The sequence below is a fragment of the Pseudomonas sp. UM16 genome, from assembly GCF_050312595.1.
Taxonomy (GTDB): Bacteria; Pseudomonadota; Gammaproteobacteria; order Pseudomonadales; family Pseudomonadaceae; genus Aquipseudomonas.
In genome coordinates, this window is the sequence record NZ_JBNPJT010000003.1 from 171890 (window position 1) to 363272 (window position 191383).

The 191383-nt window shown below is 60.9% G+C and carries 146 protein-coding genes and 4 pseudogenes (1 of these 150 only partly in view); 81 read left to right on the top strand and 69 right to left on the bottom strand.

Annotation, left to right across the window (positions count from 1 at the left end):
• The 5 genes in view from ACQRAX_RS04535 to ACQRAX_RS04555 are tightly spaced (at most 20 nt apart) and all read left to right on the top strand, a layout consistent with a single transcriptional unit that may run on beyond the window.
• Positions 1–9280, top strand: the 3' portion of a protein-coding gene (locus ACQRAX_RS04535) for a VCBS domain-containing protein (protein WP_412039237.1). 2222 nt of this gene lie to the left of the window's left edge; only the last 9280 of its 11502 coding nucleotides appear in the window; its start codon lies beyond the left edge, outside the window; the stop codon is at positions 9278–9280.
• Positions 9281–9300: 20 nt separating this feature from the next.
• Positions 9301–10833 carry a TolC family protein gene (locus ACQRAX_RS04540; protein WP_412039236.1) on the top strand — a complete coding sequence of 511 codons (1533 nt, stop codon included), beginning with the start codon at positions 9301–9303 and terminating at the stop codon, positions 10831–10833.
• A complete protein-coding gene (locus tag ACQRAX_RS04545) occupies positions 10817–11584 on the top strand; it encodes an efflux RND transporter periplasmic adaptor subunit (RefSeq protein WP_412039235.1) in 768 nt (255 codons plus the stop codon). Before ACQRAX_RS04540 ends, ACQRAX_RS04545 begins: the two co-directional genes overlap by 17 nt.
• Positions 11577–12917: an efflux RND transporter periplasmic adaptor subunit gene (locus tag ACQRAX_RS04550; RefSeq protein WP_412039234.1), complete on the top strand. Its 1341-nt coding sequence runs from the start codon at positions 11577–11579 to the stop codon at positions 12915–12917. Before ACQRAX_RS04545 ends, ACQRAX_RS04550 begins: the two co-directional genes overlap by 8 nt.
• A complete protein-coding gene (locus tag ACQRAX_RS04555; RefSeq protein WP_412039378.1) occupies positions 12917–15013 on the top strand; it encodes an HlyD family efflux transporter periplasmic adaptor subunit in 2097 nt (698 codons plus the stop codon). The genes ACQRAX_RS04550 and ACQRAX_RS04555 overlap by 1 nt, the downstream gene beginning before the upstream one ends.
• Before the next feature lie 5 nt (positions 15014–15018).
• On the opposite strand, the gene ACQRAX_RS04560 is transcribed toward ACQRAX_RS04555, so the two are convergent.
• Positions 15019–16701, bottom strand: a complete 1683-nt coding sequence (locus tag ACQRAX_RS04560; protein WP_412039233.1) for a LuxR C-terminal-related transcriptional regulator — start codon at positions 16699–16701, stop codon at positions 15019–15021.
• A gap of 150 nt (positions 16702–16851) precedes the next feature.
• On the opposite strand from ACQRAX_RS04560, the gene ACQRAX_RS04565 reads away from it, so the two are divergent.
• The 8 genes from ACQRAX_RS04565 (at position 16852) to ACQRAX_RS04600 (ending at position 26635) form a co-directional block, all read left to right on the top strand.
• Positions 16852–20991 (top strand): autotransporter outer membrane beta-barrel domain-containing protein, encoded by a 4140-nt coding sequence (locus ACQRAX_RS04565; protein WP_412039232.1) that lies wholly within the window; start codon positions 16852–16854, stop codon positions 20989–20991.
• Positions 20992–21143: 152 nt separating this feature from the next.
• Positions 21144–21362, top strand: a complete 219-nt coding sequence (locus tag ACQRAX_RS04570; protein WP_412039231.1) for a hypothetical protein — start codon at positions 21144–21146, stop codon at positions 21360–21362.
• Between the two features lie 118 nt (positions 21363–21480).
• Complete coding sequence (locus tag ACQRAX_RS04575; protein ID WP_412039230.1) at positions 21481–22401, top strand: alpha/beta hydrolase; 921 nt, start codon at positions 21481–21483, stop codon at positions 22399–22401.
• 168 nt (positions 22402–22569) lie between these two features.
• Entirely contained in the window at positions 22570–22737 is a 168-nt protein-coding gene (napE, locus tag ACQRAX_RS04580; protein WP_038610650.1) for a periplasmic nitrate reductase, NapE protein, read from the top strand.
• A 33-nt stretch (positions 22738–22770) separates the two neighbouring features.
• Entirely contained in the window at positions 22771–23031 is a 261-nt protein-coding gene (locus ACQRAX_RS04585; protein WP_412039229.1) for a chaperone NapD, read from the top strand.
• Positions 23028–25532 (top strand): nitrate reductase catalytic subunit NapA, encoded by a 2505-nt coding sequence (gene napA, locus ACQRAX_RS04590; RefSeq protein ID WP_412039228.1) that lies wholly within the window; start codon positions 23028–23030, stop codon positions 25530–25532. The genes ACQRAX_RS04585 and napA overlap by 4 nt, the downstream gene beginning before the upstream one ends.
• 11 nt (positions 25533–25543) lie before the next feature.
• Entirely contained in the window at positions 25544–26029 is a 486-nt protein-coding gene (locus ACQRAX_RS04595; RefSeq protein ID WP_412039227.1) for a nitrate reductase cytochrome c-type subunit, read from the top strand.
• A gap of 9 nt (positions 26030–26038) precedes the next feature.
• Positions 26039–26635 (top strand): cytochrome c3 family protein, encoded by a 597-nt coding sequence (locus tag ACQRAX_RS04600; RefSeq protein WP_045186022.1) that lies wholly within the window; start codon positions 26039–26041, stop codon positions 26633–26635.
• 119 nt (positions 26636–26754) lie between these two features.
• Here ACQRAX_RS04600 and ACQRAX_RS04605 read toward each other — a convergent pair whose 3' ends face one another.
• Both ACQRAX_RS04605 and ACQRAX_RS04610 read right to left on the bottom strand, forming a co-directional pair.
• Positions 26755–27174: a DUF6691 family protein gene (locus ACQRAX_RS04605; RefSeq protein ID WP_412039226.1), complete on the bottom strand. Its 420-nt coding sequence runs from the start codon at positions 27172–27174 to the stop codon at positions 26755–26757.
• 2 nt (positions 27175–27176) lie between these two features.
• Complete coding sequence (locus tag ACQRAX_RS04610) at positions 27177–27611, bottom strand: YeeE/YedE family protein (RefSeq protein WP_412039225.1); 435 nt, start codon at positions 27609–27611, stop codon at positions 27177–27179.
• 456 nt (positions 27612–28067) lie between these two features.
• Here ACQRAX_RS04610 and ACQRAX_RS04615 point away from each other — a divergent pair, with 456 nt between their 5' ends.
• Together ACQRAX_RS04615 and ACQRAX_RS04620 are read left to right on the top strand one after the other, a co-directional pair.
• On the top strand, positions 28068–28409 hold the full coding sequence (locus ACQRAX_RS04615) for a DUF6124 family protein (RefSeq protein ID WP_412039224.1): 342 nt from the start codon (positions 28068–28070) through the stop codon (positions 28407–28409).
• Between the two features lie 151 nt (positions 28410–28560).
• The gene (locus ACQRAX_RS04620) at positions 28561–28854 is read left to right on the top strand and encodes a hypothetical protein (protein WP_045186016.1); all 294 of its coding nucleotides are present in this window, start codon (positions 28561–28563) and stop codon (positions 28852–28854) included.
• A 38-nt stretch (positions 28855–28892) separates the two neighbouring features.
• Here ACQRAX_RS04620 and ACQRAX_RS04625 read toward each other — a convergent pair whose 3' ends face one another.
• Positions 28893–29981 carry a polyamine ABC transporter substrate-binding protein gene (locus ACQRAX_RS04625; RefSeq protein WP_045186014.1) on the bottom strand — a complete coding sequence of 363 codons (1089 nt, stop codon included), beginning with the start codon at positions 29979–29981 and terminating at the stop codon, positions 28893–28895.
• A gap of 25 nt (positions 29982–30006) precedes the next feature.
• Complete coding sequence (locus ACQRAX_RS04630) at positions 30007–31311, bottom strand: NAD(P)/FAD-dependent oxidoreductase (protein WP_412039223.1); 1305 nt, start codon at positions 31309–31311, stop codon at positions 30007–30009.
• A 154-nt stretch (positions 31312–31465) separates the two neighbouring features.
• Here ACQRAX_RS04630 and ACQRAX_RS04635 point away from each other — a divergent pair, with 154 nt between their 5' ends.
• On the top strand, positions 31466–32365 hold the full coding sequence (locus ACQRAX_RS04635; RefSeq protein ID WP_412039222.1) for a LysR family transcriptional regulator: 900 nt from the start codon (positions 31466–31468) through the stop codon (positions 32363–32365).
• Between the two features lie 31 nt (positions 32366–32396).
• Here the strand turns inward: ACQRAX_RS04635 and ACQRAX_RS04640 are convergent, their stop codons facing one another.
• From ACQRAX_RS04640 to ACQRAX_RS04690, 11 genes are all read right to left on the bottom strand, one after another.
• On the bottom strand, positions 32397–33539 hold the full coding sequence (locus ACQRAX_RS04640) for an acyl-CoA dehydrogenase family protein (protein ID WP_412039221.1): 1143 nt from the start codon (positions 33537–33539) through the stop codon (positions 32397–32399).
• A gap of 12 nt (positions 33540–33551) precedes the next feature.
• Entirely contained in the window at positions 33552–34745 is a 1194-nt protein-coding gene (locus tag ACQRAX_RS04645) for an acyl-CoA dehydrogenase family protein (protein ID WP_412039220.1), read from the bottom strand.
• Between the two features lie 66 nt (positions 34746–34811).
• On the bottom strand, positions 34812–35897 hold the full coding sequence (locus tag ACQRAX_RS04650; RefSeq protein WP_412039219.1) for a Zn-dependent alcohol dehydrogenase: 1086 nt from the start codon (positions 35895–35897) through the stop codon (positions 34812–34814).
• Positions 35898–35925: 28 nt separating this feature from the next.
• Positions 35926–37278, bottom strand: coding sequence for a coniferyl aldehyde dehydrogenase (locus ACQRAX_RS04655; RefSeq protein WP_412039218.1), 1353 nt, complete (start codon positions 37276–37278; stop codon positions 35926–35928).
• A gap of 215 nt (positions 37279–37493) precedes the next feature.
• Positions 37494–38861 carry a DUF1329 domain-containing protein gene (locus tag ACQRAX_RS04660; RefSeq protein ID WP_412039217.1) on the bottom strand — a complete coding sequence of 456 codons (1368 nt, stop codon included), beginning with the start codon at positions 38859–38861 and terminating at the stop codon, positions 37494–37496.
• 26 nt (positions 38862–38887) lie between these two features.
• Positions 38888–40717, bottom strand: a complete 1830-nt coding sequence (locus tag ACQRAX_RS04665) for a DUF1302 domain-containing protein (protein ID WP_412039216.1) — start codon at positions 40715–40717, stop codon at positions 38888–38890.
• A 91-nt stretch (positions 40718–40808) separates the two neighbouring features.
• On the bottom strand, positions 40809–42017 hold the full coding sequence (locus ACQRAX_RS04670) for a lipid-transfer protein (protein ID WP_412039215.1): 1209 nt from the start codon (positions 42015–42017) through the stop codon (positions 40809–40811).
• A gap of 28 nt (positions 42018–42045) precedes the next feature.
• Positions 42046–43185 carry an acyl-CoA dehydrogenase family protein gene (locus tag ACQRAX_RS04675; RefSeq protein ID WP_412039214.1) on the bottom strand — a complete coding sequence of 380 codons (1140 nt, stop codon included), beginning with the start codon at positions 43183–43185 and terminating at the stop codon, positions 42046–42048.
• Between the two features lie 128 nt (positions 43186–43313).
• Positions 43314–44870, bottom strand: a complete 1557-nt coding sequence (locus ACQRAX_RS04680; RefSeq protein WP_412039213.1) for an acyl-CoA synthetase — start codon at positions 44868–44870, stop codon at positions 43314–43316.
• Positions 44871–44874: 4 nt separating this feature from the next.
• The gene (locus ACQRAX_RS04685; RefSeq protein WP_412039212.1) at positions 44875–46431 is read right to left on the bottom strand and encodes an acyl-CoA synthetase; all 1557 of its coding nucleotides are present in this window, start codon (positions 46429–46431) and stop codon (positions 44875–44877) included.
• Between the two features lie 60 nt (positions 46432–46491).
• A complete protein-coding gene (locus tag ACQRAX_RS04690) occupies positions 46492–47295 on the bottom strand; it encodes an enoyl-CoA hydratase/isomerase family protein (protein ID WP_412039211.1) in 804 nt (267 codons plus the stop codon).
• A gap of 214 nt (positions 47296–47509) precedes the next feature.
• On the opposite strand from ACQRAX_RS04690, the gene ACQRAX_RS04695 reads away from it, so the two are divergent.
• From ACQRAX_RS04695 to ACQRAX_RS04720, 6 genes are all read left to right on the top strand, one after another.
• Positions 47510–50332, top strand: coding sequence for a LuxR C-terminal-related transcriptional regulator (locus tag ACQRAX_RS04695; protein ID WP_412039210.1), 2823 nt, complete (start codon positions 47510–47512; stop codon positions 50330–50332).
• 200 nt (positions 50333–50532) lie between these two features.
• On the top strand, positions 50533–51633 hold the full coding sequence (locus ACQRAX_RS04700) for an acyl-CoA dehydrogenase family protein (RefSeq protein WP_412039377.1): 1101 nt from the start codon (positions 50533–50535) through the stop codon (positions 51631–51633).
• A gap of 26 nt (positions 51634–51659) precedes the next feature.
• Complete coding sequence (locus ACQRAX_RS04705) at positions 51660–52844, top strand: lipid-transfer protein (protein WP_412039209.1); 1185 nt, start codon at positions 51660–51662, stop codon at positions 52842–52844.
• Positions 52845–52872: 28 nt separating this feature from the next.
• Entirely contained in the window at positions 52873–53313 is a 441-nt protein-coding gene (locus ACQRAX_RS04710; RefSeq protein ID WP_412039208.1) for a MaoC family dehydratase N-terminal domain-containing protein, read from the top strand.
• A 14-nt stretch (positions 53314–53327) separates the two neighbouring features.
• Positions 53328–53744 (top strand): MaoC family dehydratase, encoded by a 417-nt coding sequence (locus ACQRAX_RS04715; RefSeq protein WP_412039207.1) that lies wholly within the window; start codon positions 53328–53330, stop codon positions 53742–53744.
• A gap of 28 nt (positions 53745–53772) precedes the next feature.
• Positions 53773–54597 carry an SDR family NAD(P)-dependent oxidoreductase gene (locus tag ACQRAX_RS04720; RefSeq protein ID WP_412039206.1) on the top strand — a complete coding sequence of 275 codons (825 nt, stop codon included), beginning with the start codon at positions 53773–53775 and terminating at the stop codon, positions 54595–54597.
• 108 nt (positions 54598–54705) lie between these two features.
• Here ACQRAX_RS04720 and ACQRAX_RS04725 read toward each other — a convergent pair whose 3' ends face one another.
• The 3 genes from ACQRAX_RS04725 to ACQRAX_RS04735 all read right to left on the bottom strand — a co-directional run bounded on the left by ACQRAX_RS04725 (position 54706) and on the right by ACQRAX_RS04735 (position 56377).
• Positions 54706–55158 carry a hypothetical protein gene (locus tag ACQRAX_RS04725; RefSeq protein WP_412039205.1) on the bottom strand — a complete coding sequence of 151 codons (453 nt, stop codon included), beginning with the start codon at positions 55156–55158 and terminating at the stop codon, positions 54706–54708.
• A gap of 85 nt (positions 55159–55243) precedes the next feature.
• Positions 55244–55561 carry a DUF2388 domain-containing protein gene (locus ACQRAX_RS04730; protein ID WP_412039204.1) on the bottom strand — a complete coding sequence of 106 codons (318 nt, stop codon included), beginning with the start codon at positions 55559–55561 and terminating at the stop codon, positions 55244–55246.
• A gap of 69 nt (positions 55562–55630) precedes the next feature.
• Positions 55631–56377, bottom strand: coding sequence for a hypothetical protein (locus ACQRAX_RS04735; protein WP_412039203.1), 747 nt, complete (start codon positions 56375–56377; stop codon positions 55631–55633).
• Positions 56378–56668: 291 nt separating this feature from the next.
• Between ACQRAX_RS04735 and ACQRAX_RS04740 the strand changes: the two genes are divergently transcribed.
• Both ACQRAX_RS04740 and ACQRAX_RS04745 read left to right on the top strand, forming a co-directional pair.
• Positions 56669–56983: a hypothetical protein gene (locus ACQRAX_RS04740; protein WP_412039202.1), complete on the top strand. Its 315-nt coding sequence runs from the start codon at positions 56669–56671 to the stop codon at positions 56981–56983.
• 146 nt (positions 56984–57129) lie between these two features.
• Positions 57130–58464 carry a cation:proton antiporter gene (locus ACQRAX_RS04745; RefSeq protein WP_412039201.1) on the top strand — a complete coding sequence of 445 codons (1335 nt, stop codon included), beginning with the start codon at positions 57130–57132 and terminating at the stop codon, positions 58462–58464.
• On the opposite strand, the gene ACQRAX_RS04750 is transcribed toward ACQRAX_RS04745, so the two are convergent.
• Complete coding sequence (locus ACQRAX_RS04750) at positions 58446–59252, bottom strand: exodeoxyribonuclease III (protein ID WP_412039200.1); 807 nt, start codon at positions 59250–59252, stop codon at positions 58446–58448. The two genes, ACQRAX_RS04745 and ACQRAX_RS04750, sit on opposite strands and share 19 nt — an antisense overlap.
• Positions 59253–59255: 3 nt before the next feature.
• Positions 59256–59498, bottom strand: coding sequence for a hypothetical protein (locus ACQRAX_RS04755; protein ID WP_412039199.1), 243 nt, complete (start codon positions 59496–59498; stop codon positions 59256–59258).
• Between the two features lie 146 nt (positions 59499–59644).
• Here ACQRAX_RS04755 and potE point away from each other — a divergent pair, with 146 nt between their 5' ends.
• From potE to ACQRAX_RS04770, 3 genes are all read left to right on the top strand, one after another.
• Positions 59645–60979, top strand: coding sequence for a putrescine-ornithine antiporter (gene potE, locus ACQRAX_RS04760; RefSeq protein WP_412039198.1), 1335 nt, complete (start codon positions 59645–59647; stop codon positions 60977–60979).
• Positions 60980–60993: 14 nt separating this feature from the next.
• Positions 60994–61881: an amino acid ABC transporter substrate-binding protein gene (locus ACQRAX_RS04765; protein ID WP_412039197.1), complete on the top strand. Its 888-nt coding sequence runs from the start codon at positions 60994–60996 to the stop codon at positions 61879–61881.
• Between the two features lie 114 nt (positions 61882–61995).
• Positions 61996–62904: a LysR substrate-binding domain-containing protein gene (locus ACQRAX_RS04770; protein ID WP_412039196.1), complete on the top strand. Its 909-nt coding sequence runs from the start codon at positions 61996–61998 to the stop codon at positions 62902–62904.
• A gap of 67 nt (positions 62905–62971) precedes the next feature.
• On the opposite strand, the gene ACQRAX_RS04775 is transcribed toward ACQRAX_RS04770, so the two are convergent.
• Positions 62972–64675, bottom strand: coding sequence for a BCCT family transporter (locus ACQRAX_RS04775; protein ID WP_412039195.1), 1704 nt, complete (start codon positions 64673–64675; stop codon positions 62972–62974).
• Between the two features lie 399 nt (positions 64676–65074).
• Between ACQRAX_RS04775 and ACQRAX_RS04780 the strand changes: the two genes are divergently transcribed.
• The 8 genes and pseudogenes from ACQRAX_RS04780 to ACQRAX_RS04815 all read left to right on the top strand — a co-directional run bounded on the left by ACQRAX_RS04780 (position 65075) and on the right by ACQRAX_RS04815 (position 72820).
• Positions 65075–66265: an aromatic ring-hydroxylating oxygenase subunit alpha gene (locus tag ACQRAX_RS04780; RefSeq protein WP_412039194.1), complete on the top strand. Its 1191-nt coding sequence runs from the start codon at positions 65075–65077 to the stop codon at positions 66263–66265.
• A gap of 10 nt (positions 66266–66275) precedes the next feature.
• Complete coding sequence (locus tag ACQRAX_RS04785; protein WP_412039193.1) at positions 66276–67721, top strand: aldehyde dehydrogenase family protein; 1446 nt, start codon at positions 66276–66278, stop codon at positions 67719–67721.
• A 12-nt stretch (positions 67722–67733) separates the two neighbouring features.
• Positions 67734–67895 (top strand): annotated as a pseudogene (locus tag ACQRAX_RS04790) (rubredoxin); the annotation flags it as partial.
• Positions 67884–69119: an FAD-dependent oxidoreductase gene (locus ACQRAX_RS04795; protein WP_412039376.1), complete on the top strand. Its 1236-nt coding sequence runs from the start codon at positions 67884–67886 to the stop codon at positions 69117–69119. The pseudogene ACQRAX_RS04790 and the gene ACQRAX_RS04795, both read left to right, overlap by 12 nt.
• 9 nt (positions 69120–69128) lie before the next feature.
• Positions 69129–70457 (top strand): NAD(P)/FAD-dependent oxidoreductase, encoded by a 1329-nt coding sequence (locus ACQRAX_RS04800; protein ID WP_412039192.1) that lies wholly within the window; start codon positions 69129–69131, stop codon positions 70455–70457.
• A complete protein-coding gene (locus ACQRAX_RS04805; RefSeq protein ID WP_412039191.1) occupies positions 70454–70825 on the top strand; it encodes an ethanolamine utilization protein EutQ in 372 nt (123 codons plus the stop codon). Before ACQRAX_RS04800 ends, ACQRAX_RS04805 begins: the two co-directional genes overlap by 4 nt.
• A gap of 30 nt (positions 70826–70855) precedes the next feature.
• A complete protein-coding gene (locus tag ACQRAX_RS04810) occupies positions 70856–72013 on the top strand; it encodes an MFS transporter (RefSeq protein WP_412039190.1) in 1158 nt (385 codons plus the stop codon).
• 357 nt (positions 72014–72370) lie between these two features.
• Positions 72371–72820 (top strand): VOC family protein, encoded by a 450-nt coding sequence (locus ACQRAX_RS04815; protein ID WP_412039189.1) that lies wholly within the window; start codon positions 72371–72373, stop codon positions 72818–72820.
• A gap of 252 nt (positions 72821–73072) precedes the next feature.
• On the opposite strand, the gene ACQRAX_RS04820 is transcribed toward ACQRAX_RS04815, so the two are convergent.
• Positions 73073–74341, bottom strand: a complete 1269-nt coding sequence (locus ACQRAX_RS04820) for an NTP/NDP exchange transporter (RefSeq protein ID WP_412039188.1) — start codon at positions 74339–74341, stop codon at positions 73073–73075.
• 11 nt (positions 74342–74352) lie between these two features.
• The gene (locus ACQRAX_RS04825) at positions 74353–75273 is read right to left on the bottom strand and encodes an aldo/keto reductase (RefSeq protein WP_412039187.1); all 921 of its coding nucleotides are present in this window, start codon (positions 75271–75273) and stop codon (positions 74353–74355) included.
• 276 nt (positions 75274–75549) lie between these two features.
• On the opposite strand from ACQRAX_RS04825, the gene ACQRAX_RS04830 reads away from it, so the two are divergent.
• Genes ACQRAX_RS04830 through ACQRAX_RS04845 form a run of 4 tightly spaced genes read left to right on the top strand, consistent with a single transcriptional unit; the run spans position 75550 to position 78991 of the window.
• Positions 75550–76149 (top strand): paraquat-inducible protein A, encoded by a 600-nt coding sequence (locus tag ACQRAX_RS04830; protein ID WP_412039186.1) that lies wholly within the window; start codon positions 75550–75552, stop codon positions 76147–76149.
• Positions 76146–76790 (top strand): paraquat-inducible protein A, encoded by a 645-nt coding sequence (locus tag ACQRAX_RS04835; protein ID WP_412039185.1) that lies wholly within the window; start codon positions 76146–76148, stop codon positions 76788–76790. The genes ACQRAX_RS04830 and ACQRAX_RS04835 overlap by 4 nt, the downstream gene beginning before the upstream one ends.
• The gene (locus ACQRAX_RS04840; protein WP_412039184.1) at positions 76771–78423 is read left to right on the top strand and encodes an intermembrane transport protein PqiB; all 1653 of its coding nucleotides are present in this window, start codon (positions 76771–76773) and stop codon (positions 78421–78423) included. Before ACQRAX_RS04835 ends, ACQRAX_RS04840 begins: the two co-directional genes overlap by 20 nt.
• 16 nt (positions 78424–78439) lie before the next feature.
• Positions 78440–78991: a PqiC family protein gene (locus tag ACQRAX_RS04845; RefSeq protein ID WP_412039183.1), complete on the top strand. Its 552-nt coding sequence runs from the start codon at positions 78440–78442 to the stop codon at positions 78989–78991.
• A 19-nt stretch (positions 78992–79010) separates the two neighbouring features.
• Here ACQRAX_RS04845 and ACQRAX_RS04850 read toward each other — a convergent pair whose 3' ends face one another.
• The 3 genes from ACQRAX_RS04850 to ptrR form a co-directional block, all read right to left on the bottom strand.
• On the bottom strand, positions 79011–79970 hold the full coding sequence (locus ACQRAX_RS04850) for an HlyD family secretion protein (protein WP_412039182.1): 960 nt from the start codon (positions 79968–79970) through the stop codon (positions 79011–79013).
• Between the two features lie 3 nt (positions 79971–79973).
• A complete protein-coding gene (locus ACQRAX_RS04855) occupies positions 79974–80327 on the bottom strand; it encodes a DUF3302 domain-containing protein (RefSeq protein ID WP_412039181.1) in 354 nt (117 codons plus the stop codon).
• 90 nt (positions 80328–80417) lie between these two features.
• Positions 80418–81302 (bottom strand): putrescine utilization regulator PtrR, encoded by an 885-nt coding sequence (gene ptrR / locus ACQRAX_RS04860; RefSeq protein ID WP_412039180.1) that lies wholly within the window; start codon positions 81300–81302, stop codon positions 80418–80420.
• A 101-nt stretch (positions 81303–81403) separates the two neighbouring features.
• Between ptrR and ACQRAX_RS04865 the strand changes: the two genes are divergently transcribed.
• Together ACQRAX_RS04865 and ACQRAX_RS04870 are read left to right on the top strand one after the other, a co-directional pair.
• On the top strand, positions 81404–82798 hold the full coding sequence (locus ACQRAX_RS04865; protein WP_412039179.1) for an aldehyde dehydrogenase family protein: 1395 nt from the start codon (positions 81404–81406) through the stop codon (positions 82796–82798).
• Between the two features lie 105 nt (positions 82799–82903).
• A complete protein-coding gene (locus ACQRAX_RS04870) occupies positions 82904–83800 on the top strand; it encodes a universal stress protein (protein WP_412039178.1) in 897 nt (298 codons plus the stop codon).
• A gap of 1 nt (position 83801) precedes the next feature.
• Here ACQRAX_RS04870 and ACQRAX_RS04875 read toward each other — a convergent pair whose 3' ends face one another.
• The 9 genes from ACQRAX_RS04875 to ACQRAX_RS04915 all read right to left on the bottom strand — a co-directional run bounded on the left by ACQRAX_RS04875 (position 83802) and on the right by ACQRAX_RS04915 (position 93985).
• Positions 83802–84560: a phytanoyl-CoA dioxygenase family protein gene (locus tag ACQRAX_RS04875; RefSeq protein WP_412039177.1), complete on the bottom strand. Its 759-nt coding sequence runs from the start codon at positions 84558–84560 to the stop codon at positions 83802–83804.
• 62 nt (positions 84561–84622) lie between these two features.
• Positions 84623–85450 carry a helix-turn-helix transcriptional regulator gene (locus tag ACQRAX_RS04880; RefSeq protein ID WP_412039176.1) on the bottom strand — a complete coding sequence of 276 codons (828 nt, stop codon included), beginning with the start codon at positions 85448–85450 and terminating at the stop codon, positions 84623–84625.
• 58 nt (positions 85451–85508) lie between these two features.
• On the bottom strand, positions 85509–86927 hold the full coding sequence (locus ACQRAX_RS04885; RefSeq protein ID WP_412039175.1) for an aminotransferase: 1419 nt from the start codon (positions 86925–86927) through the stop codon (positions 85509–85511).
• 43 nt (positions 86928–86970) lie between these two features.
• Positions 86971–88074, bottom strand: a complete 1104-nt coding sequence (locus tag ACQRAX_RS04890; RefSeq protein ID WP_412039174.1) for a polyamine ABC transporter substrate-binding protein — start codon at positions 88072–88074, stop codon at positions 86971–86973.
• 103 nt (positions 88075–88177) lie between these two features.
• Positions 88178–88879, bottom strand: coding sequence for an NAD(P)H-dependent oxidoreductase (locus tag ACQRAX_RS04895; RefSeq protein WP_412039173.1), 702 nt, complete (start codon positions 88877–88879; stop codon positions 88178–88180).
• A gap of 13 nt (positions 88880–88892) precedes the next feature.
• Positions 88893–90539 (bottom strand): ABC transporter ATP-binding protein, encoded by a 1647-nt coding sequence (locus ACQRAX_RS04900; protein ID WP_412039172.1) that lies wholly within the window; start codon positions 90537–90539, stop codon positions 88893–88895.
• A gap of 2 nt (positions 90540–90541) precedes the next feature.
• Positions 90542–91369 (bottom strand): ABC transporter permease, encoded by an 828-nt coding sequence (locus ACQRAX_RS04905; protein ID WP_412039171.1) that lies wholly within the window; start codon positions 91367–91369, stop codon positions 90542–90544.
• Positions 91370–91372: 3 nt separating this feature from the next.
• Complete coding sequence (locus ACQRAX_RS04910) at positions 91373–92332, bottom strand: ABC transporter permease (RefSeq protein WP_412039170.1); 960 nt, start codon at positions 92330–92332, stop codon at positions 91373–91375.
• A 51-nt stretch (positions 92333–92383) separates the two neighbouring features.
• The gene (locus tag ACQRAX_RS04915; RefSeq protein WP_412039169.1) at positions 92384–93985 is read right to left on the bottom strand and encodes an ABC transporter substrate-binding protein; all 1602 of its coding nucleotides are present in this window, start codon (positions 93983–93985) and stop codon (positions 92384–92386) included.
• Between the two features lie 163 nt (positions 93986–94148).
• Here ACQRAX_RS04915 and ACQRAX_RS04920 point away from each other — a divergent pair, with 163 nt between their 5' ends.
• Entirely contained in the window at positions 94149–94589 is a 441-nt protein-coding gene (locus ACQRAX_RS04920; RefSeq protein WP_412039168.1) for an RrF2 family transcriptional regulator, read from the top strand.
• A 21-nt stretch (positions 94590–94610) separates the two neighbouring features.
• On the opposite strand, the gene ACQRAX_RS04925 is transcribed toward ACQRAX_RS04920, so the two are convergent.
• From ACQRAX_RS04925 to ACQRAX_RS04950, 6 genes are read right to left on the bottom strand one after another with little or no spacing between them, the layout of a single operon-like run.
• Entirely contained in the window at positions 94611–96026 is a 1416-nt protein-coding gene (locus ACQRAX_RS04925) for an aldehyde dehydrogenase family protein (protein WP_412039167.1), read from the bottom strand.
• Positions 96019–97209: a pyridoxal phosphate-dependent aminotransferase gene (locus tag ACQRAX_RS04930; protein ID WP_412039166.1), complete on the bottom strand. Its 1191-nt coding sequence runs from the start codon at positions 97207–97209 to the stop codon at positions 96019–96021. Before ACQRAX_RS04930 ends, ACQRAX_RS04925 begins: the two co-directional genes overlap by 8 nt.
• Before the next feature lie 28 nt (positions 97210–97237).
• Positions 97238–98845 (bottom strand): 5-guanidino-2-oxopentanoate decarboxylase, encoded by a 1608-nt coding sequence (locus tag ACQRAX_RS04935; RefSeq protein ID WP_412039165.1) that lies wholly within the window; start codon positions 98843–98845, stop codon positions 97238–97240.
• Between the two features lie 10 nt (positions 98846–98855).
• Positions 98856–100955 carry an acetate--CoA ligase family protein gene (locus ACQRAX_RS04940; RefSeq protein WP_412039164.1) on the bottom strand — a complete coding sequence of 700 codons (2100 nt, stop codon included), beginning with the start codon at positions 100953–100955 and terminating at the stop codon, positions 98856–98858.
• Positions 100956–100973: 18 nt separating this feature from the next.
• A complete protein-coding gene (locus ACQRAX_RS04945; protein ID WP_412039163.1) occupies positions 100974–102134 on the bottom strand; it encodes an acyl-CoA dehydrogenase family protein in 1161 nt (386 codons plus the stop codon).
• 31 nt (positions 102135–102165) lie between these two features.
• On the bottom strand, positions 102166–102957 hold the full coding sequence (locus tag ACQRAX_RS04950; RefSeq protein ID WP_412039162.1) for an enoyl-CoA hydratase/isomerase family protein: 792 nt from the start codon (positions 102955–102957) through the stop codon (positions 102166–102168).
• Between the two features lie 528 nt (positions 102958–103485).
• Here ACQRAX_RS04950 and ACQRAX_RS04955 point away from each other — a divergent pair.
• On the top strand, positions 103486–103788 hold the full coding sequence (locus ACQRAX_RS04955) for a DUF6124 family protein (protein ID WP_412039161.1): 303 nt from the start codon (positions 103486–103488) through the stop codon (positions 103786–103788).
• 100 nt (positions 103789–103888) lie between these two features.
• Here the strand turns inward: ACQRAX_RS04955 and ACQRAX_RS04960 are convergent, their stop codons facing one another.
• The 7 genes from ACQRAX_RS04960 to ACQRAX_RS04990 form a co-directional block, all read right to left on the bottom strand.
• Positions 103889–105292, bottom strand: a complete 1404-nt coding sequence (locus ACQRAX_RS04960) for an amino acid permease (RefSeq protein WP_412039160.1) — start codon at positions 105290–105292, stop codon at positions 103889–103891.
• A gap of 204 nt (positions 105293–105496) precedes the next feature.
• A complete protein-coding gene (locus ACQRAX_RS04965) occupies positions 105497–107752 on the bottom strand; it encodes an ATP-binding protein (protein ID WP_412039159.1) in 2256 nt (751 codons plus the stop codon).
• Positions 107749–108522 (bottom strand): substrate-binding periplasmic protein, encoded by a 774-nt coding sequence (locus tag ACQRAX_RS04970; protein WP_412039158.1) that lies wholly within the window; start codon positions 108520–108522, stop codon positions 107749–107751. Before ACQRAX_RS04970 ends, ACQRAX_RS04965 begins: the two co-directional genes overlap by 4 nt.
• Positions 108523–108527: 5 nt before the next feature.
• Positions 108528–109244, bottom strand: a complete 717-nt coding sequence (locus tag ACQRAX_RS04975; RefSeq protein WP_045182918.1) for a response regulator — start codon at positions 109242–109244, stop codon at positions 108528–108530.
• Positions 109245–109313: 69 nt separating this feature from the next.
• The gene (locus ACQRAX_RS04980; RefSeq protein WP_412039157.1) at positions 109314–109958 is read right to left on the bottom strand and encodes a TetR family transcriptional regulator C-terminal domain-containing protein; all 645 of its coding nucleotides are present in this window, start codon (positions 109956–109958) and stop codon (positions 109314–109316) included.
• Between the two features lie 77 nt (positions 109959–110035).
• Positions 110036–110797: a class II aldolase/adducin family protein gene (locus ACQRAX_RS04985; protein WP_412039156.1), complete on the bottom strand. Its 762-nt coding sequence runs from the start codon at positions 110795–110797 to the stop codon at positions 110036–110038.
• Between the two features lie 71 nt (positions 110798–110868).
• Positions 110869–111906, bottom strand: a complete 1038-nt coding sequence (locus ACQRAX_RS04990; RefSeq protein ID WP_412039155.1) for an ABC transporter substrate-binding protein — start codon at positions 111904–111906, stop codon at positions 110869–110871.
• A 184-nt stretch (positions 111907–112090) separates the two neighbouring features.
• Between ACQRAX_RS04990 and ACQRAX_RS04995 the strand changes: the two genes are divergently transcribed.
• The 3 genes from ACQRAX_RS04995 (at position 112091) to ACQRAX_RS05005 (ending at position 115483) form a co-directional block, all read left to right on the top strand.
• Entirely contained in the window at positions 112091–114040 is a 1950-nt protein-coding gene (locus tag ACQRAX_RS04995; RefSeq protein WP_412039154.1) for an FAD-dependent oxidoreductase, read from the top strand.
• 65 nt (positions 114041–114105) lie between these two features.
• Complete coding sequence (locus ACQRAX_RS05000; protein WP_412039375.1) at positions 114106–114702, top strand: cupin domain-containing protein; 597 nt, start codon at positions 114106–114108, stop codon at positions 114700–114702.
• Positions 114703–114736: 34 nt separating this feature from the next.
• A complete protein-coding gene (locus ACQRAX_RS05005) occupies positions 114737–115483 on the top strand; it encodes an enoyl-CoA hydratase (protein WP_412039153.1) in 747 nt (248 codons plus the stop codon).
• Between the two features lie 19 nt (positions 115484–115502).
• Here ACQRAX_RS05005 and ACQRAX_RS05010 read toward each other — a convergent pair whose 3' ends face one another.
• The 6 genes from ACQRAX_RS05010 to ACQRAX_RS05035 form a co-directional block, all read right to left on the bottom strand.
• Complete coding sequence (locus ACQRAX_RS05010) at positions 115503–115910, bottom strand: OsmC family protein (protein ID WP_412039152.1); 408 nt, start codon at positions 115908–115910, stop codon at positions 115503–115505.
• A gap of 115 nt (positions 115911–116025) precedes the next feature.
• Positions 116026–117771: a ShlB/FhaC/HecB family hemolysin secretion/activation protein gene (locus ACQRAX_RS05015; RefSeq protein ID WP_412039151.1), complete on the bottom strand. Its 1746-nt coding sequence runs from the start codon at positions 117769–117771 to the stop codon at positions 116026–116028.
• 2 nt (positions 117772–117773) lie between these two features.
• Positions 117774–121580 (bottom strand): MBG domain-containing protein, encoded by a 3807-nt coding sequence (locus ACQRAX_RS05020; protein WP_412039150.1) that lies wholly within the window; start codon positions 121578–121580, stop codon positions 117774–117776.
• 125 nt (positions 121581–121705) lie between these two features.
• Positions 121706–123406 carry a response regulator gene (locus tag ACQRAX_RS05025; RefSeq protein ID WP_412039149.1) on the bottom strand — a complete coding sequence of 567 codons (1701 nt, stop codon included), beginning with the start codon at positions 123404–123406 and terminating at the stop codon, positions 121706–121708.
• Positions 123407–123499: 93 nt separating this feature from the next.
• Positions 123500–124798, bottom strand: a complete 1299-nt coding sequence (locus tag ACQRAX_RS05030) for a serine/threonine transporter (protein ID WP_412039148.1) — start codon at positions 124796–124798, stop codon at positions 123500–123502.
• A gap of 135 nt (positions 124799–124933) precedes the next feature.
• Complete coding sequence (locus ACQRAX_RS05035) at positions 124934–126310, bottom strand: L-serine ammonia-lyase (RefSeq protein WP_412039147.1); 1377 nt, start codon at positions 126308–126310, stop codon at positions 124934–124936.
• 146 nt (positions 126311–126456) lie between these two features.
• Between ACQRAX_RS05035 and ACQRAX_RS05040 the strand changes: the two genes are divergently transcribed.
• Positions 126457–127395 (top strand): LysR substrate-binding domain-containing protein, encoded by a 939-nt coding sequence (locus ACQRAX_RS05040; RefSeq protein WP_412039146.1) that lies wholly within the window; start codon positions 126457–126459, stop codon positions 127393–127395.
• 10 nt (positions 127396–127405) lie between these two features.
• Here the strand turns inward: ACQRAX_RS05040 and ACQRAX_RS05045 are convergent, their stop codons facing one another.
• Entirely contained in the window at positions 127406–129115 is a 1710-nt protein-coding gene (locus tag ACQRAX_RS05045) for a sulfatase-like hydrolase/transferase (RefSeq protein ID WP_412039145.1), read from the bottom strand.
• Between the two features lie 403 nt (positions 129116–129518).
• Here ACQRAX_RS05045 and ACQRAX_RS05050 point away from each other — a divergent pair, with 403 nt between their 5' ends.
• The 16 genes from ACQRAX_RS05050 (at position 129519) to ACQRAX_RS05125 (ending at position 149494) form a co-directional block, all read left to right on the top strand.
• Complete coding sequence (locus ACQRAX_RS05050) at positions 129519–130871, top strand: UDP-glucose dehydrogenase family protein (RefSeq protein ID WP_412039144.1); 1353 nt, start codon at positions 129519–129521, stop codon at positions 130869–130871.
• Complete coding sequence (locus tag ACQRAX_RS05055) at positions 130868–131938, top strand: NAD-dependent epimerase (RefSeq protein ID WP_412039143.1); 1071 nt, start codon at positions 130868–130870, stop codon at positions 131936–131938. The genes ACQRAX_RS05050 and ACQRAX_RS05055 overlap by 4 nt, the downstream gene beginning before the upstream one ends.
• Complete coding sequence (locus tag ACQRAX_RS05060; protein WP_412039142.1) at positions 131935–132681, top strand: sugar transferase; 747 nt, start codon at positions 131935–131937, stop codon at positions 132679–132681. Before ACQRAX_RS05055 ends, ACQRAX_RS05060 begins: the two co-directional genes overlap by 4 nt.
• Positions 132682–133329, top strand: coding sequence for a CpsD/CapB family tyrosine-protein kinase (locus ACQRAX_RS05065; protein WP_045179865.1), 648 nt, complete (start codon positions 132682–132684; stop codon positions 133327–133329).
• 22 nt (positions 133330–133351) lie between these two features.
• On the top strand, positions 133352–134371 hold the full coding sequence (locus tag ACQRAX_RS05070; protein ID WP_412039141.1) for a polysaccharide biosynthesis/export family protein: 1020 nt from the start codon (positions 133352–133354) through the stop codon (positions 134369–134371).
• Between the two features lie 20 nt (positions 134372–134391).
• Positions 134392–135984, top strand: coding sequence for a GumC family protein (locus tag ACQRAX_RS05075; protein WP_412039140.1), 1593 nt, complete (start codon positions 134392–134394; stop codon positions 135982–135984).
• A complete protein-coding gene (locus ACQRAX_RS05080) occupies positions 135969–137069 on the top strand; it encodes a glycosyltransferase family 4 protein (RefSeq protein ID WP_412039139.1) in 1101 nt (366 codons plus the stop codon). Before ACQRAX_RS05075 ends, ACQRAX_RS05080 begins: the two co-directional genes overlap by 16 nt.
• Positions 137066–138436: an O-antigen ligase family protein gene (locus tag ACQRAX_RS05085; protein WP_412039138.1), complete on the top strand. Its 1371-nt coding sequence runs from the start codon at positions 137066–137068 to the stop codon at positions 138434–138436. The genes ACQRAX_RS05080 and ACQRAX_RS05085 overlap by 4 nt, the downstream gene beginning before the upstream one ends.
• Positions 138433–139398 carry a glycosyltransferase gene (locus ACQRAX_RS05090; RefSeq protein ID WP_412039137.1) on the top strand — a complete coding sequence of 322 codons (966 nt, stop codon included), beginning with the start codon at positions 138433–138435 and terminating at the stop codon, positions 139396–139398. The genes ACQRAX_RS05085 and ACQRAX_RS05090 overlap by 4 nt, the downstream gene beginning before the upstream one ends.
• Positions 139391–140527 carry a glycosyltransferase family 2 protein gene (locus ACQRAX_RS05095; RefSeq protein WP_412039136.1) on the top strand — a complete coding sequence of 379 codons (1137 nt, stop codon included), beginning with the start codon at positions 139391–139393 and terminating at the stop codon, positions 140525–140527. Before ACQRAX_RS05090 ends, ACQRAX_RS05095 begins: the two co-directional genes overlap by 8 nt.
• 9 nt (positions 140528–140536) lie before the next feature.
• A complete protein-coding gene (locus ACQRAX_RS05100; protein ID WP_412039135.1) occupies positions 140537–141547 on the top strand; it encodes a polysaccharide deacetylase family protein in 1011 nt (336 codons plus the stop codon).
• Positions 141544–142848: an oligosaccharide flippase family protein gene (locus ACQRAX_RS05105; protein WP_412039134.1), complete on the top strand. Its 1305-nt coding sequence runs from the start codon at positions 141544–141546 to the stop codon at positions 142846–142848. Before ACQRAX_RS05100 ends, ACQRAX_RS05105 begins: the two co-directional genes overlap by 4 nt.
• A gap of 94 nt (positions 142849–142942) precedes the next feature.
• A complete protein-coding gene (locus ACQRAX_RS05110) occupies positions 142943–143632 on the top strand; it encodes a GNAT family N-acetyltransferase (RefSeq protein WP_412039133.1) in 690 nt (229 codons plus the stop codon).
• Between the two features lie 4 nt (positions 143633–143636).
• The gene (locus tag ACQRAX_RS05115) at positions 143637–144812 is read left to right on the top strand and encodes a GNAT family N-acetyltransferase (RefSeq protein ID WP_412039132.1); all 1176 of its coding nucleotides are present in this window, start codon (positions 143637–143639) and stop codon (positions 144810–144812) included.
• Positions 144784–145581: a ChbG/HpnK family deacetylase gene (locus tag ACQRAX_RS05120; protein ID WP_412039131.1), complete on the top strand. Its 798-nt coding sequence runs from the start codon at positions 144784–144786 to the stop codon at positions 145579–145581. Before ACQRAX_RS05115 ends, ACQRAX_RS05120 begins: the two co-directional genes overlap by 29 nt.
• A gap of 130 nt (positions 145582–145711) precedes the next feature.
• Positions 145712–149494, top strand: a complete 3783-nt coding sequence (locus ACQRAX_RS05125) for a dermonecrotic toxin domain-containing protein (RefSeq protein ID WP_412039130.1) — start codon at positions 145712–145714, stop codon at positions 149492–149494.
• Positions 149495–149512: 18 nt separating this feature from the next.
• Here the strand turns inward: ACQRAX_RS05125 and ACQRAX_RS05130 are convergent, their stop codons facing one another.
• Positions 149513–151753 carry a putative bifunctional diguanylate cyclase/phosphodiesterase gene (locus ACQRAX_RS05130; RefSeq protein ID WP_412039129.1) on the bottom strand — a complete coding sequence of 747 codons (2241 nt, stop codon included), beginning with the start codon at positions 151751–151753 and terminating at the stop codon, positions 149513–149515.
• A 139-nt stretch (positions 151754–151892) separates the two neighbouring features.
• Here ACQRAX_RS05130 and ACQRAX_RS05135 point away from each other — a divergent pair, with 139 nt between their 5' ends.
• The 4 genes from ACQRAX_RS05135 (at position 151893) to ACQRAX_RS05150 (ending at position 155774) form a co-directional block, all read left to right on the top strand.
• A complete protein-coding gene (locus ACQRAX_RS05135) occupies positions 151893–153512 on the top strand; it encodes an NADP-dependent glyceraldehyde-3-phosphate dehydrogenase (RefSeq protein WP_412039128.1) in 1620 nt (539 codons plus the stop codon).
• 107 nt (positions 153513–153619) lie between these two features.
• On the top strand, positions 153620–154087 hold the full coding sequence (locus ACQRAX_RS05140; RefSeq protein WP_412039127.1) for a VOC family protein: 468 nt from the start codon (positions 153620–153622) through the stop codon (positions 154085–154087).
• Positions 154088–154175: 88 nt separating this feature from the next.
• Positions 154176–155369: a hypothetical protein gene (locus ACQRAX_RS05145; protein ID WP_412039126.1), complete on the top strand. Its 1194-nt coding sequence runs from the start codon at positions 154176–154178 to the stop codon at positions 155367–155369.
• Between the two features lie 99 nt (positions 155370–155468).
• The gene (locus tag ACQRAX_RS05150) at positions 155469–155774 is read left to right on the top strand and encodes a hypothetical protein (RefSeq protein ID WP_412039125.1); all 306 of its coding nucleotides are present in this window, start codon (positions 155469–155471) and stop codon (positions 155772–155774) included.
• A gap of 6 nt (positions 155775–155780) precedes the next feature.
• On the opposite strand, the gene ACQRAX_RS05155 is transcribed toward ACQRAX_RS05150, so the two are convergent.
• The 3 genes from ACQRAX_RS05155 to ACQRAX_RS05165 form a co-directional block, all read right to left on the bottom strand.
• Positions 155781–157208: a sigma-54-dependent transcriptional regulator gene (locus ACQRAX_RS05155; RefSeq protein WP_412039124.1), complete on the bottom strand. Its 1428-nt coding sequence runs from the start codon at positions 157206–157208 to the stop codon at positions 155781–155783.
• Entirely contained in the window at positions 157177–158673 is a 1497-nt protein-coding gene (locus ACQRAX_RS05160; RefSeq protein ID WP_412039123.1) for a sensor histidine kinase, read from the bottom strand. The genes ACQRAX_RS05155 and ACQRAX_RS05160 overlap by 32 nt, the downstream gene beginning before the upstream one ends.
• Before the next feature lie 244 nt (positions 158674–158917).
• Positions 158918–160387 carry a sensor histidine kinase gene (locus ACQRAX_RS05165; RefSeq protein WP_412039122.1) on the bottom strand — a complete coding sequence of 490 codons (1470 nt, stop codon included), beginning with the start codon at positions 160385–160387 and terminating at the stop codon, positions 158918–158920.
• Between the two features lie 238 nt (positions 160388–160625).
• On the opposite strand from ACQRAX_RS05165, the gene ACQRAX_RS05170 reads away from it, so the two are divergent.
• From ACQRAX_RS05170 to ACQRAX_RS05200, 7 genes are all read left to right on the top strand, one after another.
• Complete coding sequence (locus ACQRAX_RS05170; protein WP_412039121.1) at positions 160626–161972, top strand: hypothetical protein; 1347 nt, start codon at positions 160626–160628, stop codon at positions 161970–161972.
• Positions 161973–162007: 35 nt separating this feature from the next.
• Positions 162008–164239 (top strand): Ig-like domain-containing protein, encoded by a 2232-nt coding sequence (locus ACQRAX_RS05175; protein ID WP_412039120.1) that lies wholly within the window; start codon positions 162008–162010, stop codon positions 164237–164239.
• A gap of 18 nt (positions 164240–164257) precedes the next feature.
• Positions 164258–164731 carry a curlin gene (locus ACQRAX_RS05180; RefSeq protein WP_412039119.1) on the top strand — a complete coding sequence of 158 codons (474 nt, stop codon included), beginning with the start codon at positions 164258–164260 and terminating at the stop codon, positions 164729–164731.
• A gap of 17 nt (positions 164732–164748) precedes the next feature.
• Positions 164749–166194, top strand: coding sequence for a curlin (locus ACQRAX_RS05185; RefSeq protein WP_412039118.1), 1446 nt, complete (start codon positions 164749–164751; stop codon positions 166192–166194).
• Between the two features lie 236 nt (positions 166195–166430).
• Complete coding sequence (locus tag ACQRAX_RS05190) at positions 166431–168677, top strand: FepA family TonB-dependent siderophore receptor (RefSeq protein ID WP_412039117.1); 2247 nt, start codon at positions 166431–166433, stop codon at positions 168675–168677.
• Positions 168678–168908: 231 nt separating this feature from the next.
• Entirely contained in the window at positions 168909–169520 is a 612-nt protein-coding gene (locus tag ACQRAX_RS05195; RefSeq protein WP_412039116.1) for a response regulator, read from the top strand.
• Positions 169521–169526: 6 nt separating this feature from the next.
• Entirely contained in the window at positions 169527–172814 is a 3288-nt protein-coding gene (locus ACQRAX_RS05200) for a transporter substrate-binding domain-containing protein (RefSeq protein ID WP_412039115.1), read from the top strand.
• Positions 172815–172838: 24 nt separating this feature from the next.
• Here ACQRAX_RS05200 and ACQRAX_RS05205 read toward each other — a convergent pair whose 3' ends face one another.
• The 3 genes and pseudogenes from ACQRAX_RS05205 to ACQRAX_RS05215 all read right to left on the bottom strand — a co-directional run bounded on the left by ACQRAX_RS05205 (position 172839) and on the right by ACQRAX_RS05215 (position 175277).
• A complete protein-coding gene (locus ACQRAX_RS05205; protein ID WP_427867727.1) occupies positions 172839–173333 on the bottom strand; it encodes a methyl-accepting chemotaxis protein in 495 nt (164 codons plus the stop codon).
• 42 nt (positions 173334–173375) lie between these two features.
• A pseudogene (locus ACQRAX_RS05210) lies at positions 173376–174158 on the bottom strand (PAS domain-containing protein); the annotation flags it as partial.
• Between the two features lie 99 nt (positions 174159–174257).
• Complete coding sequence (locus tag ACQRAX_RS05215; protein ID WP_412039114.1) at positions 174258–175277, bottom strand: LacI family DNA-binding transcriptional regulator; 1020 nt, start codon at positions 175275–175277, stop codon at positions 174258–174260.
• A gap of 206 nt (positions 175278–175483) precedes the next feature.
• On the opposite strand from ACQRAX_RS05215, the gene ACQRAX_RS05220 reads away from it, so the two are divergent.
• Together ACQRAX_RS05220 and ACQRAX_RS05225 are read left to right on the top strand one after the other, a co-directional pair.
• Entirely contained in the window at positions 175484–176023 is a 540-nt protein-coding gene (locus ACQRAX_RS05220) for a gluconokinase (protein WP_412039113.1), read from the top strand.
• A gap of 97 nt (positions 176024–176120) precedes the next feature.
• The gene (locus ACQRAX_RS05225) at positions 176121–177473 is read left to right on the top strand and encodes a GntP family permease (RefSeq protein WP_400174117.1); all 1353 of its coding nucleotides are present in this window, start codon (positions 176121–176123) and stop codon (positions 177471–177473) included.
• A gap of 72 nt (positions 177474–177545) precedes the next feature.
• Here ACQRAX_RS05225 and yiaY read toward each other — a convergent pair whose 3' ends face one another.
• The 3 genes from yiaY to ACQRAX_RS05240 all read right to left on the bottom strand — a co-directional run bounded on the left by yiaY (position 177546) and on the right by ACQRAX_RS05240 (position 180946).
• The gene (yiaY, locus tag ACQRAX_RS05230; protein WP_412039112.1) at positions 177546–178694 is read right to left on the bottom strand and encodes an L-threonine dehydrogenase; all 1149 of its coding nucleotides are present in this window, start codon (positions 178692–178694) and stop codon (positions 177546–177548) included.
• Between the two features lie 82 nt (positions 178695–178776).
• Positions 178777–180339 (bottom strand): threonine ammonia-lyase, biosynthetic, encoded by a 1563-nt coding sequence (gene ilvA / locus ACQRAX_RS05235; protein ID WP_412039111.1) that lies wholly within the window; start codon positions 180337–180339, stop codon positions 178777–178779.
• 178 nt (positions 180340–180517) lie between these two features.
• Positions 180518–180946: a PACE efflux transporter gene (locus ACQRAX_RS05240; protein ID WP_045179802.1), complete on the bottom strand. Its 429-nt coding sequence runs from the start codon at positions 180944–180946 to the stop codon at positions 180518–180520.
• A gap of 68 nt (positions 180947–181014) precedes the next feature.
• On the opposite strand from ACQRAX_RS05240, the gene ACQRAX_RS05245 reads away from it, so the two are divergent.
• From ACQRAX_RS05245 to ACQRAX_RS05265, 5 genes are all read left to right on the top strand, one after another.
• Positions 181015–181647 carry a LysR substrate-binding domain-containing protein gene (locus ACQRAX_RS05245; protein ID WP_412039110.1) on the top strand — a complete coding sequence of 211 codons (633 nt, stop codon included), beginning with the start codon at positions 181015–181017 and terminating at the stop codon, positions 181645–181647.
• Positions 181648–181838: 191 nt separating this feature from the next.
• A complete protein-coding gene (gene wecB / locus ACQRAX_RS05250; RefSeq protein WP_412039109.1) occupies positions 181839–182993 on the top strand; it encodes a non-hydrolyzing UDP-N-acetylglucosamine 2-epimerase in 1155 nt (384 codons plus the stop codon).
• Entirely contained in the window at positions 182990–185164 is a 2175-nt protein-coding gene (gene nrfB, locus ACQRAX_RS05255) for a cyclic di-3',5'-guanylate-activated glycosyltransferase NrfB (protein WP_412039108.1), read from the top strand. The genes wecB and nrfB overlap by 4 nt, the downstream gene beginning before the upstream one ends.
• On the top strand, positions 185161–188142 hold the full coding sequence (locus tag ACQRAX_RS05260) for an NfrA family protein (protein ID WP_412039107.1): 2982 nt from the start codon (positions 185161–185163) through the stop codon (positions 188140–188142). The genes nrfB and ACQRAX_RS05260 overlap by 4 nt, the downstream gene beginning before the upstream one ends.
• Positions 188142–188987, top strand: a complete 846-nt coding sequence (locus ACQRAX_RS05265) for a DUF4434 family protein (RefSeq protein WP_412039106.1) — start codon at positions 188142–188144, stop codon at positions 188985–188987. The genes ACQRAX_RS05260 and ACQRAX_RS05265 overlap by 1 nt, the downstream gene beginning before the upstream one ends.
• A 67-nt stretch (positions 188988–189054) precedes the next feature.
• Here the strand turns inward: ACQRAX_RS05265 and ACQRAX_RS05270 are convergent.
• From ACQRAX_RS05270 to ACQRAX_RS05280, 3 genes and pseudogenes are all read right to left on the bottom strand, one after another.
• A pseudogene (locus tag ACQRAX_RS05270) lies at positions 189055–189714 on the bottom strand (type IV secretion protein Rhs); the annotation flags it as partial.
• Between the two features lie 100 nt (positions 189715–189814).
• Positions 189815–190351 carry a hypothetical protein gene (locus tag ACQRAX_RS05275; protein ID WP_412039105.1) on the bottom strand — a complete coding sequence of 179 codons (537 nt, stop codon included), beginning with the start codon at positions 190349–190351 and terminating at the stop codon, positions 189815–189817.
• Positions 190345–191277 (bottom strand): annotated as a pseudogene (locus tag ACQRAX_RS05280) (RHS repeat domain-containing protein); the annotation flags it as partial. The pseudogene ACQRAX_RS05280 and the gene ACQRAX_RS05275, both read right to left, overlap by 7 nt.
• Between the last annotated feature and the right edge of the window lie 106 nt (positions 191278–191383).

Below are 191383 nucleotides of genomic sequence, written 5' to 3' on the forward strand. Positions count from 1 at the left end.
GGCGGTGATCAGCTATCAGGCCCGAGTTGCTCAAAGCTATACCCCACCCGCCGGCAACCCGCACAGTGAAATCAACGAAGGCGACCCGTTGGGCAACCAGGCCACCGTCACCGCCACCGTGCTGCTGGATCCGCTGAACCTCAGCGGTCAAGACCAGAACGACAGTTCCAGTACCCTCTCGCGTATCCCCAACAGCCAAGTGCAGATCGACCTCTCCGACCTCAACGGCAACGGTGCTCCTGCGCCCGGCACGGAGCTGCGCCCCGGTGACAGCGTCACCTTCCGCTTGAGCTATGACCTGGTGACCGGCGACTACGAGAACTTCAAGCTCACCGCTTACTTGCCATTGCCGTTGTTCGACCTCAGTGGCCTGGACCTCAACAGCATCTGGCGTCTGGCCACCGGTAACACCAACCCCGACAGCCCCACCTCAGTCACCCTGGGCCCGGGTAACTCGCTGGTGTTCACCTTCGCCGACTACGTCAACCCCGGGGTCAATGGCAGCCGGATCGCGATTGACTTTACCCTGACCGTCAGTGACCAGCCGTTTGCCGACCAGCGTGCGTTCAACGTACTGGGTGAGTCCAGCCAGACCCGCACCCTGGACAAGAGCGTTCTGCAGACCACCGATGACGTGACCCTGATCGCCTCGGTCGCCGAACCGGTCCTGAGTATCAGCCACGGCGTGGTGTCTACCAGCCACGGTACGGTAACCGGCACCACCGGCAGTTGGAATGCCCCCGGTGGCACCGGCATCCCCTTCAACGGCAGCATTACCGACATCACCGCCGTCAACGGTAATGTCAGCGGTATCGATGCCAATGACCGCCTGCGCCTGGCTACCGCCATCGAAAACCTTGGCGGCGGCAATGCCTTTGACGTCAGCACACGAATCACCTTGCCTCCTGGACTGTCATTTGTCGGTGGCAGCCTGTCGGCGGCCAATCTGCTGATCTACCGGGGTGACGGCACGCGCCTGATCGCCGGCACCCATTACACCGTCAACAACGCCACCAATACCATCACCTTTATCGACAGCGCCGGTGTCGGCGCCCTGCTCGCCGGCCGTCCCGGTACGGCTGCCGACACCAGCGGCGCCAACCTGGTGGTAATTACCTACGAGGTCAACGTCGCCTCGTCCATTGCCGCCAGCAGGTCCCTGCAGAGCACCGCGCAATTGACTGGCTACGCCAGTGTCGAGGGTGGGCAGAACTTCCTCGGGGCGACGCCCTTGAGCGACTTGGCCAACCAGCAGGTCGCCGCTCCGACGATCACCAAGACCTATGCCGGCGGAAGCCTCGACAACAGTGACTCAAGCGCCAGCCACACCACCGGGGCAAACCTGGTGGTGGGCGAAAGCATGCTCTATGACATTGTCGTCACCCTGCCCGAAGGCACCACGCAGACCTTGCGCATCGATGACCTGATTCCGCCCGGCATGCGCCTGGATACCAGCTTCAACAATCAAGGCTATCTGCTGATCACCACCGCCGGGGGTGTACTGGCGCAAAACTTCGGCGGCACGGTCACCATTGGCAGCCTCACCGCACCGTCAGGCACGTTGGGCGCTGACGGTGTTGACGCTCGGTTTACCTTTACCGTCTCCACCACCAGCGGTGACAACAACACCGCCAACAACAGCTTCGTCATTCGCCTGCGCCTGGTGGCCAGCAACGTGACCAGCAACCAGACCAGCGCTGTGCGTCTGAATGATGCCACCCTCACCTACAGCGACCCTGACGGTGATACGCCCAACGCCAGCACGCCGGTCAACCGTGACGTAGCGGTTACGGGAAGCAAGCCCAGCGTGACCATTCAGGAACCCACCCTGCAACTGGGCCAGCAATTGATCACCCCACCAGGGATCGGCTTCGACCAAGGTGACCCGCTTGAATACACCATCACCCTCACTAACGGCTCTGCCGGTAGCGACTACGATGCCTACGACATCGCCTTCAGCAGCCAGCTGCCAACCGAACTGGACCAACTGACCCTGGTCAGCGTGATCTACACCGTCAATGGCGTCAGCACCAACATCACTGGCAGCTTCAGCCTTGACCCGAGCGGCCGCACCCTGGTCAACAGTGGCAATGTCGACATCGCCAAAGGCGGCAGCGTGGTCATCCGTGTGTCTGGCGTGGTCAATGCCACTGGCGCCTCGGTGGCGCAATTCGACAACCTCGCCCAAGTGCGCTGGACCAGCCTCAATGGCAACAGCAGCGCAGGTGCCGATCCGGCTGGCGAGCGCACAGGCCAGGATGGCCCACTCAACGGTGGCACCCTCAACGACTACCGCCGCGACAGCGTGCTGATCATCCCGGTCGCCCAGGGCATCAAGTTTTCCCGGGTCGGCGGCCTGCCCGACACCAGCGCCCCCAACCCGACCAATGCCCTGCAAGAGACGGCGGCCATCGGTGAAATCATCCGTTACCGCGCCACGGTGTTGGTGCCCGAAGGCAATAACCCCAATTACCAGCTGGTGATTACCCTGGGTCAGGGCCTGACCCTGGCGGACCTGAGCACGATGCGCATCGGTTTTGTCTCCGACGGCGGCCTGGTCACCAGCCTGAGTGACTTGATCACCAGCGGCACCTTGCAGATCATCGGCAACGAGGACAGCCCCGAAGCCCAGTTCATCACCCCGGACCTTTCCGGCGCGGCGCCCACCGGGGTACTCAACTCGGCTTACGTGCAACTGAGTACCGATGCCAACGGCAACCAGATCATCACCCTCAACCTGGGCAATATCACCAACGGCGCCTTTGGCGGCGGTAACGATGGCAACGATGACGACCTAGAAGGCATCGTGGTGGAGTTCAGTGCCAGGGTCGACAACCGGGTCGAGAACCAGGCCGGCGATGTCCTCGGCGCCACGGTTCAGGATCGGGTAGACGGTATTACCCGCGCCACCAGCAACACCTTGAGCGAACGTATCGTCGAAGCTGGTTTTACCGGCCTGAACAAACAGGTCACCGACTTCAGCCCCAATCCGGGCACTACCCTGGGCAGCGCAACGGTCAGCGTCAGCTTTACTGCCAGCGGGGGCCTACCGGCGTATGACGTGCACCTGACTGACGGCTTCCCGACGGGCAGCAACTACAACCTGATCAGCATCACCATAGGCAGCACCACCTACGGCCCAGGTAACCTGCCGGCTGGGGTGACTTTCAGCACCAGCGGTGGCCTGAGTGTGGACATTGCCCGGGTCGACATCGGCACCCAGGTCCGCGTGTTGTACTCGGTCAGTGTCCCCAATGGCACAGCCATCGCCAGCAGCGATGCCAGCTTGAGCTGGAGCAGCCTGCCAGAGACGTTCACCAGTTGGGGTGGCTCAGCCGTAGGAGCCGACAGCAGCGCCAGCGGCGAGCGTACCGGCGCCAACGGCCCTGGTCCGGATGCCAGCACCCTGAACAACTATGTGCTGCGCGAAGGTGCGGGCCTGGGGATCATCAGTGGCACGCTTTGGAACGATACCGTCACTGCCGCCACAGCGCCTAACGACGCCACCCCGGATGTGGATCCGGTACCCGGCACACCTGGCTATGAACTGGCCGTACCCAACCAGACAATCAACCTGATCTGGGCGGGTACTGATGGCATCCTCGGCAATGCTGACGACAAAACCTTCAGCACCACCACCGACAGCAATGGCCGCTTTACGTTTGGCGTGTTGCCCTCTGGTCTGTACCGCCTGGACGCCCCCACCACGGTCAACAGCATCGCCCAGTTCGGCGAGTTGCGCCTGCGCATAGACACGGACGCAGGCACACTCGGCCAGGTGGGCGTGACCCTGGGCGAAGGCAGCACTGCGCAGGCCAACTCAGGGTATGTCGAACTCAATGACGCGCCAGTCAACAGTCTGCCCGGGCTGCAGAGTGGCCTGGAGGATGTGCCGCTGGCAATCCCCGGCATCCGTGTCAGTGACATCGATGCCGAGCGCGATCCGGACGTCAATGGCCGCGCGATCCAGGTCACCCTCACGGTCACCCACGGCACCCTGTCGCTGACCGGAACTACCAGCGGCGTCACAGTCGGTGGCAACGGCACAGCAACGCTGGTGCTACTGGGCCGAATCGCCGACATCAATGCGGCGTTGGCCGGTCTGAGCTACCTTGGCAACCTGAACTTCAACGGCAATGACTTTCTTCAAGTCACCACCACTGACCAGGGCAACTACGGCGATTTCGATGGTAACGGCGTACCTGGGCAGGCGACCGATGCGCGCACCGACCGAGACGTTCTAGTGATCAACCTCGCCCCAGTCAATGATCGGCCAGCGGCCGTGAATGACAATGCGACTGCGGTCGAGGCTGGCGGTACCGATAACCGCCTGGAGGGTGTGGACCCACGGGGTAATCTTCTCGATAACGACACTGATGTCGACATCCCCACCAATGGCGACTTCCTCAACGTGGTCTCGGTGACTTCACCGCTGGGCGTGGTGGTATCGGTGCCGGTGGTCGGCTCGGTGGAGGTCATTGGCCGCTACGGCAAGCTGGTGATCCAGGCCAATGGCGCCTATCAGTACATCGTCGATAACAACAACGCCGAAATCCAGGCGCTGCGCCTGGCCGGCGACCAGTTGACCGAGGTCTTCAACTATACCGTCTCCGACATCGGCCTGGGCGGCGCACCGTTGCAGTCCAGTGCCACCTTGAACGTGTTGATCCAGGGTGCCAACGATGCCCCGGACGCGGCAAATGATACCGCCACCGCCATTGAACAAGGCGGCGTCAACAACACTGACAATGGCAACCCCAATGACACCCCGCCCAATGGCTTCCCGATTGACGGGGTCAACCCGACGGGCAATGTGCTGACTAACGACAATGATGTCGATGGTGGCGAGCGCGCAACCGATCCGATCGATTACGGTGAGACCCAAGCGGTTACTGGCGTGCGACCCTTGCGTGAAGCAGCCAGTGGGCCGCTGACCGTGGTGCCTGCCGGTGGGTCGATCAGCGTCACCGGCACCTACGGCACCCTGACAATTGCTTCCGATGGCACCTATACCTACGTGATCGACAACAGCAACACTGCCGTGCAGCGACTGGGCCCGAATGACACCCTGACCGAGTACTTCAGTTACCAGGTCACCGATCAACTCGGCCTGAACGACCTGGCTGAACTGCGCATTACCGTGGTCGGCAACTACGACAACCCTGTGGCCAGCGACGATCAAGCGGCCGCTCAAGCCGGGGCCAGTAACGCCGCCCCGGAAAGTAACCCGACTGGCAACGTCATTCTGTTTCCCAGCCGTCCGGGACCGATCAACCAGCCTGGCGGCACCGGCGTCGACCTGGATGTGGACCGCGCCGATCGTCCGAGCTCAGTGCTCAAGGTCAACGGTATCCGCAATGGCCCAGAGCTTGCCGGCGGCATCCTGACTACGGTGGGCACTGGCGCGGTAATCGTCCAGGCAAATTTCGCCCAGTTCGACAACGGCGATCCCGTGGGCAGTTCAGTGAACTACGGCACACTAACCATCAACCCCGACGGATCATTCAGTTTCGACGTCAACAGTGACAACCCTGAAATCGTCGCCCTGGCGCGTGGCGCGACGATGAACGTCATTTTTACCTACCAGGTGGTCGACTCGGCTGGGCTTACCGACACCGCGCAACTGGTGATTGTGGTGCGCGGTGCCAACAATCCGCCGCACGCGCAAGATGCCGTGGCGTTGGCCACCGAAACAGGCGGGCTCAACAACACTGCAGCCGGCGTCGACCCCGGCGTACCTCCGGCCCCGGGGCGGCAAGTCAGCTTTGTCGACCCTGACGGCGATCCGGTCAGCGTAACCGCTGTGCGCACCGGTCGAGAGACGGACACCGGCACCGCCGGGGTCGTCGGCAGCGCGCTCAACGGTAGCTACGGCGCACTGACGATCAACGCCGATGGCACCTATCGCTATGTGGTCGACAACGATAATCCCGAGGTCGACGCCCTGCGCGGACCGGATGATCTGTTGGTCGAAGTCTTCACCTATCGGGTCACCGACGCCGATGGTGAGTTCGATGATGCGCAGATTATCATCGTCATTCGTGGCCAGAACGATAACCCGGTGGCCGACAACGACGTGGCCGAGGCGGTAGAGGCCGGTGGCGTCAACAACGCCAGCGGTGGCAGTGACCCGAGCGGTAATGTGCTAGACGATGACACCGATGTCGATGGCGGTGCCGGCGACCCGATCGACTATGGCGAAACCAAAGCGGTGAGCGCGGTACGTACTGGCGCTGTTGAGGGTGCCGGGACTGCCGGCACCCTGGGTAACGAATTGCGCGGCACCTATGGTTGGCTGACCCTCAATGCCGATGGCAGTTACAGCTATCGCCTGGACAACAGCCTGGCGGCGGTGCAGGCCCTGCGACCGGGTAATACACTGATCGAAACCTTCAATTACACCGTGGTCGATACCGCAGGCGCCACCGACACCGCGCTGTTGACCATCACCATTCGCGGCAGCAACGATGCGCCGGTGGCCAACAACGACAACGCCATCGCGGTCGAGGCCGGTGGCTTGAACAACAGCACCGCCGGCACTAACCCGAGCGGCAACGTGCTCAGCAACGACACCGATGTCGACCGCTTCGGTGAAACCCTGACGGTGACTGGCGTGCGTCAGGGACTGAGCATCGGCAGCCTCGGCAACAGCTTTGCCGGCGAGTACGGCAGCCTGACGCTCAATGCCGACGGTAGCTACAGCTACCTGATCGACAACTCCGATCCTCTGGTGCAAGCCCTGCGCAGGGCCAGCGATACCTTGCGCGAGACCTTCACCTACACCATCCGTGATCTGACCGGCGCCACCAGCACCGCCACCTTGACCATCACCCTCCAGGGGCGCAACGACAACCCGATAGCCGTCAACGACAGCGCGGTGGCTGTCGAAGCCGGCGGCACTAACAATGGGACTGCCGGTGTCGCCCCTACCGGTAACCTGTTGAGCAATGACCGCGATGTCGATGCGGGGGACACCAAGTCCGACAATGGCATTCGTATCGGCGGCATCCTTGCCGGTGGCACCTTTGTTACGGTCAACGGTAGCCAGATCATACGCGGCACCTACGGCACTCTGACGGTGTTCACCAACGGCGACTACCGCTACCTGGTCAACAATGACTTGGCTGCCGTCCAGGCGCTCAAGCCCGGCGATACCTTACAGGAGCTGTTTACCTACCGCATGCGTGACGCCGCTGGCGCCCTGGGTGTGGCGCAACTGACCCTGACCATCGAGGGGGCCTGGGATGCGCCGGTAGCGCGCAACGACATCGATCTGGGCGTCGCCGACAATGGCGATGGCCGGGTCCTCAATCCCAGCGGCAACGTGCTGCCCAACGACAGCGATGTCGACCAAGGGGACCAACTTACAGTCACAGGTATCCGTACCGGCGCTGAAAGCGGCACTGGCGTTGCCGGCACCGTTGGCAACGTATTGATCGGCCAATACGGCACCCTGGTTATCAATGCCGATGGCAGCTACACCTACACCATCGATACCTCCAATCCGGCGGTACTGGCCCTGGACCTCTTGCAAACCGTGGTTGACCGCTTCACCTACGAAGTTACTGATCGTGGCGGGCTCAGCGACCTTGCCCAATTGTCAATCGTCATCATCGGCCGCAACGATGCCCCTCACGGTACTGACGACAGTGCCACGGCCATCGAGGCCGGTGGCTTGAACAACGCCACGCCGGGCCTGAACCCCAGCGGCAATGTTCTGACCAACGACGGGGACCTGGAAAACGACACCCTCACCATTTCGGCGATCCGCACTGGCAGCGAAACCGGCAGCGGTACCGACGGCACGCTGGGCACCAGCCTGCGCGGGCTGTATGGCAACCTGGTGATGAACGCCGACGGCAGCTGGACCTACACCGTCGACAACAGCCTGGCAGCGGTTCAGGCCTTGCGCACCAGTGGTCAGGTACTGGCGGACACCTTCACCTACACGGTGGTCGACCCGCATCAGGCCGACGACACCGCACAATTGCGCATTACCATCGACGGCCGCAACGATACGCCGATTGCCGTCGACGATAGCAGCATCGCGGTCGAGGCCGGCGGCATCGCTAACAACGCCCCCGGTGTGAACCCTACCGGCAACGTTCTGGACAACGACACTGACGTCGACAGCCCAACGCTGGGTGAAACCCGTCAAGTGTTGTCAGTGACCAGTGAAACCGGCACCGTCGCCCTCGCCGGCCAGACACTGGTGGGGCGTTATGGCCAGTTGGTGCTCAATGCCAATGGCAGTTACCGGTACGTGCTGGACAACAACAATCCTGTGGTCCAGGCCCTGCGCACAGCAGGACAAACCCTGCGCGAAGTTTTCACCTACCGCATGCACGACACCACCGGCGCCGAATCTGTAGCACGCTTGAATGTGGTGATTCAGGGGGCCAATGATGCGCCGCTTGCCCGCGACGACAGCAACGTCGCCAGTGATCAAGTATCGGCCCCGCAATCGGTTGGCAACGTGCTGCCCAATGACAGTGATGTCGATGGCGGTGAACAACTCAGTGTCAGCGCTATTCGTACCGGTGCCGAAGCAGGCAGCGGCGCGGCGGGCGTTGTCGGCCAGCCATTGGCTGGGCGCTACGGCACCTTGGTGATCAACGCGGATGGCAGCTACACCTACACCATCGACCAGAGCAACCCCGAGGTGCTGGCCGCCGCCGGGTTGGGGCAAGTCCTCCAGGACGTGTTCACCTATACACTCAGCGACCGCGCTGGCGCGACCGACCTCGCCCAGTTGACCATTACGCTGGACATCGCCGCACCGTTCATTCCCGCCCCCGGTGGCCCTTTCTTCGACCGCGACATCAATGACCCGCTGCAGAATCTGCCGTTGCCCGACGTTGATCCGGCGGTATTCGTTGGCCCGGTGGTGGAACGTGAAAGTCGTCTCCTTGAATTCTCCGGCTGGCAGGCCGATGGCAGTAACCTGAGCTACGGGCGTACGCCTGAGATTCTCAGCGAAACCTTGAACCAGCGCCTTGGCTTGATTCAAGGGCAGTTCGTTGCTGGCGCGGTGCGTGGCAGCCGTCTGGCCAGTGAAGGCGATATGGCCTGGATCCTCGGTCGTCAGTCACGCATCAACCTCAGCGCCGACGGCTTGCTCCCCGACCCTTCAGTGTTCGCCACCGATGCCGCGCACCTGAGCCAGGGTGATGCCCAGTTACCGCCGCCCTCAGAAACACGCGTTGCCTCGGGCTTTCGCGCGCAGCTACGTGAAGCTGCCGAACGCTTGCGCGCTATGGATAACCGTACCAACGAATAAACAAGGACCAAGGACAGACCATGCCAAGACTGCCCCAGACGTTGTTCAGTACGGCCATCGCCTCCACCCTATTGCTGGCCGCGTGCTCTGCGACCAAGCCGCAGCCCTACAGCGAGGATGAGGCACGCCAGCGGATCCTCCACGACCAAACCCAGATGTATGCCAATCAAGAGCCCGTCAGCAAACCCATCACCTTCTACGAAGCGGCGGCGCGGGCCTTGAAGTACAACCTCGATTACCGCCTCAAATTGATGGAAAGCGCGTTGGCCAGTGACCTGCGCGACGTCTCCAGCCACGAGATGCTGCCGCGCCTGGTGGCCTCGGCCGGCTACGCCGGACGCAACAACGACTCCGGGGGTACCTCGATCGGCATTGAGGACCGCCAGGAAAGCTTGCGCGCCTCCACTTCCGAAGAACGCTATCGCGAACTCTATGGCCTGGGTTTGAGCTGGAGCCTGCTGGATTTTGGCGTGGCCTATTTCCGCACCCAACAGAAAACCGATCAGATCCTCATGGCCGAAGAGCGTCGACGCAAAGTGGCGCAGAACGTCCTGCAGGATGTGCGTAATGCCTATTGGCGCGCCCTCAGCGCGCAACGGCTGATGCCCCAGGTCGACCGTCTGCTGGTGCGCACCCACCAGGCTTTGCTCTCGGCACGCCAGGCCGAGAGCAAAGGCTTACTGCCGCGCCAGGAGATCCTCGCCTATCAGCGTGCCCTGCTCGATTCCATTTACCTGCTGACCGTACGGCGCCAGGATCTGGAGTTCGCCCGTGCCGAGCTGTCGGCACTGATGTCGCTGCCACCGGGCTCACGCATGGTGTTGGCCGACGAGGTCGAACCGAGCCTGCCGCACATGGCACAGAACATCGACCAGCTTGAACAGTTGTCGCTGAAAAACCGCCCGGAAATCATGGAGGAGTGGTACCGCAAGCGGGTCAACGAGAATGATCTGAAGATTGCCAAGGCACAGTTGTGGCCCAACGTCAGCCTGGATTTTGGCTACAAGTACGACTCCAACAAGTACCTCTACAACAGCGACTGGACCGATACCAGCCTACAGGTGTCGATGAACCTGCTGCGCCTGCTGCAACTGCCCTCGCTCAATCGCGCCAGTGAGTCGCAGGCGCAGACCGACGACATGCGCCGGGTGGCCTTGTCCATGGCGATTCTGACCCAGGTGCGGGTCGGCACCCTGCGCTACCAGCTGGCCCGTCAGGAAGTCGAATTTGCCAATCAGAGCCTGCAGGTGGACCAGAGCCTGTTGAACTACGCTGAAGCAGCACGGACCACTTCCTATGGCTCAGAGCTGGAGGTGATTCGCGCTGAAGGCCGTTACCTGCTCTCGCGTTACCAGCGTGAGGCCGCCTACTCCAGTGCTCAGGCAGCCTGGGGCCGGCTGTACAACTCGGTGGGCCTGGACACCCTGCCCAAGGAAATTGAAAAACACGACATCCAGACCCTGGCCCGGGAAATCCAACGGACTCTGGATGATCAGGAACGCAGCAACCTTCTTGTCAGCACGCAAGGAACGCCGAATGCCATACAACCCTGAGCGCCGTTTGCTCGTAGTGATACTGTCGCTGTTAATGACCCCGGCCTTGGCCGCTGAGGGCGAGCCGGCCCTTAACCCAGAGCAACCCGGCACCATCCGCGTATTGCTGGTTGCTGGCCTGGAAACCACCCTCTCCAGCCAGATGAGCGGCACCCTTGGCCAGTTCAATGCGGCGCTTGGCCAGACCGTGGCCAAGGATGCCGTGCTGGCCCGCTTCAACTGCGCCGAAGCCCAGGCACGCGCGCGGGTTGCCGCCGCTGAGCTGACCATGGCCCGGCAGAACCTCGACGCCAAGCGCAACCTGCGCAAACTGGATGCCGTCGGTGACCTGGAAGTGGCCATGGCCAACACTGAACTGCAGAAGGCCGACGGCGCCCGCGCCCTGGCCCAGGCGCAGAGTGGCTACTGTGTGGTGCAAGCGCCGTTTGCCGGGCGTGTTGCCAAAGTCCATGCCAAGCCATTCCAGACCGTGGCAGCCGGTACGCCGCTGTTCGACCTGGTCAGTGATGGTGCGCTCAAGGTGCGCCTGAACGTGCCTTCCAACCTGTTACCGCAGCTCAAGGGCAACCAGGCGCTGGAGGTCGATATACTCGAAACCGGCAAGGTCTACCCCGCGCATGTCAGCGCTATCAATGCCCGGGTCGACGCGGTCGCACAAACGGTGGAGCTGGAAGCCCGGCTGGACGCCGCCCATCCAGAGCTGATCGCCGGCATGAGCGGCACCGCCCGCTTCCCCCGCGCCAATGACTGAGCCGCTACCGCACCCGCAACTGCTGCTGGCCATCGCAGCCCTGCGCGACCGCGCCCTGGCCGCCGACTCGCTCAATGCCCTGGGCTTCTCAATCGCCAACGACCCTTACCCGCTGTTGCAGTACCACCAGGCGCTGGTGTTCCAGCAACAGGGCCAAAACCTGGAGCTGCTCTGTGTGTCGGGCCTGGCCCGGTCCACTGAAGACTCGCCCTATCTGGTCTGGCTGCAACGCGCGGTGCGCTGGATTGCAACCCAGCTTGAAAGCGATCAAGCGTATTGGTTGGCACGCGACGCGCTGACCCCACCGGCGGACATCGAAGAAGGCTGGGCCGAATGGTGGCCTCATGGATTGTGGTGCATTCCATTGCATGGCCGCGACGGTAAGCGCCTGGGTCTGGTGCTGTTTCTGCTCGATGCCGCGCCAGCGCACGCATTGCAGCCGCTGTTCGAAGGCTTATGGCGAACCTGGGCGCACTGCTGGGCGGGCTTTACCAAACAACGCCGGCTGACACGTTGGCGGCCGAGCAAGCGTCAATGGCTGCTGGTCCTTGCGGTACTGGTCGCCTTAATGCTGGTGCCCGTCAGGCAGACCGCTCTGGCGCCGGCCGAGATTATCTCGCGCCAGGCGATGATCATCAGCTCACCGATTGATGGCGTGATCCAGAGCATGCCGGTGCGCCCCAATCAACCGGTGGAAAAAGACACGCCGTTGTTCAATCTCGATGAAACCACCCTCAACAGCCGCGCCGATGTCCTCAGCAAGGAGGTAGCGGTGGCCGATGCTGAACTCATGGCTGCCAGCCAGCGAGCATTCGATAACACCCAGAGCAAGAGTGAGCTGACCCTGCTCAACGGCCGGGTGCAACAACGTCGAGCGGAACTTGCTGCCGTCAGAGCGCAACTACAGCGCACCCAGGTCGCTGCACCGCGGGCCGGTGTGGCGGTGTACAGCGATCCCAACGACTGGCTGGGCAAGCCGGTATCGACCGGCGAACGCATCATGTTGATTGCCGACCCTAAACAGCCGGCCATGCTGATCCATTTACCGGTGGCCGATGCCATTGCCCTGGAGCTGGGCGCCGAAGTCACCTTGTTCCTCACCGCCTACCCCTTGACCCCGTTGAAGGGCCAAGTGCTGGAAACCAGCTACCAGGCACAGGCCAACGAAGAAGGGGTGGTGGCTTACCGCCTGCTCGCCAGCATTGACGGCCACCCCGAACATGCACGGCTGGGCCTGCACGGTACCGCGCGCCTGTACGGCGAACGGGTGGTGCTGGGCTACTACCTGTTGCGCAGGCCGTTTGCCGCGCTGCGGGCTTGGAGCGGCTTATGATCGCCAATCCGGCTGAACTTGCGCCACCGCCGCTACGTGACGACCTGCGTTTGCTGGAAACCGCGCCGGACAGCAATGGCGAGCCGGCCTGGGTGATTCACGACACCGTGCTCAACCGCTTCTTTCGTATCGGCTGGCTGGAGTTCGAATGCCTGTTGCGCTGGGAGCGCACGCCCACTGAAATCTGCCAGGCCATCCATGCCGAAACGCCGCTGCGCCCAGGCGTTGAGCAAATCATCGAGTTTCGCCAGTTCCTGGAAAATCACCAACTGGTCCGCCCCGGACGCGAAGCCTTGGCCCGCCTGGCCGCGCGCAGTCAAGACAACGCCTGGCTGAGCTGGCGCTGGTGGCTGCACCACTATCTGTTCTTTCGCGTGCCGCTGCTGCGTCCGCAACAGCATTTGCAGCGGCTGGCGCAGGCACTTGACTGGCTGTTCCAGCCCCTGACCGGCATCGTCGTGCTGTTGCTGGGGATTACCGGTGTACTGTTGGTGCTGCAACAGTGGGACACCTTCACCACGGCCGTGGTCGAGTCGTTTTCCGCCTCCGGATTGGTCAGCTTCGCCATCGCCCTGGCCCTGGCCAAAACCCTGCACGAGCTCGGCCATGCCTTGGTGGCTACCCGCCTGGGGCTGCGCGTGGGCCACATGGGCATCGCCTTCGTGGTGATGTGGCCGATGCTCTACACCGACACGGGTGAGAGCTGGAAACTGCGCAGCGCCAAACAACGCCTGGCGATTGCGTCAGCGGGCATCATCACCGAACTGGCCCTGGCTGGCCTGGCCACCCTCGGCTGGGCCTTGTCGGACCCAGGGCCACTGCGCAACGCCCTGCTCTACCTGGCGACCACCAGTTGGGTACTGTCCCTGGCGCTCAACGCCAGCCCCTTCATGCGTTTCGACGGTTACTTCATTCTTTCCGACCTGCTCGACTTCCCCAATCTGCACGAGCGCTCCTCGGCCTTGGCACGCGCCAGCCTGCGCCGGGTGTTATTGGGCCTGGACGAAGAGTGGCCGGAGTCTTTCCCCGCCGCCAAGCGTCGGGCATTGGTGGCGTTCGCCATGGTCACCTGGGTCTATCGCCTGGTGCTGTTCCTGGGGATTGCCGTGGCGGTGTACCTGCTGTTCTTCAAACTGTTGGGGATTTTTCTGTTTGCCGTCGAGATCGCCTGGTTCATCGTCATGCCGGTGTGGCGTGAGCTCAAGTACTGGTGGAAGCACCGCGACGGTGTCAGTCGCAAGCACCGGCGGCGCTGGTGGCTGGTCGCCGGCTTGGTGTTGCTGCTGTTGGCGGTGCCCTGGCGCACGCAGGTCCAGGCCTTGGGCGTGGCCCGTGCCGAGCATCAACTGCGGGTCTTCGCCCCCTACCCGGCGCGTCTGCAGGCCCTGCATCCCGCAGGCTCAGTGGCAGCAGGCGCAGCCCTGGTGACCCTCGATGAACCGGATATCGCCTCACGCTTGTCCAGCAGCGAAGCCAGCGCCAAAAGCTATCAGGCCCGTCTCGGTGGGTTAATTGCCGACCCTGCGGGCGCTGACCAGGCCATCGCGACCCGCCAGCGTCTCGACGTACAGTTCGAAGAAGCACGCGCCGCGCGCTCGGAGATCGCCCGCTTGACCCTGCAGGCGCCGTTCAGCGGCCAATGGCTGGACCTGGACCCGAGCAGACAAGCCGGTCAGTGGATCAATAGCCGCGAGGCCATTGGTATCCTCGTAGACCCCAACCGCTGGCAAGTGGATGCCTATGTCGACCAAGACGAAGTGCAACATCTGGTAGAGGGCGGCGCGGTGCGTTTCTACCCTGAAGGGCAACCCCAGCCCATCTACGGCAATGTGCTGACCATTGGCAGCACCCGGGTCAGTCAGTTACACCACGCCATGCTCGCGTCACGCTTCGGCGGCCCTTTGACGGTTGCCAGTCGCGGCAAGGAATTGCTGCCAACGCCACCGCTGTTCCATGTTCTGGTCCAGCTCGACGGTGCGCCGCCAGCCCTGCGCGAAACCCGTGGCAGGCTGCAGATAGCCGGCGAGCGCCGCAGCTTACTGACCGAAGGTTTGATCCATGTCGCGGCGGTACTGCTGCGCGAGAGCGGCTTCTGAGGCACTCAACCCGCCAGGGCCGCCGGGCATTCGAGTTCGATCAGAAACGCGGTTTCACCGTTTTCATGGACGTCGCGAAAGCTGCCCTCCATCGACTGGGCCAGACGTCGACACAGCTGCAGGGCAACGCCCTGGTGGTGCGCCAACGGCTGACAAAGGGTGATTGCCAGGTTAAAGGTGACGACCCCTGTAAGCTGCATCCGGGTCGCCAGGCTGATGCGCAGGGGTGCCTGGCTGGCCTCTTCATTGAGAAGCTGGAGCAGGCTGTCGAACAAGACACCCAGGCGCTCGGCATCAATCCACAGCTGTTTGGCACTCACCCCATCCAGCACCAGGATTGGTAGCACAGCACCCTTGAGCCATTGGCCATTGAACCCATCTAGCCGGGCCCTGACCCACTCAACAATATCCAGTTGTACCGGCGCCAGAGGCGGACGCTGGAGATTCAAGTTGACCAGGCGCTCCAACTGCTCCAAGCGCTGAGTCAACCGGTGCAGAGCGACTTGGCCAGGCACTGTCAGGCACGCAAGGTCAAGGCCAGCCTTCAGACGCTGCAGCGGCTCGTCAAGATCGGCATGGAGCACACGGGCAAAATGGGTGGCCTCGCGGTACCTGGCCTGGGCTTGTTCGTGAGCGTCGCGTAACTGGCCGAGCAAAATGTGCCGGTCGGTCAGGTCTTCGAAGCTGCCGACCATGCCCTGAACTGTGCCACTGGCATCGCGCCAGGGTTCAGACCAGTGTTGCAGATAATGCAATTCACCCAATAATTCGACACTCCCCTGCGAGCCATATGCCTCACCTTTTTCGACCATGGTCTCGTAGCGAGCCTGGTAGTTGCGGCCCTGTTCGGCACTGAACCAGAACATATCTTCCACTCGCTCACCCAGCACCCGTTCAAGGGAGGTATGGTGCAGCGTCAGAAAGGGCTGGTTGCACAACAGCAAGCGGCCCTGGCGGTCACGGACATACATCGGGTTGGGTGAAGCCGCCAGCAGTGCTCGTAACAGCGCTTGCTGCGCTGGGTCAGGGGGCATTGGCACCGGTTGCAGGGGCTCGACGTGAGTACTCACGGCCGACAGGCCGATACCATTGCGGTGGGCGATGTCCGCCAGGGCCAGGCGCGAGTCGACCTGAAGCTTTTCCTGCAAGCGGGTTTTGTAGGTACTGACGGTTTTGTAACTGATCGACAACTGCTCGGCGATGGCCTGATTGGAGCGCCCCTCACCGATTAGCCCCAGCACCGTCAACTCTCGCGCCGACAGGCTGTCGATCTCATTACCACCCAGCGTAACCTGGGCATTTCCCGGCTCGCGAGGAAAGTAGCGACGCCCATGCGCCACCGCGCTCAATGCGCGCTCAAGCTCGATCAATTCGTCCAGTTTACTGACAAATCCATCCGCCCCGGCCTGCATGCACAAGCGGGCGAAATGGCTGCTGCTTTGCCCGGTGTAAACCAACAGCTGCAGGGCCGGGTCACGCAGTTTCAGACGCCGGATCAGGTCCAGCCCGCCGAGCCCGACAATGGCCAATTCAAGCACCACCAACTGCGGCGCATCGCTACGGGCATGGAGCAGTGCATCCTGGCCATTATCCACCTGGGCAACAACCTGATGGCCGAGACGTTCCAGCATCTGACCTATGGCCAAGCGCAGCAACGGCAACGGTTCGACAATCATTACCCGGCTCATGGAGCAGCTCCTTTTAGTCCAACGCAGGCCTGAAAACAAGCCTAGACCAGCGCAGCCTTCAGTAAACCTCCTACAAGCGGCTAAGGCGACTCCTACAGAGTACTTCACTGCCTAAGCAGACACTTCCAACCATACATTTTGGAGGTTGTCATGAAAAATAACACCTTGTGTGCACTGCCTCTGGACCACCTGGCTCACAACCGCTTGGCCCTGGCAATCAGTCTGATCCTGGGTAGCCTGAGTTTTCTGCCGATCGTCGATACGCAAGCAGAAGAGGTAGAAGTAACCGTTGAGCTGATGGAAGAACCACGTTCTTCCGAGGCCGGCTTGAACCTTGGTCGCTTCGCCGTGCTCGGGCTGCTGGGCGTACCGGCGCCCATCTCGGTCACCGTGGCCAATGGCGTAGGTATCAGCAGCGGTGCTGCAGACAGCTCCAGCGTACTTCTGCGCGCCGCCAACTCCACCGGGGTTAGGGCCGGCGCAGGGGTACAGATCAGTTTCGAACAAGGCTCTGTGTTCAACAGCGCTGTAACCGGTGCCACCGCCAATGGCCAGAAAGGCGTATTGGCCATCGATGGTGGCAAGATCAGCGGCAGCGGCGTGACCGTCGAGATGGTGCCGAAAACCGCCGCCGGCGCTGCCTTGACCGCCAACAACATGACCGGCGTGACCGCGCAAAACGGTGGTGAGGTCAGCCTGACCGATAGCACCGTCACCATGGGTGGCCTGGCTGGCAGCAACAATGTTGGCCTACTGGCAACGGGTGCCGACAGCTTTGTCAATTTCAGCGGTGGAGAAATCAGCACCCTGGCCAAGGGCTCTATTGCTGTGCACGCCAAAGACGGTGCCAGCATCGCCCTGAGCAATGGCGCCACCGTCACCAGCACGGGCGCGGCCAGCGGTGTCAACATCAGCCACGGCCTGAAAGCTGAAGGTGCCAGCCACATCAGCGCCCGTGACGTCACCGTCAACACCAGCGGCGCCTCGGCCAGCGGCGCCCGTGCCGAAGGCGCGAGCGAAATCACCCTGACCGACAGCACCTTCAACGCCACCAACGCGGCAACCAGCACCACCACTACGGCAGTGCTACATGCACTGGATGGCTCGCAGATCAACGCCAGTGGGCTGAACGTCACGACCACCGGCAACCACATTGGCGGTGTGCGCGCCGAAGCCGCCAGCGTTTCGCTCAAAGACAGCACGGTCAGTGTCAACGGTGCCGGTAACCTGATCAATCCCGCTGCCGCTGCCCGGGCCATGACCGGTGGCAGCCTGTTGATCGACAACAGTGTGCTGGCCACCCAGGGCATGTACGGCCACGGTGTGTCTGTCGAAGGCCCAGGCGCCCAGGCTCAGGTGTCCAACAGCGATATCTCGGTATCCGGAGCCCGCTCCATTGGCCTGAACATCAGCGGCGGCGCTCAGGCCCAGGTGAGTAACAGCACGTTTGCCGTAGGCGCCATCGCCGCAGGCCCTTGGTCGCCCGGTGTGTTGGTCGACGGGGCCGGTTCGACCTTGGTGATGCGTGACAGCACAGTGAGCACTTCGCCGAAAACCAGCTACGGCGTGAGCGCAGGCAACGGTGCTGATATCAAGATCACCAATGGCAGCGTCAGCACCCTGGGTGATTACTCCGCTGCAATCAGCGCCGGTAACGCAACGATCACTGCCGACAACGTCAACGTCTACACCGCAGGTAACGACAATGCCATGGGCGTGGTAGCCAACCAGAATTCCACCGTGATCCTCAATGGCGGCACCGTGACCACCAGTGGTGATGGCTCACCTATACAATCCAACCTGACCTTCCCCCATGCCCTGGCCTCGCGCAACGAAGGCGCGCTGCTGATCGCCAACGGCACCCACCTACTGACCACCGGCCAGCAGGCCTATGGCGCGGCCGTGGATGACGGCGGCAGCATGCAGCTCAATGGCGTATCAGTAAAAACCGAAGGCGACCGCTCCATTGGTTTGTACGCTGGCATTGGTGGCCCTAAACCTGGCAACGTCACCCTTGAAGCCAACAGCGTGACTGTCGAGACCCTTGGTGACAATGCCAGTGGTGCGCGGGTGAGCCGCAACTACAAGGACGGTTTGAGTGCCAGCCTTAACCTCAAAGATTCAAGTGTCCGCACCCATGGCGACAACTCCATTGGCCTGCAGGCCGAGCGTGGCGGTGACCTGCTGGCCGAGAACAGCGTTGCCAGCACCAGCGGTGTCGGTGCCCATGGCGTACTGGTCAGCAACGCGCCAAGCTCAGCAACCCTCAAGCAGGCCAGTGTGATTGCCAGCGGCGATCAGGCCCATGGCATGCTGGTCAGGGACGGCGGCCAACTCAGTGCGGCACAGTCGACCGTGAGCGCCGCAGGCGCCGACGCTTCAGCCCTGCTCCTGCAAGGCAGCAGCACCGACGTCAGCCAGGCCGACCTGAGCAGCAGCGTGCTGCACAACCAGCACGGCGCAACCGTAGCGGTGGCCGGTGTCGGTGACATCGATTTCCAAGAGGTGATCGCGGGCGGCAGCGGCCAATGGCTGCAGGTCGATGCCGGTGCCAGTGAGCCAGGCCTGGCCACCATCAACCTGGCAAGTTCGCTGGTCACCGGTTCCGCCGTTACCGCACAAGACAGCACTTCAAACCTGAGCATGCGCGACACCAGCCTGTGGCATCTGACCGGTGACTCGAACCTGAGCAGCCTGCGCAATGACCACAGCCTGATCGACTTCAGCGCCCCTACTGGCGGCAGCTACAAAACCCTCACGGCCAATCAGTACCATGGCAACAACGGCACCATCGCCCTCAACACCTACCTGTACGACGATCAATCACCGTCAGACAAACTGGTGATCGACGGCGGCAAGGCCACTGGCAGCAGCAACTTGCAGATCAAGAACGCCGGCGGCCCCGGCGCCCTGACCAAAGGTAACGGCATCCAGGTGGTCGATGCGAAAAACGGCGGTATCACCGAGGCTCAGGCCTTCAGATTGCTCAGCCGGGTCAAGGCGGGCCCTTATGAGTACACCCTGCATCGTGCCAGCCTCGACGATAGCAACGATCAAGCCTGGTACCTGCGTTCAACCAAAGACGCCAAACCTGTTGACCCCGATCCTGTCGACCCGAAACCGGTTGATCCCGATCCGGTGGACCCGAAACCTGTCGATCCAAAACCGGTTGACCCAAAACCGGTGGACCCGAAACCTGTCGATCCAAAACCGGTTGATCCAAAACCGGTGGACCCGAAACCTGTCGACCCAACACCTAAGCCTGTCGACAACGACCCAACGCCTGCACCTCAGGTGCCGAACTACCGCCCGGAAACCTCGCTGTACAGCGCGATCCCTGGCATGACCCTGCGCTACAGCCGCATGCTGGTCGATACCCTGCACGAGCGCATGGGTGAAGAAGTACGCAACGCGGTTGACCCGCTCCCGGTCGAAGCGCAAAGCGACTACGGTCCGTCGTTGGGCTGGGGCCGCCTGATCTACGGCCAGGGCGAGCAGGACCTGGGCAATGGCAGCGGCTATGACTATAGCCAGCAAGCCTTCCAGGTCGGTATCGACCTGTACCACAGTGAAGACACCGATGGCAGCACTGATCAAGCCGGGATCTCACTGTCGGCCGGCAAGATCACCGGTGACATCGACCATACCGATGGCAGTGCTGCCGGTGACAGCAAGGTCCGCGCTACAGGCCTTGGCGGTTACTGGACGCACTACGGCCCTGCCGGCTGGTACCTGGACGGTGTGTTGCAGTTCAACCATTTCGACATCCAGGCTAACTCGCAAGACCTGCCACGCTTGAACACCAAAGGCAAAGGCATCACCGCTTCGCTGGAGGCCGGTTACCCGTTCAAGCTGAACAAGGACGAATCGCTGAAGATCGAACCGCAAGCGCAGGTGATCGTCACCAAGGTCAAGATTGATGATGCTCATGACGCGGGCGCCAAAGTCCGCTTCGAAGATGTCGACTCGCTGACCGGGCGCCTGGGGGTACGGATCGACAAAGACATGTTCCGTGAGGACGACAAGGGCAAACTGCACCGCACCAACGTCTGGGTTCGCCCAAGCATCTGGCACGAGTTCAAGGGCCAGCCGAAGACTGAGTTCTCCTCCAACGATGGTTTTGTACCCTTCAGCACTGACATGGGCGGCACTTGGACGGAAGTGAACCTGGGCGTGGATTATCAAGTCAGCGAGAAAACCACGATCCACGTCAACGCCGGCTATGAGAAAGGCCTGGATAACGACAGTCACGGCTACGAAGGGATGCACGGGATCAAGGTCAAGTTCTAGGTGCGCCCAGTGTGGGAGCTGGTCTTGCCCGCTCCCACAGCGTCGGTGCTTGCTGATGGACGGTGGGGGCCGACGTGCAGTTCGTCGGCTGGGCTGGCGCAATGCGGCAAATATCAGTTACTGTACATACATACAGCTATCGAGAGCTTAACATGACCACTCATGACGATGACTTCGGCGAAATCGCCTCCCCTACCCTGATCGAAATGTGGCGACACCAGGCGGTGTTGATGACCAATGAGACCGAGTACCTGAACCAGGAATTGGTCAAGGCGCGGCAGAACATTGCCAAGCTGGTGGCCATCAATGAGGCGCTGCAAAATCAGCTGAGCGTCAGTTCAGCACCCAAGGCCTCCCGGCCCCAGGTTTGAAGGCTCCAACGCACAACAATTTGTAATCTAAATCCCAGCGCCAAACAGGAGATTTCGGTTCAGCCTGAACGGCGCTTCTGTTAAAACGCGTCTTTGTGCTTCGGCTACGACTTCGCGTATGACAATCTCCCTATTGAAACGACCTCGCCTTCGCTGGCTGCAATGGCTGGTGCTGGCCATCGTGGTTGTCGGCGTGCCGGTAAGCTGCGCGGTGCTTGAGCATAAAGAACGGCAATTGGTATTTCGCATTGAACCGGGTATTGCCAGTTGGTACCGCGGTCTGCCCAGCGGTATTCAAGAACTCGAATTGCGCCCCAAGACCTTCAAGGGCGATCAGAACATCCATGCCTGGTGGTGGCCGGCAAAACGGTCCAATGCGCCGACCATCCTGTACCTGCATGGCGTGCGCTGGAACCTCACTGGCCAGTTGTTTCGTATCCAACAATTACACAACCAAGGCTATGCAGTACTGGCCATCGACTATCGGGGTTTCGGCAAGAGTCGCGGAAACCTGCCGTCCGAAGCAACGGTATATGAAGATGCACGCGTGGCGTGGGAACGCTTGACGCAACTGCAGCCCAACCCTGGCAAACGATTGATCTATGGTCATTCGCTAGGCGGTGCGGTGGCCGTTGACCTGGCAGCGCAACTGGCGCAGCAGGCACAACAGCACAACCGCCCGGTACCGGCCCGGGGCTTGATCCTTGAGTCGACCTTTACCTCATTGGGCGATGTCGCAACGGCAGTCTCCAACACCTCATTGCCGGTACGCTGGCTGCTGTCGCAAAAGTTCGACTCCATCGACAAGATTGCCGATATCGGAATGCCGTTGCTGGTGGTTCACGGCCTGAACGATCGCTTTGTACCGCCACGCTTCAGCGAACAATTATTCGAGGCCGCGCAACAGCCCAAGACCCTGCTGTTGGTGCCTGGCGCCAGCCACAACAACAGCATGAGCCTGGGCGGCCAGCGTTACCGCCAGGCGATCGATGCGCTGCTGCGAAGTAAACCGTCATCAGTGGCGGCGGCGCCCACTTAAGTGACAACCAAGTGCTTATTGTTCTTATTAGTATTTACACGGCGCTCAAAGTTACCACCGCCGCTTGATCTTAATCAATAAGACCGCTGGTCTAATTAAGTTGCAATGACTTAAACACTGGTATTCGGTGATCTACGCTCAATTCAGATCTGCCTGGAGAGCGTTCACATGCCATCGGCTGAAGAACAAAAACCTGTCCGTCGCAAGGAAGCGCTGTTGTTCATCTTCCTTGTCGCCTGCCTGTTCCCCCTGCTATCGGTGGCTATCGTCGGTGGTTACGGGTTCATCATCTGGTTTTTGCAAATGCTCTACGGCCCGCCAGGGCCACCTAACTGATAGGCCTCTGCCTGTGTCTATTGGAGCTTGCGCATGGACCACACTTTACATATTGCCAGCCTTGTCGTACTTGCCCGCCCCGAATTGCTGGAAGCCGTAAAAGCCAACTTGCGCCTGCTCGAAGGCCTTGAGTTGCATCAACAAAGCACCGCCGGAAAGTTGGTGGTAGTTATCGAAACCCATGATGAAAATCAAATTCTGCAACGCATCGACCAGATCAACAATTTGCCGGGCGTACTCAATGCGGCGTTGATCTACCACGAACTCCTCGACCCCGCAGGAGAGATCGAATGAGCATGACCCGCCGTGAATTCGCCAAAGCCCAGGCTGCCGCCATTGCTGCCGCGGCGGCCGGCCTGCCGATCTACACCAGCGCCAGTAACCTGATCACAGAAGCGGACATGGTCACCCTGGACTGGAACAAGGCGCCCTGCCGTTTCTGCGGCACCGGTTGCAGCGTGATGGTCGCCACTCGTGACAACAAAGTGGTGGCCACCCATGGCGATGTCAAAGCCGAGGTCAACCGCGGCCTGAACTGCGTCAAGGGCTACTTCCTGTCGAAGATTATGTACGGCAACGACCGCCTGACCCAACCGCTGTTGCGGATGAAAAACGGTCAGTACGACAAACAGGGCGAGTTCCAGCCAATCAGCTGGGAGAAAGCCTTCGACATCATGGAAGCCAAGTTCAAGGAGGCCTTGAAGAACAAAGGGCCGAGTGCCGTCGGCATGTTTGGCTCCGGGCAATGGACAGTGTGGGAAGGCTATGCCGCCAACAAGCTGATGAAAGCAGGTTTTCGCAGCAACAACATCGACCCCAATGCGCGCCACTGCATGGCCTCAGCGGTGATGGGCTTTATGCGCACCTTCGGCATGGACGAACCGATGGGCTGCTACGACGACATCGAAGCCACCGACGCCTTTGTACTTTGGGGCTCGAACATGGCCGAGATGCACCCGATTCTGTGGAGCCGGGTCACTGACCGACGCTTGAGCCAACCACAGGTCAAGGTCGCGGTACTGTCGACCTTCGAGCACCGCAGCTTTGAGCTGGCCGACATCCCCATGGTGTTCAAGCCACAGACCGACCTGCTGATTCTCAATTACATCGCCAATCACATCATCGAAAGCGGCGCGGTCAACAAAGACTTCATCAGCAAGCACACCCGCTTTGCCCAAGGCGCCGACGACATCGGCTACGGCCTGCGCCCGGACAATCCACTCGAGGCCAAAGCCAAGAACGCCGACAAGGCCAATACCTGGAGCGACATCGATTTCGACCAGTTCGCCGCCTTTGTCAGACCCTACACCCTGGAGCGCACGGCCAAAGAGTCCGGGGTCCCAGCCGAGCGCCTCAAGGCCCTGGCTGAGCTGTATGCCGACCCTAAACGCAAGGTGGTGTCGTTCTGGACCATGGGTTTCAACCAGCACACCCGCGGGGTGTGGGCCAACAACCTGATCTATAACATCCATTTGCTCACCGGCAAGATCAGCGAGCCGGGTAACAGCCCGTTTTCGCTCACCGGCCAACCCTCTGCCTGCGGCACTGCCCGCGAAGTCGGCACCTTCTCTCATCGTCTACCAGCAGACCTGGTGGTGACCAACCCCAAACACCGTGCCACAGCGGAAAAAATCTGGAAGCTGCCGGCCGGTACCATCGAGGAGAAGGTCGGTTTTCATGCCGTGCAGCAAAGTCGCATGCTAAAAGACGGCGTACTCAACGTGTACTGGACCCAGTGCAGCAACAACATGCATGCAGGTCCCAACATCATGCAGGAGGTACTGCCGGGTTGGCGCAAACCGGAGAACTTCGTGATCGTCTCCGATGTATACCCCACCGTCTCGGCGCAGGCCGCCGACCTGATCCTGCCCAGCGCCATGTGGGTAGAAAAGGAAGGTGCCTTTGGCAATGCTGAGCGCCGTACTCAATTCTGGCACCAACTGGTCAGCGCGCCTGGGGAAGCCAAGTCCGACCTGTGGCAACTGGTGGAGTTTTCCAAGCGCTTTACCACTGATGAAACCTGGCCCGCCGAGTTGCTGGCCAAGGCACCTGAGTACAAGGGCAAGACCCTGTACGAGGTGCTGTTCAAAAATGGCCAAGTCGATCAGTTCCCGCTCGAGCAACTGGAGGCTGGCTACAAGAACGATGAAGCCAAGGCCTTTGGCTTCTACCTGCAAAAAGGTCTGTTCGAGGAATACGCCCAGTTTGGCCGTGGCCATGGCCACGACCTTGCTGCCTTTGATCGATACCATCAGGAACGTGGGCTGCGTTGGCCGGTGGTCGATGGCAAGGAGACCCGCTGGCGTTACCGCGAGGGCCTTGACCCGTACGTCCAGGCCGGTACCGGCGTGCAGTTCTATGGCTACCCGGACAAGAAGGCAATCATCTTCGCCCTACCCTACGAGCCGCCGGCTGAAGCCCCGGATGCCGAATACCCGTTCTGGCTGAGCACCGGGCGGGTGCTTGAACACTGGCACACCGGCAGCATGACTCAGCGGGTTGAAGAGCTGTACAAGGCCGTGCCCGACGCCTTGGTGTACATGCACCCTGACGACGCCAAAGCCTTGAATGCGCGGCGCGGCAGTGAAGTGAAACTGATCAGTCGACGTGGCGAAATCCGTGCACGGATCGAAACCCGCGGGCGCAACAAGCCGCCACAAGGCTTGGTGTTCGTGCCGTTTTTCGATGCCAACAAGCTGATCAACAAGGTCACGCTGGATGCCACCGACCCGATCTCCAAGCAGACCGACTACAAGAAATGCGCCATACGAATCGAGCTGATCAGCGTGGCCTGAGGAGATCCGTCATGCCTTTTCGCATCCTGCCGTTGCTACTGTTTGCAACTATTGGCGTGGTGATCGCCGCAGAAGTCGACTATCCGCTCGATGCTCCCGGGCCGGACGGACGTCGGCCCGGCGGCATGTTGACCCAGAGCATGCCCGCCCCACCGCTGGCTAACGATGAAAACAAGGACCTCAAGCGCGAACGCAACTACCCCGACCAGCCGCCGACCATTCCCCACAGCATTCGCGGCTATCAGATCGACAAGAATGGCAATAAATGCCTCTCATGCCACAGCCGTGCCAACAGCGCGCGCAGCCAGGCGACGATGATCAGCATTACCCACTACATGGACCGCGACGGCCAGGCTCTGGCCGCCGTATCGCCACGGCGCTACTTCTGTAATCAGTGCCATGTGCCGCAAAAGGAAGTGAAACCGCTGGTGGGCAATACCTTCGAGACCATCGACAAGATCCTGCTAGACGACGCCAATGCTGCGCAGAAGCCTTGAGGAGGCACCATGAAAGCACTGTTCGCCCTGCTTAAGGAATACTGGGGCATCCTCTGTCGGCCGAGCGTGTATTTCAGCCTGGGCTTTCTGACCCTTGGCGGCTTTATTGCCGGGATCATTTTCTGGGGTGGTTTCAACACCGCGCTGGAGCTGACCAACACGGAAAAGTTTTGCGTGTCCTGTCATGAGATGCGCGACAACGTGTTCGTCGAACTCAAGGAGACGATTCACTACACCAACCGTTCCGGCGTGCGCGCCAGCTGCCCGGACTGTCACGTCCCCCATGAGTGGACGCACAAGATCGCTCGCAAGATGCAGGCCTCCAAAGAGGTCTGGGGCAAGATTTTCGGCACCATCGATACCCGCGACAAGTTTGTCGCCCTGCGCCGCGAGCTGGCCGAACATGAATGGGCTCGGCTCAAGGCTAATGACTCACGCGAGTGCCGTAACTGTCACAACTTTGAGTTCATGGATTTCACCCGCCAAAGCAAGCGCGCCGCAGCCATGCACTCGACCTCACTGGCCAAAGGCGAAGCGACCTGTATTGATTGCCACAAGGGGATCGCTCACCGGTTGCCGGATATGCATGGCGTGAAGGGCTGGTAAGCATAAGCAATGCGCTCCTGTAGGAGCCGGCGTTGCCGGCGATGGTATCGGCGCAGTATCAGCTAATCTGCGGCGCTTGCATCGCTGGCAAGTCCAGCGCCCACAGGCTTGTTGCGGGCTCACCGTTGCCTTTGTTTTTCCAGCACACCGAACAACCCCATACCTGCCAACATTGCCAGGACAAACAACAGAATCTGCCAATTGCCACTCAACACCAACACCAGTGACGGCCCTGGGCAGATACCGGCAATCCCCCACCCCACACCAAACACCAGACTGCCGATAATCAGCCGCCGGTCCAGCTCCCGCGCCACCGGCAGGCGCATCGGCACACCGAGCAGTGAACGTGCATGACGGGTGCTCCACTGCATGGGAATCAGCGCCGCACCAATGGCGCCCACCATCACCAAGCCCAAAGAAGGATCCCAATGCCCGGCAAGGTCCAGAAAGCCCAGCACCTTGACCGGGTCGGCCATGCCGGCCAACAGCAAACCTAGGCCGAACAACAGCCCCGCAACAACAGCCATCAGACCGCGCATACTCAGCCCCCGATCACATGGCGAATAATGAACACCACGGCGAAGCCACTGGCCATGAAGCACAGGGTTGCCACCAACGAGCGCGGTGACAGCCGTGCCAGGCCGCACACGCCATGGCCGCTGGTACAACCGGCGGCGTAGCGAGTGCCCAGGCCGACCAACAGCCCGGCAATCACCAGTCCGAGCCAGTCATTTTGCAGTTGGACCTGCACGGGCCCTGCAAGCAGCCACCACAACACAGGCGACAGCAATACACCGACAAGAAACAGCGCCTTCTCCCCGCGCCCTTCACTGCCTGGCTGTAGCACGCTACCCAACAGCCCGCTGATGCCAGCGACGCGACCATTGAACAGCGCAAACAAGCTCACTGCGATGCCGATCAACGCGCCGCCCAGCAAGGCTGTCCAAGGGGTGAAGTTGGCCCAATCAATGGTCATGCGTGCTCCTGCTCAAAAAATGATGGCGTTCAGCTGTCTATTGTACAGCGGCTGTGGAACCTTCAGAACTCAACCTGGGACTGATCTGCCACAGCACAAACGGGCGGCGGGAAGAGCGCCCGTTTGGCTGTCTAGTGTGTTGCATCCACCGGTTGAATCTACAACTCATAGCTGACGCTGGCCTTGAATCCCCTCTCCAACCCCGTTAACCTCCACCAGTCGCTGCCAATTCAGCGACCGGGCGTCGCGGCCCGTAAGGCAAAAGGCGCAACAGCGCCACACCACCACAATTGCAGGCGCTTTTTTTGTGCCCACTATTGTGCAATGGCGGCTGTGCGTGGGAGACCTTTGGGTCTGCCGGGTTTCCTTTTGCCTCGGTCCGCGAACCCGCGTACAGCTGCCACCCAATCGTTTCGCGGCGATGGTTGGCGGCTCCACTGCAAAAGGAGCTGCACCATGACAAAACCCGTTCCTGACCCACCCCTCGTCACCAAAACCAGCACCACCTTCGGCTCCTGCGATGGCAGCCACGACCCGCTGTTCGCCGTGCGCCCCGGCGTGTCTGCCGAAGACGCTCTGGTCCATGCCACCATCCTGCTCAAAAGTGCTTACCGGACCAACGCGCATGCCTGTGATATGGTCGATGCCGAAGTGCGGGAATTGCTCTGGACGACTGAACAATCGCTGGAAATGAGCCTCGCGCTGGTGGAGGCGTTGCTGAACGAAGTTGAGGCGCATGCTGAGACGGCAGCGGTGCTGAAACGTACTGTGCAAGCGAAGCAAGCGCCTGTGGCGTGAGTTGTTTGGCGGGTTAAGGCCGCAGATGCGGCCATCCGGTGAGTAGGGTTATCGCGGGGCAAGTCGAAGCGTCCCACCGCCCACTATGAAGCCACCACCGGCAACGTGCTCAAGCACACGTTGCTCGGTGGCCATCAGTAAGGAAACGAATATGCTTAAAGCGCCACTCACCGTCACCTTGTGTATCGCCGCTGTACTGCTCGGCGGCTGCAGCACTCAACTGACTGAAGCCGGGGCCAAGGTCAGCCTGGTGACTGCGGCCTCCTCTGAGCACTGCAATCTGCTCCAGATGTTCACCGTTCAAGGTTCCGACCCTGACGAAACCTTGCGCATGGCCTTCAATCGCGCCGCGGACCTGGGCGCCGACAGCATGGCCGTGGCCAATGGCGAGGAGAACACCGACGGTGCCAAGATCGAAGGCGCGGCCCTGCGCTGTCGCGCGTAACGCGTAACGCGTAACGCGCCACAGCAAGGCTGCCCGGTTCAGAGTCCACTGGTGACTTTGGTCCACAGCCGCGTCACCTGGCGCATGATTTTCGGCGGCATTGCCTTGAGCGCAAACAGGGTGTTCATCACCGCCGGTGCCGGGTACATGGCGGGATCATCACGCAGTTTCTGCTCCACCAGGGGCAAGGCGGCACTGTTGCCATTGGGGTAGTGGATGGCATTACTGATGTCAGCGATCACCTTGGGTTCGAGCAAGTAGTTCATGTAGGCGTAGCCATTGTCCTGGTTGGGCGCATTGCGCGGCATGACCACCATGTCCACTGCCAGGGTCGACCCTTCTTTGGGAATCGTGTAACCGATGTTGACGCCGTTGTTGGCTTCACGGGCAATGGATGCCGCCTGGGCGATATCACCACTGAAACCGATGGCCACACAGATGTTGCCGTTGGCCAGGTCACTGACGTACTTGGACTGATGGAAGTACTGCACGTACGGCTTGACCTTGAGCAGCGCGGCTTCGGCCTGCTTGTAGTCGGCGAGGTTTTCGCTGTCGTGTTTGAGCCCCAGGTAGTTGAGGGTAATCGGCAACAGTTGCGTCGAATTGTCGATAAACGCGACACCGCACTGGCTAAGTTTTTCGATGTTCTTCGGGTCAAACAGCAGGTCCCAGCTCATGGTCACGTCGGTCGTGCCAAAGATCGCCTTGATCTTCTCGACGTTGTAACCGATGCCGACGGTCACCCACATATAGGGGAAACCGTACTCGTTACCCGGGTCGTTGACCTCAATCATCTTCAGCAACTGCGGGTCGAGGTTCTTCCAGTTCGACAACTTGCTCTTGTCCAGCTTCTGCAGCGCACCGGCCTTGATCAGCTGGGCGAGGAAGTGGTTGGACGGGCTGACCACGTCGTAGCCACTGCTGCCGGTGATCAGTTTGGCCTCAAGCATCTCGTTGCTGTCGATCAGGTCGTAAGTGGTGTGGATACCGGTCTGCGCGGTGAAATTGCTCAAGGTATCGCTGGCGATGTAATTGCTCCAGTTGGAGATGCGCACCGTATCGGCCGCGGCGGCAATTGAGCTGGTACTGGCGCACAGGGCAATGGCAAGGTGTTTGAGCGTCGTCATGGCATTCTCGTTCTTGTTAGTAAGGTCAGGACTCTGTTTGCGCACGGCAGGCCTCATAGCGCAGCCGCAGCGAGGCACCGATATCGAAAAACGGGCTGGGTGGCAGCCAGCCGGGTTCGGCCTGGCTCAACACCTGGCTCAGCAGTGGCGACTGACTGCCGCTGGCCATTTCCGCCAACAACCGCCCCCATAACGTGCCGCGCGCCACGCCGGAACCGTTGCAGCCGGCGACGGCATGAATGCCGGGGGCAACTCGGGCGAAGCGTGGTTCCCCCGATCGGGTGGCACTGAGGTGTCCGGTCCAGGTGAACTGCAGATGTTGCTCGGTCAACCAGGGGAAACGCCGTTGCAAACCGCGTACATGGGTGTGCCTGCGCACCTTGAGGGCGTCAGCGTTGAGGTCGCTGCGGCGGTACTCCACCGTGTTGCGAATCAGCAGGCGTCGGTCATTGGTCAAGCGCAACGTAGCGCCGGCCGGGCGGGTCGACAGCACGCCCCAGGGCGCCGGGCTACCCATTTGCTGGTATTCGACATCGGTCAATGGACGCGTTAGTGAGGCGCTCAATTCCAGCGGGAACACCGCGCGATCTTGCAACCCGACCCGTGGCATGAACGGGCCCACGCACACCAGCACCTGAGTGGCCTCGACACAGCCGTGGGGGGAACGGGCGCGGATGCTGCCGTTGGCCAAGCGCTCCAGCCCGCTGACTTCAGTCTGTTCGAACAGCGAAACCGCAGCCGGCAGCGTCTCACGCAAGCCCTTGGCGTACTTGGCCGGCTGTAGCAGGGCGTTGCCGCCGCCACAGTGGATGCCCGCGCGGTAAAACTCGCTACCCAACTGGCTGGCCAACGCCCTACCCTGCAAAAATTGCGCATCGGCCCCTACAGCCTGCAGGGTCTGTACCCGCAACTCAGCCTCTTCGAGCTTGTCGGCGTCATGCACGGCAAAGAAGTAGCCGTCTTCACGCCAGTCGCAGTCGATGCCCAGCTGTTCAAGTCGACGTCGCACCTCATTGTTGGCGGCGCGGCTGATCTCGGTGCTCTGGCGGTAATAGTCGTGCCCCGAACGCCCGAGCAGTTCCTCACCCGAGGGACTTTCGTGGGCGACCACAAACCCCGAGTTTCTCGCCGAGGCGCCTTGGGCAGCGCGCTGGCGGTCGACCAGGACAATACGTGCATTGGGGTGCATTTCTGCCAGCGAATGCGCGGCCGACAAACCGGTGAATCCGCCGCCGATAATCAGCCAGTCGGCCCGTTCGGTGCCTCGCAGACTGGGTTGCACAGGACAATCGCCAGCTTGCACGATCCAGCCGCACCGGTTCTCAGTCATATTCTCACCTCATACTGCTCAGTCTTGTTGTATGCGCGCCGCATGAACAATTAGCATGGGCACATGCTTTCATGACGACTGCCTGAGCTAGAAAATATGAGGTTTACGATGGCTGATCCAACGCTATTAATGCATCCATCTATGCTGCTTTCGCATGGATAAACTGTTCAGGGCGCCCTCGATGCATGCCCTGCAGGCGTTAGTCGAAGTGGCCGACACCGGCAACTTCACCGAAGCGGCCACGCGCCTATGCCTGACCCAGAGCGCGGTGAGCCGGAAAATCCAGCAGTTGGAGAGTCACTACGGCGTGGCCCTGCTGCTGCGCAGCAGTCGTAACGTGGCGCTGACCGCCGAAGGCAAGGAGGTTCTGGCCAGTGCTCGCCGCCTGCTCACTGAGTTGCAAAGCTTGCAAGCGCGCCTTGTTCCGCAGGACAGGCCCTTGCGCATTCGCATTCATGTGTCACTCGCGGTGCGCTGGCTGCTGCCGCGGCTGACGGATTTCTACCACCAGCATCCCGACCTGACGCTGTCGATCGAAACCGTGGCGACGGCACAAGTCGACCCTTCGCACGATTGCGATGCCTGTATCGTCTACTTGCCAACGGCACCTGCGGACCCGGCCCAGCACACCCTGTTCGAGGAAACCCTGGTGCCGGTCTGCGCCCCCGGTCTGGTGGATGGCAAACCGGCCCCGGCAAGCCTCGACGCGCTGGCGCATTACCCGCTGATTCACGGTTCAACCGAACACCTGGAGTGGGCCTGCTGGCTGAAAGCCAATGGCCAGGCACTCTCGGGCCATCGCAAGCACGTGACCTTCAACCTCGACGAATTGGCCCTGGATGCCGCGAGCCGTGGCCTGGGCATCGCCATGACCGACCTTGCCCTGGCCCAGGAACAGATTGATCGCGGTGATCTGATCATCCCGTTTGGCCCGGCATTGAAGACCGGTGGGGTCTATGCCTTATGGATGCAGCCGGCCAGCACCCGACATCCGGCGCGGCTGGCCGTGCTGGACTGGTTCAGCGGGCAATCATCTGTGCATATGCCCCTCTGATCGCGGGCCTAGGCCGCGCTTACCGCCGCGTTCAGGCGACCTGCAACAAACGCGCATACGCGTGAAGGTGGTGATCATCATCGCCAAACTGACGCGCCACCATCAGCAAGTGCTTGGCATGATGCGAAAGCATGTATTCCCAGGTCAGGCCAATACCGCCGTGCAGCTGGATGCCTTGATCGGCGATAAAGCGACTGGCGCGGCTGACGATGAACTTGGCCGCCGCCAGCGTACGACTGCGCGCGTCAGTGTCCGGCTGGTCGGCCACGCAGGCGGCGAGCAAGGCCATGGAGGTGGCTTGGTCCAACTCAATGCGCATATCGACCATGCGGTGCTGCAACACCTGGAACTTGCCAATGGCTTGCCCGAATTGCTCTCGGGTTTTCAGGTAGTCGAGGGTCAAGGCGCACGCCGCCTCCATGCTGCCAACGGCTTCGGCGCACTGCGCGGCGATGGCACGGCCTTGCTGATAGCGGATCGCTGGCAAGGCCTGGCCCGCCTCGCCCAGTAGCGCATCGGCACCGACCCACACATCGTCCAGGTACAGCTCGCAGGCCATGCGCCCATCCAGGGTGGCAAATGCACGCCGACGCACACCCGGCGCATGTTGATCGACCAAAAACAGGCTTATGCCCTGTTCGTCTCTGACACCATGGCCGTTACGTGCCGAGACCAGGATCAAGCCGGCGCTCTGCCCACCGATCACCACCGATTTACGCCCCTTGAGCTTCCAGCCGCCCTTCACCGCTGTCGCGCCCGTCTGTACATCATGCAGCTGATAATGGCTGTGCGGCTCGTCAACAGCGACCGCCAGTTGCAGGCTCGCGCTGGCCACCTGTGGCAACAGCGCTTCCTTCTGTACCCGGTTGCCTAACTGGGCAACCAGGCCACCGGCGAACACCACCGAGTGCAGATAGGGTTCAAGGCACAGACCGCGGCCTAATTCGGTGATGATCAGCATGTTTTCCACGCCACCGCCGCCAAAGCCGCTGTAGCTTTCAGCAAAGGACACCGCGCACAAGCCAAGCTCGCCTAGCTGCTGCATGAACGGCTCGCTGAAGCCGTGCTCGCGGCGCCGATACTGCTCGCGCCGCTCAAAATCATAGTTGTCGCGTACCAGACGGGCAGCGGTATCCTGCAGCATCAGCTGCTCTTGAGTCAGTTTGAAATCCATGAGCAAGGCGCCTTAGAGTTCGAGGATCATTTTTGCGATGATGTTCTTCTGGATTTCGTTTGCCCCACCGTAGATCGAAGCCTTGCGCGCATCCAGGTACTGATAGGTGGCCGCACTGCTGTAGTCGGTGTACAGCAACGGCTCCTCGCCATAACCCAGCTCGTCCTCGATGAACGGCATGGCGTAAGGGCCTACCGCTTTGCTCATCAGGTAGGTAATGGCCTGACGGATCTCGGTACCCTTGATCTTCAGGAACGAGCTTTCCGCCCCCGGCACCCCGCCTTCTTGCACCGCAGCCAAGGTGCGCAGGTTGCTCATCTGGGCAGCCATCAGTTGCATTTCCACCTCAGCGACCTGCGCCCGGAACAACGGCTCGTCGAGCAAAGGCTTACCGTCGCGCAGCTCCTGCGAAGCCATGTACTTGAGACGGCCGAGCAACGCCTTGTTCTGGGCAATACCACCGATGCTGGTGCGCTCATGGGTCAACAAGTACTTGGCACAGGTCCAGCCTTGGTTTTCCTGCCCTACCAGGTTCGCCACCGGCACCCGCACGTTGTCAAAGAACACCTCGTTGACTTCATGCTCGCCATCAAGGGTGATGATCGGCCGCACGGTAATGCCAGGCGTGTTCATATCGATCAGCAAAAAGGAGATGCCGCGCTGCTGACGCGCCTCTGGGTCGGTGCGTACCAGGCAGAACATCCAGTCGGCATAGTGCGCCAGGGTGGTCCAGGTCTTCTGACCGTTGACCACATAATGTTCGCCGTCGCGGGTCGCGCGGGTCTTCAGCGAGGAAAGGTCCGAGCCAGCACCCGGTTCGGAATAGCCCTGGCACCACCAATCCTCGCAGCTCAGGATACGCGGTAAAAACTGCGACTTCTGTGCCTCGGTGCCGAATTTAATGATCACCGGCGCCACCATTTTCAGCCCGAACGACACCACTTTCGGCGCCCCGGCGGCAAAGCACTCTTCGTCAAAAATGTGCTTTTGCACGGCGCTCCAACCGGTGCCGCCCAGTTCCACTGGCCAGCCAGGGGCTAACCAACCCTGCTGGTTGAGAATCTGCATCCACTGCACTTGATCCGCCTTGCTCAGGCGCTTGCCCTGGGTAATCCGCTCGGACAGCGCGTTGGGCAGCCGGTCACGCAAAAAGCCTCGAACGTCCTCGCGAAAGGCCTGCTCGGGCGCGGTGTAATCAATGTCCATCAATCAACTCCGTAGACCGGGGAGCTGCCGCCTTGGTGGACGGCAGACGGTTCATGTGGGCGCGTTTTACTCGTCGAAGATGATCACCGAGCGAGCCAGTTCACCACGGCGCAACTCATCGAAGGCTTCGTTGATGCCCTCAAGGCGGATGCGCTGGGAAATCATCTGGTCGAGCTTGAGCTTGCCAGCCATGTAGAAGTCCACCAGGCGCGGCATGTCCACCGGGAAACGGTTGGAGCCCATCAACGAGCCCTGGATACGCCGTTCATGCAACAACTGCAGAGGGTCAACCTCGATTTTCAGGCCTGGCTTGAGCATGCCGATCACGGTGGCGGTGCCACCCCGGGCGAGCATGGCGAACGCCTGTTCAGCAGTCTGCTTGAGGCCGATGCATTCGAACGCGTGATGCACACCTCCACGGGTCAGTTCCAGCACCTGTTTGGCAGCATCACCGCTCTTGGCGTTGACCACATCCGTGGCGCCAAACTGGCGAGCCAGTTCCAGTTTGCTGTCGAGCATGTCGATGGCGATGATTCGCCCTGCTCCGGCCAGCGCCGCGCCGTTGATGGCAGCCAGGCCAATACCGCCGCAGCCAATGACCGCCACAGTTTCCCCCGGACGCACCTTGGCGGTGTTGAACACCGCGCCGGTGCCGGTAGTGACTGCGCAGCCCAGCAGCGCGGCGCGGTCCAACGGCATGTCGCGGCGGATCGCCACGCAGGCGTTCTCATGCACCAGCATCTGTTCGGCAAAGCCGGACAGGTTGACGAACTGCGGGATCGGTTTTTGCACGTAGGTCAGCCGCGATTCTTCATCGGCTGCGCGCTTGGTTTCGGGTGAAACACACCGCGCCAGGTGGCCGGTCACGCAATGTTCACAGTGGCCACAGAACACGGTCAGACAGGTCACCACATGATCGCCGGGCTTGACCGAACGGACCTCGGAGCCGACCTGCTCGACCACGCCAGCGGCCTCATGCCCTAACACCAGGGGGCCGGGGAATGGAAAAGAACCATCGATCACATGCAGGTCTGAGTGGCAGACGCCGACGGCTTTGGTACGGATCAGCACTTCTCGCGGACCCGGCTTGCTAATGCCCACTTCTTCGATAACCAGCGGGGCTCCAACCTGGTGGAATACGGCAGCTTTCATGGCAATTCTCTTGATCGGGACGTAGGGCTCAAGCCGGGTTTGGCGCGGTATTCAGTACGGCCTTGGCATGACTGAAGGTGCGAAAGCCATCGATGCCGTGGTAAGCACCCATGCCACTCTGGCCAACGCCGCCAAACGGCAGACTTTCGGTGCTGGCATGGCTGAGCACGCCATTGAGGGTCACCCCACCCGAGCAGGTGCGTTTGAGTACACGGGCTTGTTCTTCAGCGTCGTGGCCAAAGTAATAAAGCGCCAAAGGTCGCGGCCGCGCGTTGATCCAGGCAATCACTTCGGTGAGGGTGTCGTAGGGTTTGATCGGCAGCAGAGGGCCGAAAATCTCGTCCTGCATCACCTGCAGTTGGTCACTGGGGTTACGCAACAAGGTCGGGGCAATTTTGTTCCCCGGCGCCTGGCTCAAGTCCTCGGCGCTGGGGTTGAGTTCGATCACCTCGACACCGGCTTGGCGCGCCTCAGTCAGGTAGCCGTGCAAACGCTGCACATGGCGGGCGTTGATGATCGAGGTGTAGTCAGGGTTGTCTTTGAGGGTGGGAAAGACCTTGGCCACTACGGCCTTGGCCACATTGATGAAGGCATCGACCGATTCGCGCGGCACAAACACGTAATCAGGCGCCACACACAGTTGCCCGGCGTTGAGCAGCTTGCCGATGACCACCTTGGTCACCGCGTCGTTGAAGTCGGCAGAGCGGGAGATGATACTCGGCGATTTTCCGCCCAGTTCCAGGGTGACCGGCACCAGGTTCTCTGCCGCTGCGCGCAGCACATGCTTGCCGATGCTGGTGGCACCGGTGAACAGCAAATGGTCAAAGGGTTGGCCACAGAATGCCTGACCGACCTGGGCATCGCCCAGCACCACCGCCACTTCGTCTTCAGCGTAAACCGAGCGGATCAATCGAGCGATCAGTGCCGAGGTGTGCGGGGTGAACTCCGACGGTTTGATCATCACCCGGTTGCCCGCGGCCAGTGCGCCTGCCAGGCCGCTGAAGACCATATAGCCGGGCACGTTCCAGGCGGTGACGATACCCACTACGCCCAGTGGCTGATACTGCACCCAGGCTTGACCGGCCTTGACTTCACGCGTTTCGGGCTGCATCCACTGGGCAAGTTGTGCCTTGGTCTGCTTGAGCGTTAACAAGGGTGAGAGCACCTCGCTGCCCTTGGAGAAACTCGGGCTGCGGTGGCCGAAATCGGCGGTCAAAGCATCGATGATTTCCTGTTCATGGTTGATCAGCAAACCGATCGCCCGGTCGATCAGTTCACTGCGTTGCTCGGCACTGTAGGGCTCATTGGCCAGAAACGCTGCTCGTTGCTTTTCCAGGATCGTGCGGATGTCTGTGCTCGTCGAATCTTCGATAGCGCTCATCACTTCCTCGCTTGTTATTGTCAGGATGCTGGTTGCATGGTTGATCATCAGCTTGGCGCTGCCGCCACCCGGATCAGGTGGTTGAGCACGCTTGAATCGGCGCGGTGTCAGTTGTTGCGCGGTGCCCGCATTGCTGGCAAGGCGGAATCCGGCATGGACCGAAATGCACAACGCCCTGCGAACAGGGCGTTGTTGCAAGCAAGGCCTTTCAAGTCTCAGCGGATCCCGGCGTTACGCAGCGCCGACGGGGTAAAGTCTGTCAACTTCGCACTAATCCCGTAGGTAGTGGCGTGTCGCGACTGGTTGGTCATCGCCAGTACGTTGTAGCGTCCCGCGATCAGGTCGTAGATACCGAGCATGGCGAAGTTGGCGGCACCACGTTCGTAATCATTCATCGCATAGCCCTCCGCCACCCGCCACAGCTGACCGCGGCCATCGTAGTGATCGACTTCGGCCAGTTGCCAGGTGTCTTCGTCAAAGTACATGTCGCGCTTGGCATAGATATGCCGTTGCCCCGGTTTGAGCGTGGCCTGTACATGCCAGACACGATGCAACTCATAACGTGTCAGGTCCTGGTTGATGTGCCCCGGTTTGATGATGTCGTCGTACTTGAGTTTCGGCGACTGCAGCTTGTAGTTGTTGTAGGGGATGTACATCTCCTTCTTGCCAATCAGCTTCCAGTCATAGCGGTCCGGCGCGCCGTTCATCATGTCGGTGTTATCGGCGGTGCGCATGCCGTCAGAGCCATTGCCCGGGCCGTCGTAGGCCACCTGCGGTGCACGCCGCACCCGGCGCTGGCCGGCGTTGTAGACCCAGGCCAGGCGGGGTTCCTTGACCTGATCGATGGTTTCGTGGATCAGCACCACGCTGCCGGCCAGACGCGACGGTGCGGTGATTTCCTGCTTGTAGTAGTAAAGGACGTTATCGCCCTGCCCCTGCTTGACGTCGTCCATCAGTTGCGGAAAAGCCAAGGTATCGTTGTATTCAACAATCGAGTAAGAGCCGTTGGTTTGCGGTGCCGCCTGGGCCGCCTCGCGCGTCATGTTGCCGCCACGGTAGCGATTGGTGTGGTTCCAGTAGACTTCAACGCCACTTTTAGGGATAGGGAATGGGTAGTAGCGGGTTTGGGAAAAATGCTCCAGGCCGTTGCCATCAGGCGTCAGCTCAGTAGTCACCGCACTTTCTTTGGCAATGTCGTAGATGTTCTGCGGCGAGGCCGCTGTACGCTGGGTCTTGTACACCGGAATCTTGTAGCTGTCCGGGTAGCGCTTGAACAGGGCCAACTGGCCCGGGGTGAGTTTGTCCTTGTATTGCTCGGCGTTGGCGGCGGTAATCACCAACAACGGTTTGTCATTGGTGAATGGATCACCGAGAAATCCGTTGTCCAACGCCGCAGCACCGGGCTTGAGACCACCGGTCCAGGCCGGAATGCTACCGTCGGCATTGGCCTTTTTCTCGGCCCCCAGCGGGGTCAGGGTAGTGCCCAGTTGGGCAGCCTCCTGAGGAGAAACGGCGGCCATTACGCCACTGGCCAGCAGTGAAAGACTCAGTGCGCCAGCGCGCAAAATGAAACGTGCGTTCATGTTCAAGTACCTCTGGCAGGGTTGCATCAGAAATTCAAGCCGAAGCTCAGGGCGAGAAAGTCGCGGTCGACGTTGGTGTTGAAATCGCCATCAAAGAAGTTGGTGTAACTCAGGCTGGCGGTGTAGGTGTTCTGGTACTCGGCATCCACGCCGACACTGACCGCCTTGGACCCTTCGTCGAAGTTCGGGCCATAGCCCTCAACGTCGTGGGACCAGGCCAGGTTGGGCGACAGGTTGATGCCGGCGATCACGTTCTGGTAGTCGAGCTTGCCGCGCAGCCGATAGCCCCAGCTGTTGCTGGTATAGAAACCATCATCGTTGCATTCCTGGGCCGGGTTGCTGGCCCTCGGGGTGCCCGCTGCGCTGCCTTGGCACGTGGCCAGGCCTGCCGCCCCTGGCAACTCACCGGCACCAAAGGCCGGGCTGCGGCCAAAGCGCAGATCGGAACCGTCAGCCTTGCCCAAGCCATTGATATGGTTGTAGCCCACCTCCCCCACCAGCGTCAGGCGGCTGGCACCCAGTACCTGGTCAAAGAACTGGGTGGCGGTCATCTGCGCCTGAGACACCGCCATGCGCTTGTAGCCATTGACTTCGGCACCCAGGTTACGGCCAGCAAAACCGGTGGTAATCAGCGGTGAAGTGGCACCGAAGGTCGCGGCGGACAACAGGTCAGCGGTGTTCAACTGCAACGGCATGTTCGGCCGGTAACTGACCTCGCCACCCAGGGCCACAGAGCCGACGTTGGTCTGGAAACTCAGGCCATATAGGCGGATGTCTTCCGGATAATCGATGAAGTAGCGGGCACTGCGTGCCGATGCCAGGCCACCCGCCGCACTGCTCATCTGGTTGATGCTCAGGTAAGGGTTACGGCTGTGGTAGTTCATGGCGTAGGCACCAAACTCGGTGTCATTGAGCTGCGGCACGAACCAGCGCAAGGCCAGGCCGTACTGACCGCTGTCACGGGCGTCCTTGTCCTTGAGCCGCGGGATGTAGGCATCGTCCAGACCGGCAGCAATCGCGCCCAGCCCCCCGGTGTTTTGCGCCTGGCCAGGTGGCAGGTCGAGACCGGCAATCACCAGACGGTCGTTACAGCCCTGAGGGACGCCATCGTTGCCGAAGAAGGTCCCGCAGTTGTCGACTACCGATTTCTCCCACTCCAGCTGCAAGAACGCTTCGGCGGTGAGGTTCTCGGTCAGCCCTTGGGACAGATAGAACAGATTGACCGGGATCAGGCCTTCCTTGACCTCGGCACCTGGGCGCCGTAGCGCCGCCACGTCGATGGGGTTGATACTGTTGATCGAGTTGCCGATGAAGGTGCTCTCACCCCAGCTCACCACCTGCTTGCCGAGCCGAGCGTTGCCGACCAGATCACCGATTGCATAATTGTGATAAACGAAGCTGTCGAGAAACATTGCCCCGGATGACTTGGCAGCGCGATCGCGGCCACTGTCGTCGATGTCATAGAACGGCCGATGCTCGTCCATCAACTCAAAGTCGTACCAGTATTTGCCGCGCACGAAGGCACCGCTGTCACCGTACTTGAGTTCTAGGTCATGCACGCCCTTGAAGATTTTCGAGAAGGTTTCACCCTTCTTGAAGTTCAGGCGGTTGTCGTCGGTGGTCCGCGATGCGGACGAACCCGACTTGCCCTGTGAGTTGAAGTTGGAAATGAACTTCGAATCCGCGTCGCTGGTTGCCCAACTGGCGCCGATGGACAGTGCCGAATCGAAGTTGCCCTGGATCTCACCGATGTGGAACTCAACCGCGTGGGCGTGATCACCCGCGCTAGTGGCAAAGGTTACAGCTACGGCCAGCAGACTTGGCTGGAAGACGCCGCGCATTGTTGTTTTTGTCATGCGGTTCTCCGGTTAGGGATGAGGGGTGCATCCATGCAAGGGGGATTCGGGTGACGTCCTTACACTCGGGGTGATGTGCAGCACACGGCGACTAGCCCGCTGCGTTAACGTTGCCGTACAGCGTCACTACACACGCACCACCCAGGCCCAGGTTGTGGGCCAGGGCCAGACGCGCGCGTTCGACCTGACGCTGTTCGGCGTTACCGCGCAGTTGCTGAGTCAGTTCGTAGCACTGGGCCAGGCCGGTGGCCCCCAGCGGATGCCCTTTGGAGAGCAGGCCACCCGAGGGGTTGATGACGATCTGCCCGCCGTAGGTGTTGTCGCCGTCTTTGACGAACTGTTCCGCGCCGCCTTCAGGGCAAAAGCCCAGGGACTCGTAACAGATCACCTCGTTCTGGGCGAAGCAGTCGTGTAACTCGCAGACGTCGATATCCTGCGGGCCGACGCCGGCCTTCTCGTAAACCTGCGTCACCGCCGCGCGGGTCATGTGCGTGCCGACCCAGTCGAGCATCGAAGGCTTGTCGAAGTTGAATGATTCCGGGGTGTCGGTGGTCATCGCCTGGGCCAGGATCTGCACGTCACGACGCAGGCCGTGCTTACGGGCGAAGCGCTCTGAAACCAGAATCGCCGCAGCACCACCGCAGGTCGGCGGGCAGGCCATCAGCCGGGTCATCACCCCAGGCCAGAGCACCGGGTCAGCCATCACGTCTTCGGTTTTAAGGACTTTGCGAAACAGCGCCAGGGGATTGTTGGCCGCATGACGGCTGGCCTTGGCGCGCACAGCGGCGAAGGTTTCCATGCGTGTACCGTACTTTTGCATGTACTCGCGCCCAGCGCCGCCAAAGGTGCGCAGCGCCTGTGCCATTTCGCTGCCAACATCGGCAGTCAGGCCGCGCAGGATCGGCAAAAAGCGCTCACGGGTCGGCGGGCGATCATCCCAGTGAGACTTCAACGGGCCGGCCTGCATCTGTTCGAAACCGACCGCCAGCACACAATCGGCCGACCCCGACTCGATGGCCTTGCGCGCCAGGTACAACGCGGTGGAACCGGTGGAGCAGTTGTTGTTGACGTTGACCACCGGAATACCGGTCATGCCCACTTCATACAGCACGGTCTGGCCGCAGGTGGAGTCACCGTAGACATAACCGGCGTAGGCCTCCTGCACCAGCTCATAGCCAATGCCGGCATCGGCCAGGGCACGGCGCACCGCTTCTGCGCCCATCTGTACATAGGTCGGGCTCGTGCCGGGCTTGCTGAAGGGAATCATACCAACGCCGACAACCAATACGTTTTCGCTCATGGAGTCACCTGAAAATCTCGGGAGTGGATCAAAGCTTGCGCGCGATCAGCTCGCGCAGCACTTCACTGGTACCGCCGAAAATGCGCGTCACACGCATGTCGACAAAGGCACGGGCAATCGGATACTCGAGCATGTAGCCGTAGCCGCCGTGCAGCTGGACCATGTCGTCGATGCACTTGCACAAGGTCTCGGTAGCGAGCAGTTTGGCGATCGCCGACTCTTGCACGGTAAGGCGGCGGCGCATGTGCTCGCCTATGTAGTGGTCGATGGTCAAGCGCACGGCGGTGGCTTGCGCCTTGATGTCGGCGAGTTTGAATTTGGTGTTCTGAAAGTCCCAGACGGTCTGGTTGAACGCCTTGCGGTCCTTCACATATTCAATGGTCTGTTCGAGCATGCGTTCGAGTTTGGCGGCGCTGTACAGGGCAATCACCAGGCGCTCCTGGGGCAGCTCTTCCATCAAATGGATAAAGCCCTTGTTCTCTTCACCCAGCAGGTTACTCACCGGTACCCGCACATCATCGAAGAACAGCTCGGCGGTGTCGGCCGCCGCCTGGCCAACTTTCTCCAGCTTGCGGCCACGGCGAAAGCCCGCCCGGTCGCATTCGACCATGATCAGGCTGCAGCCCTTGGCACCGGCGCTGGGGTCGGTCTTGCACACCACCACGACCATGTCGCAAGACAGACCATTGCTGATGAAGGTCTTGCTGCCGTTGATCACCCACTCGTCACCGTCGCGCACGGCGGTGGTGCGAATCGCCTTGAGGTCCGAGCCGGTGCCCGGTTCGGTCATGGCCACGGCCAGCACGGTTTCGCCGGTGCATATTTTCGGTAGCCATTGGTGCTTTTGCGCTTCGGTGCCCAGGCGCACGATATACGGCGCGACAATGTCCGAATGCACCCCCAGGCTCCAGCCCGAGACACCAGCGCGGTACAGCTCCTCGATGAGCACCGCGCTATGCCCGAAATCACCGCCACCGCCGCCATATTCGGCTGGCACCGTGAGGCACAGCAGGTTGTGGCGACCGGCCTTGAGCCAGGTTTCCCGGTCGACCTGCCCGGCTTCGTCCCACTGCGCCTGCCTGGGCAGGCACTCACGCTCAAAGAAACGCCGCGCGCTTTCACGCAACATTTCATGGTCTTCACGGTAGACAGTTCGGTTGATGTGCATCGGGATCTCCAGTGGGTTGGCAGACCGAGGTGCGCCTGCTTCGTAGCCCCAATGTAGTGAGCCGGGGGGGTGTTTAAGCCACCCGGATCGGGTAGCGCGAATGGCTGCTGTAACGTATGAAACCGATGTCAGTTCGCAGGCGCTGCAGCGCCCACCGCGTAGGCCTGGCGCAGCACCCGCTTGAGCACCTTGCCTGCTGCCGAGAGCGGCAATTGCTCACGAAATTCCACGGTCTTGGGGCACTTGTAGCGGGCGATGAACTGGCGGCAATGCTCACGTAATTGCGCCACGTCCACCTGAGCGCCAGGGTTACACACCACCACTGCGTGCACCGCTTCACCCCACTGCGGATGGGGAACGCCAATCACCGCGCACTGGGCCACTGCCGGGTGTCGAGCGAGCACGTTCTCGACTTCGGCCGAGTAGATGTTCTCGCCGCCACTGACGATCATGTCCTTGAGCCGGTCGACGATGAACAGATAACCCTGCTCGTCCATGTAGGCGGCGTCGCCGGTGTACAACCACCCCTCACGCAAAACTTTGGCGGTCTCTTCAGGTTTGTTCCAGTAACCTTGCATGATGTTCGGCCCACGGACGATGATCTCGCCTACCGTACCGCGCGACACCTCACGCCCTTGCAGATCGACAATCTTCACCTGCACGCCAAGGCCGCCACGTCCCACTGACCGCGACAGCCCACTGGCCCGCGCTTCGGGGCGGTGGTTGCACGGCAAGTTACTGGACACCACCGGACAGGCCTCGGTGAGACCATAGGAGTGGGACAGTTCGATATCCGGTAACCGCGCCAGTAACTGCTCAACCATCTCGCCAGCGCTGGGTGAGGCGCCATAGGTCAGGCGTTTGAGACTGCCCAGGTAATAACGGTCGAAATGCGGATGGGCCAACAGTGCAAGGATCATGCTTGGCACCAGCAAGGTTTCGGTGATCCGCTCACGCTCAATCACCTGCAAGGTGTGTTCGGCATCGAAACCCGCTACCAGCACGTGACTTTCGCCCGCCAGGAACTGGATCAGTGCCCGCGCCATCCCGGCAACGTGGAACAGTGGTGCCACATGCAACAAGCGCCCGCCTGCTATTGGCGGCATGTCCACCATACGCGGCAGGCAAGCCGACCAGAGATTAAGGTGCGACTGCATCACCCCTTTGGGAAAGCCGGTGGTGCCGCCGGTGTACATGATGCAGGCGAGGTCATCGCCGCCGCGTCCGGCATCCTCCACCGCTGGCGAGTTGGCAATCAGCTGCTCAAAGCCGTGCATGCCCGCGGGCACATCCCCGTCCCCGGCATAGATGAACAGCGGTCGAGTACCGGCCATGGCGCGGATGTCATCGGCCATGGCGGCGAACGGCTCATCGATCAACAGAATGCCGGTGGCGCAATCATCGAGCGAGTAAACGATCTCGGCCACGCTCCAGCGACAATTCACCGGGTTGACCACCCCGCCACCCCACCACACGGCAAACAGGTATTCCAGGTAGCGGTCGCTGTTGTGCGCGAGCATGCCGACCCGGTCGCCCGGAGCCATCCCCAGGCGTCGCAAAGCCCCCGCCAGGCACCCAACGCGCTCGACAAACTGGCGATAGGTGTGGCGACGTTCGCCGTACAGGGTGGCGAGATGCTCCGGGTTTTGTTGCAAAGTACGGTGCAGGCACTGGGTCATGTACATGGCGTTAGCTCACCCCGCGGTCCTTACCGGCCCAGAACGGTTCACGCAAGTCACGCTTGAGGACTTTGCCCGCACCGGACAGCGGCAGCGTGTCGCGAAACTCCACGCTTTTCGGAGTTTTGTAGCCCGCAATCTGCCGACGACAGTGCTCGATGATTTCCGCATCGCGGGCCTGGCCATCGGGCTTGAGGACGACCACTGCATGCACCGATTCGCCCCATTGCGCACAGGGAATGCCAATTACCGCGCAAGCGGCCACGGCCGGATGACTGGCAATGGCACTTTCCACTTCGCCGGAATAGACGTTTTCCCCGCCGCTGACAATCATGTCCTTGAAGCGATCGACAATGTAGAGGTAGCCCGCTTGATCCATGTATGCGCCATCGCCGGTGTGCATCCAGCCGCCGCGCAGGGCATGGGCAGTTTCTTGCGGCTTGTTCCAGTAGCCGAGCATAATGTTCGGCCCACGCACCACCACTTCGCCGACAGTGCCGCGCGGCACTTCGTTGCCCTGTTCATCGACAATGCGCACGGTCACGCCCAGCCCTGGCCGTCCGGCCGAACACAGCAGGCCATTGGCGATACCTTCGGGGCCATGGTTTTCCGGACCATTGGCGGAAATCGGTGGCACGGCCTCGGTCATGCCATAGCCCTGGGTGAATTCGACCTGCGGCAAAGCCTTCAGGGCCAGCTCCAGCAACGGCACGGCAATCGGCGAAGCACCATAGGTCAGGCTGCGCAGACAGCTCAGGTCATGCTGGGAAAACTCGGGATGCATGATCAAGGCCTGCAGCATGGTGGGCACGATGAGGATGTCGGTGACGCGCTCACGGGCAATGGTGCGCATCACATTCAGCGCATCGAAGGCCGGCACGAAAACGCTCGGCAGGCCGATCAACGCAAGCAGAATCACTCTGGAGAGCGCCGCCAGGTGGAACATCGGCGCGATATGCAGGGTCAGGGCGTCGGCCGGCACAGGTACATCGGCAGCGCGTGCGATTGCCGCCGACCACAGGTTCATGTGTGACAGCATCACGCCCTTGGGCTGTCCAGTGGTACCGCCGGTGTAGAGGATGCTGGCGAGGTCGTCATCACCGCGAAAGGCGTCATCTACTGGCTGTGCCTCACGGATCAATTGTTCGTAGCTGAGCATGCCTGCCGGCGCCGGCCCGTCGCCGACATGAATCAATAGCGGCCGCACCTTGGCGCTGGCGGCGATTGCATCGGCCATGGCCAGGAAGGTGTCGTCGATCATCAGGATGCGGGTGTCGCAATCATCCAGCGAATAGACGATTTCCGCCACGCTCCAGCGGATGTTCACCGGGTTGACCACACCCCCGCCCCACCAGGTCGCCAGGTAATACTCCAGAAAGCGGTCGGAATTCAGCCCGAGCAGACCTACCCGGTCGCCGCTGTGCATCCCCAGCTGTTGCAAGGCTCCGGCCAGGCGCGCTACCCGCTCGGCCAACTGGGCATAGGTGTGGCGTCGGTCGCGAAACACCGTCGCCAGGGCATCAGGCTTTTGCTGCACCATGCGGTGCAGCCCTTGAGTCAGGTACATGGAACGCTCCTGTGAATTATTGTTGTCAGGCAAGAACAGCGGTATTACGGGGCTGCCAGGTCACGCCCCGGTGTATCGCGGGGCGCGTTGTTCGGCCTGGGCCAGACGGCTTTCGGCCTGGTCCTGGCTTTCGCGCAGCAAGCCCCAGTGCAGGTGGGTCTGGGTGGCGAATTCGCGTGCGGTGAGGTGGCCGGTCTGCAGCGCCAGGCGCTTGATCGCCTGCACGGCCAGCGGTCCATTGACGGCTATGCGCTGCGCCAGGCCCAAGGCTGCCGGCAGCAGTTGCTCGTGCGGCACCAGGTTGCTGATCAAGCCAATACGTAACGCCTCCTGGGCGTCGACTGGTTCACCGGTAAGGGCGATTTTCATGGCGTGGGCAGCGGGAATGGCGCGCAGCAGGTACTGCACGCCACCGGCGGCCGGAATGCTCGCTGTGCCTACTTCGGGCAAACCGAAGCTGGCCTCGCTGGCGGCAAGCCGCAGGTCACACTGCAGCGCCAGCTCAAAGCCGCCACCCAGACAGGCGCCGTTGATTGCCGCGATGATCGGCTTCCAGATTTCCAGGTCGGTCAGGTCCAAGAGCCGGCCATACCCCCCCTCCTCAGCTTCGGCCTCGCGGCTTTTCAGCGCGGCCCCCACATAGCCGGGCACGGTTCGCAACGAGGCATTCAGGTTGATGCCCGAACAAAACGCGCGCCCTCCCGCACCAGTAACCACGATGACCCGCACCTGCTCATCGTCCTGGCAGGCGCTTAGCGTCTTGCGCAGGTGCATCAGCTCGCTGACACTCAGGGTATTGGTCGAGGGTTGCCCATCGAGGGTGATGAGTGCCACGTGCTCGATGATCTTGAACTGTATCGCCATGGCTAACTCCTACTGCGGTGCATGGTGTTCGTGTTGTTGTACGGGTCAGGCAGCACCCCGGTTGTTCTGTCATGCAGTAGAACAACCACAAGGCTCGCCCCCACCACCCGCATCGGGTGGCGATTGCCAGCCCGATAAGCCAGGGCTTCTAGCGCTGGGTTACATTCAGCTAGATTCAGTGCATGCTTAAAAACAAAAATGAAGCGGGAAGCCCATGGACAAACACCGCAAGTCCGCTGCAGCGGATAGCCTCGCCAGCCAGGTCCTGAATCTGACACAGTCGCCAATCGTCAGTACCAAGCTGATCCCGCCACGCAGCACCGGGCGCCTGATTTCCCGCGAGCGCCTGCAGGAGCAGATGCTCAAGGCACGGCGCCAGCGCTGCATCGTGCTGCAGGGGCCGGCCGGTTGCGGTAAGACGTCGACCTTGATCGCCTGGCGCCAGGCCCTGTTGCCCCTGGGGTTCGACGTGGCCTGGCTGACCCTGTCTGCCGACGACAATGAGCTGACTCGCTTTCTCGACTATCTGCTGGCGAGCCTGGGTTACGTCGACCCGAGCCTGGTGCACGAGGCCACGCAACTGGAAGGTCGCGGCATCGACAGTGAAGCGGTGGAGCGTACGGTGATCACCCTGGTGCGCAGCATTGCCCGTCGTGGCACTGAACTGGTACTGGTGCTCGATGATCTGCATCACCTGACCGACGTGGCCATTCACCAGGCGCTGCAATGGCTGCTCGATTACGCGCCTGCCAACCTGCACCTGGTGGTGGTGTCGCGCAGTGCGGTGCCGCTGTCGCTGGCGCGGCTACGCAGTCAGGACCAGGTGCAAACCTTGAATCTGCGCGACCTGCGCTTTACTGCGGCGGAATCCGAACAGTTTCTCAAGGCGCAGCTGGGCCAGGTCGATGCCCGCGATGCCAAGCTGATGCACGAATTGACTGATGGCTGGGTGGCGGGTTTGCAATTGCTGGCCGTGAGCCGCAAGAAAAATCGTCCAGCCCCAGCGACGGCGTCTGCACCTCTGCACACGCAGATACGTGACAACCAGGCGTTTGCGCGTTTTTTTGAAGTTGAGGTGTTGTCGCATCTGTCACCCACCGACCTTGATTTACTGTTGCTCATGGCGGTCTGCAACCGCTTTTGTGCCTCGCTGTGCGCAGCCCTGAGCGGTCACTCAGAAGCGGTCAACGCGGCCAATGCGCTGCTGACGCGCCTGGAGCGGGACAACCTGTTCCTGATCCCGGTGGACAGTGCCGGGCGGGAGACCTGGTATCGCCTGCACCCGTTGCTGCGCGAAACCCTGCTCAAATACTTCGACTCGCGCAGCAGCGCGGAGCAACAGGCCGTCCATGTCCGGGCCTGGGCCTGGTTTCGCGACCACAACCACCTGGATGAAGCGGTTCACCATGCGGTCATGGGCGGCAACCCTGCAGCCGCTGCGGTACTGGTAGAGCAACACGCGCAGACGCTGTATGCCCATGGTGACCTGCGCATGTTGATCGAGCTGGTGCGGCTGCTACCGGCAGAGCAGGTGCAGTCGCGGGTCAAGCTGCGCCTGATCAAGACGCGAATGCAACTCTATGCCCGAGATTTTGCCGCCTGCGCCGAAAGCCTTGAGCAGTTGTTTCGCGAGGTTCCCGAGCAGGATGCGCACGAACGTTTCATGTTGGCGCTGCTGCGTGCATCCCTGGCTTTGCAACGCGATGACACCGATGCCGCGATGACGGTGGTGCCACACTTGCTCAACCCACCCGCCGACAGTGACCCCGTGGCCATTGGCTCTTGCGCCAACATCCTGTCCTGGCTCTACATGCACCGCGGCGACTACGAAAAAGCCCGTCAGGTGCAACTTGACCGCCCTGTACTGCTGATCAACGGCGACCCCTTTCTCGGCACCAGCGCCGGCAGCCTGCAAGGTCGCTGCATGATTGGCCTGAGCCTGGCTCTTGAGGGCCAGATGACCCAGGCCGAACGGGTCTATCGCGATGTGTTGGAGGAAGCCAGCCATTGCGGCAAGGCCGGTGCCGATGCCACGTACCTGTCCGCAGCCTTGTTGGGTGAGGTGCTGTACGAAACTAACGAAGTCGATGCCGCCTTCAAGTTGCTGTCAGGCTGGATCGACATTCTCGAACGGATCTCGATCCCTGACTCCGTACTGCGCGTGCTCCAAGTGCTGTGGAATGTGCAATGGCTGGCTGGTAACCACCAGGAGGCCTTTGCCTTTGTCGAGCGTCTGGATGAATACGCGGTCAAGTTGGGGCTGGATCGTCTGCAAGCCTATTGCCTGACCTGGCAGACACACTGGTTACTGCTGCTGGGCGAACCGCAAGCAGCACGCGCCAAGCTGACGCGCCTGGAAGCGATCGATGCCCGGCACCCGAATGCCGGCCACAGTGCGCTCAAGGAAATTCACATCCTCACCGAAAATGCCCGGGTGCGCTGGCAGCTCGATCAGGGCGACCTGGAGGGCGCCTGCGAGCGACTGGAACAACTGATTGCTACCTGTGAACAGCACCGCCGGCAGTTGGGTACCGTGCGTTTGCTGGTGCTGAGCGCCGTGGTCGAGTCCGAGCGCGGCAATCGCGACCGGGCACGCGACAAGGTCATGGAGGCGTTGCGTCGCGGGCAGCGCTTCGGTTTACTGCGCAGCCTGCTGGACGCCCATCCCAATGGCCTGGCGCTGATCAGCGCAGTCGCCAGCAGTGAAGCCCTGGACCCGGTGCTGGCTTTCTATGTCGAGCGACTGCAAGCGGCACAGTCAGCGGTGCCGACAGTGGTAACCGGCGTAACCATGGTCACTGCACCGCGCAAACCCAGTGCAAGGGCAATCGAACCGTTGAGCGAGCGTGAACTCGAAGTGCTGCGCCTGCTCGCCCAAGCCTTGCCGAACAAGAAAATCGCCCGGGCGCTGAGTCTGTCGCCCGAAACGGTGAAGTGGCACCTGAGCCATATCTACAGCAAGCTGGGTGTCAGCAGCCGCGATGAAGCGGTTGCGCGCATGCGTGATCTTCATGCTCACGACAGCGACGCGCACTGAATTCGGTAGCCTCCTCCACCACACGTTTTTGACCTCGCCACCCGCCTCGGGTGGCGTTCGGCCAAAGCCCTCGACCTATCGTAATCCTCAAGCCACAGGCGCATGGCGCGCCTTGCGTAAGCACTTGGCCCAAGCGGCCGGCCATCCTTGAGGAGACTTGCGTGCAGATTGCCCGAACCGTCCTGCGAGACGACCATGAGATGTTCCGCACCACCGTGCGGCGCTTTTTCGAACGTGAATGCTTGCCACGCCAGGCGGCGTGGGACAAGGCCGGCCAGGTTGATCGCAAAACCTGGCTCAAGGCCGGCCGTGAAGGCTTGCTGGGCATCAGTTTGCCCACCGAGTACGGCGGTGGTGGCGGCGACTTCGGCCACTGTGCGGTGTTCAACGAAGAATTCGCCCGCTGCGGTATCAGCGGCCCTTACTTCGGCATGCACTCCGACGTTATCGCTCCGTACATCAACCGTTGCGGCACTGAAGAGCAGAAACGCCGCTGGCTGCCGGCGATCTGCGCTGGCGAGATCATCCTGGCCATCGCCATGACCGAGCCGGGCACCGGTTCCGACCTCAAGGCCGTGCGCACCATCGCCGTGCGTGAGGGGGATGAGTATGTGATCAATGGCAGTAAAACGTTCATCAGCAACGGCCTGACCGCGGACCTGGTGATCGTCGTGTGCAAGACCGATCCGAATGCCGGCGCCAAAGGCATTAGCCTGATCGCGGTGGAAGCTAACCGTGTGGGCTTTGTCCGCGGGCGCAAACTGGACAAGGTTGGCCAACACGCCCAGGACACCGCCGAACTGTACTTCGACAACCTGCGGGTGCCGGTCGGCAACCTCCTGGGCGAAGAAGGCCTGGGCTTTAGCTACCTGATGGCCGAACTGCCTCAGGAGCGCTTCTCCATCGCTGTGTCTGCCGCGGCCAAGCTGGAGCGCCTGCTGGAGCAGACCCTGGACTACGTGAAAGAGCGCAAGGCCTTCAATCAGACCGTGTGGGACTTCCAGAACACCAAGTTCAAGCTCGCCGATATCAAGGCCCAGGCCAGCGCGCTGCGGGTGATGGTCGATTACTACCTGGGCGAGCACATGCGTCGACGCCTGACCCTCGAAGAAGCGGCAATCGCCAAACTGCACTGCACCGAAACCCTGTCGCGTTGCATCGACGACATGGTCCAGCTGCACGGCGGCTACGGCTACATGCTCGAGTACCCGATCGCCCGCGCCTTTGTCGACATGCGCGTCAACCGCATTTACGGCGGCACCAGTGAAGTCATGCGCGAACTGATCGCGCGCAAGCTCTGACCCTAGAAAACAATAAGGAAAATACGATGAGCAGTAAGGTATTCGTAGCTGGCGTGGGCATGATTCAGTTCAAAAAGCCTGGCACCAATGAACCCTACGACGTCATGGGCGAACAAGCGATTCGCCAGGCTCTGGCCGATTGCGGGCTGGATTTCAGTCAGGTCCAACAGGCCTATGCCGGGTATGTCTACGGAGACTCCACCTGCGGGCAGAAAGCCTTGTATCGCGTGGGCATGAGCGGTATCCCACTGATCAACGTCAATAACAACTGCGCCACTGGTTCCAGCGCGCTATTCCTGGCGCGCCAGGCGGTGCAAAGCGGCGCGGTCGACTGCGCCCTGGCGTTCGGCTTCGAGCAAATGAACCCCGGCGCACTGAAGTCAGCCTGGACCGACCGCGCCCCGGCCACCGAACGCGCATTGAAACTGACCAATGAACTGGTCGGCATGCCGGACCTGCCCACCGCCATCCGCCAGTTCGCCGGTGCCGGCCACGCGCACATGCAAAAATACGGCACGCAACTGGCCACCTTTGCCAAGATTCGCGCCAAGGCCAGTCAACACGCAGCACGCAACCCACTGGCGGTGTTTCGCAATGTGGTCAGCACTGAAGACGTACTGGCCGCCCCCATGCTCTGGGAAGGGGTACTGACCCGGCTGATGGCCTGCCCGCCCACTTGCGGCGCGGCGGCCGCCATTGTGGTCTCGGAACGCTTTGCAAAAAAACACGGCCTGCGTACCGATGTGCTGATTGCCGGCCAAGCGCTAACCACCGACCTGCCGAGCACTTACGACGCCCACGACATGATTCGCGTGGTCGGTTTCGACATGACCCGCATGGCGGCCGACATCGCTTACAACCAGGCCGGCATCGGCCCGCAAGACGTCGACGTCATCGAGTTGCACGACTGCTTTGCCCAGAACGAATTGCTCACCTATGAAGGCCTGGGTCTGTGCACTGAAGGCGCCGGCGAGCAACTGGTCAACGACGGTGACAACACCTATGGCGGCCGCTGGGTCACCAACCCGTCGGGCGGCCTGCTCTGCAAAGGCCACCCGCTGGGCGCCACGGGCCTGGCCCAGTGCTACGAGCTGACTCACCAACTGCGCGGCAGCGCCGAGCAGCGCCAAGTCCAGGGCGCACGCACGGCAGTGCAGCACAACCTCGGCCTGGGCGGCGCCTGCGTGGTGACCGTGTACCAGAAAAACTGACGCGGCCAGCCTCTCAAGGACCCCTTACATGATCGACAAAAAACACATCGGCCGCGAGCTGCCGACCTTTCTCGCCACCGCCGAAGCTGGCCAACTGCGCTTTTTCGCCAAGGCCACCGGCGAAACCAACCCGATCTACTTCGATGAACAGGCTGCCCGTGATGCCGGTCACCCAGGCCTGCCATTGCCGCCGACTTTTCTGTTCTCGCTGGAGTTCCAGATCCCCTCCAACGCCTGGCGTGAAGAACTGGGCATCGTCACCGCGCGCATCCTGCACGGAGAGGAGTCGTTCCGTTATCACCGCATGGCCTATGCCGGCGACACCCTGCGTTTTGCAGTGCGCATCGCCGACATCTACGACAAGAAAGACGGTGCCCTGGAATTCGTGGTGCGCGAAACCCGCGTGACCAACCAGCACGGTGAGCACGTTGCCGACCTGCGCAGCGTACTCGTGCAGCGCAACAGCTGAAGCGGAGAACACTGATGACCACTACACACCTGCAACAGCTGAACGTCGGCGACACCCTGCCGACCCTGACGCTGGCCGCCATCAACCGCACCACACTGGCGCTGTTCGCCGGCGCTTCGGGGGACCATAACGCCATTCATATCGACACCGACTACGCGCGCAAGGCCGGCATGGCTGACGTGTTCGCCCACGGCATGCTGTCGATGGCCTACCTCGGCCGCCTGCTGACGCAGTGGGTCGACCAACGCCAGTTACGCGAATTCGGCGTGCGCTTTCTCGGCATAACCCACCTGGGTCACCAGATCACCTGCAGCGCCACGGTGGTCGAGCGATTCGAGGCCGCGGGTGAACAACGCCTCAAAGTCGAGATCCGCACCCGCAACCAGTACGGCGAAATCAAGATTGTCGGCGACGCCGTCATCGCCCTGTAAACAACCTGATAATTGAGGAGCTTCACCCATGGCAAAACTTGAAGGCAAGGTCGCACTGGTCACCGGTTCCGGGCGTGGCATCGGCCAACAGATTGCACTGAAACTGGCCAGCGAAGGCGCCCGCGTAGTGATCAACGACCTGGACCTCGACCCGGCCCAGGAAACCGCTGAGCTGATTCGTAAAATGGGTGGCGAAGCGGCCATCTGCCACGGCAACGTCAGCGCCCCGGACTTTGCCGAGCGCTACATCAAAACGGCAATGGACCATTTCAACGGTATCGACATCATCGTCAACAATGCTGGTTACACCTGGGACGACGTCATTCAGAAGATGAGCGACGAGCAGTGGTACGCCATTGTCGATTGCCACATGACCGCCCCCTTTCGCATCCTGCGCGCAGCCTACCCGGTAATCAAAGCCCAAGCGCAGGCCGACGCTGCCCAAGAGCGGGAAGTGTTCCGTAAAGTCGTCAACATCTCTTCGGTTTCGGCGCTCAATGGCAACGCCGGGCAGATGAACTACTCCTCGGCCAAAGCCGGCGTGATCGGCATGACCCGCGCACTGGCACGCGAGTGGGGGCGCTTCAAGGTCAACGTCAACGCCGTGGCGTTTGGGTTCATCGAAACCCGCATGACCAGCGCCGATGCCCATGCCGGTGCGACGGTGAACATCGAAGGCCGAGACATCCGCGTCGGGATCAGCCCGGAGGCGGCCAAGTCGTTTGCCCAGCGCAACCCTCTGGGCCGCCCAGGCACGGTGAAGGAAGCCGCCGACGCGGTGTACCTGTTCTGCTCGCCGGAGTCGAACTACATCACCGCGCAAACCATTGCGGTCGCCGGCAACTTGCAATAGGTGTTCCTGGGTTGTACCTGATCAGTGTTAACTCGGGCGCAAATCAAGCCTAACCCGCAAAGCAAAACGCCGTCCAAATAGCACTGGACGGCGTTCTTTGGCCGGGCTTCAAGGCGTTACCTGATACCCCTTGCCTTGTAAGCAGCTGGTATAGGCCGAGGCGTTGGTCGACTCGCTAGTCCTGCGCTGCTCACGTCGATCTTGACGTTGTCTGGAAGCACCAACCACTGCACCGGCAGCGGCGGTTTCCTTGGCACGGTTTTGCCGGTAATCCTGCTTAACATCATCATCGACGCGATCAGAAATCTCGTCATGCTGATTTTCCCGAACGCCAGCCCCCACCGCCCCCGCAGCGGCTCCCACCGCCGCGCCTTTGATCCGCCCACCGCTGGGCGTCGAGGTACTGCTCGAGGCACTATTGGCGATGCTGTGGCATTCGTTCATGTCCAACTGCACTTGCTGGGAACTCTGGCCCTTCATCGGCACTACAGTTTCGGCGTTTGCCTGGGCATTGCACAACGCCAATGCCACGCAAAGGCTTACCGACGACAACCTGAACATGATGACCTCCGGATCCTGTGCCTGCTTCGGGAACCGAAGCCGTCTGATTCAGTGTAGATCCGATGCCCAGGCAGGCGCACTGTATTCAACGTTCGCTGCCCAGCTCATCCTGAGTCAGGATCGCCCGGGCAATTTCTTCATCGCTGGCTTGCAAGCCAGGGTTTTCCTGGCGCACACGCTGCATCATCGATTCCAGATAGACGCCACGAATCGCGCCGCCACTGGCGATGAACGAAGAGGCATCATCACGGGCCGGAATCACTCGTTTGTCATCCTTGAAGGTGGAGTACAGCGAAGCCGATACTCCTGCCGAAGTGGCGACATCACCGGCGTCGACATCAGCCAGGGCCGCACCGAAGGGCAGGCAAAGAACAAGCGAAGAAGCAAACAATAAACGACGCATGGTGATGCCTCCGCAAATAGAGTACCTACGTCAGATAAGATACTCATCGTGCCAGGCAAGTTCCCCAGCCTATTGCACCGGCAGGAAATTCATCAGCAACAGGCTTTGCGCATAGTTCAGGCCAATGCGCCGGTAGCGTTCATCGAGCAGCTGCGCCAACAGGTCTAGCCGCGAGACGATCTTGCCGAACTCGACGGCGAAACTGAGGTTTGCGCCCTCTTCTGAAAACTCATTTGAAAACAGCAGCAACACGCCGTTGGCATCCTGGCGCTGACTGAGCATCCAGGTGGCCTTTTCGATGTTGCGTGCGGCGTTGTTGACGAATTGCGGGTCGATGGTGTCGGTCATGAAAAACTCGGTACGACCACCATGGGCGGTGACCAGCATGCTACCGATGGCATAGATGAAGGCGCCGACCCGATCACCGCGAAACTCCGGGCTCAGAGCATAACTCAGCGCCGCGAGGTCGCGCCGCTCGCCCAACTGTGGCAAAGGCAGACGCTGCTCGATGGCCTGACGGATCTGGCGCTCGGCGGTGGCCGGATCTACGAATCCCGATTGCCGCCATTGATTGGGATTGCGCTGGTACAGCTTGTTCATCAGCAGGTACAAGCTGCGCAGGTTGTCGCGCATGGCCAGGGTGGCCATGCGGTCGACGCTGGTCTGAAACAGTTCCTGTGGATTGCCCTGGCTCAATTGCGTGGCGATATCACGGCCTTGCTGCTGACTGCAGGCGCTGGTGCACAGAATCAACACCCCCGCCAGCCATGGCTGGCAGTGAATGCGCAATGAGCGAACAAGTGAGCATTGGACCATCGGCACCGGGTCTGGGAATACGCACCGCGCCGGGGATCAGCACGGTCTGTGCCCTACATAGAGCCGTGAATCGCCGAAAAGTGCCTTTCAACTTTTTTCGTTTGAGCTTACTGGGTCTTAAGGATTTGTCCGGGTAGCCGCATGGGAGGCACAGCAATCTGTTCGAAAAACACGATAATTAGTTTGCGATTTCGCCGTTGAACTGCAGATTTTTTCAGCCAATTGCATTCGCACTCTAGGCACTCAGCAAGGGTCCCAATAGCAATGTCCTCAATTGCATTGGAGTCCGCCATGTCAGACACCCACCACTGCTTTGCACCTAAGGCCTGCCGCAAGTTCGCCCTGGAACAGAATCAGCGCCTGTTCCGCCAAGCCTGGCAACTCGATCATCAAGCCTTTACATTGCTCGACCACCCGCAATTTGACGCCGAATACTTCGCTCAGTACCAGCACCTGCGGCGTAAAGCGCAGTGTCGTTATCAGGAAGCCATCGAGCACCTGACCTTAATCCATCATGAGTTCGCCGACACCTTGCAGTCATCGCCCGAGAGCACGGCTCGCCCCTGCAGCCAGGCGCAATTGTCGGTCGCTGCATCCTGCACATGAGCAGGTGGGGGTGGAACTGACGATGCAGCCGTTTCGCGACGAACACACCGACACCGACGGCGCTCTGCAGCATTTGGAACCCACAGCGGCTAGGGCCCTCGAATGTACAAGGCACGCATCTGGCGTGTGGCAACCGGGGTGGCGCCATGAACTTCATTGTCTGGGTAGCGGTGCTGGGTACAGTGCTGCTGACTCTGGCGCTAACCTCCTCTTACTTGCGCTGGCTGCCGGTGACGACCTCAGTGGTTTGTTTGGCCCTTGGCGTGGCTATCGGCCCAGCGGGCCTTGGTCTGCTGCAGTTGAACCTGGCGAATGCCGCACCTTGGATGGAGCATCTGACTGAAGTTGCCCTGCTGTTTTCGCTGTTCGTCAGCGGGCTCAAGCTGCGTCTGCGCTTCAGTCGGCGCATGTGGCGGGTGGTCCTGGGTTTGGCCGGGCCGTTGATGCTGCTGAGCATTGTCGGCCTGAGCCTGTTGCTGCACCTGTGGTTAGCGTTCTCCTGGGGCTTATCACTGCTGATTGCGGCTATCCTCGCCCCCACTGACCCGGTGCTGGCTTCGCTGGCACAGGTCAGTGATGCCAAAGATCAAGACGCCCTGCGTTTTGGCCTCTCGGGTGAAGCGGGGCTCAACGACGGGGTGGCCTTCCCCTTTGTATTGCTCGGTCTGCTGTTGATTGGTCAAGCGCAACTCGGTGCCAGCGCCCTGTTGCATTGGGCCGGACATGATTTGCTTTGGGCGGTAGTCGCCGGCCTGGCACTCGGCTACGCCATGGGTCAGGGCGTCGGCCGCCTAACCCTGGCGTTGCGCATCCGCAATGATGACAGCACCGTGTCGCCCAACGATTACCTGGCCTTGGCCCTGATTGCCCTGGCCTACGTCGGTGCCGAACTGATCCAGGCCTACGGCTTTCTCGCGGTGTTTGCCGCCGGGCTCGGCCTGCGCCGTACTGAAATGAGTTCCAGCGATCACGCCGCAGTGCCGGCCGAGCACCTGGTCCAGCCGCTGGTTGGCCATCATCCGTTGGAGCCCGATCAGGCGGTACACGGCGACACCCGCCAGTTGCAAGGCAAGCAGGTCGCTGCCGGGGTGATGATGGGTGACATGCTCGCTTTCGGCAGCTTGGTCGAACGCTCGCTGGAAGTGTTCCTGGTGACCTTGCTCGGAGTCAGCCTCGCCAGCCATTGGGATTGGCGCGCCGTGGGTGTGGGGCTGGCGCTGTTCCTGCTGATACGTCCGCTGGGCACCTTGCTGATTCCCTGGGGTGCCCTGCTGGACCGCCAGCAACGTTGGCTGGCCGGATGGTTCGGCATTCGCGGGATCGGCAGTTTGTATTACTTGTTCTATAGCCTCAACCAGGGCCTAAGCCCGGCGCTGGCGAGCGCCTGTATCAACCTGACCTTGTCGGTGGTGGCATTGAGCATCGTCGCCCACGGGCTGAGCACCCAACCATTGCTGGCGCGTTATGAAGATGCCCCCTGACGCCGCTTGCGCCGGCCAAGCTCGATCCATACCGGCGCGTGGTCGCTGGCATGCGGTTCGTTACGCACCCAGGCGTCGACACCGGCATTGCGCAGCTGCGGCGCCAGCACCGGGTTGAGTAACAAGTGATCGATGCGCAACCCCGAGTTCTTCTGCCAATGCTGGCGAAAGTAATCCCAAAAGGTATACACCCGCTCTTCGGGATACAGATGGCGCACCGCATCGACCCAGCCCTGATCCAACAGGCGTTGATAGCAGACGCGGCTTTGCGGTTGCAGCAAGGCGTCCTTGAGCCAGGAGCGCGGATTGTAGATATCCAGATCGGTAGGTACCACGTTGTAGTCCCCGGCCAGAACCACCGGCAGTTCACTGGCTTGCAATACAGCTGCATGGACGATAAGGCGCTCGAACCAGGCGAGCTTATAGTCGAATTTGGGGCCTGGCTGCGGGTTGCCGTTGGGCAAATACAGGCAGCCAACCAACAGGCCATGGACAGCGACCTCAAGGTAACGACTCTGGCTATCTTGCATGCCTGGGAGGCCGCGTCGGCTTTCCAGGGGCTGGGCGTCCAGGGCCAGAATCGCCACGCCATTCCAAGCCGCCTGACCGTAATGCAACGTGCCGTAGCCGAGCGCTTCGAAATCAGCTGCAGGAAAGTGTTGGTCGGACGCCTTGAGTTCCTGCAGGCAAACCACATCGGGGCGTTCGCGCTGCAACCAATCAAGCAGGTTAGGCAAGCGCGCGCGTAGGCCATTGATATTGAAGGTGGCGACCTTCAGGGCTTTCATCGCTTAAGTATCCGGGTCATCCAGCTTGGCCTCCACCGCATCTTCCAGTGCTTTGAAGTGTGCCTCGTCGGCCAGGGCTTGCAGCGCCAGCCAATCATCCCAGTCGATCGCTCCGTCATCACGCAAAGCCTCGGCGGTTCGGATCAACGCCTTGTGGTAGAAGTCCGGCGACTCGCGACGATAGCTTTCATCATCGTACTGCGCGTACCAGGCTTCAAGTTCTGCAATCGTGCGTTCTATGGACATCGCTACGCTCCCGAGCCTCTCTGTGAGCCAGCTTCTCAATAGAAAAACCTCAGCGCAGGACGTTCCAATTTTTCCTGACAATTGCGCTGCAGGCGCGCAGATGGCCTATACCCAATAAGCCGAACATCAACGCATCGGGGACAGGTATGGCTGAGTCGAAAAAAATGGGCCTGGTCGGGCTCACTACCTTGGTGACGGTCAATATGATGGGCTCCGGCATCATCATGCTGCCCACCAGCATGGCGCAGCTTGGCGCGGTGTCGTTGCTGTCGTGGGGCGTGACGGCAATTGGCTCCATGGCCATTGCCTACAGCTTTACCCAGTGCGGTGTGCTGTGTACCCGCCCTGGCGGCTTGTCAGCCTATACCGAGGAGGCGCATGCCAAATCGGGGTTCTTTCTTTGCTCGTACCTGTATTTTTTGTCGCTGGCGATTGCCAACGTCGCCGTGGCGATCTCCGCCGTGGGTTACATGACCGCGTTCATTCCCTGGCTGGGGAGCGGTGCCATGGCACTGTTCATCGGCACCGCCGGACTGATCTGGCTGACCATCGTCGCCAACTTTGGCGGGCCGAACATTACCGGCAGGATCGGCGCAATTACGGTGTGGGGGGTCATCATCCCCGTTGCCGGTTTGAGCGTAATCGGCTGGTTCTGGTTTGAAAAAGAGGTGTTCGCCCAGGCCTGGAACCCCAACCAATTGCCGATCTGGGAGGCCATTGGTAAGACCATCCCCCTGACGCTCTGGGCTTTCCTGGGCATGGAGTCAGCCGCCCAGGCGTCCGACGCGGTGGAAAACCCACAACGTAACGTGCCCCTGGCATGCCTGTTCGGTACGCTTGGGGCGGCAGTGGTGTACGTCCTCTCGACTACCGTGATCCAAGGCATCGTACCCAATCTGGAACTGGCCAACGCCTCGGCGCCCTTCGCCCTGGTCTACGCGAAAATGTTCAACCCGGTGATCGGCAACATCATCATGGCGTTGGCCGTAATGGCATGCATCGGCTCGCTGCTGGGTTGGCAGTTCACCCTGGCGCAAACGGCGAAAATGACGGCTGATCAAGGCATGTTTCCCTCCTTGTTCTCCAAACTCAGCAGCAGAAACGCACCGATCATCGGCATGTTGGTATGCGGTGTGTTGCAGACTGCCATGGCCTTGTCGACCGTCTCACCCAATGCCAGCGCCCAGTTCGGCAAGCTGGTAAGCCTGGCGGCGGTGACCAACCTGATCCCTTACGTCACCGCCCTCACCGGCCTGCTGGCCATTATGTACAAGGCGCGGGTGAGCGCCGCGGTGTACAGCCGCAATACCCTGGTGCTGCTGGTGGCGGTAGGCTACTCGTTGTATGCCCTCTATGCCTGCGGCATGGAGGCGGTGCTCGGTGGCGCCCTGGTGTTGGCCTTCGGGTACCTGCTGTATGGTTTTCTGGCCGAACGTTTCATCATCCAGCAGGCGGCGGTTGAACGCGCCGAGCTGCCTTGAACGGAGGCTGGCCGATGAACAACGCCCTACTTGCCTGTGTGTTCGGCTTGCTGCCGCTGTTGGCCCATGGCGATACGCTTGAGCGGGTTCACACCAGCAACAGCCTTACCCTGGGCTACCTGGCGGATTTTGCGCCGTTCAGCGTACAACGCGGTGACCAGGCCCAGGGGTACGCCATCGATGTGTGCCAGAAAGTCGCCGAACAGGTGAAAGCAACATTGAGCCAGCCGGCTCTGCAGGTGCGCTATGTACCGGTGAACCTGGTGGATGAGATCAGTGCGGTCAGCAGTGGCCGCGTCGATATCCTCTGCACGCCAACGGTGGCCAGTCTTGAGCGGCGCAAGCAGGTGAGTTTTTCAGTGCCGGTGTACACCGCTGGGGTGGCTGCTGTGGTGCGTAAGGATGCAGCACCGGCCTTGCTCAAGGTGCTCAACGGCAAGCAGGCGCACAACGGCCCGACCTGGCGCGCCACGCTCAACCACGGTTTGGCCAATCAGACGTTTGCGGTGGTATCAGGTGGAGTGACCGAGCAGTGGGTTCGTCAGCAACTACGGACACTGGGGGTGATCGCAACAGTGCTTACTGTCGAGGGTAATCCAGCAGGGCTTGCGGCGGTCGCTCAAGGTCGGGCAGATGCATTCTTCTCGGAGCGCATGCTGCTGAAGAACTTGCTCGCGAGGCCGGAAAGTGATTCATCACTGCGCCTGTTGGAGCGCATCTATGAGTATGCGCCGGTGTCGATGGTGTTGCCCCGCGCAGATGAGGATTTTCGCTTACTGGTGGATTCGGTGATCAGTGCGATGTACCGGTCGGGGGAAATTGAGCAGGCTTACGGGACTTATCTGGGTGGGGCCACTGAGCGAGACAGACGATTGTTCAAGCTGTATGCGATGCCTTTGTAGGAGGTGTAGGGGCTGAGGCTACATCCCAAAATTAATTCCAAACCGCCACCCTGGCGACTGAACTGATCACTAATATAGAGCGGCTAAGAATAAAAATGAGTGGAATCCCAAATCGTGAAAATCCAGCCTCTTCCCCCGCTCAACAGCCTGCATGCGTTTGAGTCTGCAGCCCGTCATTTGAGCTTTACCCTTGCTGCCAGGGAACTGAACGTCACCCAAGGTGCAATCAGCCGTCAGGTTCGCCTGTTGGAAGACTACCTGGGCAAGGCACTGTTCACCCGCACCACCCGCACCATGACCCTCACTCCCAGCGGTGCGCAGTACTACGAAACAGTGCGTGAGTGCATGCTGCACCTGGCCCGCGCCACCGGCGAGATTCGCCAGTGGCAAGGCAACCAGCAAGTCACCGTGGCCACCAGTACCGCCATGGCCTCGCTGTGGTTGCTGCCCAAGGTGTCGGAATTCCAGAACGCCCATGAAGACATCGATCTGCGGATCATCGCCCACGACCATGTGAAGGATTACACCAGGCTCGACAGCGACCTGGCCCTCTACTACTGCAATCCACCGCCCAAGGACATGGCGGTCACGCCGCTGTTTTCAGAAGAAATCTTCCTGGTGTGCAGCCCGGCCTATCTGGCCAGGCACCCGCAACTGAGCAGCATCGAAGGGTTGTCGTCGTGTACCTGGCTGTGGCTTGAAGACTCCCAGCGCGATTGGGTCGGCTGGCCCGAGTGGCTCAAGCGCCTGGGGTACGAGCCCATGACACCCAAGCATCGCGTCAACATCAACAGCTACAGCATGCTGATCCAGTCGGCGATCAGTGGCCAGGGTGTGGCGCTGGCCTGGGGCAACCTGGTGGACGATGCGTTGAGCACCGGCGCGCTGGTCAAGCCCAACGATGTGGTACTGCAGACCGACGCCAAGTTCTGCCTGCTGGAGTTGCCTACCGAGCGTGGCCCGCGTGAAAGCGTGCGGCTGTTCCGGAATTGGTTGATGGCCCAGCCTTCAGTACAGAAATAGACGCCCAGAAACGCAAAACCGACAGCTTATGGCTGTCGGTTTTGTGCCTTTCCAAGCCGGGTTGTGCTCAGCCGGCTTTCTTCGCCGTTAGCCCCATATCAAGCCCCCCGCCTGCCAGCGTTCCACCCACCGGCGTGATGCCTTGCGCAAGAGCCCCCGGGATTGGCAGGCGCCCACCCGGCGGCACATCGAGCAGGCCGTCAGCCATCTCCTGGCGCAAGCTGCGCATCAGCGTGTAACTGATCAGCAGGATGAACCCCGCAATCGGCAAGCCTGCCGCGATGCTCGCCATCTGGATCGCCTTGAGCCCCCCCGCCATCAGCAGGGCCGTGGCAATGGCGCCCTCCAGGATGCACCAGAGCAGGCGGATACTATGCGGCGGGTTGGCACTGCCCATGGCGTTCAACGTACACAGCACCTGAGTGCCGGAGTCGGCCGAGGTGATGAAGTACGTCGCCAACAGGATGCAGACCAGCACGCTCAGCACCTTGCCCAACGTACCCGCGTCGATCTTGTGCAGCAGGGTGAACATGGCAGCGGTGGTTTCCTGCTTGGTCGCCAGCAATACCGTGCCACCTTCGAACTTAGCCTTGTCGCCCTGCAGCTCACCACTCGCGACCAGTTCTGCGTGCTGTTGACGATCGACCTGCTCAGCCTTGAGCGCGGCACCACCGAACACCGACATCCAGATGATGGTCACCAGGGTGGGTACCAACAGTGCGCCTGCGATCAGTTCACGAATGGTGCGGCCTTTTGAAATTCGCGCAATGAACAGACCGACAAACGGGCCCCAGGTCATCCACCACGGCCAGTAGAACGCCGTCCACCAGTTCTGCCAGCCGCTGTCTTTCTGAGTATCGCTCCAGAAGCTCAGGCCCACTACATGGCTGGCATAGTCTCCGGTGCTTTCAAGCATCAGGTTGAGGATGTAGCGGGTTGGCCCCAGCAGCAGGATCATCACCACCAGCACCACCGACAACAGCATGTTCCATTCCGAGAGGCGCTTCATGCCACGCGACACTCCGGCCATCACCGATACGGTGGTGACCATGGTAATGAGCACAATCAGGGTGATCTGCACCCCCAGGCTGATGGGCAGATCGAACACCTGACTCAGGCCGGTGTTCATTTGCACCACGCCCAGGCCCAGCGACTGGGATACACCGAACGCGGTAATCACCACAGCAAGGATGTCCACCACATGTCCGATGGGCCCATAGATGCGCTCACCGATTAGCGGGTAAAGGATCGAGCGCATGCTCAGCGGCAAGCCCTTGCGGTAGGCAAAGTAGGCAAGGCCCAGACCGACGATGGTGAAAATGGCCCAGGGATGCAGGCCCCAGTGGAACAGGGTGATGCGCATGGCAGTGGTGGCGGCTTCGTCGGTGAGGCCGGTGGCGAACGGGTTGCCCGCGTAATGCCACATGGGTTCGGCAACCGACCAGAAGATCAGCCCGATGCCCATGCCGCCACTGAACAACATGGCGATCCAGGAGCCGAAGCTGAACTCGGGTTTGTCGTCATCACGTCCCAGCTTGATATGCCCGAACTTGCTGCACATCAGATAGATCAGCAGCCCCAGTACACCCGTGACGGAGATCAGGTAGAACCATTTGAAGTTCTGCAGGATGAAGTCGGAGGCACTTTGAAAAGCCGCTGCTGCATGTTCGGCAAACAGGGCGCAAAACAGCACGAAGGCTACAACGGCCAGTAACGACCAGATCGTCACGGTGGGATTGAGGCCTTTGAGCAGGCCAGATTCGGCACGCATTGGTTATCCCCTATTGTTTTTGTTCAAGGGTTTGATGTCACGGTTTGGGTAGAGCCGCTGCCACAGGCAGGTGCCGGATCCCTGGCGGCGGTCTTCCCGCAGGCCCAAGGCGCGGCACGCTCCCTTGGGCCCTATCAAAATGGGAGAATTGCCAGCACTTCGACAAACCATTTCTAGTCATCAATTAATTACCAAAAGTCATTAATCTGAAAAGTCCCAAACATGACCGTTCATCAACTATTCCTTTGCCATTACCGTCACTCACGAATAAATCATTAATGATAAAAACTGATAAATCGCACTCAAATAAATCGTTTGTCGCGCACTCCTTCTCTTGCTGAAACTGGTACCAGGCATCAAGGCATTGCCTGCCGTGCATCTAACAAGAGAAAACAAAAAATGACCGTATCGACTGATTCCCGCCTTATTCCCGTCCACGCCCTGGAAACCGTTCTGGCGCCTATCCATGAAGCCCACGGCCTGACCAACGAGTTCTACACCGACCAGCGCTATTTCGAACTTGAGCGCGACGAAGTGCTGGGGCGCAACTGGGCTTGCATCGGTTTTGCCAGCGACCTGCCGAGCAACAGCTACGTCAAACCGGTCGACTTCATGGGCCTGCCGCTATTGATGATGCGCAACCGCGAAGGCCTGGTGCAGGTGTTCCATAACGTCTGCAGCCACCGCGGCGTGAAACTGGTGCAACAGGCGGGTGAAGTGCAGGGTGTGATCCGTTGCCCCTACCACTCCTGGACCTATGACCTGAACGGCGGCCTCAAAGGCACGCCGCACGTCGGCGGGATCAATCAGCACAAAGACGAGCGTTTCGCGTGCGAGAAGCATGGCCTGAAAGCGCTGCGCACCACGATCTGGATGGACATGGTGTTCATCAACCTGTCTGGCGACGCACCGGCCCTTGAAGAGCAACTGCAGCCGCTGACCGAACGCTGGGCCCAGTTCCTGGGCACTGACGGCATGAGTCTGCTGCGCCGTGAAGCGAACAGCGGTGCCATGAGCATCGAGGTCAACTGCAACTGGAAGCTGGCGGTCGAGAACTACTGCGAGGCCTACCACCTACCGTGGGTGCACCCGAGCCTGAACAGCTACTCGCGCCTGGAAGACCACTACAACATCATGTTCGAGGAATTCGCCGGCCAGGGCAGCCACGCCTACAACCTCTCGGCCGTTGCCGGCACCCATTTGCCGATCTTCCCGTCCTGGCCGCAGGACCGCCTGCGCACCGCCGAGTACGTGGCATTCTTCCCCAACGTACTGCTGGGCATCCAGGCCGATCATGCGTTCGCCATGATGCTCGAGCCGGTGGCGCCGGGTAAAACCATAGAGCACCTGCGCTTGTTCTACGTGGGTGACGAAGCACTCGACAGCCATTACGACGCCTCACGCAAAGCGGTAATGGAATCCTGGCGCGTGGTGTTCGCCGAAGACATAGCCTCGGTCGAAGGCATGCAGAAGGGCCGCTCCTCGCCAGGCTACAGCGGCGGTGCGTTCTCGCCCGAGATGGACCTGCCGACCCATTACTTCCACAAGTGGGCTGCCCGCCAACTGCTCGACTGCGCACATCGCGCCTGAGGTGATCACCATGCATTCGATAGCCCCGCACTGGCTGAACTTCATCGACGGCCAGTGGACCGACAGTGAGCAGCACCTGAGCATCCACAACCCCGGCACCAGCGACCTTGTGGCGACCATCGCCCAGGCCAGCGTGGCCGACGCCGAACGCGCCCTGCAGGCCGCCCGGCGTTGTGCGGATAGCAACGCGCTGAGCCGCGTGCGCCCTGCGCAGCGAGTGACCTGGCTGCTTGAGATTGCCACGCAGATTCGTGCAATCACCGACGAAGGCGCGTGGGTGCTGTGCCAGGAAAACGGCAAGAGCCTGCGCGATGCCCGTGACGAGTTCGTCGAGGCCGCGCGCTACTTCGAGTACTACGCCGGCATGGCCGACAAGATCGAAGGCAAGTCGATTCCGCTGGGCGACGGCTACATGGACTTCACCGTTTACGACCCTATGGGCGTGTCGCTGCAGATCGTGCCGTGGAATTTCCCGGTGTCGATCTGCGCCCGCTCCCTGGCCCCTGCCCTGGCGGCCGGCAACGCGGTGGTGATCAAGTCGCCGGAGCTGTCGCCGCTTGGTCTGTGCGTGCTGATGCAGGCCATCGAGCTTGCCGGCCTGCCACAGGGTGCGGTCAACCTGATTTGCGGCCGTGGCCGTGAAGTCGGGGCCTACCTGGCCGGCCATCGCGATGTCGACCAGATCGTCTTCACCGGCTCCGTCGGTACCGGCCAGAGTATCCTGCGCACTGCCGCCGAACACGCGATTCCCAGCGTGATGGAACTGGGTGGCAAGTCGGCCGCCCTGGTGTTCCCGGATGCCGATCGCGAGCAACTGATCACCAGTGTGAAAAGCGGAATCTTCTTCAACGCAGGCCAGGTGTGCTCGGCCATGTCGCGCCTGCTGGTACATCGCTCGATCTACGACGAGGTTGTCACTGACGTGGTAGCGATGGCCGAGGGGCTGACCGTGGGCCTGGGCCAGGACAACCCCGACCACACGCCAGTGATTTCTGTCGGCCAGCTCGAAGGCATCGAGGCCCTGTGCCGACGTGCCCAGCAGCAAGGCGCGGTGGTCGCCACCGGCGGCGAAGCCATCAGCGGCCTGCGCGGACACTACATGGCGCCAACCGTACTGCGCGATGTGACTGCGCAGATGGAAATTGCCCAGACCGAAGTCTTCGGCCCTGTGCTGGCAGTGATCCCCTTCGACAGTGAAGAAGAGGCCATCGCCATTGCCAACGGCACCGAGTTCGGGCTGGTGGCCGGCGTGTTCACTCAGGACCTCAATCGCGCTCTGCGCTGTGCGCGGCGCCTGTGCGCCGGCCAGGTGTTCATCAACGAATGGTATGCCGGTGGCATCGAAACGCCGTTCGGCGGCGTTGGGCTTTCAGGCTTCGGACGGGAAAAAGGCCAGGAGGCACTCTACAGCTACGTCAGGACCAAGAACCTGGCCGTGCGTATCAAGGGCGAGTGAGGAGGTAGCACGATGAAAACCTGGCTCTGCATCATCTGTGGCCTGATCTACGACGAAGCCAAGGGTTGGCCCGACGACGGTATTGCCCCCGGCACCCGCTGGGAGGATGTACCTGAAGACTGGCTATGCCCTGAGTGCAAGGTCGGCAAGGCCGACTTTGAAATGATCGAACTCAGCACCCCGATTGCAGCTGTGGCTGCCGCGCCGGTTATCCAGGCGCAACCACTGGTTGCCGCTCGTCCCGCCCAACCGGTGGTCATCATCGGTAGCGGCCATGCAGGCTACGGCCTGGCACAGGCCCTGCGCAAGGCCGACCCGCAGCTGGAGATTCGCGTACTGACCCAAGAATCGGGGCATCTCTATTCCAAGCCTGCGCTGTCCATCGCCCTAGCCCAGGGACGTACCGCCGCAGCCCTGGCCACCGAAACGCCGCTGGCGATCGAGCAGAGGCTGGGCATTCGTATCTATACCGGCTGCAAAGTCGAACGCATCGATACCCAGGCGCGGCGCTTGTATACCGGCCTCGGCGAAATGGACTACGGCCAACTGGTGCTGGCCAGTGGCGCCTCTGCCGTACGGGTGCCTATCGAGGGCTGTGCCGAGGCGCTGCTCAGCGTCAACAACCTGCAGGATTACCAGGCGTTCCGCCAACGCCTTGAAGGCGTGCGCAGCGTGGCGATTCTTGGCGATGGCTTGATCGGCTGCGAGTTTGCCAACGACCTTGCGAGCAATGGCTATCAGGTACGGGTAATCGGCCTCGGTGCCTGGCCCATGGAGCGCCTGCTGCCCGAGGCGGCGGGCCTGCACTTGCAGCAGGCACTGTCGGGGCTGGGCGTGCAGTGGAACCTGAGCACCACCTTGCAGCGCATCGAGCGCACCAGCGATGGCTACCAACTGACGCTGGCCGACGGTCAAGTCGTTAATGCGGACCTGGTGCTCAGTGCGGTGGGCTTGCGTCCCAATCTTGAGCTGGCCCTGGAAGCAGGCCTGGACTGCGGTCGCGGGATCAAGGTCGATGCCCGGCTACAGACTTCGCAACCGGGCATCTACGCCCTGGGTGACTGCGTCCAGATCAATGGCCAGTTGCTGCCCTACCTTGCGCCGATTAACGAAGGCATTCGTGCCCTGGCCAGGACACTGCTGGGTCAGCCGACTGCCGCCCACTACCCGCTGGCGCCGGTAACTGTGAAAACCCCCGCTGCCCCGCTCTGCCTGCTGACACCTCCCGGTGACTGCGAAGGCCAGTGGCGCTGCAATGCGACCAGCGATGGGTTGAGCGCCGTGTTCCATGACCTCGGTGGTGCCATACGTGGGTTCGTGTTGCTCGGGCGCCAGGCACAACTGCAACGTAATACCTGGCTGCAAAGCTGCCAGGACACCCAACAGAATGTGGCCTGAGGCCGAACCATGAACAGTATTGTCAATCTGCCTCACGATGACCGCACCTGCGGCTGGTATGCCGCACTGCCAGAGCCGTCGCCGAGCAAGCGCCTGGTCGGCGAACAAAACGCCGACTACGTGGTGATCGGCGCAGGTTTCGCCGGCCTGGCCGCCGCACGCCGTCTGGCCGAGCACCAGCCACAGTCGCGCATTGTTCTGGTGGATGCCCAGCGCATCGCCTACGGCGCCTCCGGCCGTAACTCGGGTTTCGTCATCGACCTGCCGCACAAATTCGCCTTGGAGCATCCCGATCCACAGCACAAACAACGCCTGCTGGGCCTGAACCGGGCCGCCATTGATCAACTGCAAACCCTGATCGGCCGCCACGGTATCGACTGCCAGTGGTCCCATGCCGGTAAATACCAGGGCGCCGTAGGCGAACGTGGCGAGAGCTACCTGGATCACTTCGAGAAATTGATGACTGATCTGGGTGAACCCTACCGCGTGGTCGAACGCGACGAACTGGCGGGCGTACTCGGCAGCCGCTACTACAGCCGCGCCATCTACACCCCCGGTTGCTACCTGATGCAGCCTGCTGCCCTGGTGCGCGGCCTGGGTGATTCCCTGCCCGGCAATGTCGAGGTGCTTGAAGAGTCGCCGATCCGCACGCTTGAAAAAGACGCCAACGGCAGATGGCTGCTACAGGGTGACAATGGCATGATCCGCACGCCACAGGTACTGCTGGGCACCAGCATCTTCACCCAGGAATTCGGCTATTTGCGTAACCGCCTGCTGCCCGTGATGACCTTCGCCAGCTGGACGCGCGCCCTCAGCGATGCCGAGATGGCGAAGGTTGGCGCCCAGGCCGACTGGGGCCTTACCCCTGCCGACCACGCCGGTACCACCATACGCATGACCCAGGACCGGCGCCTGATCATCCGCAATACCTACAAGCATGTTCCTCGCTACGGCCGCAGCATCACCGATGCCACCCGCAACAAGATTCGCGAGGATCATCGCAAGGCGTTCGAGGCGCGTTATCGGCAATTGGCGCAGGTGCCGTTCACCCATACCTGGGGCGGGGTGTATGCGATCTCGCGCAACTTCACCAACTACTTCGGCCAGCTCGATGACGGTGTCTACGCCACCGCCTGCGACAACGGCGTGGGCGCAGCATGGGGCACCATCTCCGGCACGCTGCTGGCCGACATGGCGGTGGGTGCCGATTCCGGCCGGTTGAATGACATCCGCGCCGTGACCGGTATGCCCTCGCGCAATCCACCTGAGCCGTTCCTCGGCATGGGCGTACGCACCCGGATTCGTTGGGCAGCATTCAACAGCAGGAGCGAAGTATGAGCCGCGTGCCAAGCGCCAGAGGCCCGGTGCGCCTGGTCGACCACCGCGACCTGGACTTTGTCCATCGCGGCGGCCCGCCTGGCGACGCGTGGGTAGCGCGCGCCATCAGCAACGAAGTGTCGCCCCACCTGGGCATCGGCTTTGCCCGCTGGGAAGGCGCCGAAGTGGCTTGGACAGTGCTCTACGACGAAGTGATTTTTGTCATTGAGGGCTGCTTTGAACTCCAGGCCAACGGCGAGGTGTATCGCGTTTCGCCCGGCCAGATGCTGTGGATTCCGGAAGGCACGGAGCTGGTGTACGCAGGCCACGCGCTGTTCGGTTATGTGGTGTACCCAGGCGACTGGAAACAGCGCAACGGCCTTGCCTGACTACCGACCGCACTGGTCTGGGGAACCCAATTGTTTGCACTATCCAAAAGGTTCGGCACGATCTATGTCGCTGCCTTGTTGATGCAGCTGGGCTCCAGCCTGCTGATGACCTACCTGGCCCTGCGCCTGGATGCCTCCGGTGTGGCACAGCTGTGGGGCGGCGCGCTGATGGCTGCCAACGCGCTGGGCATGGTGCTGGGTGCCCGCTCCGGCTACTGGCTGATCGGCCTGGTCGGCCATGCACGGGCTTTTGTGGTGAGCGCCGGGGTGATTGTCACTGCGGTGCTCACGCACCAGCTCAGTGATGGCGTGCCGCTATGGCTTGCCCTGCGGTTCATCGTCGGCGCAGCGATGATGTGCCAACTGATGGTCATCGAGAGCTGGCTCAACGACTGCGCCCCGGTCAGCCGGCGAGGCGGCGCCATGTCGCTGTACATGGTGGCCAGCTACGTCGGCATGATGCTCGGGCAACTGATGCTCAGCCTCGGGGATGGACTGCACACCCTGGCGTTGACGGGCGTGGCCATTGCCTTTGCCATTGGCTTGATCCCCTTGGCCCTGCACCGAGGTATCGAGCCTGGCAGCATTAGCCAGACACGGATCAAGCCGATGGTATACCTGCGCAGGCTTCCCCAATCGCTGTTCACGATTCTGGCCTCGGGATTGTTGAATGGTTGCCTGTATGGACTGACTCCGATCTTTGCCGCTCAACTGGGCTTCACCCCGGCGCAAGTCGGGCAGTTCATGGCCATCAGCATTGGGGCCGGACTGTTGGCGCAACTGCCGTTGGGCAAACTGTCGGATCATTTTTCCCGCATCATTCTGATCCGCGCTACCGCTGCATTATTGTGCATCGCCTACCTGCCGCTGGCCTTCGGGCTGGCATCAGGGCAGCTGTGGATTATGTTGGCGGGGGCTGCTGTCGGCTTCTTGCAGTTCTGTCTTTATCCACTGGGTGTGGCCCATGCCAATGACAATTTGGAGCCAGAGCTGCGTGTATCAGTCGCCGGAGTGCTGCTGATGACCTTTGGCATCGGAGCCACCGTCGGCCCCTTGGTAGCAGGTGCGATGATGGAGAATTCCGGCCCGCAGGCGTTGTATGTATTCAGCATTGGCGTAGCGGCGATGGTGACATGTTTGATCAGGGAGAAACGCAGGATTGGCGCGTCTCTGCCTGGGACAGCGTAACGAGAGGTATGAGCCGGATGAGGGGCGATTCACAGGTCCGGTTCTTAGGGGAAGACGGCGCAGTAATGCGCTGCTGTTACGCGACGAAAACCAACGTAAGCCGTATTAGAGTTTGTTTTACTCGTCAGCGGCTGCAAACTTACGAACTTTGATTCGTGAGACGGGCTTATTGCACTGATTTTCGACCGAACTGGTGCGGCCTTGGCGTGCCAGCAGCCCGAGCGTTTTCTACTGCGCCGGTTGGCCGAAGTGGGGGTTGAGAAAAAAATTTGTTGCGGCTGTCGAAAGACGTCGAAGTCGTTCGACTAAATGATGCCGACACATCGAGTCCATCCACGTCGGCAACAGGAGCCCAGCATGAGCACCACTCTTACTGCCTACCTCAGCTTCAACGGAAACACTCGCGAGGCCTTTGCATTCTACGCAAAGGCGCTCGGCGCGAAGATCGAAATCCTGATGAGCTACGCCGACATGCCTGCGTCCGCCATCCTTGGCGAAGGCTGTGATAGTGGCACAGTACCCAGTGGGGACGGCATCATGCACGGTTGCCTGGCGCTGCCCGGTGGTGCGAAGCTGTTTGCCGGCGACACCCCGCCCGGCATGCCATACGAAGGCGTCAAGGGCGTGATGCTCGCACTGCAGTACGACACGATCGACAAGGCTCACAGCACCTTCCACGCGCTGTCGCAAGGTGGCCAGGTGACGATGCCGCTGGCACCCGCGTTCTGGGCCAAGACCTTCGGCATGCTGACCGACCGCTTCGGCGTAAGCTGGGCCGTCAACGGCGAACCGATCGCGCTCAAGTAATTGCGTCGAACCAGGAGTAAGGGGGGTTAGCGCCAACAAGCGATAGGCTAACCCTGTTCCCCACTGGTTGTTAACCGATTTTTCCAACTGTTACCCGCTGTGGTTTACAGAGAAAAAAGTGGGTTACATGTCCCGCGGCAAATCTGGTCAGCAGGGGCGATTCAGGTTGGGCTGACCCAGTCTCTTGAGCTGTGAGTCACGCTTTCGTTTTACCCCTATTTTTCGCGCCTGATCGCAGCCTCACGGCAGCGCCTACTCTCCCCCCTCAAGCCGCCGCTGCTGACGCCCCAACCAAGCCCCAGTCACCGCCCAGACCAAAGCAATCCCAGCGCCGATCACCATCGCCAACGCCGGATGATCCCCCAACAAATCCAGCCCCCGCTTGACCCAACCACTCAGCGCATCACCGCCCCGATAAACCACCGTGTCGGTAAAGTTCTTCGCCTTGTATTTCTGCTCCGGCACCACCACCGTATAGAGCATCTCCCGCCCGGGCCGTACCAACGCATACTCCCCCACCCGACGCACCACCATTACCAGCACAAACACCGCAAACAGCGGCGCCAACGCCAGCCAGAGAAACCCCAGCACCATCACCAACGGTACGGCCACCAGCAAGATACCTACCCCAAGCTTGCGCGCCAGGTGCCCGGTGACAAATACCTGAGTGAGGATCGACAACAACTGCACCAGACTGTCGATCAAACCAAACACCTGGGTCTGCTCAGTGCGACTGGAAAAATGTGCGGCCACCAGTCGAGCCTGTTCGAAGTACAAAAACGTACTGACGCTCGCCAACAACACCACAAACAGCGCGATACCCAGCAAATACGGTGAAGCAAACACCTCGCTGGCCCCGGCGAAGGGATTACCGCCCAGTGGCTTGGAGCGTGGCAGTTCAGCGTCTGCCGGTAACGGATGGCGGTCGCGAAACCCCTGCAGGTAGCCCGCCGCGACGATACTCCCCAACAGGCAAGCAGTGGCCAGCAGCACCAACCCGGCGTGGCCAATCACCGCAACCAGCAATGTCCCCAGTAACGGCCCGACCAGGCCACCAAGGCTCGCACCGGCTGCGAGCAAGCCAAACAGGCGCTTGGCCTGCTCGCTCGACAGCAAGTCGGCAAGCACGCTCCAGGCCAGGGAAATCGTCAGCAGGTTAAACATCGACAACCAGATGTAGAACGCTCGGGCACTCCATAGATTTTCCGGCTGGCGTGCAAACAAGCCGGCGAACAGCAGCAAATTGCCGGCAAGAAAACCGTAGGTCCAGGGGAGAATATGGCGGCGTTGCACCTTTGACGCCAGCCAACCAAACAGCGGCAGCGCGATCAAGGTCACCACGAACGTGCCGGTAAACAACCACTGCAGGTTTTCCACCCCACCGGCCACGCCCATGGTTTCACGCACCGGGCGCAACATGAAATACCCGCAGAACAGCAAGAAAAACAGCGCGAGCCCTGCCACCACCAGAGGCCTCTCGCCCTCGCGGACGTTAAACAAGCGACTTCCCAGGGCAGGCATGGCGTGCTCGCTCAGGCGAACTGCGCGATCAGTTGCTCGCTCTGCGCAGCGGTCAACAACGGCCCGCTGCCCGCTATGAGCTGATCCAGCTGACGTTCGGGGCGGCTGGTGGCCGGGATTACCGTGGTCACCGCCGGGTGGCTGATGGCAAATATGAGGAACAACTGTGCCCAACTACCAATGCCCGCTTCCGCCGCCCAAGCGGGCAAGGGCTGGTCTTTGACCTTGGCAAACAGCCGGCCGTCGTCAAACGCGCGGTTGATCAAGACCGCCACGCCTTTGTCCTGAGCCAACGGCAGCACGGTTTGGGCGGCGCCCGGTGAGTTGACAGAATAATGAATCTGGATGAAATCGAGTGATTCCTGACGCAGAATCCGCTCCAGTTCCTCAAGGCCGCCGTCCACGTAATGGGTCACGCCAACATAGCGTGTCAGCCCCTGTGCCTTGAGCTCACGGGCATAAGGCAATTGGCGTTGCCAGTCACGCAGATTATGGATCTGCAGCAAATCAACCTTATCGGTGCGCAGGCTACGCAGTGTGCCTGCCCATTGCGCCTGCGCAGCAGCGCGGCTGTCAGCAGCGATCTTGGTCGCCAAGAACGTGCTGCTGCGCCAGCCTCCCTCCTCCAGCAACTGGCCCAGCACCGCATCGGCACCGCCGTAGTTGGGCGAGGTATCGATCACCTGGCCGCCGCCGGCGAAAAACACCTTGAGCACCTGTTTTAGCTGCTGGTACTGCGCAGAATCGGCATCGACCTCAAAGCTGCCCGAGGTCCCCGCACCGATCACCGCCAGCGCCTCGCCACTGCTGGGAATTTTACGGCTGAGCATGGCACCAGCGGACTGGGCAAAGGCATTACCCGGCAAGCTCAAACAACCGAGACCGGCCGCCAAGGTAGCGCTGGCCGCCAGAAAATCGCGACGGGTGGGCATGGCGAGGCTCCTGTGCGAATGAGTGCGCAAGAGAAAAAGCTTAGTCCCGTGGTGCTGTTCACGCGCCGGTAATCATTACTGCATGTGTAAAAAACACAAGGAGTACACTTGTACTCCTGATCATTCACAGCGCATTCGCCACTGCGCGGCGAACGCCGTGCGGTGGTCAGGTATAGCCCATGTCGATCGCCGGCCTGCCGATATCCGAAAAATCCGCGAAGTTCCTCACACGCCGACTATATTGAGCTAGTCCCTCCGGTCGCTTGAGTAAGCACCATGCTGGAAAGCGAGCAACTGATCATCTGCGAACATTGCGATTGCGTTTACCACAAGGTTCCTCTCGTCAAACACCAAAAAGCCTTGTGCCTGCGCTGTGGTGCGGTGTTGCAACGCTACAACGGCCTGACCTTGCAACAGCGCCTGGCGTTGACCCTTACCGCGGGTGTGCTATGGCTGCTGGCCAATTTCTACCCGGTGATGAGCATCAAGCTGCAGGGTTTCGCCAACAGCGCCACCCTGTGGGATTCGGTACGCGCCCTGGCCACCGGGCCGATTACCTTTATCGCCTTGGTGGCGGCAATTTCGATCATCATTGCGCCGATGTTCCAGCTGTTGTTACTGCTCTGGGTGTTGGGGTTTGCCCTCAATGGCCAGCGTTCGCCAGGCTTTAAAATGTGCATGCGTTGGCTGGAAACCTTGCGCCCCTGGAGCATGCTCGAAGTCTGCCTGCTGGGGGCGATGGTCGCGGTGTTCAAACTGGCTGGTCTGCTTGATGTATTGCCCGGCATTGGCCTGCTGGCACTGGCGGCCTTGAGCCTGTTGATTATTCGCGTGGCCGGTCGCGACATCCGCGAACTGTGGGAGACCCTGCCATGAGCAACCCGCCACTGGCCAGCGAACTCAACCTGGTGCTGTGCCACGCCTGTGGCCTGGCGTGCGATGCCAGCCAGTCGGCGCATGAATGCCCACGCTGCAGCGCTCCCCTTCATGCGCGTAAGCCCAACTCGCTGACGCGCACCTGGGCTTACCTGATTGCAGCGCTGGTGTTCTACATACCCGCCAACCTGCTGCCGGTGATGAACACCAAAATGCTCGGCAGCGGTGATGACAGCACCATCATGAGTGGGGTGATCGAGTTCTGGGCCCACGGCGCCTGGGATATTGCCTTGATCATTTTCATCGCCAGCATCGCCGTACCAGCAACCAAATTCGTTGCCCTGGGCCTGCTGCTGGTTACTTCACAGCGCGGCAGCACCTGGGCGCAAAAGGAACGCTCCAAGCTCTTTCGTTTTGTTGAGCTGATCGGTTACTGGTCGATGCTTGACGTGATCGTCGTGGCGTTGGTCGCAGCCCTGGTCAAGTTTCAGGCGCTGGGCGACATCGAACCGCGCCCGGGCATTCTGTTTTTCGGCCTGGTGGTGGTGTTCACCATGCTCGCGGCCATGAGTTTTGACCCTCGAATGATCTGGGAAAGCCCCGAACCCAAGGAGCAGTTGGATGAAGTCAGCAGCCACTGAAGAACCGCCAGTGCCAGCCCCCAAGACCGTCAAGACCGGACGCTTCAGCGTTTCGCTGGTGTGGATCGTTCCGATCATCGCCGTGCTGGTGGGTATTTCTCTGGTGGTACACGACTGGCTGCAACAAGGCCCGACCATTCAAATCACCTTCAAGACCGGCGAAGGTTTGACCGCCAACAAGACCGAGGTCAAATACCGCAATGTGGTAATCGGCCAGGTCAGCACCGTGGAGCTGAGCGACGACCAGAAGCACGTCACTGCCACGGTGAAACTGCACAAACAAGCGGAGAATTTCACCCGTGAAGATTCGACCTTCTGGGTGGTGCGCCCACGCATCGGCGCTGGCGGCGTATCCGGCATTGATACCCTGCTGTCGGGTGACTTCATCGGCGCCGACGCGGGCCAGGCCAGCAGACGCGCAAAAACCTTTACCGGCCTTGAGATGCCGCCACCGATCACCTACGACGAACCGGGCAAGCGCTTTATGCTGCGCACCAACGACCTGGGTTCACTGGGCGTCGGCTCGCCGGTGTACTACCGCAAGATTCCCGTTGGCCAAGTGGTGTCCTATGAATTGACCAAGGATGGCAAAGCTGTCGATGTCGAAGTGTTCGTGCAATCGCCCAATGACGCCTACGTGACCAATAACACCCGTTTCTGGAATGCCAGCGGCGTTGATTTTGAGGCCGGCGCCAATGGCTTTGCCGTGCGCACCGAATCGTTGTCGGCGCTGCTGGTCGGCGGCATCGCGTTCCGTGCCCCGCCGTTCAATCCCGAGGACCAGGTGGCCAGCGAAAACCAAATGTTCGAGTTGTTCGAGAATGAGCAAATCGCCCTGGCCCCGCCCCATGGCAAGGCACAGTACCTGGCCTTACGATTCGATCAGGCACTGCGTGGCCTGAAAGTCGATGCACCGGTAGAGTTCCTAGGTGTTGAAATCGGCAAGGTAGTGTCAGTCAACCTGGATTTCGACGCCGAAAAACGCACCTTTCCGGTCAACGTCGGCATCGTCATTTACCCGCAACGCCTGGGCCGTGCCCACACCAAGCTGCTCAAAGCGCTCAAACATGACCCGGATGATGAACAGGCCGCAGCCCGCTTGCTCGGCACCTTCGTCGAGAACGGCCTGCGCGCGCAGGCGCGCAGCGGCAACTTGCTCACCGGGCAACTTTACATCGCCCTGGACTTCGACCCCAAAGCGCCCAAGGTGGCCTTCGATCCAACGGCCCGCCCGATCACGATTCCCACCGTGCCGGGCAGCCTGGAACAACTGCAGGAGAAATTTGAAATCATGGTCGATCGCCTCAATCGCCTACCGGTCGAACGCATCGCCAACAACATCGACGCCAACCTGGTGGAGCTGCACAAAGGCTTGCGGCAGTTCAACACCCGTACCCTGCCTGGGGTGCAAGGCACCTTGCAAGACTTCAGCAAAACCCTGCAATCGGCCAACTCAACCCTGGCCGACGACTCGCCACAACGTGAGCAATTGACCCAGACCCTGGACGAGCTGGGCCGCATGTCACGCTCCTTGCGTGAGCTGGCCGACTACCTGGGCCGCAATCCGGACTCCCTGCTGCGAGGCAGGCCCAAGGATGCCCCGGCTGACACCTTGAAACCGTCGCGCAATTGACCGCAGGAGCTTGAGCATGGCGCACGTTAGCAAATTCGCACTACTGGGCTTGAGCCTGCTGCTGGCAGCCTGCCGCAGCGATCCAATCCACTACCACACGCTGATCCCGCAGCAGCCGGTACCGGTCAGTAAAGTCGACGTACAGCTGGAGATGATCAGCGTCCCACCCCAGGTTGACCGGCCACAAATGGTGATTCGCCAAAGCAACAGCAGCCTGGCGATTCTTGAAACCGAATGGTGGGGCGCAAGCCTGGCCGACGAACTGCAAAATGCCCTGAACAACCAGTTCGCCAGCAATAATGCCCAACCGCGCCTGGGCTTGCGTGTGGATGTGCAACGCTTTGATTCGCTACCCGGCCAATACGCGTTGTTTGACGCCCGCTGGCGTCTGCGTACCGCTGGCGGCACTGAGGCCAATGCCCTCAACTGCCGCAGCGTAATTCAGACCCCGGCCGGTGCCACCATCGAGGAACTGGTGGTGGCCCATCAACAGAACCTCAAGCGCTTCACCGAACTGGTCAGTCAGGCCGCCAGCAGTGGCGTCAGTCGCTGCCCATCGCTGCACTGACGGATGCTGGCGCCCTCCATCAATGGAACGGAAAGATGTAGTTCATCCAGGCTGCCATGCGCAAAAGGATCTTGCGCATCATCGCAATATGATGAAAGTGCTGGCTATAGAGCGCCGCCTGCCCATAAGCCCCACCGGGCATCTGCGCGCTGTACTTGGCGAACTCCGGATCGGTAATTTCAATGATCACCGGTACCCGCCCCGCGGGTGGCGACCCGGTATAACCGATCAACGTGCCTGATGGCTGCACCTGCCCTTCGGCAATCACCGCAATCACATTCTTCACCCGCCCCTTGAACACTCGGCCGGGAATCCCGTCAAAGGCCACCTCAGCCTCGTCCCCCGGTGTCAAGCGCAACAAACTGTTCTGGCGCATCCAGGCCGCAAAATACTGGCCCTCATCTGGAATAAACACCATCGACGGCCGCAACGGCAAGCGAGTGGCCATCATCCCCCTGCGTAACGAAACATGGGTGACATACCCCCGGCTCGGCGCCCGAACAACGGTGTTATCCAGCTCGAACTGCGCATTATCGATCTGCGCCTGCAAATCATCGACCCTGGACAAGGCCGCTTCCTGTTCACGGCGGGTGCCGAAGTTACGCTTGATCAGTTCATTGATCCGGTACAGATCGCCCTTGGCCGCCAATTGCTGGGCCTTAAGTGACTTGAGCTTGTACTCGAACGGTGCAGGGTCGATACGAAACAGCACATCGCCCTCTTTCAACGGCTGATTACCCTGTACCGGTACATCGATCACCTTGCCGGTGACCACCGGAATCACCGGCACTGAAACGAAATAAGAGCGCGCCACCTCTGAATACGGGTGGTTGTAGTTCATGGTGAAGATCAGGGCGCCAATAATGATCACCCCACCGAGCACCGCCGTCGGCACGGTCCATTTGTTTAAAGGAATACGGAAAATCTTGAAGATCGCTACACAGATTGCCGCGTAGGTCAGAATCAGTAACAGATCCATGGCTTAGATCCCCCCGCCAGAATTGGGCCGGGGATCATCGGGCTTGGCCTTTTCTGCCTCAAGCTGCGCCACCCGCTGCTGCAACGCCTGGACCTCGCGCTGCAATTCAGTGACGGGTGTGTGGCTACCGATACCCCAACCGCGATCCTCACGGTAGAGCATTGCCCAGATCCACAGAAACGGCCACAGCGCATGCAGGGTGAACAAACTGACCCAGCCGGTGGCATGAATGGCATCCTGGTGCGGATGGTTGCGATGAACAGCGATTTCGTACGGAATGTCGTGCAGCACGATGATGCCGTAGAACATCACCAAGCCAACGAAAATCAACAAACCTAAAGCAAAGTAATCAAGCATGGTGGCTCCGGCGCGCCCAAGACGTAGGGGGCGATGGAAACAGTCTAGCTAATGAATAGCACCTTACCGTCTGATTGAAATCAACTTTTTTCAGGCCTGCTTAAGGGTATTGGCCTGCCCGCGCGCTTCAAGCAACTGAACGAAACTCGACAGGCTCTGGGACGCAGTGCCGCGCCGCCAGACCAGCCAGGTGTGCAGGTAACGAAAGTCTTCACACAGCGGCCAGACACTGACCGTGGTGCAACCCGGCATGCTCTGCAACATACTCCGTGGCATCAGCGCCAGGCCCGCACCGGCACTGACACAGGCGAGCATGCCGTGGTACGACTCCATTTCGCAGATCTTGCCCGGTACCGCCGCGTCGTTGCTGAACCAGCGCTCAAAATGATGGCGGTATGAACAGTTGGCGCGAAAGGCATAGATGTTCTCGCCATTGACGTCCTGAGCACGCTTGACCGACCCATGGTTCAGCGGCGCGATCAGCACCATCTCCTCCTCAAACACTGGCACCCCGTCCAGAGTCGGGTGCAACACCGGGCCATCGACGAAGGCTGCCACCAGGCGCCCGGCCAGCACGCCGTCGATCATCGCCCCGGAGGGTCCGGTGGACAGGTCCAGCTCGACCTTGCTGTACTGCTGGTTGTAAGCCGCCAGCAAAGCCGGAATACGCACCGCTGCAGTACTTTCCAACGAACCCAAGGCAAATGGCCCTTGAGGCTCTTCACCGGCCACGGTCATCCGCGCCTCTTCGACCAGGGCAAGGATGCGCCGGGTGTAATCAAGGAAGTTCCAACCTGCTGGCGACAGGCGCAAGCGGCTCTTCTCACGGATGAACAACTCGACGCCCAAATCGCTTTCCAGCTGTTTGATCCGCGTCGTCAAGTTCGATGGCACCCGGTGAATGTGCTGGGCGGCGGCACTGATGCTGCCGTGCTCGGCCACCGCCTTGAAGATTTCCAACTGAACCAGGTCCACGTCATTCTCCAATTGTGAATGTAAGGCTCATTATTATTCAGTTTCCACGACCTGCACAGCCCTCTACTCTGGCCTCACTCCCTCTCCTGCAGGCCAGTGCCATGACCGCGTTCTCCAGCCAGACCCATGCTGTGTCGATCAACCCCGCCAACGGCGAGGCTATCGGCCACTACCCCTACCAGTGTGAAGCCGACCTTGATGCGGCGCTGACCCGTGCTGCAGCCGGCTTCAGCCAATGGCGCCGTACGCCCGTGGTTGAACGCGCCCAACTGATCCTCACCCTGGCCAGCTCAATCCGCGCAAACGCCGCTGACATGGCGCAGATGATTACCCTGGAAATGGGCAAGCCATTGGCTCAGGCCCGTGGCGAAGTGGAGAAATGTGCTCAGTTGTGCGAGTGGTACGCGGCCCAAGGCCCAGGCATGCTCAACGCCGAGTCGACCCTGGTGGAAAACGGCAAGGCACGCATCGAATACCGCCCATTGGGCCCGATCCTGGCCGTAATGCCGTGGAACTTCCCGGTCTGGCAGGTACTGCGCGGCGCGGTGCCGGCGCTGATTGCCGGCAACACCTACGTGCTCAAGCACGCACCGAACGTAATGGGCAGCGCCTACCTGATGCTCGACGTGCTCAAGCAAGCCGGTATACCTGACGGCGTGTTCGAAGTCATCAACGTCACCCCCGACGGCGTCTCCCAGGCTATCAAGGACCCACGCATCGCTGCCGTGACCCTGACCGGCAGCGTCCGCGCGGGCATGGCCATCGGTGCCCAAGCCGGTGCTGCGCTGAAAAAATGTGTACTGGAACTGGGCGGTTCCGACCCGTTCATCGTCCTCAATGACGCCAACCTCGACGAAGCAGTCAGGGCTGCGGTCATTGGCCGTTACGCCAACACCGGCCAGGTCTGCGCCGCAGCCAAGCGCCTGATCGTCGAACAAGGGGTGGTCGAAACCTTCACCGCGAAATTCGTCGCAGCCACCCGCCAATTGGTCATGGGTGACCCGCTGTCGGAGCAGACCTACCTCGGCCCGATGGCCCGTTTCGATCTGCGCGACGAGCTCGATGAACAGGTGCAAGCCACCCTGGCTGAAGGCGCTACCCTGCTGCTGGGCGGCCATAAAGCCGAAGGTGCGGGCAACTACTATGCGCCAACCGTGCTGGCCGACGTTACCGACCAGATGACCTCGTTCCGCCAGGAGCTGTTCGGCCCGGTGGCCTCGATCATCACCGCCCGTGACGCCCGTCATGCCCTGGAACTGGCCAACGACAGCGAGTTCGGCCTGGCCTCGACGATCTACACTCAGGACCTGGAGTTGGCGGCCCAGCTCACTGAAGAGCTGGACACAGGCGGTGTATTCATCAACGGCTACTGCGCCTCAGATCCCCGCGTGACCTTCGGCGGAGTGAAAAAGAGCGGTTTTGGCCGCGAGCTCTCGCACTTCGGGGTCCGTGAGTTCTGCAACGCGCAAACCGTCTGGCTGGACCGTCGCGGCTGAGTGACCGCCGCTGGGCAGCTGTTAGTGCCGCTTTCGGGAGCGTTGCAGGCAATGGGCTAAACTCAAGCTCGGGGCCTGGCAATGCAACGCGACCGGAGGTGCACCATGAGCCAGTACCAACGCCTGTTCCTGATGGTCGGCGCCGATATGCGCCACACCCCGGCAATGGAGCGCGCCGCCGCCCTGGCCCACGCTACCGGTGCCACCCTGCATATCTGCGCCTTTGTCGAGGAGCTTGACACCCTCGGTTTGATCAGCGGTGATGAACACCTGAACCAGACCCGCGAACAGGACAGCCGCCAGTGGCTGGCCGACGAAGCCACCTTGTTCCACGAGAACGGCATCCGCGTCAGCACCGAAGTCGTCCTCACCCGCGATGTGCTCGGTGCTGCCTTGAATCAGGTCAAGGAGATCGACCCGGACCTGCTGATCAAGGACGTGCAGCACGAAGCCGCTTACAAACGCCTGTTGTTCACCCCTTTGGATTGGCAACTGCTACGAGAGTGCCCGTGCCCGATGCACCTGGTGACCGCCGTGCACTGCCCACTGCCACGCGTGGTGGTGGCCGCCGTCGACCCGACCCACCCCGAGCATCCGCACAGTGACCTCAACGAAACCGTGATCCAGGCCGCCAGTGATCTGGCTCGCCAGTGCAACGCCGAATTACATCTGCTGCATGTCTGCGACAGCGCCCACACCCATATGGCTGACTTCGGCGCCGGCACCGTGACCGTCCCGGGCTTTGGCAGTGATGTGCGCAAATCGATTCACAAGGTGTTCGAACAAATGGCCGCGCGTCACGCGGTGCCGGTGGAGCGTCAGCATTTTCTTTCAGCGCCGATCACCCGCAGCATTGCTGACTTTGTTGCCCACAGCCGCACCGACGTGCTGGTGATGGGCAACCATCCCCGCAAACTGCTTGAGCGTTTGACCGGCAGCACCACTGAGCATTTGCTCGACCACACCCTGTGCAATGTGCTGGCGGTCAAGGCCCAGACTTGAATCAGTCATATTCGGCTTCGGTGTGCTCGCCAAGTAACCGCCGCTGACGTGGCGTTGCCGCCGCGAGCACTGCCGGGTTGAAGTGCCAGTGCAGGTAAGGCGAAAACTTCTGCGCGACCATGCGTCGGCCATAGTGCACCTGGAGCATCGAACGGCTGCGATCAACGCTACGGTTGTCGCTGCCGCCATGCCACAGTTCGCTGCGAAACATCAGCGCGTCACCGGCTCGACAGAGGATGTTTTGCGCCTGCTGGCCTTGCCATTGCTGTTCCCCAGGCGCCGGCTTGCGCCCTGCCCGATGGCTACCCGGTAACACGCGGGTTGGCGACAGTTCGGCATCGATGTCATCCAGATAAAACTGCACGGTGCAGATCTGCATCGGCAGCTCAAAAGCGGGATCGGCCAACAACGCTGGCGGCAGTTCCATGACCAGATAATCCAGGTGCAACGGCATGCCCTGATAGCCTGGATGGCTGCGCCAGGCAGTCTGGCCGATGATGTGACAATCCTCACCCAGCGCCGCCTCGGCCAGTTCGATAACACCCGGCAGGTCCAGGTAAGCCAACCACAACGGGTCGCGGTTGAACACGCACTTGTAGTGTTCCAGCAAGCCGTTGTAATCCCAATGCATCGGCCTCAATGCGCTGATTGCCACCTGCAACTGGTCGATCTGGCGCGCCTCGAGCACGCCGGGCAGCAGCCAGTAGCCGTCACGGCGCAAGGCACTCAAGCCCAGGCCAAGCAATGAATGTTCGTCCATGCCAGCACTCCGATTGTCCGCGCAAGCGTCTCTATTATCCTGCGCTTGACCTTCAGGGGCCCCTAGCCTGACGCCCGGCGCAACCAGTCGATAAAGCAGGCGAACAACTCCGATTGCGAGTTGATCTCAAGCTTGAGGTAGAGGTTTTTCCGGTGCATGCGCACGGTTTCGGGAGAAATTCCCAGCTCGCTGGCGGTGGACTTGGCCGAGTGCCCGCGCAAGATCATGTGCGCGACTTCGCGTTCGCGGTCGGTCAGCAGTTGACAGCCAAAGCTGTCAAACGCCGCCTGGATGCTGTTGTCGCCGCCCACTTCGGCGGTTGGCGCCAGGCCATGGTGGGCGAAACTCACCAGCAACTGGCGAACCATCGGTTCAACCGCACGCAACAGGTTGACCTGCTCGGTGCTCAGACGCGAACCGCTGCAGCCCTGGAACAGACTAAGGGAAATCTTGCGGGCATCACCGACATCGGCAATGAAGTAGCTGTCTTCACTGCAGCCGGTGCCCAGGTAATAGGCCTTGTAGTAGTCACTGTCAAAAAAGTGATCGGGGGCGATGTCTTCCAGGTGGTAAAAGCCCTGGGCCAGGCCGCTTTCCACCGCCAGACAGAAAGGGTCAAGCAGATAGCCCGCTGCGAAGTAGCGATTAAGGATAGCGTCGCGGTGCTGCTCGGGAATGCCCTGCTGATACAACAACTGCGGCGCCTGGCCCTGGCACTCGAGGCTGATCATCATCGATTCGACTGCCACCAACTGGCTGATCGCAGCGGCCAGGTACTCAAGGCCAGCCGCTGTTTCACTGTGGGCACAGGCGCTCTGCAGCGCCGCGTGCCATTGCTGCAAAGCGCCCAGAGACAGGCAGATCGGGGTATCAAGGGATGTGTGGCTCATGCTCCGCAGTCTATCAGCAGGAACATGACCCGGGTGCAAACGAGGCAGGCGCTTACCTTTAACCGCCAATGTACAGGCCTTCTTTACGCAGTTCGTTGGCCGTCTCGACAATGCACTGACGCAGGGTTTCCACGATCTCATCGACCTGGGCATGGGTGATGATCAACGGCGGCGACATCACGTTCAGGTGCATGATCGGGCGCACCAGCAAACCCCTGGCCTGGGCGCGACGGTGGATGCGTTCGCCAATGTTGACCTCGTCGGCAAACAGCGCCTTGCTGCGTTTGTCGGCGACGAATTCGACACAGGCCATCAGCTTCATGCAGCGCACATCGCCAACCAGAGGTAGATCGCGCAGGCTCTGCAGACGCTGTTCCAGATAGCCGCCAACCTCCTTGACGTGCTCCAGCAGGTTTTCCCGCTCGATGATCTCGATGTTCTTCAGCGCTGCGGTGCAGCACACCGGGTGGCCGCTGTAGGTGAAGCCGTGGGTGAAACAACGGCCCTTGCCCGGCTCGGCGATCACCTTCCAGATCCGATCAGAGAAGATGCAGGCACCCAGTGGCAGGTAGGCCGAAGTCAGGCCCTTGGCGGTGGTGATGATGTCCGGTTGCACACCAAACAGTTCTTCACTGGCAAAGAAGGTGCCGAGGCGACCGAAAGAGGTCACCACCTCATCGGCAACGAACAGAATGTCGTAGGTCTGGCACACCTGCCACATGCGCAGGAAGTAGCCCTTGGGCGGGATGATCACCCCGCCGGAGCCCATGATCGGTTCGGCAAAGAAGGCGGCGACATTGTCAGCGCCCAGCGAGAGGATCTTGTCTTCGAATTCAGCTACCAGAAATTCAAGAAACTCGGCTTCGCCCATGTCATCCGGGGCCCGGTACGGATTGGGATTGGACACGTGATGGATCAATTCATGCGCGTAATCGAACTCCGGCACCCGGTCGGCGGCCTTGTTACCGATCGACATGGTTAGGGTGGTGGAGCCGTGATAGGCGTTGTAGCGGGCAATCACATGTTTCTTCTGCGGTTTGCCCCGACAGTTCTGGTAGTACTGGATCAGCCGGTAGGCAGTGTCCACTGCAGTCGAACCGCCCGTGGTGAGAAAAACGTGGTCAAGATCACCCGGCGCCAGCTTGGCGAGTTTCTCGCACAGTTCGATGGCCACAGTGTTGGCCATGTCCGAGAATGGGTTGGAATAGGCCAGCTTGCGCACCTGATCGGCGATGGCCAGGGCCATTTCCTCGCGGCCCAGGCCAATGTTGGTGCACCACATGCCGCCGACTGCATCGAGGAAGCGGTTGCCCTCGGTGTCACGGATATAGGCACCCTCCCCGGCCACAATGTTCAACGCGCCCTGTTCACGGTGCTCGTCGAACATGTGATAGCCGTGCATGTAGTGGGCCTTGTCGGCGGCCACCTGCGGATCATCAGCAAGCGGGGTGGCGAAAGCAGTGCTTGGCGTAGCCATGGTCAGCTCCTTGGCGATAGAAATCGGGTACAGCAGAGGCTTTTCAGAAACCGGTCTTGACCGTGCTCCAGACCCGGGTGATGGCGCGCATGTCGCGGGCGTCCTGGGTTTTCTGCGCGAACAGGCGTTCACGGGTCAGGTCATCGGGATAGATCGCCGGATTGGCGCGGATGTCTGCCTGAACAAGCGCGGTGGCCGCTGCGTTGCTGTTGGCGTAGTGGATATAGTTGGTCACCTGGGCCATGGTCTGCGGCTGCAGCAGGAACTCGATGAAACGATGAGCATTGGCGCTATGTGGTGCATCTTTAGGCAGGTAGAGATTGTCGAACCAGATCAGCGAGCCTTCCTTGGGGATGAAGAACGCCAGCTGTATGTCTTTATTCGCCTCTTCGGCGCGGGCCTGGGCGGTGGCGTAGTCGCCGGACCAGGTCAAGGCCATGCACACATCGCCGTTGGGCAGACTGGTGAGGTAGTTCACCGAGTCGAATTTCTTGATGTAGGGGCGAATGTCCAACAGCAGCTTTTCAGCGGCCTTGAGGTCGGCGGGCGCCGCGCTACGTGGGTCTTTGCCTAGGTATTTGAGGGCCAGCGGGATGACTTCGGTGGGTGCGTCCATCAAGGTCACGCCGCAATCGGCAAAGCGCGAGACAATCTTCGGATCGAAAAGCATCGCCAGCGAGCCGATTGGCGCATCGGGCATCCGCGCCTTGATCTTGTCGACGTTGTAGGTCACCCCGGAACTGCCCCAGGTGTAGGGCGCCGAATACGTGAGGCCGGGGTCGTAGTCTTGCAGGTTCTGCACGACTTGAGTGTCGAGGTTGTGCCAGCTTGGCAATTGCTGTTTGTCCAGCGGCTGGAACACCCCGGCCTTGATCAGCGGCGGCACCAGGGAGGCGTTGAGCATCACCAGGTCGTAGCCGGAGCGGCCAGTGAGCAGTTTGGTCTGTACTGTTTCATAGCCATCGAAGGTGTCGTAGATCACCTTGATGCCGGTGGCTTTCTCAAAATCGGCGAGGGTGGTTTCGCCGATATAATCGGTCCAGTTGTACAACCTGAGGGTGTTGCTGGGGTCCACTTCGGCGGCCAGGGTGGCCGTGGCGGTGGACGCCAGCAACAGACTGCACATCACCTTCAGTGCCTTGCGCATAGCAACTCCCTGGTGTGGCTGCTCGGGATGAGCCGATGGGGTTACTATCGAGCGATTGCGCAGGGCTGACCATAACCCTAATGGGTGGGTTAACCGAACTGAATCAAGCCAGGGGGTACAACGCCTCATCAAACTGTGACAGGCGTGGAAACTGCAGGGGCTGATCGTCCGAGAGTTGCGCCAGACGCTGCTGATAGCTATGCAGGAAATCTTTGCGCGCCTCATCACTGATATACGGCACATGCCAGGCCACAAACGGCTCCAGCACCTCAAAACCGACATACGCCAGGGTGCCACGCAGAATCGGTCGCAGCATGTCTTGCAGCGGGCCATGAATCGCACCTTCGCCAAACATGTGCTCACGGCCGCCGAGGGTGACGGTGACCAGCGCCTTTTTCCCTGCCAGGCCACCCTGGTCGTAGAAACGTTTGCCGCCATAACACACGCCCGACACCAGCACCCGGTCAATCCAGCCCTTGAGCATGGCCGGCACGGAGAACCAGAAAATCGGGAAGTTCAGTACCACCAAGTCAGCCCACAGCAGCTTATCCAGCTCCTGCTGGATATCGGCGGCAATGGAACCACCCTTGACGCCCAGGCGTTGCTCAAGGGCATAGACTAGGTACTCGGGGTTTTCTCGGGTGCTGAAGTCTTCGGCACTGGCCACCGGGTTCCAGTTCATCGCATACAGGTCGCTGACCTGCACCTGATGGCCCTGGGCACGGAAGGTTTGCACCGCCTGGTCACGCAGGGCAGCGGTGAACGATTGCGGTTCGGGGTGAGCATGGACGATCAGTACGTTCATCAAAGCGTTCCTTTTAAACAGGTTGCAAGGTAGAAGGCGCGGCGCGTGCGGCCAGCAGCCGGTCGAGCCAATCGGGGTCCATCTCGGGCTCGGAAGAGAACAGCAAGCCGGTGTAGTCCCGGTACGGCGGGGTGAAAATGGCATCGCGACTGCCGTGATCGACCACTCGCCCGCGCTGCATCACCAGCACTTCGTCGGCGATGGCGCGCACGGTGGCGACGTCGTGGGTGATGAACAGGTACGCCACCCCCAGTTGCTGCTGGATGCGGTTGAGCAGTTTGAGCACACCTTCGGCCACCAATTGGTCCAGCGCCGAAGTCACTTCGTCGCAGATGATCAGTTGCGGTTCGGCCGCCAGCGCGCGGGCAATGCAGATCCGCTGCTTTTGCCCGCCAGACAGCTCGCGTGGCTGACGCTCCATGTACTGCGCCGGGTCCAGCTCAATCATCTCCAGCAACTCGGCGACCCGCTTGCGCATGGCCTGACCTTTGAGGCCAAGGTAGAAGGTCAGCGGCCGACCGATAATGTCAACGATGCGCTGGCGCGGGTTCAGCGCCGTGTCGGGGATCTGGTAGATCATCTGGATGCGGCGCAACTGCTCCTTGCTGCGCCGGCGAAAATCAGCCGGCAAGGCGTCGCCGTCATACAGCACCTGCCCCGCCGTCGGCGGCAGCAGGCCGGTAATCAGTCGCGCCGTGGAGCTCTTGCCACTGCCTGACTCACCGATCACCGCCAGCGTCTGGCCACGATGGAGCTTGAGCGAAACATCATGCAGCACTGGCTGTTGACCATAACTGGCACAGGCCTGGCGCACCTCCAGCAAGGGTTGCGTGTGCTCCGGGCACGGCTTGGGCTCGGTACGGAAACTGCGCACCGCCCACAGCGACTTGGTGTAGTCCTGCTGAGGTGCGTCGAGCATGCTGCGGGTGTCGGCCTCCTCCACCAACTTGCCGTGACGCAAAACCATGATGCGGTCGGCCATCTGCGCCACCACCGCCAGGTCATGGCTGATGTACAACGCCGCACTGCCATAGGTCTTGACCGCATTGCGAATCGCCGCCAGCACTTCGATCTGGGTGGTGACGTCCAACGCGGTGGTCGGCTCATCGAAGATGATCAGGTCGGGGTGGCAGGCCATGGCCATGGCAGTCATCACCCGTTGCAACTGGCCGCCTGAGACCTGGTGTGGATAGCGCTGGCCAATCTGCTCAGGGTTGGGCAACTGCAGTACGCGATACAGAGCGACCGCTTCGGCTTCGGCCTGAGCGCGGTCGATGCCAGCGTTTTTAACCGCCGTTTCAACGTGCTGGTCGATCAAGCGGTGCGCGGGGTTGAACGAGGCGGCGGCGCTCTGCGCAACATAGGCGATACGCAAGCCACGCAGTTTACGTAAGGCCTGAGCAGCGGCGCCAACCAGTTCCTGGCCATCGAAGCGCACAGAGCCACCGGTAATCCGGCAACCATCGCGCACATAGCCCATCGAGGCCAGGCCCAGCGTCGACTTGCCTGCCCCCGACTCACCGATCAACCCCAGGACCTCACCGCGCTGCAAGGTCAGATCGATACCTTTGATCAACGGATGCCAGGCATCTTCGTAATGCCCTTCGATACGCAGGTCACGGATTTCCAGCAGCGGCTGTTGATTGATAATGCCATTCATGTTCAGCACTCCTTCAGGCCGCTGGATTTATGCAGTACCCAGTCCACGACAAAGTTGACGCTGACGGTGATCAGTGCGACCGCCAAGGCGGGCAACAGCGGGCTGATATCGCCGAAGGTGATCAGCACGGCGTTGTCACGGACCATGCTGCCCCAGTCGGCGGTGGGCGGTTGAATGCCCAGGCCAAGGAACGACAGCGCACTGATGAACAGAAAAACGAAGCAGAAGCGCAGGCCAAACTCGGCGATCAACGGGGCAGCGGCATTGGGCAGCACTTCGCGGCTGACCAGCCACCACAGCCCTTCGCCACGCAGCCGTGCGGCCTCGACAAAGTCCTGGACCACCACGTTCATCGCCACCGCCCGTGACAGACGAAACACCCGGGTCGCATCGAGCAGGGCAATCACCAGCACCAGTGAGGTGGCGTTGGTGCCGACCACACTGAGGATTAACAAGGCAAAGATCAGTTGCGGGATGGCCATGAGGATGTCCACTACACGCGACAGGCCCTGATCGATCCAACCGCCCTTGATAGCCGCCACCAGACCGCAGAAGCCACCTACGGCAAACGCCAGCACGGTGGTCAGGAAGGCGATGCCGAGGGTGTTGCGGGCGCCGTAGACCAGGCGGCTGAACATGTCGCGGCCAAGATTGTCGGTGCCCAGCAAGAACTGTCCGCCCCAAGGCGCAAAGCCTTCGCCGACCACCTCGGTTTCGCCAAACGGTGCCAGCACGGGGGCAAACACCGCCACCAGCACATACACAAGAATCACCAGCAGGCCGAACTGAGCGCTCAGCGGCGCCCGCCACATTGATTTGATCAGGCTCATGGATTACCCCTTCGGATGCATCAGGCGTGGGTTGCTGGCAATCGACAGGACGTCGGCCGAGGTATTGAGCAGGATGTAGGTGGCCGCAAAGATCAGGCTGCAGGCTTGCACCACGGGGATGTCGCGTTTGGCCACCGAGTCGACCAGCAGTTGCCCGAGCCCCGGATAGACGAACACCACCTCGACCACCACCACACCGACCACCAGGTAGGCCAGGTTCAACGCCACCACATTGATGATCGGTGCCAGGGCGTTGGGCAAGGCATGATGAAAGATGATCCGCGCCGGGCTGATGCCCTTGAGCCGGGCCATCTCGATGTAGGGGCTGGCGAGCAGGTTGATCAGCGCCGCGCGGGTCATGCGCATCATCTGCGCGATGACCACCAGGCTCAGGGTCAGTACCGGCAACAGCGAACGCTCGAGTACCTCAGCAACACTTGCCCCCGGCGCCAGGTTGGAAATGCTTGGCAGCCAGTTGAGCTTCACTGCGAACACCAGGATCAGGATGTAAGCGACAAAGAACTCCGGAAACGACACGGCACTCAGGGCACTGGTGTTGAGCAGGCGGTCGAACCAGCTGTTGCGGTACAGCGCCGCGAGCATGCCGAGGATCAGCGCCACCGGCACCGAGATCAGCGCGGCCAGAAGGGCCAGAGTGAAGGTATTACCCAGGCGTGCTGCAATCAGCTCAGCAATCGGCCGCTGGTTGGCCAGCGACAGGCCCAGATCCCCGTGCAGCAATTGCCAGGCCCAGTGGCCGAAGCGGCTCAGCGCCGGCACATCCAGGCCCAGTTGGGCACGCAGCGCCGCTACCGTTTCCGGTGTAGCGGCCTGGCCGAGCATGGCCTCGGCGACGTCGCCAGGCAGCATGCCCACCGCCAGAAAGATGATCACCGACACCGCGAACAGCGACAACAGACCCAGGGCCAGGCGCTGTGCAAGCAGTTTGCAAAGACTATTCACCGGACAGCTCCTCGAACAGACACAACGAAAGGTGCTAATGCGTTGGCGCGGTTATGCCTGCCACCAGCGTTCGATCAGGCGCAGACCGTCCAGCTCGCCGTAGGGCGCGGTCACTCCACCATGGGTGACACGCTTGGAGCGGGCGGCCACGGAACTGGCGAACAGCGGCACAATCGCCCCGCCATCGTCACGGCACAGGGCCTGCATTTCGTTGTACATCTCTTGGCGCAGCGGCGCGTTCATCTCGCCACGGGCGGCGGTGAGCAACTGGTTGAAGCGAGGGTTGTCCCAGTGTGTTTCGTTCCACGCGGCACCCTTGGCGTAGCCGATGCTGAACATACGGTCGGCGGTCAGGCTGCTGTAGAAGAACGAGGTGGTGAACGGTTGCTTCATCCACACATTGCTGAAAAAACCGTCGGCCGGCTCGCGCACCACGTCGATGTCGATACCGGCCTGACGCGCCTGCTCCTTGAACAGCACCGAAGCATCCACCGCCCCGGTGTAGGCGGCATCGGAGGCTTGCAAGCGCACCTTGAGCGAATCGACACCGGCCTGACGCAGATAAAAACGCGCCTTGTCCGGGTCATAGCTACGTTGCTCCAGCGCAGTGTTGATAAAGCGGCTGCCGGGCTGGATCGGGTGATCGTTACCGAGTTGGCCATAGCCGTAGAGCACCGAAGCGAGCAAGGTTTCGCGGTTGATGGCGTGCTTGAGGGCCAAGCGGATGTTGTTGTCCTGGAACTGCGTGCTGTCGGTCAGCATCGGGAACGTATAGTGCTGGGCGCCTTTGGTTTCCTCAATCGCCAGGTTCGGGTTGCGCTTGAGCAAGGCCACGGTTTTCAAGTCGACCTTGTTGATCACATCGACCTGACCGGTGACCAGGGCGTTGACCCGTGCCGCGCCGTCGGAGATGGCCAGCAACTCGGCGCTGGCAAAATGCGCCCTGCCCGCCTTCCAGTAATCCGGGCTGCGCTCCAGGTCCATGCGTACGCCAGGTTCAAAGCCCTTGAGGCGATAGCCGCCAGTGCCGACACCTGCCTGCCAGTCAATCACGCCGTCCTTGGCCGGCAGGATCGCCAAGTGGTAGTCAGCCACTACGTAGGCAAAATCAGCGTTGCCCGAATGCAGCTCGAACACCACCGTATCGGCACCTTGGGCACGCACCTGGGCCACATCACCGAGTACGGTCTTGGCTGCCGAAGTGGATTTATCGCCCAGGTGGTGCTGGATCGAAGCCACCACGTCGTCGGCATCGAGGGTCTTGCCGTTGTGGAACGTCACGCCCTTGCGCAGGGTGAAGGTCCAGATGCGTGCATCGGGGCTGAACGCCCAGCGCTCGGCCAGTTCGGGAATGGCGCTGCCGTCCACGTCGATTTCGCTGAGGGTGTTGTACACCGCCGAAAAGCCGACAAAGGTGAAGGTGTCGCTCCAGGTGCCCGGATCGCGCGAATCGGTGGTACTGCCACCGGCCAAGCCCATGCGTAGCACGCCGCCGGCTTTGGGCGTAGCCTCCTCGGCCCAGCTACGCATCGGCAATCCCAGGGAAAAAGCCCCGGCTACCGCTGCCGCAGCGGCGCTGTACTTGAGAAAATCGCGACGCGGCAAGCCGCTGTCGTGCATCGCTTGAGTAATTTTGTTGTTGTTATCGCTCATGGCATTGCCCCTGTTGAACCGCAAAGAAAAGGATTCAGCCGACCTCGCACGCATCGATGCTGCAAATATTTGTAATTGTCATCGTGACAAATACATTAGACTCAATCCCACACTGCTGCCAAGCCCCTTTTCAGAATGGATTGTTCAAAGGATTCTGCAGACCATGAGCCAGTCGACCCGTTTGATCACCGCCTCGTACATCCTGTCGTTCGTGGCCGCCAACGCGCCGCAAAAACTGCGCACCGAAACCATCGCCAAATGGGTCAAGACTCACCCCACCCGCGTGCGCAGCCTGGTTTCGCTGATGGTCAAGGCCAACATCCTCAAATCCTGGCGTGGCGCCCACGGCGGCCTGACCCTGGCTCGGCCGGCCAGTGAGATCACCTTGCGCGAGGTGTATGACGCCGTGCAGGAAAGCTCGTTGATCGCCGAGAAGATCGACAACCCGTTCTCGGGTATGGAGGATCACTGCAAGGTGTTCGAGGTCTTCACGCAACTGTTTGCCATGCTTGAGGCCAACATGCGCCTGGACCTGGGGGCGATTACCGCTGACCAGTTGTTTGTGGCGTTTGACACGCCTGCGGAAAAAGCCGAGCAGGCCTGAACCTGCCCGGCACCACTGAAGTTACAGCTGGACAGCCTTGACCTCGACAAACTCGGCCAAGCCCTCCTCACCCCACTCACGGCCATTGCCCGACTGCTTGTAGCCGCCGAACGGCGCCTGGTAGTTGAACGCGGCGCCATTGACGAAACACTGCCCGGCGCGCAGTTGCCGACCCAGGTGTAACGCCCGCTCACGGTCTGCCGCCCAGACCGCGCTGGATAAACCAAACGGTGAGTCGTTGGCCAAGGCAATCGCCTGGGCCTCATCGGCATACGGGATCAGGCACAACACCGGGCCGAAAATCTCCTCCTGGGCAATCCGCATGCGGTTGTCGACGTCGGCAAACAGCGTAGGCGGCACATAGAAACCGTGCGCCAATCCCGGTGCAGTCTCGCCGCCACACAGCAGGCGCGCACCCTCCTCCTGGCCAATGTGGATGTAGTCCTGCACGGTGCGCCGTTGCCCCGCCGAGCACATCGGTCCGAGAAAGCTGCGCGGGTCTTGCGGGTCGCCCATGACCAGGCTGCGGGTTTCCGCCAGGGCGATATCCAGCGCCTCGGCATAACGCTTGGCGGGCAGCAACATGCGCGTCAAGGCCGTGCAGGTTTGCCCGGAGTTGATCATCACGTCCTGCACGCCATAACGCACGGCGGCTTCAAGGTCAGCGTCGGCGGTAATCAGCAACGGTGACTTGCCACCCAGCTCCAGGCATACCCGTTTTACCGTCGGCGCCGCAGCCTGAGCCACACGCACACCGGCGCCGGTCGAACCGGTGAACGAGACCATGTCCACCTGCGGATGCCGGGCCAAGGCTTCACCGACTTTCGAACCCGGCCCACTGACCAGGTTGAACACACCCGCTGGCAAGCCAATGGCTTCGATCATTTCGGCCAGCAGAAAAGCATGCAGCGGCGTTTCCTGGCTGGGTTTGACCACCACCGTGCAGCCCGCCGCCAACGCCGGAGCAAGCTTGCCGATCAACTGGTGCAACGGGTAGTTCCAGGGGTTGATGAAGGCGCAGACACCCACCGCTTCGCGATAGACCAGCGAATTGCCGACTTCGCGCACCTCATCCATCAGCCCGGCCAGTTCGACATAGTGCTCAAGGCCCGCAATCGGCCCGTCGACCTGAACGCTACGGCACCATTGCACCGGCATGCCCAGTTCGCCGGTGATGACGCTGGCCATTTCCTCGGCACGCGACTGCAATTGGCCCACCAGGGCGCGGATGTAACCGGCCCGTACACTGGAGGGTGTGCGCGACCAGTCGGCAAAGGCTTGGCGTGCAGCGCCAACCGCGCGGTTGACGTCGTGTTCATCCCCCAGCGGAACGCGGCCGCAAACGCTTTCGCTAGCCGGATCAATCACTTCGGCCATGCCGCGTCCGGACGGCACTTGCCAGCTGCCATCAATAAACAGGCGGGCGTATTCACGCATGGGTTTTGCTCTCCATCAGTTCGCCAGCGCAGCACGCAATGCGCTGGCACGCCTCACGCAACGGCTCGCTGCCCAGCACCAGGCCCAGGCGGATGTGCCCCGCGGCACTGGGGCCGAAGGCTTCACCGGCCAGTACCGACACGCCATGGCGCTCGAGCAATTGATTGGAGAACGCCTGGGCGCTAAGGCCGGTTTCGCGGATATCGACCATGACAAACATGCCGCCATCGGGTTTGAGCGCTTTCAGGCCCGGGCAATCGGCCAGGCATTCGCAGACCAGGTCGCGACGCTGACGATACGCCTCGCGCATCGCCGTCAGTTCCGGCAGTTGTTGTTCCAAGGCCACCACGGCGGCGTCCTGGATAAAGTCCGGCGAGCCATAGAGCATGCACAGCGCAAGGTTTTCCAGGTGGCTGGCCAAGGCCGTCGAGCCGACCACCCAGCCCACTCGCCAACCGGTCATGGCATGTGACTTGGACAGGCTGTTGAGGGTCGCCGTGCGTTCAGCCATACCCGGCAGGCTGCCGGGGCTGACGTGCTCGCCTTCGTACAGCAGTTCGCTGTAGACCTCATCGGAGATCAGCCACAGGTCATGAGCGATGCACAGCTCAGCCAGGGCTTGCCACGTGCTGCGCGGCAAGCTTGCACCCGACGGGTTGTGCGGGCTGTTCAAGGCCAGCGCGCGGGTGCGTGGGCTGATGCGCGCGGCGACATCCTCGGGGCACACGCGAAAACCGTGCTCCGGGCGCACCGGCACCGGCACCACTGTCGCCCCGCAAGCGCCGAACACCGCTTCGTAGGTGACATACATCGGCTCGGCGACAATCACCTCATCCCCAGGATTGAGCAGGCACTGGGCGACGCAAAACAACGCGCATTGCGCACCGGCCAGCACCGTCACCTGATCGGCACTGACTGCCTGGCCGCTGCGTTGCTGGTGTCGGCGAGCGATGGCCTGGCGCAGGGCCAGTTTGCCGCGCACGTCGGAATAATGCGTATGGCCGCCTTGCAGGCTGTCGATAGCGGCTTGAACAATCGGCGCCGGGGTGTCGAAATCCGGATCACCGACCGACAGCAGAAGAATGTCCTGGCCTTGCGCCTGCAATTCCAGGGCTCGGTAGTGAATATCCCAGGCGGCGGCGCCGTCACCGGCAATACGTTGAGTCAGATCGGAAAAGCGCATGGCAATCTTCCTGAATTAGAGTGGGACGTCAGCGAGCACAGGCGTGCTTGAGCTCGATCAGGGTCACGCTGTTACGGGCAAAGCCTGCGCGTAGCGCCTGTTGCAGCTCATCGAGGCTGCCTGGCTGGGCGACAGTGCAACCGAACGCCCGGCCCAGCCCGGCAAAGTCCGGGTTGCGCGGCAGCACGCCGATAGGTTCGATATCCAGGTTGAGCATGTCGTCGCGGATCTGCCCCAGGGCATCGTTGTTCCACAACAGCACAACCAAGGGCCGGTCCAGCTCTTCGACAGCAGTAGCCAATTCCTGAGCGGTGTAAAGGAAGCCGCCGTCGCCGACCAGCACCAACCCCGGACGATCCTCAGTGGCAAACATGCCGCCGATACCTGCTGGCAAGCCGTAGCCCAAGGTGCCGTAACCGGTCGGGTGCAACCAGCTGCGCGGCGCTCGGCTCGCAAAAGCATAGTTGCCGGTGTAGGCCAGCTGGGTCATGTCGGTGCTGATAAAGGCGTTGTCGGGCAGCTCGGCCGCCACCCGGTCGAGAATCGCCTGATGGAGGGTCTGCAGCGGGCCATGCGTGGCCTTGACCGCCTGACGCAAGGCACAGACCGAAGCAATAGCCGCCTCGGGATCAGGCGTGATGTCCGGCAAGTGCTCCAGCAAGGCGCCGATGGTTAGCCGTGCATCGCCCTGCAAGGCCAGCGCACAGGGATAGAAATCGTTGAATTTGCGTGGGTCTATATCCACCCGCAGCAGCTCGCCATTGAGTTCCAGGCGTTCACGCCAGAAGTCGGTGTCGGCCATCTCGGTGCCCACGGCCAGGACCACATCGGCTTCGGCGATCAGCTTCCAACCGGGTTCGACGCACAGGCTAGCACCGGCATTGAGCGGTGCTTGCGGGGCCAGCAGGCCTTTACCGGCAACGCTGGTGAACACCGGAGCCGCCAACCGGGCACTCAACTGTTGCAGGGCATCGCCAGCCTGCAACGCTCCGCCACCGGCGATGATCATCGGCCGTTTAGCCGCCGCCAGTTTGGCCGCCGCCTGCTCCAGCACACTGCTGGCCGGCAGACCACGGCTGGGCCGCCGGGCGACTTCATTGCTCCAGTCACGCTTGACCGGCGCCGACAGCACATCCAGAGGCACAGAAATGTGCACCGGGCGTGGCCGCTCACTGTCAAACACGGCATAGGCGCGGGCAACCAGCTCCGGCAAATCCTCAGCGCTCAAGGCCACTGCGGAAAACGCCGTGATCGGTGCGGTCATGGCGCGCTGGTCTTGAGTCTCGTGCAAGCACCCCCAACCTTTGCCCAGGCTCGCCGTGTGGTTGACGCTGGAAATCACCAGCATCGGGATCGAGTCAGCATAGGCCTGACCGATTGCGGTGGCAGCGTTGGTGACACCCGGACCGGTGATGACAAAGCACACCCCGGGCTTGCCGCTCACCCGGGCATAGCCATCAGCCATAAAGCCTGCGCCTTGCTCATGGCGGGTAAGCACGTGACGGATGCCGCTGCCGGGCAAGCCGCGGTACAGCTCCAGGGTGTGCACCCCGGGAATGCCGAACACGGTGTCGACCCCGTAGTTGGCCAATAGGCGGACCAGGGCCTGGCCGCCGGTCAATGGGCTGTTGTGCATGATCTTCTCCTTACACCTGGCCGAGGCGAATCAACGCATCGACGGCGGTGGTGCTGTGCGCACCGACCATTAATGGGTTGACGTCCAGTTCCACCAGCTGGCTCGCGTTTTCGCACGCGTAGTCGGCTACCGCGCGAATTGCCGCGACCAGCGCTTCAAGATCAGCGTGTTCACGGCCGCGGAAGCCCTGCAGCAAGCTGGCGCTGCGCAAGCCGAGCACGGCCGCACGAATGGCACCGTCGGTGGTCGGCAGCAGCAAGGTTTTACTGTCCTTGAGCAACTCGACCAGAATGCCGCCCGCACCGATCACCAGCGCGAGGCCGAAGTCATTTTCACGCTTGATGCCGACGATCAGCTCGGCCAGCGGCGCGCTGGCCATGGGTTCGAGCAGCACCTGGTCGAACGGTACGTGCGGCGCGTACGCGGCGACGCGTGCACGCATCTGTTGCAGTGCCGCGTCCAGCGCCTGGCTATCACTCAGGTTCAACGCCACGGCACCGGCTTCGGTCTTGTGTGGTAATTGCGCGCTAACGGCCTTGAGCACCACGGGATAGCCCACCGCCTCGACCGCCTGCAGCGCCTGATCGGGTGTGCTCAAGACGCCTGAGGGAACCGCCAAACCGAACGCACGCAATGCCTGTTTCGCCTCCCACTCGTTGAGCAGCTCGCTGTCACCGTGCAGTGCTTGCGGGCACAGCGGCAGCAAGGCTGACTCGCCCAATGCGAGCAAGACTTGGCGGTTACTGTGGTAAGCGGCGATCCGCCCCCAGGCCGCCAAACCGTCCTCAACGCCTTGCAGCGCCGCGATGCCGTGGGCATGCAGGTGCTCGCGGGCGCTGGCCGGAAGCAATTCGGGAAAGGCCGAGGTGACAAAGCCAATCTTGCCGTGGCGTTTGAGGGCGGCGCTGTACAGCTCAAGCAGCAGCTCGCACTCTTTGCGTTCACCGGTAAATTCAGCCGGGTAGTCGAGCACCAGCATGGCCGCGTCGGCATCACTGCGCAAGGCGCTGTCGAGCATGTGCTCAAGCGCTGCGCCGTCACCCCAGATTGCCGTGGTGAAGTCCAGCGGGTTGACCAGGTTGGCATAGACCGGTAGTACCTCGGCCAACGCTTGGACCTGGCTGTCATCGAGTTTCGGCAAGCCAAGGTCGTTCCGTTCGGCGTAGTCGGCAATCAACCCGGCGTCGCCGCCCGAACAGGCCAGCGCGATCAGGCTGCGGCCCTTTGGCAGGTTGCCACAGGCGGCAGCCTTGAGGGTTTCGGCAAAACTCACCGGGCCGCTGACACGGATCACCCCCAAGCGTTGGAACAGGCTGTCGTACAGCGCATCGGAGCCGGACAGCGAGCTGGTGTGACTCAAGGCCAGCTCGGCGCCAATCTGCGACACCCCGGTTTTCAGGGCGATGATGGGGATGCCTTTCTCCAGCGCCTTGTGCGCTGCACGGGCGAAACCGGGAACATTCTTCAGCCCCTCAAGGTGCAGGCCGATGGCGGTCACCCGTGGCTCGTCCAGCAGCACATCCATCAGCTCGGCAATACCCAATTGCGCCTGGTTGCCGACCGAGGCCATGTAGGCCACGGGCAAGGAGCGGTCACTCATGGACAGGTTGTAGGCGAAGTTGCCGCTCTGGGTCAGGATCGCCACACCCTTGTCCACTGCCTTGCCGCCGTGGGCTACCGGCCACAAGGCGCTGTTGTGCAGGTAGTCGAGCAAGCCATAGCAGTTGGGGCCGAGCAAGGCCATGGTGCCTGCGGCGTGAAGCAGATGCTGTTGCAGTGCCTGACCTTCGGCGCCGGCTTCGGCATAGCCCGAGGCATAGCAGATCGCCCCGCCAGCATCGATGGCGGCAAGTTCGGCGACGCAGGACAGCGTCAGCTCGCGATTGGTGGCGATGAACACGGCGTCCGGGCCGCAAGGCAGCTCGCTGACACTGCGTACGCAGGGAACACCCTCGATAGTGTCGTGCTGCGGATTGACCAGCCACATCTGGCCCTGATACCCACCTTCGGCACAGCGTTTGAACGCCCGAGCCATACTGCGCCCGCCGACGAAGGCCAGATGGCGCGGGGCCAGCAGGCGCTTGAGATTGTCACGAATCGATTGCGACATAAGAGTTCTCCGAGCCGATCAACGCAACAGGGGGCGCAGCAGTTCGCGGGAAATGATGTGCCGCTGAATCTCTGAGGTGCCCTCCCAGACCCGCTCGATCCGCGCGTTGCGCCAGATCCGCTCAACCGGGCTTTCATCCATCAGGCCCATGCCGCCGAAAATCTGCACGGCTTCGTCGGCGACCTTGCCCAGCACTTCGCTGGCAAACAGCTTGGCCATTCCCGCCTCGCCGTCGGTCATGCTGCCCTGGTCCATCTTCCAGGCTGTGTGCAAGGTCAGCAGCTCAGCCGCGCGGATCTGCGTGACCATGTCGGCAAGCTTGAACGACACGCCTTGATAGGTGCCGATCGGCTGCCCGAACTGTTTGCGGTCCGCCGCCCACTGCAGCGAGACGTCCAAGGCCCGCTGCGCCTGGCCGACGCAGTTGGCAGCGACCATCACCCGCCCGGCAGTGAGCCAGGCATTGGCCACTTCCCAGCCCTTGCCGACTTCGCCCAACACCTTGCCAGCCGGGACCCGGCAGTCGTCGAAGAACATCTCGTAGGTGTGGTAGCCACGGTTGCTCACGCACTTGGGGCCACGGCGGATGGTCATGCCTGGGGTGCCGCGGTCGACCAGGAAGGCGGTTACCGCGTTGCGCTTCTTGCCGTTGTGTTCATAGGTGTCGGTCACGGCGAAGACGATGGCGAAATCGGCGTGCCCGGCATGGCTGATGAAATGCTTACTGCCGTTGAGGACGAAGTTGTCGCCTTCACGCACGGCACGGGTCTTGATGGCATTGGCGTCAGAACCGGCGCCCGGTTCGGTCAAGGCAAAGCAGTCGACCTTCTCACCCTGGATGCATGGCAACAGGTAGTCGTTGATCTGCTCATCCTTGCAAGCCATGAGGATTTTCGAAGGGCGCGCGACAAACACGTGCACAGCCCAGGACACCTTGGACAGCTCGCGTTCGATCAGCGCCTGAGACACGTAATCAAGACCACCACCGCCAACTTCCTCGGGCATGTTGAAGGCGTAGAAACCTGCGGCGATGGCTTTGCCACGAATGTGCGCGGCCAGTTCCGGCGACACCTCGTCAGCACGGTCAACGGCCTCCTCGTGGGGCAGCAACTCTTTGGCGACAAAACTGCGTACTGCTTCCACCAACATTTCTTGTTCTTGGGTCAGTTGGAAATTCATGGAATGTTCCTGAAGAAGGTCTTGTAAGTAGTTATTTACCAAGAAATTTTGCAGAACGCTTTTCAGCCACAGCGCGTAAGGCTTCGGCGCCATCCTCGCTGCGCCCACACAGCAGGCCTGCAGCAAGTTCGGCCTGCAGTTGTTCGCCCAGGGTGCGTTGCGCGCCGTCATGGATCAGGCGCTTCGTTTGGGCGAAGGCGAAGGTCGGGCCATTGGCCAGACGGCCGGCCAGCTCGGCAGCGACTGCTGGCAGTTGCTCATCGGCGCACACTTCACTCACCAACCCCGCGGCCAGTGCCCGTTCAGCGCCCCACAGCTCATCAAGAAACAGCAGGCGTTTGGCCTGTTCACTGCCGATCAACCGCGGCAAGTGCCAGCTGGCACCAGCATCGGGGTTGTAGGCCATGCTCGTGTAACCCGCCTTGAAACGTGCCGAGGCCGCTGCCACGCGCAGGTCGCAGCACAGGCTCAGGTCCATGCCGGCACCTACGGCAGTGCCGTTGATGGCAGCAATCGTGGGTTTGTCGAGGCTGTGTAGGCGTTGCATCAAGGCGTGGGCGGTCTCGGTCCAGCCATAGCTTTCCAGTGCGCCCCGCGCCTCGGCCTCCGCCCACTCGGCCAGGTCTGCCCCGGCGCAGAAACTGCGCCCGCTACCGGTCAGCACCACCGCGCGTACGGCGGGGTCGACGTTGCAGTCTTCAAGCATGGCATGCAGTTTTTTCAGGCTGGGGATGTCCAGCGCATTGCGCTGTTCAGGGCGGTTGAGGGTGATCCAGGCGACGCCGGCTTCGACCGTGAACAGCAATGACGACGGAGTAATCATAGAGGGCCTCGAATTATTCTGGTTAGCGTGAGGGGTGTGGATCTGGGGCAATACTAAACGAGTGTTCAACAAGGAGACAATCGGAAGAATATTCTGATGTAACAGATTAAATTACATCGCTATATCATTGTTTTTGTTGATAAATAATTCAGATACCGATGAAGCGATTCGACTGCTGTTACAACTTCGCACAACTGATAGCCCAGCCTCGCCGGCAGTTTGGGGCCGCAGACTAGCCAGCGCCTGGTCCTAGGACATATCCTACGCAATCTGTCGACTTCAATAGCTTGCCTGGGGAAGGTCTTCGCACTAGGCTCGCTCGGTCACTGAATATCGGTGATCGGGTTTGGCGACCCGGCAAGCATTCGTGAAGCATCTAGTTGGTCGTCGTGTGTTATGGCGGCTGTGCGCGGGAGGGTTTCGGCCCTGCCGGGTTTCCGAGTGTTCCGGTTCGCCAACCCGTGTACAGCTGCCACCCTTTGTTTGGCGACGAATGCGTGGCATCTCCTTCATCACTCGGAGTTGACCATGAAAAAGCCTGTCCCCGATCCCCCCAGCCTGCACCTCATTGAAACGCTCGAGACCGCCGTCCTCTGTTGCCCGGAACATCCGCCCTTGTTCAGCGTACGTGCTGGTGTCGCTGCTGAAGATGCCCTGGTGCATGCTCTGCTGTACCTCAGGTGCGCCCGTACCACCGCTATCGAAGCGGTTCAACACACCGGCAAAGAAGGTCGAGGCTTTGTTTGGTCCACCCAGCATTCGGTGGAGATGGCCATGGCGCTGCTTGATGCGTTGCTTGACGGGATAGAGGCGCGACAGCTACCAGGTTGATCAGACCGTAAGCAGATTCACCCGGACGCCAGACCGCCGCGCAGGGGCGCAAACGCGCCCCATCGCCGGCAACGCCGGCTCCTACGGCCTGTCCAGTGTGTTAAATCGACGGGGCCAACACCACCTGGCGCTTGCGATTGATGAAGAAGTACGCCGCGTAACAGACCGCAATAAAGCCAAAGCCCCAGTACAACGACGGCCGTTGGGTTTCATCCAGCGCAAGGAACACAAACAGCGAACTGCACAGGGTGATGCACAACAACGGCACCAGCGGGTACAACGGCGCCCGGTACTTGAGCTCGCTGAGCTGGCCGCCTTCGCGCAGGAACGCCTTGCGGAACCGATACTGCGCCAGGGCAATGACGATCCAGGTCACAGTGCCGGACATCCCACTGACCGCCATCAGCACCATGAACAAGGTGTCGGCAGCAACAAAGCTGGTCATCAGCGACACCAGGGCAAAGCACAGGGTGATGCTCAGCGCCCGCAGCGGCACGCCGCGCTTGCTCAGCGGCGACAGGCTCTTGGGCGCCATACCGGTCTTGGACATGGCCCAGAGGATGCGCGTCGAGGCATACAGCCCAGAGTTGCCCACCGAGAGAATCGCCGTGAGGATCACGAAGTTCATCAGGTCCGCGGCGTAGGGAATGCCGACCATGTCGAACACCTGCACAAATGGGCTTTCCATCAAACCGGCCTGCTGCCATGGGACGATGGCAGACAGCACCACGATCGCCAGCACATAAAAGATCAGCACGCGGAATACCACGTTGCGCACCGCACGCGGGATGCTCTTTTCCGGCTGATCGGTTTCACCCGCCGCCACGCCCATGATCTCGCAGCCCTGGAAGGCATAGACCACGGTCATCATCACCGCGAACACCGCCGACAAGCCGTTGGGGAACAGCGAATCACCGATCAGGTTGCTCATCATCGGTGCCGGTTCGCCGCTGGTCAGCGGGATCGCACCGAAGATCACCAGCACGCCAACAATGATGAAACCGAGGATCGCCGCCACCTTGATCCCCGAGAACCAGTACTCGGCTTCGCCAAAGGCACGGGTGGCCAGGGCGTTGAGGCCGAACAGCACCACCACGAACAGCGCCGACCAGTACCAGATCGGCACCTCGGGGAACCAGCGCACCATCAACATGCCGGCAGCCGTGAACTCAAGCCCCACCGTGGTGGCCCAGCTCATCCAGTACACCCAGCCGATCATAAAACCGGTGGCCGGGCCGATGTATTTAGTGGCATGGGCCTGGAACGAGCCGGACACCGGCATCTGCACCGACAGCTCACCGAGGCAGACCATCACCAGGTACATCAGAAAGCCCGCCACCAGATACGCCAGAATCGCGCCCACCGGCCCGCCCTGGTTGATGGTCACCCCCGAGCCCATGAACAGCCCGGTGCCAATCACACCGCCCAGCGACAGCATGAAAATATGCCGGCTCTTCAGGGCCCGCGTGAGGTGGATGCCTTTACGTTCGGTCGATTCGTTCATGTCGGCACCTCAACGATCGCTGAAGTGCGAAAGGGAAAGACGGTAGCGCGGGGACGGATCAGCTTTACGGCAGTTCATTATTATTATCTCCAATAAGCTTCGAAGACCGCGTGCAATGCGGTTGCCATCGATTATTGGAAAGCGATGTAAGGTGCTGTTGTACGTAAAGATCGAAGATGTAAAAAGTCGTAAGGTTTTTGTACGTCAGCGCTGGAGCAACTGTTTCAGGGTTCGCCGGGCTTGCTCAAACTGTTCGTTCAAGGGCGTGACCAAGGCCGTTAACGCCTGTTGGTCATTGGCCAGTGCGGCGTCTTCCAACTGGCGCAGCACCCGCGCCAAGCCGCGAAAACCCAACGAGTCGCCACTACCGGCGAGGCGATGGGACAAATGCGCGATTTCCGTGCAGTCGTGGGCCTTGAGCGCTTCAATGAGCGCGTCCTGATGCTGTTCAATGGCCTGTTCCAATACACCCAGCAAGCCCTGGACCTTTTGTTCGCCGAGCAAGGTTCGGTGGGTCTGCAGTAACGACCAATCCATGCCGGTGTTTTCGCTCGCCGCGTCGACCACCGGCGCGCCTTCGGCCAATGCCTGGCGCAGGCTGTCTAACTTCAGCGGCTTGGCCAGCACTCCTTGCATGCCCGCCTGCAGATAACCCTGCACCAGCACTGGCTGGACACTGGCGGTCAAGGCCAGGATCCGGCTGTGGCGGTTCGCTCCGGGGCTGGCACGCAGTTGCCGGCACAGCTCGACACCACTGATGCCTGGCAGGTGCACATCGAGCAGGATCAAGTCGAATCGCCGTTGCTGACACAAGGTCATGGCCTGTCCAGCCTCTTCGGCGAACCACACCTGATGACCATCGCGCTTGAGCAGGCCGTGCACCACGTCGCGGTTCAGCGCCACATCCTCGACCACGAGGATATCCAGGCCGGTCACAGGTAGCGCTGCCAGGGCTGGCACCTGCGGTATTTCCCCCGGCTTCAGGGCAAGTTCAAACCAGAAGCAACTGCCCTGCCCTTCGGCACTTTCCATGCCAATGCGGCCGCCCAATTGCTCCACCAGGTGTTTGCAGATCGCCAGTCCCAGGCCGGTCCCGCCATAACGCCGGGCCACCGCTTCGCTGGCCTGAGTGAAACGATCGAAAATCTTCGCCTGTACGGCCGGCGCGATGCCGATACCGTTGTCACTGACGCTGATCCGCACCTGTTGCGCGCCGTTCTGCCCGGCCAGCACGTGAACCTGGAGGCTGACCTGGCCGTTTTCAGTGAACTTGATCGCATTGGCCAGCAAATTGCTCAATACCTGGCGCAGGTACTGCTCGGCGCCCTGTAGCGGCTCGGCCAGCTGCCGATCAATGTCGCAACGCAAGCGGGTGCCGTTGCTCGCAGCCTTCGGTTCGAGCAAGGTCATGACTTCATCGCACAGTTGGCGTAGGGAAAAATCGACCACCTCGGGGCGGCTTTCACCCTCTTCCAGGCGGGCGAAGTACAACACTTCATTGAGGATGCTCAACAGCCCTTCCCCAGCCTTGGCCAGCGCTTGCAGGCGTTTGCTGTCTTGCCCGCCAAGACCGGCCCCGCGCAACAATTCAGCCATGCCGAGGATGCCATTGAGCGGGGTGCGCAGTTCGTGGCTCATGGTGGCGAGAAAGCGCGACTTGGCCAGGTTGGCCGCCTCGGCGTCGTCCTTGGCACGCATCAGGCTTGCCGTGCGCCGTTCGACCATTTTTTGCAGCTCATCGCGCTTGTCCTGCAAGGCCAGGCGATCTTCCTCGCGCCGTTCAATGTCAGTGAGGATCGCCCGACGCATGTCGTCCAGGGCATGGGCGACGGTGTCGATTTCGTCTTCACGGGCCGAACGGCGCTTGTCCAGGTGCAAGGGTTCCTGCCAATCACCGCCAGCAATGCGCCGGGCAAACTCGGCCATAACCTGCAGGTGGCGGGTCACCAAGCGATAAAACAACCCGGAAAGGGCTACCGCCAGACCGCAGAGAAAAACGCTCATCCACAACAGGCTGGTCAGCCCGGTGGCAAACAGCCGACGGTGCACCGCGCCCAGGTCGATGCTCACCTCCAGCTCGCCAAGATGACGCAAAGGCCCCGACGGCGGCTGGTAATCCAGGGCAAAGCGCTCGACGCGCAAAGGCCCCGGTGGGCTGGCCTCGCCTTGCAACAAGTTGAAGTCGACGCTGCGCAGGCGCACCCGGGCGACATCGGAAAAGTCCACCAGGCCACGCAACTGCACACTCAGCTGGTCCTGGTTGAGGTCCCACAAGCTGCGCTCAAGGCTGGCCAGGTAACCGACGCGAATCAGCGCCATGCGTGCGTCGATATCACGCATTTCACGCCGGTACTCAAAGTACAGCTGCACTGTGCTGGCGAGCACGGTGAAGCACAGGCTGAACAACAGGATGAACAGCAGCAGGCGCCGCAGCAAACCACCGGGTTGCAGGCGGCTCATCGGGCGTCGGCCGGCAGGTTGATCATGTCGCGATAGGTCACTTCGCTCTGCTCCAGCCAGCGCTCGATTTCACCAGCGTCAGTCATGCGTTGCAGTTGCTGGTCGATCTGCGCCATATGCTGGCTCAACGCGGAATGCCGCGACACCGCGACCCGCAGGTAATCCACGCTCAAGGCGGTCGGCAACACCTGAATGTCTTGGGCCCCAGGCAGGTGCTCAATGAACAGCTGACCCGTGCGCCGCTCCTGGATGACAAAGTCGATGCGCCCGCGAATCAACTTGCCGAAGTTCTGTGCGCTGGAAGACACCCACTCGATGTTCTGGTGTTTGGCCACAAACTGGTCGAATTGCGCGCCGTAGCTTTCACCGAACAACAGCCCGCCGCGGTAGTTGGCCAGGTCTTCAAGGCGGGTAAACGTTACCGGCCGCTGGCGGTTGTAAAACACCGCGACTTCCTCGCGCAACACCGGCACTGTGGAAAAACGCATGCCTTGGTCACGCTGGTCGCTGTTGTAGGCCAGGACCACGTCCACTCGGCCGTCGGCGGCGTCCAGCAGGCAGCGCTTCCAGTTGCCCAGCACAACAATCTCCACTTCATAGCCCAGGCGCCCGAACAGCTGCTTGACCACGGTCGGCGCAAGGCCGCGCACCTGCCTGCCATCGCTCCAGGAAATCGGCGGGTACACCGGATAGTCACAGTAGCGAATGCGTTCGCTGGCCTGCACCGGTGCACTGAGCGCCAGCACTGTCAGGCACAGCAGCCGCCACATGCAGGTCAGGCCGCCACGCTGGCGGTAAACAGGTAGCCAGCGCCATGGATGGTGATGATCAACTGCGGCTCGGCCGGGTCGTCGTGCAGCTTGCGCCGCAGGCGCCCGACCAGGACGTCGATGGAGCGGTCGTTGGGCACCCATTCGCGGTTGCGGATCTGGTCCATCAACTGGTCGCGGCTCAAGGTATGCCCGCTGTTGCGCAAAAACACACTGAGCAACTGAAACTCGCCATGGGTCAGCAAGGTTTCGCCTCCCTGCGGATCAATCAGGCGGCGGCGGTCGGTATCCAGCGCCCAGTCGGCAAACTGCTTGAGGGCATGGCTGTTGCTCGCGGTTGGTTTCGAGGCCTGGGCATGGCGCACCCGGCGCACCAGGTTCTTGGTCCGCGACACCAGTTCTCGGGGGTTGAGGGGTTTGATCACATAGTCGTCAGCGCCACATTCGAGGCCGACAATACGGTCGATGTCGTCGTTGCGCCCGGTAATCAGGATGATGCCGACTTCCGAGCGAACCCGCAGTTCACGGGTCAGGGTCAGGCCGTCTTTGCCCGGCAGGCGGATGTCGAGCATCACCAGGTCGACGCTGTGGCTGGCGAGGAAATGTTCGGCTTGTTCAGCTGTTTCGGCACAGTGGACGTCGTAGCCTTCCTGGGACAGGTAGGCGTGCAGCAAGTCGCGAATAAGCGGATCGTCGTCGACGATCAGTACCCGAGGCGTCATTGCGTGTTGTCTCTTATAGGAATTGTTCTGTCACTCGCGAACGCAGCGTACCCATTACTGAACGACCGATCAACAGCCCTCGGTCAGGGTGAAGCGTTTGCGTCCGCCCGCTTGCAAGCCATCGACCCAGGCCTCGCAGATCTGTACGCCCTGCTCCGGGGTGAAGGTGCCAGGGTTGAGCCCCGACTCCAGCCACAGGCCGTCGAGCAAGGCGCTGAGGCTGATTGCCGCGAGGTCGGCATCGAAGGCCTGCCAGCCCTCCTCCTGGGCCAGCTCGCCCAGCAGGCGGCCGAGTTCGTTGCGGTATTCACTGTAGGAGTGATCGTGGACCTGATTGATCGCCTCGGCGGTTTTCACCGCGCCCCAGAATGCCAGCCAGGCATCGAGCAGTTGCGGGTCAAGCAGCTCGGCGCAGAATGAACCACGAAAGAATGCCGACAAGCGTTCTCGGGCGTTGGGCGCCGCCTGGGCCATGGCCTCGCGCAGTAGGCCCATGACCCGGCCGGTGACGGCCATGTAGGCTTCGGCCACCAGTTCGTCCTTGCCCGAATAGTGGTGACTGATCAGCCCCACCGAAACCCCGGCCTCGGCCGAGATCTTGCGGATCGAGGCGCCCTGGAAGCCGTGGCGCTTCAGACACACCAGAGTTGCCTCGACCAGATTGGCCTTGCGCAACTGCGGAACCATACGGCTGTAACGGGCTTCCTGGGTCATGGAGGGGTCTCGGGACGGTCAATGAGCGTGAGGTCGCCCCCCACAAACGTAGCTGAACGACTGTACAACAAGCCTGCTCAGTTGCGATAGTCCGGTGCCACCCGCTGCACCAGACGCAGCAATGCCGCCCAGGCCAGCTGCATGCCGTCCGGGTCGCTCAGCTCGCCTTCCTTCAACTCCCTGGCCGGCTCGTTGAACTGGCGCTCGGTATGCGCGCACACCGCATCAGGCGGCAGCACAATTTCCCCCGCCGCTTGCGCCGCCAACTGGATTTCACAAGCTTTCTCCAGGTAGTACATGCGCAAAAACGCCTGGCTGACGCTCTCACCTACAGTGAGCAAGCCATGGTTGCGCAGCATCAGCACCGGCTTGTCGCCCAGGTCGCGAACCAGGCGCTGTTGCTCGTCCATGTCCAGCGCCACACCTTCGTAATCGTGGTAGGCGACTTTGTTGTAGAACTCCATGGAAATCTGATTGACCGGCAGCAAGCCGCATTTGAGCGCGGCCACCGCACAGCCTGCCTTGGTATGGGTATGCAGCACGCAGTGGGCATCTTCACGCGCGCCATGAATGGCGCTGTGGATCACGAAGCCGGCCGGGTTGACCGGGTATGGCGAGGGCTCCACGGCGTTGCCCTGCAGGTCGATCTTGACCAGCTTCGAGGCGCTGATTTCATCGAACATCAAGCCGTAGGGATTGATCAGAAAGTGATGTTCGGGGCCGGGAATACGCACCGAAATGTGAGTGAAGATCAGATCGGTCATGCGAAAGTGCGCGATCAGTCGGTAGCAGGCGGCCAGCTCCTGGCGCAGGCGCAGTTCGGTTTGGCTCGGATTCATTGTTGTTGTTCTCAGGCAAATGGCTGACCAGACAATAGGGCTGGACACCGGACGATGTCCAGCCACCGGGTTTACTTGCTGGCCCAGGCGTTGAAGCGCTCTTCGAGTTCATCGCCGTGGTCGACCCAGAATTCAACGTTCATCGACAACGCCCCTTCCAGGTTCTGCTTCGAGGTCGGCACCCAGCTGGCCAAGGCCGGATCAAGCTTGGCGGCCGCTTCAGTGTTGGTTGGGCCGTAAGGAATTTCGTTGACGTAACGCACTTGAGTGTCTGGTTGGTTGGCGTAGGCAATCAGGCGTTTGGCCTGATCGGCATGCTTGGACCCCTTGATGATCGCCCAGTAGTCCATGCCATAGAGGCTGCCCGGCCACACCAGCGCCAAGGAGCTGCCCTGCTGCGCGGCGACCGCCACCCGCCCGCTGTAGGTTGACGTCATGACCACATCACCGGCACTGAGCCATTGCGCTGGCTGCGCGCCGGCTTCCCACCACTGGATATAGGGCTTGAGCTCAGTGAGTTTGGCGAAGGCGCGGTCGACACCTTGCGGGGTCGCCAGCACGTCGTAGACATCCTCGACCTTGACCCCATCGGCCATCAGCGCGAATTCCAGGTTGTACACCGCGCGCTTGCGCAGCCCGCGCTTGCCAGGGGTTTTCTGGACATCCCAGAAGTCGGCCCACGAGGTCGGTGCCTGGGCCAGTTTGTTGCGGTCGTAGGCAATGGCCACGCTCCACACCAGTGCCGCCGAGCCACAGGCCTGGGCAGCATCAGGGATCAACTGCTCGGCATGGCCCAGGCGCGTCCAGTCCAGGGGCTCGTACATGCCTTCGTCGCAACCGCGCATCAGGTCCGGGCCTTCGATCTGCACCAGGTCCCAGTCGACGTTACCGGTGTCGACCATCACCTTGATCCGGGCCATTTCGCCGTTGTACTCGCTTTGAATCAGTTTGCTGCCGTCCTGGGCACTGAACGGCTGGAAGATCGCCGCATCCTGAGCTTTCTGACCGGCGCCGCCGTAGGCGACGACAACCATGTCCGGTGCTGCCTGAGCGCTGCCAAGACCAAGAGCGAGCAGCCAGGGAGAGAGTTTCAGCAGAGTTGATGTCATCAGTGGTTCCTCATGCCGGTAACACGCCAGGCGTGGCCCGTTTTCTTGTTGTTGTGAGGTATGCCCCAGGACGCGGGGTGTTTCGAAAGCTAGTCAAAGGCCAGTAAAAAAACAAGTTGATTTTTTACTGAAGGTACACTTTTATAGAAAAATAAAAACAACAACCCGCTGGAGCCTGCACAGCATGTCGACCTTCACGCACCTGCTCGAACCGCTGCAAATCCGTGGCAAACGCCTGAAGAACCGCATCATGTCCAGCGGCCACGACACCTCGATCCCCACCGACAACCTGGTCAACGAACGCCTGATCGCCTACCACAAGGCCCGTGCCGAAGGCGGCGTCGGTTTGATCGTGCTGCAGGTCGCCGGAGTGCACGACAGTGCGCGCTATACCTCGCATGTACTGATGGCCACCGACGATGCCTGCATCGACGGTTACCGCCAACTGGCCGCGACTTGCCATGCCCATGGCACCGTGGTGCTGTCGCAGATCTTTCACCCTGGGCGGGAAATCATGGAGTCCAGTGATGGCCTGTTGGCCGTGGCGTACTCGGCCTCGGCAGTGCCCAATGAACGCTTCCGGGTAATGCCGCGGGCGCTGGATCAGGCGATGATCGATGAGATCGTACAAGGCTATGCCGATGCCGCCCGGCGCCTGCATCAGGCTGGGCTCGATGGCGTCGAAGTGGTCGCCAGCCACGGTTACCTGCCGGCCCAGTTCATCAACCCGCGGGTCAATCGCCGCAGTGATGGCTACAACGGTGAGCTTGAACAGCGCCTGCGCTTTTTGCGTGAAGTGATTGGCGCCGTACGCGCCGCCACTGCCGATGACTTCATCATCGGCCTGCGTATCAGCGCCGACGAGCGCGACGCCGAAGGCCTGACCGAGGATGAATCGCTGGCGGCGGTAAAAGCCCTGCAAGGCTCGCTGGACTATGTGCATATTGTCGCCGGTACTTCGGCATCGCTCGGGGGGGCGGTGCATATCGTCCCGCCCATGGCCATTGAAGCCGCCTACCTCGCCCGTGAAGCCGGGACGTTCAAGGCCAGCCTGTCGATACCGCTGTTCGTCACCGGGCGTATCAACCAGCCGCAAGAGGCCGAGCTGATCCTGGCGCGTGGCCAGGCCGATGTCTGTGGCATGACCCGCGCGTTGATCTGCGACCCGCAAATGCCCAACAAGACCGACAGCGGTCATGCCGAGGATGTCCGCGCCTGCATCGCCTGTAACCAGGCGTGCATTGGTCACTTCCATCGCGGCTTGCCGATTTCCTGTATTCAGCACCCGGAAACTGGCCGTGAGCAGCAGTACGGCCAGTTGCAGGCCACGCCCCTGCGCAAGCGCATCATGGTCGCTGGCGGCGGCCCGGCCGGCATGAAGGCCGCAGCGGTGGCCGCTGCACGGGGCCATCAAGTGACCCTGTACGAGGCCAGCGCGCAACTGGGTGGCCAGGTGCTGTTGGCGCAATTGCTGCCACGGCGCGCCGAATTTGGCGGCGCCAGCACCAACCTGCAACGTGAAATGCAACTCGCTGGGGTCGAGGTGGTGCGTAACACCCGCGTTGATCGCGCCCTGGTCGAACGTGAGCAACCTGATCTGGTGATCGTCGCCACCGGTGCCGAGCCTTACTGGCCAACGTTCGAGCGCGGCGGCGAACTGCAGGTCGTCGATGCCTGGCAGGTATTGCGCGACGAGGTAACCCTGGGCCGTTCGGTACTGGTCGTGGACTGGCGCTGCGACTGGATCGGCCCGGGCATCGCCGAACGCTTGGTGCGCGCCGGGCACCAAGTGCAACTGGCGGTCAATGGCACGCACTGCGGTGAAAGCCTGCCGCTGTATGTGCGTGATCAACTGGCGGGTGAGCTGCACAAACTTGGCATCCCGATCACCCCCTACGCCCGCCTCTATGGCTGCGATGACACCACCGTGTACCTGCAACACACTGCCAGCGGCGAGCCGATGATCTTCGAAAACATCGACACCCTGGTGCTGTGTCAGGGCCATCAGCCGGTCGATACCCTGGTCGATGAGCTCAACGGCCTGGTCGAAGTCAAACGCATTGGCGACTGCCTGGCCCCGCGCACGGCCGAAGAAGCGATCTATGAAGGTTTGAAAGTCGCCTGGACGCTGTGAGCCTGTTTATACTCCGAGGCTTTGCAGCGTGCGGTCCGGAGCACCCCATGAGCAACAGCAGCAAGATGCCGCCCACCGGCGCCGTTCCCAGCCAGGAAGGCGCCGCCGCCCCGCAGTTTCTCGGCACGCGTATTCGCGGCCTGCGCAAACGCCGGGGCATGACCCTGGCGGAGTTGGCCGAGCAAAGTGAGCTAACCGCCGGCTACATCAGCCAACTGGAACGCAACCTGTCCTACCCGTCGATTCCGGCGCTGTTCAACATCGCCCGCAGCCTGGGCGTAACCATCCAGTGGTTCTTTGCCAGCGAAGCCAGCACCGATCCGCAAGACAACGGTTATGTGGTGCGCAAGAACAGCCGCCTGAGTGTGCATTACGAAGATGGCATCGTTGACCAACTGCTGACCCCGCAACCCAACCGCGAGCTGGAAATGCTCCACTCGCGCTTCCCGCCAGGCACCTACAGCCAACAGAGTTACAGCCATGAAGGTGAAGAAGCCGGTTATCTGCTGTCGGGCAGTTTCGAGCTGTGGGTGGGCGAGCGCTATTTCCAGCTCAGCGAAGGCGACAGCTTTAGTTTCTCCAGCCAGGAGCCACACCGCTATGGCAACCCTGGCGACGTGGATGCGGTGGTGATCTGGGTGATTACCCCACCGACCTTCTGACCGTGCGACGACAACAACTATAAAAAGGCTTGCAATGAACGATCTGATTACACACGACCTGGACAACGGCCTGCTGACCCTGACCTTCAACCGGCCGGACAAACTCAATGCGCTGAACAGCGCCATGTACACCCTGCTGGGCGACCTGCTGCAGGCCGCGCAGGACAACCCCAAGGTCGACGTCATCGTCATCACTGGCGGCAGCCAATGCTTTAGCGCAGGCAACGACCTCAAAGATTTTCTCGACAACCCGCCCAGCGACATGGACAGCCCGGTGTTCCGTCTGATGCGCGGGGTCCTGGCCCTGGACAAACCGCTGATTGCCGCCGTTTCCGGCGCAGCCATTGGTATCGGCACAACCCTGCTGTTGCATTGTGATCAGGTGTTGGTCAGCCGCACGGCCAAGCTGCGCATGCCCTTCGTGCCGTTGGGCCTGTGCCCGGAGTTTGGCTCCAGCCTGTTGCTACCGCGCATGCTCGGCCATGCCCGTGCCGCCCGGCTGCTGCTGTGCAATGAACTGCTCACTGGTGAGCAAGCCGTGCAATGGGGCTTGGCCAATGAACTGCACGATGACGGCGAGCAGTGCCTGTTAGCAGCACGGCAGCTGGCGACCAAGTTGCAGGCATTGCCGCAGGAGGCGCTGCGGGTCAGCAAGCGCTTGCTAAAAGACACTCACCGCCAGGCGCTCGAGGCTACGGTGCAGCGCGAAGGCTTGCTGTTCATCGAACGCTTGCATACCCCTGAAGCGAAAGCGGCGTTGCGGGCGTTGGTCAAGGATTGAGCCCAGCGGCTACGACCTTTTATTCACTCAACTGGCTATCAATGACAATGCTGCCACTGAGCAGTTTGTGCACCGGGCAGGCATTGGCTACCCCCAACAGGCGCTCACGCTGAGTGGCATCGAGCTCACCGTGCAGTTCGATCACACGCTTGATCTCGGTGCGCATTGGCACGCTCTTCTCTTCCTTGACGATGTCCAGTTGCACATGCACATGCTGCAACGGCCATTCCTTGCGCCGGGCATACATCGACAGGGTGATCGCGGTGCACGCCCCCAACGCCGACAGCAGCAACTGGTGAGGGTTGGGGCCAGTGTCGTGGCCGCCGAGCGCCTGGTTTTCATCCGCCAGCCACTGGTTGACGCCAGCAGACAGGTTGACGCTGTAAGGGATCTCTCCCAGCTCGGCATGGACAGTCGAATCGGACATCTGCAGGGGCTTCCTTTGCGGGGGCCAAACCAAAAGGGCCTGGCGCGAGTGTGTTTACACTAGCGTCAGACCCAGGTCAGGGAAAGTCTTGAGTACAATCTTCAGTGTTCCTTACTTAGAACAGTTTGAGGAAGTTGAAGTACAAGCGCGGTTCCTTGCCGTTGTGGTCTTCAAGCTCTTCAGCCGATACCGAGCGGGTCAGCGGGAAGGCCAGCTCTGGCGACAGGAACATGTCCTTGGCAATCTGCACATGTGCACCGAAACCGGCAGACGACAGGCTCTGCGAACCGAAGTAGTCCGGGCTGTTGTTCCACACCTTGCCCACGTCCCAAAAGCCATAGTACTGAGTCGGAATAGTGTGATCCTTGACCTGGTGCGCGGTGTTGTATTGCAACTCGACCTTGCCCGCCACACCATTGTCGGCGGCAATTTCCGAAGGATCGTAGCCGCGCCCGAACTGGCTGCCACCGACACCAAACTGTTCAGGCGTCAACAGCGCATTGCCAAAGGCGGTCTGCCCAGTCAGTGCCAGATACAGGTTCAGCCCCTCGAGCACCTTGCTCAGGTCCTGAATACGCTGGGCGTCATACTGCAACTTGGTAAAGTCCGTCTCGCCACCCTCACGCGACGGGTTGCTGCGTCCTTCGTTGCTCGCACCGAGTACATCCAGGCCCTTGCTCACTTCCGCCTTGAGCAGGTTGCGGCCGCCATACTGATCGGTAAAGTCCCAGCTGGCGCCCAGGCGCAGGGCACGTATGCGGTCGTCGCTGGACGGTGCCTGGTCCGGGTCATCCAGATACTCGGCCTTGCCGTTGAACCAGGTAAAGGCGGCAGAGGTCTTGATGGTTTCGGCACGGCTGCGCACCCACGGGTGGGCGATGCGCACCGCCACGGTGTCCCCACTGCTGTTGGCATTGAGGAAGTCAAAGGTGTCGGCATTGCCGTCGTTGTGCTGGCCGAGCACACTCAAGACCGTGCCCTGGGTGCCCAGCGGCAGCTCATACTGGCCTTCATAGAAGGCCATCTTGTCGCCTTCGACCGAGCGGCCCAGACGCAACGACAGGTGATCACCCAACCCCAGTGGATCGTTGACACCCACCCCGCCGTACACCTGCCATGGCCCGAAGTAGCGGCTGTCGCGGTTATCAAAGCCGAAAAAGCCTTCCCAGCGCCGCAGTTCATTGCTGACATCCAGGTCGGTGCCCTGCCCTACGCTTGAAGGTGACAACACGGCACGGCTGTCCAGGCCTGAGAGGTCGTTCATCAGCAGCAGGTTACGCTCCAGGGTCTTGCCGGTGAGTGGCGCCTCGTTGCGAATATTCTCGGCATAGCCTTCAACGGCCTTGTTGCTTGGCCCACTGACCTTGACCTGATTGACCTTGCCTTCCACCACTTGCAGATGTAGCTGACCCTTATCGAGCTTCTGGGCTGGAACGAAAGTCCGCACCAGCAAGAAGCCATCGTCGCGGTAGCGGCGGGTAATTTCATCGGCGACAGCGTTAACTTCGTTGAGGTTGACCTCACGGCCTTCAAGACGCTTGAGCAAGACCGCAAACGTACCTTGCGGGTAGTGGTTGGCGCCATCGAGTATGACCTTGCTCACCTTGAAGCGTGCGCTGCTGGCGGCCATCGGGCGTGGCTCGGCCTGAACTTTAGGCTCTGCTACTGGCGGCGTTACACGGGTTGGCGACAGTTCCAGCGAGCCGGGCATTTGTACCGCCGGGCTGCGCCGACCGTCAGGCCCTGGAGTCTCTACTCTACCTGGGTCGAGGCCACTGAGGGGGGCAGCGAGGATCGGTTGTGCGGCCAGAGCGACGGCAATGCACAGGGCCAAGGCAGATTTTTGGGCGAAAGTACGCATGATTATTTGCCTCCTTTTTGAGGCTGTTCCAAGTGACGAGGAATCACGTTGCGATTCCAGTCAGGGATCTGGAATTTGCCGTCTTTGAGTAAACCGTTGGCGTAGGTCAGTACGTCGGAGACGTCTGGCAGGCGGTCCTGTTTGTCGCCATAAGCGCGCGGTTTGCAGATCAGTTGCACGGTGTAGGTACGTGCCACCGCCGGGGTCACGGAGTAGTTGGCGATGACCGCCGAGGGCGATTCCAGTGCGGTGCAGCGCTCGTTGCCGGGGGCCTGGGCGTTGATTGATACGTCTTGCGCCTTGGGCTGTACGGGCGGTTTCGGGGTAACCGGATCGGTCGGATCGACCGGCGGTTTTACTGGGTCCGTCGGATCAACTGGCGGTTTAACCGGTGGTTTTACCGGATCAACCGGATCGACAGGTGGCACCATTGGTCCGGTAATGGTCAGGGTGCCGTCGTAGAAGGTGACCTGATAATTATTGCTGGCTTCGATACCGTCCTGGCGAATGGCATAAGGGCCAACGGCCTCACCGGGGTCGCGCTTGAGGCCAACGTTGACACCATCGTCATATTTCAGGCCTTCAACGCTGTAGGTCAGCGCCGGGTCGCGCTGGCCCTGAACCTTGCTCTTGTCGTCAGCGCGGATCACCAGCGGCGCCGGGGTAACGGTGAGGATGCCGTCTTTGAAGGTCAGGCTGTAATTGCCACTGGTGCTGCGCAGCTCGCCCTGGCCGATCTGATAGTTACCCACGTTTTCACCCGCGCGGGTGCCGGCACCGGCCCGTGCGAGGGCCCCGCCGTTGAGCAACTGGTCCGGCGTTTCGTCGAACTTCTGCCCGCTCATGTCGTAGGTCAGTTGCGGGTCGCGGTCGCCATAGACCTTGCTCTTGTCATGGGCTGTTACGGTCAACGGTGCCGGGGTGATGCTGAGCACGCCATCGCGCACCTGGGTCTGGTAGCGCTGGCCGACGAAGTCGCCGGTGGTGGCGGCGCCAGTGATTGCATAGCGCCCAACATCGGAGCGCTGCGTGGCTGGTGTTTGCGGGGTGAGGCTAACATCGAAGCGGGCGTCGCCCAGTTGTTCACCGACATACTGGTCAAGCGCCTGCACGGCCTTGCTGTTGGCATCGGCAGGCTCGGCCAGCACCAATGGCCCATGGCTGAAGGTTGGGTTGGCATCACCGTATTGGCGGCTGGCGTCATCAATCTGCACAGCCAGTTTGGCCTGGTTGGCGTTCAGCTGCACCGCATCGGCGCTGGCCTCCTGAGTATCCAGAAAGTGCACGCGTGCCTGCTCCAGCAGCGGTCCTTTGGGTTTGACGCCATCTTTAGGCTGCGCCCAGTCCTGGTCGTTCATCAGCCAAGCCAGGACACCATCGACGCTTTTGACCTTATCGCCCAGGGCCACCAGCAACTGTTCGGAGGCACCATTCTGGCTGTTGTGCTGGATTTCACCCTGGTTCATGGCGCCGCCGATGGCGTAATCATCCACGCCCCAACCAACGTCGCTGCCGTTGCGTGGATCCTTGGCCACCATCACCACGCCTTTATAGGCATCCAGCGCAAACCCGACCGGCAGCTCGCCGACAGGTACACCATTTTTCTCTACCCGGGTCAGGGACGCATTGGCGGTATCAGGCATGAGCTTCCAGTGCACGTTCTGGCTGTCCGTGAAGCTCAGGCCTTTAACCAGATAGTCAGAGCTGTCCAGGTAGTTCATCAAGATGTTCGGGTCGATGGGTTGACCATTGCCGTCAACAAACCCTGCCGCCTCGAATACCAAGTAATCGAAGGTCTTGCCGCCCTGTTCCAGGGTCACATTGACTGGGCTGTCGGGCCCCGAGGAAGTCGATGCGGTGACATCCTGATAGCCCACGTACTTGATCTGCTGAGCGCTGACACCGTCCAAGGATTCACCCGAATATGGCGCGACCACCGTGCCGGTACGGGTAGTGCCGGTGGCGTTGGTCTGGTTGAATTGGAACACTCCGTTGCTGGCTTGCCCGGCCAACGTACCGGCGTGGTTCAGGGGGCTGTTGAGCAATACGCTGGCACCCTTTACCGCCACCTTGGAACCAATCAGGGCCGTGTTGGCGTCCTGAATCACCGACGCGGTGTTGGCGGTCTTGATCCAGATGGTGCCGTTGCCGACATCGACAATGGCGCGTTTGCCATAAGCGGCGGCGCCGGTGTCGGCGGGCGTTGCGAGGTCGTTCAGGCGCACATCACCAGTGGCCGCGATGTACAGGTTGCCGTCTTTGAGCAGGATCGGTGCATTGATGTGTACGGAGCCGCTGTTGTTGCGTTTGGCCTTGTCCAGTGCAGTGCCGGGGCCCTGGCTGTTGTAGTCGGTGACAGTGCCAACGTTGCCGCTGGCAATCAATGCGAGGGTCTTGCCGCTGCCCACCACCGGCGCAACGATCGGTGCGTTGACGTTGATCCGTTCGCGGGCTTCGATGCGGACATCGTTGTTGGCCAAGCTGTTGGCGATCACGCTGTTGCTGACGTTGTTCCCGGTAGGATTGGCGACGATATCGATCTGGTCCGGATCCAGCAGCCACAGGCCTGAGCGGGTGCCGCCGGAGGCGTCCACCGCGGCGTCACGGGTCACGCTCAGGCGCTGGCCCGAGGTTTCCACCACGCCACCTGTGGTGCCGCCTTTGGCACTGGCCTTGCCGGCAAACTCGGTGTTGCCCGTAGACCAGACCACCACCTTGCCGCCTTCTTTGCCGCCATCGGCCTTGAGCTGTGCGCCCTTCTCAACCTGGGTTTGGCGGGCCGCCGGCTCGGGGCCTTTGCCCTGAAAGCTGCCGCCGATCAAAACACTACCGCCTTTGCCGGCAGCGCCGGAAACATCAACCTGGGCACTCCTTGCCAGTTGGACCTGATCACCCAACACACTAATCTGGCCGCCGTCACGGCCTTTGGCTGACAACTTGCCGCTGACCTGGGTCTGCTCGGCATTGCCCAACACAATAGTGCCGCCCTGATTACTGACCGAATCGGCCACCACAGCGCCACCGACACTGATTACCGACTCCAGGTGTTTGGCTGCGCGCTGGGCACTCATGGCCACCACACCTTCACCGACGTCGACCTGGCCGCTGTTGCTGACCCCGCCTTTGAGGCTGGGGTCGACGCTACCCGCTTCGCCAGGCGTGCCTGCAACGGCCAGGCTGATCAGGCCGTCACCATGAAAGTCGAGGGTGGCTTTGGGACCGGTAGCCAGGTTGACCTGGCCTTTACGCGCCTGAAGCACCCCGGCGTTTTCCACCTGGGCGCCAAGCAAGGCTACGGTGCCGTAGTCTTGCACGTTGATAGTGCCGTCGTTACGTACCAGGCCTTTGAGCTGGACGTCGAGTTTTCCGCTTTTGGCAAACTCGCGAGCCTGCGCTTCGGTGATGATCCCGGCGCTGGCCAGCAACGCGCTGGTCGAGATCCGGGAGCCGGGGCCGAACCAGATGCCGTTGGGGTTGAGCAGGATCACCTGGCCGTTGGAACTGAGCACACCCAGCACCTTCGACGGGTCGGCGCCGATCACCCGGTTGAGGGTCACCGAGGTGCCGTCGGGCTGCTGGATGTGCACCTTGTTGTCAGCGCCAATGCTGAATTTCTGCCAGTTGATCCCGGTGCGCGGGGTACTGGTATCGATGTGCATGTTCGCGCCGCTCTGGCTGATTTTGCCCTGACCAGAGACGACTTGACCGCCCTGGGGCAGTTCACCGGCGAGCACTTGCTGGGGTGAAACGGCCAGGGCAATGGCCAAGACCAAGGGCGTCAATGCCAGGCGTTGGATGGAGCGTTTCATGGGCCAATCTCCTCAAATGTCACGGCTCATCGATGAGTCGCGGGGTTGAGGCAATCATTGGCCAGGCAGGGGTTGGTCCGGGATCAGGGGATCATGAGTGTGTTGTAGTGGATGCACTACAGCGGCTAAAGGGTGGCTTGTGACAGGCGCAGGCGCAAGGTAAGCAGGTACCCGTCGTGCAAGGGCCAGTGCCAGCGCAGTTGTCCGCCCATCATTTGCGCCAGGCGCTCGCACAGCACCAGCGCCGGTTCCAGCAGGTCGCTGGGCGGCCCCAGCAACGCCTCGCGCTGTTGCGGGCCAATGTGCAGCTCCCAGAGCATTTCGGCGTGCCCCAGCAGCGCACTGCTGGCGGTGACCTGCAGGGGACCTGGCACCCGCAGCCCGCAGTGCTGCAGGAGGATTGTGAGGATCTGCTGGTATCGGCCGCGATCGATCCAGGCTAGGGACGGCGCCTGTGGCGCTTGCCACTCAGCACTCAGCACACCATCGGCGGTTAACGCCTTAAGGGCATCTCGGGTAAGACGCACTAAATCGGTAGACTTGGGCCTGAGCAACAAGGTGCCGCTTTCATGGTCCGCCAGGTCCAGCAACACGCCGATTCGCTCAAGCATCAGCCCGGTATCCCGGCGTGCCTGATACAAGGCAGGACTGTCGGCAAGCCCGGCAGCGACCTCCCTCAGCTGGCTGGCAATCATTTCCAGCATGCGCCGAAACTCCTCACCCACACCGTGCAGAAACGCCAGACGCGCGCGCCTGACGGCCTGATTCTGCTCATTGGCATGCGTCAAGCGGATGATAGCCTGCTCTTGTTCGCTGAGATCGACAAACGAACAGAGCATACCTACCAGCTCTCCCTGGGCATTGCGGTACGGCGCGCCCCAATGGCGAAAGGCATAGGCGCGATCGTGTAGATGCAGAACCAGCTCGCGGCTGAAGGGCTGCTGTTGCGCAACCGCCTGCAGGTAATACTGGTGAAATTGCAGGGCTTCTTCGGGGGGCACGCGCAAGCTGTCTATCACCCGCTTGCCCACTGCATCTTCCAGGGTAGTCCCAGCAGCCTCCAGGAACCGGCTGTTGCAGGCACGCAAATAGCCGTCGACATCACGTAGGCTCACCGGCGTCGGCATGGCTTCGAGCAGTTCCTGAAAGGCGGCCTGAGGACTTTGGCCGTCAACAACACTTACCGTGCTTGGCAAGCGCTCGAGCAAGCCTCCACGCCAGGCAATTTCGAGCAATTCGGCCAATGAACCGGCCTGCAGCTTCTGCAACAATCGCACCTTATAGGTACTGACGGTACGGTCGCTCAGCGCCAGTTCATCGGCAATGTCCTTGTTGCTGCGGCCATTGACCAGGTAGCGCAGCACCGTCCGTTCCCGAGGCGACAGATTGCGCAGTTGCTCGTCCTCGGCCTGTAGACCTTGAGGTGCGGCGACACTGCCCAGGCTGCGTACGGGAAACCAGGCACGTCCACGCAGCAGGGTTCGCACTGCCTCGCCCAGTTCCTCGACCGATTCCAGTTTGCTGACAAATCCCGAAGCGCCCGCCTGCAGGCACAAACCGGCGATGTGCTCGGTGCTTTGCGCGGTCAGGACCAGGGTACGGGTGCGGCTCTGACGCTGGTGCAGGCGACGAATCACTTCGAGCCCGCCCAGGCGCGGCAAGGCCAGGTCAAGAATCAGCACTTCAGGCTTCAGGCTCAAGGCCTGTTGCAACGCGTCGGCGCCGTTGTCCACGGCGGCTACCACCTGATGCCCCTCGGCGCTGAGCAAAGCCTGTACCGCAGCGCGCAGCAAAGGTTGTTCGTCTGCAATCACGATCTTGTGCATGACCACCGCTCCTGCGAAGTATCCGCTACAGCGTAGTGCATGGCCTTGCATTCGCCGCGCCGGACGCGCTTGGCGCCCGGCGCAAGTGCTGGATCAAGCGAGGAAGGAGTACAGAATCGCCGACAGGGTGATCAAGCCAATCAGCACCACAAAGACATTGGAGGCCTTGCCTGAGTATTTGCGCAGCGACGGCACCTTGTGCATGGCGTACATCGGCATCAGGAACAGCAGGCAGGCGATAATTGGCCCGCCGAGGTTCTCGATCATGCCAAGAATGCTTGGATTGAGGGTCGCCACCGCCCAGCAGGTCAACACCATGAACAGCGCGGTCATCTGCTCCAGGCGCTTGGCTGGCAATTGCTTGCCACGGCTGCGCAGGCTTTTCACGATCATGCCCTGGAAGCCTTCGCTGGCACCGATGTAGTGCCCCAGGAACGACTTGGTGATTGCCACCAAAGCGATCAGCGGCGCAACAAAGGCAATGATCGGCGTCTGGAAGTGATTGGCCAGGTACGACAGGATCGAGATGTTCTGTTGCTTGGCAGCAGCCAGGTCGGCCGGGCTCAAGGCCAATACGCAACTGAAGCAAAAGAACATCACCGTCAATACCATCATGACATGGGCACTGGCCAGAATCCGGTTGCTCTTCTGCTCAGCTTGTTCGCCATAACGATGCTTCTGGTCGACAGCGAAAGCCGAGATGATCGGCGAATGGTTGAAGGAAAACACCATCACCGGGATCGCCAACCACAACGTCTTGAAGAACAGGTCCAGGGGCATGCCTTCGGAGGCCTGGGCGAAAAAGGCGCCGTTCCAGTTGGGTATCAGGCTCAGGGCCAGCAACAGCAGCGCCGCAACGAAGGGATAGACCAGCAGGCTCATGACCTTGACGATGATGCCCTGGCCACTACGGACTACGATCATCAAGCCGCAGATCAGCAGCAAGGCCAGGAGCGCCCGCGGCGGCGGGGTCATGTGCAACTGATGTTCCATGAAGCTGCCCAGGGTGTTGGTCAGCGCCACGCTGTACACCAACAGGATCGGGAAGATCGCCAGGAAATACAGCAAGGTGATCAGTTTGCCCGCGCCAACCCCGAAGTGCTCTTCGACCACTTCAGTGATGTCTTCACTCGCGCCCCGCTTGCCGGACAGCACGAAACGGGTCAGGCCACGGTGGGCAAAGTACGTCATCGGGAATGCCAACAGCGCCAATACCAGCAGCGGCCAGAAGCCCCCTACCCCGGCGTTGATCGGCAGGAACAAGGTGCCGGCGCCAATGGCGGTGCCGTACAGGCCCAGGACCCAGGTGGTGTCGTGGCGGTTCCAGGTTTTGCTTTGCGCGGGCGCGGCGGTGCCGACCCCCAAGTTGGTGGTGGTGTTTACATCAGTCATCGATATTGCCTTGTAGTTGTTTTTGTTGCTTATGAACGAACTGCGTGAAGCGCGGGGCCGCGTTGCCCCATCACCGGCAAAGCCGGCGTCCACCACTGCCCGGTGGGAGCCGGTCTTACCGTTGTTTCTAGCCAATCAACATTCGACGAACGCGACCGCCAAGCCGCCGCGCGAGGTCTCCTTGTAGTTGGCATGCATATCGGCACCGGTATCGCGCAGGGTACGGATCACCCGGTCGAGGGAAATGAAGTGCTCGCCGTCACCGCGCAACGCCATCTGCACCGCGTTGATGGCCTTGACGGCGGCAATCGCGTTGCGCTCGATGCACGGTATCTGGACCAGGCCGCCAACCGGGTCGCAGGTCAGCCCAAGGTTATGCTCAAGGGCAATTTCGGCGGCGTTTTCCAGTTGCATCGGCGTTGCTCCAAGCACTTCGGCAAGGCCGGCCGCCGCCATCGAACAAGCCGAACCGACCTCGCCCTGACAACCCACTTCGGCACCGGAGATCGAGGCGTTCTTCTTGCACAGGATCCCCACCGCGGCAGCACTGAGCAGGAAGTCGACGACGTCGTTGTCGCAGGCATCGGGGTTGAACTTCATGTAGTAGTGCAGCACCGCCGGGATGATGCCGGCCGCACCGTTGGTGGGTGCGGTGACCATGCGCCCACCGGCGGCGTTTTCTTCGTTGACCGCCAGGGCGAACAGATTGACCCACTCCATCGCGCTCAAGGTCGAGCCGATGACGTTGGGCTTGCCCAACTCCTGCAGGCTGCGGTGCAGCTTGGCGGCGCGGCGCTTGACCTTCAGCCCGCCAGGCAAAATGCCTTCATTGCGCAGGCCGTTGTCGACGCATTCACGCATCGCCGCCCAGAGCTTGAGCAGACCGCTGCGTACTTCGGCTTCGGGGCGCCAGGCCAGTTCATTGGCCATCATCAGTTCGCTGACACGCAACTGGTGTTGTTTGCACAACGCCAGTAGTTGCGCGGCACTGTCAAAGTCATAGGGCAGTTGTACCTGCTCGGCGCTGCTGCCCGTGCTGCCGATCTGCGTGGCCTCAACGATGAAGCCACCGCCCACTGAGTAATAGGTCTGCTGCAACAACGAGCCGGTGGCGCTGCTAGCTTCCAGGGTCATGGCATTAGGGTGGTACGGCAGGCTTTCATCGAGCAGCAGCAAGTCGCGACTGCAATCAAAGGCCACCGCATGGCGGCCATCGAGCAACATCACCTGACTGTTTTGCAATTCATTGATCAGCGGTTCGATCCGCTGCGGATCGATCTGGTCAGGCCACTCACCCATCAACCCCAACAGGCAGGCACGGTCAGTGGCGTGACCAACACCGGTCGCCGACAACGAGCCATACAGACGAACCTCCAGTCGACTGACCTGCTCCAGCAGGCCCTGCTCATGCAAGGCCTGGGCAAAGGTCGCAGCCGCCCGCATCGGGCCTACGGTATGCGAGCTGGAAGGCCCGATGCCAATCTTGAAAAGGTCAAAAACGCTGATAGCCATACTAATGCCTGCACACTCAAACGACGAAAATCGCCCGGTGGCGTTGTGAAAAAATTGAAGGGTGCCACGAAGTTGCGCGATACTGCCCGGTCAGCGTGGCATTGACCAACGAAACTTTCTAAGCAAGCCTTTAGTAGAACTAAACGATGAGACGGCAATTGAATGGCCAGATGTATGTCTGGCTGCATGTGTTTTCCTGCGCGGCGCGGCACCTGTCGTTCACCCGCTGCGCGGAAGAACTGCATATCACCCCCGGCGCCGTGAGCCAACAGATCCGCCAGCTGGAAGAGCGCCTGGGCTTTCGCCTGTTCCTGCGCCGCGCCCGTGGCGTGGAGCTGAGCGCTGAAGGCCAGCGCCTGGCGCTAACGGTCAGCGAAGCCTATGGCAGCATCGACGCCGAACTGCTGCGCCTGGATGCTGGCGAGATTCGCGGCACCCTGCGCCTGCGTTCGATTCCCTCATTCCTCGCCAAATGGCTCACTCCGCGCCTGCCGCGCCTGCAGCAACGTTACCCAGACATCCAGCTTCGACTGGTGGCCGAAGACAGTAGCCAAGCTTTACATGAGGGCGACTTCGACCTGGCCATCGACCTCAACGACGGTAGCTATCCGGGCATGCATTCAACGCCGCTGCTCGATGAGCAGATCTTCCCGGTGTGCTCGCCGACCCTGCTGCGCGGACGCCCACCGCTGCATGGTCCGGCTGACCTGGCCCATTATCCATTGCTGCACGACATCACCGCCTGGCGCGGCAGTTCCGAATACGCCGAGTGGGAGTTTTACCTGGAGGGCATTGGTGCCAGCGGCCTGGACGTGCGCCGCGGGCACACTTTCAACCGCAACCACCTGACCATTGAAGCGGCGATTGCCGGCATCGGCGTGGCCATCGCCCGCCGCACCTTGCTCAATGATGAACTGGAGCGCGGCACCCTGATCGTGCCGTTCGGCCTGCCGATCACCAACCACAAGCGCTATGTACTGCACTACCCACCCGGAGGCCTGGCTCATCCCGGTGCCCGGGCGGTGCATGATTGGCTGGTGGAGGAAGCCGCGAGTTTCCGTAGCCTGCACACGCCTGTCCTGTAAACGGCCGAGGTCAGTCGGCCTTGCCCACCGGCATGTGCTCGACACCTGTTGCGCTATCGGGTGTTACCACCTGGCCCAGGTCAATGCGCTTGAATACCGGCTTAGCCCCCAGCCGTGCGTTGAAACGGGTGTTGAAACTGAAGTCATCTTCGGTCGGCACTGCCAGCGAGCGCCCATAGATCGGGGTGAAAGCGTCTGGCTGATAGCCCAGCAACTGCAACAAGGTCGGGAAGATGTTGTAGTGGCTGGAACGGTCCTTGTTGTTTGCCAGTTCAGCTTGCCAGTCAAGGGTCTTGAGCCCGTCCCCTTGAATGACCACCAGCGGCACCAGGCCCTCCTCTTCCACCGGGTCACTGTCGCAATGGGTGTTGAGGCCTGGGTTGCCGCGCTCATGCAGGTCCTGACCATGGTCGGAGGTATAGATCAGCACCGCCTGACTCAAGTCGGCCTGGGCGAACAAACGGTTGAAGAACTCGCCGACACTCCACAACAGGCTGTTCTTGTAGGAATTGCGATACAGCAGCCAATCCTCCGGCTGACCGGAAAAACCGTCGCGCCGACCGGTGTCGGCAATGTCGGCATACTGCCCGCGCGGCAAGGCCGGGCGGTAAGTCATGAACGCATCGGGATACTTGTCGTGGACTGGAAAATGCACACCGACCTTGTTCATCACAATCAACTGCGGCTGACCGTCGCCGAGCAACTCGATCAGTTTTGCCACCGCCGCCATGTCACGATCACGCACCGCGATAGTGTCGAACTGGATGAACTGGTCAATGTCGCGTTTTTCCGCAGCGTTCATCAGGTTCTGCAAGTTGCCGCCGGTGCGCTGAGCATCGATGTACACCGTGCCCAAGCCGGCTTGCTTGGCGTATTGCCAGATCGACGGCAAGGTTGAGTTGATACGCAGATAGTCGGCGCGCGTGCCGCCATAGCGCAGAGTGACGTTGGTGTCGGCACTGCAGTTGGCAATCGAGGCGGCATAGCCATAGTTGAAGATACTCGCGCCCGGTTGCACCTGATTGAGCTGACTGCGCACGCCGTGGGCGGTGTTCAGATCCAGGTAGTTGCCCGAGACGCTCTCATCGATGATCAGCACGATATCGCGGGCCAGTGGCGGCCCTTGGCGTGGCAGGCTCACCGGCTCGCGCGGGCCAACACTGTCATGCAGCGACTCATAAGCAAACAGATTCAAATAGGCCAGCGCCGTGTACATGATCGGCAAGCCACGTGCGCCCTCCCCGGCGCGCACGAACAAAATCGCGGTCAACAGCACAATACCCAACAATGGCGCCGCCCAAGGCAGCATGGCCGGCCCCGGCAAACGGCGCCGTGGGCGCAAACCCAGCCCAAACAGCAATAACAGGGTGCGCGCCACGCAGCCGAGAATCACGCTGTGATACTGCTCCAGCGCCTCGCCGATAAAGCCGCCGGAATAGACCATGGAAATGAACGCACTGTACGTCAGGTAATCCGCCGTGATCCGGGTATAGGCATCAAAGAACAGCGCACTGGCGGAAAACCCCAGCGCCCATGCCCAGCGCAACCAGCCCTGACGAATATTGGCGCTGAGCAACAATGCCAACACCAATATTACGAATACCCCGCCAAACAACAGCAACGCCGGCGTCAGGCCAATAGCCTGCAATCGTTCGAAGTAATAGGGATAGTGGCTGATCAGGTAGAGAACGAGCAGCAATTCCTTGAAATAACGACGCATGACTCCCTCGCAAAAGAACCCTTCGACCCTTGCGGGCTACTTCCACGTTAGCAGCGCTACGACAAAGCGCAAACCCGGTAAACGTCAATTTACTGGCGATATTACGCGCACTGATTCTGACAAATTGAAAACGCGAAACCGTTGCATTGGTGAAACAGTCACCATGACAGAGGCCACGTCTTACGCGGTTTTTGACCGTTCATCGTTTTCATAGACGGCCTTTTGCCACTGCCTCATTCAGCTAAACCCGCGATTTAGAAAGGCTTGATGGCAAAAAGCCCAAAACTTAGCGTGTGTAAATCCGACGAAACATGCCATTTGATTGACACGGGCCTTCACAGGTGGGCTATACCCAGATCACACCACTGTTTCATTCTTCTTACTCCATACGAGGCACGCCGACATGGACGTGAGCGTATTTGGCACCGGCTATGTCGGTCTTGTGCAAGCTGCTGCCCTGGCAGACGTAGGTCACCGTGTATTGTGCGTCGATGTCGACGCGCACAAGATCGGTCAGCTGCGCCAGGGCGTTCCGCCCATCAGCGAACCTGGGCTGTCGAGCATGCTCGAAGAGAACATCAAGGAAGGCCGCTTGCTGTTCAGCACCCAGGCCAGTGACGCGGTCGCCCATGCCGAGTTGATCTTCATCGCCGTCGGCACCCCACCGGACGAAGACGGCTCGGCCGACCTCTCCCACGTGCTGGGCGTGACCCGCCAGATCGTCGATTTGATGGACGCCGATCGCACCTTGATCATCAAGTCCACTGTGCCCGTCGGCACCGCCGACAAAGTCGCGCAGTTGGCCCGCGAAGAACTGCAGCGACTGGGCAAAAGCAGCTTGCAGGTGCGGGTGGTATCCAACCCCGAGTTTCTCAAGGAAGGCAGCGCCCTGGCCGATTGCATGCGCCCGGACCGGATCATCGTCGGCACCGCTGATGACCAGCCCCATGAACAACTGCTCGAGCTGTACGCGCCGTTCTGCCGCAACCATGAAAAGCTCATGTTCATGGACAACCGCAGCGCCGAACTGACCAAATACGCGGCCAACGCGATGCTCGCCACGCGCATCAGCTTCATGAATGAGCTGGCCAACCTCACCGAGCGTCTGGGGGCTGATATTGAAGCCGTGCGCAAAGGCATTGGCTCCGACCCGCGCATCGGTTACCACTTCATCTACCCCGGTTGCGGCTTCGGCGGTTCGTGTTTCCCCAAAGACCTGCGCGCCCTGCTGCACACCGCCGAACACAGCGGCATGCCGTTGCGCTTGCTGCAAAGTGTCAGCGAGGTTAATGACGCCCAGCGCCAGATCCTCTTCGCCAAGTTGAAGCAACACTTTCCAGGCAGCCTGGCGGGCAAATCCATCGCTCTTTGGGGCCTGGCCTTCAAACCCAACACCGACGACATGCGCGAGGCACCCAGCCGCTACCTGATGGAGGCGTTGTGGGCCGAGGGAGCGACGGTCTGCGCGTTTGATCCGGAGGCGATGTCCGAGTGCCGGCGCATCTATGGCTATCGCGATGACTTGCGCCTGTGCGCCACCCGTGACGACACCCTGGAAGACGCCGACGCGCTGGTGATCTGCACCGAGTGGAAGAACTTCCGTGTCGTCGACTTTGCCCTGCTGGCAAAAAAACTGCGCAGCCGCCTGATCATCGATGGTCGCAACCTGTACAACCCCGACCAGGTCGCCACCTTCGGCCTGAGCTACAGCGGGATTGGCTTACGACAGGTTCAGCCGCAGGTGCCAACACCATGAAAATATTGGTTACCGGCGCCGCCGGCTTCATCGGAGCGCACTGCACCCTGCGGCTTTTACGTGATGGTCATGATGTGATCGGTCTGGACAACTTCAACGATTACTACGATCCGACCCTCAAGCATGCCCGGGTGCGTTGGATCGAAAGCGAAACCCGCACCTTCCCCCTTTATCAGCTGGACCTCAACGATGCTGCCGGCGTCGCCGAACTGTTTGCCCGCGAGCAGCCCGAGGTGGTAATCCACCTGGCCGCCCAGGCCGGAGTGCGCTACTCGCTGGAAAACCCGCGCGCCTATGTCGACAGCAATCTGTGTGGCTTTCTCAACATCCTCGAAGGCTGTCGCCGGCATCCCGTACAGCACCTGCTGTATGCCTCCTCAAGTTCAGTGTATGGCGCCAACCAGCGCACCCCGTACCGGGTTCAGGATGCGGTGGACCATCCGCTGTCGCTGTACGCCGCCACCAAGAAAGCCAACGAGGCTATGGCTCACAGCTATAGCCACCTGTTCGGCATTCCCTGCAGCGGCTTGCGCTTTTTTACCGTGTACGGCCCCTGGGGGCGTCCGGACATGTCACCGATGCAGTTCGCCCGGGCGATTGCCGAAGGCCGCCCGATCCAACTGTTCAATTACGGCCAGCATCAGCGCGACTTCACCTACATCGACGACATTGTCGAAAGCTTGGTGCGCCTGATTCCGTTGCCGCCCAAGGCCAATGCGCAGTGGAACCGCGAGCAACCGGACCCGGCCAGCAGCCACGCGCCGTGGCGTCTGTTCAACATCGGCGGCCAGCGCCCGGTAGAGCTGCGCGACTACCTCGCCTTGCTGGAAAAGCACCTGCAACGCAAGGCCGAAGTCGAGTTGTTGCCCTTGCAGCCGGGCGATGTGCTGGCCACTTGTGCCGATGCCAGCGCCCTGGATCAGGTCACCGGGTTCACCCCGCACATATCGCTCGATGAAGGGCTTGGGCGCTTTATCGCTTGGTTTCATCAGTACTACCCGCACCTCGATCTGGACGCCATGCGGGTCAACGGGCACAGGCCCGCGCATCAATGGAGGGCGGTATGACAGGACAACCTAAAAGTGCGCAACTGCAGGCACTGCATCAAGACAAACGCATGGACCCGGCGCATCGCCAGCGCCTCGACGCGGCAATCCACATGCAAGGCCGTGGTTGGCTGACCGGTCGCGCCGGTGGGCGTCCCTGGACGCTGTCTCGGACCAACCGGGTGCTCGCCTGTATCGGCGCCCTGGGCATTCTGACCCTGATTTCACCGCTGTTGCTGGTACTGGCCATCTTGGTCAAACGCAGCGGCCCAGGGCCGGTATTTTTCGTGCAAAAGCGCACCGGCTACCGCGGCCGCACCTTTGGCATGTTCAAGTTCCGCACCATGGTCGCCAACGCCGAAGCCTTGAAAGACTCGGTGCGCCACCTCAACAAGCACGGCGCTGATGCCATCGATTTCAAGATCGACAAGGATCCGCGCGTCACCCCAATCGGCCAATGGCTGCGGCGCAGCAGCCTGGACGAATTGCCCAACCTGTTCAACGTGGTGCTCGGCGATATGCGCCTGGTCGGTCCTCGCCCCACTTCGTTCAACGCCTACCGCTACAAGGATAACCACCTTGCGCGCTTGAGCATCTACCCCGGCATGACAGGCCTGTGGCAGATCTCTGGACGCAGCAACATTGATTTCGACCAGCGCGTCGAACTGGACCTGAGCTACATCAACGAACAGAGCCTGATGCTGGATCTGAAGATCCTTCTCAAGACTCCGTTCAAAGTCTTCAGCGGCCACGGAGCAAGTTGAATGGACGGTTCTACTTCAAGAAGTCTGACCATCGCCACCCCGAGCGAAACCAACCTGACGTCCACCGTGCTCGACGAGGACCAGCGCATTCTGTTGCTGACCGCTGCCAATACCGGCAGCGGCACCAGCACCAGTGCCCTGGCCTTCGCCAGCCAGTTGGCGCTGATGAGCGGCGGCCCGGTATTGCTGGTCGACAGCAGCCCCAGCAGCAACAACCTCAGCCAACAGTTGAGCCTGCACAAACTGCGTGGTTTCAACGACCTGATGTTCGACCTGGAAACGCCGCCGCTGATGCAGGACTGCATCGTGCGCCTGAGCGACCAGCCGTTCGACGTGCTGCCCGCTGGTACCTACAAACGCGGCAAGGAGCGACTTAACCCGGACCTGCTGCGCGTGTTGCTACGCCAGTTGGGCGATCACTACCGCTTCGTGGTGATCGACGGTGAAGCCGTCTATGCCAGTGCTGACAGCCTGGTGATCGGCACCCTGGCCGACGGTGTGATCCTTGTGGTGTGCGCCGAGGAAACCCGCTGGGAAGTGGCCCAGGCCGCCGCCCAACGCTTGTCCCAGGCCGGCGCCCGCTTGATCGGCAGCGTCTTCAACCGGCGCAAGTACTACATGCCCAAGTGGCTGTACAACAACCTTTAGGCCAGCAGACCAGGAGCCTCCCATGAAATACACATCGTTCGCGCTGTGCCTGCTGACCCTGGCCGGCTGCGCCAATCAGCAAACCCGGCAAATGCCGGTGCAGATCATGACCGCACCACCGGGTACGGCTCAGAGCGCGGAACTGCCGCGCAGCGAGCAGGTACTGCGGCCACAGGACGTGCTCGATGTGATCTTTCACGTCAGCACCAGCGGCTCGGATACCTACCGCATCCAGCCGGGCGATACCGTGGGCCTGGCGTTCCTCTCGGCCAGTTCGCTCAATGGCAATCAACTGGTGCTGCCCGATGGCAGTATCGAACTGCCGCGGGCCAACACCTCGGTAAAGATCGCCGGCCTCACGCCTGACCAGGCCCGGCAGACCATCCAGCAGGCCTACCGCAACAAAAGCCTGTTCCAGCCCAATCGCGATCAGCTGACCGTCCAGGTGATCAGTCCGCTGACCAACGAGCAGAACCTCAAGGACGCCCTCAACCACCCCGGCACCGGCATGAGCCGCGAAATCACGGTGAACAGCGATGGCCAGGCCAGCTTTCCGGAAATCGGCTCGGTACCGCTGCAAGGCATGACCGTCACGCAATTGCAGACCTACTTGAACAAGCGCTACGCCGAGCTGCCCGGACGCATGACGGTTGACGTGATGCTCAAGTCCACGGCGGTCAACGAGATTTATGTGCTTGGCGAAGTCGGTATGCCCGGGGCCTACCCGATTCGGCGCCCAGTGTCGGTGCTCGAAGCCCTGACCATGGCCCGCGGGCCGAACGTCAAGGCCCGGCTCGATTCGGTGGTGATCATGCGCCGCACCGGCAACCAGGTTCAGGCCGTGCCCTACAACGTTGACGCCGCCCTGGATGCCAGTGCCGCGCAAGTGGCTTACCTGCAACCGGACGACATGCTCTACGTGCCCAAGACCAAGCTGGCCAGTGCCGGCGACCTAGCCCGGCAATTGGCTGATGTGGTGCTGTTCCAGGGGGTCGGCTTTGGCTTCGCCTACCGTGTTGACAACAAAGACAGCGACAACTAATTCAAGGCAGGTGAACACGCATGAACACAAAAGAAAATTACCTGCATGAATTCTTCAGGATCTTCTTCGCCAACCGTACCCTGGTGAAGCGAGTGTTCCTGGTTTTCGCAGTGATCGCCTTGCTGTTGCCACTGGTGCTCAAACAGAGCTTCGACATCACTGCCGAAGTGATCGTGCAGTCGAAAAAGCTCTCGCAGAGCGATACCAACACCGCCCTGGCCCAGGAGGCCGACAAGTTCATTCCACCATCACTGGCAGACATGGAAACCGAGAGCAATATCCTGCGCTCGCCAACCTTGATCCGTCAGACCATCAGCCAACTGCGTGACGAAGGTCAGTATGAAGTCGCCCCAGGCCTGCTCAAACGCCTGGTGTTCGGCCCGATCCGTACCTTTATCGTCAACCCGCTGCGCGAACATGTGATCAATCCAGCCCGTGCGCTATTTGGCCTGGAAGTCGATCCGGTGCGCGACACCCAGCTCGACGCCCTCACCGACGAAGCGATCAACAGCCTGAAGATCGAAACCCTGCCCGGCTCCAACGTCGTCTCGATCACCTACAGCTTCCCCGACCCGAAACTGGGTACGCTGTTTGTCAGCCGGCTGCTCGACAACTTCCTGCGCAACCGCCAGAACCTGCAGTCCAACGAACTGCCTCAGGAGTTCTACGAGCAGAAGAAACTGCAATACCAGGTGCGTATGGATGACCTGGAAAGCAAGCGCCTGGGGATGCTTGAAGGCATCGGTTCATCCGATCCGAAGGAAGAAATCACCTTCCGCCTCAACGCCATCAATACCGAAGAGCAAGCGCTGAACCTGTACCGCGACCGCCTGCTGCAGAGCCAGCAATGGCTGGAGTACCTCAAAACCAGCCTGGCGTCGGCGAGCAACGCTGGCATGCGCGATTTTGCCTTCCCTTACACCTTCACCACCACCGTCGACAATGCAGCGTTCGAAGACCGCGAGATCAAGCAGTTGGGTGAGCAATTGACCACCCTGGTGCTGAGCTACGTCAGCGACCTGGCAGTGTTCCAACCCAGCAGCGAGCAAATGCTGCTGCAGCGCGAGCAAATCGCCAAGACTCGCCAGCAGTTCCTCAAGGTCGTCGCCAACCGGATCAAGGAGCGCGAGAAAGACCTGGCCGTGGTTCAGAATGTGATCGCGCAGAAAACCCAGCGCATCGCCGACTATAAGAACCGCGTGCACCAGTTGCAGCAAACCCAAAGCAAGGCGCGCCAGCTCGACACCGAGATTGACGCCTTGCACAAGGCCTTCTTCACCTACACCCAACGGTATGAAGAAGCGCGCGGCGAACAGTTGCTAGGCAGTGACGCCTCCAACGCGCGGGTCCTGAGCGCACCGTATGAGCCTGCTGAAGCCGCCTTCCCCAAACCGATCCTGATCGTGCCATTCGGCTTGTTCACCGGTTTGCTGTTGGCCATTGCCCTGGTCTATGTGCGTGAGTTCTTTGACCACCGCTTCAAGCACCCAGCGCAAATCACCCAACAACTGGACCTGCCGGTGCTACTGGTGATCAACGACCAGGCCCCGCAAACCCCCAACCCTTACAAGGGCTGGTCGCTGCCGCGGCTGGTGCATTGGGTGCGCAATTGAACGCAGCCTTGCCCCTGCAGCGGCCGATCATCCACCTGCTCGGTAGCGGTGGCTTCTACGGTGCCGAGCGGATGCTGCTGGACCACTGCCAGGCCACCCCGGGACAGCACCTGGTGCTGTTTCTCGGTGCTCCGGACGAACTGGTAGCGCGTTTTCGCGCCGCCGGTGTGGCCTGCCACAGCTGCGCCAGCCTGGGCGAGGTGTTGAGCCAGTTACGCCGATGCCATGATCAGCAGCCGTTGATCAATAGCCACAACTTCAAAGGCCTGGTGTTTGGCTGGCTGGGTGCGACGCTGTGGCGCTTGCCGATGGTTGCCACCCAGCATGGTTTTACCCCGAGCAACCGCAAACAACGTCTGTACACCTGGCTGAGTTTGCAGCTGTGTCGCACCGCTACCATCGACACAGTGGTCTGCGTGGCCGAGAGCATCAAACGCATCCACCGCCAGGCTGGGGTCGCCGAGCGCAAGTTGCAGGTGATCCCCAATGGCCTGCCGGAAGCCCCCGCCTTGCCTGCGCACGGCCAGGCTGACGAGCGCTGGCTGGCCGGTTACGTCGGGCGCCTGAGCCAGGAGAAAGGCCCGGACTTGTTTCTCGACAGCCTGATCCCCTTGTGCCAACGCCACCCGCAACTGGACGCGGTGATGCTCGGCGATGGCCCGGAACGCGATGCACTGCAGGCACGCATCGATGCTGCCGGGTTGAATCAACGCATTCGCCTGCCCGGGTTTCAGCGCGACATGCGCCAATGGATGGCGCGCCTGGATGCCCTGGTGATTAGCTCGCGCACTGAAGGCACACCGATGATTCTGCTTGAAGCCATGCAGGATGGAGTACCGGTGGTGGCGTTCGGCGTTGGCGGTATTCCTGATGTTATCGAACATGGCCGCAGCGGCCTGCTGGCCCGGCCCTTGGCGGTCGATGAGCTGGCCGCACAGCTGGAAGCCTTGCTGCTCGACCCGGCCCAGGCCGACGAGCTGATCGTCCAGGCGCGGCGTACCCAACGCGAACGTTATCACCTGCCGACGCTGGCGCAACGCTGGGCCCAGGTCTACCTGGGCGCGGCCACGGAGACCTGCGCATGATCATCCCCCTGTCCCTGATCGGTCTGTTGGCCATTGTCAGCCTGGCCCTGCTGGCCAGCCCCTACCCGTTCCTGGCGCCCGGCGCGGTGATTGGCCTGGCCGGCCTGCTGGCGTTGTACCGGCGTCCGGCGTGGGGATTGATGGCGATCATCACCCTGGTGCCGCTGGAAGGTCTGTTCAAAGACAGCGAACTGTCGGCGGTAAAATTGATCGGTGCCTCGCTGGCCCTGGTGCTGTTGCTGCAACTGGCGACCAAGCAACTGCCCGGCGAACGCCTGCGCAGCTCGATGTGGCGCCTGCTGCTGGGCTTTCTGGCGTTGTACCTGCTGAGCTACCTGGCCAGCGAAAACCGTGAGCTGTCGCTCGGCCATTTCCGTGAACTGGCGGTCGGCCTGCTGCTGTTTGCGATCACCTTGCTGGTGGGGCGCGAACTCAACCTGACGATGATGTGCCGGTTGGTAAGCCTGAGCGTTGGCGTGACCTGCGTGATGGCAATGTTCTCCACCAAGTACCAGGACGAGGGTCGCGCTGCCGGGTTGCTCACCGACCCCAACCTGTTTGCCATGCTCATCGCCATCGCCATTCCCATGGCGCTGTGGTTGGTGCTCAAGAGCCCGAACCGGCTCCAGCGCCTGTTCTGGATCGCCTGCTGCATCCTGCTGTTGGCCGGTATGACCAAGACCAACTCGCGGTCGGGGTTGGTGGTGCTGTTGATCAGCTTGGGGATCGCCCTGGTCCATTACCGCAGCCAGCTCGGCCGCCTACGGCCGCGGCACCTGGGCTTTGCCATGCTGGGTATGGCGATTCTGCTGCCAGTGGCCGTTGCGCTGATGCCCGATGCCTATGTTGAGCGGATCCAGTCGCTGGCCCAGCTCAAGTCCGGAGTCAACGCCCATAAGGACGAATCCCTGGGACGACGCTCCTCCTACATCGTGGTCGGCAGCAAGATGATCAGCGAGAACCCGTTGATTGGTTCTGGTCCGGGGACCTTCCCCCTGCATTACGCCACCACCGGCTATGCCAAAGCGTTCTCCTCGAACAAAAAGATCGGCGACCTGTACCGTCGGGCGCACAACACTTACCTGGAAATCTACAGTGAAGTCGGCGTGCCAGCCGGTCTGTTGTTCACCGGCCTGATTGTCCTGGCCCTGTACAACCTCTGGTACGCCCGGCGACTGTGGCTGCAACAGGGCGATCACGACCAGGCTGACCTGCTCACGCACCTGTGCATGAGCATGCTCGCCATCAGCCTGTTCCTGATGTTCTTGAGCGCGCCCAACCAGAAGTACCTGTGGATCATGCTGGCCCTGTCCAGCGTGCTAAGGCTGAAAGCCGAGCAGGCCCGATTAGCGCAGGTGGCCGCATGAGCCGGGTCAGCATCGTCGTGCCCATGTTCAACGAGGCTCGGCATATCGGGCGCACCTTGCAAGCGGCGCAGCGCGCCGCTGCGGTTGCCGGGCTTGAGTGTGAGCTGATCGTGGTCGATAACGGCTCCAGCGATGATGGTCCACAGATCGCACGCAGCCTCGGTGCACGGGTATTGCTGCTGCCCGGGCTGACCATCGGCGCCCTGCGCAATCGCGGCGCCCAGACTAGCACCGGGGAATGGCTGGCCTTTCTCGATGCCGACATTGAAGTCCCAGAATACTGGCTGCGCTTACTTCTGGACCTGCATGAGCAAGGTCGTGGCGATGTCTTTGCCCTGGATTGCGACACCCCGCGCCAGGCGCCATGGTTCGCCCAGGCCTGGCAACGCCGTACGTTGCGCGCAGGCCCCGAGTTGCACAGCATGCAATGGTTGCCGACACCCAACCTGCTGATGCGCCGCCACTGGTTCGACCAGGTCGCAGGCTTCAGCGAAACCCTGCGCACCGGCGAAGACAAAGACTTCACCTTGCGCCTGAGTCAGGCCGGTGCTCGCCTGCTGGCCCTGCGTACGCCAGCGGTGTTGCACTGGGGCTTTGAAGGCAGCTGGGGTGAATGGCTGGGCAAGGAACTCTGGCGCCAGGGCAGCAACCTGCAACTACTGCGCGACAACGGCGTGAGCCTGCGTTTACTGCGTTTCCCGTTGCTGTCGATGGGTGCCTGGGTGCTCGACATCATGGCCTTGTCGGCGCTGCTCGACGGTTTCCCCCATCTGGCCTTGCTCATGCTGCTGATCGCCAGCCTGCCAGCACTGGCATTGAGCCTGCGCCAAAGCCTGAAGCACCGCGAGCCCTTGTTCGTCCTGCAACTCTGGGTTCTGCACTGGATTCGTCTGCACCTGGCCGGAGCGGCCTTCGTGCTCAGCCTGTTCAACTGGAACGCAAGGAGGCCCGCCCGTGGCTGAATTCATCTTTTGGCTGTGTTTGTTATTGCCGTTCTATGCCTGGCTTGGCTACCCGCTACTGCTGACCGTCGCCGGGCCCTTCTTTGCCCAGCACAAGCCGGGGCCCTTACCAGCGCTGCAAGTCAGCGTGGTGGTCGCGGCGCACAACGAAGAACGCCATATCGAGGACAAATTGCGTAACCTGCTGGCGCAGGATGCGCACCTCTGCACGATGCAGATCATCATCGCCAGCGATGGCTCCAGTGACCGTACCGTAGAACTGGCCCGGCGCTTCGACGATCCGCGTATCCTGGTGCTCGACCTGCCGCGCCAAGGCAAGAACAGCGTGCTCAATGCCGCCGTCGAACACTGTACTGGCGACATCGTGGTGTTTACCGATGCTGACGTGCATTGGCTCGACGGCACCTTGCAGGCATTGCTGGCACCGTTTGCCGACCCTGATGTCGGCGGCACTGTCGGCAATATGATCATCCCCGTTGCCGGCAAGGGCCTGAGCGTCGGTGAGAGCCTGTACCGCCATTACGAAGCCTGGCTACGCCGGGTCGAGACCCGCACCGGTTGCACGGTTTCGGCTGACGGCGCCTTGCAGGCGCTGCGCCGCGAGCTGTATCAGCCGATTCCAGCCCGGGTCAACGACGACTTCTACATCAATACCTGCGCGCCGGTCGCCGGCAAACGGGTGGTCTATGTTGATCAGGCCAAGGTCCTCGACCACGGCGTGGACGAAGCGGAGCGCCAGTTCAGCCGCCGTCAGCGCGTCACCGTTGGCGGCCTGATCAGCCTCGCCGCACGCCGCGAACTGCTCAACCCGTTGCGTCATGGATTGTATGCCATTGCCCTGATCAGCCACAAAGTGATCCGCCGTCTGGCACCCGTACTGCTGCTGCCATTGTTGCTGGCCAACCTGTGGTTGCTCAATGACCACGGTTTCTACCGCCTGAGCCTGGCCGCGCAACTGCTCGGTTACGCCATTGCCGTCGCTGGCCTGCTGGACGTGCATCACCGCCTGCCCAAACCGTTTCGCCTGGCTGCCTTCGTATTGGTGACCCTGGCGGGCATGAGCGTCGGTCTGTGGCAGTTTCTGCGCGGGCACAGCTACAACCAATGGAACCCCGACCAGACTCGATGAGTGCCTGACATGCCGATCAAGACCAGTCTCAAGCGTGCCAGCGGTTGGTTGTACCTCAACTCACCCAAGGGCCGCAGCCAACTGCGCGGTGCCGGGGTGATCCTCATGCTGCACCGGGTGCTGGCCGACGACAGCAGTGCAGCCCTGCCCCATCGCAATGAACTGTGCGTCGGCCCCGAGGCATTCGAACGCCTGTTGCGCTGGTTGCAGCGCCACTTTGACTGCGTGCACCTGATGGACCTGCTCCACACCCACCAGCACCCCAGAAGCAACAGCCGTCCCAAAGTCGCCCTGACCTTCGATGATGGCTGGCGCGACAACGCGGTGCATGCCTTTCCGCTGCTGCAGCAGTACCAGGTCCCCGCAAGTATCTTTCTGTCCACCGATTTTATCGGCAGTCGCCAGCGCTTCTGGTGGGAAAGCCTGGGTGAAACCCTCTGGGGCAGCCATGGCGAAGCCCCCCGCCGGACGCTGATTGAACAACTGCGTAAAATGGGCCGGCCACTGCCCGCCGCCTATTTCATGAATGAACGGCCGCATGCCCGCAGCCAGGCCCTGGCCAAATACCTGCAAAGCCTCAAGACGCTAAGCCCGCAGGCCCTGCATCTGCTGACCGATGCCTGCCCGCCGGAATCCATGCCCCAAGCCCTGGACTGGCACCAAGTGCAGCAACTGGAGAGTTCCGGGCTGATCAGTTTCGGCCCTCATGGCGCCAGCCACGCGTTGTTGCCGGGCCTTGACGACCAGCGTCTGGAAGAGGAGCTGAGCCGTAGCCACTTTGCCCTGCAACAAGGCTGCAAGCAGCCGCTGCCGGTGTACTGCTACCCCAATGGCGACCATGACGCCCGGGTTCGCGAACGCCTCGCCGCGCATCGCTACCCTTATGCCCTAAGTACTCGTGCGGGCATTTGCCAAGGCCATGACGACCCACTGGCATTGCCGCGCATCGGTGTCAGCCAACGCAATGCCAGCCGCCCCTCGCTGCTGGCCTGGCGCATCAGCCGTGGGGGGCGCTCATGAGTCGCAGCCACTATATGCGCCATCTGTTGCTGAGCATGGGCACGCGCTTGGCGATGATCGCCCTGCGCCTGCTGCGCAACGTCCTTCTGGCGCGCATCCTCGGCCCTAGCGAGCGAGGCCTGTTCGCTCTGCTCAGCACCCTGCCCGACTTGATCAGTGCCGCCACCAGCGGCGGCTTGAACACTGCCGTCGGCTATCAGGCCGCCAAGCAGCGCTCCATGGGCCTGCTGTTGACCCAGGTGTTGATCTTCGGTTGCCTGGTGGCCGGGCTGTTGACCCTGGTCTGCGTGGCCTTGGCGCGAGCGTTCGGCAGCGAACTGGAGGTGACCACGCAATTGGGGCTGCTGGCCTGGCTGCTGTTGTTGGCGGTGCCGTTGACGGTACTCAAAAGCGGTTTGCTGACCCTGCACAACGCCACCGGCGGTGTGGGTGCCTTCAACGCCTTGCGCCTGAGCGAGTCGCTGGCCCCGTTGCTGCTGTTTCTCGGGCTGTTCTGGATGTGGCACAACGCAGCGCTGGAAGCCGCGCTGATCAGTTGGCTGCTGGGCATCAGCCTGGTGGTCGTACTCGGTTTGTTCTGGCTCGGGCGTGCGCATTCGATTCGCCTGTGCTGGGACCGCAGCGGCCAGCGCGAACTGCTCAGCTACAGCGCCAAGAGCCACCCCGACGTCCTGTTCCAACAGGTGATTCTGCGCTCGGACTACCTGTTCATCAGCGCCATGCTCGGCAGTACCGCGCTGGGGCACTATGCCATGGCCAGCGCCGCCGCCGAGTTGCTGCTGATCGTCCCTGAAGCGGTCACCACACCCTTGATGAAGCGCCTGCTGCAGCAGGATGCCGGCATGGACAAGATCACCCCGCTGGCGCTGCGCCTGACCGCTACGGTCATGCTCGGCGCCTGCCTGAGCATGGCACTGATCGGTGAGTGGCTGATCGTTACCTTGTTCGGTGCCGAATACCAGCCGGCCTATCCGGCGCTACTGGCCTTGCTGCCCGGGCTGTTCGGTCTTTGCTATGCCAGCATCCTGCGCCTGGACTTACTGGGCAAGAACCGTCCCGGTACGGTGTCATTGATGATGGGCGTGGGGGCAGCGCTGAACCTTGTGCTCAATATCGTGCTGATTCCGGCCTACGGCATCGTCGGCGCCGCCATGGCCTCGTCCGTTGCCTACCTGGCGGTGACGGTGGCGATGCTATTGCTCTATTGCAAGCTCAGTGGTGTGCCGCTGTGGCAGACCCTGCTGGTGCTGCCCAGCGACTTGATCCCGCTGCGCCAGATGCTGCAACGGCGGCCGGCATGAACGGCCCGTTATCAACCGCCAGGGCAGACACTGTTTGCCTTGACCTGGAGCGCTCCACAAGGGCGCACCTCACCTGCCAAAAACAGGAGGCACCATGAGTGCTTTGAGCAAGATCCAGGACCGCATCAAGCGCAAAGGATTGCGCAATACCCTCAACGCTGGCGTGAAACGCTACCTGTTCTATCACTGGGAATTGTTGTGGATGGAACGTGACCTGGTCAGTCCGGTGCCGCCGCACAACCTCAAGCCCTACCCGCCGTTGCGCGTGGTACGCACGTCGGTGGACAACGTACAGGCATTCGCCAAGTACTTTGGCGACCGCGTCGAAACCATGCGTGAACTGGCCGCCGAAGGGCACACCGGGCTGATGTTTCTCGACGATGCCGGCGATACCGTGGCGTTTATCTGGGGCAGTTTGCGCCACTACCACGACCGCCACTTTTACGGCTGCTGGTTTCCGGTGGAGCCTGGGCAGTTCTTCGAATTCGGCGGCGAACTGACGCGCAAGTACTGGGGCACCGAGCTGTCGGTAGACCTGCAGCTGGAACTCTGGAAGGCCATGGCCGCACAAGGCTGTGACACCGTGGTGGATGTCTGTGAAACCCACAACATCCCGGCACTGAAATTACACCTGCGCATGGGCTATAAAGAACAAGGGCGGGTGATGCACGTGTATTGCCTGTTCGGACGCTGGAAGTTCTTCCGCGAAACCCGCTACAGCGACTCGCGCCTGGATGCCTTACGCAAGCCTGCGCCCCGCCCCACCACTGCCACGGCGACCTGAGCCTATGCAAATGGACTTGACCTGGTATTCCTCGCTGCGCGCCGACAACTTTCCCGCCAGCGCCTACGAGCAACTGCGCCAGCGCTTGCCTGGCAGCACCCCCTTCAACCATCTCGGCTGGCTGCAGGCGGCCGAGGCGGCATTGCCTGCTGACCAGCAATTACAGGTGCTGGTCGGTCACCATCAGGGCCAGCTATGCCTGTGCTTGCCGCTGATCCGCGGCTGCGAGCGCTTTGGCCCCCTCACGGTACAGGTGGTACGCCACCTGGGCTACCCGATGAGCGACCGTATCGCCCTGCTCGCTGACCTGCCTGCAGGGGCGGCAAAGCACGTGCTGCGGGAAATTCGACGGCACCTGCCGCATGCCTTGCTGCAACTGAACGAAGTGGTTGATGAGCTCGCCCCTCGCACGCTATTGGGGGCCTGGGCACGGCGCAGTTCGACCCATGAACAACGCCTGAGCTGTCAGGTACCGGTGCATCGCATCGTTGAACAGGACCGCCAGGAAATTAGCGGCGATCCACGCTACAAGCTGCGCCGTGCGCGCAAGCGCATTGCCGCTTGCGGTGCGCAGGTACGACGGGTGGTCCCCGACGCCAGCACCATCCACAGCCTGCTTGATGCGGTTGCCGAGGTTGAAGAACTGAGCTGGAAAGGTGATGACGAGGTCGGCATCTTCTGCGGCTCGTCCCGTCGCCAGTGGATGTACCAGGCGTTCACGGCCCTGGCTGCGCAAGGCTTGGTGCGCATGGTCCTGCTGGAACTCAATGGACGCTGCCTTAGTTACCGACTGGGGGTATTCGAGCGTGGGCGGATCTACGACTACAACCTGGCCTTCGTACCTGCCTACGCCGACCTTGGCAGTGGCCGGGTATTGCTTGAGGAATGGATTCACTGGGGCCTGGACGATGGCTGGGAGTGGGTCGATGCCTCGCGGGTGAGCCTGGAAAACTCGAGCCATCAACTGCACGAACGCATGAGTGGCCTGTGTCAGCAACATCGCCTGAGCTACTACAGCTGGCGTCCCAGCGGTATCGCGCTGGGCCTGGCCTTGCGTCTGTGGCAACGCTTCAAACCGCAGCTGCAACGCCTGCGCCGACAAAAGCCCACGCCAGCCGTTGTCGTCCCCCTTGCTAAACAGGAGAATCGCGATGCCCTCACAGGTCATAGTCAACGCTGACGATTTTGGCCTCAGTGTCCATACCAACGCGGTGATCCTCCACGCCTTCCAGGCCGGGTTGATCAGCTCAGCCACGGCCATGGCCAACATGCCGGCGTTCAAAGCCGCCTGTGTGCTCGCCCAGCAACCGGCGCTGCGCGGGCGTATCGGCTTGCACTTCAATCTGACCTATGGTCGACCGTTGAGTGAAGCGATTGCCACACAACCACGCTTTTGCGCACCCAATGGTGAGTTCGACCTGCGCCTGAAGCGCCGAACCCTGCGTCTGAGCCGCCGCGAGTGTGAGGCAGTCGAAGCGGAATTGCAGGCGCAGTGGCAGCAGTGCCTGAATCACGGCCTGATGCCCAGCCACCTGGACTCGCACCAGCATGTGCACAACATCTGGCCCGTGGCTGAAATCGTCGCTCGCTTCGCCGCCCGCGAAGGCGTTCCGGTGCGTTTGGCGCGTAATCTGGGGCACAACATCGGCCCGGCCAAGCGCCTGTTCAAGGCCCTGCTCAATCGACGCATCCGCCAACTTGCCGGGGCCACCGCCGACTTTGTCTGCACCCCTGCCGATTTACGCGCGGGGCTCGCGCCGGAACATGGCGTACTGGAAATCGTCGCCCATCCCAGCGCCTTGGGTGGCCATGATTTTGGTGATGCGTACCTGGGCACCGGAGAGTCGCTCAAGGCGCTGATCGAGCAGCGCTTGGCGGGGGTGCCGCGAGTGGGGTATGCGGTGCTGGGTAATGGGGTGGTAGCTGAATCGGCTGATCGTGCTTTTTGATAATAGCGTTTCAACCTGCAGGTTGAAGGCTTAGTGAAGACAGCGGCGCCCGCCATTAGGGTAATTATTTACCACCTTTGGCACCTGCGTCGGGCGCCTGCTGTATGCCCCTTTTGCAGGAGCACGCAGCATGTCTTTACTCATCTCGGACAATCCCCATCAGTCGCTACTGGAACAACGCCTGCCTGCCTGGGCCCGGCACGCGCAGCCAGAACACTGGCAGTCGTTGATCCACACGCAGCAACCGGCCCAGGGCGTTCCCGCAGCCGAGGCCGATTGGTTTGCCAACGCCGCTCCCGATCTGCGCGAGGCGGTACTCGCCAGTCAGGTTCGCCTGCAGCGCTCGCAACAGGTGCTGGCCCGCTCCCTGAAGGGGCTCAAGCAGATCAGTGAATTCGCCGAACCGCTGCTGGCGCAGCAGCTGGCAACTGAGTACCAATTGTCAGTCCCGCTGAACAGTAGCGAACTGATTCACATCCATCACCTCTTCACCTGGCAAACCTACGTCAGCCACCATGAACGCCGAAGCCTGCTTGAGGCCGCCTTGCACAACTTCGAAGACGACGTTGGGTTCAGCCGCGAAAGTGCTTTGGTTCTGGCCGGCGATGCGCAGGTGTCAACGTCGATCGTCATTGGCAAGACCACCCTGGGTGACAGCGAAACCTTGGTCGATGTTGAGCTGGAGTCCGAAACTTACACGATCAAGCCACTGAGCCTGTCACCCGCGGACTTCGCCCGCACCTGCCGAGCCCTGGACCTTGGCCAGCAATACCAGGCGCACCTGAGCGCCATGCTCTCCCCGCAGCAAGTCAGCACCCTGGCCATCAGGGTTCAACAGGATCGCCTGCGCCTGGCTGCGCACCTCGGCTTCCTGCGCCGCCATATCAACGGCGATGCCCTGGACAAGGTGCTGGCATTGCTCGACGCTGGCCCAGCGCTGGCCTGCAGTCAATTGCAGCTGTTCGGCATTGACCTGCACGAGGCCCTCATCCTTGACCTGCAAGGGGCGGGCCTGCTGCTGCACTTACCTGGCCACGCCACGTCGCTGCGCCAGTTCTCGGACCTGTCCGCACTGCATCAGCAGTTACGCGATGACTTGCTGCAGGGGAATTTCCGCCAACAATTCCTGGCCTACATTCCGCGCGATCAGCAGGCGGTGTTCCTTGACCGCCTGCACCAGAACCTCGATGCCGGCGGCGCATCGCGCAACGACCAGGACTGGCCGTTGCGTGACGGCGCGGACCTGCACCTGGTGCAGGTTGCCATCGAAGACGAGCTGTTTAAGTTCTTGCACCAAGACCATATTACCCGGCTCAAAACCGAAGCCAGAGCGCTTGCGGTGCCGACCGCCGATGCCGACGAGCAAGCGCGCAAGCGGCGCTTGGCGCAATGGCAGAGCCTTGGTCTGAACACGCTGATGCTGGCCGGGATGTTCGTCCCAGGCGTCGGCACGCTGATGACGGCAGTGGTGGTCTATCAGTTGCTCGATGAGGTGTATGAAGGCTACCAGGCCTGGAGCGTCGGCGATCGTCAGCTAGCGCTACGTCATTTGGCCGCCGTTGGACTGAACCTGGCACTGATTGGCGGCTTGCACGTGGCCGGCAAGGTCGTACCGAAACTGTTCAACAGCCCGTTGATGGAAGGCCTGGACGAGGTCCGCCTGGACGACAACAGCCATCGTTTGTGGCAGCCTGACCTGACGCCATACCGTAGCCCCGCGGTGATTCCCGACGGTCTGAGCGCCAATCCCCTGGGCCAGTACCTGCATCAGGACAGCTACTTTATCCGTATCGACGGCCAGCTCTATGAACAACGCTTTGACAGTGAACGCCAACAGTGGCGAATCGTTCATCCTGACACCCCCAAGACCTGGCAACCGCCGCTGGAACACAATGGCGAAGGCGCCTGGCGCGGCGTGCATGAGCAACCGCAGTTGTGGGATCTGCCCACCTTGGTACGGCGCCTTGATCCGTCCTTCAGCGACTTCAGTAACGAGGATCTGCGCCTGGCCACACAGATCAGCGCCGTCAGCGAAACACGGTTGCGCCAGGTTCATCTCGGCGGACAAGCTACCCCACCACAGCTTCGCGACACACTGGAGCGTCTAGCTGCCGTACGCAAGTCCCCTTCCGGCGTCGAAGAGGTCGTACAGGATGCGCACAGCCTGCAATTAACTGAAACCTACCCCCACTTGGATGCACCGCTGGCGCGCACGCTGTTGAAGCGTTTGCAAGCCGATGAACTTCGCGCCTGGCAATCCGGCAAGCCACTGCCCACTTGGTTTCAACACACCGCCCAGCAAGTCAACGACGGGTTGCCCATGGCACGAGCCCTTGAAGGCCTGCATGTGCCGGGATTAAATAGCGCGCACAGCGATCATTTGTTGTTCGCGTGCTTGGACCGACTCCCTGGATGGTCCCCAAAGGTCCGCCTGGAGCTACGCGGCGGCAACCCGCAAGGCCCACTGCTGGCCTCGGCCGGTGCAGAAGCGGCCACACAACGCTGCCTAGTGATCAAATCGAGCCAAGGCTACGAAGCCTATTTGGGCGAGCGTCCAGCTGCGCCCCGGTGTGATCACGACCTCAGTCGCGCAGTACTCGACGCGCTGCCCGCTGAACGCCGCCAAGCCCTGGTCGCAGACACGGGCACCATAGGATTACGTCAGCAGGTTCAAGCCCTGGCTGACCACTCGCGCACGGATCTGGCTCGCCGCCTTTGGGGCTACAAGGCGCCCACCTGGGGCCCGGCCGGTCGGTTGCGCGGGGGCACGGATCAACCTTTCGAATTCCCCGCCATTTCGCCTCTACGTACCTCGTTAACCGCCCGCTACCGCCGTCTCTTTCCAGCGGCCAGCGACGAGGAAATAGAGTCGACACTGAGCCGCTGGCGTCGCAACCTGCAAATGCCAGAAATCGAATTGCGGACACTCGAAGCTCGCTTGCAGGACCTACGCCGCGACCTGGCGACCTGGGCGCAAGGCTCCACTGCACGTCAGCGGGCAACCCAGCCGATCATCAACGCCTGGCGGCGCAATGCCCCTTACACCCTGACCAACGGCGAAACCATCCAGCGCCTGGACCTGGCCTACCTCGGCTTGGAGGACCAAGACCTGGCCAGCCTGACGTTACCCGACGATTTCCAACATGTCTTTGACCTTAACTTGTCTGGTAACCGGCAACTGAGCCAGGTTCCGTTCAACCTGATCAGCCGATTTACAGGCCTGCAAAGGCTGCAACTGGGTAACTGTCGCTTCGATCACATCCCTCATCTGATCAACGCCCCCGCATTGGCATGGCTCGACCTGCAGTACAATCGTCTGACCTGGGACGCGTGGGCACAGGTTGCGCTTGAACGCATGCCGAACTTGAGTGTGCTCGACCTCTCGGATAACCCACTGCTTCAAGCTCCTGATCTGAGCAGGCTCCATAACCTGCGTTCAGTCTTTATCAGCAACGCTAGCCTGACGCAGTTACCTGCCGGCCTCGCGGGCATGAACAACCCACTGGCCATTGACCTGTCCAACAATCAGTTCATCACCTTACCGAACAACTTCACCGTACCGACAAGGGTCGGCGAGGTTATGTCGCTGGAAAGCGAGTGGTTGAGCCCGCAGATACGTTTGCAGATTGCGGCCTATTACGATACCCACGGCATCGACCTGTTGGTTGACGACAGCGACTACGAGGCGCTGTTGCAAAATACTGACAACCACCAACAGCAGATATGGAACCGCTTGCCGCTGCACTACCGCCACGGACTTCGTGAGATCCCGGAGCTGGAAATTTACCTGGACTATCCGCAGCAGACACGCGCTGAACTATGGCGACGCCTGGCACTGATGGATACCGACAACACCTTCCGTCAGCGCGCATTGGCACGACCTGCCAGCGAACTGCTCGAACTCACACTTTAAGCCCAGACGACGGGCCTGCTAGTTGTTCAGCAGGCTCCGTCGCTCGAGGTGCGCCTGTAACCAGCTCTGAAACACCTGCGCCGGCATCGGCCGCCCCATCAGGAAGCCCTGACCCTGATCACAGCCTGCGCTGCGCAGAAAATCGTACTGCGCCTGGGTTTCGATGCCTTCGGCAGTGATGCGAAAACCCAAGGCATGGCCCAGGTCGATGATGGCCCGGGTAATGGCCACCGCGTCATCATCGGCGGGCAAGTCATTGATGAAGGCGCGGTCGATCTTCAAGTGGTCGATGGGCAGCGACTTGAGGTAAGCCAGCGACGAGTAACCCGTACCGAAGTCATCCACGGCGGTCACCACGCCCAATGCCTGTAGTTGCGCGAGTACCGCGCAGGCCTGCTGTTGGCTTTCCATCAGTAGGCTTTCGGTAATTTCCACCTCCAGCAAGGTCGGCGCAAGGTCGTAGCGTTTTAGGCTACGCGTCAGGCTGGCGATGTAGTCGCTACGCTCGATTTGCAAGGCGGCGACATTGATTGCCAACGGACCAGGCAGACAATCACTTGCACGCCAGGCCGCCAGTTGCGCGCAGGCGAGCTCCAGAACCTTCTCACCCAAGGGAATAATCAACCCGGTCCGCTCGGCAAGCGGAATAAACTGCGCCGGTGACACCAGGCCATACTCAGGATCGCGCCAGCGCAGCAGTGCTTCGGCGCCTTCAACACGACCACTGAAGAGGTCGATCTTGGGTTGATACCAGAGCTCAAATTCGTTGTTCTTGAGCGCCCGGCGCAGGTTGCGCTCCAGACATAGGCGCTCTTGCAGGCGCAGGGTCATGTCTGGGTGGTACAAGCGCCAGGCATTGCGCCCGCTTTCCTTGGCTGCATACATAGCGGTGTCGGCATGGCGCAACAGGCGGTCGCTGGACTCGCCATGCTCAGGGCACCAGGCCAGACCGATACTGCCGGTGACCAGGGCCGCGTTACCACTGAGATCAAAAGGCAACTGTAAGGTGTGCAGCAGCGTCTGAACCCGTTCAATACACGTTTGCTCAGCCCCCATGAGGACAAAGGCAAACTCGTCACCGCCCAAGCGGCAAAGGCTGTCCAGCCCTTCTAACACCTGCTCGAAACGCGCAGTAGCCTGTTGCAGCAGTAGATCACCCATGGGATGTCCCAGGCTGTCGTTGACCTGTTTGAAACCGTCGATATCCAGTACCAGCACCGCCAAACGCTCGTCGCGATTGATCGCCGCTTGCAGGCGCTGATTGAACAGCACACGGTTCGGCAAGCCGGTAATCGCGTCGTAATGCGCCAGACGTTCCAGTTGCGCCTGGGATTGCTTGAGTTCGCGATTGCGCTGGTTGATCAGGTGGTTGCTGCGGTTGAGCTGAGCCACAAATACACTGAACAGCCCAGTACAGGTCAAGGCAAACAGGAACAAGGGTGAGGCGAACAGGCTCATTGACGGCCAGCCACCCAACGGGCTCGCCGCCAATTGCCAGAGCCCGCCCGGCACGTCGACATTGACTGTCACTGCGTGATTATCAAACAGTGCCGGGTCGCCCCAGATCATTCCTCCCGCTGAGCCCTGGCCATCGGCACCCCGCAGCGCCAGTTCAAAACCTGGGTCCAGGTCCAGGCCCGCAGCACTGAGCAAGTGATCGATATCGGCGACGATCGAGACATTGCCCCAATACAGCTTCACGCCCTTGTGCCCTTTGAGGAACACCGGCCGCCGATAAATCAGCCCGCGCCCGCCCTGGTACAGCTGCACCGGGCCGGCCAGCACGGGGCTGTAATGGTCTCGGGCACGTTGCAGCATGGGGTATTGGTCTGGCAGGTGCCGATAGTCGACGCCGATCATGCTCTGGTTGCCCTTGAGCGGGTACACATCGGCAATCACATCGCCAGGCGCCACGGAGATATGCCGAATATGCGGCACCGAGGCGATCGCCTGGCGAGCCATGTCATGAAAATGCTCGGGACTGATATCACCGTCAGCACTGAGTAACTGGGCAATGCCTTCGGTTTCGCCGAACGCCGAGCGTAATTGCGCTTCGAGGGCGGCGCGCACGCCGGACAACCGCGCCCCGGCATTAGCCACCAGTTCGCTTTCCTGACGCTGCACGTCCAGACGGCCGAGCGCTACCGACAGGCTGATGCCAATCAGTGCAAAGCCAATGGGCAACAGGCGATTGAGGGTGGTGCCAAGGGTTTTCGGCAGGACCAGTTTGTCATCAAGGGCAAGGATTCTTGTGCTCATAGGTCCGTAATTCGCATCGGATTAATGCTTTATCGGCGCCGTGGGCGCAATGTTGAGTGAGGCTGGCTTTTTTTAGCGGGCTGGCGTTATGCTCGGACTGAAACGTTTCACCCATTACAGACAAAGAGGTGCTGCGCCCATGGACCGTCTGCTCGATTCGCTGTTTCCCACCGCCAACGAGATCCCCGAGGCCTATCGCCTTGGTGACCCACTGGTGCAACGCGAGTACCTGGTCAACGGCCAGTTGCAGCGCTGGGATGGCCCGCTGGCCACGGTACGCAGCCCGGTTTGGCTCAAGGCCGGGGACACCGAGCAGCAGGTGATCCTCGGCAATACCCCACTGCTTGATGCCGACACCGCCCTCACCGCGCTGGACGCCGCTGTTCACGCTTATGACAAGGGCCGCGGCGCCTGGCCGACCCTGCGCGTGGCCGAGCGTATCCAGCACGTCGAAACCTTTCTCGGCAAGATGCGTGAGCAACGCGAGGCGGTGGTCAAACTGCTGATGTGGGAAATCGGCAAGAACCTCAAGGATTCAGAGAAAGAGTTCGACCGTACCTGCGACTACATCGTCGACACCATCAATGCCCTCAAGGAACTTGATCGGCGCTCCAGCCGTTTCGAGCTCGAACAAGACACCCTTGGTCAGATCCGTCGCGCGCCGCTGGGCGTGGCGCTGTGCATGGGCCCCTACAACTACCCGTTGAACGAAACCTTCACCACCCTGATCCCGGCCCTGATCATGGGCAACACCGTGGTGTTCAAGCCGGCCAAGTTTGGCGTGCTGCTGATCCGGCCGTTGCTCGAAGCGTTCCGCGACAGCTTCCCCGCTGGGGTAATCAACGTCATCTATGGCCGCGGCCGCGAGACCGTCAGCGCACTGATGGCCAGCGGCAAGATCGATGTGTTCGCCTTTATCGGCACCAATAAAGCCGCCAGCGACCTGAAAAAACTTCACCCACGCCCCCACCGCTTGCGCGCGGCCCTAGGCCTGGATGCGAAAAACCCGGGGATCGTGCTGCCCGAGGTTGATCTGGATAACGCCGTCAACGAAGCGGTTACAGGGGCCTTGTCATTCAACGGCCAACGCTGCACGGCACTGAAAATCCTTTTCGTGCATGAGGACGTGGTAAGCAGCTTTCTCGAAAAATTCCAGCGCAAGTTGTCCGCGCTCAAGCCCGGTATGCCCTGGGAGCCGGGGGTAAGCCTGACGCCACTCCCCGAAGCGGGCAAAATCGACTACCTCAATGGCCTGGTTACCGACGCGCTGGAAAAGGGCGCTCGCGTGCTCAACGAAGGCGGTGGTGTCAGCCACGGCTCGTTCTTCTACCCCGCCCTGCTCTACCCGGTCAGTGCGCAGATGCGTGTATATCAGGAAGAACAGTTCGGCCCGGTAGTGCCAGTGGTACCGTACCGCGACCTGCAGACCGTTATCGACTATGTGCTTGACTCTGACTTCGGTCAGCAACTGAGCATCTTCGGCACCAACCCGGCCGAGGTCGGGCGTCTGGTCGACACCTTCGCCAACCAGGTCGGGCGGATCAACCTTAACGCTCAGTGCCAGCGCGGCCCGGACACCTACCCGTTCAATGGCCGCAAGAACTCCGCCGAAGGCACCCTGTCGGTTCACGATGCGCTGCGTGTGTTTTCGATCCGCACCCTGGTGGCGACCAAGTACCAGGAGAGCAACAAGCAACTGATCAGCGAGATCATCCGTAACCGTGACTCAAGCTTTTTGACCACCGATTACATTTTCTGACGCCGTTTGTCCTGCGCCGCCGATTTTGATTTGCCCAATGGCCGAAACTGTACAAATATACAGTTTCGCGCCATCCACTCTGCGGCGCGCTAAGGAGGATCTATAAAATGGCCGTCAAACCAATCCCCGAAGGACAACACACCATCACCCCGTACCTGGGTATCAAAGATGCCGCCAAAGCCATCGACTTCTACAAGGCTGCATTCGGTGCGGTAGAAATGTTCCGCCTCGAAAGCCCCGATGGGCGTGTGGGTCATGCTGAGCTGAAAATCGGCGATTCATCGCTGATGCTCGCTGATCCCTGCGACATGGACGGTGGCCTGGTCAGCAGTCAATCGCTCGGTGGCGCCGCGATTGGCCTGCACTTGTATGTCGACGATGTCGATGCCCGCTACGCCCAGGCCATCAAGGCTGGTGCCACTCAGGTCAGGGCTGTGGAAAATCAGTTCTACGGTGACCGCAGCGGCACCTTGAAAGACCCGTTCGGCAATCTCTGGTTCGTCTCGTCCCATGTCGAGGACGTCTCGGTGGACGAAATCCGCGCCCGGGCCGCCAAGTTGTTTGGCGGGCAGTAATCTTCATGTATCCCGGTTGGTCGGCCATGGCCGTCAGCCGGGCTTTGCATTAAGGTGGCAGGCACAGGAAGGCTGGCCAGGAAAGTCCATGCGAATCATTGAAAAAAACGCGGCGTTGGTGCGTACCCTCACGCCTGCCGAAGATGAGCTGCTGAGCAGCTTTGTCCAGGGCAACCTGACCGGTCCACGTCTGTTGCAGGCCAACCAGCTGCTACTCAAGATCCGCGCAGCCGGTCATTGGCTGGCGTGCGATTGCCAGCCACGGGCGATGCCGATTCTCAACGTCAACCTCAATGGCAACACCGGCACCCTGTTTCTCAAGAACAACCCCGGCACCGCCGAGCACGCCACAGACTGCGCCTTCATCAAGGACGAGCGCGAGGCAGGCCGTGCAGAGGATGCCGACGTCCTGCCAGCAGCCTGGCTCCCTCCAGACACGCCGTTGCGCCTGATCGGCGATTTTCGTCGCGCCGCCCCTGGCAGTGCTGGCGAAAGCAACGACAGCGCCGACAAACGTGAACAGCATCGCCTGCTGTCCTTGCTGCTGACGCTGATTGAAGCCGGCGGCTTGAACGTGTATGCCTCATACCTGAAAAAGGACCTGACCGGCCAATTTGCCGAATTGCGTAGCGTTGCCAGCCGTTACCCCTTGATCGAACGGGTGCCCGCCAGCAACTACCTGGAAACCCGCCTGGACATGAAGCACATGATGATGCTCAAGGCGAAGCTGCGAGACTCCAGCGCCTTTGGCAATCACCGCCGTTATGGCTTGTTACTCGACTGCGTCAGCCAGATCAAGTCACGCAAGGTTTACAACGAGCGCAGCGAAGACGGCTTCGACTTCCAGGGTCACCATTTGCTCTGGGGTGGTAGCAAGACACCGGGGCCGTTGCTGGCTCTGGCCATCTACTCACCGGCCAGTGCGGGCAGTCATTTCTACGAATTGATACATGTTGCCAGCGTCCCGGTACTGTCGCGCGGGCAGCTGTTTCCGGTGTACCGCGACGAGGAGCGCGAGCCACTGAAGATGCTCATCTCGGTAATCGACTGGATGGCCAGCAAAGGCGTGCGGGTGATCATGCGCCGTCCGGTGATTGGCGGCCAGGGCATGGATGCGCTGGTGCTCAGTTCCGACCAGGACCGGGTGCTGTCGGTATCGCTGACGGCGCAACCGCTAGGTCCGGAACCTGAAGGCGAAACCTTCAAACGCTACGCCGACTTCAAGAGCCTGGACACCTTTCGCAAATATGTAGCCGGCTTCTTTATGCGCGGCCGCGAATAAAACAGCCAAGCGAGCAAACACCGCTGGTCGTCTGCATCGCACCCAAGGCAACGTCAAAGGCCCAACGTCAGGAATCCTCATGAAAAAAGGAGTTTGACCATGACCCGTCCAGCCTTCGCCGTCCTGCTCTTCACTGCGTTGCTCGGCACCCAGGCCATGGCCGGCAGTACCGGCCCGACCAATCCCAACCCCGATACGGCCCCAGCGACACCGGCGTTGCCGGGGGTCAATACCGGGACCAACCCTACGCCGCCCACCCTTCCTGATGGCAGTGACCCACGGACCCAGGGCAACGACAACGGTCGTCAAGGCGGTGCCGACACCGATGGCACACGTCGGGAGCCAATGGAAGGGACCCGACCACAGACCGGTAGTGAAGGCGATGGCAAGGCGGACAGTAACTGACAGTCCCTACCACTGCCGCTTGTCCGGCCGCATTAGCCCCAACTTCTCGATGCGGTAGCGCAACATATCCCGGCTCAGGCCCAACAGCCGGGCTGACTTGGTGACATTCCAGTCGGTCCGGTCAAGCATCTTGCGCACCATCTCCCGCTCCACCTCTGGCAGGTTGGTAGAAATCGGTCCCTCGCCATTGCCATGACTCTCATGGAACACCGGTGCCGGCACTTCAAAAGGTTCATCCACCAGGCTCATGCACACATTGAGCTGATGCGGAGCAATTTCCTCGGTAGGCGCCAGCAACACTGTCTGTTCGAGCATGTTACGCAGTTCGCGAACGTTGCCCGGCCAACTGTAGTTGAGCAGCAACTCCTCGGTTTCAGGGCTGAAGTAAAGCTGCGACTTACCATAGCGCTTGCCATGCAGGGCCAGAAAGTGCCGGGCCAGCAGCAGAATATCTTCACCGCGGGCATACAACCTGGGGACCTTGATCGATATGATGCGCAGGCGAAAGAACAGGTCGCGGCGAAACTTGCCTTGTTGCACCATCTGCTCAAGGTTGCAGTTGGTGGCGCTGATGATGCGCAAGTCGACCTTGCGTTCCTTCACTGCACCAATGCGGCGAATTGTCCGGTCTTCGAGCAACTTGAGCAGCTTGGCCTGTAACAGCAGGTCCATCTCGCCGATCTCATCGAGGAACAGCGTGCCGCCATCGGCGGCCTCAACCAGGCCTACCCGTCGATCCTTGGCATCGGTGAATGCGCCCTTCTCATGGCCAAACAGTTCGGCCTCCAGCAGGTTGGCCGGGATCGACGCGCAGTTGAACTCGATAAACGGCCCTTTGCTGCGTGCACCGTCAAAATGCAGGGCGCGGGCAACCAATTCCTTGCCTGTACCGGTCTCACCTTCCACCAGCACTGGCGGCAGGTCGCCGCTGGACATCCGCCGTTCGGCATCGAGCAGTTGCTTGAGTGTGTGTTTGAGCCCAAGCATGGCCGGCGACTCGCCAATCAACGACTGGCCACCGGATTTCTGCGCTTCACGCTCCTGATAGAACGACAGCGTCCGCTCCATGCGCTCAGTGGCCAGGGCCTTGTCGAGCATCAGCTTGAGCTCGGCCAGCACCACCGGCTTGGTCAAATAGTGAAAGGCGCCCTCCTTCATTGCCAGCACGGCGTCTTCAACGTTGCCGTAGCCGGTCATCATGATCACCTTGAGCTCCGGCGCACGTACGGCCAATGCCTTGATCAGCTCATGGCCATTCATGCCCGGCAGCGAGTTGTCGGTCAACACCGCATCGGGTTGACACTGCTGCAACTGTTCCAGCGCTTGCTCGGCGCTGTGGCAAACGGTGACTTCGAAGCCTTTACGCTCCAGATAGGTCTGGATGTTTTCCGCGAGGATTTCATCATCCTCCACCACCAGGATGCTGTGCTCCATGGACCCCTCCCGCTGCAACATTGAATATCAGGCAAACGCGAGTTCCTTCTTCTTCGCGGCTGGTCAGGCTGACCGCACCGCCGAAACGCTCCATTATTCGTTTGACCAACACCAGGCCGACACCCAGACCGCCCTGCTTAGTGGTGAAAAAAGGTTTGAAGACCATGCGCTCCTGCTGCTGGCTCATGCCCTTGCCGGTATCACTCAAGGTTAGCTGGATCTTGCCTTCAGCTGTCAGTTCCAACACCTCCAACGTCAACCGGCCACCGCCGGGCATCGCTTCCAGCGCATTGGAGAACAGACTGTTGAGGATTTGCGTGAGCAGTACCGGCTGACTCACCACCAACGCCGTCGGTGGCGTACTGACCTGCAAGTGCACCTTGTTGCGTTCAGTTTGCTGGGCAAAGGCGCTGCAGGTGTCTTCAATTGCTGCAATCAAGTCAACGGCTTCGGCATCGTCCTTCAACGGCCGCAACGACACCAGCAGCTCGCGCACCCAGCGCGACATACGGTCGACCTGATTGATGATGTCGCTGATGTTTTTCTGCGAGCGGTCGCTGGCGATCTCCTGGGCCAGCTCTGCGCTGGAGCGTATGGTCGCCAGCGGGTTTCGCAAACTGTGGGCCACCGCCGACGACATTTCGCCCAGGGCGACAAAGGTTTCGCTGGCCACCAGTTTGCTCTGCTGGGTGTGCAACAGGCTGGCGGCGCGGCGCACAATCCAGAACAAGCCAAAGTAAATCAGCGCGCCACCGAGTAACGTCGAGGTCCAGATCAGCACATAGCCGCGCTGGATGCGCCGTACCAGATCCTGCGGTTCCTTGTAGACCTCAACCATCGACAGCACCTTGCTGCCACTTTCATCGAACATGGGAATGTAGTTTTCGATGAACAGGTACTGCGGTTCCCGTTGGAACTTCTGTTCTTCGCGGCCCTCATCGGCCTTGTGATAACTGGCCGAGACCGGTACCTGCGAATTGAACGACTCATCGAGGTCGTCATCGCCAACAATCTTCTGCCCAATCAACAAAGGATTGGTCGACCAGACAATGGTCCGGTCCTGGGCATAGACATTGGTCAGCAGCGTGTCGGGCAGGTGCTCGACGTGGTCGAGAAACTCGATACGCGTGGACGCTGCCAGGTCAGCGCTGATCCCCGGGTGCTGGTGATCCAGACGCGGGTCGAGCAATTGCGCCATGGTCGTGCCCGGTGGGATCCGCGAATGGCGCACTTCAGCCTGGGCCATGGCCTGGATAAACTGGGCGGTGAGCATGGCATCGCGCTCGACGCTGTCGTTGACCACAAACTGCGTCGAAACATAGCCAAGGCCCACCGCCACCGAGGCAATGATCAACAGGCTGACCAGCGAAAACCAACGCAGCAAATTGAATTCGCGCAAGGTCCGCTCGGGTGAATCCGGGGTGGGTTGGCCCTCATCGGCCACTTTTTTGTTCAGCACCTGCATCGATCGATCCTGGCGGGCTGTTTTTTCTTACAACTTATAGCCCAGCCAGGTGACGGCGTTGCACAACAATACTAATGGTCAGTCGCCCAGTGATAGTATTTTGCCTCTACGGAACGATACCCTCCCCTGCAGCCGTTACACGCGCCTGCTCCCCTTGGCGCACGGCCTCCTGCTGGTTCAGCGGCAGGTTTGGCATGGCGATTCGTTTGAATGTCGAAGCGCTCAGCAGTACTCGAGGAAAAATTTAGCCCTGCGATGCGCCGCGGGCCACGCGGAAACTCAAGCGCACACAGGTGCCCCGGCCTTCGCGACTGCTCATGCGCACCGTGCCACCGAAGCGCTCCATGATGCGTTTGACCAGTACCAGCCCTACCCCCAGGCCTCCCTGCTTGGTGGTGTAGAACGGCCGAAAGGCCATGCGCTGTTGCTCCTCAGTCATGCCCTTGCCACTGTCACACAGGCGCAAGGTCATGGTGTTGCGGTTCTTCTGAACCTGCTCTATGCGCAAGGTCCCGCCTTCACTCATGGCTTCCAGGGCATTGACAATCAGGCTGTTGAAAATCTGCCCGAGCAAGCTGGGTTGGCTGAGCACCCGTACATCACTCAAAGCGTCGAGCCTGACCTCAATGCCCTGGCGTTTGAGCTGCCGGGTAAAAGCCAGCAGGCTGTCCTGTAGCACCCGTTCCAGTTCCACGGCTTGGGCCTCGTCATTGAGCGGGCGCAAGGATTGCAACAGTTCTCGAACCCAGTGCGACATGCGATCGACCTGATTGATGATGTCGCCGATGTTCTTCTGCGCCGGCCCCTCCTCGATCTCCTGGGCCAGTTCGGCACTCGAGCGAATGCTGGCAAGGGGGTTACGCAAACTGTGCGCGACCGCCGAAGACATCTCACCCAGCGCAACGAAGGTCTCGTTGCTGATCAGACGTTTCTGCTGCTGCTGCAGATGGCGATTGGCACGGTACATCAACCAGTACAGCCCGCCGTACACTAGGGTCGCCCCCAGGGCCACGGCCATCCAGATCATCAGCAGGCCGTGCTCGATGCGCACAATAAGATCTCGTGGTTCCTTGTAGATTTCGACCATGGCCGTGACGTTGACACCCTCGGCATCGAACAACGGAATGTAGTTCTCGATAAACAAATGCTCAGGCGGGGTGATGAACTTCTGCTCGCTGCGGGCCTGATCGACATTGTGGTAACTGGCCGAGACCCGCACCTTGTCATCGAAAGCGCGATCAAGGTCGTCGTCCGACTGAATCATCCGCCCGACCAATGCCGGGTTACTCGACCAGATCACCATGCGGTCCGGGGCATAGATGTTGGCCAACAACATGTCGGGCAAATGGGCAATATGATCAAGGAACTCGCCACGGGCATCGCGGCGCGCCTGCGGATTGACTTCGGGATAGCTCTGATCCAGGCGCGGATCAAGCAACTCCCCCATGGTACGGACATTAGGAATGGACACATGACGCACTTCCGCCAGGGCAATCGACTGGATAAATTGCGCGGTGAGCAGCGCGTCACGCTCAACACTTTCATTGATCACGAAACGGCTGGAAATCAGCCCGAGCCCGACGGCCACCGAGAGGATGATCGCCAGGCTGACAAAGGCGTACCAGCGCAGCAGGTTGAACGGCCGTTTGGCCGACATTTCGCTGCGTGCGGTTTCTTCAATAACGGGCAAATCCAGGCGTGACTGCAGGGCCATGGCGAACTCCCGGAAGATGGCTTCTTAGGTTATAGCCCAGTTACCTTCGGTTGCCCCGCAGGCTTCCCCCAATTGTCCCCAACCCTGGGTCATCGCCCCCGGCAGAGCGCGTCTCGATAAAGCTCGAAAAGCCTCTGTAAGCCTTGCCCCAAAAGACTTTCATCAATGTGGTATGGAACTTGCCAAACCTTGAGCAGACGACCCAAGCCCATGGGCCCGATTGCAAGAGGGAAGACTCATGCACCGTCCAACGCCACACCCACTGGCTTTGCTGGTCCTGGCCAGCTTGACCCAGGCAACGGCCCAGGCCGCGCTGTACGACGTAGACCCCGGCCCCTACACGCCGGAAACTGGCGGCTTCGCCGCCTGGTACCAGGACACACACGGCCGGGTCCTTGACCTGTGCTTATCGAAAGCGGTCAGCTCACGGGTGGCGGGGGCGCCTGGGGCGCCCTCGTACATGTGTACGCTGATTCCAGCACCAGGGGTGTTCGATGACACCAAACCGGTCAGCTTTCCCACCAACTACCCCGACGAGACCTTCTGGTTTTCGGCCGATGCAGCGATTGTCGACGCTGCCCGGGGTATCGATTTGAGCTACGGCACCGCCATCGAAGCGGCGTTTGCCGCCGAAGAAGTGGTCGAAGGCGACCAGGTCAGCTTCGCCCGGGTGCGTATCCGGGTCGATGTACCGACTGCTGGCACCTACATCGTCACCCACCCCTACGGTGTCGAAGTATTCGACGTACCGGTGGCCGGACGGCGGGCGATCAATATGACCCGCGACATCGGTATCGGCGGCCAGAAAACCTACACCGGCGCGCTCAAAGGCGACGTCGGCCCGTTCCTGCGTGGTGTCGGTGGTCCCTACACCGAGACCAACCCGCAGACCGGTGCCAGCGAACGCTACATCGGCGACCCAAACCTCAATGAGGCGGTTACCGGCAGCCCGTTCAACACCAACTTCGTGCGCATCGAAGGGCCCAATGGTCTGGACCTGCGCACCACACTGTTCTCGGTGTCCGGCAAGCTTTCCGAAGTGGTGCGACCCACCCCGGTGATCGCCCAGCGCAGCACCTACTCGCGCCACAGCGAAAACGGCGACCTGCGTGCCCAGCAGGATGTCTTCGTCCAGGCCCCGCCTCCGCCCGGCACTGCGACCCTGGTCAGCCAGACGCCCAACCTGAACCTCACCGAAGCCAACAGCACCGGCGCCTGGTATGCACAATCGGCGCTCAATCCAGCGCTGCCACTGAAGCTGCAGGTGACTGCCGACAACAGCCTGGCGATCCCCAGCAGCACACCCACCACCGTCAACCTGCCGCTGACTGACCTGGTCGTGATCCAGCGTGCCGAGTTCAGCCTGGCCGGCGGACAACTGACCCTGGTCGCCTCGACCAGTGACGAAACCAGCCCGCCGGTGCTCAGCGCCCACACCGGCAACGGCGCCCCAATCGGCACCCTGAGCGGCAATGGCGCGGTCAAGACGCTCAGCACCGGGCTTTCGCCTATCCCGCCAGCCACGGTCACGGTGTCCAGTGCCAACGGCGGTAGCGACAGCGAAGAAGTGGTGCTCGTGCCATGAACATCATCTCGCCACGTCCCGTAGCAGGAGGCAGCATGAATAATTGGCCACGCCTGGCGCTCTGCGCAGCTGGGCTTTCCCTGACGCTGACCGGCACTGCCTGGGCCGGCCTTAAAGCGGTCGATCCGGGCCCCTATACCCTGGCCACCGGGCGTTACCCGATGTGGTACCAGGACCACAACGACCTGTCGATGGAGCTGTGCCAATCAAGAGCGGCCAGCTCACGAGTGCCGATTTCGGTGCCACCGGCCTACATGTGCACCCTGCTGCCCGAGCCCGGCATCTACGATGACGCCCTGCCCCTGGTATTCCCGGACAACTGGCCGCCGGAGATGTTCTGGTACCTGGCCGAGACCGAGATTCCGCAAGTGGGCAACAGCGGTTATGAGCTGGAAGTGTATGTCGCCGGTATCGAAGCGGCGTTTGCCAGCGAGAACCCGGTCGATGGCGACCAGCAGAGTTTTGCCCGGATCCGTCTGCGCGTTTCGGTTCCGCAGGCCGGTACCTATGTCATCACCCACCCCTATGGTGTCGAAACGGTCAACGTCACTACCCCAGGGCGACGCGCGATCAACATCACTCGCGACATCGGCATCGGCGCACCGGGCGTTTTCAGTGGCGTACTGAACGGCGCCCTCGGCCCGTTCCTGCGCGGTGCCGGTGGCCCTTACACCGAGATCAACCCGGATACCGGCGCCAGCGAAACCTTCATTGGTGACCCGAACATTACTGAAGCCGTACTCGGTAGCCCATTCAACACCAACTTCGTGCGTATACAGGGTCCGGCTGGCACCATCCAGACCAATTTGTTCACCGTATCTGGCAAGGTGCTTGACCCACGCGAGCAAGTTGCTGCGGAGCTTGAGCGTGCCAGCTACCGGCGTACCGCTGAAGGTACTCGCGTGGAGGTTTTCGCCAAGGCCCCGAACAGCGCCACCCTGTGTTTCCGCGAAACCCTGGCACTGGTACCCGGCACCTCGCCTTCACCCTGCCAATTCAACTTGCTGACCGACAACAACGGGCTGTTCTTCGCCGAACACCTGAGCAATGCCGCGCCACCGCCGGTAATCGTCGTGACCGCGACCGATCCGACCGGTGCCACCCGCCCCACCGCGCTATCGCGCAAACTCAGTGATGTGGTCAAGGTCAGCACCGCGCGCTATGACTGGGTCAATAAACGCCTACGGATCGAAGCCAGCTCCAGTGACGAAGTGCAGGTGCCAGACCTGGTTGCCCAGGGGTACGGTCGTCTGTCCAAGGCCGGCACCCTGCAAAGCCTGACGGTCAACGATGTGGCCCAGCCTCCGGCTACGGTCACAATCAAGTCCGCCGCCGGTGGCAGCGATACAGAAGCCGTTGTGGTGGTCGGCAATGCGCCGGTCGAAGCCGAGAACCAGGCACCACTGACCCAATCGGATCTGGGTAGCACCAGCTTCGGTGTGCCTCTGAGCCTGAACCTGCTGGCTAACGACAGCGACCCGGACAACAATGTGCCGCTGAGCATCGTTGACCTCACCCAACCGGCCACAGGCCAAGGCACGGTCGCCCTCAGTGGCAGCGCTACTGTGCTCTACACACCACCTGCGGTAGTCAACGCCCCGATGGCCGCTACCTTCACCTACCGTGCCCAGGACAATAAAGGGCTGAAGTCGGCGGTGACGACAGTGACGGTCAACGTCGCTCCCAACCAGGTGCCAACGGCCGTCAACGACACTGCCGCAACGCTGGGTGTCGCCCTGCCGATCAACGTCCTGGCCAACGATACCGATCCGGAAGGCAACGTCCCTCTGGCAATCGCCAGTGTGACCCAGCCCGCCGGTGGTCGCGGCACAGTGACCACTGACGGCAACCTGGTCACCTATACCCCGCCGGCCACCATCACAGCGGCCTTCACTACCACCTTCACCTACATCGCCCGCGACAGCCTCGGCGCCTTGTCGGCACCGGCCACGGTCACCGTGCAGGTCTCGCCACGGCCGGCGGCGGAAACCTTCGCCGTCACCACCGCGTCCGTTACCGCGCGCTCCAACAACCGCTTCAACTGGGATATCTCCGGTACTTCGTCGGTAACCACCGGCAACACCATCACCGTCCAGGTCACCACCCCGACCGGGCTGGTCACTCTGGGCAGCACCGCCGTACCGCTGACCGGACGCTGGCGGCTGACAGTGAGCAACAGCACCACCGTGGTACCGACAGCAACACCGTCGGCGACCATCCGCAGTAGCCAGGGCACCGTCCGTACCGTGCCGGTCACCGTGCAGTAGAACCCGGGAGAGATGACCATGGCGCGCCTGACCACCTTGCTGCTTTGCCTGACCTTGATCGGTCAGGCCGCCTTGGCCGACGACCTGATGGATAACGCCGACCTCGGCCCCGATCGGGACCTGGGTGAACCGCTGTCGATGCAACCGTTGCCGGTCAGCGCCGGGCAACAGGCGCAGATCGAGCAAAACGGTCAAGCCAACCGCGCCGCTATCGGCCAGGACGGTCAGGCCCTGCTGGGCCGCATCGTGCAGGCAGGTGGCGCGCAGGAGGCGTACATCCTGCAGCAAGGCAATGACCTGATGGCCACCATCCACCAACAAGGCTATGGCAACAGCGCCTCGATCGCTCAGAGCGGCAGCAACAACCGCGCGAACATCGAGCAATACGGCAACAGCAACAGCGCCAGCATCGTCCAGGCCGGCTCGGGACTGCAGAGTTCCGTGGTCCAGGCCGGTAACGGTCAGCGTGTGCAGGTCAACCAATACCGTTAAAACCTGGAGGCACCACCATGTTCAAGCTCGCTCCCATAAGCGCCGCCATTGTGCTGGCCCTTGCCGGTCAGGTGATGGCCGATGACAGCCAGTCAACCCAGAACCAATCCGGCACCGAGAACATCGCTGAGGTCAAGCAAACCGCTGCCGCCTTCAGCACCACCACCCAGAACCAGACCGGTACCGGCAACAACCATGCGGCCTTCCAGCAAGGCGGCAACAGCCAGATTCAACAGGATGCGGTGGGTGACTACAACGCCGGCTACGCCGAGCAACTGTTCGAAGTGGGCAGCCAGATCAACCAGCAAACCGCCGGAGCCCTGAACAACACCCATGCCAGCCAGTCTCTGGGCACTGAAAACCTGTCTGAGCAGACCCAGGAAGGCTCAGGTAACTTCTCCTTCGTCTACCAGGACAGCCAGACTGGTAGCCAAGGTTCTACACAGCAGTATGGCAACGATAACCGCGCCTTCGTCGAGCAACTCAACAGCGGCGCGGCCAACAACGCTCTGAGCATCCAGAACGGTACCGACAACTACAGCGCTGCCGAACACATCAGCCACAACGACGGCCAGATCGGCATCTATCAGACCGGTGAAAGCAACTGGGCCTATGGCGACCAACGCGAGGGCCAGGGTGGCGTCGTCACCATTACCCAGAGTGGCACAGGTAACTCCACCGAAGTCTGGCAGGACACCCAGGCCGGTAGCCAGGCCACCGTGACTCAATATGGTTCGACCAACGAGGGGGTCATCGACCAGAGCTTTGGCGAAAGCAACCTGGCAATTCTCTACCAGGCTGGCGATCTCAACGCTGCTTATGCCGACCAGTATGAGTCGATGGGGTCACTGTCGACCTTGACCCAGTCAGGCTCCGGTAACGTCAGCTTTACCTACCAGAGCGGCGAGAATCATGTGCTGGAGGTCAACTCCAATGGCATCGGCAACAAGGTACTGGCCAGTAACTGGAAGGGTGACAAGACCGGGGGCCAGTTCGGCAACGGCCAACGTGCTGAGATCAATCAGAACGGTAGCAGCAACAGCGCCAACTTCACCCAGGACGGTGTGGCTCAACTGACGCGCCTGAATCAGAACGGTGACGGCAATACCGCTGAAATGGTTCAAGTCGACAGCAACAACGAGCTGTACTTCGAACAGAACGGCAGTGACAACCTGTTGATCGCTGATCAGCGCGGCACCAACAACTATGCCACCGGTACCAGTACCGGTGAGACCAACAGCATCAAGCTGGAGCAGTCCGGCAGTGGCAATCAAAGCTCTACCTGGCAGCTGTACGGCGACAACAACAGTGCCAGCATCAAGCAGGCCGACGGGGTCAATGTGGCTTACGTGACTCAAGGCGGCTCCTATAACCAGGCGATGGTTGATCAGAGCGGGGCAAGCATGACTGCGACCATTCAGCAGTTTGGCGCGGGTAACCAGGCTACGGTGTTGCAGCAGTAATTGACGTTTGGCGATTCTCTCTGTGTTTTGGCCGTAACTACCGATGGGGGTAGTTGCGGTCTTTTTTTGGGCGAGGCGCCAGCCCCCCTGAAATCACTGCCCCCCTTCCCACTAATATTTTATTTCTCCCCTACCCCCCTTTACACGCAAATGCTAATCCTTATCATTCTCGACGCCGTGAGCGAGACCTGCCTATGCAGCCCATTGCTCACCCCTTGTCCCAGGAGAGATTTGACATGGCGTCGCGCTTCAACCTCAGCCCCCTGAGTATTGCCTTGCTGGCAACACTGGGCTCCACCGACCTCACCGCTGCCCCCCTGCAACTGCAGGCAGATGAAGTCCAGATCCAACCCTACGACCTGCCAGTCGATGGCACCCGCCAGGCCATCGAGCTGGAAAACACCCGAGTACTGGGCACCGCCGAGGAAGAACTCAAACAAGCCCCCGGCGTCTCCATCATCACCGCCGAAGACATCAAAAAACGCCCCCCGGTCAACGACCTGTCCGACATCATCCGCCGAGAGCCCGGCGTCAACCTCACCGGCAACAGCAGCAGCGGTGCCCGTGGCAACAACCGCCAGATCGACCTGCGCGGCATGGGCCCGGAAAACACCCTGGTGCTCATCGACGGCAAACCCACCACCTCACGCAACGCCGTGCGCTATGGCTGGAGTGGCGACCGTGATACCCGCGGCGAAACCAACTGGGTACCGGCCGAAGAAGTCGAACGCATCGAAATCCTTCGCGGCCCTGCCGCAGCGCGATACGGTTCCGGCGCCATGGGCGGGGTGGTGAACATCATTACCAAGCGCCCCACCCAGCAATACAAAGGCTCCATGACCTTGTACAGCGTATTCCCCGAAGACGATGCTGAAGGCATGGGTAAGCGCGCCAACTTCAGCCTCAGTGGCCCAATCACCGATGATCTGATTTTCCGCGTCTATGGCAGCCTGAACAAAACTGATGCCGATGACATGAAAATCAACAGCGGCCACCAAGCCTACGAAGAATCGTTGATGGCTGGTCGTGAGGGTGTGCGCAACAAGGACATCAGCGGCCTGCTGAGCTGGAAAATCGACCCAGCCAACACCCTGGATCTGGAGTCTAGCTACAGCCGCCAGGGCAACATCTTTGCCGGCGACACCATGCTCAATGCCGGCGGTGAGTTTGTCGAAAGCCAGGTGGGTAAGGAAACCAACGTCATGCAGCGATCCAGCTTCGCCGCCACGCACCGCGGTGATTATGACTGGGGTAGCAGCATGGCTTCGCTGTCCTATGATCTGACCCGCAACAACCGCCTCAATGAAGGCCTCGCCGGATGGGGCGAAGGCGCGCCTTCCGACGGTGCCGGGCGCTTCGAGTCACGCCTGCGCAACACCCGCGCCACAGGCGAGGTCAACCTGCCGCTAAGTGCCGGCCTTGAACAGGTGCTGACGCTGGGCACTGAATACCTTTACGAATCTCTCAACGACCCGGGCTCTTTGCGCCCCCAAAGCTTCGACCCAGGCGCCGAACTACCAGGGTTCGACCGGACGCAAACAAAAAGCACGGCCCACAGCTATGCCCTGTACGCCGAAGACAACATCGAGGTTGGCCCCGACACCATCATTACCCCGGGTCTGCGTTTCGATGATCACCAGGACTTCGGCAGCAATTGGAGCCCGAGCCTTAACGCCTCACACCAGATCACCGAGGCACTTAGCGTCAAAGGTGGTATCGCCCGCGCCTACAAGACGCCAAACCTGTACCAGGCCAACCCCAATTACCTGCTCTACAGCCGCGGCGGTGGTTGTAACTCCAGCGAGGTCAATAATGGTGGCTGCTATCTGTTAGGCAACGCCGATCTGGACCCGGAAACCAGTATCAACAAGGAACTGGGCCTGGCTTATGACAAGGGCACCTGGCGCACCAGTGCCACCTACTTTCGCAATGACTACAAGAACAAGATCGAGGCCGGTAACCAGACAGTGTTCCGCCTGCCCAATGGTCGACGCATCCTGCGTTGGGAGAACACAGGCAAGGCGGTGGTACAAGGAGTCGAGGGCAACCTGTTCATCGCCCTCTCCCCACGCCTGGACTGGAACACCAACTTCACTTACATGATCGAGTCAGAAGACAAGCAAACCGGCGAACCGTTGAGCATCATTCCCGAGTACACGGTCAACTCCACCCTGGACTGGAATGCTACCGACAAACTGTCGTTCCAACTCAACGGTACTTATTACGGCAAGCAGGAGTCACCCAGTTACAACGCCCGCGCCAACGAAGCGCTGGACCCCAAAGTGCGTAAGGACGTCGACCCCTACGGGCTGATGGGCATCAGTAGCGGTTATGAATTCAATAAGCACCTGAGCGTACGCGTTGGCGTTAATAACCTGTTCGATAAGCGCCTGTACCGCGAGGGTAATTCTGACGAGGCCGGGGCATTGACCTACAACGAAGCCGGACGTGCCTACTACGCGTCCTTCACTACCTCGTTCTAAAAACCTACAGCGGGCCGCGCCCTACCGCGGCGGCCCGCCCAATCAAAGTGGGAAAAATCGCATTACTCGTCAGAATTTCCTTCAAATGTAGACGACAAATTCAACACATCTCTGTTCCTCGTACTATCGTTCTTTGATTCGACGTATTGTTGGCGCCCTTCCGGCCTTAGCCAGAGTCGCCTTCCTGAATGATTCGGGAATTTGCTTACATACTCGACAAGGAGCTGAATTTTGACCACTGTGCTGATCGTTGACGACCATTCCATCGTCCGCCTCGCCGTGCGCATGCTGCTTGAGTACGAACGTTTCACTGTCATTGGAGAAGCACAAGACGGTGAAACGGCGGTGCAGTTGGCTCGGGAACTGCGTCCCGATGCGGTAATCCTCGACATCGGCCTGCCAGGCATTGATGGCCTTGGCGTATTGCAACGCTTGAGAATGCTGGAACCGGTGCCGCGCATCATGGTGCTCACCGGGCGACCGGCCGAATTGTATGCGCGCCGCTGTCTGGAGGGCGGCGCCTCGGCATTTGTTCGCAAAGATGAAGACCACGAAGCCTTAATGGCCGCGTTGAAAGCCATGATCAAAGGCTACTCGATCTTTCCTGACCTGCCGACACAGCCCGGCCCACTGCTTACCGAACAGCAGCGCCTGGACAAACTGTCGGACCAGGAGTTGGCAGTGCTGCAATTGCTGGCAGCTGGGGAATCGAACAACGACATTGCCGATCACCTGCATCTGAGCCCGAAAACCATCAGCACCTACAAAACTCGAATCCTGGAGAAACTGGAACTCAGTTCATTCGCGGCGCTGCTCGACATGTGTCGACGTCATTCGATCTGATCCCTCATGAAACTCCTCAAGGCTTTATGGCTGGGTGGCCTGCTCAGCTTCCAGGCGCTTCACGCCAGCGCTATCGATGTCGGTGAGCCTCGCCAGCTCCTGGCCCGCTCAATCAGTAGCAGCACAGCGCTGGTGCTGTCGGCCGAAGACAAGCAGTGGCTCAAGAACAAGCATCATTTGCTGCTCGGCACGACCGTGCCGGACTACCCACCGTTTGATATCAACGTCAGCAGCAATGACTACGAAGGCCTGACCGCCGACTATGCCGGGCTGATCGGTGAGCTACTGGGCATCCCGATCAAGGTGCGGCGTTTTACCGACCGGGCTCAGGCTATTGCCGCCTTGCATGCCGGGAAGATCGATATGTTGGGCAGTTCCAATGCCTTCGAGGCCGCAGACGCGCAACTGGTACTCAGCCACTCTTACACCGACGATCAACCGGTGATTGTCACTGCACCGGGGAACTCCCTGCGCAACAACGACACACTCGAAGGCCTGCGTCTGGCGATGGTCGATCACTATTTGCCACAGCCCTTGGTGAGCGCCCTTTACCCGCAGGCGAAACTGCAGTTGTACAGCTCTGCCCTGGCCGGTCTCTCGGCAGTGGCGTTGGGCCAAGCCGATGCCTTTCTCGGTGATGCCGTCAGCAGTGATTACCTGATCACCCGCGTCTACCTGGGCAATGTGCAAGTCGACCACTTCATCAAGAACCTGCGCGGCACCTTCGCCTTTGCCGTGTCGCGCAATAACCCCACGTTGTTACGCCTGGTCGATCAGGCACTGGATCGCATCGGTGACAATGACCGCTTGAATATTCTGCGCCGCTGGACCAGTGGCAGCACCCGCGTGCTACTCAATCGCAACAGTGTCAGCCTGAGTGCCGCTGAACGGGCCTGGATCGAACAACACCCACGGCTACGTGTGGCGATAAACAAGTACTTTGCGCCGATGACCTTCTTTGATGAGGACCATCAGTTTCGCGGCATCACCGCCGATGTCCTCGATCAAATCAGTATACGTACCGGCCTGAAATTCGACATTCATGCCGTCGACTCAGTGGCGCAGATTATTGAGCAGCTCGAGCAAGGCGACGTCGATATCGCTGCGGTGCTGCCGCCTACTCCGGCGCGCGAGGCCACCTTGCACTTCAGTCGCCCCTACCTGATCACCCCGAGAGTATTGGTCACCCGTACCGATAACCACACCCTGCACAACGCCGAGCAGCTCAAAGGCAAGCGGCTGGCCTTGATCCGCGACTTTTTCCCGTTGGAGACCGACCTGCGCCTGCGCTATCCCGAGACCACACTGGTACTGGTCGACGATCCATTGACGCTGATGGAGTCTGTCGAACAAGGCAAGGCGGATGCCGCCTTGAGCTCACAAATCAACGCTGCCTATTTTGTCAGCCATCTGTTCAAGGACAAACTGCAGATCGCCTCGATCTATGGCGACCAACCTGGCATCGCCTCCTTTGCCGTGGCCCGCAACGCCAAGCTGTTGCAATCGATCCTCGACAAAGCCTTACTCAGCATCCCACCGGACGATATGACCGAATTGACGGGGCGTTGGCGCACCAATGCATTGATCAGTGACAGCCTCTGGTACAACTACCGCGGGCTGATCGTGCAGATCTTGCTTGCCGCCGGGGCGTTGATCATTGCAGTGATCATCTGGAACCGTTACCTGCGGGAGCTGATTCGGCGACGCAGTGAAGCCGAACAGGCCCTGCAGACAGAACTGGCGTTCAGCAAGCGTTTGCTCGAAGAGCTGCGTCTGGCCAAAGAGCAGGCGGAAAACGCCAGCCGTGCAAAAAGCACCTTCCTGGCGACCATGAGCCACGAAATCCGTACGCCGATGAACGCCGTCATCGGTTTACTCGAACTGGCCATCGAAGATGCCGCTCAAGGCCGTGTTGACCGCACCTCCCTGCAGGTGGCATTTGAATCGGCCAACGGCCTGCTGGAGCTGATCGGCGACATTCTCGACATCGTCCGCATCGAAGCCGGGCACATGAGCCTGGCGCCACAACCGACAGACCTCAATAACTTGATTACCGCCACCGTACGCGTGTTCGAAGGCAATGCCAGGCTCAAGGGGTTGAGGCTGGAGGTCGATTTGCAACCCACCGACAGCCTGGTGGCCGTCGATGCGCTACGCCTGAAGCAGATCCTCTCGAACCTGGTGAGCAATGCAATCAAGTTCACCGACCAAGGCAGTGTCAACGTCAGCCTGTCTGTCGATCACAGCCAGGCAGGCCAACTGCAGATTCTGCTCGGTGTCGAAGACAGCGGTATCGGCATCAGCGCTGCAGACCAGCAGCAGCTGTTTCAGCACTTTGCTCAAGTGGGAGCCCACACCTCCCGTCAGGGTACTGGCCTGGGCCTGATCATCAGTCGAAACCTGTGTGAGCTCATGGGCGGTCAGTTGCACTTGCAAAGTGCACCGAATCAAGGCACCCGTGTCCATGTCGCGCTGACGCTGCCCCTGGCTGAACCGGCAACTGAAACCGACAACATGCCTGTGACAGCAGCCGATAGCCTGCCAGCGCTGGCGATTCTGGTGGTGGATGACTACCCGGCCAACCTGATGCTGCTCGAGCGCCAGCTGACGCTGCTTGGTCATCGGGTCAGCCAGGCCAGCGATGGACAGCAGGCCTTGGCACTGTGGCACAAGAACAGTTTTGACGCGGTCATCACCGACTGCCACATGCCCGTTATGGACGGCCATCAGTTGGCGCGCCAGATCCGTGCCCAGGAGCGGCAGTTGCAGCGACCGGCCTGTGTGGTTCTCGGCCTGACCGCCAATGCCCAGGCACAAGAGCGCGAACGTTGCCTGGCCAGTGGCATGAACGACTGCCTGTTCAAGCCCATTGGCCTGGCACAACTGCGGCGTCACCTGCAGGGCATGAACACCCCCGTAGCGGCTCCACAGACGGCCGAGGATGAGGAACACGCCAGCGGCTTCGACATCGACAATCTGCGCTACTTGACCCTTGGTGATCCCAGTCTGGTCCGTCGTCTGCTCGACGAGCTGACGCGCAGCAACGGTGAAGACCTCGAAGCCCTGCGCGCCCTTGGCTCGCACCCTTCGCGCGCCAACGTGCGCGCCCTGGCTCACCGCATCAAGGGCGGCGCCAAGATGCTCAAGGCGCACGGTGTGGTACGGCATTGCCAGGCCGTCGAGCAAGCCTGCCTCGGCGATGCCTCGAACGGTCAGCTCAAGGCCTTGCTAGGCAACCTGGAACAGAGCTTGTTGACCCTGAAAACGCAGTTGATCCAAGCCCATAGCCAATAGCGGCCAGAGGCCGGGGCGATACACTCAGTGCAGCTGCAAGGTCGAGTTGATTTGACTGATGGCATCGACCACATGCTGGGAGCCCTGCTGGATTTCCAGAATCACCTCGCCTGCTTCATTGGCCAGTTCCACACCGATGCCGGTGCGGCTCAGGCTTGACTGCATGCTGGCCACTGCGGTCAGCGACAGGTCGTGGTTCTGGCGCACCACTTCGACGATTTCCAGGGTTGCCTTGCTGGTGCGTGCGGCCAGGCTCCGTACCTCGTCTGCTACCACAGCAAAACCGCGTCCATGCCCGCCAGCACGCGCCGCTTCGATAGCCGCGTTAAGGGCCAGCAGGTTGGTTTGGTCAGCAATCCCCCGAATCGTCTGCACGATCTGTCCAATCAGCTCTGACTGTTTACTCACCGCGTCGATGCTGCGTGCAGCCGCATTGAGGTTCACGGAAATTTCCTCGATCACCTGCACCGTCTGCTGAACGACCTGAGAGCCCTTACGTGCACAGGCATCATTCTGCACTGAAGTGGCATGGGCCGCCTCGGCGGCCGTTTGCTGAGTGCTGACCTGAGAAGTGATATCACTGGCGAACTTGACCACCTTATACAGGCGCCCGCGGGTGTCGAAAATCGGGTTATAGGATGCTTCGAGGTAGACCATCTGCCCCCGTTTGTTGACCCGTTCAAAGCGATGTGAATGGTACTCACCTCGGTTGAGCGAAGCCCAGAATGCTTTATAGGCGGCCGACTCGCTTTCACGCTTGCGGCAGAACAGGCTGTGATGCTGACCGACAATCTCTTCATGGCGGTAATGCAGGGTGTCGAGAAAGTTCTGGTTGGCCTTGATCACCTTGCCTTCAGGGGTGAATTCAATCATTGCCATGGAGCGGCTGATGGCATTGATCAAGCTTTCACTTTCATGTTCTTCCTTGACCCGCTGGGTGATGTCGGACGCCACTTTGATTACGCTGGTGACTTGCTGCTGAGGTCCGAATACCGGCATGTAGCTGGCTTCAAGCCAGAGCTCACGGCCTTGGTTATCAATTCGGGCAAACGTACCGCTCTGCGGCTCACCGCGAGCCAGATCCCGCCACAAACGCCGATAATCTTCGCTATTGGCGTAGTCTTTTTCACAGAACATCCGGTGGTGCTTGCCGCGAATCTGCTCAAGGCTGTAGCCCATGGCCTTGCAGAAGTTATCATTGGCTTCAAGAATGATCCCGTCCGGGCTGAACTCGATCATCGCCATAGAGCGGCTGATGGCGGCTAGTTTGGCATTGATCCCGGCTAATGCACGGGTGTACTGCTCGATTTCGGCCAGATCGGACTTACGATGAAAATCAAACATCGAACCACCCTCTATGCTCAGGTTTTGCTGAGCATAGATAAACAATGGCGCCGTGCAAGCAATTTGATATCACCCCACCCGGCGCGAGTGGGCCGTTGCTCAACTGCTTTCGCGCACCACCAATTCAAAGCCCAGGTCCTGGTTGTGTGCGCTGCCACGCTTGCCATCGAGCAGACCGAGCAACGCCTGGGCAGCGCAACGGCCAATGGCGGCGCGAGGCGTGCGGATCGAGGTCAGGCGCGGAACCATATGCGCTGAAGCGGGTAGATCGTTGAAACCCACCATGGCCACCTGTTGCGGCACCTTGATCCCTAAACGTAGCGCTTCGAGAACGGCGCCCTGAGCCAAGTCGTCGTTGCAGAAAAAAATCCCGTCGACATCCCTGTGCTGCGCCAGCAACTGGGCGAACAACTCACCGCCCAAACCTATGGACGAGGGTTGCGGTGACAGCACTTGCAGTTCTTCGGCAAAACGGCCCGCTTCGACCAACGCCTGGCGAAAGCCTTCAGCCCGCTGCATCACCCGTGGGTCGAGTTGCGCGGCGATAAAGGCCAGGCGCTGACAACCGCGATCAAGGAGATGGCGTGCCGCCGCCGCACCAGCCTGCTGCTGGGAAAAGCCCACCGACATGCCCTGCTCCGGGTTACCCAATTCCATCATGTGCACACAGGGCACACCACTGGCACTGAGCATCTGTTTGGCCGCTTCGCTGCGGTCAAACCCGGTGAGCAGAATGCCGCGAGGCTGATAGGCCAGGTAGTTACGAATCAGGTTCTCTTCTTCGGCGATATCGTAGTGATAGTTGCCGATCAGTACTTCCAGGCCACGCGGGCGCATGACTTCATGGACTGCTTCCAAGGTTTCGATGAACAGCTGGTTGGACAACGACGGAATCAGCACCACGATCGACGCGCTCTGTGCCGACGCCAGCGCCCGGGCAGCAGGGTTGGCAACGTAGCCCAGGGTGGTTGCCGCCAGCTTGACCTTCTCGACCAGCTCCGGGGCAACCGTGCTGACCCCGCGCAAGGCACGTGAGGCCGTAATCGGGGAAACCCCGGAAAGCCTGGCGACTTCCGCCAGAGTGGGACGACCGGTAGTACGTGAGCCGATGCGGGTCATGGGGAATTTTATTTTCGACTTGCAAAGAATAGGGAACGGGCACTAAGGTAGCGCTGTCTCAGAACACAGGCAATGCATAACTGCAGATGACCTGAAATGAGCACCAGACTGCTGAATACAAGATCAATAACATCTGGGTAGGAAGCGCCCGAGCCTAACGTCATAGCGGCTCAAGATAGCGCTGTCTTGCCTTGCAGGAGGTACCGATGAACCCACCCCTATCGGCAATCGTGGTCATGGGCGTAGCTGGCTGCGGCAAAAGCTACGTTGGTGCCGCCATTGCAGGCCTGAGCGGCGGCCGCCTGATCGAAGGCGATGACTTCCACCCCGCTGCCAATATCCAGAAAATGAGCGCTGGCATTCCCCTGGACGACGGCGACCGCGCTGGCTGGTTGATCCGTTTAGGCGAAGAGTTGCAGGCCTGCCTCAAGGCTGGCGAACGCCCCATCCTGACCTGTTCGGCACTGAAAAAGCGCTACCGCGACGCCTTGCGTCATGCAGTGCCGGACCTCGGATTCGTGTTTCTCGACCTGACGCCTGAAGAGGCCAGTCGGCGAGTGCTTGCCCGTCCTGGGCACTTTATGCCCGCGAGCCTGATCGACAGCCAGTTCGCCGCCCTCGAACGACCCAATGGTGAAGCCCTGACCCTGCCTCTGGACGCCACCTTGCCCGTGGACACCCTGGCCGTGCAGGTGGACCTGTGGCTAAAGACTTGCGGTGAACCGGTGCTGGCGCGAACGGCCTGACAGGGCAGTTTTCCGGCTCACCAAAGATAGCGCTGTCTTACCCCATATCCGCTGTAAACGCTGCGCCCACAACAAAGACAATATGAGGCACTGAACCATGTTCGGTTTGGCAACTGATACCTACCTGCTGCTCGATGCCGTAGTCACCATCATCGGTCTGGTGCTACTGATCACCCACTTCAAAGTCCACCCCTTTGTCGCCTTGACGCTGGCAGCCGGATTTCTCGGCCTGACCTCGGGCATGCCAGTGGCCAAAGTGATGAAATCTTTCCAGGACGGCTTTGGTGGCGTGCTGGGTTTTGTCGGTATCGTCCTGGCCTTGGGCACCATGCTCGGCAAGTTGATGGCAGACTCCGGCGGTGCCGACCAGATCGCTCAGACGTTAATCCGTGCTTTTGGCAAAGAGAAAGTGCACTGGGCGATGATGTTCGCGGCTTTTCTGGTCGGTATCCCGCTATTCTTTGAGATCGGCTTCGTCCTGCTGATCCCGTTGGTGTTCATTGTCGCCCGGCGTTCCGGAGTATCGCTGATCAAGATTGGCATTCCATTGCTGGCTGGGCTTTCGGTGGTCCACGGCCTGGTCCCGCCGCATCCCGGACCGCTGTTGGCGATTGGCATTTTCAATGCCGACATCGGCAAGACCATTTTCTATGGCCTGATCGTTGCACTGCCCACCGCGATCATTGCCGGCCCGCTGTATGGCAACTTCATCTCGCGCTACATCCCGGGCACGCCATCGCAAGAGCTGATGGACCAGATCGCCCGTGAGTCCGAGCAGAAGAACCTGCCAAGTTTCAGCGTGACCCTGATTACCGTGCTGTTGCCGGTGTTCCTGATGCTGCTGAAAACCTTCGCCGATGTGGTACTGCCGGCGGAGCACATCGTGCGCCAATGGATGGACCTGATCGGCCACCCGATCACCGCCCTGCTGGCCGCCCTGCTGTTGGCGTTCTATACCTTTGGCGCGGCACGCGGGTTCTCTCGCCAGCAGATCATGAAACTGCTCGACCAGAGCCTGGCGCCCACTGCAGCCATCATCTTGATCGTTGGCGCCGGCGGCGGTTTCAAGCAAATGCTGGTGGATACCGGGGTGGGAAATGTCATCGGCCAGATGGCCGTACAGGCGCAGATCTCACCGATCATGCTGGCCTGGCTGGTGGCCGCGGTGATTCGTATCGCCACTGGATCAGCGACGGTGGCAACCATTACCGGGGCCGGGATTGTGGCGCCGGTAATCGGCATGATGCCGGGAGTCAATCGCGAGTTGCTGGTGTTGGCGACAGGCGCCGGCTCGTTGATCCTTTCTCACGTCAACGATGCCGGTTTCTGGCTGGTGAAACAGTACTTCAACATGACCGTGGCCGAGACGTTCAAAACCTGGAGCATGATGGAGACCATTCTTTCGGTGGTCGGCATCATCTTTATCATGCTGTTGTCATTAGTCGTCTGAACAAAAGCTTCAACACCGAGCCCGGCTCCCACAGCGAAACCTGTAGGAGCCGGCCTTGCCATACCCATCCGATCAGAAAGCAGCCTTGAAGATGCCTTCAATCTCCTCCTGATTGGCTGGCCGTGGGTTGGTCAAACCGCAGGCATCCTTCAACGCATTGCTGGCCAGAACCGGCACATCCACTTCTTTTACGCCCAGTTCCGCCAACCCAGCCGGGATCTGAATGTCCCGCGACAGGCTTTCAATCGCCGCAATCGCCGCATCACTGCCCAGTTGCGCACTCATGCCAGAGACATCCACGCCCATCGCCTTGGCCACATCACGCAGCCGCGCGGCACTGACGTTGGCGTTAAAGCGCTGCACATGAGGTAGCAACACGGCATTGCACACACCATGTGGCAGGTCGTAGAAGCCGCCCAACTGGTGGGCCATGGCATGTACATACCCCAGCGAAGCATTGTTGAACGCCATACCCGCGAGGAACTGCGCGTAGGCCATGTTCTCCCGCGCCTGCAAGTCGCTGCTTTCGGCCACGGCCTGACGCAGGTTTTCGCTGATCAGTTCAATCGCCTTGATGGCGCAGGCATCGGTGATCGGCGTCGCAGCCGTCGACACGTAGGCTTCAATGGCATGGGTCAGCGCATCCATCCCGGTCGCAGCGGTCAAGCCTTTAGGCATCCCAGCCATCAACGCCGGGTCGTTGACCGACAGCAATGGGGTGACGTTGCGGTCGACGATGGCCATTTTTACATGACGTGCCTCGTCGGTGATGATGCAAAAACGGGTCATTTCACTGGCGGTGCCGGCGGTGGTATTGATGGCAATCAACGGCAGCTGCGGCTTGGCCGAGCGGTCAACCCCTTCATAGTCGCTGATCTTGCCGCCATTGGTGGCGCACAGGGCAATGCCCTTGGCGCAGTCGTGCGGCGAGCCACCCCCCAGAGAAATCACGCAATCGCAGCGTTCGCGCTGCAACTGCGCCAGGCCCTGCTCGACGTTGGCGATACTGGGATTGGGTTTGGCGCCGTCAAAGATCGACGAGTCGATGTCGCGCATAGCCAGCAATTCGGCAATGCGCGCAGCTACACCAGCCTTGGCCAACCCGGTGTCAGTGACGATCAGCGCCTTGCGCAATCCGTAGCCGGCGATGGCGGTCATCGCTTCGTCAAGACAATCGATGCCCATGATGTTGACGGCAGGGATGAAGAACGTGCTGCTCATGGCAAAACCCTCGTGCAATATTCCATTGCCCCGAGGATCCGCCTATACGCCCTGCCCCGTGTTGATCTGGGGCAAGGCTTGCTCAGCCCAGGAACAGTCGATAGGCCGGGTTGTCGGTTTCATCCCAATAGCGATATCCCATGGCATCCAGCGCAGCCGGTAGATCGTCCTGTTCTTCGGACGGTACCTCCAGCGCCGCGAACACCCGTGCGTCGGCTGCCCCATGGTTGCGGTAGTGGAACAGGCTGATGTTCCAGCGTTTGCCCAGCCGCTCAAGAAAACCCAACAAGGCACCCGGGCGCTCGGGGAACTCAAAGCGCAGTACGCGCTCATCAGCGCCCGGCCCGGCATGCCCACCTACGGTATGACGCACGTGCAGCTTGGCCAGTTCGTTGTCGGTCAGGTCGAGCACGCTGTAGCCCTGCGCGCGCAGGCTGGCCAGCAACTGATCACGCGGATCGTGCTGTGGGTGGGTCTGCACGCCGACGAACAGACGGGCTTCCTTGCCGGGGTAATAGCGGTAATTGAACTCGGTGATCTGGCGCTTGCCCAGGGCCTGGCAAAAGGCGCGGAAGCTGCCGGGTTGCTCGGGGATGGTGACGGCGATGATCGCTTCGCGCTGCTCACCCAGTTCGGCGCGCTCGGCGACATGGCGCAAGCGATCGAAGTTGACGTTGGCACCCGAATCGATCGCCACCAGAGTCTGGCCCCGGGCGCGCTCACGGGCGACGTACTTCTTGATCCCAGCCACCGCCAAGGCCCCGGACGGTTCAGTGATCGAGCGGGTATCGTCGTAGATATCCTTGATTGCCGCGCACAGCTCGTCATTGCTGACGGTGATGACCTCGTCAACAAAGTGCCGACACACCTCGAAGCAATGGGCGCCGATCTGCGCTACCGCCACGCCCTCGGCAAAGCTACCGACCTGTGGCAGCACCACCCGCTCACCGGCCTGCATCGCAACTTGCAGGCAGTTGGAGTCCTGGGGTTCGACGCCGATTACTTTCACCTCCGGGCGCAAGTATTTGACGTAGGCGGCAATGCCGGCGATTAACCCGCCGCCACCGACCGGCACGAAGATCGCGTCCAGTGCACCGGGCTGTTGGCGCAGGATTTCCATGGCCACCGTGCCCTGGCCGGCGATTACGTCCGGGTCATCAAAGGGCGGAACGAAGGTTGCGCCATCGCTGTCGGCCAATTTCAGCGCGTGGGCCAAGGCATGCGGAAAACTGTCGCCGTGCAGCACCACTTCACCACCGCGCGAACGCACCCCAGTAACTTTCAACTCTGGCGTGGTGGTTGGCATGACAATGGTCGCGCGCATACCCAGTTCGCGGGCGGCCAGGGCCACGCCTTGGGCGTGATTGCCGGCGGATGCGGTGATCACGCCGCGCGCGCGTTGCGCTGGGCTCAGGCGGCTGAGACGGTTATAGGCACCGCGAATCTTGAACGAGAACGTCGGTTGCAGGTCCTCGCGCTTGAGCAGCACCTGGTTGCCCAACGCGGCGGACAACGCCGGGGCAAGCTGCAGGGGCGTTTCGATGGCCAGGTCGTACACTGGTGCAGCAAGAATCCTGCGCACGTAATCGGGCAGCAGATTCAGCGACGCGGACGGTGTGCGAGGGCTAACGGCAAGGCTGGTCATCAGTGACTCCTGGTTTTTTAAAGTGCCCAGGAGAGAGAGAAAGAACCCGCCTCCAGGGCGGGTTCGGTGCAAGTGTCAGCTAGCCCGCCAAAACGATAATGGCGGTAATAATGCTTGGCTGAGACAACTGCAGGAATGTGTTCATGCCAGCGAAACTAGCGCAGGCGTATAGGCGAAGTCAAGCAGGCTCGCGTGCTGACTCAGGCACATCGAATACCCGATCGAAGGCCCACTGGAAAACAAAGGCATAGACAAAGAAGAACAGGAACAACGCCAGGTTGGTCAACAACGCTGCCCACAGGCTGACCTGCATCCACACCGCCACCACGGGCAAAAGAATCACCACCAGCCCACCTTCAAAGCCCAAGGCATGCAGAAATCGCCGCCACAGGGTTCGCCGACGTTGTTGCTGGCGCGCTTCCCAGGACTCGAAGGCCCAGTTGTAAAACATGTTCCAGGACAGCGCCACTGCCGAGAGAATCAACGACAGAACGGTGGAGTGGGCCATGCCAGCGTCGAAGGCCCAGGACAATGCCGGTGCGACACAGAGCACCGCAATAATTTCATAGAGAATGGCCTGGACCACTTTGCGCGCCTTGCCTTGCATGACTGGCTCCGGTTGAAGAATGAGCCCTCACCCTAGCGTCATTGAGACAACGCTTCAATTGAGCTAGATTGAGCCTCCCTCAATCTGGCGATCAACAACAACTGACCCTGACCACCACCGCCGCTTTCGCCAGCCTCTGGCTGATTCCGCGCCTGGGTGATTTCCATCGTCGCCACAGTGACATTCAGGTACGGGTGCAAACCGCCAACGAGATTGTCGACCTGCACCGCGACCACAGCCTGGACCTGGCCCTGCGAGCAGAGTTCGATACCGACCCGACACTGTATCGGCTGCCGTTGCTGACAGAGTATTTCGCCGTCTACACCCCACCTGGCTGGCAGGAACCCGTTGCAGACCAACCACTGGCGTTGATCGAAGCGCCTTGGATTTCGGCCAGCGGCGCCGCTATTGATTGGGGCCATTGGTGCAATCTGGCGGGCACATCGCACTGGCTGCAACAGGCGCGCGTTCACCATTACGACGACGAACACCATGCTTTGCAGGCGGCCATTGCCGGACATGGCTTGGTGTTGGCAAGCAATGTGCTGGTGGCCGACAGTGTGCGGCTCGGGCTGCTGCAACCCTGGCATGAAGATGTTCGCTTACCGGCAGCGCAATACAATGCGGTATGCGTGCCGGGTCAGGAACGGCGGCCGGTGGTGCGGGCATTTCTCGAATGGTTGCGATACCAGATCGACTGATTAGTGAGAACTGGCATTACCAGCAAGGCGGCTTCCCACTCCGACAAAAACCGCTCTAGCCCCACTCCCTTGACGTCAGAAAACCGTCCTGACGATTGGACAAGCCTTATTTCTGCTGCTTGTATCTAACTCCTACAACAGCAATAGATCGTACAACTTCGTGGATCCAGGACGGGACGAGGAGCAGGGCAATGGCGCACACAGTCATGATGGTGTTTGGCACACGCCCCGAAGCAATCAAGATGGCGCCACTGGCCCGCGTGCTGCGCGAGTGGCCGGACTTGGAGCTGAACATCTGCTCCACCGGGCAGCACCGGGAAATGCTTCAGCAAGTGCTCAAGGATTTTGGCCTGAGTGTCGATGAAGACCTGCAGGTCATGACCCAGAACCAGACCCTCAATGGCCTGTCGCAACAATTGCTGGTGCAACTGGACGCCACCTACGAGCGTATCAAGCCCGATATTGTCCTGGTCCATGGCGACACCACCACCAGCTTCATCGCCGCCCTCGCCGCCTTCTACCGGCAGATTCCAATCGGCCATGTCGAGGCTGGCCTGCGCACCGGCAACCTCAAGGCCCCCTGGCCAGAGGAAGCCAATCGGCGCCTGACTGGCGTTATTGCCGACCTGCACTTTGCCCCCACCACCAAATCCCGCGATAACCTGCTGCGCGAAGGCGTGGTACTGGAGCAGATCGAGGTCACCGGCAACACCGTCATCGATGCCTTGTTGTGGATGCGTGAGCACCTGAACAAAAGCCAATGGAAGCCGGCGCCCGACTCGCCGCTGGCGCAATTGCGCGAAGACCAGCGCATGGTGCTGATCACCGGCCATCGCCGGGAAAACTTCGGCCAGGGCTTTGAACGGATCTGCCTGGCCTTGGCTGAACTCGCCCTGCGTTATCCCGATGTGCAGTTCGTCTACCCGGTGCACCTCAACCCACAGGTGCAAAAAGCGGTATACGGGGTGCTTTCGCACCAGTCGAACATCCTTCTGGTCGCCCCACAGGACTATCAACATTTTGTCTGGCTGATGGACCGTGCCTACCTGATCCTCACCGATTCCGGTGGCGTACAGGAAGAAGCCCCGGCGCTGGGCAAGCCCTTGCTGGTGCTGCGCAAAGTCACCGAGCGCCCTTCGGTGCTCGAAGGCGGCACGGTGAAACTGGTCGGAACCCTGACGGAACGGATCGTCAAGGAAACCAGCCTATTGCTGGACGACCCCGCCGCCTACAAACAGATGAGCCGGGTGTTCACTCCTTATGGTGATGGACATGCCAGCGAACGTATTGCTGAACGTCTGAGCCGCTGGCTCGAGGAAACCGCCAGCGAGCCCGATGCCTCATGAGCCTGGCCTTTGTCGACTTCCTGACCTATGTGCTGTTCGGCCTCAAGCTCCTGGCGATCACCCTGGCCCTGCTCATGTTTTTGCTGGGGCTGGACGACCTGTTCATTGACCTGGTGTATTGGGGACGCAGGCTGATCCGTCGTTTGCGCATCTACGACAAGTTCGAAAAAGCCGATGAGAAGCGTTTGTTCGAAGCGCCGGAAAAGCCACTGGCGATCATGGTCCCGGCCTGGAACGAAGTGGGGGTGGTAGGCGAGATGGCGCGCCTGGCGGCGTCGACCATCGATTACGAAAACTACCAGATATTCGTCGGCACCTACCCCAACGACCCGCAAACCCAGGCCGATGTCGATGCGGTGTGCCTGCACTACCCCAACGTGCATAAAGTGGTCTGCGCCCGCCCCGGCCCCACCAGCAAAGCCGACTGTCTGAACAACATCATCGACGCCCTGCTGCGCTTTCAGAGCGAGGCGAAAATCGAGTTCGCCGGTTTCATCCTGCATGACGCCGAGGATGTCATCTCGCCGATGGAGCTGCGCCTGTACAACTACTTGCTGCCCAACAAAGACATGATCCAGATCCCGGTGTACCCCTTCGCACCGGAATGGAAAGGCTTTACCGCCGGCCACTATGTCGACGAGTTCGCCGAAAATCATGGCAAAGACGTCATCGTACGTGAAGCGTTGACCGGCCAGGTTCCCAGCGCCGGGGTCGGCACCTGCTTCAGCCGCCGGGCCATCAGCGCCTTGCTCGAGGACGGTGACGGCATCGCCTTTGACGTGCAGAGCCTGACCGAAGACTACGACATCGGCTTTCGCCTCAAGCAAAAGGGCATGAAGTGCATCTTCGCCCGCTACTCCATCACTGACCCGCAGTTGGCGCTCAAACGCGACTGGCGCCTGGGCATGAGCCGCGAATTCGCCCAGGTCATCTGCGTGCGTGAGCACTTTCCGCGGGATTGGCAGCATGCGATTCGGCAGAAGTCGCGGTGGATCGTCGGCATCGTTTTCCAGGGTACGAAAAACCTCGGCTGGAGCCGCAAGGGCGCGCTCAATTATTTCCTCTGGCGTGACCGCCGCGGTTTGTTTGCCTACTTGCTGAGTTTTCTGGTCAATCTGTTGCTCCTGGTGTTGCTGGCCATGTGGCTGGTAGGCCTGCTGGCGCCCAATAGCTGGCAGTTCCAGTCGATCCTGGCCGACAGCCAGACGCTGACTGTATTGCTTTGGCTCAACGGCCTGATGCTGATCAACCGTCTGTTCCAGCGGGGCTTTTTCGTCACTCGCTATTACGGCATTGTCGAGGGGCTGCTGTCGGCACCACGGATGATGTGGAGCAACTTCGTCAACTTCTTCGCCAACCTGCGAGCCCTGCGCCAGGTCATGGAAATGGGTGATTCGCGGCGCGTGGCCTGGGACAAGACCACCCACGAGTTCCCCGCCCTGACCGCCCCCATGCGTACTCCGCTGGGCCAACGTCTGGTGGACAAAGGCCTGATCAGCGAAGCGCAATTGCACCAGGCGATTACCAACCCGCTGCGCCGCCGCCTGGGCCGCGAACTGCTGTTGCAAGGCTTGCTCACCAGTGAACAATTGGTCGAGGCCCTTAGCGAGCAACTGGACCTGCCGTGGGCCCCGCTCAACCCGTTCAAACTCGACCCGCAATTGATCGCAAAAATGCCGCGCAGGCTGGCCGTGCATTACAGCGTTTTGCCCGTCGCCGAAGAAGGCGAGACGTTGGTACTGGCCAGCGAAACGCCGGTCAGCCAGGTTTCTCTGGGAGTCATCAGCCGCCAGCTCAAGCGTCCGGTGAACTGCCGCCTGGCGCCCCAGGGCCGAGTGACGCTCGGGCTGCGCTACCACTACCCTAGCCCTTGGCAAAAAGAGGAAACCCGGCAGATGCTCGCGGTGCTCGAACGGCATCAGGATGATGCCAACTTGCTGGAGCGGGTCAGTCGCCACCAGATCATGCTCGGTACCCTGCTGCAGGTGCGCGGCATGGTCCCAGCGACCCTGTTCAATCAAGCGCTGATGGACTTCAACCCTGAACACATGTCCCTGGGCGAGCACCTGGTCGCCCGCGGCATCATCACCGAGCAAGTGCTAAAAGCCGCACTCGCCGAGCAGGTGCAAGAGCAGCAAGCTGCCTATGACCTGACCCGGGAGGTGGCATGAGCTTGCGTGCACCGTTGAAGTTCGCCAGCCTGCTGTTGTCGTTCTATGCCCTCCACAGCCTGGCTGCCCCCCTCAGTGATTTCGAGCGTTTTCGCAGCTACCCCTACATGGAGCGCAGCTACCGCGAAGCCAAGCAGAACAATTGGGCGGAGGTAGAACGCCTGACCCGCCACTTGTTGCAGCGCGTCCCCAACAACGACGAAGCCCGCGCCTTACTGATCCAGGCGCTGCTTCACCAACGCCGCTACCGCGATGCCGAGACGTTGGCCGAGCAGGCCAGCGCCACCGATGCCGATGCCGATGCCCTGTTGGAGCTGCGCCTGGCCTGGATCGAGCAGGATCCACCTGGCGCGAGTCAGGTAGAAAGCTGGATTGCCAACAGCCCCCTGAACCAGCGTATCCGCCTGTGGCAGGCCTACAGCCTGAGCCTGGCCAAATTCGGCGGCGCAGCCAGGGCCTTGGACTGGCTCAACCACCTGCCGTCCAAAGGCGACGACAATATTCTGCGCCTGGCGCGGGCAAACTGGGCCGAGCAGTTGCACGACTGGAGCCAGACCATCGACGCCCTGGCCCCCCTGGCGGCCCGTGGTCAACTACCGGCCAAAGACTGGCGACGCCTGGCCAATGCGTATGTACAGCGCCTGGATGAAGCGCCACTGCAGCAACTGCTAAAAAACCCGCCCTCAGCCGATATCGCCCGTCAGACGCGCCTGGCCATGGCCAATCGAGCCATCGCCATGGACCACGACCAGCTCGCCCAGCGCTGGCTACAGTCCTTACCCGACGCCGACCTGCGGCATCCAGAGCAACGCCAACAGCTGTGGGAACTGGCGCGCCAGGGCAATGACAGCGCCTTGGTGCAGCGCATGAGCAATGAACTCAAGCGGCCCTGCCTGGAGACCGCCGAATGGCTGTCACGGCACGATCCCGACCTTGCCCGTCAACAATTGGGCCAGTGCCGTGCCGAGGAGGATCCGAAAACCTGGCTGGTGCTCAATCAACGCTTGCACGGTGCGGGCGGCGGCACCCATTCGGCACACATGTGGGAACAACTGTATCGCCAGAGCGGCGACCTGGCCGCACTGGAACAAGCGACTTTTCTGCAGCTCAAAGAAGGCCGCCAAAGCCACGTGCGTCAGTTGCTCGAACAGGCCTACGACCGCCGCCAGGGCCGCTTGCCAGCGTCTTTGCTGCAGCGTCTGGGTGGTCTCTACAGCCAGGCTGAGGCGCCACTGGACGTTCGCCGCATGAGCAGCCTTGCCCCTCGAGTCGATCCGACGACTCGCGCGCTGCTGCTAGCGCGTCTGGCTGAGAACGGCGAGTGCGCAGCCGTGCGCCAGGCCGTTCCCGCCACTCCCAGCGAAGTCGGTCAGCTACGTGCTCTGGGCCGTTGCGCCATGCCCGAGCGCCCGGGCGAAGCCGTGGTCTATTACCAGGCGGCAGAGCGCTTGGGTGACAGCGGCAGCCGCCTGCCGCTGGCCTATGCCCTGGAAGCCGCGGGCGATTCACAAGCGGCACAACCGATCTGGAACAGCCTCAGCGATAGCCAGTGGACAGACAACGCTCGGCTCACCGCTGCCCGCAGTGCCCTCAATGCCAACGACGTGGATCGGGCCAAGTTGCATTGGAGCAAGGTCCCCCACCACAGCGCCGACGACTTCGCCTTGGGCGCGGCGATTGCCCAGCGCCAGGGCGACACCGCTGCGGCCATGGCCTACCAGCGCCAAGCGCTGGCGCATCAGCCGCGGGCGGAGCATTACTACGCCGCCTCGGTCACCGCGCAACAGGCTGGTGAGTTCGAGCAGAGCAACGCCTGGCTGGCCGACGCCGTGCGCCTGGCACCGAACAACCCGCGCTACCGTGCCGATTACGGCATGCGCCTGGCGGGCGCCAAGGACCCGGCCGTTCGTCGCCAGTCGATCCCGCACCTGCAGCAATCGACCCGCGACTTCCCCGACGACTACCGCCTGGGCGAGACCCTGGCACTGCGCTATATCGAAGTCGAAGACAGCGCCGCCGCGCGCCAGGAGCTGCGCCGGGTCATCGATGTCGAACAGGACCGGGTTGACGAAGACGACGAGTACGGCAGCCTTGAGGCGCGTAAATACCGCCAGCGCCGCGCCCACGAAAGCTTGTCGCGACGCGACAGCTTCACCTTGGCCAGCACCTGGTCGCCTGCCGGTATTTCGACCAACGACAACTTTCGCGACAACCGCGAGGATCGACGGGCTGCTTCGCAGAACGTGCAATTGGCGATGTGGGACCACGCCTTGGGCGAAGAGCCCAGCCGTAACGGCAGCACCCTGTCGGTGTATGGCCGGGTACTGTTCGGCGGCCAGAGCCGCACCGACTACGCCCAGAGTATGGGCACCGGGGTTGGCCTGCGTTACAAACCCCTGGGCCAGGCCAACCTTAACCTGTATGCCGAGCTCTATCACCAGCGCCAGATCGACGATGACCACTACAGTGGCCTGAGCCTGGGCGAACTGCTGAGCCCGAGCAAGGTTAGCGACAACTGGGGTGACTTGCGTGGCAATGCCGAGTCGAGCAACGACCTGCTGTTGCGCGCCACCGCCTCGTTCCTCGACCAGGACAAGTGGCGCAATGATTGGCGTATCGACGAGGACCAATGGAACGAACGCTTTCTCTACCTGGACGGCGCCTGGTGGACCCGCGCAGGCGATCACCAATGGCTGTCTCGCTACCAGCAAGGGCATACCTGGAAGCTGGCCAGCGACGCGCCGCAGACGCTGATGCCCTACGGCTTTCTCGAGTTTTCAAGCCAGGATCCGAGTAATGACTGGCGCCAGGACCTGCGTACCGGTGTCGGCCTGCGTTGGCAGTGGTGGTTCGACGCTGATCGCTACAACGCCTACCGCGGCTCGCTCCAGGTACGTGCCGAGTATCAGCAATCGCTGGGCGGCAACCTGTATGAGCGGGCCGACGGCATGTTGCTCGGCGTGGAGATGAACTTCTGATGCGCAAATTCATGACCCTGCTATTGCTTGCGATGTGCCTGTCAGCTCATGCCGACGAACAGCTGATCTATCAACCGCTCAACCGCGATTCGCAGCTCAGCCAGGCGCAGTGGCAAGCGCTGTGGAAAGCCACGGTGGCACAAGGTGGCAAGACCTTGATCGTGCAGTGGACCGCCTACGGTGACAGCGATTTTGGCGGCGCTGAAGGCTGGCTCGCCGAGAGCCTGCGCACCGCTCATGAGCAGGGTCTGCAACTGGTCTTGGGGTTGTACATGGACCCTGCCTATTACCAGCGCATCGATGAACTCGACAGTGCCGGCCTGAGCGCTTACTGGCAAACCCAACTGGGCCGTTCCCGGGTTCAGCAACGCCTGCTGCGCCAACACTGGAAACTGCCGGTGGCAGGCTGGTACCTGCCAATGGAACTGGACGACCTGCACTTCAAGGACGCGCAACGGCGCCAGGCACTGTTCAACCAACTGCAGGCCTTCAACCGCCGCCTTGATGCGCCTTTGCACATCAGTGCCTTCAGTGCCGGCCACCTCAGCCCAGCGGTCAATGCCGCTTGGCTGCAGCAACTGGCAGGTTTGCAGGTGCAGGTCTGGTGGCAGGACGGTGCCGGTACCGGGCGCCTGCCATCCCTGGTACGCCAGCAATATCTGGCTGCCCTGCCCTGTGCCATTGGCGTGGTGCGCGAGGCCTTTCGCCAGGTCAGTCATAACGGCCAAGCCTTCAAGGCCGTCGCTGCTACCCCGGACAGCGCTGCAGGCTGCCACCCAAGCGCGGTGTTCTCGCTGCGCTACCGTCCCTGGGCCAAGGGACTGCTAACCTTGAGCGGCAACTGAGGCGCATTACTGTCTTCATCGCATTTGCAAGGCCGCCATGTACAAAACCATCGAATAACAGGTGCGCAAGTTTCTTCCCGCTACCGGTGGGCAAGCGCTCAATCGACAGCAGGCGATCCCCCTCGTCGTATCGGTATTCCTGACGCGCATCGCTGTTGAGTTTGGCGATCAGTCGGCCGATGGCATCACGTTCAAATAACGTACTGCGCTCCGGACGCTCACCTCGCTCGCCATACCCGACTTCATCAACGCGGGTCAGGTGACCGCCCTCGTTGTAGCTGAAACGACGCGTCAGGTTGTCCACCCGCACCTCTTCGCTCAGCCGATCCGAGGCATCGTAGGCAAAGCTGTAGGTGGCGTTGTTTTCATTGACCAGCGCCGTCAGGCGGATGGCTTTGTCGTACTCGTAAGCAATGCGTTGGCCTTTGGCGTCCTGACGGCTGCTCGGCAAGCCACGTGCGGTGCGCAACAGGCGTGTGGTTTGACCTTTACCGTCGGCGTGGCTGAGCACCTGACCATAGACGTTGTAGGTGAAGCTTTCCGCGCTGCCGTCCGGATGGTTGACGCGCAGTACTTCACCGTCTGCCTTGCGCTCCAGGGTAGTGGTCTGGTTCAGCGCATCGGTCACTGCGACCAAATACTGGCGCTCATCGTAGCGGTAACGGGTGCTTTTGCCCGAACAGTCCTGATAGCGTTCGACCTGGGCCAGGGTGTTCCAGCATAGGTAATCAAACCTCAACTATAACAAGAGTGTTCGTCGCCTTTAAAATCACTCAATTAATCGAGTACTCTTCAAAGATACATTTCTCCATAATTCTAGTCATAGCCTACCGTGACGGTAGCTGGATGCCGGGAAACAAAAACTCTTTAGACGGATCCCAGTTAACACCAGTTTCTCGGTATTTCTTAAGCCTGGAGAGAATTTTTTCGGGATCGCCGACCATCCCGCAAAGTTCATAACGATAAATTAGATCCAAATCATCTTTTGGGGAGAGTGAATCTTTTAGAGTTTCAGCACCAATACTTGAGTAATCATCCGACAACTCAATCAGCCGTGCCCCTGTATTACCTGGAGCCCCAAAAATAGCAGATAACATTCGTTTTTCGACAGGCCGTTGATTCGGGATAATCTCCGCCCCGGTAGTCAGGCGTGAAAAAATCCCCTTGATATTTTTCACTGACACAAAGATAGTGAACAAGACATCCAGACGATTAAGATCGACACCTTCCCAGTTATCCTCCTCCCTGAAAACATCGAACACTTCTAAAAGATAGTTGTTTCGCATTTGAGCGATAGCGAAAACACCATCCTCCACTTTTATACTTAAAACCAAACCTTCTTGCCACTTTAAAGCTCTCAGCATGATACAGCCCCTTTAACTTTTCCGCTAACTTTTGCCTTTCCACTTGAGGTTTTATACTCATCAGCAGCCGCAAGGTACCGTGCTCCATTGGGGTTATTTTTACCCACGGGATTCTGCTTGTTTGAAGTCCCCTCAAGACCACCTCTATCTTCAAATACTCGCTGCTCCAACCCTCGAGCAATATCTTTTCCAGCTTGACCATCGCCAAAAAAAAATGGTTCAGGGGGAACATCAAAATGCGCAGTATTTGAATAGCGATACGCCAAAACCTCCTGCGCGGAATGACCTAATCCTGGTTTGCTCGCATAGCCAATATATGGCTTACCATTTTTAATCCCTTCATATGTAATATGTATAGCGTTTGCTGGATTTCCAGCCCACCCCAGTGGATCTAACCACCCAAGAGGGTTGATCGCATACTGATAGAGGTTAATACCCCCGAGTAAACTGACCGGATCCTGGGTGATATAACGCCCGATTTCCGGATCATAATAACGAAATGTGTTATAGCACAAACTTGTTTCTGCATCGAAATATTGTCCTTGGAAGCGTAGATTCTGCTCAATCCCATTGAGCAGAATCTACTCTGACGCCCCCCAAGACCGATAAGAAGCCTGCCAGACAATCTCCCCCTCCCTGTCGGTCATCTCCAGCGGCGTACCGATCTGATCGGTATGGAAGTAGTAAACCTTCTGCTCCTCCCCCTCCGCTTGATCGACCCGTGCCAGTGGCGCATAGCTACCCGGCTCATAGAGATACAAACTGCTCTGCCCCGGCACCTCCTCCCGCAACATCCGCAGCCCTTGCCAAAGAAAGCGCTTCTGCTCGGCCTTGCCATTGATTTCGGACTGCTTGGCCACCCGCCGCCCGAGGCTGTCGTAACGATACTCGCCCGTGCTCCCCAGCTTGCCGTTGACTAGGTTCTGTACGAAATCCCGAGAAACCCAATCGGCGCCCCTCGGAAGCTTAGATTTTGTAGAGTCGGCGGCTATCTACGGAAAGGAATCCTGTGATGGCAAAGCGTTATGAACT

What these genes read in the sequence shown, in the direction of transcription:
- ACQRAX_RS04540 (WP_412039236.1), top strand. Translation starts at nt 9,301, where the DNA reads ATGCCAAGACTGCCCCAGACGTTGTTCAGTACGGCCATCGCCTCCACC.
- ACQRAX_RS04545 (WP_412039235.1), top strand. Translation starts at nt 10,817, where the DNA reads ATGCCATACAACCCTGAGCGCCGTTTGCTCGTAGTGATACTGTCGCTG.
- ACQRAX_RS04550 (WP_412039234.1), top strand. Translation starts at nt 11,577, where the DNA reads ATGACTGAGCCGCTACCGCACCCGCAACTGCTGCTGGCCATCGCAGCC.
- ACQRAX_RS04560 (WP_412039233.1), bottom strand. Translation starts at nt 16,701, where the DNA reads ATGAGCCGGGTAATGATTGTCGAACCGTTGCCGTTGCTGCGCTTGGCC.
- ACQRAX_RS04565 (WP_412039232.1), top strand. Translation starts at nt 16,852, where the DNA reads ATGAAAAATAACACCTTGTGTGCACTGCCTCTGGACCACCTGGCTCAC.
- ACQRAX_RS04570 (WP_412039231.1), top strand. Translation starts at nt 21,144, where the DNA reads ATGACCACTCATGACGATGACTTCGGCGAAATCGCCTCCCCTACCCTG.
- ACQRAX_RS04575 (WP_412039230.1), top strand. Translation starts at nt 21,481, where the DNA reads ATGACAATCTCCCTATTGAAACGACCTCGCCTTCGCTGGCTGCAATGG.
- napE (WP_038610650.1), top strand. Translation starts at nt 22,570, where the DNA reads ATGCCATCGGCTGAAGAACAAAAACCTGTCCGTCGCAAGGAAGCGCTG.
- ACQRAX_RS04585 (WP_412039229.1), top strand. Translation starts at nt 22,771, where the DNA reads ATGGACCACACTTTACATATTGCCAGCCTTGTCGTACTTGCCCGCCCC.
- napA (WP_412039228.1), top strand. Translation starts at nt 23,028, where the DNA reads ATGAGCATGACCCGCCGTGAATTCGCCAAAGCCCAGGCTGCCGCCATT.
- ACQRAX_RS04595 (WP_412039227.1), top strand. Translation starts at nt 25,544, where the DNA reads ATGCCTTTTCGCATCCTGCCGTTGCTACTGTTTGCAACTATTGGCGTG.
- ACQRAX_RS04600 (WP_045186022.1), top strand. Translation starts at nt 26,039, where the DNA reads ATGAAAGCACTGTTCGCCCTGCTTAAGGAATACTGGGGCATCCTCTGT.
- ACQRAX_RS04605 (WP_412039226.1), bottom strand. Translation starts at nt 27,174, where the DNA reads ATGCGCGGTCTGATGGCTGTTGTTGCGGGGCTGTTGTTCGGCCTAGGT.
- ACQRAX_RS04610 (WP_412039225.1), bottom strand. Translation starts at nt 27,611, where the DNA reads ATGACCATTGATTGGGCCAACTTCACCCCTTGGACAGCCTTGCTGGGC.
- ACQRAX_RS04615 (WP_412039224.1), top strand. Translation starts at nt 28,068, where the DNA reads ATGACAAAACCCGTTCCTGACCCACCCCTCGTCACCAAAACCAGCACC.
- ACQRAX_RS04620 (WP_045186016.1), top strand. Translation starts at nt 28,561, where the DNA reads ATGCTTAAAGCGCCACTCACCGTCACCTTGTGTATCGCCGCTGTACTG.
- ACQRAX_RS04625 (WP_045186014.1), bottom strand. Translation starts at nt 29,981, where the DNA reads ATGACGACGCTCAAACACCTTGCCATTGCCCTGTGCGCCAGTACCAGC.
- ACQRAX_RS04630 (WP_412039223.1), bottom strand. Translation starts at nt 31,311, where the DNA reads ATGACTGAGAACCGGTGCGGCTGGATCGTGCAAGCTGGCGATTGTCCT.
- ACQRAX_RS04635 (WP_412039222.1), top strand. Translation starts at nt 31,466, where the DNA reads ATGGATAAACTGTTCAGGGCGCCCTCGATGCATGCCCTGCAGGCGTTA.
- ACQRAX_RS04640 (WP_412039221.1), bottom strand. Translation starts at nt 33,539, where the DNA reads ATGGATTTCAAACTGACTCAAGAGCAGCTGATGCTGCAGGATACCGCT.
- ACQRAX_RS04645 (WP_412039220.1), bottom strand. Translation starts at nt 34,745, where the DNA reads ATGGACATTGATTACACCGCGCCCGAGCAGGCCTTTCGCGAGGACGTT.
- ACQRAX_RS04650 (WP_412039219.1), bottom strand. Translation starts at nt 35,897, where the DNA reads ATGAAAGCTGCCGTATTCCACCAGGTTGGAGCCCCGCTGGTTATCGAA.
- ACQRAX_RS04655 (WP_412039218.1), bottom strand. Translation starts at nt 37,278, where the DNA reads ATGAGCGCTATCGAAGATTCGACGAGCACAGACATCCGCACGATCCTG.
- ACQRAX_RS04660 (WP_412039217.1), bottom strand. Translation starts at nt 38,861, where the DNA reads ATGAACGCACGTTTCATTTTGCGCGCTGGCGCACTGAGTCTTTCACTG.
- ACQRAX_RS04665 (WP_412039216.1), bottom strand. Translation starts at nt 40,717, where the DNA reads ATGACAAAAACAACAATGCGCGGCGTCTTCCAGCCAAGTCTGCTGGCC.
- ACQRAX_RS04670 (WP_412039215.1), bottom strand. Translation starts at nt 42,017, where the DNA reads ATGAGCGAAAACGTATTGGTTGTCGGCGTTGGTATGATTCCCTTCAGC.
- ACQRAX_RS04675 (WP_412039214.1), bottom strand. Translation starts at nt 43,185, where the DNA reads ATGCACATCAACCGAACTGTCTACCGTGAAGACCATGAAATGTTGCGT.
- ACQRAX_RS04680 (WP_412039213.1), bottom strand. Translation starts at nt 44,870, where the DNA reads ATGTACATGACCCAGTGCCTGCACCGTACTTTGCAACAAAACCCGGAG.
- ACQRAX_RS04685 (WP_412039212.1), bottom strand. Translation starts at nt 46,431, where the DNA reads ATGTACCTGACTCAAGGGCTGCACCGCATGGTGCAGCAAAAGCCTGAT.
- ACQRAX_RS04690 (WP_412039211.1), bottom strand. Translation starts at nt 47,295, where the DNA reads ATGGCGATACAGTTCAAGATCATCGAGCACGTGGCACTCATCACCCTC.
- ACQRAX_RS04695 (WP_412039210.1), top strand. Translation starts at nt 47,510, where the DNA reads ATGGACAAACACCGCAAGTCCGCTGCAGCGGATAGCCTCGCCAGCCAG.
- ACQRAX_RS04700 (WP_412039377.1), top strand. Translation starts at nt 50,533, where the DNA reads ATGTTCCGCACCACCGTGCGGCGCTTTTTCGAACGTGAATGCTTGCCA.
- ACQRAX_RS04705 (WP_412039209.1), top strand. Translation starts at nt 51,660, where the DNA reads ATGAGCAGTAAGGTATTCGTAGCTGGCGTGGGCATGATTCAGTTCAAA.
- ACQRAX_RS04710 (WP_412039208.1), top strand. Translation starts at nt 52,873, where the DNA reads ATGATCGACAAAAAACACATCGGCCGCGAGCTGCCGACCTTTCTCGCC.
- ACQRAX_RS04715 (WP_412039207.1), top strand. Translation starts at nt 53,328, where the DNA reads ATGACCACTACACACCTGCAACAGCTGAACGTCGGCGACACCCTGCCG.
- ACQRAX_RS04720 (WP_412039206.1), top strand. Translation starts at nt 53,773, where the DNA reads ATGGCAAAACTTGAAGGCAAGGTCGCACTGGTCACCGGTTCCGGGCGT.
- ACQRAX_RS04725 (WP_412039205.1), bottom strand. Translation starts at nt 55,158, where the DNA reads ATGTTCAGGTTGTCGTCGGTAAGCCTTTGCGTGGCATTGGCGTTGTGC.
- ACQRAX_RS04730 (WP_412039204.1), bottom strand. Translation starts at nt 55,561, where the DNA reads ATGCGTCGTTTATTGTTTGCTTCTTCGCTTGTTCTTTGCCTGCCCTTC.
- ACQRAX_RS04735 (WP_412039203.1), bottom strand. Translation starts at nt 56,377, where the DNA reads ATGGTCCAATGCTCACTTGTTCGCTCATTGCGCATTCACTGCCAGCCA.
- ACQRAX_RS04740 (WP_412039202.1), top strand. Translation starts at nt 56,669, where the DNA reads ATGTCAGACACCCACCACTGCTTTGCACCTAAGGCCTGCCGCAAGTTC.
- ACQRAX_RS04745 (WP_412039201.1), top strand. Translation starts at nt 57,130, where the DNA reads ATGAACTTCATTGTCTGGGTAGCGGTGCTGGGTACAGTGCTGCTGACT.
- ACQRAX_RS04750 (WP_412039200.1), bottom strand. Translation starts at nt 59,252, where the DNA reads ATGAAAGCCCTGAAGGTCGCCACCTTCAATATCAATGGCCTACGCGCG.
- ACQRAX_RS04755 (WP_412039199.1), bottom strand. Translation starts at nt 59,498, where the DNA reads ATGTCCATAGAACGCACGATTGCAGAACTTGAAGCCTGGTACGCGCAG.
- potE (WP_412039198.1), top strand. Translation starts at nt 59,645, where the DNA reads ATGGCTGAGTCGAAAAAAATGGGCCTGGTCGGGCTCACTACCTTGGTG.
- ACQRAX_RS04765 (WP_412039197.1), top strand. Translation starts at nt 60,994, where the DNA reads ATGAACAACGCCCTACTTGCCTGTGTGTTCGGCTTGCTGCCGCTGTTG.
- ACQRAX_RS04775 (WP_412039195.1), bottom strand. Translation starts at nt 64,675, where the DNA reads ATGCGTGCCGAATCTGGCCTGCTCAAAGGCCTCAATCCCACCGTGACG.
- ACQRAX_RS04780 (WP_412039194.1), top strand. Translation starts at nt 65,075, where the DNA reads ATGACCGTATCGACTGATTCCCGCCTTATTCCCGTCCACGCCCTGGAA.
- ACQRAX_RS04785 (WP_412039193.1), top strand. Translation starts at nt 66,276, where the DNA reads ATGCATTCGATAGCCCCGCACTGGCTGAACTTCATCGACGGCCAGTGG.
- ACQRAX_RS04795 (WP_412039376.1), top strand. Translation starts at nt 67,884, where the DNA reads ATGATCGAACTCAGCACCCCGATTGCAGCTGTGGCTGCCGCGCCGGTT.
- ACQRAX_RS04800 (WP_412039192.1), top strand. Translation starts at nt 69,129, where the DNA reads ATGAACAGTATTGTCAATCTGCCTCACGATGACCGCACCTGCGGCTGG.
- ACQRAX_RS04805 (WP_412039191.1), top strand. Translation starts at nt 70,454, where the DNA reads ATGAGCCGCGTGCCAAGCGCCAGAGGCCCGGTGCGCCTGGTCGACCAC.
- ACQRAX_RS04815 (WP_412039189.1), top strand. Translation starts at nt 72,371, where the DNA reads ATGAGCACCACTCTTACTGCCTACCTCAGCTTCAACGGAAACACTCGC.
- ACQRAX_RS04820 (WP_412039188.1), bottom strand. Translation starts at nt 74,341, where the DNA reads ATGCCTGCCCTGGGAAGTCGCTTGTTTAACGTCCGCGAGGGCGAGAGG.
- ACQRAX_RS04825 (WP_412039187.1), bottom strand. Translation starts at nt 75,273, where the DNA reads ATGCCCACCCGTCGCGATTTTCTGGCGGCCAGCGCTACCTTGGCGGCC.
- ACQRAX_RS04830 (WP_412039186.1), top strand. Translation starts at nt 75,550, where the DNA reads ATGCTGGAAAGCGAGCAACTGATCATCTGCGAACATTGCGATTGCGTT.
- ACQRAX_RS04835 (WP_412039185.1), top strand. Translation starts at nt 76,146, where the DNA reads ATGAGCAACCCGCCACTGGCCAGCGAACTCAACCTGGTGCTGTGCCAC.
- ACQRAX_RS04840 (WP_412039184.1), top strand. Translation starts at nt 76,771, where the DNA reads ATGAAGTCAGCAGCCACTGAAGAACCGCCAGTGCCAGCCCCCAAGACC.
- ACQRAX_RS04845 (WP_412039183.1), top strand. Translation starts at nt 78,440, where the DNA reads ATGGCGCACGTTAGCAAATTCGCACTACTGGGCTTGAGCCTGCTGCTG.
- ACQRAX_RS04850 (WP_412039182.1), bottom strand. Translation starts at nt 79,970, where the DNA reads ATGGATCTGTTACTGATTCTGACCTACGCGGCAATCTGTGTAGCGATC.
- ACQRAX_RS04855 (WP_412039181.1), bottom strand. Translation starts at nt 80,327, where the DNA reads ATGCTTGATTACTTTGCTTTAGGTTTGTTGATTTTCGTTGGCTTGGTG.
- ACQRAX_RS04865 (WP_412039179.1), top strand. Translation starts at nt 81,404, where the DNA reads ATGACCGCGTTCTCCAGCCAGACCCATGCTGTGTCGATCAACCCCGCC.
- ACQRAX_RS04870 (WP_412039178.1), top strand. Translation starts at nt 82,904, where the DNA reads ATGAGCCAGTACCAACGCCTGTTCCTGATGGTCGGCGCCGATATGCGC.
- ACQRAX_RS04875 (WP_412039177.1), bottom strand. Translation starts at nt 84,560, where the DNA reads ATGGACGAACATTCATTGCTTGGCCTGGGCTTGAGTGCCTTGCGCCGT.
- ACQRAX_RS04880 (WP_412039176.1), bottom strand. Translation starts at nt 85,450, where the DNA reads ATGAGCCACACATCCCTTGATACCCCGATCTGCCTGTCTCTGGGCGCT.
- ACQRAX_RS04885 (WP_412039175.1), bottom strand. Translation starts at nt 86,927, where the DNA reads ATGGCTACGCCAAGCACTGCTTTCGCCACCCCGCTTGCTGATGATCCG.
- ACQRAX_RS04890 (WP_412039174.1), bottom strand. Translation starts at nt 88,074, where the DNA reads ATGCGCAAGGCACTGAAGGTGATGTGCAGTCTGTTGCTGGCGTCCACC.
- ACQRAX_RS04895 (WP_412039173.1), bottom strand. Translation starts at nt 88,879, where the DNA reads ATGAACGTACTGATCGTCCATGCTCACCCCGAACCGCAATCGTTCACC.
- ACQRAX_RS04900 (WP_412039172.1), bottom strand. Translation starts at nt 90,539, where the DNA reads ATGAATGGCATTATCAATCAACAGCCGCTGCTGGAAATCCGTGACCTG.
- ACQRAX_RS04905 (WP_412039171.1), bottom strand. Translation starts at nt 91,369, where the DNA reads ATGAGCCTGATCAAATCAATGTGGCGGGCGCCGCTGAGCGCTCAGTTC.
- ACQRAX_RS04915 (WP_412039169.1), bottom strand. Translation starts at nt 93,985, where the DNA reads ATGAGCGATAACAACAACAAAATTACTCAAGCGATGCACGACAGCGGC.
- ACQRAX_RS04920 (WP_412039168.1), top strand. Translation starts at nt 94,149, where the DNA reads ATGAGCCAGTCGACCCGTTTGATCACCGCCTCGTACATCCTGTCGTTC.
- ACQRAX_RS04925 (WP_412039167.1), bottom strand. Translation starts at nt 96,026, where the DNA reads ATGCGTGAATACGCCCGCCTGTTTATTGATGGCAGCTGGCAAGTGCCG.
- ACQRAX_RS04930 (WP_412039166.1), bottom strand. Translation starts at nt 97,209, where the DNA reads ATGCGCTTTTCCGATCTGACTCAACGTATTGCCGGTGACGGCGCCGCC.
- ACQRAX_RS04935 (WP_412039165.1), bottom strand. Translation starts at nt 98,845, where the DNA reads ATGCACAACAGCCCATTGACCGGCGGCCAGGCCCTGGTCCGCCTATTG.
- ACQRAX_RS04940 (WP_412039164.1), bottom strand. Translation starts at nt 100,955, where the DNA reads ATGTCGCAATCGATTCGTGACAATCTCAAGCGCCTGCTGGCCCCGCGC.
- ACQRAX_RS04945 (WP_412039163.1), bottom strand. Translation starts at nt 102,134, where the DNA reads ATGAATTTCCAACTGACCCAAGAACAAGAAATGTTGGTGGAAGCAGTA.
- ACQRAX_RS04950 (WP_412039162.1), bottom strand. Translation starts at nt 102,957, where the DNA reads ATGATTACTCCGTCGTCATTGCTGTTCACGGTCGAAGCCGGCGTCGCC.
- ACQRAX_RS04955 (WP_412039161.1), top strand. Translation starts at nt 103,486, where the DNA reads ATGAAAAAGCCTGTCCCCGATCCCCCCAGCCTGCACCTCATTGAAACG.
- ACQRAX_RS04960 (WP_412039160.1), bottom strand. Translation starts at nt 105,292, where the DNA reads ATGAACGAATCGACCGAACGTAAAGGCATCCACCTCACGCGGGCCCTG.
- ACQRAX_RS04965 (WP_412039159.1), bottom strand. Translation starts at nt 107,752, where the DNA reads ATGAGCCGCCTGCAACCCGGTGGTTTGCTGCGGCGCCTGCTGCTGTTC.
- ACQRAX_RS04970 (WP_412039158.1), bottom strand. Translation starts at nt 108,522, where the DNA reads ATGTGGCGGCTGCTGTGCCTGACAGTGCTGGCGCTCAGTGCACCGGTG.
- ACQRAX_RS04975 (WP_045182918.1), bottom strand. Translation starts at nt 109,244, where the DNA reads ATGACGCCTCGGGTACTGATCGTCGACGACGATCCGCTTATTCGCGAC.
- ACQRAX_RS04980 (WP_412039157.1), bottom strand. Translation starts at nt 109,958, where the DNA reads ATGACCCAGGAAGCCCGTTACAGCCGTATGGTTCCGCAGTTGCGCAAG.
- ACQRAX_RS04985 (WP_412039156.1), bottom strand. Translation starts at nt 110,797, where the DNA reads ATGAATCCGAGCCAAACCGAACTGCGCCTGCGCCAGGAGCTGGCCGCC.
- ACQRAX_RS04990 (WP_412039155.1), bottom strand. Translation starts at nt 111,906, where the DNA reads ATGACATCAACTCTGCTGAAACTCTCTCCCTGGCTGCTCGCTCTTGGT.
- ACQRAX_RS04995 (WP_412039154.1), top strand. Translation starts at nt 112,091, where the DNA reads ATGTCGACCTTCACGCACCTGCTCGAACCGCTGCAAATCCGTGGCAAA.
- ACQRAX_RS05000 (WP_412039375.1), top strand. Translation starts at nt 114,106, where the DNA reads ATGCCGCCCACCGGCGCCGTTCCCAGCCAGGAAGGCGCCGCCGCCCCG.
- ACQRAX_RS05005 (WP_412039153.1), top strand. Translation starts at nt 114,737, where the DNA reads ATGAACGATCTGATTACACACGACCTGGACAACGGCCTGCTGACCCTG.
- ACQRAX_RS05010 (WP_412039152.1), bottom strand. Translation starts at nt 115,910, where the DNA reads ATGTCCGATTCGACTGTCCATGCCGAGCTGGGAGAGATCCCTTACAGC.
- ACQRAX_RS05015 (WP_412039151.1), bottom strand. Translation starts at nt 117,771, where the DNA reads ATGCGTACTTTCGCCCAAAAATCTGCCTTGGCCCTGTGCATTGCCGTC.
- ACQRAX_RS05020 (WP_412039150.1), bottom strand. Translation starts at nt 121,580, where the DNA reads ATGAAACGCTCCATCCAACGCCTGGCATTGACGCCCTTGGTCTTGGCC.
- ACQRAX_RS05025 (WP_412039149.1), bottom strand. Translation starts at nt 123,406, where the DNA reads ATGCACAAGATCGTGATTGCAGACGAACAACCTTTGCTGCGCGCTGCG.
- ACQRAX_RS05030 (WP_412039148.1), bottom strand. Translation starts at nt 124,798, where the DNA reads ATGACTGATGTAAACACCACCACCAACTTGGGGGTCGGCACCGCCGCG.
- ACQRAX_RS05035 (WP_412039147.1), bottom strand. Translation starts at nt 126,310, where the DNA reads ATGGCTATCAGCGTTTTTGACCTTTTCAAGATTGGCATCGGGCCTTCC.
- ACQRAX_RS05040 (WP_412039146.1), top strand. Translation starts at nt 126,457, where the DNA reads ATGAGACGGCAATTGAATGGCCAGATGTATGTCTGGCTGCATGTGTTT.
- ACQRAX_RS05045 (WP_412039145.1), bottom strand. Translation starts at nt 129,115, where the DNA reads ATGCGTCGTTATTTCAAGGAATTGCTGCTCGTTCTCTACCTGATCAGC.
- ACQRAX_RS05050 (WP_412039144.1), top strand. Translation starts at nt 129,519, where the DNA reads ATGGACGTGAGCGTATTTGGCACCGGCTATGTCGGTCTTGTGCAAGCT.
- ACQRAX_RS05055 (WP_412039143.1), top strand. Translation starts at nt 130,868, where the DNA reads ATGAAAATATTGGTTACCGGCGCCGCCGGCTTCATCGGAGCGCACTGC.
- ACQRAX_RS05060 (WP_412039142.1), top strand. Translation starts at nt 131,935, where the DNA reads ATGACAGGACAACCTAAAAGTGCGCAACTGCAGGCACTGCATCAAGAC.
- ACQRAX_RS05065 (WP_045179865.1), top strand. Translation starts at nt 132,682, where the DNA reads ATGGACGGTTCTACTTCAAGAAGTCTGACCATCGCCACCCCGAGCGAA.
- ACQRAX_RS05070 (WP_412039141.1), top strand. Translation starts at nt 133,352, where the DNA reads ATGAAATACACATCGTTCGCGCTGTGCCTGCTGACCCTGGCCGGCTGC.
- ACQRAX_RS05075 (WP_412039140.1), top strand. Translation starts at nt 134,392, where the DNA reads ATGAACACAAAAGAAAATTACCTGCATGAATTCTTCAGGATCTTCTTC.
- ACQRAX_RS05085 (WP_412039138.1), top strand. Translation starts at nt 137,066, where the DNA reads ATGATCATCCCCCTGTCCCTGATCGGTCTGTTGGCCATTGTCAGCCTG.
- ACQRAX_RS05090 (WP_412039137.1), top strand. Translation starts at nt 138,433, where the DNA reads ATGAGCCGGGTCAGCATCGTCGTGCCCATGTTCAACGAGGCTCGGCAT.
- ACQRAX_RS05100 (WP_412039135.1), top strand. Translation starts at nt 140,537, where the DNA reads ATGCCGATCAAGACCAGTCTCAAGCGTGCCAGCGGTTGGTTGTACCTC.
- ACQRAX_RS05105 (WP_412039134.1), top strand. Translation starts at nt 141,544, where the DNA reads ATGAGTCGCAGCCACTATATGCGCCATCTGTTGCTGAGCATGGGCACG.
- ACQRAX_RS05110 (WP_412039133.1), top strand. Translation starts at nt 142,943, where the DNA reads ATGAGTGCTTTGAGCAAGATCCAGGACCGCATCAAGCGCAAAGGATTG.
- ACQRAX_RS05115 (WP_412039132.1), top strand. Translation starts at nt 143,637, where the DNA reads ATGCAAATGGACTTGACCTGGTATTCCTCGCTGCGCGCCGACAACTTT.
- ACQRAX_RS05120 (WP_412039131.1), top strand. Translation starts at nt 144,784, where the DNA reads ATGCCCTCACAGGTCATAGTCAACGCTGACGATTTTGGCCTCAGTGTC.
- ACQRAX_RS05125 (WP_412039130.1), top strand. Translation starts at nt 145,712, where the DNA reads ATGTCTTTACTCATCTCGGACAATCCCCATCAGTCGCTACTGGAACAA.
- ACQRAX_RS05130 (WP_412039129.1), bottom strand. Translation starts at nt 151,753, where the DNA reads ATGAGCACAAGAATCCTTGCCCTTGATGACAAACTGGTCCTGCCGAAA.
- ACQRAX_RS05135 (WP_412039128.1), top strand. Translation starts at nt 151,893, where the DNA reads ATGGACCGTCTGCTCGATTCGCTGTTTCCCACCGCCAACGAGATCCCC.
- ACQRAX_RS05140 (WP_412039127.1), top strand. Translation starts at nt 153,620, where the DNA reads ATGGCCGTCAAACCAATCCCCGAAGGACAACACACCATCACCCCGTAC.
- ACQRAX_RS05145 (WP_412039126.1), top strand. Translation starts at nt 154,176, where the DNA reads ATGCGAATCATTGAAAAAAACGCGGCGTTGGTGCGTACCCTCACGCCT.
- ACQRAX_RS05150 (WP_412039125.1), top strand. Translation starts at nt 155,469, where the DNA reads ATGACCCGTCCAGCCTTCGCCGTCCTGCTCTTCACTGCGTTGCTCGGC.
- ACQRAX_RS05155 (WP_412039124.1), bottom strand. Translation starts at nt 157,208, where the DNA reads ATGGAGCACAGCATCCTGGTGGTGGAGGATGATGAAATCCTCGCGGAA.
- ACQRAX_RS05160 (WP_412039123.1), bottom strand. Translation starts at nt 158,673, where the DNA reads ATGCAGGTGCTGAACAAAAAAGTGGCCGATGAGGGCCAACCCACCCCG.
- ACQRAX_RS05165 (WP_412039122.1), bottom strand. Translation starts at nt 160,387, where the DNA reads ATGGCCCTGCAGTCACGCCTGGATTTGCCCGTTATTGAAGAAACCGCA.
- ACQRAX_RS05170 (WP_412039121.1), top strand. Translation starts at nt 160,626, where the DNA reads ATGCACCGTCCAACGCCACACCCACTGGCTTTGCTGGTCCTGGCCAGC.
- ACQRAX_RS05175 (WP_412039120.1), top strand. Translation starts at nt 162,008, where the DNA reads ATGAATAATTGGCCACGCCTGGCGCTCTGCGCAGCTGGGCTTTCCCTG.
- ACQRAX_RS05180 (WP_412039119.1), top strand. Translation starts at nt 164,258, where the DNA reads ATGGCGCGCCTGACCACCTTGCTGCTTTGCCTGACCTTGATCGGTCAG.
- ACQRAX_RS05185 (WP_412039118.1), top strand. Translation starts at nt 164,749, where the DNA reads ATGTTCAAGCTCGCTCCCATAAGCGCCGCCATTGTGCTGGCCCTTGCC.
- ACQRAX_RS05190 (WP_412039117.1), top strand. Translation starts at nt 166,431, where the DNA reads ATGGCGTCGCGCTTCAACCTCAGCCCCCTGAGTATTGCCTTGCTGGCA.
- ACQRAX_RS05200 (WP_412039115.1), top strand. Translation starts at nt 169,527, where the DNA reads ATGAAACTCCTCAAGGCTTTATGGCTGGGTGGCCTGCTCAGCTTCCAG.
- ACQRAX_RS05215 (WP_412039114.1), bottom strand. Translation starts at nt 175,277, where the DNA reads ATGACCCGCATCGGCTCACGTACTACCGGTCGTCCCACTCTGGCGGAA.
- ACQRAX_RS05220 (WP_412039113.1), top strand. Translation starts at nt 175,484, where the DNA reads ATGAACCCACCCCTATCGGCAATCGTGGTCATGGGCGTAGCTGGCTGC.
- ACQRAX_RS05225 (WP_400174117.1), top strand. Translation starts at nt 176,121, where the DNA reads ATGTTCGGTTTGGCAACTGATACCTACCTGCTGCTCGATGCCGTAGTC.
- yiaY (WP_412039112.1), bottom strand. Translation starts at nt 178,694, where the DNA reads ATGAGCAGCACGTTCTTCATCCCTGCCGTCAACATCATGGGCATCGAT.
- ilvA (WP_412039111.1), bottom strand. Translation starts at nt 180,339, where the DNA reads ATGACCAGCCTTGCCGTTAGCCCTCGCACACCGTCCGCGTCGCTGAAT.
- ACQRAX_RS05240 (WP_045179802.1), bottom strand. Translation starts at nt 180,946, where the DNA reads ATGCAAGGCAAGGCGCGCAAAGTGGTCCAGGCCATTCTCTATGAAATT.
- wecB (WP_412039109.1), top strand. Translation starts at nt 181,839, where the DNA reads ATGGCGCACACAGTCATGATGGTGTTTGGCACACGCCCCGAAGCAATC.
- nrfB (WP_412039108.1), top strand. Translation starts at nt 182,990, where the DNA reads ATGAGCCTGGCCTTTGTCGACTTCCTGACCTATGTGCTGTTCGGCCTC.
- ACQRAX_RS05260 (WP_412039107.1), top strand. Translation starts at nt 185,161, where the DNA reads ATGAGCTTGCGTGCACCGTTGAAGTTCGCCAGCCTGCTGTTGTCGTTC.
- ACQRAX_RS05265 (WP_412039106.1), top strand. Translation starts at nt 188,142, where the DNA reads ATGCGCAAATTCATGACCCTGCTATTGCTTGCGATGTGCCTGTCAGCT.
- ACQRAX_RS05275 (WP_412039105.1), bottom strand. Translation starts at nt 190,351, where the DNA reads ATGCTGAGAGCTTTAAAGTGGCAAGAAGGTTTGGTTTTAAGTATAAAA.